This is a genomic window from Actinomadura hibisca NBRC 15177, from assembly GCF_001552635.1.
GTDB classification, from domain to species: domain Bacteria; phylum Actinomycetota; class Actinomycetes; order Streptosporangiales; family Streptosporangiaceae; genus Spirillospora; species Spirillospora hibisca.
Window position 1 is genome coordinate 1 of sequence record NZ_BCRO01000019.1, and the last position, 228,411, is coordinate 228,411.

General features: G+C 72.3%; 198 protein-coding genes, 1 tRNA gene, 1 rRNA gene and 1 riboswitch (1 of these 201 only partly in view). Of the genes, 99 read left to right on the forward strand and 101 right to left on the reverse strand.

The annotated features are described in order from the left end of the window. Nucleotides 1-138: 138 nt before the first annotated feature. Nucleotides 139-255: ribosomal RNA gene (gene rrf, locus AH6_RS08975) — 5S ribosomal RNA — on the forward strand. A 48-nt stretch (nt 256-303) separates the two neighbouring features. Here rrf and AH6_RS08980 read toward each other — a convergent pair. Together AH6_RS08980 and AH6_RS08985 are read right to left on the reverse strand one after the other, a co-directional pair. Beyond that, nucleotides 304-795 carry a nucleoside 2-deoxyribosyltransferase domain-containing protein gene (locus tag AH6_RS08980; RefSeq protein ID WP_169807820.1) on the reverse strand — a complete coding sequence of 164 codons (492 nt, stop codon included), beginning with the start codon at nt 793-795 and terminating at the stop codon, nt 304-306. Nucleotides 796-874: 79 nt separating this feature from the next. Further along, the gene (locus tag AH6_RS08985) at nt 875-1,720 is read right to left on the reverse strand and encodes an NAD(P)H-binding protein (protein WP_067476673.1); all 846 of its coding nucleotides are present in this window, start codon (nt 1,718-1,720) and stop codon (nt 875-877) included. Between the two features lie 81 nt (nt 1,721-1,801). Between AH6_RS08985 and AH6_RS08990 the strand changes: the two genes are divergently transcribed. After that, complete coding sequence (locus AH6_RS08990; protein WP_067476676.1) at nt 1,802-2,392, forward strand: TetR/AcrR family transcriptional regulator; 591 nt, start codon at nt 1,802-1,804, stop codon at nt 2,390-2,392. Between the two features lie 7 nt (nt 2,393-2,399). On the opposite strand, the gene AH6_RS08995 is transcribed toward AH6_RS08990, so the two are convergent. Continuing rightward, complete coding sequence (locus AH6_RS08995) at nt 2,400-3,218, reverse strand: YybH family protein (RefSeq protein ID WP_067476679.1); 819 nt, start codon at nt 3,216-3,218, stop codon at nt 2,400-2,402. Nucleotides 3,219-3,290: 72 nt separating this feature from the next. Next, a complete protein-coding gene (locus AH6_RS09000) occupies nt 3,291-3,506 on the reverse strand; it encodes a hypothetical protein (protein WP_067476683.1) in 216 nt (71 codons plus the stop codon). Between the two features lie 193 nt (nt 3,507-3,699). Here AH6_RS09000 and AH6_RS09005 point away from each other — a divergent pair, with 193 nt between their 5' ends. After that, nucleotides 3,700-5,973, forward strand: coding sequence for a LuxR C-terminal-related transcriptional regulator (locus AH6_RS09005; protein WP_067477227.1), 2,274 nt, complete (start codon nt 3,700-3,702; stop codon nt 5,971-5,973). A gap of 70 nt (nt 5,974-6,043) precedes the next feature. Here AH6_RS09005 and AH6_RS09010 read toward each other — a convergent pair whose 3' ends face one another. The 3 genes from AH6_RS09010 to AH6_RS09020 are packed head-to-tail and all read right to left on the reverse strand — an operon-like array spanning nt 6,044 to nt 8,776. Further along, nucleotides 6,044-6,934, reverse strand: a complete 891-nt coding sequence (locus AH6_RS09010) for an ABC transporter permease (protein WP_067476686.1) — start codon at nt 6,932-6,934, stop codon at nt 6,044-6,046. Further along, a complete protein-coding gene (locus tag AH6_RS09015) occupies nt 6,924-7,727 on the reverse strand; it encodes an ABC transporter ATP-binding protein (RefSeq protein ID WP_067476689.1) in 804 nt (267 codons plus the stop codon). Before AH6_RS09015 ends, AH6_RS09010 begins: the two co-directional genes overlap by 11 nt. After that, nucleotides 7,727-8,776, reverse strand: coding sequence for an ABC transporter substrate-binding protein (locus tag AH6_RS09020; protein ID WP_067476692.1), 1,050 nt, complete (start codon nt 8,774-8,776; stop codon nt 7,727-7,729). The genes AH6_RS09015 and AH6_RS09020 overlap by 1 nt, the downstream gene beginning before the upstream one ends. A gap of 198 nt (nt 8,777-8,974) precedes the next feature. Here AH6_RS09020 and eno point away from each other — a divergent pair, with 198 nt between their 5' ends. The 4 genes from eno to AH6_RS09040 all read left to right on the forward strand — a co-directional run bounded on the left by eno (nt 8,975) and on the right by AH6_RS09040 (nt 12,378). Continuing rightward, nucleotides 8,975-10,258, forward strand: a complete 1,284-nt coding sequence (gene eno, locus AH6_RS09025) for a phosphopyruvate hydratase (RefSeq protein ID WP_067477230.1) — start codon at nt 8,975-8,977, stop codon at nt 10,256-10,258. Between the two features lie 92 nt (nt 10,259-10,350). Next, nucleotides 10,351-10,794: an FtsB family cell division protein gene (locus AH6_RS09030; RefSeq protein WP_083982480.1), complete on the forward strand. Its 444-nt coding sequence runs from the start codon at nt 10,351-10,353 to the stop codon at nt 10,792-10,794. Nucleotides 10,795-10,900: 106 nt separating this feature from the next. After that, the gene (locus AH6_RS09035; RefSeq protein WP_067476695.1) at nt 10,901-11,449 is read left to right on the forward strand and encodes a DUF501 domain-containing protein; all 549 of its coding nucleotides are present in this window, start codon (nt 10,901-10,903) and stop codon (nt 11,447-11,449) included. Continuing rightward, nucleotides 11,446-12,378: a Ppx/GppA phosphatase family protein gene (locus tag AH6_RS09040; protein WP_067476698.1), complete on the forward strand. Its 933-nt coding sequence runs from the start codon at nt 11,446-11,448 to the stop codon at nt 12,376-12,378. Before AH6_RS09035 ends, AH6_RS09040 begins: the two co-directional genes overlap by 4 nt. A gap of 164 nt (nt 12,379-12,542) precedes the next feature. Here the strand turns inward: AH6_RS09040 and AH6_RS09045 are convergent, their stop codons facing one another. Then, on the reverse strand, nt 12,543-13,364 hold the full coding sequence (locus AH6_RS09045) for a DUF2510 domain-containing protein (RefSeq protein WP_218005760.1): 822 nt from the start codon (nt 13,362-13,364) through the stop codon (nt 12,543-12,545). 162 nt (nt 13,365-13,526) lie between these two features. On the opposite strand from AH6_RS09045, the gene AH6_RS09050 reads away from it, so the two are divergent. The 5 genes from AH6_RS09050 (at nt 13,527) to AH6_RS09070 (ending at nt 18,371) form a co-directional block, all read left to right on the forward strand. After that, entirely contained in the window at nt 13,527-14,345 is an 819-nt protein-coding gene (locus AH6_RS09050) for a uracil-DNA glycosylase (RefSeq protein ID WP_067476704.1), read from the forward strand. A 275-nt stretch (nt 14,346-14,620) separates the two neighbouring features. Then, nucleotides 14,621-15,970, forward strand: a complete 1,350-nt coding sequence (locus AH6_RS09055; protein WP_067476707.1) for an NAD(P)/FAD-dependent oxidoreductase — start codon at nt 14,621-14,623, stop codon at nt 15,968-15,970. Nucleotides 15,971-16,000: 30 nt separating this feature from the next. Further along, the gene (locus tag AH6_RS09060) at nt 16,001-17,266 is read left to right on the forward strand and encodes a class I SAM-dependent methyltransferase (protein ID WP_067476710.1); all 1,266 of its coding nucleotides are present in this window, start codon (nt 16,001-16,003) and stop codon (nt 17,264-17,266) included. A 107-nt stretch (nt 17,267-17,373) separates the two neighbouring features. Further along, a tRNA-Leu gene (locus tag AH6_RS09065) sits at nt 17,374-17,447 on the forward strand. A gap of 123 nt (nt 17,448-17,570) precedes the next feature. Next, the gene (locus tag AH6_RS09070; protein ID WP_067476713.1) at nt 17,571-18,371 is read left to right on the forward strand and encodes a Bax inhibitor-1/YccA family protein; all 801 of its coding nucleotides are present in this window, start codon (nt 17,571-17,573) and stop codon (nt 18,369-18,371) included. 188 nt (nt 18,372-18,559) lie between these two features. On the opposite strand, the gene AH6_RS09075 is transcribed toward AH6_RS09070, so the two are convergent. The 4 genes from AH6_RS09075 to AH6_RS09090 all read right to left on the reverse strand — a co-directional run bounded on the left by AH6_RS09075 (nt 18,560) and on the right by AH6_RS09090 (nt 23,070). Further along, nucleotides 18,560-18,787, reverse strand: coding sequence for a DUF4287 domain-containing protein (locus tag AH6_RS09075; RefSeq protein ID WP_067476716.1), 228 nt, complete (start codon nt 18,785-18,787; stop codon nt 18,560-18,562). Between the two features lie 221 nt (nt 18,788-19,008). Further along, nucleotides 19,009-20,229, reverse strand: coding sequence for an acetyl-CoA C-acetyltransferase (locus tag AH6_RS09080; protein ID WP_067476718.1), 1,221 nt, complete (start codon nt 20,227-20,229; stop codon nt 19,009-19,011). 162 nt (nt 20,230-20,391) lie between these two features. Next, a complete protein-coding gene (locus AH6_RS09085) occupies nt 20,392-21,780 on the reverse strand; it encodes an outer membrane protein assembly factor BamB family protein (protein ID WP_157431359.1) in 1,389 nt (462 codons plus the stop codon). 270 nt (nt 21,781-22,050) lie between these two features. Next, nucleotides 22,051-23,070, reverse strand: coding sequence for an SGNH/GDSL hydrolase family protein (locus AH6_RS09090; RefSeq protein WP_067476721.1), 1,020 nt, complete (start codon nt 23,068-23,070; stop codon nt 22,051-22,053). Between the two features lie 193 nt (nt 23,071-23,263). Here AH6_RS09090 and AH6_RS09095 point away from each other — a divergent pair, with 193 nt between their 5' ends. Continuing rightward, complete coding sequence (locus AH6_RS09095; RefSeq protein WP_067476724.1) at nt 23,264-24,643, forward strand: cystathionine beta-synthase; 1,380 nt, start codon at nt 23,264-23,266, stop codon at nt 24,641-24,643. 153 nt (nt 24,644-24,796) lie between these two features. On the opposite strand, the gene AH6_RS09100 is transcribed toward AH6_RS09095, so the two are convergent. Then, nucleotides 24,797-26,968 (reverse strand): MMPL family transporter, encoded by a 2,172-nt coding sequence (locus AH6_RS09100; protein ID WP_067476727.1) that lies wholly within the window; start codon nt 26,966-26,968, stop codon nt 24,797-24,799. Nucleotides 26,969-27,126: 158 nt separating this feature from the next. On the opposite strand from AH6_RS09100, the gene AH6_RS09105 reads away from it, so the two are divergent. Next, nucleotides 27,127-28,275, forward strand: coding sequence for a cystathionine gamma-synthase (locus AH6_RS09105; protein ID WP_067476730.1), 1,149 nt, complete (start codon nt 27,127-27,129; stop codon nt 28,273-28,275). Between the two features lie 128 nt (nt 28,276-28,403). Further along, the gene (locus AH6_RS09110) at nt 28,404-29,714 is read left to right on the forward strand and encodes an alpha/beta hydrolase (RefSeq protein WP_245679241.1); all 1,311 of its coding nucleotides are present in this window, start codon (nt 28,404-28,406) and stop codon (nt 29,712-29,714) included. Between the two features lie 66 nt (nt 29,715-29,780). Here the strand turns inward: AH6_RS09110 and AH6_RS09115 are convergent, their stop codons facing one another. From AH6_RS09115 to AH6_RS09125, 3 genes are all read right to left on the reverse strand, one after another. Beyond that, nucleotides 29,781-30,335, reverse strand: coding sequence for a hypothetical protein (locus tag AH6_RS09115; protein WP_067476740.1), 555 nt, complete (start codon nt 30,333-30,335; stop codon nt 29,781-29,783). A gap of 70 nt (nt 30,336-30,405) precedes the next feature. Then, nucleotides 30,406-32,373 carry a vWA domain-containing protein gene (locus AH6_RS09120; protein WP_067476743.1) on the reverse strand — a complete coding sequence of 656 codons (1,968 nt, stop codon included), beginning with the start codon at nt 32,371-32,373 and terminating at the stop codon, nt 30,406-30,408. Nucleotides 32,374-32,439: 66 nt separating this feature from the next. Further along, nucleotides 32,440-33,861, reverse strand: a complete 1,422-nt coding sequence (locus tag AH6_RS09125; protein ID WP_157431360.1) for a sigma 54-interacting transcriptional regulator — start codon at nt 33,859-33,861, stop codon at nt 32,440-32,442. Between the two features lie 143 nt (nt 33,862-34,004). Here AH6_RS09125 and AH6_RS09130 point away from each other — a divergent pair, with 143 nt between their 5' ends. The 3 genes from AH6_RS09130 (at nt 34,005) to ilvA (ending at nt 37,379) form a co-directional block, all read left to right on the forward strand. Beyond that, the gene (locus AH6_RS09130; protein WP_067476748.1) at nt 34,005-35,168 is read left to right on the forward strand and encodes an FIST signal transduction protein; all 1,164 of its coding nucleotides are present in this window, start codon (nt 34,005-34,007) and stop codon (nt 35,166-35,168) included. After that, nucleotides 35,165-36,097 (forward strand): ROK family protein, encoded by a 933-nt coding sequence (locus tag AH6_RS09135; protein ID WP_067476751.1) that lies wholly within the window; start codon nt 35,165-35,167, stop codon nt 36,095-36,097. The genes AH6_RS09130 and AH6_RS09135 overlap by 4 nt, the downstream gene beginning before the upstream one ends. A gap of 61 nt (nt 36,098-36,158) precedes the next feature. Then, nucleotides 36,159-37,379: a threonine ammonia-lyase gene (ilvA, locus tag AH6_RS09140; protein ID WP_067476754.1), complete on the forward strand. Its 1,221-nt coding sequence runs from the start codon at nt 36,159-36,161 to the stop codon at nt 37,377-37,379. On the opposite strand, the gene AH6_RS09145 is transcribed toward ilvA, so the two are convergent. The 9 genes from AH6_RS09145 to hppD form a co-directional block, all read right to left on the reverse strand. Then, on the reverse strand, nt 37,376-38,113 hold the full coding sequence (locus tag AH6_RS09145) for an ABC transporter permease (protein ID WP_218005761.1): 738 nt from the start codon (nt 38,111-38,113) through the stop codon (nt 37,376-37,378). The genes ilvA and AH6_RS09145 overlap by 4 nt on opposite strands. Before the next feature lie 168 nt (nt 38,114-38,281). Next, a complete protein-coding gene (locus AH6_RS09150) occupies nt 38,282-39,247 on the reverse strand; it encodes an ATP-binding cassette domain-containing protein (RefSeq protein ID WP_067476760.1) in 966 nt (321 codons plus the stop codon). 114 nt (nt 39,248-39,361) lie between these two features. Further along, a complete protein-coding gene (locus tag AH6_RS09155) occupies nt 39,362-40,783 on the reverse strand; it encodes a M1 family metallopeptidase (protein ID WP_067476763.1) in 1,422 nt (473 codons plus the stop codon). Nucleotides 40,784-40,873: 90 nt separating this feature from the next. After that, nucleotides 40,874-42,316 carry a M1 family metallopeptidase gene (locus tag AH6_RS09160; protein ID WP_067477243.1) on the reverse strand — a complete coding sequence of 481 codons (1,443 nt, stop codon included), beginning with the start codon at nt 42,314-42,316 and terminating at the stop codon, nt 40,874-40,876. Then, nucleotides 42,313-44,007 carry a M1 family metallopeptidase gene (locus AH6_RS09165; RefSeq protein ID WP_245679242.1) on the reverse strand — a complete coding sequence of 565 codons (1,695 nt, stop codon included), beginning with the start codon at nt 44,005-44,007 and terminating at the stop codon, nt 42,313-42,315. The genes AH6_RS09160 and AH6_RS09165 overlap by 4 nt, the downstream gene beginning before the upstream one ends. Nucleotides 44,008-44,120: 113 nt before the next feature. Then, on the reverse strand, nt 44,121-45,719 hold the full coding sequence (locus tag AH6_RS09170) for a M1 family metallopeptidase (RefSeq protein ID WP_067476766.1): 1,599 nt from the start codon (nt 45,717-45,719) through the stop codon (nt 44,121-44,123). Between the two features lie 64 nt (nt 45,720-45,783). Further along, a complete protein-coding gene (locus AH6_RS09175; RefSeq protein ID WP_067476769.1) occupies nt 45,784-46,467 on the reverse strand; it encodes an RDD family protein in 684 nt (227 codons plus the stop codon). 85 nt (nt 46,468-46,552) lie between these two features. Continuing rightward, nucleotides 46,553-47,230, reverse strand: coding sequence for a DUF4190 domain-containing protein (locus AH6_RS09180; protein WP_067476772.1), 678 nt, complete (start codon nt 47,228-47,230; stop codon nt 46,553-46,555). A gap of 155 nt (nt 47,231-47,385) precedes the next feature. Then, nucleotides 47,386-48,480: a 4-hydroxyphenylpyruvate dioxygenase gene (hppD, locus tag AH6_RS09185; protein ID WP_067476775.1), complete on the reverse strand. Its 1,095-nt coding sequence runs from the start codon at nt 48,478-48,480 to the stop codon at nt 47,386-47,388. Nucleotides 48,481-48,606: 126 nt separating this feature from the next. Between hppD and AH6_RS09190 the strand changes: the two genes are divergently transcribed. Then, a complete protein-coding gene (locus tag AH6_RS09190; RefSeq protein WP_067476778.1) occupies nt 48,607-49,080 on the forward strand; it encodes an Lrp/AsnC family transcriptional regulator in 474 nt (157 codons plus the stop codon). A gap of 89 nt (nt 49,081-49,169) precedes the next feature. On the opposite strand, the gene greA is transcribed toward AH6_RS09190, so the two are convergent. Both greA and AH6_RS09200 read right to left on the reverse strand, forming a co-directional pair. Further along, nucleotides 49,170-49,676 carry a transcription elongation factor GreA gene (gene greA / locus AH6_RS09195; protein ID WP_067476782.1) on the reverse strand — a complete coding sequence of 169 codons (507 nt, stop codon included), beginning with the start codon at nt 49,674-49,676 and terminating at the stop codon, nt 49,170-49,172. 208 nt (nt 49,677-49,884) lie between these two features. Then, nucleotides 49,885-50,280 carry a DUF4307 domain-containing protein gene (locus AH6_RS09200; RefSeq protein ID WP_067476785.1) on the reverse strand — a complete coding sequence of 132 codons (396 nt, stop codon included), beginning with the start codon at nt 50,278-50,280 and terminating at the stop codon, nt 49,885-49,887. Nucleotides 50,281-50,491: 211 nt separating this feature from the next. Between AH6_RS09200 and mca the strand changes: the two genes are divergently transcribed. The 3 genes from mca to AH6_RS09215 are packed head-to-tail and all read left to right on the forward strand — an operon-like array spanning nt 50,492 to nt 52,874. After that, nucleotides 50,492-51,349, forward strand: coding sequence for a mycothiol conjugate amidase Mca (mca, locus tag AH6_RS09205; protein ID WP_067477248.1), 858 nt, complete (start codon nt 50,492-50,494; stop codon nt 51,347-51,349). A gap of 26 nt (nt 51,350-51,375) precedes the next feature. Then, a complete protein-coding gene (locus AH6_RS09210) occupies nt 51,376-51,609 on the forward strand; it encodes a hypothetical protein (RefSeq protein WP_245679243.1) in 234 nt (77 codons plus the stop codon). A 14-nt stretch (nt 51,610-51,623) separates the two neighbouring features. Further along, nucleotides 51,624-52,874, forward strand: coding sequence for a low temperature requirement protein A (locus AH6_RS09215; RefSeq protein WP_067476791.1), 1,251 nt, complete (start codon nt 51,624-51,626; stop codon nt 52,872-52,874). 10 nt (nt 52,875-52,884) lie between these two features. Here AH6_RS09215 and AH6_RS09220 read toward each other — a convergent pair whose 3' ends face one another. After that, complete coding sequence (locus tag AH6_RS09220) at nt 52,885-53,361, reverse strand: pyridoxamine 5'-phosphate oxidase family protein (RefSeq protein WP_157431361.1); 477 nt, start codon at nt 53,359-53,361, stop codon at nt 52,885-52,887. A gap of 83 nt (nt 53,362-53,444) precedes the next feature. Between AH6_RS09220 and AH6_RS09225 the strand changes: the two genes are divergently transcribed. Continuing rightward, a complete protein-coding gene (locus AH6_RS09225; RefSeq protein ID WP_067476794.1) occupies nt 53,445-54,380 on the forward strand; it encodes a ribonuclease Z in 936 nt (311 codons plus the stop codon). A gap of 48 nt (nt 54,381-54,428) precedes the next feature. Next, nucleotides 54,429-55,799: a dihydrolipoyl dehydrogenase family protein gene (locus tag AH6_RS09230; RefSeq protein ID WP_067476797.1), complete on the forward strand. Its 1,371-nt coding sequence runs from the start codon at nt 54,429-54,431 to the stop codon at nt 55,797-55,799. A 34-nt stretch (nt 55,800-55,833) separates the two neighbouring features. Here AH6_RS09230 and AH6_RS09235 read toward each other — a convergent pair whose 3' ends face one another. The 7 genes from AH6_RS09235 to AH6_RS09260 all read right to left on the reverse strand — a co-directional run bounded on the left by AH6_RS09235 (nt 55,834) and on the right by AH6_RS09260 (nt 61,783). Further along, nucleotides 55,834-56,547, reverse strand: coding sequence for a type I-E CRISPR-associated protein Cas6/Cse3/CasE (locus AH6_RS09235; protein WP_245679244.1), 714 nt, complete (start codon nt 56,545-56,547; stop codon nt 55,834-55,836). Further along, nucleotides 56,544-57,446 (reverse strand): type I-E CRISPR-associated protein Cas5/CasD, encoded by a 903-nt coding sequence (locus tag AH6_RS09240; RefSeq protein WP_281180208.1) that lies wholly within the window; start codon nt 57,444-57,446, stop codon nt 56,544-56,546. The genes AH6_RS09235 and AH6_RS09240 overlap by 4 nt, the downstream gene beginning before the upstream one ends. After that, nucleotides 57,443-58,780: a type I-E CRISPR-associated protein Cas7/Cse4/CasC gene (locus AH6_RS09245; protein WP_067476803.1), complete on the reverse strand. Its 1,338-nt coding sequence runs from the start codon at nt 58,778-58,780 to the stop codon at nt 57,443-57,445. Before AH6_RS09245 ends, AH6_RS09240 begins: the two co-directional genes overlap by 4 nt. Continuing rightward, nucleotides 58,777-59,331, reverse strand: coding sequence for a type I-E CRISPR-associated protein Cse2/CasB (gene casB / locus AH6_RS09250; RefSeq protein ID WP_067476806.1), 555 nt, complete (start codon nt 59,329-59,331; stop codon nt 58,777-58,779). Before casB ends, AH6_RS09245 begins: the two co-directional genes overlap by 4 nt. Next, a complete protein-coding gene (locus AH6_RS09255) occupies nt 59,328-60,962 on the reverse strand; it encodes a type I-E CRISPR-associated protein Cse1/CasA (protein ID WP_083982486.1) in 1,635 nt (544 codons plus the stop codon). Before AH6_RS09255 ends, casB begins: the two co-directional genes overlap by 4 nt. 292 nt (nt 60,963-61,254) lie before the next feature. Beyond that, on the reverse strand, nt 61,255-61,398 hold the full coding sequence (locus AH6_RS43580; RefSeq protein ID WP_157431362.1) for a hypothetical protein: 144 nt from the start codon (nt 61,396-61,398) through the stop codon (nt 61,255-61,257). A 205-nt stretch (nt 61,399-61,603) separates the two neighbouring features. Further along, nucleotides 61,604-61,783, reverse strand: a complete 180-nt coding sequence (locus tag AH6_RS09260) for a hypothetical protein (protein ID WP_067476809.1) — start codon at nt 61,781-61,783, stop codon at nt 61,604-61,606. Nucleotides 61,784-61,947: 164 nt separating this feature from the next. Between AH6_RS09260 and AH6_RS09265 the strand changes: the two genes are divergently transcribed. The 3 genes from AH6_RS09265 to AH6_RS09275 all read left to right on the forward strand — a co-directional run bounded on the left by AH6_RS09265 (nt 61,948) and on the right by AH6_RS09275 (nt 68,902). Next, nucleotides 61,948-65,472, forward strand: a complete 3,525-nt coding sequence (locus tag AH6_RS09265) for a hypothetical protein (RefSeq protein ID WP_067476812.1) — start codon at nt 61,948-61,950, stop codon at nt 65,470-65,472. 30 nt (nt 65,473-65,502) lie between these two features. Further along, a complete protein-coding gene (locus AH6_RS09270) occupies nt 65,503-67,479 on the forward strand; it encodes a thioredoxin domain-containing protein (RefSeq protein ID WP_067476815.1) in 1,977 nt (658 codons plus the stop codon). Nucleotides 67,480-67,723: 244 nt separating this feature from the next. Next, a complete protein-coding gene (locus AH6_RS09275; RefSeq protein ID WP_067476818.1) occupies nt 67,724-68,902 on the forward strand; it encodes a C40 family peptidase in 1,179 nt (392 codons plus the stop codon). A gap of 3 nt (nt 68,903-68,905) precedes the next feature. Here AH6_RS09275 and AH6_RS09280 read toward each other — a convergent pair whose 3' ends face one another. Together AH6_RS09280 and AH6_RS09285 are read right to left on the reverse strand one after the other, a co-directional pair. After that, the gene (locus AH6_RS09280) at nt 68,906-69,547 is read right to left on the reverse strand and encodes an acyl-CoA-like ligand-binding transcription factor (protein WP_083982488.1); all 642 of its coding nucleotides are present in this window, start codon (nt 69,545-69,547) and stop codon (nt 68,906-68,908) included. Next, entirely contained in the window at nt 69,528-71,066 is a 1,539-nt protein-coding gene (locus AH6_RS09285) for a DHA2 family efflux MFS transporter permease subunit (RefSeq protein ID WP_067476821.1), read from the reverse strand. Before AH6_RS09285 ends, AH6_RS09280 begins: the two co-directional genes overlap by 20 nt. A gap of 115 nt (nt 71,067-71,181) precedes the next feature. Here AH6_RS09285 and abmR point away from each other — a divergent pair, with 115 nt between their 5' ends. From abmR to AH6_RS44995, 7 genes are all read left to right on the forward strand, one after another. Beyond that, on the forward strand, nt 71,182-71,715 hold the full coding sequence (gene abmR / locus AH6_RS09290; protein ID WP_067476824.1) for an ATP-binding transcription factor AbmR: 534 nt from the start codon (nt 71,182-71,184) through the stop codon (nt 71,713-71,715). Nucleotides 71,716-71,873: 158 nt separating this feature from the next. Continuing rightward, nucleotides 71,874-72,437, forward strand: a complete 564-nt coding sequence (locus tag AH6_RS09295; protein ID WP_157431363.1) for a hypothetical protein — start codon at nt 71,874-71,876, stop codon at nt 72,435-72,437. Nucleotides 72,438-72,552: 115 nt separating this feature from the next. Beyond that, nucleotides 72,553-73,398 carry an isoprenyl transferase gene (locus tag AH6_RS09300; RefSeq protein ID WP_281180209.1) on the forward strand — a complete coding sequence of 282 codons (846 nt, stop codon included), beginning with the start codon at nt 72,553-72,555 and terminating at the stop codon, nt 73,396-73,398. A 105-nt stretch (nt 73,399-73,503) separates the two neighbouring features. Beyond that, nucleotides 73,504-74,856, forward strand: a complete 1,353-nt coding sequence (phoH2, locus tag AH6_RS09305; RefSeq protein WP_067476827.1) for an RNA 5'-3' helicase PhoH2 — start codon at nt 73,504-73,506, stop codon at nt 74,854-74,856. A gap of 539 nt (nt 74,857-75,395) precedes the next feature. After that, the gene (locus AH6_RS09310; RefSeq protein ID WP_245679245.1) at nt 75,396-76,259 is read left to right on the forward strand and encodes an aggregation-promoting factor C-terminal-like domain-containing protein; all 864 of its coding nucleotides are present in this window, start codon (nt 75,396-75,398) and stop codon (nt 76,257-76,259) included. A gap of 433 nt (nt 76,260-76,692) precedes the next feature. After that, complete coding sequence (locus AH6_RS46945) at nt 76,693-77,163, forward strand: aggregation-promoting factor C-terminal-like domain-containing protein (protein ID WP_307190383.1); 471 nt, start codon at nt 76,693-76,695, stop codon at nt 77,161-77,163. A 222-nt stretch (nt 77,164-77,385) separates the two neighbouring features. Continuing rightward, on the forward strand, nt 77,386-77,892 hold the full coding sequence (locus AH6_RS44995) for an aggregation-promoting factor C-terminal-like domain-containing protein (RefSeq protein ID WP_174555084.1): 507 nt from the start codon (nt 77,386-77,388) through the stop codon (nt 77,890-77,892). Nucleotides 77,893-77,928: 36 nt separating this feature from the next. Here AH6_RS44995 and AH6_RS09325 read toward each other — a convergent pair whose 3' ends face one another. Both AH6_RS09325 and AH6_RS09330 read right to left on the reverse strand, forming a co-directional pair. After that, nucleotides 77,929-79,344, reverse strand: coding sequence for a class II fumarate hydratase (locus AH6_RS09325; protein WP_067476830.1), 1,416 nt, complete (start codon nt 79,342-79,344; stop codon nt 77,929-77,931). A gap of 100 nt (nt 79,345-79,444) precedes the next feature. Next, nucleotides 79,445-80,722, reverse strand: coding sequence for a serine/threonine-protein kinase (locus AH6_RS09330; protein ID WP_083982494.1), 1,278 nt, complete (start codon nt 80,720-80,722; stop codon nt 79,445-79,447). 228 nt (nt 80,723-80,950) lie between these two features. Here AH6_RS09330 and AH6_RS09335 point away from each other — a divergent pair, with 228 nt between their 5' ends. Next, nucleotides 80,951-82,327 carry a serine/threonine-protein kinase gene (locus AH6_RS09335; protein WP_157431364.1) on the forward strand — a complete coding sequence of 459 codons (1,377 nt, stop codon included), beginning with the start codon at nt 80,951-80,953 and terminating at the stop codon, nt 82,325-82,327. A gap of 11 nt (nt 82,328-82,338) precedes the next feature. On the opposite strand, the gene AH6_RS09340 is transcribed toward AH6_RS09335, so the two are convergent. Further along, complete coding sequence (locus AH6_RS09340; protein WP_067476839.1) at nt 82,339-83,979, reverse strand: fumarate hydratase; 1,641 nt, start codon at nt 83,977-83,979, stop codon at nt 82,339-82,341. 65 nt (nt 83,980-84,044) lie between these two features. Continuing rightward, nucleotides 84,045-84,980, reverse strand: a complete 936-nt coding sequence (locus tag AH6_RS09345) for a DMT family transporter (protein WP_067476843.1) — start codon at nt 84,978-84,980, stop codon at nt 84,045-84,047. Between the two features lie 112 nt (nt 84,981-85,092). Here AH6_RS09345 and pdxR point away from each other — a divergent pair, with 112 nt between their 5' ends. Further along, nucleotides 85,093-86,505 (forward strand): MocR-like pyridoxine biosynthesis transcription factor PdxR, encoded by a 1,413-nt coding sequence (gene pdxR, locus AH6_RS09350; protein ID WP_067476846.1) that lies wholly within the window; start codon nt 85,093-85,095, stop codon nt 86,503-86,505. Between the two features lie 29 nt (nt 86,506-86,534). Beyond that, complete coding sequence (locus AH6_RS09355; protein WP_067476849.1) at nt 86,535-86,798, forward strand: hypothetical protein; 264 nt, start codon at nt 86,535-86,537, stop codon at nt 86,796-86,798. A 58-nt stretch (nt 86,799-86,856) separates the two neighbouring features. Here the strand turns inward: AH6_RS09355 and AH6_RS09360 are convergent, their stop codons facing one another. Continuing rightward, nucleotides 86,857-88,089: an MFS transporter gene (locus tag AH6_RS09360; protein WP_245679246.1), complete on the reverse strand. Its 1,233-nt coding sequence runs from the start codon at nt 88,087-88,089 to the stop codon at nt 86,857-86,859. Nucleotides 88,090-88,334: 245 nt separating this feature from the next. Here AH6_RS09360 and AH6_RS09365 point away from each other — a divergent pair, with 245 nt between their 5' ends. Continuing rightward, nucleotides 88,335-88,946 carry a DUF1707 SHOCT-like domain-containing protein gene (locus AH6_RS09365; RefSeq protein ID WP_083982496.1) on the forward strand — a complete coding sequence of 204 codons (612 nt, stop codon included), beginning with the start codon at nt 88,335-88,337 and terminating at the stop codon, nt 88,944-88,946. Nucleotides 88,947-88,990: 44 nt separating this feature from the next. Here the strand turns inward: AH6_RS09365 and glpX are convergent, their stop codons facing one another. Beyond that, nucleotides 88,991-90,025 (reverse strand): class II fructose-bisphosphatase, encoded by a 1,035-nt coding sequence (gene glpX, locus AH6_RS09370; RefSeq protein ID WP_067476852.1) that lies wholly within the window; start codon nt 90,023-90,025, stop codon nt 88,991-88,993. Between the two features lie 181 nt (nt 90,026-90,206). On the opposite strand from glpX, the gene AH6_RS09375 reads away from it, so the two are divergent. Next, nucleotides 90,207-90,860: a TetR/AcrR family transcriptional regulator gene (locus AH6_RS09375; RefSeq protein WP_067476856.1), complete on the forward strand. Its 654-nt coding sequence runs from the start codon at nt 90,207-90,209 to the stop codon at nt 90,858-90,860. Between the two features lie 14 nt (nt 90,861-90,874). Further along, the gene (locus AH6_RS09380) at nt 90,875-91,588 is read left to right on the forward strand and encodes a DUF4245 domain-containing protein (protein WP_083982498.1); all 714 of its coding nucleotides are present in this window, start codon (nt 90,875-90,877) and stop codon (nt 91,586-91,588) included. Here AH6_RS09380 and AH6_RS09385 read toward each other — a convergent pair. Together AH6_RS09385 and xseA are read right to left on the reverse strand one after the other, a co-directional pair. Then, nucleotides 91,585-91,815, reverse strand: a complete 231-nt coding sequence (locus tag AH6_RS09385) for an exodeoxyribonuclease VII small subunit (RefSeq protein ID WP_373861763.1) — start codon at nt 91,813-91,815, stop codon at nt 91,585-91,587. The two genes, AH6_RS09380 and AH6_RS09385, sit on opposite strands and share 4 nt — an antisense overlap. A 9-nt stretch (nt 91,816-91,824) precedes the next feature. After that, nucleotides 91,825-93,039, reverse strand: coding sequence for an exodeoxyribonuclease VII large subunit (gene xseA / locus AH6_RS09390; RefSeq protein WP_067477284.1), 1,215 nt, complete (start codon nt 93,037-93,039; stop codon nt 91,825-91,827). 137 nt (nt 93,040-93,176) lie between these two features. On the opposite strand from xseA, the gene AH6_RS09395 reads away from it, so the two are divergent. The 8 genes from AH6_RS09395 to AH6_RS09430 all read left to right on the forward strand — a co-directional run bounded on the left by AH6_RS09395 (nt 93,177) and on the right by AH6_RS09430 (nt 100,342). Continuing rightward, complete coding sequence (locus tag AH6_RS09395) at nt 93,177-94,328, forward strand: branched-chain amino acid ABC transporter substrate-binding protein (RefSeq protein ID WP_245679247.1); 1,152 nt, start codon at nt 93,177-93,179, stop codon at nt 94,326-94,328. 25 nt (nt 94,329-94,353) lie between these two features. Beyond that, nucleotides 94,354-95,247 (forward strand): branched-chain amino acid ABC transporter permease, encoded by an 894-nt coding sequence (locus AH6_RS09400; RefSeq protein ID WP_067476864.1) that lies wholly within the window; start codon nt 94,354-94,356, stop codon nt 95,245-95,247. Next, nucleotides 95,244-96,272: a branched-chain amino acid ABC transporter permease gene (locus AH6_RS09405; RefSeq protein WP_067476868.1), complete on the forward strand. Its 1,029-nt coding sequence runs from the start codon at nt 95,244-95,246 to the stop codon at nt 96,270-96,272. The genes AH6_RS09400 and AH6_RS09405 overlap by 4 nt, the downstream gene beginning before the upstream one ends. Further along, nucleotides 96,269-97,081, forward strand: coding sequence for an ABC transporter ATP-binding protein (locus tag AH6_RS09410; RefSeq protein WP_067476871.1), 813 nt, complete (start codon nt 96,269-96,271; stop codon nt 97,079-97,081). Before AH6_RS09405 ends, AH6_RS09410 begins: the two co-directional genes overlap by 4 nt. Beyond that, nucleotides 97,068-97,826 carry an ABC transporter ATP-binding protein gene (locus AH6_RS09415; RefSeq protein WP_245679248.1) on the forward strand — a complete coding sequence of 253 codons (759 nt, stop codon included), beginning with the start codon at nt 97,068-97,070 and terminating at the stop codon, nt 97,824-97,826. The genes AH6_RS09410 and AH6_RS09415 overlap by 14 nt, the downstream gene beginning before the upstream one ends. 34 nt (nt 97,827-97,860) lie before the next feature. Further along, a complete protein-coding gene (locus AH6_RS09420; RefSeq protein ID WP_067476873.1) occupies nt 97,861-98,544 on the forward strand; it encodes a GntR family transcriptional regulator in 684 nt (227 codons plus the stop codon). Nucleotides 98,545-98,630: 86 nt separating this feature from the next. Then, the gene (locus AH6_RS09425) at nt 98,631-99,056 is read left to right on the forward strand and encodes a MarR family winged helix-turn-helix transcriptional regulator (RefSeq protein WP_218005762.1); all 426 of its coding nucleotides are present in this window, start codon (nt 98,631-98,633) and stop codon (nt 99,054-99,056) included. Between the two features lie 56 nt (nt 99,057-99,112). After that, nucleotides 99,113-100,342 carry an MFS transporter gene (locus tag AH6_RS09430; RefSeq protein ID WP_157431365.1) on the forward strand — a complete coding sequence of 410 codons (1,230 nt, stop codon included), beginning with the start codon at nt 99,113-99,115 and terminating at the stop codon, nt 100,340-100,342. Between the two features lie 81 nt (nt 100,343-100,423). Here the strand turns inward: AH6_RS09430 and AH6_RS43585 are convergent, their stop codons facing one another. After that, complete coding sequence (locus AH6_RS43585) at nt 100,424-101,218, reverse strand: DUF8129 domain-containing protein (protein WP_067476876.1); 795 nt, start codon at nt 101,216-101,218, stop codon at nt 100,424-100,426. A gap of 252 nt (nt 101,219-101,470) precedes the next feature. Here AH6_RS43585 and AH6_RS09440 point away from each other — a divergent pair, with 252 nt between their 5' ends. Then, on the forward strand, nt 101,471-102,460 hold the full coding sequence (locus AH6_RS09440) for a 4-hydroxy-3-methylbut-2-enyl diphosphate reductase (protein WP_067476879.1): 990 nt from the start codon (nt 101,471-101,473) through the stop codon (nt 102,458-102,460). A 126-nt stretch (nt 102,461-102,586) separates the two neighbouring features. Here AH6_RS09440 and AH6_RS09445 read toward each other — a convergent pair whose 3' ends face one another. Next, entirely contained in the window at nt 102,587-103,216 is a 630-nt protein-coding gene (locus AH6_RS09445; RefSeq protein WP_067476881.1) for a DUF6542 domain-containing protein, read from the reverse strand. Further along, complete coding sequence (locus AH6_RS09450) at nt 103,213-104,544, reverse strand: DNA recombination protein RmuC (protein WP_067476883.1); 1,332 nt, start codon at nt 104,542-104,544, stop codon at nt 103,213-103,215. Before AH6_RS09450 ends, AH6_RS09445 begins: the two co-directional genes overlap by 4 nt. Nucleotides 104,545-104,638: 94 nt before the next feature. On the opposite strand from AH6_RS09450, the gene AH6_RS09455 reads away from it, so the two are divergent. The 11 genes from AH6_RS09455 to AH6_RS09505 all read left to right on the forward strand — a co-directional run bounded on the left by AH6_RS09455 (nt 104,639) and on the right by AH6_RS09505 (nt 120,843). Further along, nucleotides 104,639-105,706 carry an alpha/beta hydrolase gene (locus tag AH6_RS09455; RefSeq protein ID WP_245679249.1) on the forward strand — a complete coding sequence of 356 codons (1,068 nt, stop codon included), beginning with the start codon at nt 104,639-104,641 and terminating at the stop codon, nt 105,704-105,706. 95 nt (nt 105,707-105,801) lie between these two features. Continuing rightward, nucleotides 105,802-106,893 carry a redox-regulated ATPase YchF gene (gene ychF / locus AH6_RS09460; RefSeq protein ID WP_067476889.1) on the forward strand — a complete coding sequence of 364 codons (1,092 nt, stop codon included), beginning with the start codon at nt 105,802-105,804 and terminating at the stop codon, nt 106,891-106,893. Nucleotides 106,894-107,374: 481 nt separating this feature from the next. Continuing rightward, a complete protein-coding gene (locus AH6_RS09465) occupies nt 107,375-108,382 on the forward strand; it encodes a conjugal transfer protein (protein WP_083982500.1) in 1,008 nt (335 codons plus the stop codon). A 72-nt stretch (nt 108,383-108,454) separates the two neighbouring features. Next, entirely contained in the window at nt 108,455-108,742 is a 288-nt protein-coding gene (locus tag AH6_RS09470) for a hypothetical protein (protein ID WP_067476895.1), read from the forward strand. Nucleotides 108,743-108,826: 84 nt separating this feature from the next. Beyond that, a complete protein-coding gene (locus tag AH6_RS09475) occupies nt 108,827-112,732 on the forward strand; it encodes a TcpE family conjugal transfer membrane protein (protein WP_067476898.1) in 3,906 nt (1,301 codons plus the stop codon). A gap of 141 nt (nt 112,733-112,873) precedes the next feature. Then, nucleotides 112,874-115,375: an ATP-binding protein gene (locus tag AH6_RS09480; protein WP_067477295.1), complete on the forward strand. Its 2,502-nt coding sequence runs from the start codon at nt 112,874-112,876 to the stop codon at nt 115,373-115,375. Continuing rightward, the gene (locus AH6_RS46550; protein WP_067476901.1) at nt 115,372-117,828 is read left to right on the forward strand and encodes a type IV secretion system protein; all 2,457 of its coding nucleotides are present in this window, start codon (nt 115,372-115,374) and stop codon (nt 117,826-117,828) included. Before AH6_RS09480 ends, AH6_RS46550 begins: the two co-directional genes overlap by 4 nt. Further along, a complete protein-coding gene (locus tag AH6_RS09490) occupies nt 117,825-118,463 on the forward strand; it encodes a hypothetical protein (protein WP_067476904.1) in 639 nt (212 codons plus the stop codon). Before AH6_RS46550 ends, AH6_RS09490 begins: the two co-directional genes overlap by 4 nt. Continuing rightward, nucleotides 118,460-119,524, forward strand: coding sequence for a C40 family peptidase (locus tag AH6_RS09495; protein WP_067476907.1), 1,065 nt, complete (start codon nt 118,460-118,462; stop codon nt 119,522-119,524). Before AH6_RS09490 ends, AH6_RS09495 begins: the two co-directional genes overlap by 4 nt. Nucleotides 119,525-119,577: 53 nt before the next feature. Next, complete coding sequence (locus AH6_RS09500; RefSeq protein WP_157431366.1) at nt 119,578-120,390, forward strand: Mut7-C RNAse domain-containing protein; 813 nt, start codon at nt 119,578-119,580, stop codon at nt 120,388-120,390. 69 nt (nt 120,391-120,459) lie between these two features. Next, a complete protein-coding gene (locus AH6_RS09505; protein WP_373861767.1) occupies nt 120,460-120,843 on the forward strand; it encodes a (deoxy)nucleoside triphosphate pyrophosphohydrolase in 384 nt (127 codons plus the stop codon). 81 nt (nt 120,844-120,924) lie between these two features. Here the strand turns inward: AH6_RS09505 and AH6_RS09510 are convergent, their stop codons facing one another. Continuing rightward, a complete protein-coding gene (locus AH6_RS09510) occupies nt 120,925-121,332 on the reverse strand; it encodes a hypothetical protein (protein WP_067476914.1) in 408 nt (135 codons plus the stop codon). A gap of 175 nt (nt 121,333-121,507) precedes the next feature. Further along, complete coding sequence (locus AH6_RS09515; RefSeq protein WP_067476917.1) at nt 121,508-122,539, reverse strand: C40 family peptidase; 1,032 nt, start codon at nt 122,537-122,539, stop codon at nt 121,508-121,510. A gap of 9 nt (nt 122,540-122,548) precedes the next feature. Then, nucleotides 122,549-122,694, reverse strand: a riboswitch (cyclic di-AMP (ydaO/yuaA leader). Nucleotides 122,695-122,882: 188 nt separating this feature from the next. On the opposite strand from AH6_RS09515, the gene typA reads away from it, so the two are divergent. Next, complete coding sequence (gene typA, locus AH6_RS09520) at nt 122,883-124,739, forward strand: translational GTPase TypA (RefSeq protein WP_067476920.1); 1,857 nt, start codon at nt 122,883-122,885, stop codon at nt 124,737-124,739. A 73-nt stretch (nt 124,740-124,812) separates the two neighbouring features. Here the strand turns inward: typA and AH6_RS09525 are convergent, their stop codons facing one another. Both AH6_RS09525 and AH6_RS09530 read right to left on the reverse strand, forming a co-directional pair. Next, nucleotides 124,813-125,547 carry a hypothetical protein gene (locus tag AH6_RS09525; RefSeq protein ID WP_067476923.1) on the reverse strand — a complete coding sequence of 245 codons (735 nt, stop codon included), beginning with the start codon at nt 125,545-125,547 and terminating at the stop codon, nt 124,813-124,815. 200 nt (nt 125,548-125,747) lie between these two features. After that, nucleotides 125,748-126,218 carry an FHA domain-containing protein gene (locus AH6_RS09530; RefSeq protein WP_067476926.1) on the reverse strand — a complete coding sequence of 157 codons (471 nt, stop codon included), beginning with the start codon at nt 126,216-126,218 and terminating at the stop codon, nt 125,748-125,750. A 66-nt stretch (nt 126,219-126,284) separates the two neighbouring features. Here AH6_RS09530 and AH6_RS09535 point away from each other — a divergent pair, with 66 nt between their 5' ends. After that, nucleotides 126,285-127,058: a hypothetical protein gene (locus tag AH6_RS09535; RefSeq protein ID WP_157431367.1), complete on the forward strand. Its 774-nt coding sequence runs from the start codon at nt 126,285-126,287 to the stop codon at nt 127,056-127,058. Here the strand turns inward: AH6_RS09535 and AH6_RS42220 are convergent. The 8 genes from AH6_RS42220 to AH6_RS09570 all read right to left on the reverse strand — a co-directional run bounded on the left by AH6_RS42220 (nt 126,962) and on the right by AH6_RS09570 (nt 136,283). Then, the gene (locus AH6_RS42220) at nt 126,962-127,672 is read right to left on the reverse strand and encodes a 4Fe-4S single cluster domain-containing protein (protein ID WP_083982502.1); all 711 of its coding nucleotides are present in this window, start codon (nt 127,670-127,672) and stop codon (nt 126,962-126,964) included. The genes AH6_RS09535 and AH6_RS42220 overlap by 97 nt on opposite strands. After that, a complete protein-coding gene (locus AH6_RS09540; protein ID WP_067476932.1) occupies nt 127,669-129,579 on the reverse strand; it encodes an AAA family ATPase in 1,911 nt (636 codons plus the stop codon). The genes AH6_RS42220 and AH6_RS09540 overlap by 4 nt, the downstream gene beginning before the upstream one ends. A gap of 105 nt (nt 129,580-129,684) precedes the next feature. Then, complete coding sequence (locus AH6_RS09545) at nt 129,685-130,815, reverse strand: response regulator receiver protein (protein WP_067476935.1); 1,131 nt, start codon at nt 130,813-130,815, stop codon at nt 129,685-129,687. A gap of 16 nt (nt 130,816-130,831) precedes the next feature. After that, nucleotides 130,832-133,243 (reverse strand): protein kinase domain-containing protein, encoded by a 2,412-nt coding sequence (locus tag AH6_RS09550; RefSeq protein WP_067476938.1) that lies wholly within the window; start codon nt 133,241-133,243, stop codon nt 130,832-130,834. 51 nt (nt 133,244-133,294) lie between these two features. Next, nucleotides 133,295-133,789 carry a DUF4282 domain-containing protein gene (locus tag AH6_RS09555; RefSeq protein WP_067476941.1) on the reverse strand — a complete coding sequence of 165 codons (495 nt, stop codon included), beginning with the start codon at nt 133,787-133,789 and terminating at the stop codon, nt 133,295-133,297. Nucleotides 133,790-133,901: 112 nt separating this feature from the next. Next, nucleotides 133,902-134,315, reverse strand: a complete 414-nt coding sequence (locus AH6_RS09560; protein WP_067476944.1) for a hypothetical protein — start codon at nt 134,313-134,315, stop codon at nt 133,902-133,904. Next, the gene (locus AH6_RS09565; RefSeq protein ID WP_157431368.1) at nt 134,315-134,839 is read right to left on the reverse strand and encodes a hypothetical protein; all 525 of its coding nucleotides are present in this window, start codon (nt 134,837-134,839) and stop codon (nt 134,315-134,317) included. Before AH6_RS09565 ends, AH6_RS09560 begins: the two co-directional genes overlap by 1 nt. Nucleotides 134,840-134,855: 16 nt before the next feature. Beyond that, the gene (locus tag AH6_RS09570; RefSeq protein WP_157431369.1) at nt 134,856-136,283 is read right to left on the reverse strand and encodes a hypothetical protein; all 1,428 of its coding nucleotides are present in this window, start codon (nt 136,281-136,283) and stop codon (nt 134,856-134,858) included. Between the two features lie 742 nt (nt 136,284-137,025). Between AH6_RS09570 and AH6_RS46555 the strand changes: the two genes are divergently transcribed. From AH6_RS46555 to AH6_RS09625, 11 genes are all read left to right on the forward strand, one after another. Further along, nucleotides 137,026-138,840 (forward strand): hypothetical protein, encoded by a 1,815-nt coding sequence (locus tag AH6_RS46555; protein ID WP_067476953.1) that lies wholly within the window; start codon nt 137,026-137,028, stop codon nt 138,838-138,840. 45 nt (nt 138,841-138,885) lie between these two features. Next, nucleotides 138,886-139,593 carry a Flp pilus assembly protein CpaB gene (gene cpaB, locus AH6_RS09580; protein WP_067476956.1) on the forward strand — a complete coding sequence of 236 codons (708 nt, stop codon included), beginning with the start codon at nt 138,886-138,888 and terminating at the stop codon, nt 139,591-139,593. 3 nt (nt 139,594-139,596) lie between these two features. Next, nucleotides 139,597-141,174, forward strand: a complete 1,578-nt coding sequence (locus AH6_RS09585) for a CpaE/TadZ family protein (RefSeq protein ID WP_067476959.1) — start codon at nt 139,597-139,599, stop codon at nt 141,172-141,174. Nucleotides 141,175-141,188: 14 nt separating this feature from the next. After that, nucleotides 141,189-141,569 (forward strand): TadE/TadG family type IV pilus assembly protein, encoded by a 381-nt coding sequence (locus AH6_RS09590; protein WP_067476962.1) that lies wholly within the window; start codon nt 141,189-141,191, stop codon nt 141,567-141,569. A gap of 4 nt (nt 141,570-141,573) precedes the next feature. Further along, the gene (locus AH6_RS09595) at nt 141,574-142,908 is read left to right on the forward strand and encodes a TadA family conjugal transfer-associated ATPase (protein WP_067476965.1); all 1,335 of its coding nucleotides are present in this window, start codon (nt 141,574-141,576) and stop codon (nt 142,906-142,908) included. Between the two features lie 34 nt (nt 142,909-142,942). Next, nucleotides 142,943-143,872, forward strand: a complete 930-nt coding sequence (locus AH6_RS09600) for a type II secretion system F family protein (protein ID WP_067476968.1) — start codon at nt 142,943-142,945, stop codon at nt 143,870-143,872. A gap of 7 nt (nt 143,873-143,879) precedes the next feature. Then, nucleotides 143,880-144,770: a type II secretion system F family protein gene (locus AH6_RS09605; protein WP_067476971.1), complete on the forward strand. Its 891-nt coding sequence runs from the start codon at nt 143,880-143,882 to the stop codon at nt 144,768-144,770. Continuing rightward, the gene (locus tag AH6_RS09610; RefSeq protein ID WP_157431370.1) at nt 144,751-145,983 is read left to right on the forward strand and encodes a sensor histidine kinase; all 1,233 of its coding nucleotides are present in this window, start codon (nt 144,751-144,753) and stop codon (nt 145,981-145,983) included. The genes AH6_RS09605 and AH6_RS09610 overlap by 20 nt, the downstream gene beginning before the upstream one ends. After that, a complete protein-coding gene (locus tag AH6_RS09615) occupies nt 145,984-146,673 on the forward strand; it encodes a response regulator (protein WP_067476976.1) in 690 nt (229 codons plus the stop codon). Between the two features lie 165 nt (nt 146,674-146,838). Further along, nucleotides 146,839-147,057, forward strand: a complete 219-nt coding sequence (locus tag AH6_RS09620) for a Flp family type IVb pilin (protein WP_067476979.1) — start codon at nt 146,839-146,841, stop codon at nt 147,055-147,057. A 115-nt stretch (nt 147,058-147,172) separates the two neighbouring features. After that, nucleotides 147,173-148,696 carry an OmpA family protein gene (locus AH6_RS09625; RefSeq protein WP_083982506.1) on the forward strand — a complete coding sequence of 508 codons (1,524 nt, stop codon included), beginning with the start codon at nt 147,173-147,175 and terminating at the stop codon, nt 148,694-148,696. Between the two features lie 93 nt (nt 148,697-148,789). On the opposite strand, the gene AH6_RS09630 is transcribed toward AH6_RS09625, so the two are convergent. Together AH6_RS09630 and AH6_RS09635 are read right to left on the reverse strand one after the other, a co-directional pair. After that, entirely contained in the window at nt 148,790-149,284 is a 495-nt protein-coding gene (locus tag AH6_RS09630) for a hypothetical protein (RefSeq protein WP_157431371.1), read from the reverse strand. A 25-nt stretch (nt 149,285-149,309) separates the two neighbouring features. Continuing rightward, nucleotides 149,310-151,202, reverse strand: coding sequence for a Flp family type IVb pilin (locus AH6_RS09635; protein ID WP_157431372.1), 1,893 nt, complete (start codon nt 151,200-151,202; stop codon nt 149,310-149,312). Nucleotides 151,203-151,400: 198 nt separating this feature from the next. Between AH6_RS09635 and AH6_RS09640 the strand changes: the two genes are divergently transcribed. Then, nucleotides 151,401-151,778, forward strand: coding sequence for a hypothetical protein (locus AH6_RS09640; protein WP_067476991.1), 378 nt, complete (start codon nt 151,401-151,403; stop codon nt 151,776-151,778). Here the strand turns inward: AH6_RS09640 and AH6_RS09645 are convergent. From AH6_RS09645 to AH6_RS09665, 5 genes are all read right to left on the reverse strand, one after another. After that, complete coding sequence (locus tag AH6_RS09645) at nt 151,769-152,758, reverse strand: BMP family lipoprotein (protein ID WP_169807821.1); 990 nt, start codon at nt 152,756-152,758, stop codon at nt 151,769-151,771. The genes AH6_RS09640 and AH6_RS09645 overlap by 10 nt on opposite strands. 25 nt (nt 152,759-152,783) lie before the next feature. After that, nucleotides 152,784-154,514 carry a hypothetical protein gene (locus tag AH6_RS09650; RefSeq protein WP_157431373.1) on the reverse strand — a complete coding sequence of 577 codons (1,731 nt, stop codon included), beginning with the start codon at nt 154,512-154,514 and terminating at the stop codon, nt 152,784-152,786. After that, the gene (locus AH6_RS09655) at nt 154,511-156,283 is read right to left on the reverse strand and encodes a hypothetical protein (protein ID WP_067476999.1); all 1,773 of its coding nucleotides are present in this window, start codon (nt 156,281-156,283) and stop codon (nt 154,511-154,513) included. The genes AH6_RS09650 and AH6_RS09655 overlap by 4 nt, the downstream gene beginning before the upstream one ends. Then, nucleotides 156,280-158,319, reverse strand: coding sequence for an arabinofuranosyltransferase (locus tag AH6_RS09660; RefSeq protein ID WP_067477002.1), 2,040 nt, complete (start codon nt 158,317-158,319; stop codon nt 156,280-156,282). Before AH6_RS09660 ends, AH6_RS09655 begins: the two co-directional genes overlap by 4 nt. Nucleotides 158,320-158,395: 76 nt before the next feature. Continuing rightward, on the reverse strand, nt 158,396-160,048 hold the full coding sequence (locus AH6_RS09665) for a serine/threonine-protein kinase (protein WP_067477005.1): 1,653 nt from the start codon (nt 160,046-160,048) through the stop codon (nt 158,396-158,398). A gap of 218 nt (nt 160,049-160,266) precedes the next feature. On the opposite strand from AH6_RS09665, the gene AH6_RS09670 reads away from it, so the two are divergent. After that, entirely contained in the window at nt 160,267-161,622 is a 1,356-nt protein-coding gene (locus tag AH6_RS09670; protein WP_157431374.1) for a hypothetical protein, read from the forward strand. A gap of 67 nt (nt 161,623-161,689) precedes the next feature. Here the strand turns inward: AH6_RS09670 and AH6_RS09675 are convergent, their stop codons facing one another. The 4 genes from AH6_RS09675 to AH6_RS09690 all read right to left on the reverse strand — a co-directional run bounded on the left by AH6_RS09675 (nt 161,690) and on the right by AH6_RS09690 (nt 166,924). Then, nucleotides 161,690-162,859 (reverse strand): C40 family peptidase, encoded by a 1,170-nt coding sequence (locus AH6_RS09675; RefSeq protein WP_218005763.1) that lies wholly within the window; start codon nt 162,857-162,859, stop codon nt 161,690-161,692. 170 nt (nt 162,860-163,029) lie between these two features. After that, a complete protein-coding gene (locus AH6_RS09680; protein WP_067477014.1) occupies nt 163,030-163,524 on the reverse strand; it encodes a hypothetical protein in 495 nt (164 codons plus the stop codon). 81 nt (nt 163,525-163,605) lie between these two features. Continuing rightward, nucleotides 163,606-164,757: a hypothetical protein gene (locus AH6_RS09685; RefSeq protein WP_157431375.1), complete on the reverse strand. Its 1,152-nt coding sequence runs from the start codon at nt 164,755-164,757 to the stop codon at nt 163,606-163,608. A 13-nt stretch (nt 164,758-164,770) separates the two neighbouring features. Further along, complete coding sequence (locus AH6_RS09690) at nt 164,771-166,924, reverse strand: hypothetical protein (RefSeq protein WP_157431376.1); 2,154 nt, start codon at nt 166,922-166,924, stop codon at nt 164,771-164,773. A 293-nt stretch (nt 166,925-167,217) separates the two neighbouring features. On the opposite strand from AH6_RS09690, the gene AH6_RS09695 reads away from it, so the two are divergent. Both AH6_RS09695 and AH6_RS09700 read left to right on the forward strand, forming a co-directional pair. Then, a complete protein-coding gene (locus AH6_RS09695) occupies nt 167,218-167,847 on the forward strand; it encodes a prepilin peptidase (protein ID WP_067477023.1) in 630 nt (209 codons plus the stop codon). Nucleotides 167,848-167,876: 29 nt separating this feature from the next. Then, nucleotides 167,877-170,237: a fused MFS/spermidine synthase gene (locus AH6_RS09700; protein WP_067477026.1), complete on the forward strand. Its 2,361-nt coding sequence runs from the start codon at nt 167,877-167,879 to the stop codon at nt 170,235-170,237. A 21-nt stretch (nt 170,238-170,258) separates the two neighbouring features. Here the strand turns inward: AH6_RS09700 and AH6_RS09705 are convergent, their stop codons facing one another. Together AH6_RS09705 and AH6_RS09710 are read right to left on the reverse strand one after the other, a co-directional pair. Then, nucleotides 170,259-171,872, reverse strand: a complete 1,614-nt coding sequence (locus tag AH6_RS09705; protein ID WP_067477029.1) for an LCP family protein — start codon at nt 171,870-171,872, stop codon at nt 170,259-170,261. A 157-nt stretch (nt 171,873-172,029) separates the two neighbouring features. Continuing rightward, entirely contained in the window at nt 172,030-173,928 is a 1,899-nt protein-coding gene (locus tag AH6_RS09710; protein ID WP_083982510.1) for a vWA domain-containing protein, read from the reverse strand. 66 nt (nt 173,929-173,994) lie between these two features. Between AH6_RS09710 and AH6_RS09715 the strand changes: the two genes are divergently transcribed. Then, nucleotides 173,995-174,849, forward strand: coding sequence for a serine/threonine-protein kinase (locus AH6_RS09715; RefSeq protein WP_067477031.1), 855 nt, complete (start codon nt 173,995-173,997; stop codon nt 174,847-174,849). Between the two features lie 167 nt (nt 174,850-175,016). Here AH6_RS09715 and AH6_RS09720 read toward each other — a convergent pair whose 3' ends face one another. The 4 genes from AH6_RS09720 to AH6_RS09735 all read right to left on the reverse strand — a co-directional run bounded on the left by AH6_RS09720 (nt 175,017) and on the right by AH6_RS09735 (nt 179,203). After that, nucleotides 175,017-176,585, reverse strand: a complete 1,569-nt coding sequence (locus AH6_RS09720) for an OmpA family protein (RefSeq protein WP_067477035.1) — start codon at nt 176,583-176,585, stop codon at nt 175,017-175,019. Between the two features lie 236 nt (nt 176,586-176,821). Then, the gene (locus AH6_RS09725) at nt 176,822-178,006 is read right to left on the reverse strand and encodes an OmpA family protein (RefSeq protein WP_083982514.1); all 1,185 of its coding nucleotides are present in this window, start codon (nt 178,004-178,006) and stop codon (nt 176,822-176,824) included. A gap of 34 nt (nt 178,007-178,040) precedes the next feature. Further along, nucleotides 178,041-178,622: an OmpA family protein gene (locus AH6_RS09730; protein ID WP_067477307.1), complete on the reverse strand. Its 582-nt coding sequence runs from the start codon at nt 178,620-178,622 to the stop codon at nt 178,041-178,043. Nucleotides 178,623-178,627: 5 nt separating this feature from the next. Further along, nucleotides 178,628-179,203: a hypothetical protein gene (locus tag AH6_RS09735; protein WP_067477038.1), complete on the reverse strand. Its 576-nt coding sequence runs from the start codon at nt 179,201-179,203 to the stop codon at nt 178,628-178,630. 156 nt (nt 179,204-179,359) lie between these two features. Between AH6_RS09735 and AH6_RS09740 the strand changes: the two genes are divergently transcribed. The 5 genes from AH6_RS09740 (at nt 179,360) to AH6_RS09760 (ending at nt 184,887) form a co-directional block, all read left to right on the forward strand. Beyond that, entirely contained in the window at nt 179,360-179,944 is a 585-nt protein-coding gene (locus AH6_RS09740) for a helix-turn-helix domain-containing protein (RefSeq protein ID WP_218005764.1), read from the forward strand. 415 nt (nt 179,945-180,359) lie between these two features. Then, nucleotides 180,360-181,190 (forward strand): succinate dehydrogenase subunit SdhC, encoded by an 831-nt coding sequence (gene sdhC / locus AH6_RS09745; RefSeq protein ID WP_067477043.1) that lies wholly within the window; start codon nt 180,360-180,362, stop codon nt 181,188-181,190. Nucleotides 181,191-181,204: 14 nt separating this feature from the next. Next, nucleotides 181,205-183,169, forward strand: a complete 1,965-nt coding sequence (locus AH6_RS09750; RefSeq protein ID WP_067477046.1) for a fumarate reductase/succinate dehydrogenase flavoprotein subunit — start codon at nt 181,205-181,207, stop codon at nt 183,167-183,169. After that, nucleotides 183,166-183,936 (forward strand): succinate dehydrogenase/fumarate reductase iron-sulfur subunit, encoded by a 771-nt coding sequence (locus AH6_RS09755; protein WP_067477049.1) that lies wholly within the window; start codon nt 183,166-183,168, stop codon nt 183,934-183,936. Before AH6_RS09750 ends, AH6_RS09755 begins: the two co-directional genes overlap by 4 nt. Before the next feature lie 231 nt (nt 183,937-184,167). Further along, complete coding sequence (locus AH6_RS09760) at nt 184,168-184,887, forward strand: Crp/Fnr family transcriptional regulator (protein WP_067477052.1); 720 nt, start codon at nt 184,168-184,170, stop codon at nt 184,885-184,887. Between the two features lie 87 nt (nt 184,888-184,974). Here AH6_RS09760 and AH6_RS09765 read toward each other — a convergent pair whose 3' ends face one another. Next, nucleotides 184,975-185,748, reverse strand: a complete 774-nt coding sequence (locus tag AH6_RS09765) for a hypothetical protein (protein WP_067477055.1) — start codon at nt 185,746-185,748, stop codon at nt 184,975-184,977. A gap of 235 nt (nt 185,749-185,983) precedes the next feature. Here AH6_RS09765 and AH6_RS09770 point away from each other — a divergent pair, with 235 nt between their 5' ends. After that, nucleotides 185,984-187,006, forward strand: coding sequence for a LysR family transcriptional regulator (locus tag AH6_RS09770; protein ID WP_067477310.1), 1,023 nt, complete (start codon nt 185,984-185,986; stop codon nt 187,004-187,006). 61 nt (nt 187,007-187,067) lie between these two features. On the opposite strand, the gene AH6_RS09775 is transcribed toward AH6_RS09770, so the two are convergent. From AH6_RS09775 to AH6_RS09790, 4 genes are all read right to left on the reverse strand, one after another. Then, complete coding sequence (locus tag AH6_RS09775; RefSeq protein ID WP_067477058.1) at nt 187,068-187,823, reverse strand: succinate dehydrogenase/fumarate reductase iron-sulfur subunit; 756 nt, start codon at nt 187,821-187,823, stop codon at nt 187,068-187,070. Further along, complete coding sequence (locus AH6_RS09780; RefSeq protein ID WP_174555085.1) at nt 187,823-189,760, reverse strand: fumarate reductase/succinate dehydrogenase flavoprotein subunit; 1,938 nt, start codon at nt 189,758-189,760, stop codon at nt 187,823-187,825. The genes AH6_RS09775 and AH6_RS09780 overlap by 1 nt, the downstream gene beginning before the upstream one ends. Nucleotides 189,761-189,762: 2 nt before the next feature. Beyond that, a complete protein-coding gene (locus tag AH6_RS09785) occupies nt 189,763-190,452 on the reverse strand; it encodes a succinate dehydrogenase cytochrome b subunit (protein ID WP_083982518.1) in 690 nt (229 codons plus the stop codon). Between the two features lie 217 nt (nt 190,453-190,669). Beyond that, nucleotides 190,670-191,893 (reverse strand): PP2C family protein-serine/threonine phosphatase, encoded by a 1,224-nt coding sequence (locus AH6_RS09790; protein WP_307190384.1) that lies wholly within the window; start codon nt 191,891-191,893, stop codon nt 190,670-190,672. Nucleotides 191,894-192,219: 326 nt separating this feature from the next. Between AH6_RS09790 and AH6_RS09795 the strand changes: the two genes are divergently transcribed. From AH6_RS09795 to AH6_RS09805, 3 genes are all read left to right on the forward strand, one after another. Further along, nucleotides 192,220-193,890: an ABC transporter transmembrane domain-containing protein gene (locus AH6_RS09795; RefSeq protein WP_245679251.1), complete on the forward strand. Its 1,671-nt coding sequence runs from the start codon at nt 192,220-192,222 to the stop codon at nt 193,888-193,890. Next, the gene (locus AH6_RS09800; RefSeq protein WP_067477069.1) at nt 193,891-195,648 is read left to right on the forward strand and encodes an ABC transporter ATP-binding protein; all 1,758 of its coding nucleotides are present in this window, start codon (nt 193,891-193,893) and stop codon (nt 195,646-195,648) included. Between the two features lie 197 nt (nt 195,649-195,845). Continuing rightward, complete coding sequence (locus AH6_RS09805) at nt 195,846-196,706, forward strand: lamin tail domain-containing protein (RefSeq protein ID WP_067477072.1); 861 nt, start codon at nt 195,846-195,848, stop codon at nt 196,704-196,706. Nucleotides 196,707-196,761: 55 nt separating this feature from the next. Here AH6_RS09805 and AH6_RS09810 read toward each other — a convergent pair whose 3' ends face one another. Then, entirely contained in the window at nt 196,762-198,840 is a 2,079-nt protein-coding gene (locus tag AH6_RS09810; protein WP_067477075.1) for a S9 family peptidase, read from the reverse strand. A gap of 232 nt (nt 198,841-199,072) precedes the next feature. Between AH6_RS09810 and AH6_RS46560 the strand changes: the two genes are divergently transcribed. The 4 genes from AH6_RS46560 to AH6_RS09830 are packed head-to-tail and all read left to right on the forward strand — an operon-like array spanning nt 199,073 to nt 202,545. Beyond that, nucleotides 199,073-200,584 (forward strand): serine/threonine protein kinase, encoded by a 1,512-nt coding sequence (locus AH6_RS46560; RefSeq protein WP_067477078.1) that lies wholly within the window; start codon nt 199,073-199,075, stop codon nt 200,582-200,584. 37 nt (nt 200,585-200,621) lie between these two features. Continuing rightward, on the forward strand, nt 200,622-201,512 hold the full coding sequence (gene mshB, locus AH6_RS09820; RefSeq protein WP_067477081.1) for an N-acetyl-1-D-myo-inositol-2-amino-2-deoxy-alpha-D-glucopyranoside deacetylase: 891 nt from the start codon (nt 200,622-200,624) through the stop codon (nt 201,510-201,512). Between the two features lie 22 nt (nt 201,513-201,534). Continuing rightward, on the forward strand, nt 201,535-202,020 hold the full coding sequence (locus AH6_RS09825; protein WP_067477084.1) for a DUF6113 family protein: 486 nt from the start codon (nt 201,535-201,537) through the stop codon (nt 202,018-202,020). A gap of 9 nt (nt 202,021-202,029) precedes the next feature. Next, nucleotides 202,030-202,545, forward strand: coding sequence for a flavin reductase family protein (locus AH6_RS09830; RefSeq protein WP_067477087.1), 516 nt, complete (start codon nt 202,030-202,032; stop codon nt 202,543-202,545). Here the strand turns inward: AH6_RS09830 and AH6_RS09835 are convergent. Next, complete coding sequence (locus AH6_RS09835) at nt 202,527-204,137, reverse strand: MFS transporter (protein ID WP_067477091.1); 1,611 nt, start codon at nt 204,135-204,137, stop codon at nt 202,527-202,529. The two genes, AH6_RS09830 and AH6_RS09835, sit on opposite strands and share 19 nt — an antisense overlap. Further along, a complete protein-coding gene (locus AH6_RS09840) occupies nt 204,134-204,742 on the reverse strand; it encodes a PadR family transcriptional regulator (RefSeq protein ID WP_169807822.1) in 609 nt (202 codons plus the stop codon). Before AH6_RS09840 ends, AH6_RS09835 begins: the two co-directional genes overlap by 4 nt. Before the next feature lie 203 nt (nt 204,743-204,945). Between AH6_RS09840 and AH6_RS09845 the strand changes: the two genes are divergently transcribed. Then, nucleotides 204,946-205,977 carry a glycosyltransferase family 4 protein gene (locus AH6_RS09845; RefSeq protein ID WP_067477097.1) on the forward strand — a complete coding sequence of 344 codons (1,032 nt, stop codon included), beginning with the start codon at nt 204,946-204,948 and terminating at the stop codon, nt 205,975-205,977. Between the two features lie 33 nt (nt 205,978-206,010). On the opposite strand, the gene AH6_RS09850 is transcribed toward AH6_RS09845, so the two are convergent. Together AH6_RS09850 and rocD are read right to left on the reverse strand one after the other, a co-directional pair. Further along, nucleotides 206,011-207,075: a glycosyltransferase family 2 protein gene (locus AH6_RS09850; RefSeq protein ID WP_067477100.1), complete on the reverse strand. Its 1,065-nt coding sequence runs from the start codon at nt 207,073-207,075 to the stop codon at nt 206,011-206,013. A 130-nt stretch (nt 207,076-207,205) separates the two neighbouring features. Beyond that, on the reverse strand, nt 207,206-208,399 hold the full coding sequence (gene rocD, locus AH6_RS09855; protein ID WP_067477103.1) for an ornithine--oxo-acid transaminase: 1,194 nt from the start codon (nt 208,397-208,399) through the stop codon (nt 207,206-207,208). Nucleotides 208,400-208,581: 182 nt separating this feature from the next. Here rocD and AH6_RS09860 point away from each other — a divergent pair, with 182 nt between their 5' ends. Then, complete coding sequence (locus AH6_RS09860; RefSeq protein ID WP_067477106.1) at nt 208,582-209,055, forward strand: Lrp/AsnC family transcriptional regulator; 474 nt, start codon at nt 208,582-208,584, stop codon at nt 209,053-209,055. A gap of 43 nt (nt 209,056-209,098) precedes the next feature. On the opposite strand, the gene AH6_RS09865 is transcribed toward AH6_RS09860, so the two are convergent. The 3 genes from AH6_RS09865 to AH6_RS09875 form a co-directional block, all read right to left on the reverse strand. Next, complete coding sequence (locus AH6_RS09865) at nt 209,099-210,241, reverse strand: Swt1 family HEPN domain-containing protein (protein ID WP_157431378.1); 1,143 nt, start codon at nt 210,239-210,241, stop codon at nt 209,099-209,101. Between the two features lie 65 nt (nt 210,242-210,306). Next, nucleotides 210,307-211,491 carry a protein kinase domain-containing protein gene (locus AH6_RS46565; protein WP_067477112.1) on the reverse strand — a complete coding sequence of 395 codons (1,185 nt, stop codon included), beginning with the start codon at nt 211,489-211,491 and terminating at the stop codon, nt 210,307-210,309. Nucleotides 211,492-211,541: 50 nt separating this feature from the next. Then, nucleotides 211,542-213,203 (reverse strand): serine/threonine-protein kinase, encoded by a 1,662-nt coding sequence (locus tag AH6_RS09875; protein ID WP_245679252.1) that lies wholly within the window; start codon nt 213,201-213,203, stop codon nt 211,542-211,544. A 168-nt stretch (nt 213,204-213,371) separates the two neighbouring features. Between AH6_RS09875 and rraA the strand changes: the two genes are divergently transcribed. Together rraA and AH6_RS09885 are read left to right on the forward strand one after the other, a co-directional pair. After that, nucleotides 213,372-213,851 (forward strand): ribonuclease E activity regulator RraA, encoded by a 480-nt coding sequence (gene rraA / locus AH6_RS09880; RefSeq protein ID WP_067477118.1) that lies wholly within the window; start codon nt 213,372-213,374, stop codon nt 213,849-213,851. Nucleotides 213,852-214,040: 189 nt separating this feature from the next. Continuing rightward, on the forward strand, nt 214,041-216,119 hold the full coding sequence (locus AH6_RS09885) for a M6 family metalloprotease domain-containing protein (RefSeq protein ID WP_067477121.1): 2,079 nt from the start codon (nt 214,041-214,043) through the stop codon (nt 216,117-216,119). A gap of 56 nt (nt 216,120-216,175) precedes the next feature. Here the strand turns inward: AH6_RS09885 and AH6_RS09890 are convergent, their stop codons facing one another. The 9 genes from AH6_RS09890 to AH6_RS09930 all read right to left on the reverse strand — a co-directional run bounded on the left by AH6_RS09890 (nt 216,176) and on the right by AH6_RS09930 (nt 225,173). Beyond that, nucleotides 216,176-217,345, reverse strand: a complete 1,170-nt coding sequence (locus AH6_RS09890; protein WP_067477123.1) for a Cmx/CmrA family chloramphenicol efflux MFS transporter — start codon at nt 217,343-217,345, stop codon at nt 216,176-216,178. A 79-nt stretch (nt 217,346-217,424) separates the two neighbouring features. After that, complete coding sequence (locus AH6_RS09895) at nt 217,425-217,994, reverse strand: TetR/AcrR family transcriptional regulator (RefSeq protein WP_067477126.1); 570 nt, start codon at nt 217,992-217,994, stop codon at nt 217,425-217,427. 70 nt (nt 217,995-218,064) lie between these two features. Next, on the reverse strand, nt 218,065-219,342 hold the full coding sequence (locus AH6_RS09900) for an MFS transporter (protein ID WP_218005765.1): 1,278 nt from the start codon (nt 219,340-219,342) through the stop codon (nt 218,065-218,067). 136 nt (nt 219,343-219,478) lie between these two features. Further along, nucleotides 219,479-220,435 (reverse strand): glycosyltransferase, encoded by a 957-nt coding sequence (locus AH6_RS09905; protein WP_067477132.1) that lies wholly within the window; start codon nt 220,433-220,435, stop codon nt 219,479-219,481. Between the two features lie 93 nt (nt 220,436-220,528). Then, a complete protein-coding gene (gene rnhA / locus AH6_RS09910) occupies nt 220,529-221,029 on the reverse strand; it encodes a ribonuclease HI (RefSeq protein WP_067477135.1) in 501 nt (166 codons plus the stop codon). Nucleotides 221,030-221,048: 19 nt separating this feature from the next. Beyond that, nucleotides 221,049-222,527, reverse strand: coding sequence for a flavin-containing monooxygenase (locus AH6_RS09915; protein WP_067477138.1), 1,479 nt, complete (start codon nt 222,525-222,527; stop codon nt 221,049-221,051). Next, nucleotides 222,524-223,459 (reverse strand): reductase, encoded by a 936-nt coding sequence (locus AH6_RS09920; protein WP_067477141.1) that lies wholly within the window; start codon nt 223,457-223,459, stop codon nt 222,524-222,526. Before AH6_RS09920 ends, AH6_RS09915 begins: the two co-directional genes overlap by 4 nt. Before the next feature lie 2 nt (nt 223,460-223,461). Beyond that, nucleotides 223,462-224,265: an SDR family NAD(P)-dependent oxidoreductase gene (locus AH6_RS09925; protein ID WP_067477143.1), complete on the reverse strand. Its 804-nt coding sequence runs from the start codon at nt 224,263-224,265 to the stop codon at nt 223,462-223,464. Continuing rightward, a complete protein-coding gene (locus AH6_RS09930; RefSeq protein WP_245679253.1) occupies nt 224,262-225,173 on the reverse strand; it encodes an alpha/beta hydrolase in 912 nt (303 codons plus the stop codon). The genes AH6_RS09925 and AH6_RS09930 overlap by 4 nt, the downstream gene beginning before the upstream one ends. 67 nt (nt 225,174-225,240) lie before the next feature. On the opposite strand from AH6_RS09930, the gene AH6_RS09935 reads away from it, so the two are divergent. Continuing rightward, the gene (locus tag AH6_RS09935; protein WP_067477146.1) at nt 225,241-225,867 is read left to right on the forward strand and encodes a TetR/AcrR family transcriptional regulator; all 627 of its coding nucleotides are present in this window, start codon (nt 225,241-225,243) and stop codon (nt 225,865-225,867) included. A gap of 74 nt (nt 225,868-225,941) precedes the next feature. Then, the gene (locus AH6_RS09940; protein WP_067477148.1) at nt 225,942-226,475 is read left to right on the forward strand and encodes a hypothetical protein; all 534 of its coding nucleotides are present in this window, start codon (nt 225,942-225,944) and stop codon (nt 226,473-226,475) included. Here AH6_RS09940 and AH6_RS09945 read toward each other — a convergent pair. Next, on the reverse strand, nt 226,472-226,918 hold the full coding sequence (locus AH6_RS09945; protein ID WP_083982526.1) for an ATP-binding protein: 447 nt from the start codon (nt 226,916-226,918) through the stop codon (nt 226,472-226,474). The two genes, AH6_RS09940 and AH6_RS09945, sit on opposite strands and share 4 nt — an antisense overlap. A 110-nt stretch (nt 226,919-227,028) precedes the next feature. Continuing rightward, on the reverse strand, nt 227,029-227,319 hold the full coding sequence (locus AH6_RS09950; RefSeq protein WP_067477152.1) for a hypothetical protein: 291 nt from the start codon (nt 227,317-227,319) through the stop codon (nt 227,029-227,031). A gap of 151 nt (nt 227,320-227,470) precedes the next feature. On the opposite strand from AH6_RS09950, the gene AH6_RS09955 reads away from it, so the two are divergent. Together AH6_RS09955 and AH6_RS42225 are read left to right on the forward strand one after the other, a co-directional pair. Continuing rightward, nucleotides 227,471-228,331, forward strand: a complete 861-nt coding sequence (locus AH6_RS09955; protein WP_067477155.1) for a helix-turn-helix domain-containing protein — start codon at nt 227,471-227,473, stop codon at nt 228,329-228,331. Between the two features lie 24 nt (nt 228,332-228,355). After that, nucleotides 228,356-228,411, forward strand: the 5' portion of a protein-coding gene (locus tag AH6_RS42225; RefSeq protein WP_083982528.1) for a DUF397 domain-containing protein. Its footprint extends 154 nt past the window's final position; the window shows 56 of its 210 coding nt (coding positions 1-56); the start codon lies at nt 228,356-228,358; its stop codon lies beyond the right edge, outside the window.

Here is a 228,411-nt window from a genome sequence, read left to right on the forward strand (position 1 = left end):
CCAATCGCTGCACGAGAAACTCGCGTCCCTGTGTGGTTCCCGGAAAACAAACGGGAACCGCTACAATTGAAGAACCGAGCCTTGAGTCGCTCGGACGATGATCTTCCCGCACCCGCAAGGGTGGTCGGGGGTTGGTCGTTCGGTGGTTATGGCGAAGGGGAAACACCCGGTCCCATCCCGAACCCGGAAGTTAAGCCCTTCAGCGCCGATGGTACTGCACGGGAGACTGTGTGGGAGAGTAGGACACCGCCGGACTCTTTTTGCAGGAAGGCCCCGCCAGCAATGGCGGGGCCTTTCTCATTTCTACGTCCCGAACATCGCCCGTCTCGCCGCGCCCACCGTCTCCTCCAGCGTCGAATGAACCCTCAGATCCGGTCGCGACAACGCCAACTGCTTCACCACGTCCCGGCGCCGCACATATCCCGGAGAAGCCCCCACCTCCACCGGCGTCCCTCGCTCGACCAGCCGGCCCAGCTCGTACATCGAGATCGGCTGCTGCACTTCCGGGCTCGGGCTCGGTGGGAACCAGAACAGCACGAACCGCGCCCGATGCGGCTCCTCGTGCAGGTAGCGGTGCTCCCATTCGATCTGTGAGGCGAACGCCGTGTCGTCCTGAAGGTCGAAGGCGGCCCGCCTCGGGTTCAGCACGGTGACGGCCAGGTCGGCGAGCATCTCGAACGCGGCCCCCTGCCAATCCTCTGTGCCGGTGATTCCGCCGGCCAGGAAGACGGAGAACCCCTCTCCTGAAGGGGCGGCGTCCGGTGCCTCCACGTACTGCGCTCGTCTGGCTTCCATCCACGCACCGTACTTCCGCCTCACCACAGCCCAAAGGGCGAGGGACAAGCCCCCGCCCTTTGGTCCGCCTCTATTCGAATTACCGGAATGCAGCGGCATTCCGCTCGGCCCACTCCCCGAACGGGCGCGGAGCACGGCCCAGCACCTTTTCCACGTCCGGGCTGATGCGCTGCTCCTCAGGCTTGGGCTCTCCGAGCACCGCCAGGGTGGTGTCGACCACGGGTTCCGGGATGAACTGCAACAGCTTCGCCCGTGCCTCCTCCCGCGTCAGTTCGACGAACCGGATCGGCTCCCCGAGTGCCGCGCCGAGCGCCTCGGCCTGGGCTCGCGGCGTGTTCAGCTCCGGGCCCGTCAGCACGTAGGACTGTCCGGCGTGGCCCTTCTCGCGCAGCGCCGTCGCGGCCACCTCCGCGATGTCGTCCGGGTCCACCGTCGGCAGGCCCACGTCCCCGAACGGCGCGAAGACGGTCCGCTGGGTCCGGATCGGCTCCGCCCACGCGAAGGCGTTGGAGTTGAAGCCGCCCGGTCGCAGGATCGTCCACTCCACGCCCGACTCCCGCACGGCGTCCTCGATGGCCCGCATCCGGCCCCCGTGCGACTCCGATTCCGGCCTGGTCTCGACGCCCTGCGAGGACAGCAGCACGACCCGTCCGACGCCCGCGCTCTTCGCGACGTCGAGGATGTCGCGCGGGTTCAGCTGGTACGCGTTGGGCCCGGTGTCGTGCAGGAACAGCGCGTCGGCGCCGTCGAGGACGGGGCGGAGGCTCTCGGGGTCGGCCAGGTCCGCCTGGTGGGGGCGCACGCCCTCCGGCACGGCCGTGGCCGAGACGTTGCGCGACACCGCCGTCACCTGCTCGCCCGCCGCCGCCAGGGCCTGCACGAGCGGTCGTCCCACGTTGCCGGTGGCTCCGGTCACCACGATCATGGTCGTCTCCTACTTGTTAGTTAGCTGGCTGACTTAGGAGGACGGTACGCGGTTCCTAGTCCGTTGTCTATAGTCAGTTGGGTGACTGACTCACCTCGGGCGCGCGGCACCGACAAGCGCCGTCGCCTCATGCGCGCCGCCGCCCGCGTCCTGCACGAGCAGGGCGTCGAGCGCACCACCATCGCCGACATCGCCCACGCCGCCGACGTCCCGGTGGGCAACGTCTACTACTACTTCAAGACCAAGGACGAGCTGGTCCAGGCCGCCCTCGCCGAGCACGCGGGCGGCCTGGCCGAGTTCACCGCCGAGCTGGAGAAGCTGCCCGAGCCCCTCGACCGGCTCAAGGCCCTGGTCGCCTCCTGGATCGAGCAGCGTGACGTCGCGGCGCGCCACGGCTGTCCCACCGGCACACTGGCCGTCGAGCTCGACAAGCGGGCCGAGGGCGGGCTCGATGCGGAGGCGGGCCGGGTCATCCGGCTGCTGCTGGATTGGGTGGAGGCGCAGTTCCGCCTGTTGGGCCGTCCCGACGCCGCCGACCTCGCCCTCACCCTCGTCGGCGCCTACCAGGGCATGTCCCTGCTGGCCAACGCCCTGCGCGAGCCCGGCATCGTGAGCCGGGAGGGCGCCCGCCTGACCAGGTGGCTGGACGCCCTGCCCGAGCCGGCCGCCTGATCGACGGTCAGGGGCGCAGGTCGGTCTTCGCCTCGCCGGTCTCCGGGTCGTAGGGGTAGGAGACGTGCTGGTGGATCATCTTCCAGCCGTCGTCGCCCCGCTGGAAGACGCGGGTGCCCCGGGACCAGCTCTCGTCCGCCTGGCCCGCCTGCATCCGGTTCAGGCCCCATGCGACGGCCAGGTCCCCGCGCACCAGGACCTTCAGGTCGGGCACGTCCCACGTGACGGTTTCGGGGGACGTGTTCATGCCCTGCTCGCAGATGTCGCGCATCTGGGCCGCGCCCGCGTACTGGAGGGGCTCCTCGTGCTCGTAGGAGACCACGTCGTCGGCGATCGGGGCCATGATGCCGTCCAGGTCCTTGGCCTCGGTGTCGGCGAACCACCGCTCGTGCAGGGCCCGGACCTCGTGCTCGCCGGTCGCGGTGTCCGGGGCGGCGTCGGGGAACGAGTGGTGCTCGTGTGCGACCGTCCAGCGGCCGTCCTGCTTGCGCAGGCCGAGGGTGAGGCGCAGGCGGTTCGGTGGGTTCTCGGCGAACTCCCGCTCGGTGCCGCAGCGCAGGAGGGCGTGCGCGAACGCCACGTCCTCGCCCGCGGTGACCTCCAGCGACTCGATCTCGAACACCGCGCCCTGGGCCTGCCACTGGAAGAACGGCGACCAGACCTCGCGGTAGGCGTCGATGCCGCGCACGCCCTCGTAGGGCGGCGGCACGTCGAACATGACGATGTCGTCGGCGTGGTCGGCCGTGACGGCGGCCAGGTCGCCGGTGTGCACCGCCGCCGCCCAGCGTTCGATCAGGTCCCGGATCTGCTCGTGGTCGTCGGCCATGGGTCCGCCCCTTCGGTTCGGTCGATCAGGTCCGCTGGTACGGACCCGCGCGCCGGGCGGAAGTCATCGCCGTCAGTCCTCGCCGAGTTCGAGCAGGGAGAAGCCGCTGCCCCCGCAGTCGGCGCAGCTCGCCCCCGCCCGCCGCCCGTCGCCGTGGCAGGCGCGGCACAGGCCGTCGTGCCAGGTCGTGCCGTCCAGCGAGTAGTGCGGGTTCGGGTAGTGCGCGTCCGGCAGGACGCACTCCTCCTGCGTGCGGGCATGGCGGCGACCGCACAGGTCCTTGCCCACGCCCCGGCCCTGGCGCTCCTGAATGACCGACCTCCCCTCGCGGTGAACCCCTGGTGGGCCAAGCTACGGCACGCCTCTGACAGTCCGGCCGCGTGTCGTCGGGGTGGTGGTCCTTCCCATGCGGGGCCCTGGCAAAGAGTGGTCGAGCCGTTACGATGCGAGTGTCCCCCCGGACTCAGAACGCGAGGTGCCGGTGACCGGTGGTGCGTTGCGGACGGCCGGGCGGCTGCCCGCCGAGGTGACCAGTTTCGTCGGGCGGCGGCACGAGCTGGCCCGGCTGCGGCGGTTGCTGGAGACCGCGCGGCTGGTGACGCTGCTGGGCCCCGGCGGCGTCGGCAAGACGCGGCTCGCGCTGCGCGCCGCGCGGGAGGCGGCCCGGTCCTTCCCCGACGGCGTGTACTTCGTGGACCTGGCGGCGGTGGGGGAGCCGGGCCTGCTCGCCCAGACCGTCGCCGACGCCCTGGACCTGCCCGACCAGTCGGTACGGCCGCCGCTGGACGTGCTGGCCGCCGAGGTCGCCGACCGGCGCGTGTTGCTGGTGCTGGACACCTGCGAGCACCTGGTGGACGCCTGCGCGATGCTGGTGGAGGTGCTGCTGCGCGCCGGACCCGGCGTGCGGGTGCTGGCCACCAGCAGGCAGCCGCTGGACGCGGCGGGCGAGCACATCCTGCCGGTCGCGCCGCTGGCGGTCACCGGCGACGAGGGCGACGAGGCGGTGGCGCTGTTCGCCGAGCGCGCCGCCGCCGTCCTGCCCGGCTTCGCGCCGACCGGCGCCGAGCGCGAGCAGGTCGCGCGGTTGTGCCGCCGGCTGGAGGGCATCCCGCTGGCGATCGAGCTGGCGGCGGTGCGGATGCGCGCCCTGTCGATCGACCAGATCGTCGCGCGGCTGGCCGACCGGGAGTTCCTCACCGGCGAGCGGCGCACCCGGCACATCCGCCACCAGACGCTGCGCGGCGCCATCCGCTGGAGCCACGACCTGTGCACCCCGGCCGAGCAGGCGTTGTGGGCGCGGTTGTCGGTGTTCGCCGACGGGATCGACCTGGCGGCGGCCGAGCGTGTCTGCGCCGACCGGGAGCTGGCCGCCGACCGGGTGCTGGAGGTCGTCGCCGGGCTGGTCGACAAGTCCGTGCTGACCCGCGACGCCGACGGCCGCTACCGGATGCTGGACACCCTGCGCGAGTACGGGGCGGCCCGGCTGGAGGAGCGCGGCGAGACCGAGGCCGTGCGGGCGCGGCAGCTCGCCTACTACCGCGCGACGACGGAGCGGCTGGGGCGGGAGCTGACCACGCCCCGGCAGCAGCGCTGGTTCGAGTGGGAGCGGCGCGAGCACGGGAACCTGCGCGACGTCCTGGAGCACGCGATCGCCCGCGCCGACGCGGGCGGCGCGCTGAGCCTGGTGGCGGGACTCGTCTGCGTGTGGTTCGCGCGCGGTTGCCTGCGCGAGGCCCGGTTGTGGACGGGCCGGGCGCTCGCCCTGCCCGGCGGCGATCCCGACGACCGGTTCCGGGCGCTGCTGGGCGCGGCGTTCGTCGCGCTGTTCCAGGGGGACCGGACGGGGGCCGCCGAGCTGCTGGAGGACGCCGGACGGACGGCCGCGCAGCCTGATCAGCAGGCGTACCTGACCGAGATGACCGGCATCCTGAAGTTCTTCCAGGGCGACCCCGACACGGCCGCCGACCTGTTGCAGAAGGCGGTCCGGCGGCACGCCGAGGAAGGGCACACCGACGTCATCGCCCTGGTGAGCGGCATGTTCGCCGCGTGCGCGCTGTACTTCCGGGGCGAGCCGCCCGAGGCCGAGCAGGCCGCCGAGGACGCGGTGCGGACCTGCCGCGACCTGGGCGAGGAATGGTGCCTGGCGCTGGCGTTGTGGGCGCGCTGCGCGGTGCGGCTCATGCGCGGGCGGGTGGCCAGGGCCGAGACCGACGCGCTGGAGTGCCTGCGGATCTCCGCCCGGCTGGAGGCGTGGGTCTCGTTCACCGGCGCTCTGGAGCTGATGAGCGCCTGCGCGATGGAGCGCGGCGAGCCGGACCGCGCGAGCCTGCTGTACGGGGCCGCCGAGCGGCGGCGGGAGGCGCGGGGCCAGTCCTACATGGGCGACGCCTTCGCCGACATCTGGCGACTGGCGGGCGACCGCCTGAGCGCCGAGCTGGGAGCGGAGACGTTCCGGGCCCGTTACGCCGAGGGCGCGGCGCTGCCGGACGCGGAGGTGCTGGCGCTGGCCTCGCGCGAGGCCCGGGCCGTCCCGCCGCCGGTCCCGCCCGATCCGGAGCCGGGGCTCCGGGAGCGGCTGACGCGCCGCGAGCAGGAGATCGCGGGGCTGGTCGCCGAGGGGTTGTCGAACCGGCAGATCGCCGAACGCCTGGTCATCTCCAAGCGCACCGTCGACTCCCACGTCGAGCACATCCTGGCCAAGCTCGGCTTCGCCTCGCGCGCCCAGGTGGCCGGATGGGTCGGGCGCGGCGGCTGACGCGCGCCCGCGCGTACGGCGGCCGTGGGGCGGGCCGTCCGGAACGCCGGGCGGCCCGCCCCAGAGCGGGTCAGGAGCCGTCCAGGCCCCAGCGGCGGCGCAACGAGCGGTCGGCCGCGCCGAACGCCACGTCCACCAGGATGCCGATCACCAGGATGACGATCATCGTGGCGATCAGCCCGGCGGCGTCGTTGACGTCGCGGTCGGTGCCCAGCTGCGCGCCCAGCGACTTGCGGCCGAAGTTCACGATCAGCTCGCCCGCCATCAGGCTGCGCCAGGCGAACGCCCAGCCCTGCTTCAGCCCGCTGACGAACGCGGGCAGCGTGGCGGGCAGGATCAGGTGCCGGTACATGTTCAGCCCGCGCAGGCCCATGACGCGGCCCGCGCGCTGGAGGATCGGCGGGATGTAGTCGACGCCGGAGATCAGGCCGTTGGCGATCGAGGGCGCGGCGCCCAGCACCACCACGAACAGGATCGCGCTCTCGCTGATGTTGAACAGCAGCACCGCGAACGGCAGCCACACGATCGACGGCAACGTCTGCAGGCCGGTGATCAGCGAGCCGAACGCGGCGCGCAGCACCCGCACCCGGGCGACCGCCGCGCCGATCAGCGTGCCGATCGCCACCGACACCGCGAAGCCGACCACCGCCCGCTGCATGGTGGTGGCGGTGCTCTCGGCCAGGGACCCGTCCTCGATGCGCTTCCACAGCTCGGGGAAGACGTCGGCGGGCCCGGGCAGCACCCAGGGTTCCTTCCAGCCCGACCAGACGACGGCCTGCCAGACCAGCAGGCCCAGCACGATCGCGCCGAGCTTGGGCCAGGCCGACGACCAGATCCGCAACGCCCGGCCGCGGGTGGTGGCGCCCGCCAGCTCCAACGCGTCCAGCCCGGCGATCTGCCGCTGGAGGGCACTGTCGGGCGGGGTGTCGGCCGGGGGCGTCTTGTGGGTGTCAACGGCCATGACGGCCCACCTCCTCGCGGAGCCGGTCGGTGATGGTGCCCGCGAGCGTGGCGACCTCGGTCGAGTCGATGCGGCGCGGCCGCTCCATCGGCACGGGGAACTCCTCCACGACGCGGCCGGGACGGCTGCTGAGCAGCACCACGCGGTCGCCCAGGCGCACGGCCTCGCGGACGTTGTGGGTGACGAACAGCACGGTCAGGCCGCGCTCGCGCCAGATCCGCTCGATCTCGTCGTGCAGCAGGTCGCGCGTCATGGCGTCGAGCGCGCCGAACGGCTCGTCCATCAGCAGGACCGTTCCGGTGTCGGGGTCCTTCTCGTCCACGGTGAGCGCCAGCGCGCGGGCGAGCGCGACGCGCTGCCGCATGCCGCCCGACAGCTGGTGCGGGCGCTTCTTGGCGAAGCCGTCCAGGTGCACCGACGTCAGCAGGTCGGCGGCGCGCCCGCGCCGCTCGGACCGGGGGACGCCGCGCATCTTCAGCGCCAGTTCGAGGTTGCCGGTGACGGTCAGCCACGGGAACAGCGCGGGCTCCTGGAACATCAGCGCCACCCGGGCGCCGCCGGTGTCGATCGTCCCGGCGCTCGGCCGGTCCAGGTCGGCGACCAGGTTCAGCAGGGTGCTCTTGCCGCAGCCGGAGGCGCCCAGCAGGCACACGAACTCGCCGGGGCGCACGTCGAGGGACACGTTGTCCAGCGCGAGCAGCGCGCCCGCGCCGGAACCGAAAGCTTTGGAGACGCCGTCGAGCCGGACCGCGGCTGCGGTCCGGCCCGGGGCGGCCTGGAGGGCCTGGGACATCAGACGTTGACCTCTGCCTTTCCGCCTGCCTTGAGGATGGAGTTGAGAACGGTCAGGTCGTAGATGCCCTTGAGGTCGACCGGCTCCAGCAGGCCGACGTCCTGGGCGTTCTTGGCGCCGGTCTCCAGCGAGGAGGCGATCGGGTCGTTGGTGAACTCGACGTTCTTGAAGGTCGAGTCCAGCACCTCGGGCTTGAGCGGCTTGCCGGTCAGCACGTTGAGCTGGTCGTTGGCGACCTTGGCGGCGGCGGCCTTGTCGTCGTTGATGAACTGGTTGGCCTCGACGTGCGCCTCCAGGAGCTTCTTGACCAGGTCCGGGTGCTCCTTCTGGAAGTCGGTGCGCACCAGCAGGTGGGTGATGACGAACTTGCCGCCGGGCCACAACGTCTTCTCGTCCACCAGGACCTTGCCCTTGCTCTCCAGCTGGAGGCGGCTGGCGAACGGCTCGGGCACCCACGCGCCGTCGATCTTGCCCTCGGCGAACGCCTGGAGGGTCAGCGAGTTCTCCTGCGGCACGACCTTGACGTCGCCGCCGCCCGCGAGGTCGGTCTTGAGGCCCTGCTGCTTCAGCCAGTGCCGCAGCGCCACGTCCTGGGTGTTGCCCTTCTGCGGCGTGGCGATCTTCTTGCCCTTGAGGTCGGCCGCCGTCTTGATCTCCGGCTTGACGACCAGCGCCACGCCGCCCGAGGCCGCCCCGGCGATGATCTTCACGGCCTTGCCCTTGGACTTGGCCCAGGCGTTGATGGCCGGGTTCGGGCCGACGTAGGTGGCGTCGATGCCCTTGGCGAACAGCGCCTCGACGGCGGCGGGCCCGGCGTTGAAGGACTGGGTGCGCAGCTTGACGCCGCTGCCCAGGTGCTTCTCGTAGATCTTGTTCTTGATGCCGACCAGCGCGGTGGCGTGCGTGATGTTCGGGAAGAAGCCCAGGCGGACCTCGCCGGAACCCGCCTTCCCGCCGCCCGAGTCGTCACCACAGGCGCTGAGCGTTCCCGCACCGGCCAGGACGATCAGGGCTGTGGCGGCGATCCGGCCGCGGAACCTACGAACCATTGTCGGCATTCCCTACTAATCAAGTCGGATTGACGTGCACAGTAGACAATGTAGGTAATGGAAGCGTCAAGTCGCTTGCGCGGCACGATTGCGTAACATCCGCCGCATACGGGACCGGCGTGCCAGTTGGGCGCGGCCGGGAGGGGCTCGGTAGGCTCGGGGACCGACCGTCCGCACGTACCAACAGGGGAGATGCCCGTGTCGTCGATCGAGGCCGTACTCGCCCGGGAGATCCTGGACTCCCGCGGCAACCCGACCGTCGAGGTCGAGGTGCTGCTCTCCGACGGGACCGAGGCGCGCGCCGCCGTTCCCAGCGGCGCCTCCACCGGCCAGTTCGAGGCCGTCGAGCTGCGCGACGGCGGCGAGCGCTACAACGGCAAGGGCGTGCGCAAGGCCGTCAAGGCCGTCAACGACACCGTCGACGAGAAGCTCGTCGGCTACCCCGCCGCCGAGCAGCGGCTGATCGACCAGCTCCTGATCGACCTGGACGGCACCCCCGACAAGTCCAAGCTCGGCGCCAACGCGATCCTCGGCGTCAGCCTCGCGGTCGCCAAGGCCGCCGCGATCTCGGCCGACCTGCCGCTGTTCCGCTACGTGGGCGGCCCCAACGCGCACCTGCTGCCGGTGCCGATGATGAACATCCTGAACGGCGGCGCGCACGCCGACACCAACGTGGACGTCCAGGAGTTCATGGTCGCCCCGATCGGCGCGGCGACCTTCGCCGAGGGCCTGCGCTGGGGCACCGAGGTCTACCACGCGCTCAAGTCGGTGCTGAAGGCCAAGGGCCTGGCCACCGGCCTCGGCGACGAGGGCGGCTTCGCCCCCGAGCTGCCCAGCAACCGCGAGGCCCTGGACCTCATCCTGGAGGCGGTCCGCAAGGCGGGCTTCACCCCCGGCCGCGACGTCGCGCTCGCCCTGGACGTGGCCGCCAGCGAGTTCCACGCCGACGGCTCCTACACCTTCGAGGGCGCCAAGCGCTCGGCCGAGGACATGGCCGCCTACTACGGCGAGCTGCTGCGCGACTACCCGCTGGTCTCCATCGAGGACCCCCTTGACGAGGAGGACTGGGCGGGCTGGAAGAACCTCACCGACGCCGTCGGCGGCAAGGTGCAGCTGGTCGGCGACGACCTGTTCGTCACCAACCCCGAGCGCCTGGCCCGCGGCATCGAGACCGGCACCGCCAACGCGCTGCTGGTCAAGGTCAACCAGATCGGCACCCTCACCGAGACCCTGGACGCGGTCACCCTCGCCCAGACCAGCGGCTACCGCTGCATGATGAGCCACCGCTCCGGCGAGACCGAGGACACCACGATCGCCGACCTCGCCGTGGCCACCAACTGCGGCCAGATCAAGACCGGCGCCCCGGCGCGCAGCGACCGGGTCGCCAAGTACAACCAGCTCCTGCGCATCGAGGACCTGCTCGGCGACGCCGCGCGCTACGCCGGCGCGTCCGCGTTCCCGCGCTTCGACTGGGACGGCTGACCCGCGCCGGGCCGGGGCCGCGACGGCCCCGGCCCGCGCAGGGCGCCGTACGGCGCGCCGGCCCGACCCGACCCGCGAACTGGGGGCACCCCTTGGCGAAGGGCGACGACCGCACCGTCTCCCGGGAGGACGACGACTCCCCGGCAGGCGGCGCGCGCCGCAACAATCCCGCCCTGACCAGCCGCGCCGCGATCCTGGCGGTGGTGGTCTGCGCGATCGCGCTGAGCCTGGCCTATCCCGTCCGGGAGTACATCGCCCAGCGGCAGGAGATCGCCGACCTCCAGCACAAGGAGCACCAGGCGCGCAGGCAGGTCGAGGAACTCGCCCAACGCAAGCAGCGGCTGGGCGACAGGTCGTACATTGAGCGGGAGGCCAAGCAGCGGCTGCACTACTGCATGCCGGGGGAGAAGTGCTACATCGTCCTGGACGGCGGCGGCGGCAACGGGCGGCAGGCCGAGCGGGGCGGTCCGGCGAGCAGGCCGCCGTGGTACGAGACACTGTGGCGGTCGGTGGAGACCGCCGACCGGACGCGCTGACCGCGTGCCGCGCCCGCCGGGACGACCGGCGGCACCGGCGGGGGGCCGGGGCGGCGCGGGCACGCACACGACTGGAACCCGCGACCCGCGGGTGGGGACCCAACACATGATCGACGAACGTGACAGGGCCGCGGTGGCGGCCCAGCTCGGCCGCGAACCGCGCGGCATCCGGCGGGTGGCCTACCGCTGCCCGTGCGGCCTGCCCGCGGTGATCGAGACCGCGCCGCGGCTGCCCGACGGGACGCCGTTCCCGACGCTGTTCTACCTGACCTGCCCCAAGGCGGCCTCGGCGATCGGGACGCTGGAGGGCAGCGGCGTCATGCGGGGCATGCAGGAGCGGCTGGCCACCGATCCGGGGCTGCGGGCCGAGTACGAGGCCGCGCACCGCGACTACCTGGAGCGCCGCGACCGGGCCACCGTCGAGGACGGGATCGAGCCGCTGCCCGAGGGGATGCAGAGCGCGGGCGGGATGCCCGAGCGGGTCAAGTGCCTGCACGCCCTGATCGGGCACGAGCTGGCCGTGCCGGGGGCCAACCCGTTCGGCCGCGAGGGGCTGGAGGCGCTGCCGGAGTGGTGGCGCTCGGGCCCGTGCGTGTGCGTGCCCGGCCCCGACGACGACCCGACCCCCGCCCCCGCCCCCGAGGAGACCCCGTGACACGCGTCGCCGCCATCGACTGCGGGACCAACTCGGTCCGCCTGCTGATCGCCGATATCGCGGGCGGCCGGGACGGCGGGACGCTCACCGACGTCGAGCGCCGCATGGAGATCGTCCGCCTCGGCCAGGGCGTGGACCGCACCGGCCGCCTGGCCCCCGAGGCCCTGGAACGCACGTTCGCCGCGATGCGCGGCTACGCCGCCCTGATCGCCGAGCACCGGGCCGAGAAAGTGCGGGTGGTGGCGACCAGCGCGACGCGCGACGCCGAGAACCGCGCCGAGTTCGTCAGCGGCGTGGTGGAGATCTTCGGGGTGGTGCCCGAGGTGATCACCGGCGACGAGGAGGCGCGGCTGTCGTTCATCGGCGCGACCCGCGAGCTGGCCGAGCTGCGCCCGGCCCGCCCCTACCTGGTGGTGGACATCGGCGGCGGCTCCACCGAGTTCGTGCTGGGCTCGGCCGACGTCGAGGCGGCCCGCTCGGTGAACATCGGCTGCGTCCGCATGACCGAGCGGCACCTGAGGGACGGCGACCCGCCCACCCCCGACCAGATCTCCGGCGCGGCCGCCGACATCGACGCCGCGCTGGCCGAGGTGCGCGAGAGCGTCCCGGTGGACGAGGCCCGCACGCTGGTGGGCCTCGCCGGATCGGTCACCACCGTCGCCGGGATCGCGCTGGGGCTGGAGGAGTACGACCCGGCGCGCATCCACCAGACGCGCATCACCGCGACCCAGGTCCACGAGGTCACCCGCAACCTGCTGCACGCCACCCGGGCCGAGCGCGCCGAGATCGGCGTGATGCACCCGGGCCGCGTGGACGTGATCGGCGCGGGGGCCCTCATCCTGGACCGGATCATGCGCGAGTACGGGTTCGGCGCGGTGGTCGTCAGCGAGCACGACATCCTGGACGGGATCGCCTGGTCCTTGGCGTGATTTTGGAAGCCCCGGCCCAGGGCGCTCGCCTGGCGGCTCGCACCCTGACCGTGTCTTGGCGAGTGCCAATCGCTTCGCGATCTGGCCGGGTGCGGCTCGCCTCCGGCTTTGCTGCACCCGGCCAGGTCGGGCACTCGCGTGGGGGCTGAGGTCTTGGGCCGGACCTAGCGCTTGACGGCCGCCAGCAGCGCCGGGATCAGGACGGCGTTGGGGTTCTGCTGCGGGACGTACAGCACCGACGCCGAGCCGCTGGACTGCTGGATCCAGACCCGGCCGTTCTCCAGCACCGCACCGGAGATCGCCGACCAGCTCAGCGACACGCGGTTGCCGCGCACCCCGCCCGGGTGCACGGTCAGGCCCTGCGCGACGTCGATCGACTCGCCCGCCCGCACGCTGCCCGCCAGCTCGGCGACCAGGCGCTGCTCGACGTTGCGGTGGCACAGCTCCACCAGGCGCTGCCAGAGCCGTTCGGGGTCGGAGGACCCGCCCGCCCCGCCGCCGGTGGCCGTGCCGGAGTCGATGACGACCTCGACGCGGGGACCGCCGTGGAAGGGGTTGCGGCCCACCTGGAAGATCCACTGCGTGCCCGGTCGCTGGCCGTGGCCGCCGGGGACGCTGGCGGCCCAGTAGGCGATCCACTCCACGTGCGTCCAGGCCAGCGAGGTGTTGCCGTAGGAGATGACCAGCTCGTCGGCGTGCAGGTGGAGGCCGCGCACGGTCGCGTCCACGGGCGGGGTGGACGGCTGGGGCTGCTGCGTCCAGCCGTGCCCGTAGGGCTGCTGGTACTGCTGCGGTTGCTGGTGCGCGGGTTGTTGCGGTGCCGGCTGGACGGGTTGTTGCTGCACCGCCGGTTGTTGCTGCGCCGGTTGTTGTTGCGGCTGCGGGATGGGCGGCTGCGGGTTCATGTGCTGGGTCCAGCTCTGGCCGTCCCACCAGCGCAGGCTGCCGCTGCCGTAGGGGTCGGGATACCAGCCCGCTTGTGACAAGGCACGCCTCCGCATCGCACGGTGCGCCGGAACTCCCCCCGACCCGGCGGAACCTGATCGTATCGACCCCGGCCCTCCGGCACACGGCCTTGTCCGGCCGCCCGCCCCGGCCCCGCCGGGCCCCGGGCGGGACGGCTCCGACCTGCGTGGCAGCATGGACGGATGACGAGCAACGAGCCCTTCGTGCCGCCCGGTACGGGGTGGCCGGAGGATCCGGCCCGCCCGGACACGCCCGTCGCGCACGGGCCGCTGGAGGTCGCCGAGCTGGCCGTGGACGCCCCCGGCCTGCACGAGCTGTGCGCGCGGCAGTCGGTGTGCCGGGCCTGCGACCGGCTGGTGGCCTGGCGGGAGAAGATCGCGGTCGAGCGGCGGCGGGCGTTCATCGACGAGCGGTACTGGGGCCGTCCCATCGCCGGATGGGGCGAGGACGAGCCGCGCATCCTGATCGTGGGCCTCGCCCCGGCCGCGCACGGCGGCAACCGCACCGGCCGCATCTTCACCGGCGACCGCTCGGGCGACTGGTTGTTCGCCTCGCTGCACCGCGTGGGCCTGGCGGCGCTGCCCACCAGCGTGCGGGCCGGGGACGGCCAGCGGCTCATCGGCGCGCGGATGGTCGCCTCGGTGCGGTGCGCGCCGCCCGACAACAAGCCGACCCCCGCCGAGCGCCTGACGTGCCAGCCCTGGCTGGCCCGCGAGATCGAGGACGTCGCGCCGAGCGTGCGGTGCATGGTGATGCTGGGCGGATTCGCCTGGCAGGGGGTGTGGCCCGCGCTCAAGCAGGCCGGGTACGAGGTGCCGCGCCCGCGCCCCAAGTTCGGGCACGGCGTGGAGACCGAGATCACATCGACGGTCGAGGGCGCCGCTCCGGTGACGCTGGTGGGCTGCTACCACCCGAGCCAGCAGAACACCTTCACCGGCCGCGTCACCGAGGAGATGCTCGACGCCGTCTTCACCCGGGCGCGGACGCTGGCCGGCCTCTGAACGGACCGGCCCGCGCGCAGGAACGGCGGGCCAGGGCCAGGCCAAGCGACCCGGACGGCTGATCGGCCCCCCGCGAGCCGATCAGCCGTCCGGCCGCTGGGCGCCCCCGTCGGGCCCTGTCCCGCCGCCGTTCTGTACTGCACTGGGTGAGATGCTCTGAAGGACGGAGTTGTTCGCCGGGAACCGGGTTTCTTTGGTGATGGTCCGTCCGGCCGGGCGAGCATCCATCGCCGGATGGGGGGAATATCGCCCTACCCGTGGGTACGAGTCCTGCCATGCCTCCTGAACGAACCCCCGAGAAGGCCCGGCACATCCTGATCATCGGCGGCGGTTACGTCGGCATGTACACCGCTCTGCGGCTGCAGAAGAAGTTGCGCGCCGAGCTCAGGCGCGGCGATGTCGAGATCACCGTCATCGACCCGCAGTCCTACATGACCTACCAGCCGTTCCTGCCCGAGGCGGCGGCGGGCAACCTGGAGCCCCGGCACGTGGTGGCCCCGCTGCGCCGCGTGCTCAGGCGCTGCCGGGTCCGCAACGGCTACGTGACCCGCATCGACCACGCGCGCAAGAGCGTCACCTACTGCCCGGCGGGCACCGACTCGGCCGGAGCCGACGGCAGGGAGATCCGCTACGACTTCCTGGTGGTGGCCGCCGGGTCGATCTCGCGGTTGTTGCCGATCCCCGGCCTCGGCGACTGCGGTATCGGCTTCAAGACCGTCGAAGAGGCCATCTACCTGCGCAACCACGTGCTGCACCAGCTCGACATCGCCGCCTCCAACGAAGGCGACGAGCGGGTGCGGCGGCGCGCGCTGACGTTCGTGTTCGTCGGCGCCGGGTTCGCCGGGATCGAGGCGCTGGCCGAGCTGGAGGACATGGCCCGCGACGCGCTGAAGTGGTATCCCGGGATCAAGGCCGAGGAGATGCGCTGGATGATGGTCGAGGCCACCGACCGCATCCTGCCCGAGGTCGGCCCGGAGATGGGCCGCTGGACGGCCGAGGCGCTGCGCAAGCGCGGCATCGAGATCAAGACCGAGACGTTGCTGAAGTCGGCGGAGAACCGGCGGATCGTGCTGAGCGACGGCGAGGAGTTCGAGGCCGGGACGCTGGTGTGGACGGCGGGCGTCAAGGCCCACCCGGTGGTGCGCGAGAGCGACCTGCCCATCGACGACAAGGGCCGCGTCATCGCCACCGCCGAGCTGACCGTCGAGGGCCTGGAGCGCGTCTACGCGGCGGGCGACAACGCGCGCGTGCCCGACCTCACCGACACCGGCGACTACTGCGCCCCCAACGCCCAGCACGCCGTCCGGCAGGCCAAGCGGCTGGCCGACAACATCGTGGCCGACTACCGCGGCAAGCCCCGCAAGCAGTACGTGCACGCCTACGTGGGCTCGGTGGCCGGACTCGGCCTGCACAAGGGTGTGGCGAACGTCTACGGCATCAAGCTGCGCGGACTGCTCGCCTGGTTCATGCACCGCACTTACCATTTGTCACGGATGCCGACCACCAACCGGAAGATGCGCGTCACCGCCGACTGGACGCTGGCGTTCTTCTTCCGGCGGGAGATCGTCTCCCTCGGGGAACTGGAACGCCCCCGCGAGGAGTTCGAACTGGCGAGCAAGGGATAACCACCGCACCGACGAGGAGGCGCACACTCCATGCACGACGGCGTCGCCTCCCGCCTCGCGCCGCTGGTCAACCGCATCCTGCTCGGCGAGCAGGACGGCGGCGAACCGCCGGTGCGCATCCGCGCCTGGGACGGCAGCGAGCTCGGCCCCGCCGGGGCGCCCACCTTCGTGGTGCGGCACCGTCGCGCGCTGCGCCGGTTGTTGTGGAAGCCGGGCGAGATCGGGCTGGTGCGCGCCTACGTGGCGGGCGAGCTGGACATCGAGGGCGACGTGTTCGCCGCGCTCGGGGCCGTCCAGCGGGTGATGCGCAGCGGCGACGAGCCGATCCGGCTGAGCAGCGACGACAAGCGGGAGATCGTGCGGACGGCGGTGATGCTCGGCGCCGTCGGCCCCGAGCCCAAGCCGCCCGCCGAGGAGTTCGCCCCCGGTGACCGCGCCTCTGGCGACCATGCCCGGGGCGGCCCGCTGGGGGAGTCGGCGGCGTTCTTCGCCCGGATGCTGGGGCCGTCGCTGGCGCACGGCAGCGGGCAGTGGGAGCAGGCCGTCGACCTGGACGACGCGCAGCGCGCCGCCCTGGACGGGGCCGCCGAGCGCCTGGGCCTGTACCCGGGCGCGCGGATGCTGGACCTGAACCCGGGCTGGGGCACGTTCGCGCTGCACGCCGCGCGCCACCACCAGGTGCGCGTGGTGGCGCTGTGCCGCACCATCGAGCAGGCCGACCACCTGCGCGACCGCGCCGCCGCCGAGGGCGTGGCCGAGCGTGTCGAGACGCGCGGCCACGACCTGGCCGAGGCGGGGGACGGCCCCTACGACGCCATCGCCGGGCTCGCCGGGGTCGAGCCCGCCGACCACGACGCCGCCCGCCTGCACGCCCTGCTGGCGCCTACCGGGCGGCTGCTGCTCCAGCAGCAGGTGCGCCGACCCGGCCCGCACCAGGTCCGCCGGACCTTCACCACCAGCTACATGTTCCCCGAGGACGCCGAGCTGCGGCCGCTGGCCGAGATCGTCGCGGGCCTGGAGGACGCCGGTCTGGAGGTGCGCGGCGTCGGCGCGCTGCGCGAGCACCACGCCCGCACGCTGCGCGCCTGGGCCGCCAACCTGGAGCGGCACTGGGCCGAGTGCGCCGAGCTGGCCGGTCCCGGCCGCGCCCGGGTGTGGTTGTTGTACCTGGCCGCCTCGGCGCTGGCGTGCGAGAGCGGGCGCGTCGGCGTTCACGAGATCTGCGCGATCCGCCGCGACCACGACGGCCGCGCGGGCGTCACGCTGGTGGAGGGACGCGCGGTGATGAGCCGCTGACCGGTCCCTTGCTCCGGCCGCGCCGGGAAGGGAAATCAACGGGTCCAACGGGGCTCGGCGGAATATCGGTTGCCCGAGAAGTTAATGGGCACCAGTATGATTGCCAGGCCCCTGTGGCCCAATGGCAGAGGCGGGCTCTTTAAAAGAGCTTATTGTGTCGGTTCGAATCCGACCAGGGGCACCGACCGGCCGGCGTCTCGCCCGAGACGCCGGCCGTCGCCGTCAAGGGGCGCGCCTCTCGGGAACGATTCCAAGACCTGCGACGTCTAGACTGACGCGGACGCCCTGGCCCTATGGAGGACCGATGGAGAGCAGGAACCCCGCCTTCCGGGGTGACAGATTCGAGCGGCAGGCGCACGCCTACGGCGCGCCCGCCCCCCAGCCGCTGAACGAGATGTACGGCGCGCCCTCCGCGCCCTCCTACGCGCCGCCGGCCGGCCGCGCGATGACCTACGACGACGTCGTGGTCAAGGGCTTCATGAGCCTGGCCACCCTGGTGCTCACCGCGACGCTGACCTGGGTGCTGCTGCCGATCCCGACCGCCCTCGCGGTCGGCGTGGTGGCGTTCCTGCTCCAGTTCGGCATCGGGCTGTACATCGCCTTCGCCAACAAGGCCAACGCGCCGCTGGTGCTCATCTTCTCGGCCGTCTACGGCGTGGGCGTCGGCGCGATCAGCCACTACTTCAACACCCTCTACAACGGGGTGGTCTTCCAGGCGGTGGTCGGCACCGCGCTCGCCTTCGCGGCGATGCTGGCGGTCTACTCGCTGCGCATCATCCGGGTGACCCCCAAGCTCACCCGCTTCGTGGTCGCCGCGGGCCTCGCGCTGGTCGCGCTGATGCTGGTCAACCTGGTGGTCGGGCTGTTCAACGACACCGGCATCGGCATCCGGGAGAACGGCCCGCTGGGCATCGCCTTCAGCGTGATCGCGATCCTGGTCGGCTGCTTCTTCCTGCTGCTGGACTTCGACAACGTCGAGCGCGGGGTGAACGCCGGGGCGCCGGAGAAGTTCGCCTGGTACTGCGCCTTCGGCCTGGTCACCAGCCTGGTGTGGATCTACCTGGAGCTGCTGCGCTTCCTGTCCTACTTCGCCGGGCGCGACTAGCGCCCCACCCGCAGCCGCAGAAGCAGATCAGCCCCCGCCGGTGCACCGGCGGGGGCTGATCTGTTGCGGGGTCTCGGGCCAGGGGTCGCGCCGCACAGCGGGGCGACAGCGGGGTTCATCCTTTGGCCGGACCTCGCGAAGTCTGTGGGGTGAGGCCCATGGGGTGGGGCCTGTGGGGCGGGCCGGCCTCAGTAGTGCCGGGCCCGGCGGGCACGCTCGTGCTCGCGCACCAGCGCGGCGGCGTAGCCGTGGGAGAGGCCGTGCTCGTCGGCCAGCCAGTTGCAGCGCTCCTCGCACCGGACGAACGACGGTCCGTTCTCGATGGCGTTGAACCACTCGGGGATGTCACGACCTGTGACTTGCGGAATGCGGGCGATCAGCTTGTTGTGCGTCTCCGGCGAGTGGCTCAGTGACAAGGTGCACCTCCAGGTCGGCGGGGCTCTTCCTGCCGACTCTGCAACACCGCCCCGGATGTGACAAGACCCCAACGGGCACCTATCTCTTACGTTACGTAGATCATCCATAAAGGATCGATCGTTCCGAACACGCAGGTGACCCGGGTGCGGGCGGTTCGGGACCGCCTGCGCCCGGGTCACCTGGTGACGCTGGGTGACGGCCTGCGCGGCCGTCGCCCGGACTAGCTCAGACGCTCTAGGACCATCGCCATGCCCTGGCCGCCGCCCACGCACATGGTCTCCAGACCGAACTGCTTGTCGTGGAACTTCAGGCTGTTGATCAGGGTGGAGGTGATGCGGGCGCCGGTCATGCCGAACGGGTGGCCGATCGCGATCGCGCCGCCGTTGACGTTCAGCTTGTCGATGTCCACGCCCAGCTCGTCGGCCGAGGGCAGCACCTGCGCGGCGAACGCCTCGTTGATCTCGACCAGGTCGATGTCGGCGATGGTCATCCCGGCCCGTGCCAGGGCCTGCTTGGACGCCTCCACCGGGCCCAGGCCCATGATCTCGGGGGACAGGCCGGTGACGCCGGTGGACACGATCCGCGCCAGCGGCGTGACGCCCAGCTCGGCGGCCTTGGTGTCGCTCATGATCACGACGGCGGCGGCGCCGTCGTTCAGCGGGCAGCAGTTGCCCGCGGTGACGGTGCCGTCGGGGCGGAACACCGGCTGGAGCTGGGACACCTTCTCGTAGGAGGTGCCGGCGCGCGGGCCGTCGTCCTTGGCGACCACGGTGCCGTCGGGCAGCGTGACCGGGGTGATGTCGCCGGCCCAGAAGCCGTTGGCGATGGCCTTCTCGGCGAGGTTCTGCGAGCGCACGCCGAACTCGTCCTGCGCCTGCCGGGACACGCCGCGGATCTGCGCGACGTTCTCGGCCGTCTGGCCCATGGCGATGTAGACGTCGGGCAGGCCGCCGCTCTCGCGCGGGTCGCGCCAGGTCGGCGCGCCGCCCTCGGCGGTCTTGGCGGTGCGCGCCGCGGCGTCGGCGAACAGCGGGTTCTGGGTGTCGGGCAGGCCGTCGCTGCTGCCCTTGGCGAAGCGGCTGACCATCTCGACGCCGGCGGACACGATGACGTCGGCCTCGCCGGCCTTGATCGCGTGCAGCGCCATGCGGGTGGTCTGGAGCGAGGAGGAACAGTAGCGGGTGATGGTAGCGCCGGGCACGGTGTCCCAGCCGAGCAGCACCGACACCACGCGGCCCATGTTGTAGCCCTGCTCGCCGCCGGGCAGGCCGCAGCCGAGCAGCAGATCGTCGATCTGGCTCGGGTCCAGCTGCGGCACCTTGGCCATGGCGGCCTCGACCATCTTCGCGGTGAGGTCGTCGGGCCGCAGGTCCTTCAGCGACCCCTTGAAGGCGCGGCCGATCGGCGAGCGCGCGGTGGCGACAATGACTGCCTCGGGCATGTGCGGGTCTCCCTGTCGTGCGACCTGTCTGCGCGACCCGCGGGTTACCCGCCGGTCACCTGCAACATAGCCGCTCCCGCCCGGGGTGGTACACGGCGGCCCCCGCACTTTGTTGACGCATCGTCCAATAAGTGCGGGTTTACCCTGCTGCCGGGCCCGGCGTCACTGCCCGTACATGCCCGGGGAGTCGCCCTGGGCGTCCCGGCGGGCGTGCAGCGTGCCGCCCTCGTCGCGCCAGACGCGCCAGCCGTCCACCGCGCCGGTGTACCAGCCGGGCGGCGCGTCCGGCGACTCGATCTTGCGGCCGGTGGCCAGGTCGTAGGCGCACAGCGGGGCGACCGGGAAGAAGCCGCGCTGGCCGGTGATCTTCAGCGCGGCCGGGGTGACCGTGCAGAACGACCAGGCGCGCAACCCCTGCGGGCCGACCGGGGAGCCGTCCTGCAACCGGTAGGCGACGCCCCGCTGGCCCTGCGTCAGGAAGCCCAGCGTGGACAGGTCGGCGGGGAACGACAGCCACCACGCGCTCTTGGGCGTCCGGTCGGCCGGGATCGTGGCGGTGGTGCGGCCGGTGCGCGGGTCGAGCTGCTCGAAGCCGCCGTAGGCGCCCTTGCCCGTCACCTGCCGGGTGATCAGCGCGACCGCCGGGTTGGCGCTGGGGTACACCCGCAGCAGCCGCTTGCGCGTCCACACCGGCTTGCCGTCGGCGAGGCGCAGCCCGAAGAACCCGAACGCCGACAGCGCCTTGGTCCTGCGCAGCTGGTAGGGCGCCACGTAGCCGACCAGCGTGTCGGCGGCGGAGGGGGACGAGCCGGTGAGCGCGCCGAACGCCCAGCCGCCCGACAGGTTCACCCCGTCGCCGACGGCCTTCTCCACCGGGAAGGTCCACAACGTCTTGCCGGTCTTGAGGTCGCGGGCCTCCAGCGACGGATGCTTGGCCATCCGGAACGCCACCACGCGGCTGGGGTCGGCCCACTGGACCTCGGCGATCCCCGGCATCTTCCACAGCTGGCGGCCGGTGGCGGCGTCCAGCGCGACGAAGCGGGCGCTCTTGCGGGCGGTGAACTCCGACAGGCACACCTGGTCGCCGCAGCGCACCGGGCCGAACGTGGTGTCGACGGGGCGGGTCCACTTCTGTGCGCCGGTGCGGGCGTCCCGCGTGACCAGCGTGGCCTTCCACTTGCCGGTCTTCTGCGGCTCCACGCTCGCCACCACCGCCGAGCCGGGCGCGCCCGCGACCGCCGGGGGCTGCACGCCCATGCCCGACAGGCGGCCGACCATGGTGGCCGGGCGCGTCCACAACCGCTTGCCCTTGGCCAGGTCGAACACCGCCGTCTCCAGCACGCCGTCGGCCCGCAGGCCGGTCACGGCGGCGACGCCGGACCCGGCGATGGGGCGGCTCACGGCGTTCACGCCCGTCCCGGCCCAGCCCTGGGCGGCCTGCGCGTTCGGTTGGCCGGCGGGACCGGAGCAGCCCGCCGCGGCCAGGGCGGCGAGCACCAAGGGTGCCGAGAAGATGACCATCCGTGGTCGGGCCAGGGTGTGCGAGGGCATGGCGGAACTCCAGGGAGTCAGGTGGGAGGCGCGCGGGCAGGAAGGCCCCTCAGGTCGCCGGTAGCGACAGAACGTAACAGAGGAATCACGCAAACGGCTGGCGATTGCCGATATCGCGCGCCCGGCGGGCGCGCCGGACGCGCCGCCGTCCCGGTCGGGGGCGTGACGGCCTGCGGGCCAGGCCTCGCTCAGCGGCCTCGCTCGGGCCGCGTTGCTCAGACCGTGCTGACCAGGCCGCGCTGACCAGGCCGTACGGCCAGGCCGTGCTGCTCAGGCCGCGTCGGGTGTTGCCGGGCGGTGTTCCAGGACCTGCGGCCTGTTGCGGCGTAGCAGCGTCGCCCAGCGGCCGCGCGGGCCCCGGTCGCGTCCGGCGACCCGGGCCCCGGCGACCTCGGTGCCCGGCTCCTCGGCGGCCTCGGCCGCCGCCAGGTACACCGGCAGCACGCCCGCGCGCAGCCGCGCCTCGGCCAGCGGGCCGGGGACCTCGTCCAGGTCGGGGTCCAGGCCCAGGGCCGCCGCCATCGACGGCAGCACCGCGGCCGCCGCGGCGGCGTACCCGCGCGCCGACGGGTGGTAGCGGTCGGCGCTGAACATCTCGCGCGGGTCGGCCGCGAACTCCCGGCCCAGCAGGTCGCCCAGCGACACCGACCGGCCGCCGCGCTCGACCACCGCGATGGTCTGCGCCGCGGCGAGCTGGCGGCTGGCCCGCCGCGCGATCCAGCGCAGCGGCTGCATCACCGGCTTGACCGAGCCGAGGTCGGGGCAGGTGCCCACCACCACCTCGCAGCCCGCCGCGCGCAGCCGCTCCACGGCCGACGCCAGGTGCCGCACCGACTCGGCGGCCGGGACGCGGTTGGTCACGTCGTTGGCGCCGATCATGATGACGGCGATCTCGGGGCGCACCGCCAGCGCCCGGTCCACCTGGCCCTCCAGCGCCGCCGAGCGCGACCCCGAGCGGGCCACGTTGCTCAGCCGCACCGGGCGGCCCGCGATCGAGGCGAGCCCGGCCGCCAGCAGCGCGCCCGGCGTCTCGTCCGGCTCGCGCACGCCCAGCCCGGCGGCGGTGGAGTCGCCCAGCACCGCGAACGACAGCGGCTCGCCGGGCAGGGACAGGTCGAACACGCCGTCGGCGACCGGCGGGTCGCCGTAGGGCGTGGCGAGGATGATCCGGCGTGCGAGCTTGGCCTCCACGACCACCAGGCCGAAGGTGAGTCCCCCCAGCGCGGTGATCCCGCCGCCCCCGTACGCCGCCGCGGCGGCGATGCGCCGCGCCGTGAAAGCTCTCAGCATCGTCCGTTGACCCTCCGTCACTGGCGGGCGTGCGCCCCGTACACAGGGTTCATGCCCGCCGCCGCCGATCTGGGCTACCGTCGGAGACAAGAATCTATCCGAAACCGCATCCTGTACCCGCCCGGTGCACACGGGCTGAACAGGGATGTAACACGCTGGAACTCGCAGCGCTGATCTCGACAAGGACGTCGCGGTGCACGTACATGACTCGTTGGTCGAACTGATGGGCAACACCCCGCTGGTTCGGTTGCGGAAGGTGACCGCCGGCCTGGCGCCCCAGGTGCTCGCCAAGGTGGAGTACTTCAACCCCGGCGGCTCGGTCAAGGACCGCATCGCGGTCCGCATGATCGAGGCCGCCGAGGAGTCGGGGCAGCTGAAGCCGGGCGGCACCATCGTCGAGCCCACCTCCGGCAACACCGGGGTGGGCCTGGCCATCGTGGCGCAGGAGCGCGGCTACCGCTGCGTCTTCGTGTGCCCGGACAAGGTCGCCAAGGACAAGATCGACGTGCTGCGCGCCTACGGCGCCGAGGTGGTGGTCTGCCCGACCGCCGTCTCGCCCGAGCACCCCGACTCCTACTACTCGGTGTCGGACCGGCTGGCGGCGGAGATCCCCAACGCCTGGAAGCCCGACCAGTACGCCAACGCCAGCAACCCGCGCTCGCACTATGAGACGACCGGTCCCGAGATCTGGGAGCAGACCGAGGGAAAGGTCACACACTTCGTGGCCGGCATCGGCACCGGCGGCACCATCAGCGGCACCGGCCGCTACCTCAAGGAGGTCTCCGGCGGGAAGGTGCGGATCATCGGCGCCGACCCGGAGGGCTCGGTCTACTCCGGCGGCAGCGGCCGGCCGTACCTGACCGAGGGCGTGGGCGAGGACATCTGGCCCGACACCTACGACCGCGGCATCTGCGACGAGATCATCGCGGTGTCGGACAAGGACTCGTTCACCATGACCCGGCGGCTGGCGCGCGAGGACGCGCTGCTGGTCGGCGGCTCGTGCGGGATGGCCGTGGTGGCGGCGCTGCGGGTGGCCGCGCAGGCCCCCGACGACGCGGTGATCGTGGTGCTGCTGCCCGACGGCGGCCGCGGCTACCTCAGCAAGATCTTCAACGACGAGTGGATGGCCGACTACGGCTTCCTGCCCGCCGCGCACGAGGAGGCCAGCGTCGGCGAGGTGCTGACCCGCAAGGGCGGCACGCTGCCGGAGTTCGTGCACGCGCACCCGCACGAGAGCGTGGAGACCGCGATCGCGATCATGCGCGAGTACGAGGTGTCGCAGCTGCCGGTGATGAAGGAGGAGCCGCCGGTCATGGCGGCCGAGGTCGTCGGCTCGGTGGCCGAGCGCGACCTGCTGGAGGTGCTGGTCAAGGACCGCGACCGGCTGGCCGAGCCGCTGGAGGCGCTGATGGCCCCGCCGCTGCCGACCATCGGCTCGGGCGAGCCGGTCAGCAAGGCCGTGCAGGTGCTGGAGAAGTCCGGCGCGGCGGTCGTGCTGGTGGACGGCAAGCCCAAGGGCCTGATCACCCGGCAGGACCTGCTGGCCTTCCTCGCGGGCGGCACGGGCGTCTGACGCCCGGCCGGGCCCCCGCCGTCCCGGAAAACGCCGAGGCGCCGGAGACCCATGGTCTCCGGCGCCTCGCGCCCCCGTCACGGGGGTGCCGGACCGCGGCGTCCCGCCGAGTGGGCGGCGGTTACCGGTCGGGACGCCGCGGTCCGGCGTCCATCAGGAGCCGATCCCCGTCTTGGCGAACCGGTCCTCCAGCGGGTCGCCCGGGTCCTGCAGCGGCGCCCGCGGGGCGTCGCTGTGGCCCGGCCACCAGGCCTTGTGCCCCAGCAGCGCGGTGATCGCCGGGACGAAGAAGGCGGCCATCACGAACGCCGACAGCAGGATGCCGATCGCGACGCCGAACCCGATCTGGGCCGTCATCGACTGCGGCGACACCACCAGCATCGCGAAGGTGCCGGCCAGGATCACGCCCGCCGCGGCCACCGTCGGACCGGCGTGCTGGATGCCCAGCGCCGCGCCGCGCCGCGGGTCGTGGCCCTCCCGGGCCTCCTCCCGCAACCGGGCGATCATCAGGATGTTGTAGTCGGTGCCGATCGCCAGCACGAACAGGTACAGGATGATCGGCAGCTGGAACATCAGGCCCGGCTTGCCCTCGATGAACTGGAACAGCACCACCGTGGCGCCCAGCGTCGCGGCGAAGCCGAGCAGCACCGCCCCCACCAGGTAGATCGGCGCGACCAGCGCCCGCAGCTGGAGGGCCAGGATCAGCCCGATCAGCACCACCGCCACCGGCAGGATCACCGACAGGTCGCGGTTGTTGATGGTGTTGATGTCGGCGAAGACCGCGGTCTGCCCGCCGACCAGGACCTTGGCCCCGGCGGGCGCGCCCTCGTGCACGTAGTCGCGGAACGGGCCCTTGACCAGCTGGATCGACTTGCTGGAGTTGGGGTTGTCCTTCAGCGACACCGCGAACTTGGCGACGGTCTTGTCCTGGCTGAACACCGGCTTCTGCACGCCGCCCTGCCCGACGCCCGGCGCGCCGTTCAGCCGCTGGGAGTAGGACGCGAGGTCGGCCTCGGTGAGCGGCTTGTCGGCCTTGACGTACACCTCGGTCGGAGTGAGCAGGCCGGCCGGCAGGCTGTTGCGCAGGTCCTTCATGGCCTTGGCCGACTCGGTGTTCTGCGGCGCGCTGGCGCTGAAGTCGTAGTCGGCCTTGAACCCGAACGCGGCGGCCGCGAGCGCGACCAGCACCAGGCCCGACGCCGCGGCGGCGACCACCGGGCGGCGGCCGACGCCGTTGCCCAGCTTGACCCACAGGCCCGGCTTGGGCTCCTTCTTCCAGGACTTCGACGGCCAGAACACCGCCGGGCCGATCAGCGAGATGATCGCCGGGACCAGCGTCAGCGAGGTGACGAACATGACCGCGACCGCGATGGCCAGCTGCGGGCCGAGGCCGCCGAACGCCTTGAAGGAGGCCAGCAGCAGCACCAGGAAGGCCACGATCACCGCGCCGGCGGCCGAGGCGATGGCCTCGCCCACCCGCTCCACGCTGGTGATCATCGCGGTCTTCTTGTCCTCGCCGGCGCGCAGCCGCTCGCGGTAGCGGAACAGCAGGAACAGGATGTAGTCGGTGCCGATGCCGTAGAGCACCACCACCACGATCATGTCGAAGCCCTTGTCGAAGTTCAGGTCGAAGGCGTTGCCGATCATGGCGGTGAGCGCCCCCGACACCATCGACACCACGCTGATCACCACGATCGGCAGCAGCGCGGCGATCGGGGCGCGGAAGATGATGCCCAGCAGCACGATGATGATCACGATGGTGCCGATGCCGATCAGCGCCATCGTCTGCTTGTCGGACTCCTCGTTGTCCACGGTGGAGGCCTGGTCACCGGTGATGCCGTAGCTCAGCGGGCCGCCCCGCAGCTGCGCGGTGGTCTCGGTGCGCAGCTTCTTGATCGCGTCCTTGCCCTTGGTCATCGCGTCCTGGTCCTGCCAGTCGTTCGGCAGGGGCACCGCGATGAGCTGGATGGAGCGGTCCGGGGCCGGCGGGGTCGCCGTCACCTTGGTGACGCCCGGGATGTTCTTGCCCTGGAGCGCCTGCGCGACCTGGCCGATGCGCTGGGTGTCGGCCTCGGTCAGCTTGCCGCCGTCGCTCCGCTTGACGACGATCATGGCCGGGCTGGTCTTCTGGTCGGCGCCCGGGAACGCCTCCCCGGCCAGCTTGGCCGCCTGGATCGACTCGTACTTGGTCGGAAGGAAGTCTTCCTGATCGGTCTTGGTCTTGAGTTCCGGGGCGAGGGCCACCAGGCCCACGGCCACGACGACCCAGGCCAGGATCGTCCACCACGGATGTCTCACGACGCCGCGCCCAAGGCGTGCGAACATGCGTTTTCCTTCAGTTAAGGGGGAATCTAGGGATACGCATAGAAGACTAGGGATCGAACGCCCCCGTGTAGTCAGCCCGCGAGCCGAAATGAGCCCTGATACCTGCGGGGGACCCTCTCCTCCGCAAGGAGGGTCGCGGGGTGGATAGCCTCGTTCCCATGGACAACGAGGTTCACCAGGGGTTCGAGACCCTGGCCATCCACGCGGGGCAGGAACCCGACCCGACCACGGGCGCGGTCGTCCCGCCGATCTACCAGGTCTCGACGTACAAGCAGGACGGCATCGGGGGGCTGCGCGGGGGCTACGAGTACTCGCGCTCGGCCAACCCCACCCGTACCGCGTTGGAGGTATGCCTCGCCGAGGTCGAGGGCGGCTCGCGCGGGCTGGCGTTCGCCTCCGGGCTCGCCGCCGAGGACACGCTGCTGCGCACGGTCTGCCGGCCGGGCGACCACGTCATCATCCCCAACGACGCCTACGGCGGCACCTACCGGCTGTTCGCCAAGGTCGCCGAGCCGTGGGGGGTGACGTTCGACCCGGTGCCGCTGGGGGACGCGGCGGCGGTGCGGGCGGCGATGCGGCCCGAGACGAAGATGATCTGGGTGGAGACGCCCACCAACCCGCTGCTGGGCGTGGCCGACATCGCCGGGCTGGCCGGGATCGCGCACGCGGGGGGCGCGCTGCTGGCGGTGGACAACACCTTCGCCTCGCCCTACCTGCAGCGGCCGCTGGCGCTCGGCGCCGACGTGGTCGTGCACTCCACCACCAAGTACATCGGCGGCCACTCCGACGTGGTCGGCGGCGCGCTGGTGGTCGCCGACGCCGACCTGGGCGAGCGGCTGACCTTCCACCAGAACGCCATGGGCGCGGTCGCCGGGCCGTTCGACGCCTGGCTGACGCTGCGCGGCATCAAGACCCTCGGCGTGCGGATGGACCGGCACTGCGCCAACGCCGAGAAGATCGTGGACATGCTGACCCGGCACAAGGCCGTCCGGCAGGTGCTCTACCCGGGCCTGCCCGACCACCCCGGGCACGAGGTCGCCGCCAAGCAGATGAAGGCGTTCGGCGGGATGGTGTCGTTCCGGATGGAGTCGGCCGAGGCCGCCGTCGCGGTCTGCGAGCGCACCAAGCTGTTCACGCTGGGCGAGTCGCTGGGCGGCGTCGAGTCGCTGATCGAGCACCCGGGGCGGATGACGCACGCCTCGGCGGCCGGGTCGCCGCTGGAGGTGCCCGACGACCTGGTGCGGCTGTCGGTCGGGATCGAGGACGTGGCGGACCTGCTCGCCGACCTGGAGCGGGCCCTCGCCTGACGTGCGGTTATTCGCGGTGGTTTGCCCGGCGAGTCCTTCTTGCCGGGTAAACCGCGCGCCGTTCCCACCACCATGTTGATCAAACATCTATGATGTGCGCGCCGGGTTTCATCAAGAAAGGGCCGCGAGTGCGCAAAGTACTGGTGTGCGGGGCGGCGTTCGCCGCGACGTGTATCTCCGCCGTCGCCGTCCCGACGGGTGCCGGGGCGGCCACGCCCGAGCCGGTCCCGACGCCGAGCGATTCGGTGACCGCGACGCCGACGCCGACGCTCCCCGAGCTTCCCGACCTCCCCGTCGAGCCCGGCGAGCCGGGCGAGCCCGAGGTCCCGGGCACCCCGACGCCGACCCCCTCGGACTCGATGTCCCCGGCCGAGGGCTCCGCCACGCCCTCGCCGCAGCAGCCCACCGCCCCCGCGCCCGGCGCGACCGGCGGCACCGGGGCCACCACCGGCTCCGGCTCGGTGGTGTCGGCCCAGGGCCTCATGGTGACCCCCAAGCCGCCGCGCACCGCCCACTACGCCTACGGGCCGAACGCGCGGCAGCGCATCGACGCCTACTGGCGTCCCGCGCCCGCCGCCAAGGCCGCCAAGAAGCCGGTCAAGCCTGCGAAGCCCACCAAGCCTGCCAAGCCCGAGGAGCGGCGGACGGCTGCGACGCCCAAGCCGGGCACCTCCGCCGCCCCCGGCACGCAGGACGCCCGGGGAGCGCAGGGAGCGCCCGCCGCGCCGCAGGCCAAGCCGCGCCCGGCGATCCTGATGCTGCACGGCGGCTACTGGCTGGAGGGCGACAAGGGCGGCTGGAAGTACTTCGCGCGCCGCCTCACCAACCAGGGCTTCGCCGTCTTCGCCGCCAACTACCGGCTCACGCAGTCGGCCCAGTGGCCCGCGCAGCGCAACGACACCATGGCGGCCCTGGACTTCATCAAGAAGCACGCCAAGAAGTGGAACGTCGACCCGAACCGGATCGTCATCATCGGCTCCTCGGCGGGCGGCATGCTGGCGACCCAGGCCGGGACCGTCGGCGAGGGCGCGCAGCGTGTCCGCGGCGTGGTCGCGCTGTCGCCGGTCAACACCCCGTACCTGGCCTACCAGGACGGCGTGAAGCCCACCGCGCGCCCCGGCCAGCGCAAGCTCAAGAAGGCGGTCGTGGACCTGGTCCACTGCGTCCCGCAGCCGGCCGCGGCCGCGTGCTGGAAGCGCGTGGAGGACGCCAACTCCGCCGCGCACGCCTCGGCGGGCGACGCCCCGATGTTGCTGATGCACAGCGCGGGCGACTTCGTCCCGGTCACCCACAGCACCGGCCTGGCCAGCGCGCTGCGCGGGGTGGGCGTCCCGGTGACCGTCCGCACGGTGCCCGGCGCGATGCACGGGTCCCAGCTGCTGAACGACGAGAACGTGTACCCGGAGATCCTGAGCTGGGTCAAGGCCCGCACCCGCTGATCCCGGGAACGTGAACGGCGGCCTCGCGCGTGCGCGCGGGGCCGCCGTTCTCATGTCTGCGCGAGGTCAGCCGTTCCAGACCATCAGGACCAGGATGACCAGCCAGATGAGCGCGATGACGCCGGAGATGGCGGCGATCCGGCCGCGCTCGACCTGGGCGATGTCGGTACGGGGAGCGGCGGCACGGCTCGCCGGGGCCTCGGCCGCGGCCGGGTCGGCGGCGGTCTTCCCGGTGGCCTTCTCAGCCGTCTCCTCGGCGGGCGCGGCGGGGACGACCTCGGCCGACGTCTCCTCGGCGGCGGCGACCTCCAGGGCGTGCGCGGCCTTGCGCTGGTCGCGGTCGACCAGGAACAGCAGCACCAGCGCCACCACCATCAGCGTCATCGACACCGACAACCACACCTCGCCGAGCCGCCCCTTGCCCAGGAACATCCCGAACAGGAAGATCCCCAGCGTGCCCAGGCCGTAGATCTGCGTGGTGCGGTTGAGGTAGCGCACCACCGCCACGTTCCGCCGGCGGATGTAGCGCGGGGTGGCCATGGTCGCGGCGGTCAGCGGTCCCAGCGTGAAGATCGCGAATCCGATGTGCAGGATCAGCAGGAGGCGATCAGAACTCGACATACCGCGACCCTAGCCCCCGCCGCACGCCGTACCTAGACGAACCCGCGAAGGGGTCCTCGGGGCGGGGTCCTCAGCGCCTGCCGCGCCGCACGCGCAGGTAGTCCGACACCACGTACTCGCCGAGCCGCTCGGCGTCGGGGGCGAAGACCCGGCCGCCGTTGCGGCGGGCGACCTCCTCCACGAACGACACCAGCCGCCGGTCGTCGGCCAGCATGAAGAAGTTCATGCCCGCGCCGCGCCGGGTCATCTTGTCGACCTCGGCCAGGGTGAGCACCAGCGTGTCGGCCGAGGGCGGGTAGTCGAACAGGGAGCGGCCGTCCGGGCGCAGGTGGGCGGTGGGCTCGCCGTCGGTGACCACCAGGACGATCGGCTCGAAGTCGGGGTGCCGGTCCAGGTGCCGCCCGGCGATCATCAGGGCGTGGTGCAGGTTGGTGCCCTGCACCATGTCCCAGTCCAGCCCGGCCATCTCGGCCGGGTGCAGCTCGCGGGCGTAGTTGGAGAAGCCGATGATCTTGATGGCGTCCTGCGGGAACTTGCTGGTGACCAGGGTGTGCAGGGCGAGGGTCGTCTGCTTGGCCGCCGCCCAGGTGCCGCGCAGCACCATCGAGTAGGACAGGTCGACCAGCAGGCAGACGGCGGCGGCCGAGCGGCGCTCGGTCTCCTGCACCTCGAAGTCGTCCACCGCCAGGCGCACGCCGCCGCCCTTGGCCGGGGCCTCCATCGCGTTGCGCGTGATGGCGTTGCTGACGGTGCGGACGACGTCGAGCGGCTGCTCGTCGCCGAACCGCCACGGGCGGCTGGTGCCGGTCAGCTCGCCCGCCTGGCCCGCGTCGCGCTGGTCGTGGTCGCCCTGGCGGCCCTCGGCGAGCTGGGAGAAGACGCGCCGCAGCGCGGTCTCGCCCAGGCGGCGCACCGCCTTGGGGGTGAGTTCGAGCTTGCCGCGCTTGCGCTGGAGGTAGCCCTGGCGTTCCAGCTCGGCCTCGATGCGGCGCAGCTCGGCCAGGTCGTCGACGGCGCGGCGGCCGAGGGCGCGGCGGACCGCCTCCTCGTCGACGTCGTCGAGCCGCGCGCCCGGGTAGTCCTGGGCGAGCGCCTCCTCCAGGCCGGCGAGGTCGGCCAGCTCGGCGAGGGCGGAGGTGGCGTCGGACATGCCCAGGGGGTCGTCGCCGGTCATGTTCTCGGGCGTGCCCCAGCCGAGGTCGGGGCGGCGCACGCGCAGCGCGTCGTTCAGCCGCGTCATCTCCATGGCGAGGCCCGCGTCCTGCATGGCCTGGTCCATCAGGTCGGCCAGCTCGGCGCGCTGCTCGGGCGACAGGGAGGCCAGCAGCCGGTCCATGGCGGCGGCGCGGCGGGCCAGGGAGTCGACCAGCTCTTCCAGGTCGCGCGGGTTGTCGGGGAAGAACTCCCCGTGCTCGCGCATGAAGTCGTCGAAGTCCTGCTGGGTGTGCTCGCCGCGGGCGTCCTTCTCCAGCATCTGGTTGAGCGCGGCCATCATGTCCTTGACGCGTTCCATGGCCTGCGGGTCCTGGCTCTGCAGGGCCTGCTTCATGCCTTGGAACTGCGCGTCCAGGACGTCGTTGCGGAGCAGGTCCTTGAGCTGCTCGAAGGTCTGGCGCGCGGCGTCCGAGCGCCACTCGTAGTTCGACAGGCGGCGGATCGCCTGCGCGGTGTCGGGCGGCAACGTGTCCAGCTCGGCTTCGCGCAGGCGCGCGTCGTCACTCGGGTCAGGGAACAGCTCGGCGCGTTCCTGGCCGATCGCGGTGTCCAGCAGCGCGCGCGCCTGCTCCAGCGTGCCGTCCAGACGGCCCCGCTCGCGCAGCTCCTGGCGGCGCTCGCGGACCTGGCGCAGCAGGTCGTCCAGGCCCTTGCGGTCACGCGCGCCGGGCAGGCCCCGGCGCAGCAGGTCGCGCAGCGCCTCGTCGGGCCGGGTGCCGTCCAGCACCGAGTCGCCGAGCGCGTCGAGCGCGTCGCGGACGTCGTACGGCGGAGCCAGCGGATCGGGCCCGTCCTGGTACGCCCCGTAGCGGTAACGGCTCACGGGCGCCCCCTCTCGGGTCGGGTGCGGCGTCAGGTTCGGAGTTCAGGTGCGGCGTCAGGTTCGGAGTCAGGTGCGATAGGTGGCGGTTCCGTCGGCGCGGCCTTCCGAGACGTCCTTGGACAGGCGGCGGGACAGGAACAGCCCCTCCAGGGCGAACTCCAGCGCGGCGGCGGCCTGGCCGGGGGAGTCCCCGGTCATCTCCAGCCGTTCCATGATCTTGGCGAGGCCGCGGACCTGCCCGATGCGGCGCAGCAGCTCGGCCGCGCCCACCAGCTCGCCGGACTCGACCAGCTCGCCGGAGTCGAACTTGTCGAGCAGGCCCGACAGGTCGGCGGTGCCCAGGGTGCGGCGGTAGGTCTCGGCGGTGGCGCGGCGCAGCAGGTGCTCCAGCACCTCCTGCTCGCGGCCCTCCTCGCTGACCTCGAACTCGACCTTGCCCATCAGCGTCGGGACGACCGCGGGCAGGTCGCACACGCGGGCGACCGCGTGGTCCTCCCCGGCGAGCGCGGCCCGCCGCACCGCCCCGGCCGCGACGGTCTCGGCCGCCGCCAGCGCGAACCGCGCCGACACCCCGGACCGGGCGTCCACGGCGTTGGACTCGCGGACCAGCCGGGTGAAGCGCGCGATCACCTCGACCAGGTGCTCGGGCACCTCGGCGGGCACGCCGCCGAGGTCGGCGAAGTCGGCCTCCTGGCGGATCAGGGCCAGCTCGGTGTCCAGCGCCAGCGGGTAGTGGGTGCGGATCTCGGCGCCGAAGCGGTCCTTCAGCGGGGTGATGATCCGGCCGCGGTTGGTGTAGTCCTCGGGGTTGGCGCTGGCGACCAGCAGGACGTCCAGCGGCAGCCGCAGCGCGTAGCCGCGGATCTGGACGTCGCGCTCCTCCAGGACGTTCAGCAGCGACACCTGGATGCGCTCGGCGAGGTCGGGCAGCTCGTTGATGGAGAAGATCCCGCGGTTGGTGCGCGGCACCAGCCCGTAGTGCACGGTCTCGGGGTCGCCCAGCGTGCGGCCCTCGGCGACCTTGATGGGGTCGACGTCGCCGATGAGGTCGCCGACGCTGGTGTCGGGGGTGGCGAGCTTCTCGCCGTAGCGCTCGTCGCGGTGCTTCCACGACACCGGCAGCTCGTCGCCGGTGTCGGCGGCGAGGCGGCGGCAGCGCACGCACACGGGGGCGTAGGGATGGTCGTTGATCTCGCAGCCGGTGACGACCGGCGTCCACTCGTCCAGCAGGCCGCCCAGCGTGCGGATCAGCCGCGTCTTGCCCTGGCCGCGCTCGCCCAGCAGCACCAGGTCGTGCCCGGCCAGCAGGGCCCGTTCCAGGTGCGGCAGCACGGTGTCGTCGAACCCGACGATCCCGGGGAAGCGCGGCTCGCCCGATCTCAGCCGGGTGAGCAGGTTGTGACGGATCTCGGCCTTCACCGAGCGCTGCACGTGGCCGCTGGTGCGCAGCCCGCCCAGAGTGGTCTCGCGAGGTGTGGATGGACGCACGCGATCGACATTACGTCGCCGATTCCGCAAATCGCACCCCCGCGCGGGATTCGGCCCCGTCCGGAGTTTGGGACAGGGGGGAGCAGCGGGGAGACTAGGGAGGGTGAACAGACCCGGTGACCCGTTCGAGGGAGGCGGCCCCGATGGCACGATTCGGTGACGGCCTGGCCGTCGGCCCCGACCTGACCAGCGCCGCCGCGGCGGCGGTCGAGCAGGCGCGCGCGTCGCTGGACGCGCCGCCCGACCTGGTGTGCGTGTTCGTCTCCGGCGGCGACCCCGAGGAGGTGGAGCGCGCGGTGCTGCGCGCCACCGAGGTCGCGCGGGCGCGGGTGGTGCTGGGCTGCACCGCCGCCGGGGTGATCGGCGGCGGCCGGGGCGTGGAGGAGACCAGCGCGGTCAGCGCGTGGGCGGCGGTGCTGCCGGGCGCGCGGCTGGAGCCGTTCCGGCTGGAGACGCTGAAGGCCGAGGACCGGCTGATCGTCGTCGGGATGCCCGAGGGGCAGGACGACGACGTGGTCGGCGTGCTGCTGGCCGACCCCTACAGCTTCCCGGTGGACGCGTTCGTGGAGCGGTCCGGCGAGGCGATGCCGGGCCTGCCGCTGGTCGGCGGCATGGCCGACGGCCGCGAGCGCGGCGACGTGCGGCTGTTCCTGAACGGCGACGTGCACGCCGAGGGCGCGGTCGGCGTCGTGCTGGGCGGCGCGGTCACCGCGACCACCGTCGTCAGCCAGGGCGCGCGGCCGATCGGCCCCGACATGGTGGTGACCCGCGCCGACGAGAACGTGCTCTACGAGCTGGCCGGAACCCCGGCGCTGGAGAAGCTGGAGCAGGTCGTGCTGGACCTGCCCGAAGAGGAGCAGGAGCTGGCCGGGCGCGGCCTGCTGATCGGCGTGGCGATGGACGAGTACGCCGACGTGCACGAGCGCGGCGACTTCCTGGTGCGCGGCGTGGTCGGCGCCGACACCGACACCGGCGCGATCGCGATCGGCGACGTGGTGGACGTCGGCCGCACGGTGCGCTTCCAGGTCCGCGACGCGGGCGCGGCCGAGCACGACCTGTCGGCCCTGCTGGAGCGCTTCGACCTGCGGCCGGTGGAGGGCGCGCTGCTGTTCTCCTGCAACGGGCGGGGCCGGGCGATGTTCCCCGACTCCGACCACGACGCCAAGGTGCTGGGCCGCGCGTTCGGTCCGGCGGGCATCGGCGGGTTCTTCGGGGCGGGCGAGATCGGCCCGGTCGCCGGGCGCAACCACGTGCACGGCTTCACCGCCTCGATCCTGGCCTTCGGTCCGGCGGGGGACGCTCCTTGAGCGCACCGGTGCTGGCCGTCGACGTCGGCGGCACCAAGCTGGCCGCCGGGGTCGTCGATCCGGACGGCCGCGTGGTCTCCTACGACCGGGTCGCGACCCCGGCGGACGTGGACGCCGAGGGCCTGTGGCGCACGCTGGAGGCGCTGCTGGGCAAGCTGACGGCCGGTGTCGGCGCGCTCGCGGGCGTCGGCGTCGGCTGCGGCGGGCCGATGACCTGGCCCGCCGCCGAGGTGTCGCCGATCAACATCCCGGCCTGGCGCGGCTTCCCGCTGCGCGAGCGGCTGCGCGCGGCCTACCCGGGGCTGCCCGTGCGCGTGCACAACGACGCCGTCTGCGTGGCGGTCGGCGAGCACTGGCGCGGCGCGGGCCGGGGCCGCGCCGACGTGCTGGGCATGGTGGTGTCCACCGGCGTGGGCGGCGGCCTGATCTCCGGCGGGCGGCTGGTCGACGGGGCCAGCGGCAACGCCGGGCACATCGGCCACGTCGTCGTCGACCCGGACGGGCCGCCGTGCGGCTGCGGCGGGTACGGCTGCCTGGAGGCCGTCGCGCGCGGCCCCGGCCTGGCCGCCTGGGCGCAGGAGCAGGGCTGGCGGACCGGTCTGCCCGCCACCGGCGTCGAGCTGGCCGACGACGCGCGGCGCGGCCACCCCGTCGCGGTCGCCGCGATGCGCCGCGCGGGCCGGGCGCTGGGCGTCGCGATCGCGTCGGCCACCCACCTGTGCGACCTGGAGGTCGTCGCGATCGGCGGCGGGCTGTCGCAGGCGGGCGCGCTGCTGTTCGACCCGCTGGAGGAGGCGCTGCGCCGCCATGCCCGCATGGAGTTCGCGCGCCGGGTCTCGGTGGTGCCCGCCGCGCTCGGCCAGACCGCCGGGCTCGTCGGCGCGGCGGCGCTGGTCTACGAGGGCGGGCGCTACTGGAGCGCCGGCTAGCGCGGGGCGCTCCCGGCCGCGTCCCGGCCGGAACGGTCGGGGCGCATGGCAGGATTTCGGCATGGCCCTGAACCTCGATGACATCCGCGCGGCCCGGGAACTGCTGCGCGAGGTGATCGTGCCGACCCCGCTGATCCACTCGCGGGTGTTGTCGGAGGCGATCGGCGGCCCGGTCTACCTCAAGTGCGAGAACCTCCAGCGCACCGGCTCGTTCAAGATCCGCGGCGCGTACGTGCGGATCGCCCGGCTGAGCGAGGCCGAGCGCGCCGGGGGCGTGGTCGCCGCGAGCGCGGGCAACCACGCGCAGGGCGTCGCGCTGGCGGCGTCGATGCTGGGCTGCAAGGCCACGGTGTTCATGCCCGCGGGCGCGCCGCTGCCCAAGGTCGCCGCGACCAAGGGCTACGGGGCCGAGGTCGTGTTCCCCGGCCCGACCGTGGACGACTGCCTGGAGGCGGCGCAGGAGTACGCCGCCGAGCGCGGCGCGGTGTTCATCCACCCCTTCGACCACGCCGACGTGGTCGCCGGGCAGGGCACCATCGGGCTGGAGATCCTGGAGCAGCTGCCCGACGTGCGCACGGTCGTCGGCGCGGTCGGCGGCGGCGGGCTGATGTCGGGCGTGGCGACGGCGCTGAAGGCGGCGGCCAAGGAGACCGGCGCGCAGGAGGTCAAGATCGTCGGGGCGCAGGCCAAGCGGGCGGCGGCGTTCCCGCCGTCGCTGGCGGCCGGGCGGCCGGTGCGGGTGGAGGTGCAGCCCACCATGGCCGACGGCATCTCGGTCGGGCGGCCCGGCGACCTCACCTACGACCTGGTCACCGACCTGGTGGACGCGGTCGTCACCGTCACCGAGGAGTCGATCTCCCAGGCGCTGCTGATGTGCCTCGAACGTGCCAAGCAGGTGGTGGAGCCGGCCGGGGCGGCGGGCGTCGCGGCGTTGCTGGAGCACTCCTACGCGGTGCGCACCCCGGTGGTGGCGCTGCTGTCGGGCGGCAACATCGACCCGGTGCTGCTGGCGAAGGTGCTGCGGCACGGCCTGGCGGGCGCGGGCCGCTACCTGGTGGTGCGCTGCCGCCTGAAGGACCGGCCCGGCGCGCTGGTCACGCTGCTGAGCGAGCTGGCCGAACTCGGCGTGAACGTGCTGGACGTGATGCACGAGCGGATCACCGCGCGCCTCCACGTCGAGGAGGCCGAGGTGCTGATGCACCTGGAGACGCGCGGCTCCGAGCACAGTGAGGACGTGCTCGGGCGGCTGAGAGCGAAGGGCTACACGCTCACGCTCAGCTAGACCCGCTTGTACTGGCGGACCGCCAGGAAGCCGAACACCGCGATCAGCCCGACGCACCAGGCGAGGGCCTGCCAGACGGCCGGGAACACCGCGAACTGCGGCGGCCCGATGAACAGGCCCCGGCACGCGTCCACGATGATCGACACCGGGTTGACCTTGGCCCACGCCTGGAGCCAGCCCGGCATGGTCTGCACCGGCACGAACGCGTTGCTGGTGAAGGTGAGCGGGAACAACCACACCATCCCGGCGATGTTGGCGGTCTCGGCGTTGCGCACCGACAGCCCGATCCACGCGCCGATCGACCCGAACGCCAGCACCGTCAGGCCCAGCATGGCGATGCCGAACAGGCCGCCCCAGAAGCCGTTGGTGAAGCGGAAGCCCACCAGCAGCCCGACGCCGATCATCACGATCGCCACGAACAGGTTGCGCACCAGGTCCGAGCCCATGCGCCCGATCAGCACCGCCGAGCGCGCCATGGGCAACGAGCGGAACCGGTCGATCAGGCCCTTCTGGAGGTCGTCGGCGAGGCCGGTGGAGATGCCCGCGGTCGCGAACGTCATCGACTGCGCGAAGATCCCGACCATCATGTACTGCACGTAGTCGATGCCCGGCGGGGTGCGGACCGCGCCGCCGAACACGTAGCGGAACAGCAGCACGAACATGATCGGCTGGATCAGCGAGAAGAAGAACAGCTCGGGGATGCGCGGGATCTGCCGCAGATGCCGCTTGGTCATCTCCCAGCTGTCGGACAAGACATATTGGGCAGTGCTCATGGCCTCGCCTCCGCTCGGCGGCTCGCGGCCGCCAGATGCGCCCTCTTCCCTCGTCGCAGGCTCCTCGGTCCAGAGGGCGCACGTCCGCTCGCGCTCATGGCCTCGCCTCCGCTCGGCGGCTCGCGCTCATCAGTCCCGTTCCTCCTGCTCGTCCTCGGTGCGGCGGCCGGTGAGGGACAGGAACACCTCGTCCAGGGTCGGGCGGCGCAGGCCCAGGTCGTGGGCCTCGATCCCGGCGGCGTCCAGCGCGTTCACCACCGCGACCAGGCTGCGGGTGCCGCCCGCCACCGGCGCGGAGACCGTCAGCGTCTCCTGGTCGATCTCGGGGGTGGCGTCGGTGACCGCCAGCACCGCCGACGACGCCTTGGGGATCATCGCGGCCGAGCCCACCGTGAAGCTGATGCGCTCCCCGCCGACCTGCGCCTTGAGCCGGTCGGAGGTGCCCTGCGCGATCACCTCGCCGTGGTCGATGATGACGATCTCGTCGGCCAGCTCGTCGGCCTCCTCCAGGTACTGGGTGGTGAGCAGCAGCGTGGTGCCCTCGTGCACCAGCTCGCGGATCACCTCCCACATGCCGAGGCGGCTGCGCGGGTCCAGGCCGGTGGTGGGCTCGTCCAGGAACAGGATGCGGGGCCGGATCACCAGCGCGGCGGCGAGGTCGAGGCGGCGGCGCATGCCGCCGGAGTAGGTCTTGGCGGGCCGGTCGGCGGCCTCGGTCAGCCGGAACCGGGCCAGCAGCTCGGCGGCGCGCTCGCGGGCCGCGCGGGCGGGCAGGTGGTACAGGCGGCCGAACATGTCGAGGTTCTCGCGGCCGGTGAGGTACTCGTCCACCGCCGCGTACTGGCCGGACAGGCCGATGATCTTCCGGACGGCGTCCGGCTCGCGCGCCACGTCGTGCCCGCCCACCACGGCGCGGCCGCCGTCGGGTCTGAGCAGGGTGGTGAGCATCCGGACGGTGGTGGTCTTGCCCGCGCCGTTCGGGCCGAGCACGCTCAGCACGGTGCCGGCCGGGACGGCGAGGTCCACCCCGTTGACGGCCTGGACCTTGCCGAACCGTTTCACCAGGCCCTCGGCGATGATCACATTGTCGGTCACGCTGCGCCCCCTTGTCAGGCGACATCATAGAGTGACCGATCAACTCCGGAGCGGGTTCCCCCGGGAACGGGAAGACCGCGGGGCGCGCGGCCCCGCGGTCTCCGTCGATGTCCCCTACAGGCTGGGCTTGCCCGAGGTGTAGACCCACTTGGCGAACAGGGCGTCGAGCTGCTTGCCCGAACGCCGCTCGCAGAACTTGATGAAGTCGGCGGTGGAGGCGTTGCCGTACTTGTTGGCCTCCGGCCACGTCTTCACGATCTTGAAGAACGCCTTGTCGCCGACCGCCTTGCGCAGCGCGTGCAGGGTCATCGCGCCCCGCTCGTACACGGTCGGGTGGAAGATGTTGTCGCGGCCCGGGTCGGCGGTCTTGGGCTGCCACAGGTCGTCGTCGGCCGGGGTGGCGTAGGTCTCGTCGAAGCTCTGCTGGACCGGCTTGCCGGTGTACTTCTCGAAGTACAACCACTCGGCGTAGGTGGCGAAGCCCTCGTTCAGCCAGATGTCGGCCCACTTCTCCGGCGTGACGCTGTCGCCGAACCACTGGTGGCCCAGCTCGTGCGCCAGCAGGTCGCCCCGCGGGATGGTGCCGGGGCGGCGGGTCAGGTCGTAGACCGGGCGGCCCTGGGTCTCCAGCGCGTAGCCCAGGCTCGCCTTCACCGTGATGCCGCCGGTGGAGGAGAACGGGTAGCGGCCGAAGTAGCCCGCCAGGAAGTCCTGCACGTCGCCGGTCTGGGTGTTGAAGTCCTTGGCCAGCGCGGGCGGGGTCTTGAGCTGCTGGTCGGTGGCGGTGATGTTGGGGACGCCGCTCTTGGTCTTCCCGAAGATCACGTCGTACTTGCCGATCGCGATCATCGCCAGCTCGCTGGCCATCGGCTGGCGCATCTTCCAGCGCGAGGTCTCCAGCCCGCCCCTGGTCCACTTGCCCGCGAAGTCGCCGTTGGCCAGCGACGTGGTGCCCTTGGGCGTGGTCAGCGTGAAGCTGTAGGTCGCCTTGTCCTGCGGGGTGTCGTTGACCGGGTAGAGCGTGGCCGCGCCGATCGGCTGGTTGACGAAGATCGCCCCGTCCGGGGTCGCGACCCAGCCGGACACGCCGAGCGCCGGGTCGTCCACCTTCTGCGGCACGCCCGAGTAGGCGACCTCGACGGTGAACGAGCGGTGCTTGGTCAGCCCGCGCGACGGGGTGATCTCCAGCTCCTGCGCGCCGGTGCGCTTGAAGGCGGCCTTCCGCCCGTCCACCTTCAGCGAGGAGATGGTCAGCGGGCCCAGGAAGTCGAGGTTGAAGCGCGACAGGTTCTGGGTGGCGCGGGCCTTGATGCCGGTGACGGCCCGCACGGCCTTGGTGGCCGGGTCGTACTTCAGGCCGATGTCGTAGTGCGCGACGTCGTAGCCGCCGTTGCCCATGTCGGGGAAGTAGGGGTCTCCCGCGCCGGGGGCGCCGGGGGTGTACCGGGCGGCGGCGCCCGCGGGCGCCGCCGTCACCAGGAGACCGGCCGTGACGCCGAGCGCCACGGCTGCCAGTGCTTTGGGGGTTCTGCTCATCGGCCCCGTCCTCGGAGTGGGTCTGTCTGCCCCCAGACTCGCGAGTGATCAACGGCGGTGCAAGCGCGATTCGGTATCGAAACGGCCGATTCAGGACGGCTTCGGCGGCCAGACCGGCTTTCCGGGCGTGAAAAGCCACGTCTGGAAGAGGCCGTCCAGCCGCTTTCCGGAGACCTTCTCGGCGTGCGCGACGAAGTCGGCGGTGGTGGCGTTGCGGTGCCGGTGCGCCGCCGCCCACGTCTTGAGGATCTTGAAGAAGGCCGGGTCGCCGACGGTGGTGCGCAGCGCGTGCAGCGTCATCGCGCCGCGCGTGTAGATCGCGAACGAGTCGAACAGCCCCTTGCGGCCCGGCGCGCCGGTGGGCCGCTGCCAGCCCTTGTTGTCGGCGGCCCGCTGGTAGGCGGCGGCGAAGCGCTGCGCGGTGCTGCTGCCGCCGGTGCGCTCGGCCCAGAGCCACTCGGCGTAGGTGGCGAAGCCCTCGTTCAGCCAGATGTCCTGCCAGCGCCGCAGGCTCACGCTGTCGCCGAACCACTGGTGCGCCAGTTCGTGCACCACCAGCGAGGTGTCGGCGCCGCTGGGGTAGGTCGGCCGGTTCTGGGTCTCCAGCGCGTACCCGACGGCCACGTCGTCGATCACGCCGCCGGTGGAGGCGAACGGGAACGGCCCGAACATCCGCGCCAGCCCGTCGGTGACCTCGCCGGTGGTGCGCGGCAACCAGGCGGGGTCCTGCGGCGAGGTCGGGTCGACCGCGGTGATCATCCGGGTGCCGTGCGGGGTGCGGGTGTCGCGGACGGTGAACTTCCCGATCGCGAGCAGCGCGAGGTAGCTGGCCATCGGCTCGCCGGACTTCCAGCGGAAGACGGTGCCGTCGGCGGTGCTCGTGGTGCGGCCCGGCTCGCCGTTGGCGATCGCGTGCAGGCCCTTCGGCACCTCGATGGTGAAGGAGTGCGCGGCCTTGTCGGACGGGTGGTCGTTCAGCGGGTACCAGGTCGCCGAGCCCAGCGGTTGCGACAGGGTGTCCGCGCCGTCGGAGGTGTTGATCCAGCCGGTGCGGCCGAGGCCGGGGTCGTCGAGGGTGCCCGGGGTGCCCGAGTAGCGCACGGTCACGGTGAACGTGGCGCCCTTGGCGATGCCGTTGGCCGGGGTGACGATCAGTTCCTGGCCGTCGCGGCGGAACGCGGCGGCCTTGCCGTCCACGGTGACCGACTCGACGTTCAGGCCGACGAGGTCCAGGTTGAAGCGGGACAGGTTCTGCGTCGCGGCGGCGGTGATGGCGGCGCGGCTCTCGATGTGCGGCCCGCCGGGGAGGTAGCGCAGCGAGATGTCGTACTTGCGGGCGTCGTAGCCGCCGTTGCCCGCCTTGGGGAAGTACGGGTCGCCCGCGCCGTCGGCGCCCGGCGTGAACGCCGGGGCGGTGTTCGCCGGGCCGGTGGGAAGGGGACGCTCGGCGGCGGTCGCGGCGACCCCGGAGGCCCCGGCCAGCGCCGGGAGCAGGAGCGCCGCGGCCGTCCGCCGCGCGCGGAGTGTGATCACCACTTCTTGGGCTTGCCCTTCTTGTACAGCCACGCGTCGAACAGCCGGTCGAGCTGCTTGCCGGAGGTCTTCTCGGCGTGCGCGACGAAGTCGGCGGTGGTCGCGTTGCGGCCCTTGCGGCCGCTCGCCCACGTCTTGAGGATGGTGAAGAACTTCTTGTCGCCGACGCGCTGGCGCAGCGCCTGGAGCGTCATCGCCCCCCGGATGTAGACCGAGAAGCCGAACAGCTCCTTGGCCCCCGGGCGGCCCGGCGGCGGGGTGAAGATCGGGGAGTCGGCGGGCTGCTTGTAGTAGCGGTTGAAGATCTTCTTGGCGGTGTCCTTCTTGCCGCGCTCGGCCCAGAGCCACTCGGCGTAGGTGGCGAAGCCCTCGTTCAGCCAGATGTCCGGCCAGGTGCGCACGCTGACGCTGTTGCCGAACCACTGGTGCGCCAGCTCGTGCACCACGAAGTCGTCGTCGGGGGCGAACCCGGCGTAGACGGGGCGCTCCTGCGTCTCCAGCGCGTAGTCGAGCCGGGGGTCGTCCACGATGCCGCCCGCGGTCGCGAACGGGTACGCGCCGAAGGTCTTGGCCTCCCATTTCAGCGCCGTGATCGTGGTGGAGTGCAGGCGTTTGGCCGCGCTCTTGAACTGCGGGTCCACCGCCGTGATCACCGGGATGCTCCCGGCCTTGCCGCGCTTCACCTGGAACTTGCCGATGGCCACCATCGCCAGGTAGCTGGCCATCGGGGACTTCTCGGCCCAGTGGTAGGTGGTCGTGGCGCCCTTGGCCTCGGTGCGGCCGGGCGTGCCGTTGGCCAGGACCTGGAGGTTCTTGGGGACGGTGACACGGTAGGCGTAGGTGGCCTTGTCGCTGGGGTGGTCGTTGACCGGCAGCCAGGTGGGCGCGCCGTCGGGCTCGGCGACGACGAGCGCGCCGTCCTTGGAAGGCACCCAGCCGTAGGTGCCGAGGCCGCCGCTGCGGATGGGGCCGGGGCGGCCCGCGTAGCGGACCAGGACGGTGAAGGGCGCGCCGGAGGCCATCACCGGGACGGCGGGGGTGACGGTCAGCTCCTGGCCCTTGCGGACGTGGGTGGCGGGCGCGCCGTTCACCGTCACCTGGGTGATCTTGGGGCCGCGGAAGTCGAGGTTGAAGCGCGACAGGTCCTGCTTGGCCCTGGCGGTGATCCGCACGCTGGCGGTGACGTCGCCGTTGGCGCTGTAGGTGAGGTCGACGTCGTAGTGCTGCGCGTCGTAGCCGCCGTTGCCCGCCGACTTGAAGTAGGGGTCGCCGAGGCCGGGCGCGCCGGGCGTGGCGGCGGCGACGTTCGGGGCCGCTTGCAGGGCGAGTGCGGTGGAGGGGCTGGGCGAGGGGGCGGGGGAGGCGCAGCCGTCCAGGGCGGTCGAGGCGCCGGGGGGAGTGTCGGCGGTGGTCTGCCGGTTCGGGGCCGGAGCGGGCAGGTCGGGCGGCGGGACGGCCAGGCGGCGGTAGGCGTGCCGTTCGGCGGGGGTGCTGGCTGGCGGGGCGGCTGCCTCGGACGCGGGGGCCGGAGCGGCTGCTTCGGACTCGGGGGTCGGGACGGGCGACGGTTCCGGGCAGGCGTCGGACGCGCCCGTACGCGCCTTCGGGGCGACCGCCCCGTCCGGCGGACCGGCGGCCGCCGCGCCGTGCACCGACACCAGCAGGGCCGCGGCGGTCGCCACGGCGGTCACGCGTCCATGAGGCCCGTTCATCCGCCCCACCATGGACGGCGGGCGGGGCGGCGGCGCGCCGACTTGCCGGGTCTTTTCCGAACCCTTGCCGAGCCTTCGCCGCCGCCGGAACGTCAGAGGCGCGGGCGGCCCTTCTCGAACAGCCACGCCTGGAACAGGTCGCCGAGCTTCTCGCCCGACACGCGCTCGGCCACCGCGATGAACTGCGGCGTCGTGCCGGTGCCGTGGCGGCGCTCCTTGGCCCACGTCTTCAGGATCGCGAAGAAGTCGGCGTCGCCTACCTTCTTGCGCAGCGCGTGCAGGGTCATGCCGCCGCGCTCGTACACCGAGCGGCCGAACATCTCCGCCTGGCCGGGCGCGCCGGTCGGCACGTCCCACAACTCGCGGTTGCCGGAGTTCATGTACAACGAGTCGAACTGCTGCTGCACCGACTGGCCGCCTGTGCGCTCGGCCCACATCCACTCGGCGTAGGTGGCGAAGCCCTCGTTCAGCCAGATGTCCTGCCAGCGGCTCACGCTGACGCTGTCGCCGAACCACTGGTGGGCCAGCTCGTGCGCGACGATCGTCTCGTCGGCGCCGAAGGCCCCGTAGACCGGGCGGTTCTGGGTCTCCAGTGCGAAGTTCACCGCGGCGTTGTCCACGATGCCGCCGGTGGAGGAGAACGGGAACGGGCCGAACCACTTGGCGAGCTGGTCGGTGACCTCGGCGTTCTTGGCCTGGAAGGCGTCGGCCCGCGTGCCGGGGACCGACGGGTCGACCGCCGAGATGTTCAGCACGCCGCCGGGGGTGCGGCCCGAGCGCACGTCGAAGCGGCCGACGGTGACGGTGGCGAGGTAGGTGGCCATCGGCTCCTTCACCCGCCAGGTGGTCGGGGCCGCGCGGTGCTGGGCGGCATGCTGGTGGGCGGCTGGGACGATGTCGGGTTCACCCGGTTCGTTGGGTTCGCCGCCGGGTGCCTCGCCGCCGGGCGCGCCGGGCGTCTCGGTCCCGCCGCCGCCCGGGGGCCGCGCCGGGGCCACGTTCCCGATCGGCTGCGTGGGCTCGCCGTTGGCGATGGCGGTCAGGCCGTCGGGCACGGTGATCTCGAAGTCGAAGGTGGCCTTGTCGCTGGGGTGGTCGTTGCTCGGGAACCAGGTGTGCGCGCCGCTGGGCTGGCAGGCCACGAACACGCCGTCGGCGGTGCGGATCCACCCGTACTTGCCGAGGGTGCCCTGGTCGAGGGGGCGGGGCGTGCCCGAGTAGCGCACGGTGGTGGTGAAGGTCGCGCCCTGCTCCAGCGGCTTGGCCGGGACGACGGTCAGCTCGGCGTCGCGGTGCTCGTTGCGGGCGGCGGCGCCGTCGACCTTCACCTCCGCGACCTTGAGGCCGGTCAGGTCGAGGTTGAAGCGCTCCAGCCGCCCGGTGGCCTTGGCGGTGATCTCGGCGGTGCCGTCCAGCTCGACGTCGCGGCCGGGGTTGATCGCCAGCTTCAGCTTGTAGTGCTGGACGTCGTAGCCGCCGTTGCCGTCGCCGGGCACGTAGGGGTCACCGGCGCTGGCGGGCCCGGCCGAGCCGGACGGCGCGGGCGGCTCGGACCCGGCGGGCGCGGTGGCCTGGCCGCCGCTGCTCCGCGAGACGTCGCAGGCGGTCAGCGAACCGGCGAGGGCGAGCGCGGCGAGCCCCGCGGCGCCCCGGCGGAGACGGCGGGCGGGACGGGGGGACACTCCGGCCATATGCACGTTGCCCAGCCTGCCTGCGAAAGGGCGGGCTGGGCAACTCGCGGCGCCCGGAATGTGGTCAGCGCTGAGCGTAGGGATCGGGCACGCCCTGTCCCGCCCTGACGACCAGGGTGCGGGCCACCTTGTCGTGCAGGGCCTGCTTGCGCGGGTCCCACAGGATCCAGGCGACGTCCAGGAGCCCGCCGAGACCGCAGGTGAACACGGCGACCAGGTAGGAGAAGCCGGTGCGCCAGGCGGACTGGCCGAACGACAGCGCGCCGCCGTCCACCTCGCGCACCACGCGGATGCCCAGGACCTTCTTGCCGAGGGTCTGGCCCCACTTGTAGTGCATGACGACGTAGTAGAAGAAGGCCGCGACGCTCAGCAGGAAGCTGACCCCCGCGCCCGTGCCGCTGTAGATGTAGACCGGATTGTCGGCGCGGCCCTCGACCCGGACGAGGTCCGGGAACGGCCAGGACAGCAGCGTCGTCACGACCGACACCAGGAGCCAGTCGAGGACGGCCGCGCCCAGGCGGGCCCAGCGGCTGGCCAGCCCGTCGCCCGGCGGGACGTGTTCGGCGGCGCCGCCGTATCCGGGCAGGCCGCCGTAGGGGCCTTGCCCGTACGGCGGCGGCTGCTGTTGCCCGTAGGCGCCCTGGTAGGGCGGCGGCTGCTCGCCGTAGGGCGGCTGCTGTCCGTGAGGCTGCTGTCCGTAGGGCGGTCGCTCGCCAGGGTCGTTGGGGTCGTGCGGCGGTTGCGTCATGCCGCCCAACGTGCGACCTCGGCCCACGGCTCCGCCACCGCCGCGCCCTGACCAGGCCAAATATTTGCCCGGCCGGCCGGGACGGTCAGTAGGTCCCGTTCCCCGACCCCGCGAACGCCCCCGCCATGATCGCGATCACCAGGACCACCCACACCAGCACGGCGATGTAGCCGAGGACCAGGCCGCCGATGGCCAGGCCCCGGCCGCCCTCGCCGCTGCGCTTGATCCGGCCGAGCGACATGTGGCCGAGCACGATCGCCGCGATCGAGACGGGCCCGCACAACACCAGGCCGACGATGCCGCAGATCAGGCTGGCGATGGCCAGGGTGTTGGTGCCCCCCGACGTGGGCTGCGCGCCGTAGGCGTAGGGCGCGCCGCCGTACGGAGGTTGCTCCCCGTAGGGAGAGCCGCTGTAGCCGCTCCCGTAGGGCGACGTCGACGGAGGAGGCTGCGACCCGTACGGCTGCTGGCCGTAAGGCGACTGCGACTCGCCGTACGACGACTGCTGGCCGTAGGGCGACTGGGACTCGCCATAGGGAGACTGCGACTCGCCGTAAGACGACTGGGACTCGTGGCCCGGCTGCTGCTCCCGGTAAGGGGAGTACGGCTGCTGCTGCTCGGACCGCGCCGAATCCGTGTCCTTGCTGAGCGAGGGCGGAGAATCGGACGGGGAGGACCCGGAATCGCCGGGCGACCGCCACGGCTGGTTCTCGGGGTGCTCGCCCGGCTCATCGGGCGTGGGGCCGTGCGGAGGTTGACTCATGCCGACAGGATCGGCCGCAGGCCGCCCCCGCAAACCTGCCGGGCCCCGGAAATGACCAGGTTTTTTCCAGTGCGGAGGACGACCGGCGGCACTGGCGTCCCACCGGTCGTCTCCCGTCACACCGCGCGGCCCTCAGGGCGTCGCGGGCCGCCGCGTCACAGGTTGCCGCGGGCCTCCTGCTCGCGCTCGATAGCCTCGAACAGCGCCTTGAAGTTGCCCTTGCCGAAGCCCAGCGACCCGTGCCGCTCGATCAGCTCGAAGAACACCGTGGGCCGGTCCTGGACGGGCTTGGTGAAGATCTGGAGCAGGTAGCCGTCCTCGTCGCGGTCGACCAGGATCTTCCGCTTCTGGAGCTCCTCCACCGGCACCCGGACCTCGCCGATGCGCTCGCGCAGCTCGGGGTCCTCGTAGTAGGAGTCCGGCGTGCTGAGGAACTCCACCCCGGCCGCGCGCATCTGGTCGACCGACGCCAGGATGTCGTTGGTGGCCAGCGCGATGTGCTGCACGCCGGGCCCGCCGTAGAACTCCAGGTACTCGTCGATCTGCGACTTCTTCTTGCCCTCGGCGGGCTCGTTCAGCGGGAACTTCACCTTGCGGGTGCCGTCGGCCACCACCTTCGACATCAGCGCCGAGTACTCGGTGGCGATGTCCTCGCCGACGAACTCGGCCATGTCGGTGAAGCCCATGACCCGGTGGTAGAAGTCGGCCCACTCGTCCATGCGCTCGACGTTGCCCACGCAGTGGTCGATCGCCTGGAAGTAGCGCTTGGTCCGCGGCGGCTCGACGATCGGGTCGGCCTCCGCGAAGCCCGGCAGGTAGGGGCCGGAGTAGTTGGAGCGGTCGACCAGCGAGTGGCGGGTCTCGCCGTAGGTGGCGATCGCGGCGATGACGACCTTGCCGTGCTCGTCCTCCAGGACGTGCGGCTCCTCGATGCCGGTCGCGCCCTTGGCGAGGGCGTGCTTGTAGGCGGCCTCGACGTCGGGGACCTCGATGGCCAGGTCCACCACGCCGTCGCCGTGCTCGGCGATGTGCCGGCCGATCTCGGTGCCGGACTTCACCGGCCCGCGGAACACGAACCGGGCGCCGCCCGATTCCAGGACGTGCACCGCCTCGTCGGGGCTGCCGTTCTCCGGGCCGCGGTAGGCCACCCGGCGCATGCCGAAGGCGGTCGAGTAGTAGTGCGCTGCCTGCTTGGCGTTGCCGACGGCGAAGACGACGGCGTCCATGCCCTTGACCGGGAACTCATCCATACCCACATCACGACATGCCGCTGCATTCTGCGCAAGAGTGGATCAGATCGCTGGACACCTTGTACAGTCAGACCCCGGTCCGACCGGGCGCTCTGTACAGGATGACCACGGTGAGAGGCGGGTCACATGATCGACGGGCTGGACGGCCGGGTGATCGAGCTGTTCACCGCCGAGCCGCGCATCGGCGTGCTGGAGGCGTCCCGGCGGCTCGGGGTGGCGCGCGGCACCGTGCAGGCGCGGCTGGACCGGCTGGCGCGGCAGGGCGTGATCCGGGGGTACGGGCCGGAGATCGACCCGGCGGCGCTCGGCTACGGGGTGACGGCGTTCGTGACGCTGCAGATCCGGCAAGCGGGCGGGCACGACCCGGTGGTGGCGCGGCTGGCGCGGGTGCCGGAGGTGATCGAACTGCACACCATCACCGGCGGCGGCGACATGTTGTGCCGGATCGTGGCCCGCAACAACCAGGACCTGCAGCGGGTCATCGACGTGATCGTGGACGTGCAGGGCGTCGAGCGGGCCTCCTCGGTGATCTCCCTGGCCACCCAGATCCCGCACCGCACGCTGCCGCTGGTGCGGGCGGCGGCGGGCGACGGCGACTGAGCGGAGAAAAGGCCGGGCACAAACGACGGCGCCGCCGGGTCCGTGGAGGACCCGGCGGCGCCGGTGCAGCTCAGCCCGCCCGCGAGGGACTACCCGCCGACGCCGACATACGGCGTGGCGTCCAGGATCTCGACGGTCATGCTGCGGCCGTTCGGCAGGGAGTAGGTGGCGCTCTCGCCCACCTTCTTGCCGTTGATGGCCGCGCCGAGCGGGGACTTGGGGGAGTAGACGTCTATGGGGGCGCCGCTCTCCTCGCGGGAGGCCAGCAGGAAGGTGACCTCCTCGTCGTCGCCCTGGAAGGCGACGGTGACGGTCATGCCGGGGCCGACCACGCCCTCGGTGCGGGGGGCCTCGCCGACGCGGGCGTTCTCCAGGATGCTCTGCAGCTGGATGATGCGGCCCTCGATCTTGCCCTGCTCCTCCTTGGCCGCGTGGTAGCCGCCGTTCTCGCGCAGGTCCCCCTCCTCCCGGGCCGCCTCGATCTTCTTCGCGATCTCGGTGCGGCCCGAGCCCGACAGGTAGTCCAGCTCGTTCTTGAGCCGGTCATACGCCTCCTGGGTCAGCCAGGTGACGTTGTCAGCGCGGGTCTCGGTCACGGGTACTCCTCATCCACATGGTGCGATCATCGTCCGGCCCGGACGGTCGGACTACACATCGACATGAAGTGCGGCCGGGTGAAACCTCTAGCCTATCCGGTGTGTGCGGGTAAAGGTTCCCTGAACGACCGGCCCGCAATCCGGCAAACGTGTTTCGGCTTCACCAGGGCTTTCGCGGGGCGGACCGCCGCTCTCGCGGCCCCCGGCGTCACACCGAGCGGCAGTCCTTGACCCGCGCCCCGGTGGCCCGCTTGGCGGTCCGCAACGTCTCGGTCTTGGTGATCCTGGAGGTGCCGGGCGGCACGGTGATCTCGTGCGAGGCGAGCACGGCGAAGTCGGTGTCGTAGGCGTCCACCGTGCAGCGCACCGTGTCGCCCTTGGCCTTGGCGACCGAATAGGTGATCTGCACCGAGTCGTCCCGTACGTCCCACGCCACGGTCTGCGACTGGATGCCCGGCGTCTGGCCGACGTTCGCCATAATGATCGCCCAGCCACCGGCCAGCACGACGGCGAGACCGCCGATCACGACCCAGCCCAGCACCCCCAGACCGCCGCCGCGGGAGGGGCGGGAGGGGGCCGGTGCTTCTGGGGCGCTCGTGTCCATGGCGGGGAATCTCCGTGCGGGGTGCGGACGTTGTCAGGAACAATTCTCTTCTGTCGCGGCCGATGCTCGGAACCGGGGTGCCCCGTCGGGGTGCCCGCGCCCGCGCGTCGCCGAGCACGGCAGGTCCTGCTTGCTTGAGAGGGAGAGTCCCACGGTGCCTGAGTCCATCATCCCGGCCGACCTCGACCCGGCCGCGCCCCGGCTGCGGCTGATGGCGGTGCACGCCCACCCCGACGACGAGTCGAGCAAGGGCGCGGCGACCATGGCCCGCTACGTCGCCGAAGGCGTGGAGGTGCTGGTGGTCACCTGCACCGGCGGGGAGCGCGGCGACATCCTCAACCCGGCCATGGACCGGCCCGAGATCAAGGCCGACATCGGCAAGGTCCGCGAGCAGGAGATGGCGCGCGCCCGCGAGATCCTGGGCGTCGAGCAGAGCTGGCTCGGCTTCGTGGACTCCGGCTTCCCCGAGGGCGACCCGCTGCCGCCGCTGCCGGAGGGCTGCTTCGCGCTGGAGCCGCTGGACGTGGCGTCCGAGCCGCTGGTGCGGGCCGTGCGCGAGTTCCGGCCGCACGTGATGCTCACCTACGACGAGAAGGGCGGCTACCCCCACCCCGACCACGTCAAGTGCCACGAGGTGTCGGTGGAGGCGTTCGAGGCGGCCGGCGACCCCGAGCGCTACCCGGGCACGGGCGACCCCTGGCAGCCCCTCAAGCTCTACTACCACATGACCTTCTCCAAGGAGCGGATGACCGCCCTGCACGAGGCCATGGAGCGGGCGTCCCTGGAGTCGCCCTACACCGAGTGGCTCCAGCGCTTGGAGGACGCCCCGGCCCCCAAGTGGGAGGTCACGACCCGCGTTCCCTGCGGCGACCACTTCGAGACCCGCGACAAGGCGCTGCTCGCCCACGCCACCCAGATCGACCCCGAGGGCTTCTGGTTCCAGTGCCCGCTGGACGTCCAGCGCGAGGCTTGGCCGACGGAGGACTACCATTTGGCCAGGTCCCTGGTCGACACCGAGCTGCCGGAGGACGATCTGTTCGCCGGTATCCGGGAGAAGGTGTCTCTGTAGTGCTGCCCCTCGCTCTACCGCTCGATATGCCCCTGAACGACGACACGGTCACGCCGGGCTTCCTCGGCTTCGGCGTGTTCCTCGCCCTGCTGGTCGCGCTGGTCTTCCTCATCCGCTCCATGAACAAGCAGATGCGGAAGATCCAGGCGCCCCGCGAGGCCGACCTGAAGCAGCAGGAATGGGAACGCGCCCAGGCCGCCAAGGCGGAGAAGAAGGCCGACACCGCCGCCTCCGGCGGTGACGACCCGGCCGCCGGCTGACCCGCGCTCCTGCGATGAACCCCCCGTCACCGCAGGTCACCGGCCCCGCCCTGCTGCGCACGCGCGGCGGCGGGGCCCGTGTCACCTTCTTCGAGCTGTTCTTCGACCTGGTCTTCGTCTTCGCGATCACCCAGCTGTCGCACCGGCTGCTGGAGCACCTCACCGCGCGCGGCGCGGCCGAGACGCTGCTGCTCCTGCTGGCGGTGTGGTGGGCGTGGATGTACACCTGCTGGACCACCAACTGGTTCGACCCCGACCATCCGGCGGTGCGGACCATGCTGGCCGCGGTGATGCTGGCCGGGGTGTTCATGGCGGCGATGGTGCCCGACGCGTTCGGCCCGCGCGGCCTGTGGTTCGCGCTCGCCTACGTGGCGGTGCAGGTGGGCCGCACCGCGTTCATGGTCGTCGTGACGCGGCGGCACGCGCTCGGCCGCAACTTCCAGCGCATCCTGTTCTGGCTCGCGGTGGCGGGGGTGTTGTGGATCACCGGCGGGCTGGTCGACGACGCGGCGCTGCGCGCGGGCGTCTGGCTGCTGGCGGTCGCGGTCGAGTACCTGGCGCCCTGGCACGGCTACGCGACGCCGCTGCTGGGCCGCTCGGGCACCGCCGACTGGAGCATCGACGGCGCGCACATGGCCGAGCGCTGCCAGCTGTTCGTGATCATCGCGTTCGGCGAGTCGATCCTGGTGACCGGCGCGACGCTGGGCGACCTGGACCTGTCGCCGCAGACGGCGGCGGGCCTGGTGTCGGCGCTGGCGGGCACGGTCGCGCTGTGGTGGATCTACTTCGACCGCACCGCCGAGGCCGCCGCCGAGCAGATCGCGGCCTCCCCGGACCCGGGCAGGCTGGGCCGGTCGGCCTACACCTTCGTCCACATCGTGATGGTCGCGGGCATCATCGTGCTGGCGGTGGCCGACGAGCTGGTGCTCGCCCACCCCGGCGGGCACGTCTCGTGGAGCTTCGCGGCGGTGGCGGCGGGCGGGCCCGCGCTGTTCGTGGCGGGGCACGCCCTGTTCAAGCGGGTGGTGTTCGGCCACTTCACCGTGGGCCGGGTGAGCGCGCTGGTGCTGCTGGCGGGCCTGGCGGCCCTCGCGCCGGTGCTGACGCCGCTGCTGCTGCACGCCGGGGTGACCGTCGTGCTGGTCGCGCTGGCGATCTGGGACGTGCGCTCCTACCGGCTGGCCGTGGCGGCGGGACGTGTCCCCGCCCCGCGCGCCGAGGCCGCGCCGGAAACGGCCGAGAACCCCCAGACGCCCGCCGTCTAGGGGCCGCCGCTCACGCCTTGCCGTGGTCCCAGCTGACGACCCGGTCGGGCTCCATGACGATCAGGACGCGCTTGGCCATCGCGAGCTTGACGCCCTCGGCGAACTCCGGGTCGATGGGATCGCCGATCTCCGGCACGGGCAGCCCCGCCATCCGGGAGCCGACCACCGCGCCGACCTTCAGCAGCTCGTCCTGGTCCTCGATCACCAGGCCGCGGCCGTAGAGGGCGACGCCGCGCAGCTCGTTGTACTGCACGCCGTCCTCCACCAGGCAGGTCATCACCGGGTCGCGGCGCAGGTTCAGCACCTTCTGCGAGCTCTTGTAGGTGGTGAAGGCGATCTTGCCGTCCAGCAGCGCGTAGAACATCGTGACCAGGTGCGGCTCGCCCTCCTTGCCCACCGTCGCGACCTGCACCTTGTAGTTGGCGGCGAGGAAGGCGGCGGTCTCCTCAGGGGTCATTTTGATCTTCTCGCGCTTGCTGGCGGCCACGGGGGCTCCTCGGAGGTCGGAGGCGACGACGCGGCCAGGATAAACAAGCGCTTATTCCGGCCGCGCACCGGCACCATGGACCCATGTCCGCACGCGATCTGCTGATCCTCGGCTCCGCCAGCGCGGTGCCCACCAAGAACCGCAACCACAACGGCTACCTGCTGCGCTTCGACGGCCGCGGCCTGCTGTTCGACCCGGGCGAGGGCACCCAGCGCCAGCTCATCCGGGCCGGGGCCGCCGCCAACGACGTGCACTGGATCTGCGTGACGCACTTCCACGGCGACCACTGCCTGGGCGTGCCGGGCATGGTCCAGCGCATCGCCCGCGACGGCGTCGCGCACCGGGTGGACGCGGCCTTCCCCGCCAGCGGCGCGGTCTACTGGGAGCGGTTGCGGCACGCCACGGCCTTCCACGACACCGACGTGATCCACGAGCAGCCGCTGTCGGGGGAGGTGACGGCGCTCGACACCGGCGACGCGCCGTTCTCGCTGGTCGCGCGCCGCCTGTCGCACCCGGTCGAGGCGTACGGCTACCGGCTGGCCGAGCCGGACGGGGTGACGATGTTGCCCGCCGAGCTGACCCGGCGCGGGGTGCGCGGACCGCTGGTCCGGCGGCTCCAGGACGAGGGACAGGTGATCGCGCCGGACGGCACGACCGTCACCCTCGCCGAGTGCAGCGTGCCCCGGCCCGGCCAGAAGGTCGCCTTCGTCATGGACACCCGGCTCTGCGACGCGGTGCTGGAGCTGGCCGACGGCGTGGACATGCTGGTCATCGAGTCCACCTTCCTGGACGAGGAGACCGACCTCGCCACCGCCCACGGGCACCTGACGGCCGGGCAGGCGGGCAAGGTCGCGGCCGAGGCCGGGGTCCGGCTGCTGGTGCTGACGCACTTCTCCGAGCGCTACCGGCAGGAGGACGAGCCGCGCTTCCTGGAGCAGGCCGCCGCCGCGTTCGGGGGCGAGATCGTGCTCGTGCACGACCTCGACCGCGTCCCGCTGCCGCCCCGCCGCCGGAGCTGAGGGAAAATGGACCGGGTACGTCTCCAACACCCGACCGGGGGAGCCTTCATGACCGTGCAGGACGTGGACGTCGTCGTCATCGGCCTGGGCCCCGGCGGGGAGAACGCCGCCGGGCTGCTGGCCGACGCCGGGCTCGCGGTGGTCGGCGTCGAAGCGCGGCTGGTGGGCGGCGAGTGCCCCTACTACGCGTGCGTGCCCACCAAGATCATGGTGCGGGCCGCCGACCTGCTGGCGGACGGGCGGCGCATCCCCGGCATGGCGGGCGACGCGACGGTGCGGGCCGACTGGGGCCCGGTCGCCGCCCGCATCCGTGACGAGGCCACCACCAACTGGGACGACAAGGCCGCCGTGGACCGCCTCACCGGACGCGGCGCGACCGTCGTGCGCGGCAGGGGCCGCATCACGGCGCCGGGCGAGGTCACCGTCGGCGACCAGGTGTTCCGGGCCCGGCGCGGCATCCTGGTCAACACGGGCACCGAGCCGGTCGTGCCGCCCATCGACGGCCTGAAGGACCTGCCCTACTGGACCAACCGCGAGGCCGTGCGCGCCGAGGAGGCCCCCGAGTCGCTGGTGGTGCTGGGCGGCGGCGTGGTCGGCGTCGAGCTGGCGCAGGTGTTCGCCCGGTTCGGCAGCCGCGTGACGATCGTGCAGGGCGGCGAGAGGCTGATCGAGCGCGAGGAGCCCGAGGCGAGCGCGCTGCTGCGGAAGGTGTTCGAGCGCGAGGGCATGACGGTCCGCACCGGCGTGAAGGCCGTCGGGGCGTCCTACGCGGACAACACGTTCACCCTGGACCTCGGCGGCGAGAAGCTCACAGCCGAGAAACTGCTGGTCGCCACCGGCCGCCGCAACAACCTCAAGGGCCTGGGCCTGGACGTGCTCGGCCTGGACGACGGCGCCCGCACCCTGGAGGTGGACGACCGGCTGCGCGCCGCCGAGGGCGTGTGGGCGGTCGGCGACATCACGGGCAAGGGCGCGTTCACGCACGTGTCGATGTACCAGTCGGCGATCGCGGTCCGCGACATCCTCGGCGAGGACGGCCCACCCGCCTCCTACCACGCGGTGCCCCGCGTGACCTTCACCGATCCGGAGATCGGCGTGGTCGGCCTGATCGAGTCCGAGGCCCGCGACAAGGGTCTGACCGTCCGCACCGGCACCGCGCAGATCCCGGACTCCACGCGCGGCTTCATCCACAAGGTGGACAACGACGGCTTCATCAAACTGGTCGAAGACGCCGACCGAGGCGTGCTGGTGGGCGCAACGGTGATGGGCCCGGCGGGCGGCGAGATCCTGGGCGCCCTGTCAGTAGCGGTACACGCCGAAGTCCCGGTGGAGTCACTACGCCAACTGATCACCGCCTACCCGACCTTCCACCGCGCGATAGAAACGGCCCTGTCCGACCTGAACTCGCCCAAGGGGTGAGTCCGCGCCTGCATCGGGAACGCTTTGATGCCGGTCAGCGGGTCAGAACGAGACCGCAACTGTAGGCACGAGCACGGCCCACGCCGTCGGAGAGAGCAGTGACGAACACCGTGGGATCGGTGACGGTCAAAGAGCCGCGCAGTTCGGCACGAGCGATCTTCAACCCTTTGTGGGAGACGGAGCTGGACACCGTGGGCAACATACGCACCGAGATCGTCTCCGGGTCGGCGGCACCACCGATGTCGCCGCCGGTTCCGTTTCCATCTCCGAAGCGGCGCGCACACCATTTCCTGACACCGTCGGGATTGGTGTGCGCTACCCGCCGGCCGCGGAGCAGATTTCCGTCCGAAGCGGTTCGTGGCTTGCTGTAAGTGGGGTTGACGACCGAGCGAAAACCGACGGTATCGCCGACGTGGAAGGTGTGGTCGACCGTGATGAGATGCGGTGTTTCTCGCAGGACGCCTTTGGGCAGGTGCCCCCAGTCCGCCGCCACCTTGGACTGAACCACGAGGACCAGGGCGGCCTCTTTGAGATTCACGGTCCAGGTAGACAGGACGCCCATCTGGGCGCGGGCATCAGGGCTGCCGTCGTCAACCCAGCCTCGGAAGCCGCTCATCACGGTGCGGTGCATCTCCTGGGCGTCGACCAGGGATTTCGCCACGTAGGGATGGCGCGCGTCCAGCGTCAGCACCGAGTGGGACGTGACGAAGCGGGCCGCCGCCGTACGGGACCGTGTCGGATCGCTCACGGGATGAGGTCCTTCCATTCGGCCGCGTCCGGGGAGATCGTGATCCTGTGACGGGCCTCCCAACGGGTGGTGTGTTCGGGCCCCATGGCGGCGAAGCTCACCGGCTGGTCGTGGACGGGTACGGGAGCGGGGCCCTGCTTGTCGGAGGGCCGCTTCTGGATCCAGGCCCAGACCCGTCCTCCCGAGGGCATGGTGCCGTCGGGACCGGGGAGCAGACGACGCTGGCGGAAAACCGGTTCCAGCTCACCGGGGAAGGTGCCCAGGCTGAGGGTTCCGGACGGGGGACAGGACTTGCGGCCCAGCCACAGCAGGTGCCGTGGATGCTCCAGTGCCTGGCCGACCGACGTGAGGAAGCCCTCGTCCTCATGCTGGAGGCCGACCAGGAAGGAGGCGTCGGCGAGGTACCAGCGTTCGGTGATGAGGGCCGAGCGCATCAGTTCGCCGGACACCGGGACACCGGAGACGGGCTCAGCGGCGATCTTCTTCGGTGAGCCGTACCACCCCGGGAGCGTGTGGTGGCCGAACAGGCCGTCGGGGGTCGCGTCGAGGCCGGCCGAGACGGCGGCGGCCCGCCGGTGGTCCAGGATCAGATCGCGGGGGCGAAGGGGATAGGAACCGGCTCCCACGGTGTGATAATCCCGGACCGGAACACCGGGATGGTCGGCTCGTACGCCGAACATGGTGCTCGCCAGTTTTCCCAGATCTGTCAGCTTCCCGTCCGGCTCCTCCAACCCCATGGAACGCGGCAGTCCCAGAGCCGCCGCGCACATGCCGATCACCGCGGACTTGGTAGGGCGGCTGTGCGAATCCCGGCGGGCGGCGAAGCGGCTGGCCATGCCCCACGACTGGAGGGGCCCCGCCAGCCGGATGAGCAGGACGTACTCCGCGGCGTCGGTCACGACGTCAGTCCCTCGATGGTGTCCACCCGCGTCGCTTCCAGGGAGGGCAGACCGTCGAGGAGCGCGTCCACCTGCGGGTCGTAGGTGAGCAGCCGGGCGGTGACGATGTCGGGGCGCCGCTTCCCGACGAACGTGTGGTGGTCGAGCAGGCGCTTCACCCCGGCCGGGCCCGCCGGTCCTTCACCGCCCCTGTCCTCGGGGTCCTCGTTGATGGGCTTCTGGAAGGCGGCCGCGTAGTTGTACGGGCGTCCGCCCTCGAAGGCCAGCACGAGCGAGGGCAGCGAGCCCGTGGAGGCCGTGGAGTTCTTCTTGGCCTCGGGGAAGGCCTCGACGAACGCGGTGACGAACTCCTGCTCGGCGGCGACGGCGACCTCTTCCGCCTCCGCCGCCGTCATGCCCGCGGCCTGGAGGTTGGTCCGCAACTGGCGGCGGTCGAGGACGGCGTGCCGGTAGAAGGTGCCCGAGATCAGGGACTGGTATCCGGTCATGCCCGCACCCGCGTCGTCGGCGGCGTCCAGGAAGTCCAGCGCGTTCTTCTTGCGTTCGAGCTTGGCGTCGTCCGCCGCGGCGTAGAAGTCGTCCACCGTCTCGGCCTCCTGGATCGTGAAGGCGTGGGCGCTCTGGACCGCGCCGTCCACGTTCGGGGAGTCGGCGACCTCCGCGAGGAACCGGCCGTAGAGCGCGATGTCGATGGCGTCGCGCGGGGCCAGCGCGGTGAGGACCGCGGCGCGCGACTCCTTCGGCAGCGGCGGCAGGTCCTTGCTCTGCGCCCCCTCGCCCTCGTCACCTCCGGACTCCTCGGATGCCTTGCGCGCGCCCCGTTTCGGCTTCGCGGCGGTGGCCTGGGCGGCGAGGTAGTCGTCCCGCCACCGGCGTAGCTCCTCGGCGTGCTCCGCGATGTGCGCCGCGATCCGGTCACCGGTGTCGGCCGGGGCGAACACCAGCACCTTGGTGAGGTTCGCGACGGTCTTCTTGGAGGGGTCGCCGAACTTCAGCCCCACCGCCTCCAGGACCGCCCGCGCCGTAAGCACGGCCTCGTCCTTCTCCCAGCCGTGCGCGGTCTCCAACGCTCGGGCCGAGAGCAGCGCCCACTCCCGGGTGCGCCGGCCCGTGGTGCGGCCCGCGAGTGGGCCGATCCCGGCGTTGGCCCGGTCGCGGGCGTGCATCCGCTCGGCGCGCCGCCTGGCCTGGCTGGTGATCATATGGCGCTCGAAGCCGCCGAAGACGATGGTCTTCGGAGCGTTGTTCTCGTCGCGCACCGGGAGGACCGCCGCCAGCGTCTCCAGCAGGTGGAGCGAGAGGAACGGCGCACGGGTAACGGGGGTCTCGGTCATGCGTTGCTGCTGCCCTTCTGGCGATGGGGCCGACTGAGGCTCTGCGGCTCGTGGAAGTCGACCGCCCAGTTGTAGGCGACGCGGGCCTTGCGGTCGTTCCAGTGATCGAGATCGACGACGAGTTCGGCCCACGACGGGGGATGCCGTTCGCAGGTGCGCAGCCGCGTGATGCCGTGCTGGAGGTGCCGCCAGGGGATGCGCCGGCTGGACACGATCCGGTCGATCAGCCGCGTCGCGCCGGGGTCCTCGGGACCTCGGGAGTTGGGATGGCCGATCCGGCGGGCTGCGGCGCCGAAGCTGCCGTGACCCTGCACGGGCTGGCCCATGCCCCGGTGGTACACGGCGAACAGGAAGGCCACCTGCTCGTATGTCTCCCGCTTGTCGCGCTCGGGGGCGAACCATCCGGCCTGGTACCTGGGCGCGCTGGCGGCGGTGACGCGGCGGAGCTGGGCGAGGTCGCCGTACTGCCGGTTGTGCACCAGGCCCGTCAGCCAGGCCGTCAGCCGGGCGGCGCTCGCCTCCACGGACTCCTGCTCACCTGCGCTGTTCATGCTTCTCCGTTCATGAAGCCGGTCAGGTCGTCCGGTGCCTGGAAGTTGGTGAGGAAGTCCTTGAACCCGCGGCGGGCCGCCGCCCGCGCGCGAAGGCCCTGACCGTTCGACGGCAGCGGATCCAGGCGCTTGTCCAGGAACTCGCAGGCCATCTCCACGAGCCACTTCGTGTACTCGGGCATACATTCGTCGACGATCGCGCCTTCGGCGACGTCGGCGAGCAGGGTGTGGAAGGGCTCCTCGGTGGCTTTCCACTGCTCACCTCGCGCGTCGAAGCGGGCGATCTGCGACTTCTTGTCGGACGGCTTGGGATTCGGGAACATGACCTCCCAGGCCCGGTATGCAGCTCGGTCCAGGGCACGGGCGATGTGTTCCGCCACTTGAGAACCCCGCAGCGAAGCTTGGTACAGCGCTGGGGCTTGCCCTGGGGCGAAGGGAAAGTCGCTGATGACCCAGCCGATGGGAGTGGATTTGTTGGTCAGGAGACCGACCGCCAACAGGTCGTAGCGTTGGTGTCCGTTCCCCCCTTCCTTAGGCAGTTGGGCCAGACGGGCGTAGAGGTTGTCTGGTACTTCCTCGGCCGCCGCGCGGAGGTTGCTTGCCCTCTTCGCGACCGCCGCGTAAAGGGCATGCGCTTCGCGCCACAGATCACGCGTTGGCGATGGCCACAGAGGCTTCCGCTCTCCCGTGCGGGTGACCGACATGACGGCGTCCTGGAGATGTGCGTCGGTATCGAGGTCGAGCAACTCACCCGCACCGATCAGAACGCGCTCGACGACGGCCTGCTCACCATGGAGGCCGGGCTTGGGCTTGAGGAGCACTGACCGGCCCAGGTAGCTGTGCAGGTCGGCGTAGCCCCTGACGGGGCGGGGCGGGGGCTTGCTGGTGAATCCGCGCCGCTCGATCCCTTCCTGGTCCCACGTCAGGTTGAGCATCCGGGGATCGTCGGTGGTCGGAGTCAGGTTCAGGCGCAGCATGTCGCCCAGGGTCCGTCCCCGGGCGAGGACCCGGACGCGGCCCGCCAGCCGCCCGGTGGCGAGGTTGGTGATGGTCGGCCCCAGGGTGGCCTTCCCCGAGATCCGCGCGCGGCCGGAGGGGCCGAAGACGTGCTGCGTGAGCATGGCCCGGAAGGCCCTGGCGGCGGGCAGCGGGTCGGGGTGGTCGAGATGATGGTGGTCGGCGAATTGGTTGTAGTCCCCGGCGCGCTCGAGCACCAGCTGGGCGGGGCCCGTCCCGTGCTCCTCCAAGAACTCTCTGAGCAGGCTGTTCTGACCAAGTGGGCGGTCGGGATGGAACAAATTCCAGTCCTCGTCACGCTGCCCTTCCAGCCAGTCAGCGACCCCGTCGAGCGGACGTTCCGACTGCACCCAACGCTGCCACTCCTCAGGGGAGGTGGGATAGATGCCCGAGGCGTAGCAGAGGGCGAGCAGGAACTCGACGACGGCGACCTTCTCGCCTGGAGTGTCACCGTCCACGTCCGTCAGTTCGTCGGCCCACATGAACAACTCCGTGAGACGCCGTCCGACCACGGCACCATCCAGCGTAAAGGCGCGAACACACTCATGCTTGCGGGGATCCCAGCAGGGCCGCCCATTGGCCTCGCCGGACGACGGAGGATCAACCAGTTGCATGTCGTATGGCCCTCGAAGATCATAGGTCGTCCCGGACGGAACTCACGGAACCCCCTCCCCGCCGACGCGGGGACAACGCTGCGGTGTTACCGCCAAGGACCCTTAATGCTGGAACATCCCTGCTGAGGCAGGAACTGGGAGCCGGAGTGTAGTAAGAGCTTCCACTATTGTTTGCGGCAGCACCCACAAGCAGCCATGACGGGGTTCTGGCTCATGCCAGGCATAACCGATCATGGCCGCGAGCGGCCTCTCCCGGCTCTTCGGCTGCCGGGAGAGGCCCTCTCGTTCTCGTTCAAACCAGTGTCATGAGATACGAGACCACTGCCGAAATGACGGTTTGCGCCGTCAGCCAGGCCAGATCGTCTCGCTGTCTCTGCCACCACCTCCTCGTTTCGATCAGACGGTTCCCCAGCCAGCGCCTCATGCGCTCGCTCATGGTGATCCGCTCCTCCCAAACCCGGCTCCTGGCCTTGCGTCAGGGACCGGGAAAGTGGAGGTGCAGTGGGGGCCCTCAGAGGCAGCTAATCACAGGAGATCCGGGTCTGTCTGGCTATTGGCGGGACTCGGCCAAGGACCCAGCATGCGTTCCGTTATTAGCGTAGGCGAGATAGATTTCTCCTTTTTGGACAGCGGAAATGTGATCACGGTCGAGAACCTCGGCGCATCAGAATCGCCAGGGTCGCCCGGGCGTCGCGGCGACGGGCCGGCGTGCGCGAGGCGACCGAGACGAAGGCGACGCCGAGCAGGGCCAACGTGTAGATGAGCCCGGTGGCGGCGGTGAGGACGGCGGCGTTGGTCAGCAGAACAGGCAGTGTGGGCATGAAGGTTCCCTCTCGGACAGGCCGGTCGGAGCGGACCGGGTGGTTGGTGCGACGGTTGTCTCCTGTCCGGTGACTGTCCGGCGAGGTTGGATGCCCTGAAGTGAGGACGTTGGCGCAGGTCAGGCGCGAAAAGAAAAATCCGGGGAGCGGTGGGAGGAGACGAGGTGAACGCCGGGAAGGGACCGGACCCGCGGGAGCATCGGGATCGCTTCGCGTCGGCCCTGAGTGCCTTGCGTGACGAAGCCACGAGCATCAGAGGCGATCACCTCACGAGCGCGAAGATCTGTGCGGAGGTGGGCGCGGACCGCAAGAGGTTCAGCGCATGGGTCAAGGGGGACGAGACGCCGTCGTCCGAACTGGATGACCTGGTCCACGAGCTGATCGTCTATATGGAGAGGCACATTGAGGAGCGCACCGGTGGCAGGCCGGTGCGTACGCGCCAGCAGTGGGATGCTCTTCTCCGGCTCGCCCAGAAGGAGGGCCGACGCAACCAGGGCAGGCGGAAGCCCAATGCCGGCCGCCCTACCGGACCGGCCCCCTTCCGTTTTGTCCACGCCGCCAAAGGAAAAGACCGGCCGCCGGAGCTGGCGGGGCGGCAGGATGATCTTGATCGGTTGTGCGAGCTGGTGAGCGCCAAGTCGAGGTATCTGTCGCTCGTAGCGCCGCCCTGGGCGGGCAAGACGGCCTTTCTCGCCAGCTTTGCCGCCTCGCACGTGCCGGAGAACATCGACCTTGTCGCCTACTTCGTCCAATGGAGAAGTGGCGGTGACACGGCGCAACGCTTCCTCGACACCATGGTGATAGCCCTTAGTAGACATATAGGCAGGAAGCCGCCTTCCCTCAGGGACACCGCCACACTGCTGGACCTGTACGAGGCGGCGGCCAAGAAGAGCGTGAAGAACGACCGGCGGCTCCTGTTGCTGGTCGACGGGCTCGACCTGGATTCCGTGTCGTATCTCGATGGCGAGAGCATCGCCTCGCTGCTGCCACCGGAGCTGCATCCCGGTCTGGTCGTCCTGGTCAGCCGCCGGTGGCATCCGCCCATTCCGGGTGACGTCCCGTCACACCATCCTCTGCGCCACGCTGAGCGGATAACAAACTTTCGGCCCTCGCCTGAGGCGGCCGTCCGGCGTGAGGAGGTGTTGCGCAACCTGGTCGAGTTGCTCAAAGACAAGGACGGGTGGGGACGGGAGGTCGTCGGGTTCCTGGCGGTAGCCCATGGAGGGCTCACCGAGAACGCCCTGACGGAACTGATCGGCCGCGGGCTGATCCCTTTCGATCTGACCGAGCGCCTGTACAGCGTGGCAGGCCGAGGCCTCTGCCTCGGAGAGTTGGAGCCGGACGCGTTCGTTCTGGCTCACCGGGACCTGTACGAAGTCGCATTGGCCCAGTTGAGTGACCAGATGTGCTCCGACCTCCGCCAGCGGCTCCATACCTGGGCCGACGGCTACCGAGAGTACGGTTGGCCCGGCTCCACCCCCGGATATCTCCTCCACGACTACCTGAGTCTCCTGCGGCATGACGATGCCTCTGAGCGCCGTTTCGCCTTCACACTCGACCATCGCCGACTGCTGCGGCTCGCCTCCAAAGGCCGCGTCGATCTCGCGCTCTCCTCGCTCGACCACGTCGCATGCGGGAAGACACCCGCCATCCTGGCGTCGGCAGCGGCGTCGCGGTCACTCCTGGAGACCATGCGCAGGCACGTCCCGCGTGAGGTACTGCGCGCGCTGTGCCTGGTCGGCGATGTGGAGCGGGCACGTGCGTTGGCACTGGCACCCGGCGATCCCGTCTCGAAGGCGGTGCGGCTGCTGGAGATGGCCCAGGCGCTCTCGGGCACGGCGACAGGGGAGGCGGAGGAGCAGGTGACGTTGCTTGCCCGGGAGGCGGCGGCGTGGGCCGAACAAGCGGAGCAACATCCCTTCCTCACGTTCCCCATGGCCGAGTGGGACACCGTGGCGATCGTTGCGCGGACCGCCGCCGTCCTGGCCGAGCTGGGGATGTCCGATGAGGCGGGCAGGCTACTGGGAACGGTTGACGTCTGTAGGCCGGAGAACGTCGAGCCGTCGGCCAGGACGGCGGAGCGGCTTCGCAAGACTGACCGGGTCCTCGCGGAGCGAGTGCTGGACGAGCTGTTGCTCGAAGCGGAGAGCCAGGCGGAACCGGAGGAGGGTGATCCGGTGTTCGCGGTCGGGATCTGGGCCTCCGTCGCTGCACACGATCATGAACGCGCCGATCGGATCCTTCCGAGGATGCGGGAGTTCTCCAAGGCATTCGTCGAGGCTTCCCCGGGGCTGGCCGCCGCCGACTGCTGTGCCCTCACAGCCTCCGCGCTCGCGCAGGCGAATCCGGGGGTGGTGCGCGCAGAATCCTGGGATCAGGCCCGTGAGCTGGCGGAGATCGCGCGGAAGAAGATTCAGGCGGCACTGGTCTCCTTGCCTGCGGACGAGACCAGTGAGTCGCTGGCTCTGGTGGTGCAGGCCTATCTCGACCTTGAAGAGCCACACGATGACATCCGGAGGATGCTCGCTGAGTTCCCTCCGGATGTTGCCGTCCGAGCCACGTCTTTGCTCGATGACTTCATGGGCGAGCCTGTTGACGTCGCCGTTGCGGACGAGCCGGACCTGCTCGAACAGGCGAAGCGCTTGTCGGACCTCGGTGACGGCCCGCAGCTGAAAAACCGTCTCGATCAGTTCACAAGGGCCGTTGCCGAGTTGGAGACCTATGTCCCCTGGCTGCCCTTCCTCGCCGAAGCTCTCCCAAGTACCGGCGGCGACGTCGATACAACCCTCGCGTCCCTGACGGGTGAACGGCCTGACTCGGTGCAGCGCATACGTGTCCTCGCCTCGGCCGCGAAGGCATTCGCCCAAGCCCGGCGCCATGGCGAAGCGGTGTGGTGCGCCACGGAGGCGGCGGCCTCCGCTGAGCGCCTCGATTCGCACAGGCCGGAGGTGAGAGCCCTGGTCGCCCAGGCGTTCGCGCACGTCGGCGATGCCGAGAACGCCACCAGTTGGGCCCGGCCCGCCGACGGGAAGCGGCCGACTGGGAAGCCCGGCATTCCCTACCGTCGGGCGGCCCTGGCTGTTCAGGCGGGTCTCGACCCCGCGTCCTTCGTCGACAGAATCGTCTCCGACGGCTTGCCGGGCAGCGGTGGCCCCTCCTCTGCCGGGACCGAACTGCTCGCCGCCTTCAGCAGCGTCGCTTCCGGGGCGAGAGCGGAGGCGCACCTCGCGTCCCTGCGGACATCGGCACGCGCCCGCCTCTCGACCGGACCGCTGACCGCAACCGGTCTCGCCCTGCTGCAAGCCGTCCTAGGCAACAGCGAGGAAGCACGCCGCACGATCGACGAAATCCCGGATGCCGCCGCCCGAGGCGTCGCACAGGCGACGGTCGCCGGCTTGCTTTCAAGCACCCCCGTATACCTCGATATGGCAGGAGGCGAGGACTGCTGGACGCTCTCCGCTCTCCGCGTCATTGCTCATCGCCTGTATCCAGCAGGGACGGGAGAAGCAGCCCTCACCAACGAGCTCGTCGTTCAGGCTCTCGGCACCACTAGCTGGTACTGGACCCTGCCGCTGCTCGGCCGAATGGACCCGGAGGCGGTGCACAAGGTCATCGAGGTGCTCGACCATCACTGGCAGGTGGGCGTTGATATGAACCCTCTGGCCGACCTGGACTCGTCCGAGGGGTGAGTCCTGGCCCGCATCGGGCAGGATCGGGGCATGAACCGTCTCAAGGACGCCACCAGCCCGTATCTCCTCCAGCACGCCGACAACCCGGTGGACTGGTGGGAGTGGAGTCCGGAGGCGTTCGCCGAGGCGCGTCGTCGGGATGTGCCCGTTCTGCTGTCTGTTGGGTACGCGGCCTGCCACTGGTGTCATGTCATGGCGCACCAGTCGTTCGAGGACGAGCAGACCGCGGCGCTCATGAACCGGCTGTTCGTCAATATCAAGGTGGATCGCGAGGAGCGGCCCGATATCGACGCCGTCTACATGGAGGCCACCCAGGCCATGACCGGGCAGGGTGGCTGGCCCATGACGGTCTTCATGACGCCGGACGGCCATCCCTTCTACTGCGGCACCTACTTCCCCCGGCCCCAGTTCCAGGCGCTTCTTCAGGCCGTTGACAAGGCTTGGCGTGAGCAGCGTGATGAGGTCACTGGGCAGGGGCAGCAGGTTGTGGAGGCGCTTTCCTCGCGCGCGCCCGCGATGGGCGGTACCCAGCCTCCTGGGAGTGAGCAGTTGGGGCAGGCCGTGCAGGCGCTTGCGCGTAGTTATGACGTGGCGCGGGGTGGGTTCGGGGGTGCGCCCAAGTTTCCGCCGTCCATGGCCTTGGAGTTCCTGCTCCGCCATCATGCGCGCACCCAGGACGCTGAGGCGCTCGCCATGGCAGGCCATACGTTGGAGGCGATGGCGCGCGGCGGTATGTACGACCAGCTCGGTGGCGGCTTCGCGCGCTACTCGGTGGACGACGCCTGGATCGTGCCGCACTTCGAGAAGATGCTCTACGACAACGCCCTGCTCGCCCGCGTCTACGCGCACTGGTGGCGGCTCACCGGCACGCCGCTCGCGCGCCGCGTCGCCCTGGAGACCTGCGACTGGATGTTGCGCGACCTCCGTACGCCGCAGGATGGACTCGCCTCGGCGTTGGACGCTGATAGCGAGGGTGTCGAGGGCAAGTATTACGTGTGGACGCCTGAGCAGCTTCGTGAAGTGCTGGGCGACGAGGATGGTGGGTACGCGGCCGGGTTGTTCGAGGTCACCGGCACCTTCGAGCACGGCACCTCTGTTCTGCAGTTGTTGCGCGACCCTGATGACGTCGAGCGGTACGAGCGGGTGCGGCACGCGTTGCTGGCCGCCCGTGAGGAGCGTGTTCCGCCTGCTCGTGACGACAAGGTCGTCGCCGCTTGGAACGGCCTGGCGATTGCTGCGCTCGCTGAGTGCGGCGCGCTTCTCGATCGGCCGGACCTGGTCACCGCCGCCCGCGAGGTCGCCCGCCTCGTCATCGATCTGCACGTGCGCGACGGGCGACTGGTGCGTACTTCCCGTGACGGCACGGCCGGAAGCAACGCGGGTGTGCTGGAGGACTACGCCGACGTCGCTGAGGGGCTGATCGCTCTGCACGGGGTCACGGGTGAGGCTGAGTACGTTCGGGTGGCCGGGACGTTGCTGGACACCGTGCTGGACCGATTCGGCGACGAGCAGGGCGGTTTCTACGACACCGCCGACGACGCCGAGCGCCTGTTCCGCCGTCCCCAGGACCCCACCGACAACGCCACCCCGTCCGGCCAGTTCGCCGCCGCCGGGGCCCTGCTGTCCTATGCCGCCCTCACCGGCTCGCAGCGGCACCGCGACGCCGCCACCGCCGCGCTGTCCCCGGCGAGCCTGCTGGCCGAGCAGCACGCCCGGTTCGCCGGATGGGGGCTCGCCGTCGCCGAGGCGCACCTGACCGGGCCGCTGGAGATCGCCGTCGTGGGGGAGCCCGGCGACGAGCGCACCCGCGCCCTGCACCAGACGGCGCTGATGTCGGTGTCGCCCGGCGCGGTGGTCAGCGTCGGCGCGCCCGGCTCGACCGCCAGCCCGCTGCTGGAGGGGCGCGGCCTGGTGGGCGGGGAACCCGCCGCCTACGTGTGCCGGAACTTCGCCTGCCGCCTGCCGGTCACGACCCCCGCCGCCCTCGGCGCCGAGGTGCGCGGCTGACCGGACCAGACCAATTGGACCGCCGGTCCACTTTGTGGCAACGTGACCTTGATCTCGTCAGCGCCAGGTGTTACCACTTGGTAGCGAAGACGGGGCTGACGGAACGCGGCCGCCGGGGCCGGGGTGGCGGCGCGCGCCCGGGGTATCTGGACGGTGGTCGTGTCCGCGGGTCATAGTCGTGGGGCCGGTTCGCCGCCGATGGCCGGCGGGCCGGACACGGGCCGAGGGACAGGGGAGTGTTGCCGTGCGTAAGCCGAACCGCCGGGTTCTGCCAACGATCATCGGCGTTTCGGCGGTGACCACGCTCGCCGCCAACATCGCGGTGGTGGTCGCCTTCGACCACGGCGACGCGCCCGCGCCCGCCCCGCAGTCGCAGGGCCGCCGCTTCGTGGCCGCCTCGGGCAGCTCGGCGCTGTCGCCCGCGGCGGTCGCCCCGCTCGGCAGGCGCCTCGCCCCGCACGTGCTGATCGCCGCGCCCGGCACGCTGCCCGCCGCCGCCGTCGAGAAGGTGCGCAAGCTGAAGGGCGTGCAGGGCGTCGAGGTCGTGGACGCCGCGCAGGCCATGGTCGCGGGCAAGCGCGTCGGCCTGCTGGGCGTCGACCCCTCCACCTTCCGCAACTACACCCCCAAGCCCACCGCGCAGGCCGACGACCTGTGGCGCAACATCGCCGGCGGCGACGTCGCGGTCTCGTTCATGATGGGCAGCGACGGCGGCGTGCAGCTCGGCAGCCAGGTCCCGGTCGGCGGCAAGGGCGGCCGCCAGACGCAGCTGCGCGTCGGCGCGTACGCGACGATGGGCATCAGCGACGTCGACGCCGTCGTCTCGCGCGGCAACGCCCAGGCGCTCGGCATGCCGACCGGCAACGCGCTGCTGGTCAGCGTGCCCAAGACCAAGCCCGCCGCGTTCATCAAGGGCCTGCGCAAGGTGCTGCCCAAGCAGGCGCGGGCCGTCGAGGTGAACCCGCAGATCGACGTGCCGTCGGTCGGCAAGCTGCCGCAGGCCAACGGCCGGGTGATGACCGCCCCGCAGGTCCAGACGGTGATCAAGGCGGCCTACACCCGGCTCGGCTGGCCGTACGTGTGGGGCGGCGAGTCGGAGGCCGAGGGCGGCTACGACTGCTCGGGCCTGATGCAGTACGCGTTCGCGCGCGCCGGGATCAAGCTGCCCCGGGTCGCCGCCGACCAGGCCCGCACCGGCTGGGTGATCCCCTACGCCAAGGCGCAGCCGGGCGACATGCTGATCTGGGCCAACGACCCGACCGCGCCCGGCTACATCTCGCACATCGCCCTGTACCTGGGCGGCGGCAAGATGATCGCCGCGCCGCGCCGGGGCACGGTGGTGCAGGTCCAGAACGTCTACACGCGCAACATGAAGGGCGCGGTCCGGGTCAACCCGGGCCAGGCCGCCCGCACCCCGGGCTGACGGTCACAGCGGCATCCCCGCCCCGAGGAACTCCAGGTTGCGGTCCAGCAGGCCGGGCAGGTCCGCCGCGCCGTCGCCGTCCAGCCAGGTGTACATCGCCGCCTGGAGCACCCCCATGACCGCCCAGGCGAACGCCTGGACCCGCGGATCGTCCGGCTCGCGGCCGGTGCGCTCGGCGGTCACCCCGGCCAGCACCGCCAGCGTGCCGCCGCGCATCAGCTCGTGCACCCGCGCCTGCACCGACGGCACCTCGGCGATGAGCCGCACCCGCGTCCTGATCGTCTCCATGTCGGTCTGGAAGACGTAGGGGAACACCTCGCGGAAGCTGGCCCGCAGCGCCTCCAGCGGGGCCAGCTCCGGCGGCTGGGCGCGCAGCAGCCGTTCCAGCACCGGGTCGTACTCGTCGGTGACGACCAGGTCCTCCTTGGTGGGGAAGTAGCGGAAGAACGTGCTGGGCGACACCTCGGCCGCCGCCGCGATCTGCTCCACGGTCGTGGCGTCGTAGCCCCGGGCCGTGAAGAGCCGCAGGGCGTGCTCCTGGATCGCCCTGCGGGTCTTCAGCTTCTTGCGCTCGCGCAGCGGCAGGTGGTCGAGGGGGTCGTCCAGCCGTCCGGCCGCGGTCTGCTCAGGAAGCGACGTGCTCATGGTCCGATTCTGCGGCATCACCGGCGTCCGGCGCGCGCTCCGGGGGCACGGCGGGCAGGAAGACCCACAGCAGCAGGCCGGTGACGAACGTGGCCAGCGCGCACACCGCCAGCGCCGCGTCCATGCCGGACACGTAGGCGTCGCGCGCCGACGCCAGCAGCGCGGGATCGCCCAGCCGGGCCGCCGCCGACGCCGCGCCGCCGATCGAGTCGCGCGCCAGGACGGCCGCCTCCTCCGGCAGGCCGCCGGTGGACACCTCGCCCCGGTAGACCGACGACACCAGGCTGCCGAGCCCCGCCACGCCCAGCGCGGCGGCGGTCTGCCGCAGGGTCTGCACCAGGCCCGAACCGCGCCCGGCCTGGCCGTCGGGCAGCCGCGCCAGCACCGCGTCCATGGCGGGCACCAGCGTCATGCCGATGCCGAGCCCCATCACGCCCAGCCAGGCGCCGGTGAAGGTGTAGGCGTCGTCCGCGCCGGTGAACGCGCCCGCGCCGAGCCCGGCGGTCAGCGTCAGCAGCCCCGCCGTCATCACCGGCTTGGCGCCGGTGCGCGGCACGAGCCGGTCGGTCAGCAGCCCGCCCGCCATCAGGCCCGCGAGCATCGGGATCAGCCGCAGCCCGGTGCCGAACGCGTCGTGCCCCCGCACGACCTGGAGGTACTGCGGCAGCACGAACAGCGCCCCGGACATCACCAGCGTTCCGATCACCGCCGCCGACACCGACCCCACGAACACCCGGTCGCGGAAGAGCGCCACGTCCACCAGCGGCTCGGCGGCCCGCGACTCCCACCGCACGAAGGCCGCCAGCAGCGCCAGGCCGCCCAGCACCGCGCCCAGCGTCAGCGGGTCGGCCCAGCCGCGCACCGGCCCCTCGATCACCCCGTAGACCAATGCGACCAGCCCCGCCATCGACAACGCCGCGCCCGGCACGTCGACGCGCGGCGCGGCCGGGTCGCGCGACTCCGGCAGCAGGAACGCGACCGCGAGCCCGCCCAGCACCACCACCGGCACGTTGACCAGGAAGATCGAGCCCCACCAGTAGTGCTCCAGCAGCCAGCCGCCCAGCAGCGGCCCGAGCGGCAGGCCGAGCGCCATCGACGCCGACCAGACCGCGACGGCGCGGGTGCGCTCGTGCGGCGGGAAGATCGCCGGGAGCATCGACATCGACAGCGGCAACACCACCGCCGCGCCGAGCCCCATGCAGGTGCGGGCGACGATCACGCCGGTGGTGCCGTCGGCCAGCGCGCCGCCCAGCGACGCCGCCCCGAACAGCGCGAGGCCCGCCAGCAGCAGCCGCTTGCGGCCGAACCGGTCGCCCAGCAGCCCGGCGGGCAGCAGCAGCGCCGCGAACACCAGGACGTAGGAGTCGACGATCCACTGGAGCGCGCTGGTGCCCGCGTGCAGCTCGGCCGAGAGCGTGGGCAGCGCCACGTTCAGGATCGTCAGGTCGAAGCCCAGCGCCAGCAGGGCGAGCGCCAGCGCGCCCAGGCCCCACCACCGCCGCGGGTCCGGTGCCGTCATGGAACACCCTCCGAAAGGTAGTCACTATTAAATGAAAGTAACTCTCAAAAGATGGTGACTGTCAACTACGGGCGTGCGCTCGACCCCGGCGGAACGGCGTTGTAATTTTGATTACATGACTACGAGCGAAGCGGTGGAGGAGCTGCGCGGCTGGTTCTCCGGCCGCCTCCCGGACGGCTGGTTCACCGGCGCGCCCGAGATCGTGCTCGACCGCGAGGAGGTCACCGTGCTCGGCGAGCTGCCCGAGCCGGCCGCCGCAGAGGACCGTCCGGAGGAGCGCTCGGAGGCCGAGCGCGCCGCCCAGCTGGCCGGGCACATCGACCGGTTCCGCGAGGGCACCCGCGACCAGCGCATCGCGATCGCGCGGGAGGCCGAGCACCGCTTCGGCCACAAGGTGTCGTGGGGCGTCACCTGCGGGGGCCGCCAGGAGATGTTCACCACGCTGTCGGTGCCGGTGATGACCCGGCTGCGCCAGCCCGAGCGCCGGGTGCTGGACACCCTGGTCGAGGCCGGGGTGGCGCGCAGCCGCAGCGACGCGCTGGCCTGGTGCGTGCGGCTGGTCGGCAAGAACACCGACGAGTGGCTCGGCGAGCTGCGCACCGCCCTGGAGCACGTCGAGCGCGCCCGCGCCGCCGGCCCCACCGCCTGACCGCCCCCGCGGCCGACGTCCCTCGCCTGCCCGGCCCCGAGGTCGTGTGATTCCTTACCCGATTCCGAGGTCCGCGAGGTGTGATCATGGGGACGGCCTGCCCTAATGTGCCTCCTGAGGTGGCATCGGCGCGCGGGCCGGAAGGGGCGGGGAACGGCGTGGGAAGGCTTCGCTGTCTGGACGGGACGTCGCTGGCGGTCGTCCCGGTGCCGTCGCGCGACCGTGGCGGCACCCCGTTCGAGGTGACGCTGGAGCTGCGCCGCGACGGCGACTCGTTCGGCGCCGTCGGGCAGCGCTGCGGCTACTTCCTGGCCGGGCTCGCCGAGCGCGTCGCGGCCGCCCGCGCCGAGGACTCCCCGCAGGCCGCCCGCTGGCCCGATCCCGACGACCGGTTCCCCGACCCCAGCCCCGACCCGGCCCCCGAACCCGAGCTGTTCGCCTTCCGCTACCGCGACCGCGGCGACCTCGCCAGCACCGGCGAGCTGCGCTGCACGCTGCGCACCTCCTCGACCTGGATCGGCCCGCAGGAGCCCGACCGCGCCGCCGACGGCCGCTGGCGGGTCGCGCGCCGCGCCGTCATCGACGCCTGGGGCGCGGGCGGCCGGGGCGTGCGCGCGGTGCTGACCTCCGCCGAACTCGCCCGCTTCCTGGGCGACCTGCTCGCCGAGGCCGAGCGCGCCGGGGCCAGCTACCGGGACCTGCTGAGCCGCCCGCCGCGCTGAGGGACGGCCCCATCCGGACGGCCGGGCGCGGCCGTCCCGGTGGGACGACTCCCCGGGGCGGGCCATAATTGAGCCTCGTTCCCCTCAGGAACGGACGCTCGAAGGGATGCCCACTATGCCCAAGATGGGGGACCGGGCTCGCCGGGACCCGTCCGGCGACGGCAAGCTCACCTCGGCGATCCGGCGCAGCAAGCCGTACGGGATCGTCCGCGACGCCGCCTACCGGATGTACGAGCGGCGGGTCGAGGGCTCGCTGCCCACCGACATCATCCCCCGGCACGTCGGGGTGATCCTGGACGGCAACCGGCGCTGGGCCCGCTCGATGGGCATCAGCGACGTCAACACCGGCCACCGGCGCGGCGCCGACAAGATCTCCGAACTGCTCCAGTGGAGCGCCGAGGCGGGCGTGGAGGTGGTCACGTTGTGGCTGCTGTCCACCGACAACCTCACCCGGCCCGCCAAGGAGCTGGACCCGCTGCTGGAGATCATCGAGAACACCGTGGCGGGCCTGGCGGCCGACGGCTACCACGTCAAGCCGGTCGGGGCGCTCGATCTGCTGCCGGACAAAACCGCTCGTGTCCTTAAAGATGCGGGCGAAGCCACATCTGGCGTTCCCGGCCTGATTGTGAACGTCGCCGTTGGGTATGGAGGTAGGCGTGAGATCGCTGATGCGGTGCGCTCTCTGCTCATCGAGCAGGCGGGCAGAGGCACCAGCATCGAGGAACTCGCCGAGATCCTCGAAGTGGAGCACATCGCCGAGCATCTCTACACGCGCGGCCAACCGGACCCCGACCTGGTCATCCGGACCTCCGGGGAGCAACGTCTGTCCGGCTTCATGCTCTGGCAGAGCGTGCACACGGAGTTCTACTTCTGCGAGGTCCACTGGCCGGACTTCCGCAAGGTGGACTTCCTGCGGGCACTGCGTTCCTACGCCGCGCGCCATCGGCGCTTCGGTTCCTGAGGGCCCACGCCCCGACACCGCCTCCGGCCGTCCCCGCCTCCGGGGCCGCGGCCGCGCGGAGGCGGACCGCCGCGCCACCAGTTCCCCCATCATCAGGGAGATCGAGTGGCCACAACCTCTCCGCGCCGTCCGCAGCCGGGGCCCGTCACCGGGTCCGCCGACGAAGGCCGGCGCACCTACGTCCTCGACACCAGCGTCCTGCTCGCCGACCCGGGGGCGATGACCCGGTTCGCCGAGCACGAGGTCGTACTCCCCATCGTCGTCATCTCCGAGCTGGAGGCCAAGCGCCACCACCCGGAGCTCGGCTACTTCGCCCGCCAGGCGCTGCGCCTGCTGGACGACCTCCGCGTGGAGCACGGGAGGCTGGACGAGGCGCTGCCGCTGGGCGAGCTGGGCGGCACCCTGCGCGTCGAGCTCAACCACTCCGACCCCAGCGTGCTGCCCGACGGCTTCCGGCTGGGCGACAACGACACCCGCATCCTGTCGGTGGCCAGCTGGCTCGCCCAGGAGGGGCGGGACGTGGTGCTGGTGTCCAAGGACCTGCCGATGCGCGTCAAGGCGTCGGCGGTGGGGCTGGCGGCCGAGGAGTACCGGGCCGAGCTCGCGGTCGTGGAGTCCGGCTGGACGGGGATGCGCGAGCTGGAGCTGGGCGGCGGCCAGGTCGAGGAGCTGTACGAGTCGGGCGTCGCCGACCTGGAGGAGGCCCGCGAGCTGCCCTGCCACACCGGGCTGCGGTTGTTGTCGGAGCGCGGCTCGGCGCTCGGGCGCGTGCAGCCCGACAAGTCGGTGCGGCTGGTGCGCGGCGACCGCGAGGTGTTCGGGCTGCGCGGCCGGTCGGCCGAGCAGCGCGTCGCGCTCGACATCCTCATGGACGACGACATCGGCATCGTCTCGCTCGGCGGGCGCGCGGGCACCGGCAAGTCGGCGCTGGCGCTGTGCGCGGGCCTGGAGGCCGTCCTGGAGCGCCGCCGGCACCGCAAGGTGGTGGTGTTCCGGCCGCTGTACGCGGTCGGCGGCCAGGAGCTCGGCTACCTGCCCGGCTCGGAGAACGAGAAGATGTCGCCGTGGGCGCAGGCGGTCTACGACACGCTGTCGGCGGTCACCACCCCGGAGGTCATCGACGAGGTCCTGGACCGCGGGATGCTGGAGGTGCTGCCGCTCACCCACATCCGCGGCCGCTCGCTGCACGACGCGTTCGTGATCGTGGACGAGGCGCAGTCGCTGGAGCGCGGGGTGCTGCTGACGGTGTTGTCGCGGATCGGCGCGGGCTCGCGGGTGGTGCTCACCCACGACGTGGCGCAGCGCGACAACCTGCGCGTGGGCCGGCACGACGGCGTCGCCGCCGTGGTGGAACGGTTGAAAGGCCACCCGCTGTTCGCGCACGTGACGCTGACCCGCTCCGAGCGGTCGCCGATCGCGGCGCTGGTGACCGACATGCTCGGCGACGTGACCGGGTGACCGGACCGCCCTGATCGGGCGGGGAAGGCGTAACGGGACGCCCCGGACGGTTCCGACCGTCCGGGGCGTCGTGCCGTCCGGGGCGTTTCCGGAACGGAGAGTGATCATCAAACATCACTCCGTGCATCTGTGATGAAGGTCACACAACCTAACGCCAAGGTAAGGATTCCCAGCTCCCATCGCCGTTTTGGCAATGTTCAGGGCAAGTTGACAACGGCGCCACCACGAGCATTCGTCTCGATTTGGTTGCGGACCATCCCGGCGCGTCGGGCATTGTGTCTCCCCGTAAGCACCCCCGAGTGGGGCAAATCCGGATGGGCCGCCCTGATCGGTCCGCCGGTGCCGCACCGCTCCGGGGCCGGGGAACCGCCCTCAGCCGGGCGGCGGCCCGGCCGGGGGTGAAGGCACCTCGTGCGCGTGCCCATGCGCGTGCGACCGTCGGAAGGACCGCCTTGGTCGGAGACTCGCAGGGGTCCCGTGGGCGAGACGAACGACAGAGCTTCGACTCCCCGGAGCCCGGCCGGGCTCCGTTCGGCCCCGTGACCGAGGCGGACGTCAAGGTCGCGGGCGCCTCGTTCGCCGCGCGTCCCGGCGACGCCGCGGCCCGCTCCGGCGACACCGCCGGGATGGAGCCGATCGGCACCGGGCCCGCGCCGCTGCTGGTCGCCGACCCGCTCGGGCCGCGCGAGGAGCTGACCGGCGCCCCGGCCCGCCCCGCCCGCTCCGGCGGGCGCACCGGCCTGAAGATCGCGGCGGTCGCCGCGGGCGCGGCCGTGGTGGTCGGCGGCGGGGCCGTCGCCGCCCTGGCGTTCGCGGGCGACTCCGCGCCCGCCGCGGCCGACGGCAAGAAGGACGCGGCCGTCTCGCAGCCGCTGGCCGACGCCGCGGTCGTGGCCCCCGACCCCAAGGTCGTGCAGGCCGAGCGGCACAAGCTGGCCGTGGAGCGCGCCTCGCGCGCCGCCCGCGGCAAGGCGAAGGCCCCGTCCCTGCTTCCCAAGGGGGAGCCGATCCCCACCAAGAAGCCCGAGGACGCCAAGGACAAGAAGGACGGCGGCACCGGCGGCACCGGTGGCGGTGCGGGCGCCGACCCGATCCCGGCGGGCGAGGCCCAGCAGATCGCCAAGTCGATGTTGCCGGGCTACGGCTTCGGCGGCAGCGGCCAGTTCGCCTGCCTGGTGAAGCTCTGGAACAAGGAGAGCGGCTGGCGCGTCAACGCCGCCAACCCCTCCTCCGGCGCCTACGGCATCCCGCAGGCCCTGCCCGGTTCCAAGATGGCCAGCGCCGGATCCGACTGGCGCACCAACGCCCGCACCCAGATCAAGTGGGGGCTCGGCTACATCAAGGGACGCTACGGCACCCCGTGCGGCGCGTGGTCGCACTCGCAGTCGGTCGGCTGGTACTGAGGCCCGGCCGTCGCGAAACCGCCGGGCGGAAGTTCTCAGGAACGTCCCGCCCCGACCCGATCTGAGTTTCCGAGCGGCCGGTGACACACCGCGTCCGCCCGGGTGAGGACGGTACGTCCTTGCCGCGCACGGCCCCCGGCCGTGCGCGGCGAACGAAGCCGCGACGAAGCGGCCCGGCCCCACCAAGGCCCACAACGGTCTGGCGCATCCAGTCGCCTGGCCCGTATCCCCGGCGGGGGCGCACCCCTAGGCGCCCGCCGCCTCCCACCTCGCTGTTCGCGCAACGCCTCACCCCGGTGAGCGTCCCTGCGCGCGCGTCCTCCGCGGACGCGTCAGGTGCCCGGTCGTCCCGCAGTCCCATCGCGGGGCCGCGCCGTGCGAGGTCTCCCATCCGCTGGGCCGACCGGCCGTCCGGCACGTTGAAAGGTTCGTTTTGATCCGCAAGCCCCTTCGGCGTTCCGCCACCCTCGCCCTCGCCGCCACGCTCTCCCTGGGCGTCGTCGCCGAGACCGTTCCGGCCCAGGCCACCACCACGGCGTCCCACGCCGCCGCGCCCACCCAGGTGGTGACCGCGGCCAAGGCCAAGAAGAAGCCGACCCGCGCGCAGCGCAACAAGGCGCTGGCCAAGCCGCTGGTCGCCAAGCGCGGCTGGTCCAACCGCCAGTACAAGTGCCTGGTGAAGCTCTGGAACCGCGAGAGCCACTGGAACCACAAGGCGCACAACCGGTCGTCGGGCGCCTACGGCATCCCGCAGGCGCTGCCGGGCCGCAAGATGCGGTCGGCCGGCAAGGACTGGCGCACCAACCCCCGCACGCAGATCAAGTGGGGACTGAAGTACATCAAGGGCCGGTACAAGACGCCGTGCCGCGCGCTCGGCCACTCCAACAGCCGGGGTTGGTACTAAACACCGCGCAACGGGTCGTACGCACGGGGTGCTCCGCGCACCAGGCCCGGTAATCGGGTGAGTCGCGGCAGATGACCGTTGTCGCCGACGAGGGGGCGGGCTCCGGCCCGCCCCTTTTGTCACCCCGCCGGGGCATCGCCTGCCAATAGGTCGGCAAAGGCCCGCCCCAGGAGCGCGGAATCAGCGGCCCGGCGGGTCCCGGTCGGGTGAACGCTACTGCGCGTGTCGACTTTCATCCGTACCGGTCTCCGCGCCGCCGCCCTGGGCGCCGCCACCACGCTGGTGGTCGCGCCCATGACGACGGCGCCCGTGGAGGCGACCCCGGACGGGACCGCGCGGTCCGCCGCGACGGCCCGTCTGGGGAACGGCCTCGAACGCCGGGAACCGAAGCTGACCGAGATCCGTGACCGCGAGCTGAAACGCGTGGCGCGCAACAAGCGCATCGCCCGCGCGATGATGGCCAAACTCCAGTGGGGTTCGGCGCAGCAGTTCCGCTGCCTGGAGCGCCTCTGGGCGCACGAGAGCGGGTGGGACGAGGGCGCGCACAACGGCGCCACCGGAGCCCACGGCATCCCGCAGGCGATGCCGGGGCCCAAGATGAGCAGCGCCGGTCCCAACTGGCGCTCCGACCCCAGGACGCAGATCCGCTGGGGCCTGCGCTACATCAAGTACCGCCACGGCACGCCCTGCGGCGCCTGGGGCCACTTCCGGGCCGCGGGCTGGTACTAAACACCCGGGACCTGTCCCGGGCGGCGAGCGCCCGGGTCAGCGGTCGTGGTTGGTCATCGACAACACGTCCAGCGCGGCGTCGAGCTGCTCCTCGGTGAGCTTGCCGTCGGCGACGTAGCCGCGCTCCAGGACGACCTGCCGGATGGTCTTGCGCTCGGCCAGGGCCTGCTTGGCCACCTTGGCGGCCTCCTCGTAGCCGATGTAGCGGTTGAGGGGCGTCACGATGGAGGGGGAGGACTCGGCGTACTCGCGGGCCCGCTCCACGTCGGCCTCGACGCCGTCGATGACGCGGTCGGCCAGCAGCCGCGACGCGTTGGCCAGCAACGTGATCGACTCCAGCACGTTGCGCGCCAGCATCGGCAACATCACGTTCAGCTCGAAGTTGCCCGCCGCGCCGCCGAACGCGACGGCCGCGTCGTTGCCGATCACCTGCGCGGCCACCTGCGCGACCGCCTCGGGGATCACCGGGTTGACCTTGCCCGGCATGATCGACGAGCCGGGCTGCAGGTCGGGCAGCCGCAGCTCGGCGAGCCCGGCCCGGGGGCCCGAGCCCATCCAGCGCAGGTCGTTGGCGATCTTGGTGAGGCTGACCGCGATCGTGCGGAGCGCGCCGGACGCCTCCACCAGGCCGTCGCGCGCGCCCTGGGCCTCGAAGTGGTCGCGGGCCTCGGTGAGCGGCAGCCCGGTGCGGCCCGCGATCTCCTCGATGACGCGGGCGGCGAAGCCCGGCGGGGTGTTGATGCCGGTGCCGACGGCGGTGCCGCCGAGCGGAAGTTCGGCGAGGCGGGGCAGCGCCGCCTCCAGCCGCTCCACGCCGTAGCGGACCTGGGCGGCGTAACCGCCGAACTCCTGGCCGAGGGTGACGGGGGTGGCGTCCATCAGATGGGTGCGGCCCGACTTCACCACGGTCGCGAACTCGGCCGCCTTGCGCTCCAGCGCGGCCTCCAGGTGCCGCAGGGCCGGGATCAGGTCGTTGACGACCGAGCCGGTGGCCGCGATGTGGATGGAGGAGGGGAACACGTCGTTGGACGACTGCGAGGCGTTGACGTGGTCGTTGGGGTGCACCGGGCGGCCGAGCCGCTCCTCCGCCAGCGTCGCGACCACCTCGTTGGCGTTCATGTTGGACGAGGTGCCCGAGCCGGTCTGGAACACGTCGATGGGGAACTGGTCGTTCCAGCGGCCGACCGCGACCTCCAAGGCCGCCTCGTGGATCGCGGCGGCGACGTCCTTGTCCAGGACGTCCAGCTCGGCGTTCACGGTCGCGGCGGCGGCCTTGATCTGGCCGAGCGCGGCGATGTGCGCCGCCTCCAGGCCGCGCCCGGAGATGGGGAAGTTCTCCACCGCGCGCTGCGTCTGCGCCCGCCACTTGGCCGCCGCCGGGACCCGCACCTCCCCCATGGAGTCGTGCTCGATCCGGTACCGCTGCTCGGACTGCGCTGTCCGCTCGGCCATGGGAAGGACACCTCCGCCTACGACTCGCCGGTGTGGCACGTGCACCGACCGGCTCTTGTGATCAGTGCAGCCATCCAGGGCCTTCCCACATTCCCGCGATCTAGTTGCCGCCCGGCGTCCGGCTGATGGTGTAGGAGCGGCGCTCGCCCAGCTTGCCGGACTCCTTGCGCTTGCCGTTGACCCAGACCTCGCAGGCGGCCGAGTTGTAGATCACCGCGTTCAGCCGCTGCTGCTCGTACTGGCGGGTGGCGCCGGGCAACAACGTCTCGTTGGCCAGCACCGACGTGCTCGCGCCCGGCACCATCACGAAGATCTTGCAGCCGTCGGCGACGGCCCGCACCACCAGCGTGCTGGAGGCCGCCGACGGCGGCGCGTCGGTGCCCGGGTCGGTCGGGCGCAGCGGCGTCGTGGCCCGGGGGGAGGGGCCGGGGCTCTCCTTCATCATGCCGACCACCAGCGCGGTCCCCCCGATGCCGCAGGAGGCCACGGTCGCGCCGATCAGCGCGATGATCGCGATCATCCGGTAGCGGGGGGTGGGCTGCGCCCGGCGGCCCGACCGGGGGCCGGCCATCGCGCGCTCCAGCCGGTCCACGGCGCGGGCGTGGCTGAGGCGGCGGGTCGGGTTCTTCTCCAGCAGGCCGGTGACCACCGAGGCGAGCGGGCCCGCGTTGTGCATGGGCGGGGCGGACTCGTTGGCGAGCGCGCTGAGCGTCGCCATGACGTTGTCGCGCTCGAACGGCGGGCGACCCTCCAGCGCGGCGTACAGGGTCGCGCCGAGCGACCACAGGTCAGAGCGCGGGGTGGCCTTCTCGCCGGAGGCGACCTCGGGTGCGACGTAGGCGGGCGAGCCCATGAAGTGCCCGGTCTTGGTCAGGCTGGCCGAGCCGGAGGAGAACGCCAGACCGAAGTCGGTCAGCACGACGCGGTCGCCGTCCAGCATGACGTTGCTGGGCTTGAGGTCGCGGTGCACGATCCCGGCCTTGTGCGCGATGGCCAGGGCGTCCAGCAGGCGGCGGCCGATGTGCGCCACGCGCTCGGGCGGCAGCGGGCCCGAACGTTCGATGAGCTGCTCCAGGCTCGGCGCCTCGATCAGCTCCATCACGATCCACGGGCGGCCGTTCTCGATGACGACGTCGTAGACCTCGACGATGGAGTGCGTGCGGAGCTGCGCGGGCGCGCGGGCCTCCCGCAGCGTGCGGCGGTAGAAGGTGACCCGGTCGTCCTCGGACAGGTCCTCGGGAAGGCGCAGCTCCTTGACCGCCACCGCGCGGTCGAGGAGGTCGTCATGGGCCCGCCACACGGTGCCGTTGGCACCGTGACCGAGTTCCGAGACCAGCCGGTAGCGCGTCGCGAGCACGAGGCGCTCTGACTGAGACATGGCGGAAAAGATACCGGAGTGTCCGCCTGGTCATTGGGGAGACCTCGGGACCAACAGGTATCAGTTTCCCATACTGTGACCTACCGCACGGTACCGGTACGCATCACAGGGTCTGCCGGGGCCGAAGGGGCCGACCGGAACGGTCATTTGCCGGGTTCTGCCCACATCCTCCGCTCCCATCGGCGATGGTCGGTGGGAAGGTGAGCCGCCCCGACCCAGGAGGCTTGCGTGGGGACACGACGACGGTGCGCGCCGGGCCCGATCCCCGGCGGGGTGCCGCCGCTGCTGCCGGGCGATCCGCCGCTGGTCGGCCGGTACCTGCTGCTCGGCCGGCTCGGCACCGGCGGCATGGGAACGGTCTATCTCGGGCGCGACCCGGACGGGACCCCGGTCGCGGTGAAGACGCTGCCGCCCGCGCGGGCGCGCGACCGCGAGGCGCGCGGCCGGTTCCGCGCCGAGGCCGCCTACGCGCAGCGGGTCGCCTCGTTCTGCACGGCCCGGGTGCTGGCCGACGGCAGCGACCGTGACCGCCCCTACATCGTCACCGAGTACATCGACGGGCCGCCGCTGTCGCAGGTGGTGGAGCGGCGCGGCGCGCTGCCGCCCGACGGCGCGGCGGCGGTCGGCATCGGCGTGGCGGTCGCGCTCGCGGCCATCCACGGCGCGGGGCTGGTGCACCGCGACCTCAAGCCCGCCAACGTGCTGCTGGCCCGCTCCGGCCCGCGCGTGATCGACTTCGGCATCGCCGTCGAGCCCGACCTCGCCGCCGGGCCCACCCAGGCGGGCGTGGTGATGGGCAGCCCCGGCTGGATCGCGCCCGAACGGCTGCTGGGCGGCCCGGCGACGGCCGCCGCCGACGTGTTCGGCTGGGGTTGCCTGGTCGCCTACGCCGCGACGGGGCGGCACCCGTTCGACACCGGGCCGCCCGAGCAGGTCGGCGACCGCGTCGTCAGCGAGCGGCCCGAGCTGGCGGGCCTGGCCGACCCGCTGCGCACCGCCGTGCTGACCGCGCTGCGCAAGGACCCCGCCCGGCGGCCGAGCGCCCTGGAACTGCTGAACGCGCTGCTGCCGCTGCGCGCGGAGGGCGACCCGGCGCGGGCCATCGCCGACCTGTGGGAGCCCGCCGACTACGGCGGGACGCCCGCGCGGGCGCGGCGGGGGCTGCTGGTGAAGGCCGGGTTCGCGGCGGCCTGGGCGACGGCGGGCGGCGCGGCCGCGATCTGGGCGCTGGCCGGGGCGGACCCGTCCGCGCGGGCCGAGCCCGAGCCGGGCGGCACCAAGGTGATCACGGTGGGGCCGGGCCGGGACGGCGGCGCGGACGGCGGGGCCGCCGTCGTCCACGGCGGCGGGCGCGGTCCGGGGGCCACCGGGCCCGCGTCCACCGCGCCGACCGCGCCGGTGACCACGACGGTGCGTGTCACACCACCTGGCGCCCGGCAGGGCACCGCGCCGCCCGCGGCGACGCCCCCGGCGGGCACGCCGACCGCCACGCCGCAGGTCACACCGACCCCTGCGAACCGCTGGCCGCACAAGAAACCCAAGCGCAAGGACCGGCCCCCGCACCTGTTCGAGTGGTGGACCGGTCCCGGAACGCACGCCCCCTAGCGGGGAGCGGGTCAGCGGCGGCCGATGCCCAGCACCGGGCCGGTGGTGTCGGCGAAGAAATCTTCCCCCTTGTCGTCCACCACGATGAACGCCGGGAAGTCCTCGACCTCGATCTTCCAGACCGCCTCCATGCCCAGCTCGGGGTACTCCAGCACCTCGACCTTCTTGATGCAGTCCTGCGCCAGGCGCGCGGCCGGGCCGCCGATGGAGCCGAGGTAGAAGCCGCCGTGCGCGCGGCAGGCGTCGGTGACCTGCTGGGAGCGGTTGCCCTTGGCCAGCATGACCAGCGAGCCCCCGGCCGCCTGGAACTGCTCGACGTAGGAGTCCATGCGCCCGGCGGTGGTGGGGCCGAACGAGCCGGAGGCGTAGCCCTCGGGCGTCTTGGCCGGGCCCGCGTAGTAGACGGCGTGGTCGCGCAGGTACTGCGGCATGGGCTCGCCCGCGTCCAGCCGCTCCTTGATCTTGGCGTGCGCGATGTCGCGCGCCACCACCAGCGGGCCGGTCAGCGACAGCCGGGTCTTGACCGGGTAGCGGCTCAGCTCGGCGCGGATCTCGGGCATCGGCCGGTTGAGGTCGACGCGCACCACGTCGCCGGACAGGTCCTCGCCCGTCGTCTCGGGCAGGTAGCGGGCCGGGTCGGTCTCCAGCTTCTCCAGGAACACGCCCTCGGCGGTGATCTTGCCGAGGGCCTGCCGGTCGGCGCTGCACGACACCGCGATCGCCACCGGGCAGGACGCGCCGTGCCGGGGCAGCCGGACCACGCGCACGTCGTGGCAGAAGTACTTGCCGCCGAACTGGGCGCCGATGCCGAGCTTCTGGGTCAGCTCGAACACCTGCTGCTCCAGTTCCAGGTCCCGGAAGCCGTGGCCGAGCGGCGAGCCCTCGGTGGGGATCGTGTCCAGGTAGTGCGCCGAGGCGTACTTGGCGGTCTTGAGCGCGTACTCGGCGGAGGTGCCGCCCACGACGATCGCCAGGTGGTAGGGCGGGCAGGCGGCGGTGCCCAGCGAGCGGATCTTCTCCTCCAGGAAGGCCAGCATGCGCTTGGGGTTCAGGACGGCCTTGGTCTCCTGGTAGAGGAACGACTTGTTGGCGCTGCCGCCGCCCTTGGCCATGAACAGGAACTTGTAGGCGTCGCCCGGGGCGGCGTACAGCTCGATCTGGGCGGGCAGGTTGTTGCCGGTGTTCTTCTCGTCCCACATGGTGACCGGCGCCATCTGCGAGTAGCGCAGGTTCAGCTTGGTGTAGGCGTCGTAGACCCCGCGCGAGACGGCCTCCTCGTCGCGGCCGTCGGTCAGCACGTGCTGGCCGCGCTTGCCCATGACGATCGCGGTGCCGGTGTCCTGGCACATCGGCAGGACGCCGCCGGAGGCGATGCCCGCGTTCTTCAGCAGGTCCAGCGCCACGAAGCGGTCGTTGGGGCTGGCCTCCGGGTCGTCCAGGATCCTGCGGAGCTGGGCCAGGTGCGCCGGGCGCAGCAGGTGCGAGATGTCGCGCATGGCGGTCTCGGTGAGCAGCCGCAGCGCCTCCGGCTCGACCTGGAGGAAGGTGCGCCCCCCGGCGTCGAAGGTGGACACGCCCTCGGTGGTGAGCAGCCGGTACTCGGTGTCGTCGGCGCCGAGCGGCAGCAGGTCGGTGTAGGAGAACTCAGGCATCCTCAAGATCCTTGCGCGTCATCCGGGTGGGGGCCGCCCAACAGGTTACGGCCCCCGCCCGCCTTTCACGCAGCGGCACCGGCCTTGACCTCGGCGACCGTCACGACCGGGAGCGCCTCCGGCCGCCGGGACCGGCTCGCGCGCAGCCCGATCACGACCCCGACCGCGACCAGTGCCGCGCCGCCGAGGTCGGCGGGGGTGGGCGCGGCGAGGCCGAGCAGGACGGTGGTCACCACGGCGCTGATCGGGATCATGCCGGCGAACAGGCCCGCGCGGTCGGCGCCCAGGCGGCCGATCGCGTCGTACCAGAGCAGGAACGCGATGGTCGTCACGATCACCGTCAGGTAGGCGAACGCGGCCAGCTCGCCGCCGGTCGGCACGCGCAGCACGTGCGTCCCGTCCGCGACCAGGCCGATGGCCAGCAACATCGGGGCGGCCAGCGCCGCCGAGTAGGCCGACACGCGCAGCGGGCCGAGGCGGGGGAGCAGCGGCACGGCCAGCAGCGAGAAGCACACCTCGCCGCCCAGCGCGCCCAGCGCCAGCAGCAGCCCGCGCAGCGAGCCGCTGCCCAGGCCGTTGGCCAGCGCCGCGCCCGCGGCCACCACGCACGCGGCGGCCACCAGGGCGGGCGCGGGCCGCCGCCGTTCCAGCAGCGGACCGGCCAGCGCCAGGACGACCGGGACCGTCGCGATCACCGTGCCGATGGTGGCGGGGCTGGTGTCGGCGGTGGCGGCCACGATGAACACGTTGAACGCGGCCAGCCCGGTCGCGGCCAGCGCCGCCAGCAGCCCCCACTCGCGCAGGGTGAGCCTGATCCGGCGGTGGCGGTCGGTGAAGCGCACCACCGCGAGGAGGATGGCGGCGGCGACGGTGTAGCGGACGGCCTGGCCGCCGAAGACGGGGTAGTCGGCGATGGTGGCCGACACGGCGGTGAGCGAGCCGACGAACGTCATCGCCACGCCCGCGCCGAGCAGGCCATGAGGGCTGGTGGAAGCGGTCATGACAGGAACGTTAGGAGCGCTTTGGCCCCAGGGGCAGGGCCAATCGCGGCGCGCGGGAGTGGTCCATAACGTTCGCCGTGACACCCGGGGCCGTCGAGGCGCTGAAGCAAACGTGAGCGATCTCCATCTTCCCCTCGACCGGGCCGCCGGCCGGCTCGCCGCCCAGATCGCCGCCGGGTTCCGCGGCGCGGTCCGCTCCGGGCGGCTGGCGGCCGGGACCCGGCTGCCCTCCAGCCGCGACCTCGCCCGTGACCTGGAGGTCTCCCGCGGCGTCGTGGTCACCGCCTACGAGCAGCTCATCGCCGAGGGCTTCCTGACCGCGCGGCGCGGCGACGGCACCCGGGTCGCCGAGCTGGCCCGGCCCGAGCGCCCCGAGCCGCCCGCCGCGCCCGAGCCCGCGCCCGCCGCCTCCGTCGCGAAGCCCGCCTACGACCTGCGGCCGGGGCACCCGGACGTCGCGTCGTTCCCGCGCGAGCGCTGGGCGGCGGCGCTGCGCGCGGTGCTGCGCACGGTCCCGCACGAGGACCTGCTCGACTACCCCGACCCGGCCGGGGCCCCCACCCTGCGCGCCGAGCTGGCCGGGTACCTGGGCCGGGTGCGCGCCGCCGCCGTCACCCCCGGCCAGATCACGATCATGAACGGGGTCGCGCACGGCCTGTCGGCGCTGGCGCGGCTGCTGCCCGCCGAGGGGCACACCGCGCTGGCGCTGGAGGACCCCACCAGCGACCGGCAGCTGCCCATGCTGGAGGCCACCGGCATCCGGCTGGAGCGCGTCCGGGTGGACGCCGAGGGCCTGGACGTGGCGGCGCTGCGCCGCACCGGCGCCCGTGCCGTCCTGGTCACCCCCGCGCACCAGTACCCGACCGGGGTGGTGTTGTCGCCGGGCCGCCGCGCCGAGCTGATCGCCTGGGCCCGCGAAGTGGACGGGCTGGTCATCGAGGACGACTACGACGCCGAGTTCCGCTACGACCGCGACCCCGTCGGCTGCCTGCAGGGCGTCGATCCCGAGCGGGTGGTGCTGGTCGGCTCGGTCAGCAAGGCGCTGGCCCCGGCGCTGCGGCTGGGCTGGGCCGCCGCGCCGCCCCGGCTGGCCGCGCGGCTGCGCGAGCACCGCCTGAACACCGATCTGGGCGCTCCCTCCCTGGAACAGCACGCCCTGGCGCATTACCTGTCCGGCGGCGGGTACGACCGCCACCTGCGGACGATGCGACGGCGCTACCGGGCCCGCCGCGACGCGCTGGTGGAGGCGTTGCGCGAGCACGTGCCGGAGGCCACCGTGCACGGTGTGTCGGCCGGCATCCACCTGTACGTGGAACTGCCGCGCGGCACCGACGAGGCCGCCGTGGTGGCGGCCGCCGCCGAGGCGGGGGTCGCCGTCACCGGCGCCACGGCGACGTGGTCGACGGGCCGGGCCGCCGCCGCGCCGCCCGCGCTGGTCCTCGGGTACGCGGGCCTGAACGAGGCGCGCCTCGCGAGGGCGGCCGCGCTTCTGGGAGCTGCGGTTACCCTCGGTGCTCGCGGGTAGGAACGGCAACCACGGCGAAGGAGAGACGGATGAGTCTGGATGAGGCGGCGCGGCAGCTCAAGATGGCGGTGCACGACGCCCAGGTGTCTTTTGACTGCGTCGGGCTCGGCGATTTGGACCGTGCCCAGGAGCACGCGGTCACCGCGCGCACCGCGGCGGACGCGGCGTTGCTGGCACTGACCCAGGCGCTGCAGGACATGTCCCCCGAGGAGGCGCAGGCCGCCGGGGAACGGGCCGTGGCGGCGCTGGAGGAGAGCGAGCCCCCGCCGGCGGGGGTGCAGGAAAGGGTCTGAAACAACGCCGAACGGCCGTCCGAGGGGTGCTCGGGCGGCCGTTCCGCGTTTTCGACGGTCAGACGGTCGGGCGCTCGGCGACCGGCGCGTCGGTGCGCGACCCGGGCACCGGCCGCGGCGCGAACCCCCTGGCCGCCGCGAAGATCACCCCGATCAGCACCAGCGGCACGATGAAGGCCAGCCGCAACCCGTGCTCGGGGTCGGCCGGCGCGATCGCGCCGACCACCGCCGCGCCCAGCACGAAGCCGACGTAGTTGAAGATGTTGACGCGGGCGACCGCGACGCCGAGGCCGGTCGGGTCCACCTTGGCGGCGGCGGTGTAGGAGACCGGCGCGATCACGCTGAGCCCCAGGCCCACGACCGCGAAGCCCGCGATGGCCACCGCGGCGTTGGGCGCGGCCACCACCGCGACCATGCCGAGCAGCCCGACCAGCGCGCCGATCCGCACCACCTGCGGCGCGCCCCGGCGGCGCACCGCGAGGTCGGCGACGCCCCGGCTGATCACCATGGCGACCTGGTAGGCGACGTAGCCGAGCGGCGCGACCCAGTCGCTGCTGCCCAGCTCGTCGTCCAGGTACTTGGCGCCGTAGCTCGACAGCGCCGAGTCGGTCAGGTAGAACGCCGCCATCGCCGCGCCGACCACCAGGATCGGCCGCCACGGCACCCGGCTGCCGGCCGCCTTCAGCTCGGCGGCGCTGGGCTGCCCGGCGGCCTCCTCGTCCTTGGTCATCAACCGGTGCGCGGTGGCCAGCGAGACCACGATGCCGAGCACCGAGGCGATCGCGAACCCGACCGGCAGCGCCAGGTCCAGCTTGTTGGACAGCGCCGCCCACAGGCCGCCGAGGATGCCGGCCATGCTCCACACCGCGTAGAAGCCGGTGATCAGGCTCATGCCGTGGCGGCGCTCGACCGCGACGGCCTGCGCGTTCATCGACGCGTCCACGCCGCCGACGCACAGCCCGAACAGCGCCACGGTCGCGAACAGCGCCACGTCGTTGTCGCCGGTCAGGCCGACCAGGATGATGGTGACGCACTCGGCGGGCTGCACGACGCGCAGCACCAGGCCGCTGCCGAACCGCTTGAACAGGAACTCCGACAGCACGCTGCCGAGCCCGGCGATCAGCGGGACCATCAGCAGCACCAGCGAGAGGACGCCGTCGCTCAGGTGGTGGGTCTTCTGGATCTGCGGGACCTGGGTGACCAGGGTGGCGAAGCACAGGCCCTGGACGCCGAAGGCGGCGTAGGCCGCCAGGCGCGCCTGCCGGTCCCGGACGGTGATGCCCTGACTCACGCGGCATCCCCTCTCTGGCGGTGATGAGCGACGCTCAATATGAAGAAGATTCACGTCAGCGTAGAGGTCGCACGGTAAGCGGTCAATGACGGAAATGCCTGGTCAGTCGATCATGTCGCCGCGCCGGGCGCGCCCCGCCGCCGCCCGCCCGGACGTGCGGCGAACCGGGAAACCCGGCAACCCTAGGGCGAGATGGGGCGTTCCCGCACGGATTTTCCGGCCTTCCGCCCGTTAACCTTGGTCCCGTGGACACACCCGACCGCCGCCGGGACCCGGACAAGGCCACGAGCGTGCGCGACCTGCGCGCCTCCGACGCCGACCGCGAACGTGTGGCCGACGCGCTCGGCGAGGCCCTCGCCGACGGCCGCCTCACCATGGAGGAGCACTCCGAGCGCGCCTCCCGCGCCTACGAAGCCCGCACCCTGGGCGAGCTGACCGGCCTGACCGGCGACCTCAGCCCGGAGGAGGCCCAGCCGATCCTGGTGGACGACCGCCCGGTGTCGGTGCTGTTCGGCCGCGCCCGCCGCGACGGCCGCTGGGTCGTGCCGGTCAAGCTGCCGCTGCTGGCCCTGTTCGGCACGGTCGAGCTGGACCTGCGCGAGGCCGTCCTGCAACGCCGCCACATCGTGCTGGACTCGATGGTGCTGGGCGGCCGCATCCGGCTGCTGGTCCCCGAAGGCGTCCAGGTGAACGTGACGGGCCGCTCCATCATGTGCACCCGCGAGGTCCGCACCCGCCCGGCGCCCGAGGGCCCGACCATCGAGATCGGCGGCACCATGATCTTCGGCTCGGTCAGCGCCCGCTCCCCCAAACGCACCCTGCGCCAGCGCGTCCGGGGCCGCCTCGGGCGTAGTTGAGGAAGCGCCCCGGCCGTCTGGCCAGGGCGCTTTCCTTTGTTGTGTCAGACCGCTTGATCGAAGTTGATCGCGCTGTACGCGCGGAGCTTGTCGAGCTGGTGCTCGCTGGACACCGTGCGGATGGTGCCGCTGCGCGACCGCATGACCAGCGAGTGCGTGTACGCGGTGCCCTTGCGGTAGCGCACGCCGTCCACCAGCTCGCCGTCGGTGATGCCGGTCGCGGCGAAGAACACGTCGTCGGACTTGATCAGGTCGTCGGTGGTCAGCACCCGGCCCAGGTCGTGCCCGGCGTCGATCGCCTTGCGCCGCTCGGCGTCGTCCTGCGGCCACAACCGGCCCTGGATGACGCCGCCCAGCGCCTTGATCGCGCACGCCGCGATGATGCCCTCGGGGGTGCCGCCGATGCCCAGCAGCAGGTCCACGCCGGTGCCCTCGCGGGCCGCCATGATCGCGCCGGCGACGTCGCCGTCCAGGATGAACTTGATGCGCGCCCCGGTCTCGCGCACCTCCTTGACGATGCCCTCGTGCCGCGGCCGGTCCAGGATGACCACCGTCACGTCCTGCGGCGAGGAGCCCTTGGCCCGCGCGATCGCGCGGATGTTGTCGGCGATGGGCCGCTCGATGCTCACCACGTCGGCCGCCTCGGGCCCGGTGACCAGCTTCTCCATGTAGAACACCGCCGACGGGTCGTACATCGACCCGCGCGGCGCGACCGCCAGCACCGCGATGGCGTTGTTCATGCCGAGGGCGGTCAGCCGCGTGCCGTCCACCGGGTCCACGGCCACGTCGCACTCGGCGCCGCTGCCGTCCCCGATCTCCTCCCCGTTGTAGAGCATCGGGGCGTTGTCCTTCTCGCCCTCGCCGATCACCACCACGCCCTTCATGGACACGGTGTTGATCAGCTGGCGCATCGCGTTCACGGCGGCGCCGTCGGCGCCGTTCTTGTCGCCGCGGCCGACCCAGCGCGCCGCGGCCAGGGCGGCGGCCTCGGTCACCCGGACCAGTTCCATCGCCAGGTTGCGGTCCGGCGCCGCCGGCTCGGTGGTGAGCGGGGAGGAAACGGAGGTGTCGTCGGACATGACCAGGCAGCCCTTTCGGTCGGTGACTACACGGATTCTCTGCGGACTGGGCGCCGGGCTACAAATTGGACCAGACCAGAGGTCCGCAGCAGAGCCGTGACACCCGCGGGGGGACAGGTTTTGGCGACCACACGGGTCAGGGATCGTTTCCCCCAGGGCGGAGGGCGTAATCTCAGCATCCATGAGCAGCGACATCGACGTCTCGTCCGGCGGGGCCGCCGGCGGCGCGGCCCCCTCCCGCACCTCCGACCGCGGGGCGGCCACGCGCGGCGCCCTGCTGGCCGCGGCGCGGGACGTGTTCTGCGAGGCGGGCTTCGCGCAGGCGGCGGTGACCGACATCGTCGCCAAGGCCGGGGCCAGCGTCGGCAGCCTCTACCACCACTTCAACGGCAAGGCCGACCTGTACCTCACGCTGTTCGAGGAGTTCCAGGTCCGGCAGCAGGAGCGCACCCGCGAGGCGATCAGCGCGGTGCGCGAGGCCGGGGAGGGCGACCCGATGCGGCAGTTCGTCGCCGGCGCGGGCGCCTACCTCAACGGGTGCCTGGAGGAGCGCGACGTCGCGCGGCTGTTCATCTCCGGCGACGGCCCGCCCGGGTTCGACCGGGTGATGCGCCAGCGGCTCAACAAGTGGGCCCGCCGCAACGCCGCGCTGTTCCACACCGCCGACGGCGGCGAGGACGAGGCCCTGGTCGTGGTGCTCACCGGCGCGATGGCGGGCGCGGTGTCGGAGGTGTCGCTGATGGAGGACCAGAGCGCGGCGCGGCGGCTGGCCGACGAGGTCATGGTGATCGTCGGCACGATCAGCGACCCCCGTACCGAGCAGGCCGGACGGTAGGGAATCCTGGAAGCGTGAGCGACAAGACCTCCGACCCGACCGCCCAGCCCGCCGCAGGGCCCGCCGAGCCCGTCTCCGAGGCCACCGCCGTGCGGGCCGAGGCCCCGGCGGAGCAGGCCGCGCCCGCCGACCCGCGCGGGACGGTGCAGGTGACCCCCGGCGTGTACAAGCGGCTGACCACCGGGCTCGGCGGCTTCACGCTCGCGATGGGGGCGTGCCTGCTGCTGGTGGCGGTGATCTACGCGGTCACGCCGCGCAGCACCGAGGAGGTCCTGCCCACCGTCGACTACCAGTCCCAGCTGTGGGCGATGCGCAACGACGCGCCCTACACCGTGCACGCGCCCGAGGGCCTGCCCGCCGGATGGCGGCCCACCAGCTCCCGGCTGACCGGGCTCGGCAAGCCCGGCGAGCCGGTCGCCTGGCACCTGGGCTTCGTCACCCCCACCGACCAGTACGCGGCGCTGGAGCAGAGCAACGAGAAGGCGTCCGAGTACGTCAAGCGGATGACCAACAACAAGAACTCCAGCGGCACCCAGCAGGTCGCCGGGCAGACCTGGACCCGGTACTTCCGCAAGGACAAGAAGCAGAACTCCCTGGCCCGCACGCTGCCCGACGGCGTCAGCCTCGTGGTGGCGGGCACCGCCTCCTACGAGGAGCTGGCGGTGCTGGCCGCGTCGCTGAAGCCGCAGGCCAAGGGCGGTGCGCCGGTGCCGACCCCCGGCTCCTAGAACGGGGTCGCGGGGTCCGCCTCGCCGCCGCCGTCCGGCTGGGCCATCGCGGCGGCCAGCCGGGCGCGGGCGCCCTCCAGCCACTCCTCGCAGATCGCGGCGAGCTTCTCGCCGCGCTCCCACAACGCGAGCGACTCCTCAAGGGTCAGCCCGCCGGACTCCAGCCGCTTGACGACCTCGGTCAGCTCGTCGCGCGCCTGCTCGTAGGACATTCTCTGGTCGGCCACCCGACAACCTTAGGGCTCCAGGTGCTCGGCCACGGTCACCGCGAGGCGCCCGTCGGCGAGCCGCACCAGCAGCCGGTCGCCGTCGCCGACGTCCCCGGCGGCGCGGACGACGGCCTCGTCCTCGCGCTGGACGATCGCGTACCCGCGCTGCAACGTCGCGGCCGGTGACAGCGCCAGCAGCCGCGCGCGGGTGTGGGAGAGCTGGTCACCGGCCCGGTCGAGCGCACCGGACAGGCAGCGCCGGGTCCGGTCGCGCAGCGCGCCGATCCGCTCGTCCTGGCGCTCGATCTCCCGGACGGGATCGGCCAGCGCGGGCCGGGACCGCGTCGCCGTCAGCCACGCCAGCTCCCGCTCGACGCCCCCGGCCAGCACCCGGCGGCCCCGGTCGCGGAGCTGCCGGACGAGCTGGAGCTGCTCGCGCACGTCCGGCACCGTCTTCTTGGCCGCGTCGGTCGGCGTGGAGGCGCGCAGGTCGGCGACCAGGTCGAGGATGGGGGAGTCCTGCTCGTGCCCGATCGCGCTGACGACCGGGGTGCGCGCGGCCGCGACCGCCCGCACCAGCGCCTCGTCGGAGAACGGCAGCAGGTCCTCCATCGAGCCGCCGCCGCGCGCGATGATGATGACGTCGATCGTGGGGTCGGCGTCCAGCTTGCGCAGCGCCTCCATGACCTCGCCGACGGCGTGGTTGCCCTGCACGGCGGTGTTCTCGACCTGGAACTCCACGGCGGGCCAGCGGCGGCGCGCGTTCTGCAGCACGTCGTGCTCGGCGTCGGACTGGCGGCCGGTGATCAGCCCGATCCGGCCGGGCAGGAACGGCAGCGGCCGCTTGCGCTCGGCCCGGAACAACCCCTCGGCCGTCAGCACCTGCCTGAGGCGTTCGAGCCGGGCCAGCAGCTCGCCGACGCCGACCGGCCGCACCTCCAGCGCGGCCAGCGAGAAGGTGCCCCGGTTAACCCAGAAGTCGGGCTTGGCGTGCACCACGACCCGCGCCCCGTCGGTGACCGCCGGGCCCGCCGCCTCGAACACCCCGCGCGGCCCGACCACCCGCACCGACATGTTGGCGGTGGGGTCGCGAAGCGTGAGGTAGACCGTGCCGCCGCGCGCCTTCAGCTCGGTGATCTGCCCCTCGACCCAGATCCGGCCGAGCCGGCCGATCCAGCCGCCGACCGCCTGGAGCACGGTCCGGACCGGGACGGGGGACTCGGCACTGGTGTCCATCGCCATGACCAGCAGCCTAGAGGCGTGGGCGGGCACCAGGACCCGCATAACGGTCGAGTCACGGGATTGATGTGATCTTGCCCACCCGGGGCGCCGCCTGTGCAATGTCACACAGCACAGGGAGGCGAACCCCAATGAAACCCATGAGAACCGTCCTCGGCGCCGTGCTGGCGCTGTCGGCCGTCACGGTCTCCGCCGGCTGCGGCCAGGGCCTGCTCGGCGGCGACTCCGACAAGGACAAGGGCCCGATCCTGCTCGGCATGGACATCCCGCTGTCGGGCGGCAGCGCCGAGATCGGCCCCTACATGAAGAACGGCGCGCAGCTGGCGATCGACGAGGTCAACGGCAAGGGCGGCGTGCTCGGCGGCCGCAAGCTGGAGCTGCGCGCCGAGGACGACGCCTGCGACCCCAAGACCGCGACGGCGGCCGCGACCAAGCTGGTGTCGGCCGGGGTGAAGGTCTCGGTGGGCGGCTACTGCTCGGGCGCCACCCTGCCGACGCTGGCCATCTTCGACCGCGCCAAGATCCCGATGATCATTCCGGTGGCCAACTCCACCGAACTGTACGCCCAGCGGCTCAAGCACGTCTTCATGATCAACGGCACCGGCGACCAACAGGCGGCGGCGGCCGCCAAGTGGCTGGCCAAGGACGGCGGCACCAAGGTCGCGGTCATGCACGACAACACCTCCTACTCCAAGGACATCGCGGTGCGCACCGCCGCCGAGCTGGACAAGCCGGGCGCGCCCGACAAGACCGCCGTCGAGGCCGTCAACCCCGGCGAGAGCGACTACTCGGCCGCCGTCACCACCGTGCTGAAGGGCCGTCCCGACTACATCTACTGGACCGGCTACTACGCCGAGGGCGGCCTGCTGGTCCGCCAGTTCCGGCAGGCGGGCTACAAGGGCAAGTTCCTGGTGGGCGACGGCTCGGTGGACGCCAAGCTCGCCAAGATCGCGGGCGGGCAGAACGGCGAGGGCGTCTACGCGACCATGACCCCGACGCCGCAGACCCTCCAGGGCGCCGAGAGCTGGATCGCCTCCTACAAGCAGAAGTTCGGCGCCGACCCCGGCCCCTACTCCACCCAGTCCTACGACGCGGTGCGGCTGGCGGCCGAGGCCATCAAGAAGGCCGACAGCACCGACGGCGGCAAGATCGCCGACGCGCTGCGCGGGCTGGACGGCTTCCAGCTTTTCAGCGGCCCGCTCAAGTTCACCCAGCAGCAGACCATCACCGGCGGCTTCGAGATCCAGGTCGTCAAGAACGGCTCGTTCGTGTTGCAGGAGAAGGTGCAGTGAACCCGCGGAACACCGGAGCCACGGCGTGAGCCAGCTCATCTGGAACGGCCTGTTCGTCGGTTCCTTCTACGCCCTGGTCGCGCTCGGCTACAGCATGGTCTACGGCGTGATCAAGCTGCTCAACTTCGCCCACGGCGACCTGTACATGCTCGGCGCGTTCTCGGGGTTCGCGATGCTGGGCGTGCTCGGCGGGCTCGTGCAGTCGCAGTCGTTGCTGGCGCTGCTGCTGGTCCTGGTGGCGACGATGGCGGTGACCGGCCTCGCCGGGGTCGCGCTGGAGCGGGTGGCCTACCGGCCGCTGCGCGGCGCGCCCCGGCTGTCGCTGCTGATCACGGCGGTGGGCGCGTCGTTCGCGCTGGAGTACGGCACCCGCATCGTCGCCGGGCCGAACCCGAAGGTCTACCAGGTGCGGCTCGGCGGCACGTCGATGGAGGTGTTCGGTGCGCGCGTCACCGTCCAGCAACTCGTGCTGGTGGCCATCGCGATCGTGCTGATGGCGGCGCTCAACTGGCTGGTGATGCGCAGCCGCCAGGGCCGCGCCATGCGGGCGATCGCGCTGGACCCCAAGGCCGCGCGGCTGATGGGCGTGGACGTGGACGCGGTGATCGCGCGGACCTTCTTCATCGGCTCGGCGCTGGCGGGCGCGGCCGGGGTGATGGCCGGCGGCTACTACGGGAAGATCGACTTCCTGATGGGCTTCATCATCGGGCTCAAGGCGTTCACCGCCGCGGTGATCGGCGGCATCGGCAACATGCAGGGCACCATGCTCGGCGGCCTGCTGCTGGGCCTGCTGGAGTCGTTCGGCACCGACTGGCTGGGCGGCCAGTGGCGCGACGTGTTCGCGTTCGGCTGCCTGATCCTCTTCCTGACCGTGCGGCCCACCGGCCTGCTCGGCGAACGCGTGACGGAGCGCGTATGAGCGCGGTCGAGAACCGGCCCGTCGACGGCGGGCCGCCGGTCAAGCCGGTGCGGGGGCGCGGGCCCTCGCTGGTGACGCGGCTGCTGGAGAGCCGGCGGCTCGGCTGGGGCGGGCTCGCCCTCGCGCTGGCCGCGCCGCTGGTGATCGCGACGCCGTACGCGCTGAACGTGATGACCAGCGCGGCGATCTTCGTGATGCTGGCGGTCGGGCTGAACATCGTGGTCGGCTACTGCGGCCTGCTCGACCTCGGCTACGCGGCGTTCTTCGCCGTCGGCGCCTACACCAGCGGTGTGCTGGCCACCGAGCTGGGCCTGCCGCTGCTGGCCACCGTCCCGATCGTGGTGGTGGTGACGGTGCTGGCCGGGATCGTGATCGGCGCGCCGACGTTGCGGCTGCGCAGCGACTACCTCGCGATCGTCACGCTGGGCTTCGGCGAGATCATCCGCATCTGCGCCAACAACCTGGAGATCACCGGCGGCCCCTCGGGGATCTACGGCATCCCGGGGTTGTGGGGCGACGCCCTCGGCCCGGCCGGGTTCTACTACGCGACCGTGCTGATCGTCGCGCTGGCGGTGCTGCTGGCCGCGCGGCTCGGCCGCTCCCGGCTCGGCCGGGCCTGGCGGTTCGTGCGCGAGGACGAGGACGCCGCCGAGGCGATGGGCGTGCACACCTACAAGGTGAAGCTCGCCGCCTACATCGGCGGCGCGATCTGGGGCGGCCTCGCCGGGGTGCTGTTCGCCGCGCAGCTGTCGGCGATCTCCCCGGCCAGCTTCACCTTCCTGTGGTCGGCGCTGGTGCTGATGGCGGTGGTGCTCGGCGGCATGGGCTCCACGCCCGGCGTGGTGATCGGCGCGATCGTGATCAGCCTGGCGCCGGAGTTGTTGCGCGGGCTGGCCGACTACCGGTTCTTCGTGTTCGGGGTGCTGCTCATCATGGTGATGATCGTGCGTCCGCAGGGGTTGTGGCCGCACCGATCGCGGGAGACGCCGCACACTGCGGCCCGGTCGGGGGAGGCGGCGGAATGACGTTGCTCCAGGTACGGGACCTGCGGCTGGCGTTCGGCGGCGTGCAGGCCATCGACGGGCTGTCGTTCACGGTGGACGCGGGCGAGATCGTGTCGGTGATCGGGCCGAACGGCGCGGGCAAGACCTCGGCGTTCAACTGCGTCACCGGCTTCTACAAGCCGACCGGCGGCAGCGTCACGCTGGACGGCGCGCCGGTCACCGGCCGCCGCCCCGCGAAGATCGCCGGGCTGGGGGTGTCGCGCACCTTCCAGAACCCGCGCCTGTTCGGCGAGCTGTCGGTGCTGGACAACGTGCGGGCGGGCACGCACCTGTGGCTCAAGCAGAACGTGTTCGACGCGCTGGTGCACACGCCCCGCTACCGGCGCAGCGAGCAGGAGGCCACCGACGAGGCGCACAGGTGGCTCGACTTCGTCGGCCTGCGCGGCGACCGCGCCGGGCTGGTGCGGCACCTGCCCTACGGCGAGCAACGGCGGGTGGAGATCGCGCGGGCGCTGGCCCGGCGGCCCCGCCTGCTGCTGCTGGACGAGCCCGCCGCCGGGCTGAACCACGGCGAGAAGGGCGAACTGCTCGATCTGATCCGGCGCATCCGCGAGCTGGGCACCGCGATCGCGCTGATCGAGCACGACATGGGCCTGGTCATGGAGGTCTCGCAGCGCGTGGTGGTGCTCAACTTCGGCAAGGAGATCGCCGACGGGCCGCCGGAGCAGGTGCGGCAGGATCCGGCCGTCATCGAGGCGTACCTCGGGCGCGACGCCGACGACGCCGAGCTGGCCGCGGCGCGTGAGGAGGTGCGCGGTGTCGAAGGGTGAGTCATCGGCGGCGGCCGGATCGCAGGCCGCGCCGCTGCTGGAGATCAGCGGCCTGGAGGTGCGCTACGGCGGCGTCCAGGCGCTGCGCGGGCTGGACCTGACCGTGCGCGAGGGCGAGATCGTCGCGCTGCTCGGCAACAACGGCGCGGGCAAGACCACCACGCTGTCGGCGATCTCGGGGCTGGTGCGCCCGTCGGCCGGGAGCATCACGCTGGCGGGGCGGGACATCAGCCGCGCCAAGGCCACCAAGATCGTGGACGCGGGCGTGGTGCACGTGCCCGAGGGCCGCCGGATCTTCAGCACGCTGACCGTGCAGGAGAACCTCCAGATCGGCGGCTACCTGGTGCGCGACTCCGGCGAGCTGCGCCGCCGCATCGACGAGGTCTACCAGCTGCTGCCGCGCCTCGCCGAGCGGCGCGGCCAGCAGGGCGGCACGTTGTCGGGCGGCGAGCAGCAGATGCTGGCGATCGGCCGGGCACTGGTGGCCCGGCCCCGGCTGCTGATGCTGGACGAGCCGTCGATGGGGCTGGCCCCGCTGATCGTCGCGGCCGTGATGGACGTGATCGGCGACATCAACGCCGCCGGGTCCACGGTGCTGCTGGTCGAGCAGAACGCCAAGGCCGCGCTGCGGATCGCGCACCGCGGGCTGGTGATCGAGAACGGCGCGGCGGTGCTGCACGGCCCGGCCGCCGAGCTGGCCGCCGACGCCCGCGTCGTCGAGGCGTACCTGGGCGGCGCCCGCTAGCCGGTCCCGAGCCCGTCCGAGCAAGGAGCGGCCCATGTCCGAGCCCCCGCCGCCCGACCTGCCGCCGCTGGGCGAGCGGCGCAACGCCCGCGAGCGCGTCGCCGACGCGCTGCGCGCCGCGCTGGTGGCGGGGGACCTGCGGCCCGGCTCGGTCTACTCCGCGCCCGCGCTGGCCGAGCGGTTCGGGGTGTCGGCGACCCCGGTCCGCGAGGCCATGCTCGACCTGGCCAAGGAGGGCCTGGTCACCGCGGTCCGCAACAAGGGCTTCCGCGTCACCGCGCTGTCGGACCGCGACCTGGACGAGATCACGCAGGTGCGGGCGCTGATCGAGGTGCCGACGGTGGGCCGGGTCGCCGCCGCCGTGCCCGGCGTGCTGCCCGCCGCCGAGGTCACCGCGCTGCGCCCGCTCGCCGAGGCGATCGTCGACGCCGCCGGACGCCGCGACGTGCTGGCCTACATCGCCGCCGACCACGACTTCCACCTGGCGCTGCTCGGCCTGGCCGGGAACGCGCACCTGGTGGGGGTGGTGCGCGACCTGCGGCACCGGTCGCGGCTGTACGGGGTGCCGAGCCTCGCCGAGCGCGGCGAGCTGCTGCCCTCGGCCGCCGAGCACCTGGAACTGCTCGACACGGTCGCGGCGGGGGACGTCACGGGAGCCGAGGCGCTGATGCGCCACCATCTGAGGCATGTGCGCGGCATCTGGGCCGCGCGCCGCTGAACGAGCCGCCCGTACCGGGACGAACGCCCCGGGTTGAATAGTTAGCCAAACTAACTTAGACTGGCTAAGTAATTCGAGGAGACGACGTGACCGATCCGAACCGCGAGCTGGCCGAGCACTTCAACCGGCGCCTGCGCGACGTGGTCCTGCTGCTGCGCCGGGTCAGCGCCGACCAGCCGGTCACCAGCCAGCAGGCGTCGGTGCTCGGCTCGCTGGAGGGCGGCCCCCGCCGGATGACCGAGCTGGCCGACGAGCAGGGGGTCCGGCTGCCCACCATGACCGCCCTGGTCAACCGCCTGGAGCGGGACGGCCTGGCGGCGCGCGGCCGGGACGCCTCCGACGCCCGCGTGGTCACCGTCGAGATCACCCCGGCCGGGGCCGCGCAGCTGCACGCCACCCGCGAGCGCCGCACCGAGGCGCTCGCCGAGCGCATCGCCGCCCTGGACGAGGAGCAGCGCGCCGCGATCGCCGCGGCCCTGCCGGCGCTCGACCGTCTCTTCGACCCGTCCTGAGCCCCCGATCCGCGCGACCGAGGACCCAGCCGCACCCTCCTGAGAGGAAGGTCTTCATGCACTCGCAGCCACCGGACACGGCCGCCAAGGGCGGCATCCTGCGCCAGCCGATGTCGGTCTGGGCGACGGCGTTCGCGGCGGTGGTCGCGTTCATGGGCATCGGCCTGGTGGACCCGATCCTGCCCGCCATCGCCGAGAACCTGCAGGCCACGCCGTCCCAGGTGTCGCTGCTGTTCACCAGCTACTTCCTGATCACCGCGGTGGCGATGCTGATCACCGGCTGGGTGTCCAGCCGGATCGGCGGCAAGCGGACGCTGATGATCGGCCTCACGCTGGTGGTGGTCTTCGCGGCGCTCGCCGGGACCTCCGACAGCGTCGGCCAGCTCATCGGCTTCCGCGCGGGCTGGGGCCTCGGCAACGCGCTGTTCGTCGCGACCGCGCTGGCGGTCATCGTCGGCGCGGCCAGCGGCGGCGCCGAGTCCGCCATCATCCTCTACGAGGCCGCGCTCGGCCTCGGCATCTCGATGGGCCCGCTGGTCGGCGCGCTGCTGGGCGACATGAACTGGCGCTACCCGTTCTTCGGCACCGCCGTGCTGATGGCCGTCGGATTCCTGCTGATCGCCACGCTGCTCAAGCCCACGCCGAAGCCCGCGACGCCGACGAGGCTGTCGGCCCCGATCCGCGCGCTCGGCCACGGGGGCCTGTCCACGACCGCCTTCACCGCGCTGTTCTACAACTACGCGTTCTTCACGATCCTCGCCTTCACCCCGTTCATCCTGCACATGGACGCGCACGGCATCGGCCTGGTGTTCTTCGGGTGGGGCGTGCTGGTGGCGCTGGCGTCGGTGTTCGCCGCGCCCTTCCTCCAGCGCCGCATCGGGACGGTCCGGGTCATGCACCTGGCGCTGGCGCTGCTGGTCGTCTTCCAGCTCGGCCTGGCGGTGTCCGGGCACACCGGGATCATCATCTGCACGATCCTGTCCGGCATCCCGATCGGCATGAACAACACCGCCTTCACCGAGGCCGCCATGGAGGTCTCCGACAACCCCCGGCCGGTCGCCTCGGCGGGCTACAACTTCGTCCGCTGGATGGGCGGCGCGCTGGCCCCCTTCTTCGCCAGCAAGCTGGCCGAGAAGACCGACGCCTCGGTGCCCTACTACGTCGGCGCGGCGTGCTGCCTGGTCGCCATCGCGATCCTGGTGGTGCGACGCCGGCACCTGGCGGCGCTGGAGCGGGTGGACATCGACCACACCTTCCAGGAAGCGCCGCTTCCCGCGCAGGCGTGACCCCCGCTGACAGAAAGAACGACCCCCGGGACATTCCCGGGGGCCGTTCTTCGTGCCGTGATCAAATGGCCGGGCACGGCCTCAGCCGCGGCCGTTGAGCTTGGTGATGCGGTTCTCGTACATCTTGAGGACCTCGGCGCGGGCGGCGTGCTTGGCCTCGTACTCGCGCAGCAGCTTCACCTGGTCGGCCGACAGGCCGCGGAGCCGGGCGCGGAGCTGGGGCAGCGTGGCCGCGTCGTAGTCGGGCACGGGCAGCTCGGCGGCGACGGCTTCGGCCTCGGCCTGGGCGGCGGGCCTGAGCTCGGGCTTGGGCTCGAACTCGGGCTTGGCGGCGGGCTTGGCCTTGGCCTCGGTCTTCGGCTCAGCCTTGGCCTCGGGCTTCGGCTCCGGCTTGGCGGCGGGCCTGGGCTTCGGCTCGGCCTTCGGGGCGGGCGCGGCGGCCTTCGGCTCAGCCGGGGCAGCGGGCTTGACCTCGGGCTTCGCGGCCGGCTTGGGCGCGGCCGCGGGCTTGCCGATCGAGATCTCCTTGTCGGCGTCGGCCGCGGGCTTCGGCGCGGGCTTCGCCTCCACCTTCGGCCGGGGCTTGGCCGCCACGGGCGCGGGCTCGGCCTCCTCGCCGCCGCGCACCTTCTCCACCACCGCGCCGACGACCTTGAACGTCGTGACCTGGACGTCCCCGGCCAGCCGCCCGATGACCGGCTTCACGCCGCCGCCCTCGGTGATCTCCTTGTAGTCCTTGGTCACCCGGTCGCTCAGCAGCAGGGCCCGGCCCACGCCGAACATGGCCAGGCGCACCGCGTGCAGGGGGAGGTCGCGGACCTGCTCGCCCACCGTCTCCTGCACCTGTCGCTTGATGCGGCGCGGCGATCTCGTCATCGTCTTCCATCTCCCTGCTGTCCCGGTCACGGGACTGGGTCGATACGGAACCGGCTGTCCATCTCACTTTGCCCCATGGGTGCGAGAGTGGTCACCCCGGGTTAATGGATTTCTGTCCAAAAAGCGCGTGGAGTGGGTCACATTGCGGGCTTCACCAGAGCTTTGTCCGCGCCGTTCGGAGCGGTTCGGGGCGGTTCACGGCCTTCGCGGCGAACGGTGCGGGACGTGTGGGACGGCTCGTACGATAGGGGCATGACCTCCAACAGCCAGCGCCGTGTCCTGCTCGCCAAACCGCGTGGTTACTGCGCCGGCGTGGACCGCGCCGTCGAGACGGTCGAGATCGCCCTGGAGAAGTACGGGGCCCCGGTCTACGTGCGCAAGCAGATCGTCCACAACGTGCACGTGGTCCGCACCCTGGAGGAGCGCGGCGCGATCTTCGTGGACGAGACCGAGGAGGTGCCCGAGGGCTCCATCGTGGTCTTCTCCGCGCACGGCGTCGCCCCGGTCGTGCACCAGGAGGCGCGCGGCCGCAACCTCGCCACCATCGACGCGACCTGCCCCCTGGTGACCAAGGTCCACAAGGAGGCCGTGCGGTTCGCCAAGGACGACTACGACATCCTGCTGATCGGGCACGAGGGCCACGAGGAGGTCATCGGCACCAGCGGCGAGGCCCCCGACCACATCCACCTGGTCGACGGCCCCGGCGACGTCGCCAACGTGCAGGTCCGCGACCCCGACAAGGTGGCGTGGTTGTCGCAGACGACCCTGTCGGTGGACGAGACCCTCGCCACCGTCCGCGCGCTGCGCGAGCGCTTCCCCAACCTGATGGACCCGCCCTCCGACGACATCTGCTACGCCACCCAGAACCGGCAGGTCGCCGTCAAGCAGATGGCCGCGGGCGCCGAGCTGGTCATCGTGGTCGGCTCCACCAACTCCTCCAACTCGGTCCGCCTGGTCGAGGTCGCCAAGGAGCACGGCGCCGACAACGCCTACCTGGTCGACTACGCCGCCGAGATCGACGAGGCGTGGCTGGCGGGCGTCACCACCGTCGGCGTCACCAGCGGCGCGTCGGTGCCCGACGAGCTGGTGCAGGGCGTGCTGGCGTGGCTGGCCGAGCGCGGCTACGGCGACGTCGAGGAGATCGAGTCGGTCAAGGAGAGCATGCGCTTCGCCCTCCCGCACGAGCTGCGCAGTGTTCAACGGCCTTCCGGCCCAGGCCCTCGCCTGGAGGCTCGGACCTGACCGGAAAGCTGGCGAGCGCTGCATCGCTTCGCGATCTGTCGCGCGGGGACTCGCCTTCGGCTTCGGCCCCGCGCGACAGACCTTCGGTCGCGCTCGCGGTGCGGGCTGAGGCAGCCGATCAGGCTGTCAGTCCACGTCGGCGTGCGGCGGGCCGTCGTCCTGGGCGGAGGCGGAGCGGCGGTAGCGGGGCGACCGGCGCTGCTGCGCGGTCTCGTCCCAGCGCACCGGGTCCTCGTTCTCCTCCTCCATGAACAGGCGCATCCCGGCCAGCCGGCCGCGCAGGTCCCTGACCTGGGCGAGCAGCCCGCGCGGCGTGGTGATCACCAGCAGCAGCAGCGTGCCGCCGAACAACCACGGCGCGGTGGCCGCCAGCGCCAGCAGCACCCCGCCGCCCACGCCGGTCAGCAGCGAGCCGTCGCCGAGCGCGGTGACCAGCACCGCCAGGAAGGTCGCGGCCAGGAAGACCAGCGGCGGGCTCACTGCCAGCGTCAGCAGGTCGGCCGGGCGGGTCAGCAGCGCGGCGGCCGCGCAGCCCAGCACGAAACCGGCCCCGGCCAGCAGCTCCAGCTCCAGCCAGCGCGCCAGCAGGCCGCCCAGCAGGGCGGTGGCGAACATGACGACGATGCCGCCGCGTCCGGTGAGGGTGACCGCGCCGCCCGCGGCCCGCGCGGACGCGGCGCCGCGCTGCCGCCGCGCCGGCCCCCCGCCGGACGACGCGCCGCCGCCGGGCGCTTCGCGTATCGTCGATGCACTCATTGCCACCCTTTCTCCCGATCAATTTGATCAGGGACGGCCCGTCCGCGGAAACCTATCGGTTCCGTGGCGGAGACCGATTGTGGACGCCCGCCGTTCTCGCGGGCGGTCCCGTCGGCCGCCGTCAGCTCGGCGGCCGACAACGCGCGCGGGCTCTCCTCCACCGGCGCGGGCCCGGCCAGCGGCGTCTCGACGACGCCCAGCTCGTTCAGCCGCCGCGCGCTGACCAGCACGCGCGTCTCCAGCGAACCCACGGTCCGGTTGTAGGACTTGATCGCGTTGGTGAGGGAGCGGCCCAGCTCGTCCACGTGCCCGCCCATCGTGCCGAGCCGCTCGTACAGCTCCTTGCCCAGCTCGAACACCGCGCGGGCGTTGCGCGACAGGGCCGCCTGCTGCCAGGCGTAGGACGCGGTCCGCAACATCGTGATCAGCGTGGTGGGGGTGGCGATGTGCACGCGGCGGCGCATCGCGTACTCCAGCAGGCCGGGGTCGCGGTCCAGCGCGGGGGCCAGGAACGCCTCGCCGGGGATGAACAGCACCACGAACTCGGGGGTGGGGTTGAACGCCTGCCAGTAGGACTTGGCGGCGAGCTGGTCCACGTGGTTGCGCAGGTGGCGGGCGTGCGCGTCCAGCCGGTTGCGCTCGGCGGCCGGGTCGTCGCTCCCGGCGGCCTCCAGGTAGGCGGCCAGCGACACCTTGGAGTCGACCACGATGTTCTTGCCGCCCGCCAGGCGTACCACCATGTCGGGGCGGACGGTGCCGTCCTCGGTGGCGGCGCTGGCCTGCTCGTCGAAGTCGCAGTGGTGGGTCATCCCGGCCAGCTCCACGACGCGTCGCAACTGGAGCTCGCCCCAGCGGCCGCGCGCCTCGGGCCGTTGCAGGGCGCGCACCAGGGTGCGGGTCTCGCCGCGCAGCTGCTCGGAGCTCTGGCGGACGAACTCCACCTGCTTGGCCAGCATCGCGTGCGACTCGCGGCGGCCGGTCTCGACCTCGCGGAGCTGCTCCTCGACCTTGGCCAGCGTCTCGCGCAGCGGCGCGACCAGGTGCTCGACGGCCTGCTGGCGGCGCTCCAGCTCCCCGGCCGCCTCGATCCCGGCGGCCTTCAGGCGGGTGTCGGCCAGCTCCAGGAAGCGCTGGTTGCTGGCGTCCAGGGCCTTGGCCGACAGGTTCTCGAAGTGCTCGGCCATGCGCTCCTCGGCGTAGGCGAGCTTCTCCTCGGCGGCCTTGGCCCGCGCGATCAGCGCGCCCTGGCGGCCGGTGGCCAGCGCGTACCCGACCACGACGCCGAAGGCGGCCCCGACGAACAGGCCGGCGAACAGCGCGAGATCCATCCGTTCATCGTGACAGCGCGACCCGGGCGCGCCGGTGCGACGCGCCGGTACGGCCGCCGAGCCCGACAATTAGCCTCATCGTTCACTAAGCATCGTGAACCCGGACGGACGGCGCGAACGTCCGTCCGGCCCGGCCCCCGCCGAGGAGCAGCGCATGACCATCGACACCCCGCCGCACGCCCTGCGTCCCGTGGCCACCACCCCGGCCGAGCGCCGCGTCGCCCGCGCGCTGGCCCTGGAGCCGGGCGGGCCGCCGACCCTCCAGGCGCGCATCGCCAACAAGGTGATCCGCGTGCTGATGCGCACCGCCTGGGAGCACGGACCCGACAGCGACGCCGGGCTGGTCCGCATCCAGCGCGCCACCGACCTGCTCGGCCGCCTCCAGGCCGTGCCGCGCGGCGTCGCCATCACCCCGCAGGAGCTGGACGGGTGCGGCGCCGAGTGGGTGCGCGCGGGAGCGCCGGACGAGGACAAGGTCTTCCTCTACCTGCACGGCGGCGGCTACTTCTTCGGCAGCCCGCGCCTGTACCGGCCGTTCAACTGGCGGCTGTCGGCGTCCACCGCGCGCCCGGTGCTGGCGCTGGACTACCGGCTGGTGCCCGAGCACACCCCGGCCGACGCGCTCGCCGACGCGCTGACCGCCTACGACTTCCTGCTGGCGCGCGGGCACGAGCCGGCGCAGATCGTCGTCGGCGGCGACTCGGCCGGCGGCCACCTCACCCTGGCCCTGCTGCTGGCGCTGAAGGAGCGCGGCACGCCGCTGCCCGCCGCCGCGGTCTGCCTGTCGCCGTGGGTGGACCTGCTGTGCGCCGCCGACTCCCACACCGCCAACGCCCGCACCGACCACCTGATCCCGGCCCGGAAGCTGGCCGAGTTGGGGAAGCAGTACTGCGCGGGCAAGGAGGAGAACGACCCGCTGTTCGCCCCGGCGCGCGCCGACCTGGGCGGGCTGCCGCCGACGATGTTCGTGGCGAGCGGCACCGAGATCCTGCGCGACGAGACCCGCGACGTGGCCGAGCGCGCCCGGCGGGCCGGGGTCGAGGCGGTCTACCAGGAGTGGGACGGCCTGGTGCACGTCTTCCCGGTGTTCTCCGACTACATGCCCGAGGGCAAGGCCGCCTTCCGGCACATCGCCGAGTTCCTGCGCCGCCACGGCGTCTGATCCGGATCTGCGGCGCGGCGCCGGGGAGATCATCCACAGGTGTTCACCCCGGCGCCGTCCGCCGCTGGTCCGGCGGGCCCATAAACTTGTCCGCCGTGAGCCTCTCCATCGGAATCGTCGGGCTGCCCAACGTCGGCAAGTCCACGCTGTTCAACGCGCTGACCAAGAACGACGCGCTGGCCGCGAACTACCCGTTCGCGACCATCGAGCCCAACGTCGGCGTGGTCGGGGTGCCCGACCCGCGGCTGGAGGGCCTGGCGAAGATCTTCGGCTCGGCCAAGATCCTCCCGGCCACGATGGAGTTCGTGGACATCGCCGGCATCGTCAAGGGCGCCTCCGAGGGGCAGGGCCTGGGCAACAAGTTCCTGGCCAACATCCGCGAGACCAGCGCGATCTGCCAGGTCATCCGCGCCTTCGAGGACCCCGACGTCACCCACGTGGACGGCGATGTCGCGCCCTCGCGCGACATCGAGACCATCAACACCGAGCTGATCCTCGCCGACCTCCAGACGATCGAGAAGGCCCTGCCGCGCCTGGAGAAGGAGACGCGCACCAAGAAAGACAAGGACCAGCTCGCCGTCCTGGACGCGGTGCAGAGCGCGCAGAAGCTGCTGGACGAGGGCGTCACGCTGTTCGCCGGGGCCGCCAAGGCCGGCATCGACCTCGCGCTGCTGCGCGAGCTGCACCTGCTCACCGCCAAGCCGTTCCTCTACGTGTTCAACCTCGACGAGGACGAGCTGTCGGACGAGGCGCTGAAGGGTCGGCTGCGCGAGCTGGTCGCCCCCGCCGAGGCCATCTTCCTGGACGCCAAGATCGAGGCCGAGCTCATCGAGCTGCCCGACGAGGAGGCCCTGGAGCTGCTGCAGGGCATGGGCCAGGAGGAGTCGGGCCTGTCGCAGCTGGTGCGCATCGGCTTCGACACCCTGGGTCTGCAGACCTACCTGACCGCCGGGCCCAAGGAGTCGCGCGCCTGGACGATCCGCAAGGGCGCCACCGCGCCGGAGGCGGCCGGGGTCATCCACACCGACTTCCAGCGCGGCTTCATCAAGGCCGAGATCGTGTCCTACGACGACCTGGTCGCCGAGGGCTCGATGGCCGCCGCCCGCACCGCCGGCAAGGTCCGGATGGAGGGCAAGGAGTACGTGATGCAGGACGGCGACGTGGTGGAGTTCCGTTTCAACGTCTGAACCGCGCCCGTTCCCGCGACGGCCCGGCCCACCCTCGGGGGTGCGCCGGGCCGTCGCGCGTGCGCAAGTTTCGGTGTCCGGTACGGGGAGATATTCCCGCGCATGCAGCGTGCTACGTGCAGTTATGTCGCGAAGTCGACACGATGTCGGATTCGATGGAAAGAGATTGCGGGCCGGACGGACACCCGGTCGGTAATCGCCGCCGCACTCCGGCCCGCTTGTCCGTGACCGGGACCTGCGCACCCTTCGGAGGCATGGGTAGAGGATCGTCACCGTTTGGCAATCTTCCCTGTTCCGGACGAGGTGGATTGCATTATCCACAACCGCGCGGCGGGGCTGTGCTTGACCGCGATGCGCTGGAAGAATTGGCGCTCGTGGTTACGCTGGGCCCGAGGTGGGTTGGCAAGGCCACCGTTCGACACGTACGAGACCAGGCGAACATGACCGCGCCGACCGGGGGCGAGGCGCGAGCGGAGGCAGGATGGCTCGCAGGTCGGCCGTGGAACACGGCCGTGAGACCGCCGTGGTCGAGGAGGCGGCGACCGGCCGCGCCCTCGACCCGTGGGACGTGCCCGACCGGGGCCGCCGCCGCGGCGGGTCCGGCGGCGACCGCCCGCGCGGCGGGCGCTGGGGCGGGTCCGGCGGCCGCTGGTGGGTGTGGATCGGCCGCGCGGTGTTGTGGGCGGTCCTGCTCGTCATCCTCGTCAACGGCATCCGCGCCCCCTTCGAGCGCTTCACCGCCGACGACGGCGCCGGCACCGGCGCGAGCCCGGCCGTCCGCGAGGGGCAGTTCCCCAGCAGCTCGGCCGGGGCCTACGCGCTCCAGTTCGCCAACGTCTACCTGAACTACGACCAGAAGAACGCGCCCGCCCGCGACGAGCAGCTGCGCGCGTTCCTGCCCGAGGGCGCCGACCCCAAGTTCGGCTGGAACGGCGTCGGCCAGCTGTCGGTCCAGTCCGTCCAGGTCGCCGGCGTCGAGGTGCACGACGCCAACAACGCGTCGGTGACCATCCTGGCCCGCAGCCAGGACAAGTGGCTCCGCCTCAACGTCCCCGTCTTCGCCAAGGACGGCGCGCTGGTCATCTCCGGCCGGCCCGCGCTGCTCCCGCCGCCCACCAAGGCCACGCTTCCCCAGCAGGGCGTCCGCGACCGCGACACCGCCCTGGAGAGCGTGCTCCAGCCCATGCTCGGTACCTTCTTCCAGGCGTACGCCCGCAGCGACCAGGCGACGCTGTCGCGCTACGCGGCCGGCCCCGCCCTGCCGGGCCTCGCCGAGTCGGTGAACTACGTGGCGGTCCGCGGCGTCGTCGCGCCCAAGGGCGCGGCCGACGAGCGCACCGTCACCGTCACCGTGGCGTGGCAGCTGCCCGGCAGCGCCGCCGGCGGCGCGGGCGAACTGGAACAGGCCTACTGGATGGCCATGGTGAAGAAGGGCGACAACTGGTACGTGAAGGACATTCGCGGAACCACCGAGCCGAACGCGTCATGAGAGGTCGCGAAGTGAGAGCACACCGGGGCCCCTGCCCCGTGACACCCGGCGACCCAGGAAGGTAACCCGTCGATGCTGCACCACATCATGGCGTCGATTCCGCACGAGATCCTGGCGGCGCCCAACAACGACGAACTGAAGACCGACCAGCTGGCGGACTGGCTGCGCCAGATCTTCGGCCCGCTGTTCCTGGTGATCGTCTCCATTGTGGCGATCTTCTTCCTGTTCACCCGGGAGATCACCAGGTTCGTGCAATTCATCGTCCTCGCGATCGGCATTGGAGTGGTCTTCTACGTTCCCAACATCATCGAGACGACGGCCAGGGCGATAGCCAAGGCCCTCGGCGTGGACATCAGCTGAGGACGGCCGACACCGAGGCCGGGACAGGCCCCCCGGCGGGCCCGGCAGGCGACACTGTGCGCGCACAGGTAGGGGAGTAGGGGCGTGGATCTACCCACGTACACGAACATCTGGCGCATCGAGAAGCGGCTGTACAAGTTGTACGACCTGCGGCTTCCGATGCCTCTGCCGCTCGTCCAGATCGGCGTGTTCGCCGGCGTGTTCGTGCCGTGGATCGTGCTGCTGCGCTTTGTCGGCATCCCCTTCGAGTCGCCGTGGCACGTGTTGTACGTCGTCCCGCCGGGCGTGCTGACCTGGCTGGCCACCCGCCCGGTCATCGAGGGCAAGCGGCTGACCGAGCTGCTGCTGTCGCACAGCCGCTACCTGTCGGAGCCGCGCACCTGGTGCCGGCTGACCCCGATCCGCGAGCCGCGCGAGGTCGTGGTCGTCGCCCGCGTCTGGCGCCGCCCCCAGGCCCCGGCCCCGGTGGCGGCGGCCGAGCGCGCCGCGGTGAAGTCCCGCCGCAAGGCGCGCAAGTCCCGCAAGGCGCGCCCGCTGGTGGAAGAAGCCCCCCTCCCGCAGGAGATCGCCGCGCCGCAGCCGACCCCGGCGATGGCGTCCGCGCCGCAACCGCTGGCGGAGTACGAGGCCCAGCGCGACGCGGCCCAGGTGGCGGCTCCCGCCGAGGAACGCCCGGCCAAGCGCTCCCGCAAGCGGAGGTTCGCCAAGGCACGGGTGGAGGAGACGCCGGCCGAGCAGACGCCGGTCGCGGAGATCCCCGCCGCCCGTCCTGCCGCCGAGCCGGACGACGCGATGGCGACGGCCCAGGCGGTCCCGCCCGCCCGCGCCGCCGAACCGGCCCCGCCCGCAGAACCCCAGCGACTCCGGGCCACCGAGCCTGCACCCGCCCAGCCCCCCGCCCTGCGGGCCCAGGCGACTCCCGCCCCGGCCGAGGAGGAACCGGCGGCCGAAGAGACACCGGCCGCGCAGGCACCGTCCGAAGCGGCGGCCAATCCACGCCGTGCGGCACGGCCGTGGCGGCGTTCCAGCCGCGACATCGCGCACGAGGACGACGCGCCCGTCCCGCCGGGCCTCCCGGCCGAGACGCCCGCCGCCGACCTCGCGCACCCGCCCGCCACGCCGCGGCTCGAAGTGCCGCCGCCGCAGCAGCCCGCCGAGAAGCCGGCCGCCCCGACCGTCGGCTCGGGCAAGCGCGCGTTCGCGTCGGGCGTGCGCCGTCCCGGCGGCGCGGTGGACTTCTGGCAGGCCATCGCCCCGCCCGCGCCCACCGACCCCGCTCCGGAGGCCACCGCGTCCACACCACCCCCGGCCACCCGCCCGGACATCCCCCAGCAGAAGCCCGCCGCCGAAGCTCCGGAGCCGGAGTTCAACGGCGAGCCGGGCGACGTGCGCGTGGCGGGCAAGCGCAAGCCCAAGGCCGCGATGCCGCCGGTGCCCTTCCCCCCACCGGCCCCTCCGCCGCGCCCGGAGCGAACCGCGAGGGCACCCCAGCCCTCCAGCGGACCGGAAGAGCCACAAACTCCCGCCGCCCACTCCGAGCAGCCCACCCCGGCGCAACCACCACAGCGCCCCGACCAACCTGCACCGCAGGTCCCGGCTGCCCAGGCTGAGCAGCCCACCGCGGCGCAGCCGCCGCAGCGCCCGGACCAGTCTGCACCGGCGCAGCAGGCCCCGGCCGCTCGTGCCGAGCGGCCTGCGCCGCAGGTCCCGGCTGCGCAGGCCGAGCAGCCCACGCCGGCGCAGCCACCGCGGCACACTGAGCCGTCTGCACCGGCGGCGCGGTCTCAGCCTGCTGAGCAGCCTGCGCCGCAGGCTCCGGCCGCTCCAGCCGAGCGGCCCGTACCAGCACGGCCGCCACAGTTCGGGGAGCCGTCCGCACCGGCGCAGCGGCCCCAGCCTGCCGAATCCGAGGTCGCGCCGCAGGCTCCCGCCCAGCCGGAAGCCGAGAAGCCGGACGCCGCGCCGCAGGTTCCCGCTGCGCAGGCCGAGCGTGCCGATGCCGCCGCTACCCGGCACGACATCCCACAGGTTCCGGCCGCCACGGACCAGCAGCAGGACCGGCAGCGGTCCGGCGAGCAGACCAGGCAGGACCTGTCGCAGCGGCATGACACCACGCGTCGCGACATCCCGCAGGTGCCCGCCGCGCAGGCGGGGGAAGGCGTCCGCGGGCAGGAGGGCGCGCCCGCCGGGCCGTCCTCGCCTGTCCGGCCGCCCGCGCCCACGCGGCCCGACATCCCCACGGTGCCGGGCGCCTTCGGCGGTGCCGCAGGCAAGCGGGAGCGGCAGGAGACCGAGTGGCGTCCTGCCAAGGACCCCACGCGCAAGCCCACCGCGCCGGAGCCGGAGAAGCCCGCCGCCCAGGGACCGCAGCAACCGCAGCCGGACACGCCCGCCGCCCGGGGGCCACAGCCGCCGCGGGACAAGACCGTTGCGTTCAAGCCACAGAAGCCTGGCGCACCCGAGCCGCAGAAGCCCGCCGCCCCGAGCCCGCAGTCGCAGCCGGAGCGGCCCGCCGCCCAGGAACCGCAGCAGCCGCAACGGGAGAAGCCCGCTGCCCAAGGCCCATCGCAGCAGCCGCAGCAGCCAGCCACCCAAAGTCCGCAGCAGCCGCAACGGGACATGCCCGCTGCTCAGGGACCGCAGCCGCAGGGAGAGAAGCCCGCCGCCCAAGGTCCGCAGCAGCAGCCGGAGAAGCCCGCCGCGCCAGGGCAGCCGCAGCAGTCCCAGCAGCCGCCTCGGCCGCAGCAGCCGCCCAAGCCGTGGTCCAAGGGGTTGTCCAAGCCCGTGCAGCCCGCCGGTACCGACGCCATGGTCTGGCCGCCGGTCCCGCCGCCCCGGCACGACGCCGGCAAGCCCGGCCGGCAGCAGCGGCCCGCCGGGCCGCAGCCGGGCCGGTTCCCCACGCAGGGGCCGCCGCCCCGGCCGCCGCAGGGCACGCCCGTCAAGCCCGAGCCGCCCCGCATGGAGCCGCCGCTGCCCGTCCCGGACGAGGAGCCGCCGCCGCGCGAGGTGCGGTCCGGGCCCGCCTCCCCGGTGCGGCCGCGGCCCCTGCCGCCGCCCCCGGCCGCCCCGCCGTCCGAGCCCGCCATCACCCCGCCCGACCCCGAGCACGAGGTCACCGCGGGCGGCCTGCGCCGCCTCATCCACGCGGTCGGCGGCGGGCACGGCGAGGCCGACGCCGAGTACCAGCTCCGCCTCCAGCAGCCCTTCCAGGGCACCCGGCACATCGTCGTGCTGGGCTGCACCGGCGGCGCGGGCCAGACCGTCACGGCGCTGATGCTCGGCCACACCTTCGCCCAGCACAACGGCGAGCCGGTCGTGGCGATCGACGTCAACCCCGGGCCGGGCGCGCTGGCGCGCCGCACCCGCAGCGAGACCAACGAGACGCTGACCGGCCTGATCACCCGCGCCGACCAGGTCAACAGCCTGACCGCGATGCGCCGCTACACCTCGCAGGCCAAGTCCGGCCTGGACGTGATCGCGGCCGGGAAGAACCCGCTCCAGGCGCTGGACGACCGCGACTACGCGCTGGCGATCCGCACCATCGACCGGTTCTACTCGGTGACGCTGCTGGACGCCGCCGCCGCCGTGGTCGCGCGCGTGCTGCCCTACGCCGACCAGATCGTCCTGGTCGCGCCCGCCAGCGCGGACGCCCCCCGCGCCGTCTCGATGACGTTCGAGTGGCTGGACGGGCACGGCTACCACGAGCTGCGCTCGCGCGCGGTGACCGTCATCAACGGCGTCAGCCGCCGCAGCATGGATGATGTTGAACAAGCCGAGGCGGTGGCGCGGGGCCGTTGCCGGGCGCTGGTGCGCATCCCGTGGGACGATCACCTCAGCATGGACCGCGCGCCCCGCAACGAGCTGAAATCGTTGCGGGCGCCGACGCGGCGTGCCTATCTTGCCCTCGCCGGCGTCGTCGCCGGCGGGTTCACCGTCGTGCCCGAGCGTTACCAGGAGCTTCAGCAGGAGCAGGAGGCCACCCGATGAGCGCCCCTACCCGCCCGCCACGTGCCGGACGGAGCGCAGCCGAATGAGCGCGAGCGGACGCGCGCCGTCCGGACCGAGGACCCCCCGGCGCGGGAAGGCGGCGCGCGGCACGGCCGTGGCCGGGCGAGCGGAGGCGAGGCGATGAGCAGGGCGTCCAAGGCCCGGTCCAGCCGACTAGCCGTGCGGTACTTCGACGACCGGGTACTGCTCACCGACAACGCCGCCTGGGCGTACTTCCGGCTGCCCACGGTGTCCTACGAGTTCACCACCGGCGAGGAGCGCGAGGCGCTCGCCACCAACATCACCATCGCGCTGGCCGGCATCCGGATGACCGACGCCGAGGTGCACCTGCGCATCGCGCACCGCACCTACCCGGCCGCCGAGTGGGCGCTGGCGCTGGACCGCACCTCCGACGGCGGTCCGGGCTGGCGCGAGTACCTGGAGGAGACCTACGCCCACGTGTGGTCCAAGGACTTCTGGACCAAGGAGGTCTACCTCGGGGTGCGGCTCGGGCCGCGCGGCATGGGCGCGCAGCTGTCGGGCGGCGCGATCGCGCAGCTGCTCGGCTTCTACAAGCGCAGCGAGCAGACGCTCGGCATCGAGGACGACGCGATCGACAAGAAGGAGATCGCGCGCTGGACCGAGCAGGCCGAGCGCATCGGCCGGGCGCTGGGCGGATCGGCGCTGTACGCGCGGCACGCCACCTCCACCGAGGTCGCGTGGTTGTTCCAGCACGCGGTGACCGCGTCGCTGGCCGACCCCCCGCCGTCGGCGGTGCAGCGCCGCACCTGGGGCAAGGGCGAGATCGAGGCGCTGGTCGAGGGCGCGATCCACAACGGCCGCTCCTACCTGCGGGTCGAGCAGGCCAACTTCACCGGCGCGGGCGGCGGCGCGACCGCGCAGTCGTATGTGGCCTACCTGTCGTTCGCGCGGTTCCCGGACATGATGCCGTTCCCCGACGGCGAGCCGTGGTTCCACTACGCCGACGCGCTGCCGTTCCCGGTGGAGATCAGCTCGCGGATGAAGCTGATCCCGCCCGCCAAGGCGTCCAAGGACGTCTCGCGCAAGCTCGCGCACGCCCGCGACATGGACCAGCACATCCGTGAGGCGGGCGCGGAGGCCCCGATCGCTCTGGCCGAGCAGATCGACGCGGCGCGGATGCTGGAGCACGGCATCACCAAGGAGCGCCTGCCGTTCGTGTACGGCTGGCACCGGCTGATCGTGTCCGCGCCGACCGCCGACCTGCTGGCGCAGCGGGTGGACGCGGTCGTCGAGCACTACCGCGACATCGGCATCGACGTGGTCAACTCCACCGGCGACCAGTTCTCGCTGTTCAGCGAGTCGCTGCCCGGCGACCGCATCCGGCTGAACGCCTACGCGCAGCGGCAGCCGCTGCGCACCATCGCGGGCGGCATGCCGGTGGCGACGGTCGACCTCGGCGACCGGCCCGACGAGAACGACGAGGGCTGGATCGGCCCCTACATCGGCGAGACGCTGGGCCGGGCGCGCTCCATCGTGCACTTCGACCCGCTGGTCGCCGCCGCCCGCAACCGCCCGACCGCCGTCGCCATCACCGGCGAGCCCGGCGGCGGCAAGACCACGCTGGCGCTGCTGCTGATCTACCAGATGGCGCTGCGCGGGGTGACGATCGCGGCGATCGACCCCAAGGGCGACGCCGAGTCGCTGGTGGAGCTGCTGAAGGCGCGCGGCCGCAAGGCCCGCATCCTGCCGCTGGGCTCGGCCGCGCCGGGCCTGCTCGACCCGTTCTCCTTCGGCGACGACCTGGCCGCCAAGAAGACGATGGCCACCGAGACGTTGCGGCTGCTGCTGCCGCGCATGTCGGAGGAGCGCGAGTCGGCGATGGTCCAGGCGGTCGGCGCGGTCGCCAACGCCGAGCGCCCCTCGCTCGGCAAGGTCGTGGACTACCTGGAGGCCGCCGAGGACCCCGCGTCCAAGAACCTGGGCGCGGTGTTGCGGTCGATGTCGGAGATGCGGCTGGCCCGGCTCTGCTTCGACCCCTCCGGCGGCGAGCGCATCGACTCGGCGGGCTGGACCACGGTGTTCACCCTCGGCGGCCTGACGCTGCCGGACGTGGCGATCGGCCGCGAGGACTACTCCTACGAGCAGCGCCTGTCGGTCGCGCTGATGTACCTGGTGTCGCAGTTCGCGCGGCGCCTGATGCACGGCCTGGACCGGCGCATGCCCAAGGCGATCTTCCTGGACGAGGCGTGGGCCATCACCTCGACGCCCGAGGGCGCCAAGCTGGTGCCGGAGGTGTCGCGGATGGGGCGCTCGCGCAACACCGCGCTGATCCTGGTGTCGCAGAACGCGGGCGACCTGCTGAACGAGCAGGTGACCAACTGCCTGTCGTCGGTGTTCTCCTTCCGCTCCTCCGAGCGGGTCGAGGTCGGCAACGTGATGTCCCTGCTGGGGGTGGAGACGTCCGACGAGCACAAGGCCGTGCTGCGCAACCTGGGCAACGGCGAGTGCGTGTTCCGCGACCTGGACGGCCGGGCCGGCCGGATCGGCGTGGACCTGATCTCCGAGGAGCTCCGGCGCTGGCTGGACACCAACCCGACGCGGTCCCGTCCCGGGACCGAGCAAGTGCCGGCGGGGGTCGACGTCAAGGAGGTTCGGTCATGAGGGGTCCCCGCCACCGAGCACCGCGTGTCCAACGTTCTCCGGGCGAAGGTCTGGACCCGGCGCGGCTGCGCCGGGACGCCCGCCGGGCGCGCCGGACCGCCAGGCCACGCCGCCGCCGTTCGGCGGTGCTGCTGATCCTGATATCGCTGTTCCTGCTCAGTCCGGTGTCGCCCGCGGTCGCCTCGATCCCGCTGCCGAGCCCCGGCGACGCCTGCCGCCCCGCCGACAGCCCCGCACCTGAGCAGTACGGCTCGGGCACCGACGGCCTCATCAAGCCGCCCGACTACCCCAGCGAGAAGCTGCGCACCACCCCGGTCGAGAAGCTCACCTACTACGACCGCTACGGCACCGCCGGCCAGAACTGGTACGCGGTCGACATGGGCTGCGCCGACGCGATGGCCATGATGGGCAACGCCCTGGCCAACACGACCTTCACCCTGGTCCGCACCATCGACCGCACCACCATCAGCGTCTACCAGGCCGCCGCCTCCGAGTCGCTGCTCGGCTGGTTGAAGAGCACCGTGGACGGTGTCATCAGCGGCATCGGCAAGACCTTCAACGCCCGCTACTGGTCGTGGGTGGTCATCCTCGGCGCGATGTGGCTGGCCTGGTGGGGTCTGGTGCGCAAGCGGGCCAGCAAGGTCACCGAGGGCGTGATCTGGATGGTCGCGGCGATGGTGGCGCTGATCTGGCTGATCGCGCGGCCCGCCGACTTCACCACGCTGGGCACCAAGGTGTCGGAGGCGACCAGCGCCGCGTTCAACGCCGCGCTGCCGCAGAGCGACACCAAGGGCAGCACCTGCGTCCCGGCCCCCGAGGGCAGGCCGAACCCCGCCGCCGCCACCGACGTGGACGCCACCACCCGCAACGCCAACGGCCTGTGGGTGGCGCTGGTGTGCAAGCCGTGGCTGATGGGCGAGTTCGGCACCACCGACCCCAACGCCAAGGTCGTCAAGGACAACGCCGACAAGCTGCTGTGGTCGCAGGCGGTCGACCTGCCCGAGACGCACGGCGGCGCGAAGGTCGACCTCGCCAAGAAGGCCGACGCCTACAAGGACGTCACCAAGAACATCAAGGAGGAGCATCCCGGCGTCTACGCCACCTTCCAGGGCAAGAACTGGACCAACCGCCTGGCGGTGGCCTTCGGCGGGCTGTTCGCGGCGCTGGTCGCCGGCCTGCTGATCATGGTGATCGCGATCGCGCTGATCGTGGTGAAGATCGCGTTCCTGCTGCTGCTGGTGGCCGGACCGATCTTCCTGGGCATCGGCATCCATCCGGGCATCGGCCGGGTGATCGCGGTGCGCTGGCTGGAGTTGCTGTTGTCGATGTTGCTCAAGCAGGCCGCGCTGATCGGGGTGTTGTCCCTGCTGTTGTGGGCCTACGGGCTCATCCTCGGCGAGGCGCTGCCCTGGGCGCTGCAGATCCTGCTGATCGCGCTGGTGACGTTCGCGGCGTTCATCTACCGCAAGCCGTTCCAGCACCTGTTCTCAGCGGTCGGCTACTCGGCGGTCGGCGCGCGCGAGAAGGGCGAGCGCCAACTCGACAAGTCGGTGATGGAGGCGCGCAAGAGCACCACGGCGGTCGGCGCGGCGGTCGTGCCGGGCGCGGCGGGCTACCGGCTCGGCATGCGCGGCAAGGGCGACCCGAACGCCGACCAGAACGCGGCGGCGCTGACCGACGCGTCGGTCGGTGCGGGCGCGGACCGGCGGGGCGGTGGGGCCGCCGGAGCGGGCGAGTCGCCGTCGCCGGACGCGGCGCCGGTGCTGGCGGCCAAGCCGCGCAACGCGGGCGCCGCGGCGGCGCAGGGCCGTTCGCGGCGCGGCGCTCCTCCGCTGAACCTGCCCTCGCGCGCCGGTGCGGTCAGCGACGGCAACGGCGCCGCGCCCGCCCGCCCAAGCGGTGGCAGTGGCGGTGGCCTGGCGGGCGCCGCTGCGGCCGGAACGGGCGGCGGCGGACGTGACGGCGGCGGATCGAGCGGCGGCGCGACGTCCGGCGGCGGGACCTCGCGTCCCACGTCCTGGACCGGCCGCGGCGTCACCGGCGGCGGTGGAGCCTCCGGCGGTGCATCCGGTGGCGCGTCCGGAGGCGGCGCGTCCGGTGGTGCGTCGGGCGGTGCCGCCGGTGGCGGCGGCTGGTTGTCCGGCAGCCGTGGACGCAGCCGCGCAGGCGGCGGCTCCAGCGGTGGCTCGGCCCCCGCGCGCGGCAAGAACGGCGGAGCCGCGCCCAAGAGCAAGCCCGCCGACCCCGCCTCCAACGTTCCCAAGCCCCGCACCGGCGGTGGCGGCGCGTCCGGTGGCAACGGCGGGGCGTCCGCCGCCCCCGCGCCAGGCGGTGGGCAGGCCCCGCCGCCCCTGTGGGGCAAGCGCGGCTCCGAAGAGGCCGCCCCGCCCATCCCGTTCTGGTTGCGGCCGGTGGACCGGCCCTCGGGTGAGCAGGGGCGCGACGAGCAATGAACCCGACCGACCGCCAGCGCAAGCTCCTGTTCGGCGGGTTGGTGGTGGCGCTGACCGCCGTCGGGGTCTACCTGACGGCGGCGGCGCCCGGCGACGAGCCGGCGCGCTCCACCACCCGGGGGCCGTCGGCGGCGCCGATCCCGAGCAGCGGCCCCGCCTCCCCGCCGCCGGGCATCGCCACCGCCGTCGACCCCAAGGCCTTCGACATCTACCGGTTGTTGCCGTTCAGCAACCAGGAGTTCGCCACGGCCGCCGACATCGCGCAGCGCTTCACCGCCGCCTACGGCACCTTCCGCTTCGACGAGCCTCCCCAGACCTACATGGCCCGGCTGAACGGCCTGGTCACCGACGAGCTGCGCACCGAGCTCGAACGCGGCGCGTCCGCCCCCGGCATGCTGGAGGAGCGCCGCCAGCAGCAGGCTGCCGCGACCGGCTCGGCCACCCTCGACCGGGTCCGCACCATCGAGGACAACTCGATCATCTTCCTGGTCACCGGCAAGCAGCAGCTCACCAAGGGCGGCAAGCAGAGCGACGCCAGCGAGAAGTACGCGGTCACGGTCGCGCGCAACGGCGGCTCGCTGCGCGTGTACGCCTTCGAGCCCGCCGACGCCGGGCAGGCCGGTGACGTCGAATGACCCGCCGCAGGCTGCTGGCCGCCGTCGCGCTCGGCGCGGCCGCGGTTCTGTTCGGCGCCCTGCTGATCGTCCCGGTGCTGTTCGGCGCGAGCCAGTTCATGTGGGGCGGCGGCGCCAACGGCGACAACTGCGTCGACACCTCCAAGGCGGGCAGCCAGCCCGGCGAGGCCGCCGACGCCCGCGCCATCCCCGCCAACTACCTGGAGCTGTACAAGAAGGCGGGCAAGGACTACGGCGTCCCGTGGAACGTGCTGGCGGGCATCGGCAAGGTCGAGACCGGCCACGGCACCTCCAAGCTGCCCGGCGTCGCCAACGGCGAGAACTACGCCGGAGCGGGCGGCCCCATGCAGTTCCTGGAGGCCACGTTCAAGGCGTTCGCCGTGGACGGCAACAACGACAAGAAGAAGGACCGCTACGACCCCGCCGACGCCATCCCCTCCGCCGCCCGCTACATCAAGCACAACGGCGCCCCGGAGCGGATGCGCACCGCGCTGTTCATGTACAACCACTCCTGGGACTACGTGAACCTCGTCCTGGAGTGGGCGGGCAAGTACAGCGGCGGTGACTTCAAGGTCGTGCAGTCCAACGGCGTCAAGTGCGAGGACAACGACCTGCCCGCCAACGCCGGGGGCGCGGTGCAGCGCATCATCGCGTTCGCGATGGCGCAGCGCGGCAAGCCCTACGTGTTCGGCGCCAACGGCCCCGACGCCTGGGACTGCTCCAGCCTCCTCCAGGCCGCCTACCGGTCGGTCGGGCTCGGCATCCCGCGCACCACCTTCGAGCAGTGGCCGTTCGGCATCAAGATCAAGAAGGGCGAGGAGCGCCCCGGCGACCTGGTGTTCTTCAACTCCGGCCCCGGAACCGCTTCCAACAACCCCGGCCATGTCGGCATGGTGATCGCCGACAACAAGATGATCGTGGCGCGGTGCACCGCCTGCCGCCCGGCGATCACCGTGACCCCCTACAAGCGCGGCGACTGGATCGGCGCGACCCGCCCGCTCGCCCACCCCTCCCTGAAGAAGAAGTTGTCGGAGCTGGCCCTGGACCAGCCGGGCGGCTGACGCCCCGGGAAAACCAGCGGTGATCGCCTGGCGGCGCGTGGCATGCTGGCGGCGTGGACGATCCCGACATACACCTTGACGTCGCCGCCGACCTGCTGCTGTTCCTGCCCGCCTCCCGGCGGCGCGCCGAGCAGCGGGTGGCCACCGACGGGACCTCGACGCTGGGGCACCTGATCGAGTCGCTGGGCGTCCCGCTGCCCGAGGTCGGCCCGCTGACGGTGGACGGCGCGCCCGCCGACCCGTCGCACCAGCCCGTCCCGGGCCAGCGGGTCACGGTGGCGGCGGTGCCGCGCCCGCAGCCGGTGCCGCTGGAGCCCGGCCAGCGCGCGCCGCGCTTCCTGCTGGACGTGCACCTGGGCACGCTGGCGCGGCGGATGCGGCTGCTGGGCCTGGACACCGCCTACCACAACGACATGGACGACCCCGCGCTGGTCGTGCAGGCCAACGCCGAGCGCCGGGTGCTGCTCACCCAGGACCGCGGCCTGCTGCGCCGCCGCGCGTTGTGGCTGGGCGCGCACGTGCGCAGCTCCCGGCCCGACGACCAGCTGCGCGACCTGCTGGAGCGGTTCGCGCCCGAGCTGAGCCCCTGGACGCGCTGCACCGCCTGCAACGGCGAGCTGGTCGCCGCCGCCAAGGACGAGGTCGAGGACGCCCTGGCCGACGGCACCCGCCGCAGCTACGACGTGTACGGCAAGTGCTCCGACTGCGGCCAGGTCTACTGGCGCGGCGCGCACGGCGACCACCTTGCGGAGATCGTCGACGCGGCCGTCCGGACCGTCGCCGAGGCCCGCGCCGCCGCTCCGAACGGAACCGCGGGCCCCTCCGAAGGCGTCTCATCCGGAACCGGGGCGTCCGGAACGGGGTGAGAACGGCCCGACGGCCACCCTCCGCACGGTCGCCCGGCATCATGGACGGGGAGAGAGGGGCTGGTTGTCATCACCGTAGTGGTAGGAGCGGCGATCATCTCGGACGGGCGGCTGCTGGCCGCGCAGCGGGCCGAGCCGCCGGAGCTGGCCGGCGGCTGGGAGTTCCCCGGCGGCAAGGTCGATCCGGGCGAGGACGACGAGGACGCGCTGGTCCGCGAGTGCCACGAGGAGCTGGGCGTCAAGATCGCGCTCGGCGAGCGCGTCGGCGGCGACTGGCCGCTGGTGCTGGGCGGCAGCGTGCTGCGCGTGTGGACGGCCGAGCTGGTCGACGGGCGCCCGCAGGCGCTGGAACATCTGGAGCTGCGCTGGTTGTCGGCGGAGGAGCTCTACGACGTCGACTGGCTGCCCGGTGACCTGCCGATCGTCGAGGCGATCATCCCGTACCTGCGCTGACCCGCCGGCCCCGCGGGGGAGCGGCGCGCACCGGGCCCGGTCGCGAGCGGACCGGCCCGGTGGACGCCCGTACGCGTGCGGTCAGCGGCGCGCCAGCAGGACGGTGAACGCCTCCTGCTTGGTGAGCCCCTTCTTGAGCTGGGTCTTCAGCGCCTGCTGCTGCGGGATCGGCAGCTGGCCGAGGATCGCCTGCAGCTTGGTGGCGATCTCCTGGAGCTGGGCGGGCGTCAGCTTCATGACGTCGTTGGCCAGCAGCGTCAGGCCGCCGATGTAGTCGCCGCCCAGGATCTGCTGGACGTCGGCCTGGATGTTGGCCGGGAAGCAGCTCAGCACCAGCTGGATGAGCTGCTCCTGGCCCGGCACCTCGGCGGCGGCCTTGACGCGGGGCTTGGGCGCGGTGGCGGCCTGCGCGGGGGCGACCAGGCCGGCGACCGGCAGCAGGGCGACGGCGGCGGTGGCCGTGAGCAGGGCGGGCTTGCGGATCTTCACCGGGACTCCTTGGGACGGGGGAGGGAAGTGAACGCCGGGGAAGCCGTGGCGACGTTCGAGACCTGCGCCGGGAGAGTACTGATCTCCCGGCCGCGCGGTCCGCGAACTGTCCATGACCGGCCACGACCACCACGGATCGTAGGGTTTCCGGACGAACCCCCGCTAGAGGTGAAGATCAGGAGATGCGGTTGGCCCCCGCGTAGTCGGAGCGGTCCGCCAGCTTGGAGATCTTCACCACATCGCCGGTCTGCGGCGCGTGCAGGTACTTGCCGTCGCTCAGGTAGATGCCCATGTGGTGCAGGTTGCCGCCGAAGTACACGAGGTCGCCCGAGCGCAGGTCGCCCTTGTCGACCTTGCTGCCCAGCTCGTACAGGTCGCCGGTGTAGTGCGGCAGGCCCTTCTTGCCCAGCTCGCCGTAGGCCCACACGACCAGGCCCGAGCAGTCGAAGGTGGTCGGGCCCGCGGCCGCCCACACGTACGGGCTGCCGATCTTGGTCAGCGCCTTGCGCGCCATCTTGGCGGGCAGGTCCGAGCCCTTCACCGTCGCCTTGAGGCCGGTCTTGGGGTCCTTGACGTTGGTGGTGGTCAGCTTGTCGAGCTGCTTCATCACCTCGCCGACCTTGGCCTTGGCCGCCGCGCGCGCCTTCAGTGCCTGGTCGGTGGCCTGCTGGACCTGCGCGGCCCGCCGCCTCGCCTCCTGGGAGGCCTTGTTCGCCTGGTCGATCTGCCCCTGGAGGCGGTTCACGACCGCGGACTGGTTCTGCGCCAGGTAGGCCGAGTCCGACAGCCCGTCGGCCGAGCCGTTGGCGAGGAACAACGAGTCGGGCCCGCCGTTCATGTAGTTGGCCGCGGCCAGCCGGCCGATCTGCTCGCGCGCCGGGCCTGCCTGCTGCTCCAGGTCGGCGGCGGCCTTGGCGGCCTGCTTCTCGGCGGCGCGGGCCTTGCCGAGCTCCACCCGCGTCTTGTTGTACGCCTCGGTGAGCTTCTCCGCCTCGGTGTTGAGGGCGTCCAGCTGCTTGCGCAGCTCGCTCTCGCTGGGCTTGGGCGTCGCGGCCATGACCGGTCGCGCGGCCGGGCGGCCGGGCTGGGCGGCGGCGTGCGCGACGGCGGGGACGGCGAGGCCGGTCCCCAGCAGCAGGACGGCGGTCACCCGGACGGGGACGCGGGCGGGCAGGGGGGATCGACGTCGTCGGGGTTCCGGGACCAAGCCGGGGCTCTCCTCTTCCTTCGCCGCCTACCGGGTTAGCTGACGGGTTCGGGCCAGGAGACGCCCTACGGCTCACGATGTGAGCCGATTCACCCCAGGGGGTCACGGATGCGGGTCCCCGGCTCCCCGCGCGGGGGATTAGGCGGTCCGGGCGCAGCCCCGGGGGCGGGGCTCGGCACGACCGGACGTTCAGGAGAGTACAAAGGAAGTTCAAAGATGGCCAAATGCTGATATTTGGGGCAGTTGGCGCGGCAGAGGCGGCGGGGCCGGGCGGCGGGCCAAGTAGAATGGTGTATGCCGCACGTCTGCGACACACCCAAACTCTCACGCAAGGCGAACCCGTATGCCCTTCTCCACGCGCGATGACCTCCGCAACGTCGCCATCGTCGCCCATGTCGACCACGGCAAGACCACGCTGGTCGACGCCATGCTCTGGCAGTCCGGTGCCTTCCGTGAGAACCAGGACGTCAACGACCGCGTCATGGACTCCAACGACCTGGAGCGCGAGAAGGGCATCACGATCCTCGCGAAGAACACCGCGGTCCTGCACAACGGGATGACGATCAACATCATCGACACCCCCGGCCACGCCGACTTCGGCGGCGAGGTCGAGCGCGGGCTGTCGATGGTGGACGGCGTCGTGCTGCTGGTGGACGCCTCCGAGGGCCCGCTGCCGCAGACCCGCTTCGTGCTGCGCAAGGCCCTGGAGGCCAAGCTCCCGGTGATCCTGGTCGTCAACAAGACCGACCGGCCCGACGCGCGCATCGACGAGGTCGTCGACGAGACCTACGAGCTGTTCATGGACCTCGACGCCGCCGAGGACCAGATCGAGTTCCCGATCGTCTACGCCTCCGGCCGCGCCGGCCGCGCCTCGCTCACCAAGCCCGGCGACGGCGAGCTGCCGGACTCCGAGGACCTGGAGCCGCTGTTCCAGGTGATCACCGACACGATCCCGGCGCCGTCCTACGACCCGAGCGCGCCGCTCCAGGCGCACGTCACCAACCTGGACGCCTCCAACTTCCTCGGCCGCATCGCGCTGTGCCGGGTGCACGCGGGCGTCATCAAGAAGGGCCAGCAGGTCGCCTGGATCCAGGGCGACGGCACGGTCAGCCGGGTCAAGATCACCGAGCTGCTGATGACCGAGGCGCTGGAGCGCAAGCCCGCCGAGCAGGCCGGCCCCGGCGACATCATCGCGATCGCCGGCATCCCCGACATCATGATCGGCGACACCATCGCCGACCCCGAGGACGCCCGCGCGCTGCCCGTCATCACCGTGGACGAGCCCGCCATCTCGATGACCGTCGGCACCAACACCAGCCCGATGGCCGGCCGCGAGAAGGGCACCAAGGTCACCGCCCGCATGGTCAAGGACCGCCTGGACCGCGAGCTGGTCGGCAACGTGTCCATCCGCGTGCTGCCCACCGAGCGCCCCGACGCCTGGGAGGTGCAGGGCCGCGGCGAGCTGGCGCTCGCCATCCTGGTGGAGAACATGCGCCGCGAGGGCTACGAGCTCACCGTCGGCAAGCCGCAGGTGGTCGCCCGCGAGATCGACGGCAAGAAGCACGAGCCGGTCGAGCGCCTGACCGTCGACATCCCCGAGGAGCACCTCGGCGCGGTCACCCAGCTCATGGCGGTCCGCAAGGGTCGCATGGAGCAGATGACCAACCACGGCACCGGCTGGATCCGGATGGAGTTCCTGGTCCCGGCGCGCGGCCTGATCGGCTTCCGCACCGAGTTCATGACCGAGACCCGCGGCACCGGCATGGCCCACCACGTGTTCGAGTCCTACGAGCCGTGGTTCGGCGACCTGCGCACCCGCCCGTCCGGCTCGCTGGTCTCCGACCGCTCCGGCGCGGCCACCGCCTACGCCATCACCAACCTGCAGGAGCGCGGCACCTTCTTCGTGGGGCCGACCACCGAGGTGTACGAGGGCATGATCGTCGGCGAGAACTCGCGCGCCGACGACATGGACGTCAACATCACCAAGGAGAAGCAGAAGACCAACATGCGCGCCTCCACGTCGGAGACGACCGAGACGCTCACCCCGCCGCGGATCCTCACGCTGGAGGAGAGCCTGGAGTTCATCCGCGACGACGAGTGCGTCGAGGTGACCCCGGCCTCGGTCCGCATCCGCAAGATCGTGCTGGACGCCAAGGAGCGCGAGCGCACCCGCGCCCGCGCCAAGCGCGCGGCCAGCTAGCCGGACGCGCGAAAGGGGCGGCCCCGGGGTTCAGCACGAACCCCGGGGCCGCCCCCTTTTCACGCGGAGACGGTCAGCGCACGTCCACCAGCGTCGTCTTCACGGGGTAGTCCACCAGGTGCTTCTTGTCGCCGTAGTAGGCGTAGATGAAGTAGGTGTCCTTGTAGACCCGGAAGCGCACCTTGAAGTTGCCCTTGGCGTCGGTCTTGGGCCGCTTGTACCAGTACCAGGTCTTCGCGCCCTTGACGATGCCCTCGATGGAGACGACCTGGCCCTTGAACGGCCGGTAGGTCGCGCCGGGCTTCTCCTTCAGCGTGCCGCTGAAGGTCACGTAGGAGCCCTTGCGGATCTTGGTCGGGGTGACCTTCCAGCCGAACACGCGCGCGTTGACGCGGTGGTCGCGCACGGTCGCGCTGACCGAGGCGGCGTACTTGGGACCGCCGAGGAAGCGGAACCGGTAGTACCCGTGCGGGTAGTAGATCGACTTGAACGTCGCGCCGAACGAGCCGTCGGCCTTGGTCACCGGCCACTTCTCCCCCTTGAACAGGTGGAGGCGGCGCCAGTTCTTGCCCTGGTCGTCGGCGGTCTCGACGATGATCTGACGACCCTCGCCGACCGTGCGGCCGGACGAGGTGAGCTTGCCCGCGACCGTCAGCCGACCGTCGGTGGCGGAGGCCACCGAGACGCCGGTGACGGCGGTGGGCGCCGGCGCGGCGGCGCGGACGGCCGGAGCGGCGTGGGCGGCCGTCGCGGGGGCGACGGAGAGGAGCGCGGCCGTGGCGACGGACGCACTGAGGAATCTGCGCATCAAAGCTTCTTTCGAGGGAGGGCCACGTGATCCGTGGTGATCAGAAGACGTGCGTCATGACCTGCGCGTTGACCCGAAGTTGATCACAGATGCGCAACGGCTGGAGCGGTCCATCGCGGGCCGGGGCCGCCCATGCGACGGCGGCCCGGAGAACGTGTCTCCGGGCCGCCGGTCGGACGTGCGGCGCTAGTTGAGCTGCACTAGTTGAGCTGCACCGTGCCGGTCACGTCGGCGGCCAGCCGGAGCTGGTCGCCGTCGCGCAGCGGGGCCTCCACACCGCGCGGCAGGCGCTCGCCGTTGACGAACGTGCCGTTGGTGGAGCCCTCGTCGCGCACCCACGCGGTTCCCGACGGGTCGAGCCAGACCGTCGAGTGCCGCCGGGACACGTTGTCGTACTGGGTGAACGTCGCCGCCACGGGGGACTGGCCCGCGTCGCGGCCCAGCACCAGGTGCTGGCCGACCGACACCTTCAGCTCGCCGGTCGGGAAGTGCATCCGCAGGACGGGCGTGCCCTTCTGCGGCAGCGGCCGCAGGCACGACTCGCACTGCGCAGCGCTCGGGTTGCTCAGCACCGCCTCGCAGTAGGGGCACATGAACGCGGTCTCGCCGCCCCGCTGCTGGCCGTGCTCGGGCGGCAGCAGCGTGGCCTCGCGACCGTGCTGCGGGGGCATCGGCGGGCCGGACTGGTGGGGGGCCTGCGGGTGCCCGTGCTGCGGCGGGGGAGCGCCCCACGGGTCGTGCTGGGGTTGGCCGTGCTGCGGTTGGCCGTGTTGGGGTTGGCCGTGCTGCGGCTGCCCGTGTTGGGGCTGCCCGTGTTGGGGCTGGCCGTGCTGCGGCGGCGGTGCGCCCCAGGGGTCCTGAGGGGGTTGCTGCGGCTGGCCCCAGGGGTCACCGGGCGGCGGCTGGTGCTGCGGACCCGGCTGCCCGTGCTGCGGCTGCCCGTGCTGCGGCTGGCCGTGCTGAGGCTGGCCATGTTGGGGTTGCCCGTGTTGCTGCGGCGGTTGGCCGTGCTGCGGCGGCGGTGCGCCCCAGGGGTCCTGGGGCGGCTGCTGCGGTGCACCCCACGGGTCCTGCTGGGGCTGCCCGTGCTGGGGTTGCCCGTGCTGCTGCTGCGGCGGCTGGCCGTGTTGGGGCTGGCCGTGCTGCTGCGGTGGTGCGCCCCAAGGGTCCTGAGGGGGTTGCTGCGGCTGCTGCGGTGCGCCCCAGGGGTCGCCGGGCGGCGGCTGGTGCTGCGGTCCGGGCTGCCCGTGTTGCGGCTGGCCCGGCGCAGGCGGCGGTGGAATCCGTGGCGGCTGCTGGTCCTCGTAACCACCCGGACGGCGCGCTCCGCCGCCGCCCGCGCGCGCCAGGTTGGCGCCGCAGCTCAGGCAGAGCAGATCGCCCGGCTGGAACGGTTCGTCACAGACAGGACAGTTCAAGGTCGCCATGACACATCCCCCGCGCGCACCCCGGCGCGTTCGAGCGTCGTCGTGAGGTGCTCCATGTCACCCCTCCGCGGGATTCCGATGTAGTACACCCGCCTTCCCTCCGGCCCCTCGTCCACGGACACCTGCATGCGGGGCCCTGCTGCTTGCTCGGTCTTCCCGGCCGGTGTCGCGTACCGGTCCCGTCCCAGCGGGGACAGGGGCACGACGCGCTGGTTGGCCGACCCTTTCCAGAGTAGAGAGCCACTCCGGGCGTGTCGCCCTTCCGGGTTGAGCCGTTCGACGTACGGCCCCGCGATCACGGCGTCGCACATGTCCAGGATCTCGCGTGCCTCGGTCGAACGCGAGAGCCGAGAGTAGACATATCCGCTGTAGACGAGAATGTCCAACGGTACGGCATCGTCCGGTCTGCTCTCCCGCCACGCGCGGATCCCGCGTACGAGGGCGTGCAGCGCCTCCGGCTGCTGGAACGGCTCGCCGCCGGAGATCGTGACGCCGTCCACCGGCCCCGGCAGCGACTCCAGCCACCCCAGCACCGCCTCCACCGGCACGGCCTTGCCGGGATCGGCCGCCCAGGTGTCGCGTGACAGGCAGCCGTTGCAGTGCAGCGTGCAGCCCTGCGTCCAGATTCCGGCGCGGACGCCGGGGCCGAGGGCGGTCACCGGGTAGTGCGCCTTGGCCAGCAGCAGTTCGGCGGTCACTGGAGGTCCACGTGCACGATGGAGCCCTCGCGGCGGATGCCGGTGACTGTCAGGCGCTCGTCGGGCGCCAGTTCGCGGTCGAACAGCGCGCGCGCCAGCGGGTTGACGAACGCCGCCTCCAGCGCCATGCCGATGCCGCGCCCGCCCTTGTCGAGCTCGCCGGTGCACCACTCGCGCAACGTCTGGAGCGCCTCGCCCTTGACGGTCAGGAGCAGCCGGTGCTCCTCGGCGACCCGGCGGCAGATGTTGGCGAACTGGAGGTCGAAGATCTTGTCGGCGGCCGCGGGGCCGATGAAGTCGAACACCACGACGTTGTCGCCGAACCGGTTGAGCAGCTCGGGCCGGTTCAGCACCTGGGTGAAGTGCTCGGCGACCGCGCTCTTGATGCGGTGCTCGACCTCGTCGTAGTCCATGCCGGGGTGGATGTTCTGGACGCGCACGCCGTGCGCCGCGCCCTCGCCGCGCACCGTGATGTCGGGCAGCGCGCCGAACATGCCCAGGTTGGAGGTGAAGATCAGGATGGCCTCGGAGAAGTGCACGGTGTTGCCGCGCCCGTCGGTGAGCCGCCCGTCCTCCAGGATCTGCAGGAACTTGTCCAGGATGCGCGGGTGCGCCTTCTCGATCTCGTCGAACAGGATCACCCGGAACGGGTCCTCGCGCACCGCGTTGGTCAGCTCGCCGCCCGCCTCGTGCCCCACGTACCCCGGCGGCGACCCGATCAGCCGGTCGCCCGAGCCCTCGCCGGAGAACTCGCTCATGTCGAAGCGCAGGTAGGCCGACTCGTCGCCGAACACCAGCTCGGTGATCGACTTGGCCAGCTCGGTCTTGCCGGTGCCGGTGGGCCCGGCGAAGAACAACACCCCGCGCGGCCGGCTGCCCGACCGGGTCGCCTGCGCGCCCGACAGGCCGAGCACCGCGCGCTTGAGGATGTCCAGGGTCTTGGTGACCGCCTGCGGCTGCCCGATGACGCGCTCGGGCACCCGCTTCTCGCCCTCCAGCACGCGCCGCCGCAGGTGGCCGCGGCTCCACGGATTGTCCAGCACGCCGAGCTTGTAGGTGCGCACCGCGTCGGGCAGGTCGGCCAGCGAGACGTTGCGCTCCTTGGCCAGCCGGGTCACCTCGATCATCGACTGGAGGGTGAGGCCGTCGGCCTGCTCGGCGAACGCGTCACAGGCCGCCGCGGCGACCTGGTCGGCGTCCACGTCCGAGACCCCGAACGCGCGCGCCAGCAGCCGCGCGGTCTCCTGCCGGTCGCCCAGGTGCGGGCGCGGGATGGTGATCTCGCGCACGTTCTCGTTGTCGGCGGTCAACCACGGCGGCAGGTCGCCGGGGCGCTCCACCATCCACAGGATCGGGTTGTACAGCGGCTTGGGCCGCGCGCCGACCACCCGCACCGGCCGCGCGGTGCGCGACAGCTTGGCGCAGAACCGGAAGAAGTCGCGCTCGCCGGGCTCCATCTCGGTGGGGGTGCGGGCGATCCGCGACGCCGACTCGATGACGACCGCGGCGCGCAGGTCCTCGCCCGGCCGCGCCACCGCCGCCAGGTGCTTGGTGACGCCCTCCAGCGACGGCTTGTCGCCCTTGAGCTTGCCCAGCAGCCGCTCGGCCGCCTCGGCGGCCTGGTCGCCGATCTCGTCCCCAGCCTCGGGATGCACCTGGAGGCCGTCCACCGGGTCGTACACCAGCATGAACGAGAAGCCGCTGGAGCGCAGCGACTCCCACAGCAGGTCGCGCAGCGGCAGCAGCCGCGCCGGGCCCGCGCCCTCCAGCGGCGGCGCGAGGAAACTGTCGTACAGGTTCCCCGACAGCACGTACTGGGAGTGCACCGACAACGTCGCGTCCAGCTCCCGCATGAACGGAGGCCAGCCCTGCAACCGCCCCCCCAACGTCGGCGACTCAGTACTCATGGCCTCGCCTCCGCTCGGCGGCTCCGGCCGCTCTGCGCACCGTCTTCCCTCGTCGCAGGCTCCTCGGTCCAGACGATGCACGGCCTGTCGCGCTCATTGCCTCTCTCACTGTCCTCGCTCGCGGTGGCGTTCGCGCCGCCCGGTCCGCGCTCCAGTCTGCCGTGCCTCGGCGGAAACCGGCAGTTCGTGCACTCCGGGCTCCAGCCGCCAGGTGACCTCGGAGCGGACACCGGCCCGCGCGAGCCGGTCGCGGGCGGCGTCGAACGCATCGCACCACTCCCGCTCGCGCTCGACGTCCACGCGCCGGTCGTCCTCGCTGGTCGCCTCGGTGGTGCGGACCACGGCCGCGCGGACCTGGCGGGCGTCGTCCACCCGCATCCGGACGCTGTGGTCGGGCCAGTTCCCCTTGCTGAGCAGCAGCGTGCCGTCGTCGGCGGTCACCGTCTCGAAACCGGCCGACACCTCGTAGCCGAGGTCCTCGAACGCGGTGGTGATGGAGTCGAGCACGTAGCGGCGCTCGGCTTCGGCCTGCTCGGCGGCCTCCTGCGCGGCGGCGCGGCGGCGCGCGGCCTCGCGGAGCTGCTCGGTGCGGCGGTTGGCGTCCTGGATGCGCAGCCGGACCTCGGTGAGCGCGCTCTCGGCGTCGTCGGCGGTGGCGGCGTCGGCCAGCAGCCGGGCGGCGTCGGCGACGGCGCGGCGCTCGGCCTCGGGGGTGTCGGGCAGCAGTCGCGCCAGGACGCGTTCCAGGGCCGCGGTGTGCTCGGCGGTGCCGCGGTCGGCGTCCTGCGGCGACGGTGCGAGGTCGGCGCTCAACCCCTCGGCGGGCACGGCGAAGATCTGCGCGGTGACCTCGGCGGCCAGGTGCGCCGACAGTTCGCGCTCGGCCTCGTCCAGTTGCTTGTCCACGGCCGCGCACCAGGCGGTCAGCTCCGCGACAGGTTGCTCGGCCGGGACGAACGGCGCGGGCAGCTCCACTCGCGCGCCGATCTTGGCGCGGGTGTCGGCGAGCGCGGCGATGCGGGCGTTGCGGTCCAGCACCTCGCGCAGCGCCCGGTCATAGGTCTCGGCCTCGGCCAGCGCCGCCGCCCGCGCCTCGGCACGTCCGGCCGCCAGCGCCGCCAGGGCCTCGGCGCCGTGCCCGGCCAGTCCGGCGGTGCGGCCCAGCACCCGGTTCATGCCCAGGCTGAGCACCACCGCCGCGTCCAGGGCGATGTCGGCCTCGACTCCGCTGCTCATTCGGTCCCTTCCCTCGTCACGCCAGCGCCTTCCGTTCGGCCTCGCGGTGGGCCTGCCGCCAATGGTGCAGCCGCACGCCCGCCCCGGCCGCGTGCGCGACCGGCACGGCGACCAGCACCAGCAGCCACAACAGGCTGGCCACGGCCGTCACCGCCGACAGCAGGAGCAGGATCAGCAGCAGCGGCACGATGCCCAGAATCAGGAACATGCCGCAGCCGCGCCGCCCGTTCTGCCGGGCCGCGCCCGACACCGTCCGCGACGCCTTCGACAGACCCTTGCCGCTCACGCCGAGCAGCCGCGACATCCACGACCACGGCCCGTAGGGGAGGTAGTCGCCGCCTTGCGCGCGCGCGACCGTCACCTCCGCGCCGCACTGGACCAGCCAGGCCAGCACCGAGAACGCCGCCAGCGCGCCGAACGAGAACCCCGAGGAGCGCTGCATCCCGCCGACCGAGCTGGTGCCGGAGTCACCGCCGCCGAACAGCCCGCCCACCATCCAGCTGCCGAACAGCCAGAACACCAGGATCGGCACCGACCATGCCACGGCCCGCACGATCGCGGCGTTGCGGCCGTCCAGCCGCTTCCGCTCCTTGCCAGCCCAGTGCTCGCGCAGGGATTCGGCGCGCTGCGCGGTGGCGTGCCGGTCGCGCTTGCGGGCCTCGATCTCCAGGACGGCTTCGGGGGCGGCCCGCGTCACCGCCAGCTGCCGGAGCGGATCGTCGCCCGCACCGTCGGCCAGCCACGCGAACCAGGGGACCGGCTCCTGGACGGCCGCGCGCGCCCGCCCGGCCGCCGCCGCGATCTGCTGCCGCGCCTGCGCGGGCTCGGCCGCCAGCGCCAGCAGGGTCAGCAGGAGCACCGGCGGATCGTCGGCCGGGCCCGCCACGCGCGTGCCCTCGGCGGTTCCGGCGTTCGGGAACCGTGTCTGCAGGCTCTCGGGTCCGGTCTCCTGCCCGCGCAGCCAGCGCGCCAGGTCGTTCCAGGCCGCGACGTGGGCGCGCCACTGGTCGTCGATGCGCGCCAGCTCGTGCCCGCCCTCGGACGCGGCCAGCACGTGCAGCAACCGCTCGTCCCATAGTGCGCGGCCGAGCAGGCAGGCGGTGCGGTGGTCGGGGTGCTTGGGGTCGCCCGCGAGCGCGGCCAGTCCGGGCAGATCGGCCGGGGCGACGCGGCGGCCCAGGTAGTGGGGCGGCAGCGAGGGATCGAGCCAGCGCACCAGGTGCAGGAGCTTGACGTCGGGCTTGAGCTGCGCCGTCAGGTAGCGGTCGATGAGCTCGATGCGGCCGTCGTCGGGGACCTCGGCGAGCCAGTCGCGCAGGCTGCGCCACGCTTCCCCGGACTCGCCGCGTCCGAAGAAGTAGAGGGCGGCGTGGTCCCAGTCCGCGACCAGGGCACGGGCCAGCTCGGCGCGGTCGTCGTAGCGTGTGCCCTTGAACGGCAACCCGCTGCCCGGCGGAGCGGCCTGCGCGGCGGGCTCCTTCACCACGGCGGGGGAACCACCGGCCGACCACTCGCTGACCTGCTCGTACGTCCAACGGCGGCGCGGATCGCGGGTGAGGAGCCCGCGCACCAGCAGCCGCAACCGGGGGTCGGCGACCTCGTCGGCCGACACCTGCCGGGTCGCCAGGTGATCGACCACGGCCGTCTCGCTGAGCCCGAGGAACGGGGGCCGCCCGGTCGCCAGCTCCCGCACGATCATGCCGAGCGACCACCAGTCGCGGGCCGGGGAGACCTGCCCGGACAGGGACTCGGGCGCGGCGTAGGCGAGCGTGCGCGAGGACGAGGCGAACACGACGCTCTGCTCCAGGACCTTGCTGAGCCCGAAGTCGGCGATCGCGAGCCGGAGCGGGCCGGTGTCCAGGACCAGGACGTTCTCGGGCTTGAGGTCGCGGTGCACGATCCCGGCGCGGTGCAGCGCGTCGAGGCCGTCGGCGAGCTGCCCGGCGATGGCGGAGACCGTCTCGGCGGGCAGCGCGCCGGTCATGATCGACCGCAGGTTGCCGCCGGGGGCGTACTCGGTGACCTCGTAGTCGCGCCCGTCGGCGTGCCCGGTCTCCCGGACGCGCAGCACGTGCGGGGAGCCGAGCTCGGGCAGCTTGGCCCAGACGTCGGGGTCGGCGCTGTAGCCGCGGCGGAAGAGCTTGACGACGAACTCGGCGCCCGCGGTGTCCCGGACGAGCAGCAGGTCGGACTCGGCGCCCTGCACGGGCAGCTCGGAGACCAGCTCGAACCGGCCGGCGAGCACGTCGGGGAGCCGCAGCAGCGCGCCACCGCCGGACATCCCGCCGTCCCGCCGCGTGGCGGTGGCATCGCCCGCCGCGCGCGGCGCGGGCACGGCCGGGTCGTCGCGCCGGGTGACGCCCGGATCCCGGCGCGTCGAACGCGGGGGAGTGTCGTCGCCGGTCCCCGGCTCCTGGAAGTCGGCCACTTGCACTGCCCCGTCTGTGTCGCGTGCTCCCGGCGAGCCTAACGCCCGCCTCTAGATCTTGTCCTTGATGACCCGCAGGTGCTCGACCCCCTTGAACCGCACCACGACGGCCTCCATGAAGATCCGGGCCAGGATCGCCTCGAAGAACCACAACACCGGGGCGGAGCACATCACCAGCAGGCCGAGCAGCCAGCCGTTGCGCAGCTGCGCGATCCAGATGCCCACGGCCACCACGATGAGCGCGGACAGGCTGATCAGCAGCAGCGACAGCAGGTAGCACACCTTGATCAGCTTGGGGGTGACCAGGTGGTCGAAGTTGGCGTCGAACAGTGCCCCCACCACCCCCTTGTCGGTGCGCGCCGGAGGCACCCACTCCTCGGGCGGCTGCTGCTGCGGGCCGGGCCCGGATGAGCGGGGACCGGGAATGTGGCCGGGGTGCTGCTGAGGATGCGGTTGTTGCGGCGGCTGCTGCCGGGGCGGAGGCGGGCCGTAGGGGCCGGACCCGGGGGGCTGGGCGGGCCGTCCGGGCTCCGCTGGGTTCGTCATCGCCGTAACTCCTGAGGCTCATCTCACGGTGTAAGGCGACTCTAGAACGGCGCCCCGCCCCCGCGCGCCCTCTGCGTGTCGAGCATCGCCAGGAGCCCCACCGCCCGAACGGTCAGTGCGCGGGGAAGTAGCCGTCTCCCGCGCCGGACGAGGCCGACAGCCGCCGCATGATGAACCAGCCCGCGAACGCGCCCACCAGCGCCTCGACGGCGCTCACCACGCCCAGGAGCGCGGACCCCGTCGCCGAGCCGACCAGCGCGCTGCCCACCGCGAACAGCACGGGGACCGTGAAGACGGCGAGGAGCTGGCGGACCTCGACGCCGCGCGCCGGGCCGTACAGCCGCGCGCTCAGCAACGCGGCCACCAGCAGGGTGAGCGTCCAGGGCACGTGGACCAGCAGCACGGTGGACGCCGAATCCGGCCACGAGGTGACGTGCCGGCCAAGCACCAGCACCGCCAGGACGTCGATGACCAGGCCCGCGACGACCACGCCGAACGCGGCCAGCCACGCCCGCAGCAGCCGCATCAGCCCTCCTTCAGCTCGATGGAGGACACGATCGCGTCGACGTCCGACTGCGCCAGCTGCCCCTGCAACCCGGTGATCCGCACGACGTAGGCGTCCCGGTCCAGCAGCGCCACCACGTCGGTGCCGGTGGCCGGCTGCTGGGCCGAGCCCTCCGTCGAGGTGTAGCTGTAGGTGAGCCGGCGGGCCTCCTTCGTGCCCTTCACCTTGATCGTTTCGAGCTTGCCGCGCTGGAAGTTCGGCTGGACGGCCCGCCCGGCCTGCATCGCGTCCACCGCCAGGTCGGCCGTGCTGGCCTTGACGGCCCGTTCGAGCACGACGACCTGGGCGACGGTCTTCCCGCCGGCGGACTTGCGGGCCGCGAAGTGTCCCTTCTCGTCCTGGCGCTGCCAGTCCTTGGGGAACCCGAGCCGGACATGGGCGGTCTCGGCCCTGGTCAGGTTCGCGTCGTCCTGGCCACCGCCGCCACAGGCGGTGGCCAGTCCGGCCGCGCTGAGCAGGAGAACGCCGTACCGTGCGAGTCGCACCGACATCGACCTCAATTCACGAATTCACGCACTCGGGGTAGGGGATGTAGTCGCGCCTACCGTTCCGCGGCGCTCCAAGGTACTCGGCCTTGGTCGTGGAGTTCTTGGAGCTCTCGGACCGGATCTCGGCGCCCAGGATGAGGCCGAGCTTGGCCTCCGCGCCGACCTCCCAGCCGTCGGTGCTGTTCTCGTACTCCTGCTTGAGCACCGTGCCCTCGTCGAACATGAGCCGGTCCATGACGCTGGCGTTCGGTCCCGGGTCGGTCCGGATCACGTTGTCGTCACCGCCCATGTACCTCAGCAGGTTCAGCGGCATCTGGAACGGGTTGTTCTTCAGGTAGTTCGTGACGGCGCCGCGGTTGGCGTCGTTGACCGGGACCACCGTGGTCACCGTCTCGACGGTCCGGTCGCCGCCCGAGCCTCCGCCCCCGCCGATCCTGTCGTCGTAGTTGCCGCCGAGCCTGGCGCTGGCCTTGGTGCCCTTCTCGAAGGTGGTCTGGTAGACGACGGCGGTCAGCTTGCCGTTCTCGTCGTAGACGAGCCGCTGCCCGCCGGTCCACTTCAGGTCGCCCTCCCCGCCGGCGCCCAGGACCTGGCCCCCGCCGCCGATGGTGCCCGACAGGCCCATGAAGTAGGAGGTCGTCGGGTGCGCGGGGTCGGAGCGGTTGTGGGTGACGGCGATCTCCGCGGCGCGCTCGCCGTTGATCTTCACGCCGGTGTTGAGGTCGAAGTTCCAGTCGTCGGAGCCGTCGCCCTTGGGGCCGATCTGCGGCAGGTGCAGCCCGAGCATGCCCTCGACCGCGACCGCGTGGGAGATCGTGGTGTTGGTGATCTCGGGGTCCTTCAGGTCCGGCCGGCCGGTCCAGTCGTCGACCTTGTCGGCGGCCCAGCGGGAGAGCGGGTTGCCGCCGGCGATGATGGTCTTGGCCGAGTCCCGGTAGGAGATCTCCTTGACGTCGTCCTCGAACTTCTTGGCCTCGTCGGCGTCCTTGAAGATGTAGGTGTCGCCGGCGCCGACCTTGATGTTCGCGCCCACGGTGATGTCGGCGCCGAGTTTGAGGTTCTTGCCGAGGCTGACCTTGCCGCCGGCGCCGGTCTCCAGGCCGAGTTCGGTGCCGTTGGGGACGACGGTGAGGCGGACCGAGCCGTCGGCCATTTCCTGGCGCAGGAACGAGTACTCTTCACCGATCTTCACGATCGCGACCTTGATGGTCGCGCCGTAGGTCTGTTCCGCCGAGGCCCGTTGGCAGACCTTTGGTTTATAGGATTCGTGCGGTCTGGCCTCGGGATTGGAACCACAGTTCGTCCCGCCGAACAGTTTGCACAGCTCGTACTTCACGTGGTCGCCGAACGGCGTCAGCGCCGCCAGGAGCGTTCCGACGACTGCTGCGACCACCACGAGGAGGGCCGCATAACTGATGGCGCTCGCTCCGCGATCGGCCATGGGATGCCGGTCCCGCACTGTTCCGCCCTCCCACTCCGCCCAAGAAACGGACTCGACCATAAGGCGGCGGGTCGACGCGGGCTAAGGGCCCGGAGACCTAGTTCGGGGCCCTAGTGATCCGGACGTGCTCTGGGACCTCGGCCGGGTGGGGCCCGGAACATGTGGTGATCACCAGGGGACTTGTGGAGTGGGTCCCGGTCACGGGCTCGGGCCCAGTCGAGGCATGTCCGAGGGGTCGGCGCGGTCCGGGACGCGCCGAGCCGCCGTGAGGCTGTCGTCTCCTCGCAGGAGCGCCGTCTCGTCTCCGCCATGCCGGGCCGGCCCTCGGCCGTGCCCGCCGCCGGCCGTGGTCCGCGCGGGGCGGACAGTCCGAGAGGCGCAGGGGACAGGTCCGTAACCTGTTTTTAACCCTTACGCATCGCACTGGCGGCGTTACGCGAAGTGATCATGATTTTGGCCACAACTGGTCTCGGGCTTGCGCTGGCGGGATACTTCCGCAGGTCAATCCACTGTTCGGCGGGCGGGTGCGCGGGACGGCCTTTTTCCCGTCGCTCTCCATTCGAACAGTTGACGTTTAAATCACACTTCGCCCGGAAGAACATCCTGCTTGAGCGGGGACACGTGGGACGGCTATTGTCAATCCGCTCGGATCGAGGTTACTGACAACAAAGCACGCCTCTGGTCAAGAAGAAGGAGCGGTGGGGGTAATCTCGTTGATGGTCACGAGGGACGCGGGGACCGGGTGAGCGCGGTCATCCTGCTGGGCGACTTCCCGGCCACGGGCGTGATGAAGCAGATCGTGGCGCGGCGCGTCGATCCGCCGGCCGACGCGCAGGCCGCCCCGATGTTCATCGACGCCGTGGCCGCCGCACTGCGCGAGCGCGGCGCGGTCCTCGTGCTCTACCCGTCCTGGCGCGCCAAGCAGGCGGAACGCCTGGTCACGCTCGCCCGCGGGGCGCTGCTGAGCGACCGCATCGCGGGGGTGCCGCTCCGCCTCCCGCCGATGGCGCTGAGCCTGGTGGCCGACCAGCTGGCCTTCGTCGCGATGTACGTCAGGCCCGGCATGCTGGCGAGCCTGCCGCAACGCCTGGCCGAGAACACGGTGGCGGGCGCCTGGGTGCGCAGCGTCGCCCACTTCGAGCACGTGCACATCAAGCTCGGCCAGCACGTCTCCTCCTACCTGCCGGGCGGCGGGTTCTCGGTGGTCATGTCGCCCGACACCGACGTCCGGCGGATCACCTCGTCCGATCCGGTGCAGGCCTTCCCCCAGCTCCCGCCGGGCCCGATGATGGTGCTGACCGCCCAGCAGGACGGCGACGTCGACTGGTTCCACCGCAGCCTCAGCCCGGCGCTGAACGCGTCGTCGATGCTCGCGGTCGAGGCGCAGCCGCTCAGCGCGGGCTACTGGGGCTCCAAGAAGTACCTGGAGTTCGTGGCCTTCAGCGCCCATCCGCAGGCGTTGCAGGGCGTGCTGCGGAGCGTGGCCTACCAGCCGTGCCGGTGGTGCGGCGAGGCGATCGCCGCACCGCGCTGCCCGCTCTGCCTCATGGTGCAGCCGACCTCGCCCGCCGAGGCGGGCCCGCCGCCGCCAGCGCAGACCGGAGTGCAGCCCGGCATGCCGACGGGCGCACAGCCGGTCCTGAAGACCGGCGCGCAGCCGCAGGTCGCGCTGTCCGTTCCGCACCCTGCTCCGGTGCCCGACAACACACGGCCTGCGGCGGCGCCTTCCGGGCCGCAGCCCCAGGTGACGCAGGCGGGGCCGGCGAACACGCAGCCCGGGGCGGCCCAGCCCGTTCCCCAGCCGTACGCGGCGCCCACGGGCCCCGGACCTACCGGCGCGCAGCCCGTGGTGCCTCCCTCCGGGCCGCAGCCCCAGCAGGTCGTGCGGCCTGCCCCGCAGACAGGCGCCCAACCGACGGTGGTGCAGCCAGTTCCGCACCGGACAGGCGCGCAGCCGCAGGTAGTGCAGCCAGGTCCGAACCAGACCGGCGCACAACCGCAGGTGGCACAGCCAGGCCCGAACCAGACGGGTGCGCAACCGCCAGTAGCGCAGCCCGGCCCGAGCCAGACCGAGGCCCAGCCGACGGTCGCGCAGCCCTTCCCGCAGCCAGGTCCGGGCCAGACGGGCGCGCAGCCCATGGCGGCTTCCTCCGGACCGCACCCGCAGGTCGTACAGCCCGCTCGGCCGACAACTCCCGTGCACACCGGCGCGCAGCCGACGGTTCCCCAGGCGAACGGCCGTCCCGGCGCTCCCGGCAACCGCCCGCCCCAGCCTCCCGCTCCGCTCCCTCCGCAAGGACCTGTCGCCGGACCGATGCCTCCCCCGGCGGCGCCCCGGCAGCGGGCGTCGCGATCGGACGCCGACGCCGAGACCCCCGCCCACACCGGCGGGGAGCCGCACGGCGGCGACTCGACGCCGTCCGACGCCGGCCTCGAACGCACCAGGGTGGACGCGCCCGCCGGACAGCCCCCCTCCCGGCCGCCCTCCGCCGACGAGGACGACGACTCCGACGACTTCCGCCACCAGACCGTCATCTTCGGCTCGCCCGGCGAGTGACGACGCCCCGCCTCCCCCCGCCCCCCTGCTGAGAAACGGAGTCCCATGAACCCACGTCAACGACGCGGCGTCCTGCTGATGATCCTGGCTGCGCTTGGTGCCGTGGTGGTGTTCTCCAGCGTCCTCGGCTACGTCGGTTCGGTGCGCGCCGAGGTGGGGGTGAAGACCGAGGTGTTGCGGCTGAAGCAGTCGGTCCCGGCGTTCACCAGGGTCACCGAGGACAACCTGGAGCGGATCTGGGTGCCCAAGAAGTGGTCGCCCACCACGATGATCGTCGATGTGAACCAGCTGGAGGGCAAGGTCGCCGCCTCCGACCTGCCGGGCGGCGCCTACCTCCAGGTCGGGATGCTGGCCCCGGGGCCGAGCCTCCAGCCGGGCCAGCGCGAGATCGCCATCCTGATCGACGCCGAGACCGGCGTCGCGGGCCGGGTGCGCAAGGGGATGAGCGTCGACATCTACGCGACCTACCAGAAGCAGCAGGGGCAGGCCCAGCAGTCCTGCGCGGCCCGGATCGTCAAGTCCGCGCTGGTCACGCAGATCGGCCAGGTCACCAACATCCGCGAGGAGAAGAACAGCACGGTCACCAGCGAGGCCCTGCCGATCACCTTCGCGCTGAGCGCGGTCGACAGCCTCCGGCTCACCCGCGAGGAGAGCTTCGCCAACAAGATCCGGCTGGCCCTGATCGGCGGGTCGGGCCAGACCCCCGACGGCGTCAAGCTGCCGCCGTTCTGCGACACCCAGCCGGCGAGGTGACGTATGGCCCTCCAGGTACTGCTCGGGACCGACGACCGGCAGGTGGCGTCCGCGCTCACCGGCCAGTTCCGCGAGCTGACCGACTTCGAGGTCCTGGCGGTCGAGACGACCTCCAACCATCTGGCCGGGACCGTGCAGACCGTGCCGTCGCTCGACGTGGTGATGGTGCACGAGAGCCTGGGCCCGCTGCCCGCGCTGGACCTGGTCCGCGACCTGGTCACCCGGCACCCGCAGCTCGCGGTCGTCCTGATCGTCGACGAGGCCAGCACCGAGACCTTCTCCCAGGCGATGGCGGCCGGGGCCCGCGGCGTGATCTCCAGCAACCCGACCCTGTCGGAGCTGCAGAACCGCGTGACGCAGGCGGGCGAGTGGTCCCGGACCATGCGCCAGCACTTCAGCACGGCCGAGCCCGCGGCCGCGCTGGGCAAGCAGGGCACGCTGGTGACCCTGTGCGGGGCCAAGGGCGGCGTCGGCACCACCACGCTGGCGATCCACCTGGCGATCGCGGTCGCCAGCGCGGGCCGGTCGGTGTGCCTGGTCGACATGGACCTCCAGAACGGCGACATCCCCGGCTACCTGGACATCCAGCACCGGCACAGCATCGCCGACCTGGCCGCCGCGGGCGACCTGGACCCCAGCGTCGTCGCCGAGGCGCTGTTCGTGCACGCCTCCGGGCCGCACCTGCTGCTGGCCCCGGGGCAGGGCGAGGACGCCGAGGAGATCTCCGCGCGGGCGGTCCGGCAGATCCTCACCGTGGTGCGCTCCCGGTACGACGTGGTGATCGTGGACGGCGGCACCTACGTCGCCGACGCCAACGCGATGGCGGTGGAGCTGGCCGACCACGTCGTGCTGGTCGCCACGCCCGACGTGCCCGCCCTGCGCTCGTCGCGGCGGCTGGCGCTGATGTTCGCCCGGCTGACGATCCGCAAGGAGGAGGACACCTCCGTCCTGCTCACCAAGGCCGACCGCAAGAACGAGATCCAGCCCGAGCTGGCCAAGAAGATGATCGGCGCCTCGAAGCTGCACGAGGCCGCCATCCCGGCGGTGTTCCGGGCACTGGAGGAGGCCGCCAACACCGGCGCTCCGGCGACGGTCCGCAACGGCGACTTCCGCAAGGCGGTCGGCAGGTTCGCCGCCGAGCTCGGCCTGGTCGGGGAGGAGGGCGCGGCGGCCAAGGGGCGCGGCGCCCGGGGCCGCAAGGACAAGGGCGGGGTCGCGCTCGACTTCGGCGGCGTGTTCCCGCTCATCGCGCTGGTCGCGATGCTCTGCATCCAGGTGATCCTGGTCGGCCTGACCTCCATGTACTCCTCCCACGCCGCCAACGAGGCCGCCCGCGCGGTGGCGGTGCTCGGCTACGACAAGGGCGACACCGAGGACGCGCGGGCCAACCGGGAGGAGGTGCGGCGGCGCGCCGTCCGGCGGATCGCCGGCGACTGGAAGGACAAGGACCACCTCCGCATCGACGTGACGCCCGAGGGTTACGCCGTGGTCACCATCGACACCCCGATCCTGCTCCCGGGGCTGCACAGCACCTGGGGCATCACGACCAAGGCGAAGGTCGTCCGCGAGGGCGGTCACTGATGAGGAGCCGGGTCATGGACGAACTGGCGGCGCGGTTGCGCGACGACCGCGGAGCCCCCTCCCTGGAGTTCGGCGGGATCCTCCCCATCGCGCTGTTCTGCATCTTCCTCGTCTACCAGGCCTACATCTCCTCGACCACGGTCGAGCGGGTGGAGAACATCGCCCGCACCGGGGCGCGGGAGGCCAGCAAGCTGTACAGCCCCGGCCAGTGCCGCGAGTACGCCCTCGGGGCCAAGCCCTACTGGATCAACGACTACCAGGTCGAGGGCGGGCACACCCGGCTGGCCGACGGCGACGCGGTCTACTGCGAGGTCGACGCCAAGCTGCCGATCATCTGGAAGGGCATCCCCCTCGACTACACGGTGACCCGCAAGGTCACCCTGCCGCTGGGGTGAGGGCATGGCACTGAAGGACCGTCTCGAAGAGGACCGGTCGGCCAACGACCGCGTCAGCAACAACAGCATCGCCCACTGGCGGCAGCGGCTGCTGGAGGAGGTGAACCTCGACGAGCTGGCCCGGCTGGACATGACCCAGCGGCGGGCCCGGCTGGAGAAGGTCACCGGCCTGCTGGTGACGCGGGAGGGGCCGGTGCTGGCCCCGGCCGAGCGCACCAACCTCATCCGCCGCGTGGTGGACGAGGCGCTGGGCCTCGGCGTGCTGGAGCCGCTGCTGGCCGACCCCAACGTCACCGAGATCATGGTGAACGGGCCGGACACGGTGTTCGTGGAGCGCGCCGGCCGGGTGTTCCGGCTGGACGGCGGCTTCGCCAGCGAGGACCAGCTCTACCAGACCATCGACCGCATCGTCGCGCAGGTCAACCGGCGCGTGGACGAGTCGAGCCCGATGGTGGACGCCCGCCTGCCCACCGGCGAGCGCGTGAACGTCATCGTGCCGCCGCTGTCGCTGGTCGGCCCGATCCTCACCATCCGGCGCTTCCCCCGCGCCTACACCATCGAGGAGCTGGTGGGGATGGGCGCGATGGACCCGGCCAGCGGCATGTTGCTGGCCTCGTTCGTCCGGGCCCGGCTCAACATGGTGATCGCCGGCGGCACCGGCACCGGCAAGACGACGATGCTGAACGCGCTGTCGGCGTTCGTGCCCGAGTCCGAGCGCATCATCACCATCGAGGACTCCGCCGAGCTGCGGCTCAAGCAGGAGCACGTGATCCCGCTGGAGTCCCGCCCGCCCAACATCGAGGGCAAGGGCGCGATCACGATCCGCGACCTGGTGCGCAACGCGCTGCGCATGCGCCCCGACCGCATCATCGTCGGCGAGGTCCGCGGCGGCGAGACCCTGGACATGCTCCAGGCGATGAACACCGGCCACGACGGCTCGCTGGTGACCGTGCACGCCAACACCACCGAGGACACCATCAACCGGTTGCAGACGCTGGCCAGCATGAGCGACGTCAAGCTGCCGTTCGAGGCGATCCGCAACCAGATCAGCAGCGCGGTCGACGCGGTCGTGCAGCTCAGCCGCGGGCCGGACGGATCGCGCCGGATCACCGAGGTGGCCGTGGTCGACCGCGACCGCCGGGACGAGTTCGTGCTGCGCCCGGTGATGCGGTTCGACGCCGACCCGGTCGGCCCGGACCGGGTGGTGCAGGGCCGGTTCCGGCCGCTGCCGCTGCCGCGGGCCCTGGTGACCCGGCTGTTCCACGCGGGCGAGCACATCCCGCCGTCCTTCGTCGGGACCGACCAGGGCGGCCCGCCGCCGGGATGGGGAGCGCGATGACCAGCAACGCCCACAGGAGTGGAGGCCGCACCCGATGAACCTGCCGTTGCCGGTGACCCTGCTGATCCTGGCCGCGACGCTCGCCCTCGCGACCTGGGGGATCGGCGACCTGGTGGCCGGATGGGGGCAGCGGCGCCGCCTGGTCGCCCGGTCCGCCCTGGGGTCCGACGCCCGGATGAACAGCCTGCTGGGCCGGCTGGACACCGTGCTGCGCCGCACCGCGCTGGGCAAGGCCCTGGCCCGGCGGCTGGCCGCGTCCGGGGTGCGGATGCGGGTGTCGACGCTGGTGGTGCTGATGGCGGCCGGCGCCGGGGCCGCGATCTTCCTGATCGGCAAGTGGATCGCCCCGCTGTTCGGGATCGTGGCGGCGGCCGGCGTGGTCACGCTGTTCCTCACCTTCCTGCGCCGGCGGGAGGAGCGGCGCCGCGACGACTTCATCGCCCAGCTGCCCGAGCTGGCCCGGGTGTTGTCCAACGCCACCAGCGCGGGGCTGGCCATGCGGACCGCCATCGAGATCGCCGCCGACGAGCTGGCCGACCCGGCGGGCGAGGAGCTCAAGCGCACCGCCGACGCCCTGCGGCTGGGCCAGCCGCTGGACGACGCGCTGCGCGACCTCAGCGAGCGGCTGCCCTCCCGGGAGCTCGGCGTCCTGGTCAGCACGCTGGTGGTGTCGGCCCGCGCCGGCGGGTCGCTGGTCACCGCGCTGCGCACCATCGCCGCCACGCTGGAGGAGCGCAAGGAGATCCGCCGCGAGGTCAAGACGATCATGGGCGAGTCGGTCGTCACCAACTACGGCGTCATCGTGCTGAGCCTGGCCGGCGTGGCGCTGGTCAACGTGATCCAGCCGGGCGCGCTGCGCACCATGAGCGAGCGGCTGCCCGGTCAGATCGTGCTGGGCGTCGCCCTGACCCTGTTCGTCGGCAGCATGCTCATCGTGCGCCGGATCACCAAGATCGACGTGTGAGGCAGCGGTGACGACGGTCTTCCTCCTCGCCGCCGCGGCGGCGCTGTGCGTGCTCCTGGCCTGCTGGGGCGCGGCCCTGCTGGCCTCCGGCGAGCGGGTCAGCGCCTCGGCGGTCCCCGAGCAGGTCAAGAGCAACGACGACCTGTTCATCCTGGACGCCATCGCCGAGCGGCTGGGCGCCCCGTTCGCCCGGCCGATGATGGACCTGCTGGGCCCCTGGCGCGTGAAGATCCGCAAGCGGATCGACGCGGCGGGCCGGCCCAACGGGATGACGGTGGAGTCCTACTCGCGCCGGCTGGCGGGCTACGTCGTGCTGTTCGGCGGCCTGTCGCTGCTGCTCATCCTGAGCGGGCGGCTGCTGTACGGGCTGGTGGTCCTGGTCGGCTGCTTCCAGAGCGAGTTCGTGCTCTACGGCAAGCGGCAGGCCCGCCAGGACGACATCCAGCGCTCGATGCCCGACTTCATGGACGTGCTCGCCGTGACGGTCAGCGCGGGCCTCAGCTTCCGGCTGGCGCTCGCGCGCGTCTGCGAGACCATCCCCGGCGCGCTGTCGGAGGAGTTCACCGTGGCGCTGCGCCAGATGGAGCTGGGCACCCCGCGCCGGGAGGCGTTCCAGGACCTGCGCGAGCGCAACAACTCCGAGGCGGTCAACCAGTTCGTCACCGCGCTGCTGCAGGCCGAGGAGCTGGGCGCGCCGCTGGGCCAGGCACTGATCGACATCAGCAACGACATGCGACGGGAGTCGGCCCAGTGGGCCAGGCGCAAGGCGCAGAAGGCCAACCCGAAGATCACTGGGGTGACCATGGCGATGGCCATGCCGGGTCTGATCCTGGTGATCATGGCGGCCCTCGTCTACGGCTCCGGAGTAGGTGCTGCGGGTGGTCTCATCGGTAACTGACCTGGCGCCCAGCAGGATCCGGCCCGTCCCGGAGCGGGTGGGCGCGGCGTTCCGCATGCTGATGCAGATCCGCATGCTGATCGCCGCGCTCACCCTGCTCCTGCTGCCCCGCGAGCAGCTGACGGTGGCCTCGTTCCTGATCGTGTTGTCCATCGTGGTGATGTCGTGGCTGGCGGGCCGCGCCTGGCAGCTGATCGCGCCGCGGATGGCCGAGCACCCGATGTTGTTCGGCCTGGACATGTGGATCTCGTGCGCGGCGTTCATCGTCAGCGGGAGCACCTCGGGGCCGTTCTTCCTGTGCACGGTGCTCACGCCCTGCGTGGCGGGCCTGCTCTACCGCTGGCAGGGCATGCTCACGGTGGTCGGCCTCCAGATGGTGTGCTACTACACCGCCTACCTGCTGACCCTGCCGGACGAGGCGCCGGTCGCCTTCCAGGCGGTCTTCAGCCAGCCGCTGGCCTACCCGCTGGCGGGCTTCGCCGGGGTGGCGCTGCGGCGGCTGCTGGACGACTACGGCGCGCAGGAGGCCGCGCGCTGGCACGCCGAGGCGAACGCGGCGGCGGCCGAGGAGCGCGCGCGGCTCGCCCGGGAGATGCACGATTCCCTGGTCAAGACGCTGCGCGGCATCGCGCTGTCGGCGGGGACGTTGCCGATCTGGCTGGCCAAGGACCAGGACCGGGCGGCCGACGAGGCCAAGAAGATCGCCGAGGCCGCCGAGATCGCCTCCCGCGAGGCGCGGGTCCTGCTCACCGAACTGCGCGACGACGGGCTCACGCTCCCGTTCGGCGAGGTCGTCGGCGCGCAGGTGGAGCGCTGGGCGGGGGAGGTCGCGCTGCCGGTCGAGCGGCGGATCGACGCGCGCATCGACCTGCCCCAGCGCGCCCGGCACGAGGCGCTGGCGATCCTGGGGGAGGCGCTGGCCAACGTGCAGCGGCACTCCGGGGCCGAGCACGTCCAGGTCGGGCTGTACCGGGACGGGCCGGACGTCGTGCTCACCGTGCACGACGACGGCCGGGGGTTCGACCTGCCGTCGCCGGTCGAGCTGGCGCGGGGCGGGCACTACGGGCTGATCGGCCTGGCAGAGCGCGCCGCCCGCGCCGGAGGCGCCGTCACGGTGACCTCCGCGCCGGGCGCCGGCACCACGGCGACCCTGCGCATCCATGTTGGCAACTTCGTCGGGGAATCCGCCGAACGAGTGGTCGAGGTGAGCTGAATGAAGACCCCCCGCGTGCTGGTCGTCGACGACAACGTGGTCGTGCGCTCCGGCCTGATCTCGCTGCTGGAGGTGTCGGGGATCGAGGTCGTCGGCGAGGCGGGGGACGGCCTGACCGCGCTGGAGGAGACCGAGCGGCTCCGGCCCGACCTGGTCTTCCTGGACGTGCAGATGCCGCTGATGGGCGGGGTGGCGGCCGTGGAGTCGCTCAGCCGCATCACCCAGGTGATCATGCTGACGTACACCGACGACCCGGCGACCGTGCGGGCCGCCATCGGCAACGGGGCGGTGGGCTACCTGGTGCACGGCACCTTCAGCGCCGAGGAGTTGACCAACGCCGTGCACAGCGCCGTCCGGGGCAGCAACCCGCTGTCCTCGGTGGCGGTGTCGGCCCTGGTGGGCGCGTTCCGGCAGGACTCGCGGGCGGTGGACCCGGCACCGGACCCGGTGGAGCCGCGCCAGGCCGCCGCCCCGTCGGTGGGCGAGCGCTTCGGCCTGTCGGCCCGCGAGACCGAGGTGATGAGCCTGATCGTGCAGGGCCGGTCCAACGGCGAGATCGCCGAGCGGCTGTTCCTGGCGGAGAAGACGGTCAAGAACCACGTGAACCGCATCTACGCCAAGCTGGGCGTGACCTCGCGGGCCGCCGCGATCGCGTTGTGGCTCGGGACGGCGGACGGGGCGGGCCATTGACCTCCCGCCGTTCGGGGGCCCGGGGCTCCTTGGGCCCGCAGGCCCTATTCGGGCGGGGAACGGGACGGGGCTGGAATTGGGCCGCTGGACCCTGGGAGAGGCAGCCGGTGAACCGTAGTTTTCTCCTCAAGAAAGCGCCACCGGCAAGCGGTCAGGAGACAGCGAATGAACCCGATCATCCCCCTCTACGTCACGCTTCAGACCTTCGTCCAGGGCCGGGTGGACCAGCTCAAGGAGCGGACCGACGACCGCGGCGCCAGCGCGATCGAGTACGGCGCCCTGCTGGTCGTGTCCGCAGTGGTCATCGGTGTTCTCGTCGGCATCGCGAACTCGGAGTTCAAGACCGCGGTCACCGGCAAGATCCAGGAAATCTTCAGCAACTGATCTCCGCGGCATTCCGCGCCCCGGAGGGGAATACCGCTGAAACACCGTGCAGGAAGAGCGAGCAAAAGCCGCTCTTCCTGCACGGTGTTTTTGTGCGTCCGGAAGAGAGGAATGCATGAACAAGTTCGCAGGGGCGGGGCTGCGCGGAGCCGCAGTGGCGGTCGCCGGTCTCCTCGTGCTGTCGGCCTGTGGTGACGACGAGCCCAAGAAGGCGCCCGCCTCGCGGCCGCCGGGCGGAGCCCAGCCGTCGGGGCCGGCCGCCCCGCCGGTGCAGCGCTCGTCCCCCCTGCCGCTCAAGGAGGGCACGGGGCGCCTGGAGTTGACCGCGCTGAGCCGCACCTCGGCGACCACGGTGACCGGGCAGTTCAGGGTGGTCAACGACGGCCAGACCGCGATCAAGCTCGGCTACTCCCTCGCCGACCCGGCCAACGACAAGGACCGCGGCGGGTCCTTCTACGTGTCGGGCTTCGGGCTGCTGGACGCCAGGAACAACAAGTTCTACCGGCCGCTGAAGGGCACCGACGCCTCGTGCCTGTGCTCCAAGCCGCCCGAGACGCTGGCCCCCGGGGCCTCCGCCGATCTGTACGCGGTCTTCCCGGCACCGCCGGCCGACGTCACCACGATCACGGTGGCGACGCCCGTCGCCCTGCCGTTCCAGGAGGTGCCGCTCGGGCAGGGCCAGGTCAAGCCGCTGCCCGACCAGACGGTCGACCCCGCCGGCGCGCAGCTCGCCCCGCCGAGCATCCTGCAGGTGAACAGCGTCGCCGAGGGCATCGAGCAGAGCGTCGACGAGGACGCCGACAACCGCAACGTGCGGCTGTCGTCCGACGTGCTGTTCGCCCTCAACAAGGCCGACCTGACGCCGCGCGCCGACGCCCTGCTGAAGGAGGTGGCCCAGCAGATCGACGCGTCCAAGGGCCCCACGGTGAAGGTGGACGGGCACGCCGACAACAGCGGCAACGACGCGATCAACCAGCCGCTGTCGCAGCGCCGGGCCCAGAACGTGGCCGACCGGCTGAAGGGGCTGGTGACCCGCCAGGGCATCACCTTCCAGACCGCGGGCCACGGCTCCTCCCAGCCGATCGCCGACAACGGCTCCGAGGAGGGCCGCCGCAAGAACCGCCGCGTGGCGGTCTCCTTCCCCAAGCCGCCCCCGCCCCCGGCCGCCCCCACCTCCGGCCAGCCCTACAAGACCGGTGACAAGCAGGTCCTGGCCAGCGGCAAGATCGAGCCGTCCAACGGCCTCGCGTACGAGATCAACAACCTGCACCGCGACGCGACGGGCCTGACCACCCTGGTGTGGACGCTCAAGAACACCGGCTCGGCCGAGGTGGACCTGAACAACTTCGAGCGCAACGTGCTGCTGCACGGCAGCTACCCGACCAAGCGCGGCGCCTCCACCGGCGGCGTCATGCTCGTGGACCCGGCCGCCAAGATGCGCTACTGGCCGCTGGAGACCTCCGCCGGCCCCTGCCTGTGCTCCGGCTTCACCAACGACGCCAAGGAGAAGCTGGGCCCCGGCGACAGCGTCGTGTTGTGGAACACCTACAAGCCCCCGGCGCAACTGAAGTCGGTCGAGGTGGCCATCCCCTGGAACATCAAGCCCGGCGCGAACGCGACCGGCCTGACCATCAACTGATCCCGCTTCGCACAGGGGCTCCGGGCCATCGGCCCGGAGCCCCTGCGCCGTCTAGACGCCGCGCCCGTCAGCCGCCGGTCCTCGTCCTGACGATCAGTCCTCGTCGATCGCCACCAGGGTGACGGTGGTGTCGCCCCCGGAGCCGATGATCACCCGGTCGAAGGTGTAGACGGTCACCGAATCCCAGCTTCCCGGCCGCTCGCCGCTCACGTGGTAGTTGCTCCACCACCGGCCGGTGGGACCGATCGCCTGGATCAACCGCTCAGTGAGGGCGGCGGCGTTCTCGCGGCTCATCGGCCCGCCCAGCGCGTCGTAGACCAGGTTCTCGGCCAGCACGCTCATCAGCGTCGGCCCGACGTCGTCGCGGGACACCTCGTGCAGACGCGACCGAAAGTCCTCGACGGTGACGGGAGCCTCCCACGGTGTGCCCTGTCCCGACGGAATGATCAGTCCCTTGTCATCGAGCAGGGCGTGCAACTGCTCGGCCGCCGACGTGGTTCCGTGGTCCACGCGGGCGAGGAACTCCGGGCCGTCCACGTCGGCCGCCAGTTCCAGCACTTCCGCAAAGGGGTCCTTCTGATCCGTCATGCTTCGGGAATCCAGCCTGGCCTGGTCAGGGGTTCACTCCCGGCTTGGGGTTCGGGTACATCGTGTAAAGATACAGCTTTCCGGTGTTGGGATCCCTGCGGTAGATGGCCTTGATGGTGCCGCCGGTGAAGTCGATCGGTTTGTAGGCGATGGAATTCGGCGTCGTCTTCGCCGGGTCGGGATCGATGTAGTAACCGCGCAGGCGCGACTGGATTCCCGCGGGGAACGGGATGTCGCTGATGGGGAGTTCGGCCACTCCGTCGGCGTTGATGTGCTGGCGCAGCTTGTTCTCCGCGACGGCCATGTCGAGCGCGTCGGAGAAGGCCGTCGAGAACGAGCCGACCTGGTGCGGGGCCGTGTGCGTAGGAGTGGACTTGACCATGTCCCTGTTGTCGATCGTGTTCGGCGGATGGAGCGCCGGGTCGACGGAGTTCGGGTTCATGGGGTCCTGCTTGGTGTTGTTGTGCACCTTGACCGTGCCGTCGGGCTTCAGGCTGGGGATGGACTTGCTGGGGTCGTTGGGGTCGGGCACGAACTTGGGCTTGCCGAGCCGCCACTTGAGCTTGTCGTCGTCGGGGTCGAGATGGCGCTGCACCCCGTGCGCGCCCGGACCCGCGTTGCGCAGTTTCTCCACGAGCCGCCTGCCCGCGTCGCGCAGCGACTGCTCGACCTTCTGCTGGAGGCCTTGACCCGTTTCGCAGGTCGGCGCGGTGGCGCCGAGAGCCCGTCCTGCCCGCAGCGTGAGCGATGTGGTGAGCGCGACGGCGGCCATGGGCGTCCGTGCTGATGCACGTCTGCGGGGCGGCCCGAGGGAGCCGACCTTGCAGCCCGCCCGTTTCGCCTCGTCCTTGGCCTCCTGAGTTTTGGTACGGGCTTCCTCGGTGGCTTTACGCACGCCATCGACGTCTCCCGCGTCGGCGGCCTTGCGCGCGCGGGCCGCCGCGTCCTCGGCCTCCTTGGCGAGTCTGCCGAACTTGCCGAGCTTCCCGACGGCTTCGGCCGCCTTGGCGACCTTGGCGAGCTTGTTGAACTTGCCGATCTTGCTGACGATCTTGCCGACGTTGTAGTAGGGAATGAACCAGGAGCCGACGTTCCAGCCGGCCCGGGTGATGGCGCGGACCTTGTGGCCGGAGTCCCAGTCCTTCTTGGAATCGTCGTCCCAGACCAGGGATATGGCGGCTTGCTTGGGATGCTGGACGGCCCACCACAGGCCCTTGACGGTTTCGATCGGGTGGATGAACGGTTCGACAACGCCTTTGACGTCGCTCCAGATTCCGCCGAGAAGTCCTTGGACCCCTTCTTTGACGCCGCGGGCCAGACCGTCGAAGAAGCCGTTGACGGCGTTGTTGATGGGAGCCATGAACCGGTCCCAGGGAGTGGTGAAGCCCGCGTAGTTCTGCTGCCAGTTCGGTCCCCACTTGTTGGGATCGGCGGTGACGGGCTGCCCGCTGGTGGAGACCGGCTGTCCATTGGCGTCGACGGGGCGGCCGTCCGGACCCAAGGGACGGCCGTCAGGGCCGAGGGGGCGGCCGTTGGCGTCCACGGGGTGGCCGCTGGAATCGACGGGACGGCCGTTGGAGTCGATCCCGAGGGGCTTGCCGTCGGGGCCCAGCGGCCGTCCGGCGGCGTCGACGGGGAAGGGCTGGCCGTTGGCGTCCACCGGCCGACCGCTGGCATCGACGCGGCGGCCGTTGGCGTCGGTGTGCTGGCCCGGCTTGGCGGCCGTGCCGCCCGGCGCCTGGATGGTGGTCTTGCACGCGCCGCCCTGGAAGACCTGGCAGATCTTCGTTTTCGTCTCGGTGGAGAAGACCGGCAGCATCGAGCTGAGAAGTACAGCGACAAGCGCAGTGACAAGAGCCAGAAGCGCACCGTATTCAATGGCGCTCGCCCCGGAGTCCGGTTCCCGTCCGTAGCGCATCGACCGCACCGCACACATCCCCGTGCCCTGATTTACAGAGTCAGTCAAAGCTAGGGAGTAGAAGCTTCCGGGGCATGGGTCCCAGGGCCCAATTTCGGGGCGGTGGTCCGCACATGAATTCTTTGGATCGTTCCCATAATGGAGTGAGCCGTTCTGGCCCGTTATGCCTTACGGTGTTCAGGCACTGGAGGTGGGATCATGCCGAAGACCGTCAAAGCCGTCCGGATCCTCATGTTCGTGGTGGCCGGGATCACGTTCGTCACCACGCTGGCGTTCATGATCACGGTGGGTGTCTCCGCGGCCTCGTTCGGCGCCGCCGTCTGGGCCGTCTTCCCCGGCGTGCTCAGCCTGGTCCTGGCGCTGCGCATCCCCCAGGGGAGCAAGGGCCTGCGGCGCGGCATCATCGCGCTGGAGATCTTCTACATCCTGCTGTCGTTCTCGCGCCTGGGGCAGGGTGATCCGCGCGGCCTGACCAACATGGTCCTGCCCATCGCGATCCTGATCCTGGTGTTCCGCTCCGAGGTCAAGGAGTACTTCGCGGGCCGGACCGCCGCCTCGTCGAACTCCTACTTCTGAGGTGTCGCCGGGGCCTTCACCTTACGGTCGAGCAGCGCCAGCCGCAGGGCGTCCAGCCGGGGCGCGACGTCGTCCAGGCGGCCGCCGGCGGTCGCGTAGCCGACGCCGTCGAGCTTCAGGTCGTAGTTCTCGGTACCGGTCTTGAAACCGTCGGCGGACAGCACGAAGAACAGGAACACCGCCAGGTCGACGCGCTTGAGCGCCGAGGTCAGGATGTGCTCGCGCGAGGAGGCCAGGGCGGGCAGGTGGTACTGGTCGGCGCCGCTGCCGATGACCTGGCGGCCCGCTCCCGCGACCGCCGCGATGACGGCCGCCCCAGGGCGGCCCGCCGCCTGGAAGACGATGTCGGCGCCCCCGTCGAGCTGCTGCTTGGCGGCCTCGCGCGCTTCCTTCTCCGTGGTGACGTACCGCGCGGGGAGGATGCGGATGTCCGGCCGGGTCGCCTTGGCGCCTGCTTCGTAGCCGGCCTGGAACCTGGCGGCGTCCGGATAGCCGGTGCCGCCGATGAAGCCGATGACGTTCGACTTCGTCTTGAGGGCGGCAGCCGCTCCGGCCAGGTACGCGCCCTGCTCGGTCCGGAAGCACGCCCCGGCCACGTTCGCGCCGCTCACCTTGCAACGTTCGGGATCGACGACCAGGAACTTCACCTTCGGGAACGCCTTGGCGGTGCGTTCGACGGCGCGGGTGTAGGCGGGTCCCAGCGCGATGACCATGCGGTTGCCCTGGGCCAGCGTCCGCAGCCGGGTCTCGCGGTCGCCCTCGGGCTCGTTCGGGCGGGCCGTCGCCTGGGAGAGGCGCACCTCGGCGGTGGTGCGGATGCGGTCGATCCCGGACACGGCCACGTCGTTGTACGACAGGTCGCCCGGTCCGCCCGCCTCCAGGGCCAACCCGATCGTGAAGGTGCCCTTGGGCGTGGTCGCGGACGCTCCGCAGGCGGTCGCCGTGACCGCGAGCGCGACGGCGGCGGCCGTGCCTCTCACGCAACGCACTGTTCGTTCTCCTGTTTCACTGGGCGGCTCCGGACGGGCAGGCGGGGTCGTACCAGACGACCCACCACAGCGCGCCCAGCGCGCCGGAACGTTGGTAACGCCACCCTGGCGGACGCTGCGGCCAGGTCTCGGCGGCCTGGACTCCTGCGGGCCAAGAGACGATCACTGTGCAGACGCCGGGGGGCGGACCCTGGGCGGGGTCGAACTGCTGGAGCCCGGTCCACCACACCGCGTTGGCGAGCCTTGAGTAGACGAGCTGCGGTTCGGGCTCGACCAGGTCGAGTTCGGCGGCGTGCCGCTCGATGGCGACACCGCCCGTGGTGCGGGGCAGGGCGGAGGGCGGCATCGTCTCCTCGACGAACCGCCACACCGAGCTGGGCACCAGGGTCAGCGAGACGTTGAGCACGAGCAGGGCGGCCGCGAGCTTGGGCGTGCCCCATCGCAGGAGCCCGTACAGGACGAGCAGCAGGGCACCGGCCGACGCCGAGATGACCAGGGGCCGCAGTTCCAGGTAGCTGCCGCCGAGCGGGCCGATCTCCGGGAAGTCGTAGAAGCTCACCGCGTAGGTGTCGATCCGTTCGCCCAGGTAGAGCAGCAGCCAGCCGCCGAGAGCGAACATCAGGCCGATAGCCCCGGCGACCAGCCGTGCCGACGCCGCCCGGCGCAGCAGCGCGGCGAGCCCGACCAACGCGTAAACCAGCGACAGGCAGGCGATGTAGCGGCCGTAGGCGAAGTTGCCGACCCGGTGCTCGTCGGGGAGCGCCGCCGTCGAGGCGAGGGTGATCCCGGCGGTGGTGGCCAGCAGGAGGGCGGCCGCGATCCGGTCCGGCTGCGGGGAGGAGCGGCGGAACAGGACGGCGACCGCCACGATCAGGCCCACCGCGCCCAGCCCCCACGTGCCGGTGGACATGGCCCAGAGCTGGCCGCTGGCGGCGGTAACCGTACGCAGCAGGCCCGACGGGCTGGTGAGGCGGTCCTGCATCGTCGATCCCAGGTCGAACGATCCACCCGGGTAGAGGGCGCCGGAGACCCACGCGTTGAAGGCCAGGGCGGCACCGCAGGCCGCGCCGGTCGCCGCGCCCGCGATCAGGGCGACGCGCCGGGCCGGTCCGCGCGCCGCCATGGCCGCGAGGAGCACCGCGTGCACCAGCAGGACGATCGTGCCGCGCGCGTGGACGGTGACCGAGTAGGCGGCCGGCGCGCTCGCCAGCAGCGCCGGACCGAGCGTGCCGCACCGGACGAACCGGTCGGCGGCCAGCAACCAGCCCAGCACGATCACCGGCAGGACGGCGTCGGACATCGCGAGCCCGCCGTACAGGGTGGTGGCGGGGAGCAGCGCCGCCACCCACGAGATCACCGAAGCGGGGCCGGGACGCACGCCGCAGCGCAGCAGCACCGCCCGCGCGAGCGGGAACAGCAGCGCGCCGACCAGGGCGTTGACGACGAGGACGATCGAGTAGACCCGGCCGGGATCGTCGGTCACCCAGTACGCGGGTGCCAGCAGCAGCGGATATCCGCCCTGGTAGAAGGGCATGCCGGTGAAGTCGGTGCCCGGTCCGCCCGCGAGCCAGCGGGCGGCGAGCAGGTAGCCGGGCTCGTCCGGGTGGATCAGCGGGAAGTCGCGGCCCCAGGACGGCAGCAGCCGCACGGCCACCTGGAGGGCGCACGCCGCGACGAGCGGCCAGGGTCCCGCCGCCCACGCGCGGCGGGCGCCCGTGCCCGTGTCCGGCTCCGCAGTGATCGTCATCGGCGTCCGCCCGTCGCGCAGGCCGGGTCCCACCAGTACACCCACCAGATGCCGTTCAGCCCCTCCCGCCGGTACTGCCAGCCCGGCGGGTGTCGCGGCCAGCTGTCGGCGGCGAGGATGCCCACCGGCCACGACACGATGGCGGTGCACACGCCGGCGCGCGGCGCGCCCCGGCGCGGATCGAACCGTTCGAGCCCGGTCCAGTCGACCGCCACGGCCAGCCGCGCGGTCAGCAGGGGCGGGTCGGGGCGGTAGTCGACGGGGTGGCGCTCGTCGACGGCGACGCCGCCCGCTCGCACGGGCGGGGACGCGAACGGGTACGCCGCGTACCGCACCAGCGTGAGGTTGATGAAGAGCGCGGCGATGAGGTTGATCTGGAACAGCCCCACGGCCAGTTTCGCCACGCCCCAGCGGCCCAGCCCCCACAGCGCCACCATCAGCGCGCCCGCCACCAGCGTCGAGGTCGGCAGCTCCAGCTCCTGGTAGTTCAGCGCCAGCAGCCCCACCTCGGGGAAGTCCCAGCCCATGAACGTGTAGGTCTCCAGGCGGCTGCCCCCGTAGAGCCGGACGCACGCCGCCGTCCCGACCAGCAGCGCCAGCGCGCCCGCCACCGCATTCCGTGCGCGCGGGAGGCGCGCCAGGGCCGCCAGTCCGACCAGCGTGTAGACGAGGGCGACGCAGGCGATGTAGCGGCCGTAGGCGAAGTTGCCGACCCGGTGCTCGTTGGGAAGCGCCGCCACCGACCCGTAGGAGACGCCCGCGGTGACCGCCAGCAGGACTCCCGCCATGATCCGGTCGGGGGCGGGCGAACGCCGCCGCAGCAGCACGCCGAGCACGGCGACCAGGCCTAGCCCGCCCAGCCCCCAGGTGCCGCAGATCATGGCCCAGAGCTGGCCCGCCGAGCCCGACAGCGCCCACACCTGCCCGCCGAACGAGGTCAGGTGGTCGATCAGGATCCCGGTGTGGTCCTTCGGCCCGCCGGGATAGAGGGCGTCCCGCACGTGTCCGTTGAGCAGGGCGGCGGCCACGCCCCCCACCACGACGACCGCGAGCGCCGACGCCGCCGCGCGCCGTGGCCGCCGCGCGACCAGGCACCCGGCCAGCACCAGGACGTGCACGCCGAGCACCACGGTGCCCCGCATGTGCGTGGCGTAGGCGTAGACCGCGACCAGCCCGGATACGATCCCGGCCGCGGCACCGCCTCCGCGCACGAACCGGTCCAGGGCCAGCAGCCAGCCCAGCACGATCACCGGAAGCACCGCGTCGACCAGCGCGCCCGACCCGAACAACGTCGTGGCGGGCAGCAGCGCGGCGGCCCATGCCAGCGCGAACGCGTCGGTCCGGGCGAACCCCAGTCGCCGCAGCGCCAGGTGACCGAGCGGGAAGGCCAGCGCGCCGATCAGCGCGTTGGTCACCAGGACCGTCCGGAAGACCGACGAGGGGTCGTCGCCCATCAGGTAGGCGGGAACGAGCAGCAGCGCGTAGCCGGGCTGGTAGAAGGTGGAGCCGGAGAAGTCCCCGCCGACGCCGCCGGTCAGCCAGCGCGCGGCGACGAGGTAGCCGGCCTCGTCCGGGTAGACGAGCGGTGCCTCCGCCCGCGCCGTGAGGACCAGCCGGACGGCCACCTGAGCGGCCCAGCCCGCCAGCAGCAACCACGGCACGGACCGGACGGTGGCGCGGCGCGGCCGGTCGGCGTCGCCGGGGAGCGTCCGCCGGCGGAGTCCGGCCGGCGTCATGCGCGCCCGGCCGGACTCCGCCGCCGTGCTCACGAGGGCCGCCTGACCGCGATGACGGTGCCGTACCCCAGGTCCTTCACGACGAACTGGGGATCGCTGAACTGGGCGCGGGTGAAGTGCAGGTCCCGCTGGGGCGGAGGCACCTGGATGCCGCGCCAGACCAGGTCGTCGCCCCGGGCCTGGAGGACGAACACGTCGATGGGACCGAACCCGGTACGGGCCGTGGCCTGCGCGAACGCGGCCGGATCGGTGATCCTGCTCAGCTCGACGAGCCGCTGGAAGCGGTCGGGCCAGCGGACCGCGGCGTAGGAGGCCACCCGGTCCACGCCGAGGTGGCCGTTCCAGGGGAGGAAGGCGAACAGCTGCTCGTCGTAGGACAGCACGTGCGGCCTCACGTCGTGGGGCCGTACCTCGTGCACGGTGCGCTGGATGGCGTCGATCGGAAGGTAGCGCCACTGCCCGTCGCCCTTGAGCCGGGGCAGCAGCGAGGAGACCTGGGCGGCGTGCCTGGGCTGGCTGCCGTCGGGGAAGTACATGTAGTGGGCGCGGGACGCCATGTGGTTGGAGTGCTCGGTGGACTTCCACGAGACGGCCGCGCCGTGGCTGAGCCGCGGCTTCCAGTGGTTGACCGGCATCCAGCCGTACCAGAAGCCGTAGCCGGTGAAGGCCATGGTGACCGCGACGACCACGGTCACGCTGCCGGTGGCGACCAGGTGGCGTGCCCGCTGGGCCAGGGCCGGGACCGCTTCCCGGGCGCTGAGCACCGCGCCCGCGACCAGGCAGGCCCCGACCAGGTAGCGCGAGTAGTAGAGCAGTCCGTTGTGCGCCGTCAGCACCCAGCGGAGGTAACTGATCGCCTGGTAGGCGTAGACCCCGCCGACCATCGACAGCAGGGGCGGCGCCCACCAGCGGGAGCGGCTGTACCAGAGCAGTCCGAGCAGTCCGATCAGTTGCAGCAGCCCGAACAGGCTCATCGACAGGAACGGGAACGGATTGATCGACAGCCGCCCGTCGGAGTACTGGTCGCCGATCTGCTGGCCGCCGCCCAGCATCGACCAGAGGTACGGGATGGTGTACCAGGCCGTGAGCACCGCCACCAGCGCGAGGATGCGGCCGAGGTAGCGCAGGTAGGCGCGCCGGTCGTCCTCGTGCCGCCACGTCCACCAGGCGAACGCGAGCACGCCGATCGCGCCGAAGAGCAGGTAGGCGTAGTAGGTCAGCAGGAGCGTCGAGTACAGCAGGCCGGCCGGCAGCCAGTGGAGCCGTCCCCGTCCGGGGCGCGCGACCGTCTGCAGGACCAGGGGGACCGTCACCGCCAGCGCCAGCATCTCGTACGCCTTGGACGGCTCCAGGAACAGCAGCAGGTTGAGCGGCGTGATCACCAGGGCCGCCGCCGGCGGCACGACGCGCGCCCACAACACGAACCCGGCCAGCAGTGCCAGGGACATCGTGACCGTCTGGGCGGGCTTGATCAGCATCCAGGCGGGTTCGTCCAGCAGCAGCGCGCTCTTGCCGATCAGGTACGGGTACAGCGGCGGGTACTCGGAGGCGACGGTCCCCACGATGCCGTCGGCGGTGCCCCAGCTCACCGTGTACCGCACGGCCATCGCCGCCATCCGCCCCGAGTCGCCCATGGCCGAGATCCGTTCCCCCGCCCCGGCGAAGTCCGAGTAGCCGAACGGCGTGCCCGACAGCGCGCTGCGCATCACCAGCGCGGCGTAGGCGGCGAAGGCGCCCGCGCTCACCCCGATCAGCCAGGGGCCGCGCCAGCGCAGCGAGATCGCGCCCAGCACGACGGTCGTCGCCAGCAGCACGGCCAGCGGAAGGTTGGCGGAGCGCTGCACGAAGGGATCGAGTTGCAGGCGGTCCGGCAGCCAGAACGCGAGCGGCAGGGCGACGATCCAGGTGAGAAAGGCGATGATCGACGCGCTGCGCGCCGCCCGCCGCACGAGGGAACCGGGGGACCGGCGCTCGGAAGCGGTGGCCGGGCTCGGAACGGACTCGGCGGCGCCATCCGGACCGGTGGTCGTGGAGTCGGTCTCGGCGGCCGCGAGCTTTTCGGGGGACACGGCACGCGACTCTAACCAGGTCCTTTACCGGTAAGAAAGGGCCTTGAGTCCCAAGTGCGGGCGGAACCCGTAGAGGTCACTTGCCATAGGCGGCGAAGTCGTCGAACTCCGCCCAGGTGTCGGGATCGCCGACCCGGCGGTTCTCGCGTCCCTGGACGAGGCCCGCCGTCCACCCGCCGGCCGGGCGCGACGCGTCGGTCGCCTCTGCCACCAGCTTGTCCTTCGCCCACGCCTGGATGCGCACCCCGTCCCCGGTGACGTCGCAGACGGCCTGCAACTCGACGGCCGCGCCCGGCGCCGCCACCGGAGCCTTGGACTTGGCCTTCTCGGTGGAGGCGGTCGCGGTGCCCTTGCGGATCCGCACCGAGCCCGTGCGGGACAGCAGCACCTCGTACTGCGCCTGGTCGCCGTCCTTGCAGTACAGCCCGGCCTCGTCCGCCGGGTCGCCGGTGGTCACGCGCGCCTTGACGCTGAGGACGAGGGCGCGCTGCGGGCCCGACAGCGGTGCCGGGGTGGAGTTCAAGGCCTGCGGATAGAACGTCCTGAGCCGGTAGACGCCGTCGGCTTGGACGCGCTCGAACCCGACGCCGAGCCCGGAGGGCCATCCGCCGCCCGGTGCGGCGTAGTCCTGGCTCAGCAGGAGGGGACCCTTCGTCAGGGTGGCGGCGGAGGTGGAGGACGAGGGCCACAGCGCCACCGTCGCGGCGGCCGCCACCGCCAGGAGCGCCGCACCCGCTCCACTCCACAGCCAGACGCGGCGTCGGCGTCCGGGAAGCTTGCGCGCGAGCCGGGTGCGTCCGTCCCGAGGCGGGCCGTGCGGTCCGGGAGCCGGGGTGGTGGGACGTGCCGGGGCGGGCACGGGCGCGGGGGCGGGAGGTTCGTGCTGGAGCCGCTGGGCGACCTGGCCGGGGTCGCGCAGGCCGGTGAGTTCGGTCAGCAGCTCGACGGCGCTGGGGCGGTCGGCCGGTTCCTTGGACAGCGCCCGCGTCACCAGCTCCGACAGGGCCGGGTCCAGGCCGTCGAGCTGGGGCTCGCCGTGCACCGTGTTGTAGAGGATCTCCCGGTTGTTCTTCCCGCCGAAGGGCAGCCGTCCCGTCCCGGCGTAGGCGACCACGCACCCCCAGGCGAACACGTCCGCCGCCACGGTGATCGGTTCGCCGACCAGCCCCTCGGGCGCCATGAACGACGGGGTGCCCATGGTCAGGTTGTCCCTGGTCAGCGGGGAGTCGACGCCCAGCGTGCGGGCGATGCCGAAGTCGATGACCCGGGGCCCGAACGCCGACAGCAGGATGTTGGCGGGCTTCAGGTCGCGGTGGACCACGCCCGCGCTGTGGATGGCGGTCAGCGCGGTCGCCACCCCCGCCGCCAGCCCCTGGAGGTCGCCCCCGCGCAGCGGCCCGCGCGCCATGATGACGTCCTCCAGCGTCGGGCCGGGGACGTACTCGGTGACCACGTACGGGGGATCGGCGTCCAGGTCGGCGTCCAGCACCGGCGCGGTGCAGAACGGCCGGACCTGCCGGGCGGCGGCCACCTCGCGCCGGAACCGCTCGCGGGACTCGGCGCTGCCCGTCACCTCCGGGCGCAGCACCTTGACGGCCACCCGCCCGCCGCCGGGCGCTTCCGCGAGATGGACGGTGCCCATCCCGCCCACGCCGAGGACGCGGACCAGCCGGTAGGGGCCGACGTGCTCCCCGGACCGGCCGGCGGGTCCAGCGTTGACCGAAGTCATGACCGAGAACCTAGCGATCGTGTCCCGGCCGCAGCAAGGCGGGCCGGGACCGGCACCGGCATCAGCACCGGCAATGAGGACCTCGGGCCCTGGTCAGCGGGGGAGCGCGCTCGCTAGCTTCGCCCCTTGTGCCTGGTCTCACCGTTTCCCGCCCGGATCGGTCGCGTGACCGGACGGCCGCCCCCGACGTCCTGCGGCTGTTCGCGATCACCTGGGCGATGACGACCCTGTTCCACGTCTGGAGCAACCCGCGCTCGGCCGCGCTGCTGCACGACCCTTCCTGGGCGGGCGCGGTGCACGCCGCGCTCGCCCTGGGAGCGCTGGCGGTCCTGGTCCGTCCCGGCTCGGTGCGGGCCCTGCTCGTCCTCGCCGGTCTCCAGGTGGTCTCGCTCCTGGTCGAGCTGCCCTTCCTCGGCAACCACTGGCTGCTGGTGGCGCTCGTCGCGGCGGGACTGCTGCTCAGCGCGGTCGCCGCGCGCGTCGCGACCGGAGGAGTGGATCCGGACGAGCTGACCCGCCGGTTCCTGCCGGTGGCCAAGAGCGTGCTGCTGGTGGCCTACGGATTCGCCGCGTTCAGCAAGCTCAACCAGGGCTTCCTGGAGCCGGGCCGGAGCTGCGCGACGTTCTTCGGCGACGAACTGTTCACCGGCTGGGGGCTGCCGGGGCCGCCCGGAACGGGACCGGTCGCGTGGACGATGGTGGTGGGCACGGTCGCCGTCGAGTGCACGATCCCGCTCCTGCTGGCGTTCCGCCGCACCCGGCACGCCGGAGTGCTGCTCGCGCTGCTGTTCCACACGCTGGTCGCGCTGGACGTCAAGCACTTCTTCTTCGACTTCTCCTCGGCGCTGCTCGCCCTGTTCCTGCTGTTCCTGCCCACCTCGTACGCCACATGGCTGCGCGGCCATGCGCAGCGGCTGAGCTACTCCCCGCGGCTCCCGCTGCTCGGCTCGGCCGCGTTGAGCGTCGGCATGTGGGTCCTGCCCCACGCCAAGCACCTGGGGTTGGCGGTCCTCGGCCTGTTCGCCCTGGCGGTCTGGGTGATGTACGCGGCGGTGCTGCTGTTCGCGGTGATCGCCTACCTGCGGGGAAGGCCGGAGCCGCGGCGCTTCGGGGCGGTGGGCGCGTCCCGCTGGCTGCTCGTCGTGCCGCTCGTCGCCGCGCTGAACGGCCTCACGCCCTACCTGGAGCTGAAGACCGGCTTCGGCTGGAACATGTACAGCAATCTCGTCACCGTCGGCGGGCGCAGCAACCACTGGCTGATCGGCCGGACCCTGCCGCTGTCGGACGAGCAGCGGCGTCTGGTGACCGTCCTCGACTCCAGCGATCCCGAACTGCGCGAGTACGCCACCGACCGTTACCGCCTCACCGTGCTGTCGCTTCGTGCGTACGCGGAGCGGCATCCCGACGTCCGGCTGCGCTACGAGCGGGACGGGGCCGTGCACGACACGAGGATCGGCGACGACCCGCTGCTGTCCCGCCCGGTGCCGTGGTGGCAGGCCAAGTTCCAGCTCTACCGCGCCGTCGACGCCGACCCGCAGCCCCGGTGCCTGGACCGGTGGGGCGCGGCGCGCTGACTCCGGTCGGGCGGAACGCCGACGGCTCGGCCGCGCGTGGCGACCGGGCCGTCAGGGGATGTTCGGATCAGCCGAAGCGGCGGGCGTAGCTGACGTTCCGCAGCGGTGAGATCTTGACGACGTCGCCGGTCTGTGGTGCTTCGACCATCTTCCCGTCGCCGTAGTAGATGGCGACGTGATGTGTTGGCATGGATCCGAAGAAGATGATGTCGCCGGCTTGCAGCTGGTTGACGGGCACAGGGCGGCCTCTGGGGTCGTTGACCTGGTTCCCGGTGTAGTGGCCGAGCGCGATACGGCCGCGTGAGGCCTGGAAGACGGCGTACAGGGTCAGGCCGCTGCAGTCGAAGCCGAGAGTTCCACGGGCGTCGTGACCGCCGGGAGAGCAGCAGATGCCGAGCGTCGGGCCGCTGTAGTTGCCGCCGCCCCACGAGTACGGCGTGCCGCGCCAGCACAGCGCCCAGGCGACCACGGCGGCGCCGAAGGAGAGGTCCTCCGGCGGCTTGGAGCCGTCCTTGGCGCAGTGGTCGACCACGACACCGCCGCCGCCCGCGATGCCGTTGGCGGGCTCGCCGGTGTAGTCGATCGGGCTTTCCTTGTCCACCAGTCGGATCTTGAACTGCGCCTGGAGTTTCCGGAAGTTGCCCGGCACCTTGGGGTACGCCTGCACGCCGCCGCAGGTCACCGACTCCAGTTGGCCGCCGGGGTCTCCGGGCAGGGGCGGGGAGCCGCCACCCGGTACCGGTGCAGGGATGTACGGGCGGTACTTGAATACGCAGTCCGGGACGGTCATCCGCGCGATGGCGGTGGCGGTGCCGTAGCGGCCGATGCCCTCCTTGCCCTGGTTGTCCGTGCACAGGTTCTTGCGCTTGCGCAGGTCGTCCCGGTCCTGGGCGGTCAGCTCCTCGTCCCGCTTGAGCTGGCACTCCTTGGTCCGGACGGTGACCTTGGCGGTCTCCCCCATGGCGCCGCTGAGATGCACCTTGCCGACCAGCTCGGTGGTGTTCTCCTTGGCGAACTTGGCGGCGGAGACCTCGGGGTCGCCGACGAGCCAGTACCCGGTGCCCTTGGGGTCCTTCGGGTAGACGGGGTCCAGGAGCAGTTCGAGGGCCTTGTCGCGCAGCGGGGACAACGTGCCGAGCGCGGCGGCGTCGGCGCCGGTCTGCGCCCGGGTGAACATGTCGCTGGCCTGCGCGATCCTCCCCACGAGCAGGAAGCTCAACGCCAGGAGCAGCGCCATGGCCATCACCAGCGTGGAGGTCGCGATTCCCGCGTCGCCTCCGTGTTTGCCACTAAACCTGATCCGACGCAGCACCGCGCACCCCATGAATGATCAAGACAGGTCCGGGAGAACCGTAGAGGAACCGCGCCGTGTCCGACAGGGCCCGTGGACCCAAATCGGGTCACTTGTCAGGAACGCGGCGGGTAGGCGCCCTGGTGCGGGGGCGGCGTCTCCAGGACGCCGTGCGGGTCCGACAGGCCGCCGCTGTCCCGCCACAGCTGGCCGGACGGGAGCGGTTGCCGCGCCTTGGTCACGTTGCCGAGCACGTTGGCCACGACGAGGCCGACGGCCGTTCCCAGCAGCCCCTCGATGAACTGGAGCACCAGCGTCAGGTCGGTGAGCGGCGCGGCGACGTTCAGCGCCATCCCCGCCACCGCGGCCGCCGCCGGTACCAGCAGCGCCGCCAGGAACTGGGCCGGGACTCCCCAGCGCTCGCGCATCGACGAGGCCACGGTGAAGCCCATGACGACGCTGAACATCAGCCAGGGGAAGTGCACGGGGAGCACGCGGGCGTACTCGTCGACCGGACCGGACTGGTGGTCGGGGGCCAGGGCCGCACGGGCGAGGAGGGCGAGGGCCGCGACCAGGCCGGCCGCGAACCAACCGCTCAGTACTGCGCGCATGGGCAGAAACGATAAGAGACGGGATCGAAGCGCCCAAGGGCCCGCAGGCCCAGAATTCCGACCAGCTCAGACCCGGTCTGCTCACCGGCTCCACCGGTACAGCGCCTGCTGGTCGGCGGTGAACCAGGTCCCGTCGCCGGGCAGGCGGGCGCTGCCCGGATGCGAGGCGGAGTGCGGCGCCGGGTAGACGATGCGTCCCCGGCTCTGGCCGCCGGTCACCAGCCAGTGGCTGTAGGGGAGCGCGTCGGGCGCGGCCCAGTCGTCCTCGTCGCCGTCCTCCACCACGACGACGAGCGAGTCGTCGTCCAACCGGCCGCCGGTGGACCAGGAGATGTAGGGGGCCAGGTGGAGGCCGTCGGTGTCGGGCTCGGAGTCCAGGAGGTCGGCCAGGGTCACGACGGTCTCGGCGGCGCCCGTCGTCGCGTCGTGCACGCGCAGGTCGAAGTCGGCGGAGCCGTCGTCCTTGCCTACGGTGACGAACCGCGAGCGCACCGGCTTGTGCTCGGGGCTCCGGTGGTGTCCGGGGAGCGGGGTGAGCCGGTGCTCGTCGGCGGCCAGGTAGGTGACCGGCTGGAGGGAGCCCAGGGCCGAGACCGCCACGAGGCGTCCGTCGTCGCCGATGATCGGGGCGACGCCGGGGTTGCCGTCCCCCAGCGGCACGGCGAACCGGTCGAGCGGGCGGCCCTGCGCGTCGAGGCGGAGCAGGCAGACGCCCTGGTCGGGGGAGACCGTGCGGTCGAGCGAAGGGTCGAGCGGGACGGCGAGCCACACCTGCGGTTCACCCCGCGCGGACCGGCTCCACACCGCCGAGGTCACCGGCGTGCCGCCGTGCTCGGCCATCGGCAGCTCCCGGACGAGGGCCCCCGACCGGTCGACGATCCGGTAGGCGCCGGTCCCGTACAGGACGGCGTGCGACAGGTCGTGGGCCACCGGACTCGCGAACGGCATGGTCCCGGCCCCGGCGAAGACCGCCACCGGAGGCGGGACCGGACCGCCCTCGGCGGGCAGGTCGTGGACGCGCAGCTCCTCGTCGGCCCGCACCAGGAGCCGGGGCACGGACGCCGAGAAGTCGAGCGCGGCGCGGCCGCGGCTCAGCAGGGCGGCATCGCCGGTGCGGTGCTCGGACAACAACCGCGGGGTGATCACTGAGGGGGTCTCCTTGCCGGGAACGTCGGGGCCGGGAACATCATGGACCGGGGACGCGGCGCGCCGCCGCGCCGCGTCCCCGGTCACCCTCCGGAGCCTGTCACGGCGGGTTCTTGCTCTTGTCCGGCTCGGGGTACATGGTCGCCATGTACGGCTTGCCGCTGGCGTCGACGCTGTACCGGCAGACGATCTCGGCATTGTCGAAGTTGATCGCCTTGGGGTTGTTCGGGTCGTTGACCTGCCGGTAGTAGCCCCGCATGCGCTTGGCGGCGTCCGGCGGCAGATCGTTGATGGAGATCTTGATCTCGGGGTACTGGCCGTTGCTGCCCGGCGTCATCGTCTTCAGCCGGGTGCGGGCGAGCTCGTCCGCGATGGCCATGTCCACCGGGTCGCCGAACGCCGTGGAGAACGGCCCTGCCTGGTGCGGGGACGGGTTCCCCTGGCTGTCGGTGTTGTAGGCGTCGCTGGTGTTCTTGCTGCCGTCGGGGTTGTAGGGGTTCGAGCGCGCCGGGTCGACCTTGGTGCCCGGCTGGTTCTTGACGTACCCGGAGTTGGGGCCGCCCTGGAGGGGCTTGCCCCGCGTGTTGTTCGGCGGGTCGTCGTAGATCGGGTCGCCCAGCCGCATCTTCAGCCGGTCGTCGGTCGGGTCGAGGTGCCGCTCGACGCCGTGCGCGCGCGGCCGGTCGGTGCCGTCGTGCCGGAGCCCGTCGATCTTCGTCTTGGCGGCGTCGCGCAGCGCCTTGTCGGCCTCGTCCCTGGCCTGCTTGGCCCGCTTGACCTCGGGGTTGTTGTCGGGGTCCTTGTCGCCGGCCTTGCGGGCGGCGTCCAGCGCGTCCTGGTACGCCTTGTCCGCCTCGCGGAACGCCTTCTCGGCTTCGGTGATGTTGCCCCGGCCCGCGGCGTCCTTGGCGCGCTTGGACGCGTCGTCGGCCTTGTCGGCGTTGTCCTTGATGGGACAGGGGGCCGCCAGCAACCGGCCGATCGGCACCTGGGCGCCCATCCGGCCGAACGCGACCGTCCCGCCGCCGGGCATGCCGCCGGGCGGGCCGAGGGCCGTGAGGACGCAGTCGGGCTTGCCGTCGTTGTCCTTGTCGTTGCGCGGGTCGGGTCTGCCGCCGGCGTCGTGGTCGCCGCCCTTGTCGTTCTTGCCGCCGGGGTGCTTGGTGCCGGGCAGCTTGACGCCCGGCGGGAGCTTCTTGGCGACGATGACGCCCGCGACGTCCACCAGGCAGCGGCCGAACGCCTCGCCGCCGCCCTCGCCCGTCACCGCGTTCTTGCAGTTGGCGATCGCCGCCTCGGCGATCTCCTTGGTGTACTCGAACGGGTTGTCCTTGAAGGCGTTCCACTGGTCGACCAGGCCGTCGATCATCTTCTGGCGCTCCTCCTCGGAGCACCCGACGCCGGTCGCCATGCAGGTGGCCCCGGTGATGCTGTCCCAGGTGCCGACGACGAGGTCCTTGCCGCCCTCGTAGACGCCGACGGCGGTGTCCTTGACGAAGTTGCCCGCCGACGACAGCCCGCCCTTGAGCTTGCACCTCCAGTCGCAGTCCTTCTTCTCCTCCTTGGGCTTGGGCGGAGGCTGCTGCTGGGGCGGCTGGTTCCCGTTGGTACCGGTGGTGCCGTTGGGCCCGCCGGTGCCGGGCGTGGCGTTCGGGGCGGGGCCCTTCGGCTCGCTCGCCGTGGGGGTGCCGCACTTGTCGCGGTCGAAGACCTGACAGAGGACGTTCTTGAGGGAGGGCGTGAACTCGTTCGGCACCACCACGAGCAGGGCGCCGATGGTCACCGCGACGACGGTGAGCAGCGCCCCGTACTGGAGGGCGCTGACGCCCCGGTCGCCGCGCGCCGGTTCCGGCGGCGGCTCCTCGCCGGGCTCGCGCTGGAAGAACGCGCGGGTGGCGGGATGCACGAGCCCCACCAGCGCCACGACGGTGACCGGCAGACCGATCAGGCCGAAGAAGTTGCCGTCCAGGATGCGGCTGACCTGCCACAACACGTACAGGGCGGCCAGGACCGTCAGCGCGATCCAGGTGCGGCGGCGGCCCGTCCGGTAGCGGCGCAGCAGGACGACCGCCGCCACGCCGGGAGCCGCGACCGCCAGGGCCGCGCCGAACGCCCTGGCGTCGGTCCCGTCGAGGAACCACGACAGGGACCCCACCAGCGTCGAGCCGCCGATGAACCACAGCAGCACCCGGGCGATGACCGCCGGTTGCGGGGGTTCGTTCGACTCCGTGGGGAAATAAGACAGTCCGGCCAAGCGTGACTCCCGATGACGCTCTGCTCCGCGCGCACGAGACCGCGACGGGATGGAGGCATCGCCCACGGGGCATGTGTGGGCGACCCTGACATCCCACCGAAAGAGTCGATTTTTGGGATGGGCCTCGGGGCCCGAATCCGGGGCCCAAACTTGTTCCGGCGGCCCGTGCGGGGCGCGCGGCGGCGGTGTTGGGCCCTGAGGCTCATGCGCGGGAGCCGTCCAGACGATTGGATATCCGCTGGCACCGGCGTCGCCGAGTGCCCGGACAGGGTGAGGACGGGGCGGCCTGAGCGATGATCACACTGCTGGCGGTCCTGCTGGGTGCGGTCGCCGGGTTGCTGCTCGCGCCGCTGGCCCGGCCCTACGTCGAGGACGTGCCGCGGTCGCACCGGATCGTGGTGGCGGCGCTGACGGCCGGCGGGTTCGGCCTGTTCGGCTGGCGGGCCGGCTGGCAGCCGGTCACGGTCGCGCTGCTCTACCTGGTCGCCGTCGGCGTGCTGCTCTGCTACATCGACGTCCGGGTCAAGCGGCTGCCCGACCGGTTCACCCTGACGTCCTACGGGATCGGGCTGGTGCTGCTGGGGGCGGCGGCGCCGTTCACCGAGAACGGCCTCACCCGCTTCGGGCACGCGCTGGTCGGCATGGTCGCGCTGTTCCTGCTGTACGTCGTCCAGGTGTTCCTGGTGCCGAGCGGGCTCGGCCTCGGCGACGTCAAGCTGTCGGGGGCGCTCGGGTTGTACCTCGGCTGGTTCGGGACCGAGACCTGGGTCATGGGACTGCTGCTGAGCTACTTCGCCGGCGGGTTCGCGGCCATCGGCATCATGATCGTCCGCCGGACCCGCAAGGGCGACTTCCCGTTCGGCCCCTACATGATCGTTGGGACGCTGGCCGCGGTGCTGCTGGCGCCCGGCATCGCCGGATGACCACTCCCGTCCCCCCGCCCTGAGGAGTGATGACGTTGGACCTCGCCGCCGAGGCGGTCGCGCCGCCGGTGACCGGACCCGGCGGGCGGCGCCGGCCGCCGGCGGCGGTCGTCGGGCTCTTCGTGCTGACGAGCCTGGTCGGCGCGAGCCTGATCTTCGCGGTCGAGCCGATGGTGGCCAAGCTGCTGCTGCCCGCCTATGGCGGCTCCCCGATGGTGTGGAACACCTCGGTGCTGTTCTTCCAGCTCATGATGCTGATCGGTTACGCCTACGCGCACTGGTCCCAGCGTTTCGGGCGCCGCCGCCAGCCCGCCGTCCACGTCGTGCTGATCGTGCTGCCGCTGTTCCTGCTGCCGGTCGCGCTGCCCGCCTGGGCCAAGGCCCCGGACTCCTGGTGGGTCGCGCCGTGGTTGCTGCTGGTGCTCACCGTCATGGTGGGCGCGCCGTTCGCGGCGCTGTCGGCGACCGGGCCGCTGGTCCAGCGCTGGTACTCGTGGTCGGGCCTGCCGCGCGCGGAGGACCCCTACTTCCTGTACGCGGCGGGGAACGTGGGGAGCCTGCTCGCGCTGCTGTCCTACCCGTTCGTGATCGAACCGCTCGTCGGGCTGGCCGCGCAGAGGCGGGGGTGGGCCGTGGGTTACGCGGTCTTCGTCGTCCTGATGGCGGTGTGCGCGCTCGTGGTCGTGCGGAGCCGGGGTGGTTCTCCGGGGCCTCGGGCACCGGAAGCCGAGGGCGGGGCCGAGACGAGGGCCGAGACCGGGACGGTGGCCGAGACGAGGACCGAGACCGGGACGGCGGGCGAGGCGGTGGCCGGGACGGAGGCCGGAGCCGAGGCCGAGGAGGAGAGCGCCGAGCCGATCGGGTGGCGGCGGCGCGTCAAGTGGGTCCTGCTGGCCGCGCTGCCGTCGTCGCTGATGCTGGGCGCGACCACGCACATCTCCACCGACATCGCGCCGGTGCCGCTGATGTGGGTGGTCCCGCTGGCGTTGTACCTGGTGACGTTCATCGTCGCGTTCGGCGTGCGGCGGCGTCCGTGGCTGGGAACCACCGCCTGGGCGCTTGCGGCCTCCTCTGCGGTCCTGTCCTGGACCCTGCTGCTGTTCTCGTCCTATCTGGGCGTCCTCATGCTGCCCGTGGACCTGCTGTGGGTGGTGCTGGCGGGGCTGGCCTGCCACGGGCTGCTGGCGGAAGACCGTCCCGGCTCGCGGCACCTCACCGAGTTCTTCCTGTACGTGTCGCTCGGCGGCGCGCTCGGCGGGTCGTTCAACGGGCTGCTCGCGCCCCTGCTCTTCAACTGGGGCGCGGAGTTCCCCCTGGCCATCGCGGGCCTGGCGGGACTCGCCCTGGTGATCGCCCGCTCCGGGGACGCGGACGGTGCGCGGGAGGGGGAGCCTCCGGTCTGGCGGCGGGTGGTCCGGCTCCTGCCCTTCCTGGTGCCGCCCCTGGCGGTCCTGGGCGGCTCGCGGCTGCACAGCGACTGGTTGTTGCTGCTCGGCCTGTTCGCGCTGGTGGCCTGCGCCGTCCGCGTGTTGTGGCGGCAGCCGCGCTTCACCGTCGTCTCGGCCGTGCTGGGCGTGGTGGCGATGTTCTTCCTCCAGACGGGGTCCTCCCTCGTCCAGGAGCGGACGTTCTTCGGCAGCTACCGGGTCGAGCAGCAGGACGACCAGCGCCGCTTCCTGCACGGGACCACGCTGCACGGCTGGCAGCTGACCAGGCCCGACGAGCGCGGGCTTCCGACGTCCTACTACGCCAGGACCGGGCCGCTGGGGGACGTCTTCACCGCCTACGGCCCGACTCCGGCGGCGGGCCGGACGGCGGTCGTCGGGCTGGGGACCGGCACGGTCGCCGCCTACGGCCGTCCGGGACAGCGGATGGACTTCTACGAGATCGACCCCGAGGTCGTGCGCATCGCCCGCTCCCACTTCACCTACCTGCGCGACTGCGCCTGCGAGGTGCGGACCCGCACCGGGGACGGGCGGCTCCGGCTGGCCGAGGTCCCGGACGGGAGCTACGGGATCATCGTGCTGGACGCGTTCAGCTCCGACGCGATCCCGACGCACCTGCTCACCCGCGAGGCGTTGACGTTGTACGCGAGCAAGCTGGCGCCCGGCGGTGTCCTCGTCTTCAACATCAGCAACCGGAACCTGGACCTGCGCCCGGTCCTGGCCTCGACCGCCCGCGCCGCCGGGCTGGTCGCGGCGATGGGGCGGGACGGGACCCCGCCCGGCCGGGTGTCGGCGCCCTCGGCCTGGAGCGTGGTGGCCCGCTCGGAGGCGGACCTGCGGCCGCTGACCTCGGCGGGGCGGCGCTGGGAGACGCAGAGCGCGCGCGGTCCCGTCTGGACGGACTCCTACTCCTCGGTCGTCGGCGCGTTGCGGCGGGTCTTCTGAGCGGGGACGGCCGGGGCCGCGCTACCTGCAGAGGTTCTGGCCGGGCTTGACGCCGCCCTTGATCTTGAGGGGCGGCGGGGCCAGCCGCACGCCCTTGGTGCCGATGACCAGCTTGACGCGGTCGCCGGGCGCGGCGGTGTCGGGGGTGAGCAGCGCGTTCGGCACGGTCTGCGCGAGCACGGCCGCCTTCGCCTCGGCGGACGGGGCGTGGACGATGCGGCTGTCGGCGCCGTCGGCGGCCTTCTCGCGCGTGACGTCGAAACCGCGCTGCCGGAGCTGGTGGGCGATCCGCTCGACCAGCTCGTCCTTGCCGCCGGCGTCCACCACGGTGACCTTGATGTCCTTGGGGGCGGGCGGCCTGGGGCCCGCCTTGGCCGGTTGCGGGGCGGGCAGGTCGTTGTCGTGCTTGACGGCCTCGAACAGCGGTCTGGCCAGCTCGTCGTTCCACTGGACGCGGTTGTGGTCGGGCGCGTACTCCTCGACCGGGACGGTCACGAAGCGGACCTGCCCGGCGCTCATGTCCTTGACGCCCTCGGCCAGCTTCCGCATGGCCGCGAGGTCGAGCTCGTCGTCGGTGGTCACCGACTTGGTGGCGGCCTTGAGGAACTTGTAGGTCTTGGCCGGGTCGCTGAGGACCTCGCCGCTGGTGGCCTTGGCGACGACCGAGGCCATGAACTTCTGCTGCCGCTCGATGCGGCCGAGGTCGCCGCCGTCGCCGAGCGAGTAGCGGGCGCGCACGTAGCCGAGGGCCTGCTCGCCCTTCACCGTCTGCTTGCCCGCTTTGAGGAACAGCTCGGCGCGCGGGTCGCTGACGGGCTTGTCGACGCAGATCTCCACGCCGTCCAGGGCGTCCACCATGCGCTTGAAGCCGGTGAAGTCGATCTGCACGAAGTGGTCGATGTGGATGCCGGTCAGGGTCTCCAGCGTCTTCCAGGTGCAGGTGGGCCCGGCGAAGGCGAACGCGGCGTTGAGCATGCCGAACTGGCCGGGGACGGTGCCGCCCTTCTCCTTCTTGCAGTCGGGGATCCGCACCATCGAGTCGCGCGGGAAGCTGATCCCGACGGCCTGGTCCCGGTTGGGCGACAGGTGGAGCAGGATGGCGGTGTCCGAGCGCGCGCCGGTCATGCCCGCGGCCGCGCCGTAGCGGGCGTTGTCGCCGTCGCGGGTGTCGGAGCCGAGCAGCAGGATGTTGAGCGACTTGTTGAGCTTCTTGGGCCGGTCGGTTCCGAGGGCGGAGGCGACGCTCTTCTGCTCGATGCCGCTGCGCAGGTCGTAGTAGAGCCACCCGGCGCCGCCACCGGCGGCCAGTAGGAGCAGAGCCGTTCCCAGCGCCGTGCGCCGCAGGATCTTCCGCCGCCGCGAACGCTTGCGTCCGGGCGGGACGCTCTCGCCCTCGCCCGTTCCCGGCGTTCCGACACCGTCTGTCCCCGACGCCTCGCCTTCGCCCGTTCCCGGTGTTGCGGTTTCCGCGTCCTGGGAGGGGGCGTCGGCCTGGTTCGCTTTCTCGTCGGCCGAGGGACGTCCGTTCCCGGCGTCGCTCTTGGTGGGAGCGGCCGGGTCGGGGACGCCGGGGGCGTTCGTGGCGGCGTTGTCGTCCCCCGCGAGGTCCTCGCGGCGGGGGTCGTTGTCGCTCATCCGGTCCTGTCTCGGGCAAGGCCCTGCGCGGGCAGGCGGTTTGTCGGCTTAGGAAGGTTAAGGGGTTGTCGGGACGCGCGAGACGTCCGGGAGGCGCACTCGGCTCCTCCCTTGGACGCGCGTCAGGGACCCTATGTTCCCAAAAGCCTCAAACGGGTCAGAAGTGGTTATAGGGACCTTCCTGGGGCGGGCGGCGCGTGGACGGGCGACGGCGCCGGAGGAGGAACAGGACCACGGCCACCACGCCCAGCAGCGCGGCACCGGCGGCGCCCAGCAACCACAGCGGGACGGCGTCGCCGCCGGAGTCCTTGTCGCCGGCGTCCTTCCTGGCGGCCGGCGCGGACGTCGCCGGCGTGGCCGCGCCGAAGAGGTCCTGACCAGCGGCGGCGTTGGCGTACTGGGGGCCCTTCTCGGGCGTGCCGGTCACCGTCAGGTCGAGCGTCACCAGGAGCGGGGTGGTGAGGTCGTCGCTCTGCCGGAGGGAGGAGGCCACGCCGAGCTTGACGGAGATGTAGTACCAGCCCGCCGTGCTCTGCGCGTTCTGCTCCTTGGTGGCGGCCTCGCGGTTGCGGTAGCGGACCGGCAGCGTGGCGAAGGACCTGCCGTCGCCGGGCAGGGAGGTGGCGGTGCCGCTGTAGGCGTTGGTGGACCAGCCCGCCCGCTGCCGTGCGGGAGAGAAGAGGGTGGAGGTGATGTTGGCCGCGCCGAACAGGTCGCGCGCCGGGTAGTTGACGCGGTAGGCCAGCCCCTGCCCCCAGCCGAGACGGACCCGGTAGTGGACGATCTCGCCGAAGCGGAGCTGCTCCGCGTAGCGGCCGCTGCCCGGCAGGGTGGCGGCGTTGCCGAACGAGCCGCCGCCGCTGACGGGGACGCCCGAGCCGGACTGCGTGGTGAGGGACACGGGAGCGGACGCGGGCGCTGGCCCCTTGTCCCCGGTGACCGGGGGTTCGAGGCCGATCTGGAGCTCCAGCGGGACACGGTCGGGGGAGTCGGGGCCGGTGTCCTGGGCGCTGGTGAAGTAGACCGCGAAGGTGTAGCGGCCGGGTGCCTTGCAGGCGTCCGGAGCGGAGGGCTTGGTGGTGTCCCAGGCCAGGACGGCGCTGACGGACTCCCCTTCCCTGCCCCCGGAGGTGACCTGGTTCTCGAAGTAGTGGCAGTCCACGTTGCCAGGCCCGTAGACGGCGACGTTGAGACCCGCGATCTGGCGTTCGCCGCCGCGCGGGAAAGCGGCGGTGGCGGCCACATAGACGGTGTTGCCCTGCGGGACCTCGGCCGAGTAGTGGCGCTTGCGGTTGAAGCCGAGGGTGTCCAGGTAGCCGCCGGTGGCGAGCACCGGGGCGCCCTGCGGAGTGGATGTGCCGGTCACCGGCTTGCCCGCGGGTTGGTAGTTGCGCAGGGCCGAGGCGGTCACGCGGTGGAGCGCGTTGCCGAGCCCGGAGGCGTCCGGGACGTCGGTGTAGGTGCCGCCCGTCGCCTGGGCGACGCAGGTGAGCTGCTCCTTGGCCTTGCCGGTGACCTGGTAGCCGATGGTGTGGACGCGCAGATCGACGCCCTGCCCTGCCAGTTCCCTGGCGACCTGGCAGGGTTCGGGCGGGGCGCAGGTGTCCTCGCCGTCGGAGACCAGGACGATCGAGCGCGGCCCCTGTCCGGGCAGCGCGGCGGCGGCCGTGCGCAGGGACTGCCCGATGGGCGTGTAACCGCGGGGCGCGGCCTTCTCGGCGGCCTGGACGAGCGCGTTCCTGTCCAGCGGGCCGACCGGCTGCACGACCTTGATGTCCTTGCACCCGGCGGCCTTCTCGGCGCCGGACGAACCGGTGCCGGTGCCGTAGACGGTCAGCCCCATCCGCGCGTCCGGCGGCACGCTCTCCACCAGCGACCGCACCGCGCGGCGCGCGGCGTCCATGCGGGTGCCGCCGGGGACCTTGGCCTGCATGGAGCCGGACGCGTCCAGCACCAGCATCACCGGGGCGAGCTGGTCGGCGGCGGCCGCGCGCGGGACGAGGACGAGGGACAGCGCCATGAGCAGGGCGCCGGCGAGCGACAGTGCCTTGCGCATCTCTCTCCTTCGGGGAAGCGGTGCGATGAATCGTCCCGCACCGGGGGATTCCGTACGATCTGATTCGTGTACGCGGGGTGGGAGATCGGCGGGCGGTTCACCATGCTCGACCGGATCGGTGCGGGCGGGACCAGCCGGGTGTGGCGCGCCCACGACCGGCTGGCGGGCCGGTACTGCGCGGCCAAGCTCGTCCGGCAGCGCGACACGACCGCCGTCCTGCGGGTGGTCCGGGAACGCGCGATCCGGCTGGCGCACCCGCACGTGCTGACCCCCTACGCCTGGTATCCCGCGGACGACGACGTGCTGCTGGCCATGGACCTGATGCGCGGCGGCTCACTGGAGACCCTCCTCGGCGACTACGGCAGGCTGCCGCCCGAGTACGCGGCCGAGGTCCTGGACCAGATGTTGACGGCGCTGAGCCACATCCACGCCGCGGGCGTGGTGCACCGGGACGTGAAACCGGCCAACGTCCTGCTGGAACCGAGCCCGGTGGGCGCCCCGCACACCCGCCTCGGCGACTTCGGCATCGCCCTCGGCGCGGACGGCATGCGGCTGACCACGACGGGCTTCGTGGTCGGCACCCCGGGCTACATGGCCCCCGAGGTCCTGGACTGGGCCCGGCCCAGCCCGGCGCAGGACCTGTACGCGGCGGGCATGGTGACCTGGCGGATGCTGACCGGTGCGGACCTGCCCGAGCCCCGCCAGCGGCTCGGCCCCCGGCCCCCGTGGGTGCCCCCGCTCCTGTGGGAGGTGGTCGAGCACCTGTGCGCGCCCGCCCCCGAGGACCGCCCGGCGACGGCGGAAGCGGCCCGCCACGCGCTGACCGCCTGCCGGGCCCCGCTGACCTTCCCCGCCCGGACCCTGGACGGCGAACCCCTGCAGATCTTCGACCACCTGGGCCCGCCCCCCGCCGTGCGCTGACCCCGAAACCCCAACGCTGGAGGGTGCGGCGCTGGGCGGCGCGGCGCGGGAGGGCGCAGGGCCGACGAGGGGGATGGCGGAGAGTGCGGTGTTGAAGGGCGGGTGCTGCGGGGGCGGCGGAAACAGCGCCGGGGGAGACGGCCGCTTCTCTGGGCCGGTGAGGACGCTCATGGGATCGGGAGGTCGGGGATCTGGCCGAAGGCGCCGGCGTTGAGGGTCACGCCCCTGACCCCGGCGGGTGGGGCCGCGACGTAGATGTAGCTGCGGAAAGGAGTGTTCGGCGTGGGCGGGCCGGCGCTGCCCTCCAGGTAGGAGAAGCTGCCCTCGCCGCCGACGCGCACGGACTGGTAGGTGGTCTTGGAGTTGGGGTCGAGCACGCTGAAGCTGCCGAAGTCGCCTCTCGGGGGCTGGCTCTCGAAGGGGCTGCCGAGCATCTTCCTGCGTTCGGCGTTGCCGAGCAGGGTCAGCTCGAACGGGACCGCGAGGTAGGCGCCGTCGCGGTAGAGGGGCAACACCCGGAGGCGGTGCCGCTGGCCGTCGATCTGGCCGGTGCGCTCGGCCACGGGCGCGCCGTCGCGCCGGAAGCCGGCGGGCGGGGCGGTGGAGCCGCCCGGCGATGTGGTCGCCGTCGCCGTGCCACCGGTCGTGACCTGCTGCTTGATCTGGTACGAGATCTCCACCCGGCGGTTCTTGCGGCGGGCCTGCTCGTCGTCGGGTCCGCCCTCCTTGGCGATCGGCTCGGTGGCGCCCTTGGCCTCGGCCCGGTAGCGGTAGGCCGAGCCCAGCCGGGTCTGGAGTTCCTTGAGCACGACGTCGGCCCGCTGCCGGGAGAGCCGCCGGTTGTAGTCGGCGGTGCCCCTGCCGTCGGTGTGGCCCTCGACGGTGATCGGCGGTTTGGCCGGGTCGGCCTTGGCCTTCGTCTCGGCGGCGACCTGGTCGAGAACCTGCTTGGCCTGGGCGGTCAGCGTGGCCTTGTCGAAGTCGAACAGCACGTCCGCCCGCAGCCCGATCTTCTCCTCGGTGCTGCTGGAGGTCGAGGAGCGCACCTCGCTCTCGACGCCGTCGTACAGGTCGTTGATCCAGGTCTCGACCTTGCCGGTGGGCGCGTTGGCGCCGAACGTCGCGGTGGGACCGGCGTTCTCGGGCGGCTGCGGCAGCGTCGCGGGCGGTGGGGTGGCTCCCTGGACGACGGGCACCCCGGTGAAGACGCCGGGATGGCCCGGCGCGCGCACGGTCATCTTCTGGACGCCGGCGGGGACGGCGGGGAAGTAGACGTGCCCCTCGTACCGGGTCTGCGGGTGGTAGTAGAAGATCGGGTTGGTCTGGCTGCCGAAGCCGTCGTGGGCGCCCGGCTTGCGCAGGGAGGAGTACTGCTTGCGGCCCACCGTGTCGACCAGGCTGATCGCGCCGAAGGAGTGATCGAGGACCCAGGTGGCGAACGGGTTGGTGAAGACCTTCTCGGTGTCGGGGTAGGTGACGGCGAACCGCAGAACCGACCATTCCCGGAAGCGCTCGACCCGGATCATCTCGACCCGCAGCCGGAAGGGCTCGGAGAAGGCGTTGAAGTAGTAGACACCGTCGCGTGCCATGCCCTGGCCTGGGGGCGCGCTCTCGGCCGCGCCGCTCACCGCCGGTCTGCTCGGGGTCTTTCCCTGCTTGCCCGACGTGTTCCCGCCGCCGCCTCCGCAACCTGCGAGCACCAGCAGCGACAGGACGACCAGCGCTGCCAGTCCCACTTTCTCGGAGCGTTGTGGCCTTCCGCTTCTGCTGCGGCCGCCGTCTGCTGACTTGGGGAGCGGAACGGAAGGCAGGCGAAGTGTGAAGAGTGGGCGCAGGACGCGGGCGAAACGAGAAGCGGTGTCTGGGGGCGGCGGGAGGAGGGGAGGTGTGATGGGCTTTCGCATCGGTGGCCTCGTGCGCTGGTCGGGGGTGTGGGAGGTGCGCGGGGTGGAAGCATCGGGCGGGGTCGGTCCTACTTCTGTCGGGCGGAGATGACCACGCGGCGGTTCTTGGCGCGGCCTTCCGGGTCGTCGGAGCCGTCGGGCCTGGTGTTGGCGGCGGTGGGCTTGCTCTCGCCGTAGCCGGTGGCCTTCAGCCGGGAACGGTCGATGCCGCCCTTGGTGGCGAGCCAGTCGACGATGGCCTGGGCGCGCTGCTCGGAGAGCGTCTGGTTGGCGGCCGGTTCGCCCTTGGCGTCGGTGTGGCCGTCCACCTGGAGGGGCGCGGTGGCGGGGATCTCCTTGCGCACGGAGGCCGCGATCTTGGCGAGTTCGGTCGCGGCGGCGGGCTTGATGTCGGCCCTGCCGAAGTCGAACAGCACGTCGGCCTCGATGTTGTAGGCGATCTGGTCGTCGCCCTTGATGATGTTGCTCCGGCCTGCGGTGTACTGCTGCAGAGACGCCTGGCGGACGCTGACCTGGGGAATGCTCACCTGGGGAACGCTGACTTGGGGAACGCTCACCTGGCGGATGCATTCGTTTTTGGAATTGCAGGCCGAGGGCCGGTACACCGACGGCCGGTACACCGAAGCGCGATACGCCGAGGGCCGGTACACCGACGGCCGGTACACCGAGGCGACGTATTCGCCCTCCTGCGTGGGCTTGGCCTGGCAGACCTCCGGAGTCTGCGTTGCGGCGACCGTCACCGGCGAGGCCGATTCGGCGTTGGCGCGCTCGGGAGCGAGCTTGATGCCGCCCGCGTCGACGCCGGGGATCTCCACCTCCGGAATCCGCACCCCGGGGATGGTGACGCCGGGGATGCTCACCGCGCTCAGGCAGCCGCCGGGGGCGGGCCTGACGTCCACGCACTGGGCCGGGACCCGCTGGGCGGGGATGTCCACGCCGGGGATCGTGACGGCCGCGATCTTCTGGCCGCCGACGGTCGCCTCGGGGATGTGCACCGGGTCGGCGTGCACGGCCGGGATCTCGACGGCCTTGATGAGCTGCCCGCCGTTGGGGCAGGAGGCCGGCTCCGGGCCGGTGGAGGTGGGGGACGGCGAGGCGGTGCCGGCCGCGCCGGTGGGGCGCGCCTCGCCGGAGGCGGAGCCGCCCGGCTTCGGGTCGCCGCCGCCGCAGGAGGCGGCGAACAGCATGAGGGCGACGAGCGGGGCGACGACTCCGGTGATGCGCCGCGTCGTGCCCGCTGCGGGTCCGTGCACTGGTGACCTCCTGGGGGGAGAGGTGGTGGGGCGGTCAGAAGGTGATGTCCACGCGGCGGTTCTTCGCCCGGCCCTCGGGGTTGTCCTTGCCGTTGACCTCGTTGGGGGCGACGGGCTCGTCCTCCCCGTGGCCGACCGCCGTGATCTTGACGGGGGTGCCGCGCAGCAGGCGTTCCAGCTCGGCCCTGACCGCCTCGGCCCGCTGCTTGGACAGGCGCAGGTTGTAGCCGGGGTCGCCCTGGGCGTCGGAGTGGCCCGCCACCTGCACGGGACGGCCGGCCTCGCGCAGGCGGGGGGCCAGCCGGGAGACGCGACGGCGGGCCGCGTCGGTGAGCGTCGCCTTGTCGAAGTCGAACAGCACGTCCGAGGAGATGCGCACCGTCACCTTCGCGCCCTCCTTCTGCTCCTCCTCCAGCGGCAGGACGGCCTTGGACAGGTCGAGGTCGAGGGTGGCCTTGGCCGGATCGATGTCCCGGGTCGCGCCCGCGGTGTCCAAGGTCAGGACCGACCTGGCGAGGTTGGGGTCGGGCACCCGGGGATCGGGCGACGCGCCGGCCAGGGACGGGGAGCCGAGGACGGTCGCCAGCACGAGGACCGCGACGGCGGGTCGTCTCATCGGGATCACCGCTCGATCGGGACGTTGCGGAAGATGGGGAAGTAGCCGAACTGCACGTCCACCGCCTGCACGTTCTCCGGCGGGGCGGCGAAGGTGTAGCTCAGGGTGGACGGCTGGTTCGGCGTGAACGTGGGGTTGCCCGAGCCCACCTCCCGGTCGGCCGAGTCCTTCACCACCACGTAGCGCTTGAGGTTGACCGCGTCGAGCAGCGAGACGGCGGGGAAGTTGCCGCCGTTGACGCCGTAGAGGTTCTCGCTGCCCCCGTTGATGCCCTCGGTGCTGCCCCGCAGGGTGAGCGACAGGGTCAGGTGGGCCAGCCGGCCGCGGGCGGACAGGCTGACGACCGCCAGCTCGACCGGGCCCTTGGCCGAGCCGGTGGTGATCTTCACCAGCGGCTTGGCGGGATCGGCGACCTTGGGCTCGCCCTTGCCCACGGCGTTGGCGGCCTTGCCCGGACCGGCCCCGCCGCCGCCCCCGCCGTCGCCGGAGGAGGAGTCGCCGCCGAGCACCGAGCAGCCGGTCAGGGCGGCGGTGAGCAGGAGGGCCGTCGCGAGCGTCGCCGCGCGGTGCCGGATGTGCATCGTTCACCTTCTTCGTCGGGGGGAGGCGCCCGGCCGCACGTCGCATCGCATGTGCAAACAGGGAGCGGCATGGCACCATGGAAGAGCGGCTGTCGTTGCCTCTTGCAGATGGGAATATACTGTTTGCAGTTGCGAACAGTCAAGGGGGAGTTGGATGTGAGTTCCGCAGAGGACACCGTGGTGCGCAACCGCGCCCTGCAGACCGAGTGGTACGGCGAGCCGCTGGGCGACCGGGTCCGCCGCCTGCTGGGCGTGCTCGGCCTGTCCCAGTCGGCGCTGGCCGGGGTGCTGGGATTGTCGCCGCCCATGCTCTCCCAGCTCATGTCCGGCCAGCGCGCGAAGATCAGCAATCCGGCGGTGCTCAACCGGCTGCTGGCGGTGGAGGAGCTGGCCGCCGACCCCGGCTTCGAGACGCTCTCGGAGGCCGAGGTGCGCGGCAGGCTGACCGACATCCGCGCCGAGCTGGCCGCCACCACCTCCGGCGCCCGGCTGGCCGCCTCCAGCCACTCGCCGGTGGAGCGGGTGCTGGCCGAGCGGCTCGCCGCCGGCCAGGACCCGGCGGGCTCGCCCGCCCGCATCCTGCAGTCGTTGCTGCGCGAGGTCGCCTCCGCCGCCGAGATCGAGGCCGCCGCCTCGATGATCGACATCAGCTTCCCGGAGCTGGCTGAGGTCCTGCGGGTCTACGGCACCGGCCGCGCCAGCGACGCCGAGGCCCACTTCGCCCGCATGTTCGGGGGATGAGGGCCGACCGCCCGCCGGACGCCGACCGCCGGGGCGGTTCACGCTGTCACCGAGCGTGACGACATTGGTTCCGGACGGGCTTATCGGGCGGTAGCGCACCGTCCGGGATGCCTCGGTCATGCCTCGTCGCACTGGTCTCGATGCCCATCGGCCATAACCCCTGATTATGGGATCGCGCCGGGTGGAAAGGGGTTGTGTCGCGGCATACTCTGTGGTCAGGGTCACACGCGGTCCGCCCTGTTATGTATGTCACAGTGCCGGGCCGGTGGCGTAGGGTCGCTTCGCTGGTAGCGCACACGAGGCGTCACCGTAGGTCCGCGGTGCCGTTCCAGGCCGGCCGGGGCGCGACGGCCGGGCGCGTGCGCTCGCCCGCGGTACGGGGACCCCTGACGACCCGAGCTCAGGAGAGCGATCGATGAGCACTGTGGAGGCGCCGGACAAGACGCGCGCCCGCATCAAGGAACGCACGCTCCGCAAGGACAACTGGCGCGTCTATCCGATCACCACGCTGGTGATCTTCACGGCGTGGGTGGTGTACGCGACGGTGCGCGCCTTCTGGGGCGCGGCCTTCTACGTCCCGGAGTTCCACTACCTGACGCCGTTCTACTCGCCCTGCCTCAACGAGATCTGCAACAACGTCACCGTCAACGGGCACACCGGCGACGCCGCCGAGTTCGGCGCGTTCCTGCCGGCCGCCACGCGCGGCTGGATCCCGTTCGCGGCGCTGTCGCTGCCGTTCCTGCTGCTGTTCCGGCTGACCTGCTACTACTACCGCAAGGCCTACTACCGCTCGTACTGGGCCTCGCCGCCCGCGTGCGCGGTCGCCGAGCCGCACAAGAAGTACTCCGGCGAGCGCCGCTTCCCGCTGATCGGGCAGAACCTGCACCGGTACTTCTGGATGGCGGCGTTCCTCATCTCGCTCGTCAACACCTACGACGCCATCCGCGCCTTCCACGGCAAGGACGGCGGCTTCGGCGTCGGGCTCGGCACCCTGATCCTGCTCGCCAACGTGATCCTGCTGTGGGGCTACACCCTGTCGTGCCACTCCTGCCGGCACATCGTCGGCGGGCGGTTGAAGAACTTCTCCAAGCACCCGGTCCGGTACCGGATGTGGGGCTGGGTCTCCAAGCTGAACGAGCGGCACGGGCAGTACGCGCTCATCACGCTCGGCTCGCTGGTGGTCGCCGACCTGTACGTGGCGCTGGTGGCCAGCGAGACCATCTCCGACCTGCGATTCTTCAACTGAGGGACCCCCGGATCATGACTGAGATCGAAAGGCACTCCTACGACGTCGTCGTGATCGGTGCGGGCGGCGCGGGCCTGCGCGCCGCGATCGAGGCGCGGCTGCAGGGCAAGAAGACGGCGATCATCTCCAAGTCGCTGTTCGGCAAGGCGCACACCGTGATGGCCGAGGGCGGCGCCGCCGCCGCGATGGGCAACGTCAACCCCAACGACAACTGGCAGGTCCACTTCCGCGACACCATGCGCGGCGGCAAGTTCCTCAACAACTGGCGGATGGCCGAGCTGCACGCCAAGGAGGCGCCCGACCGCGTCTGGGAGCTGGAGCACTGGGGCGCGCTGTTCGACCGCACCAAGGACGGCAAGATCTCCCAGCGCAACTTCGGCGGCCACGAGTACCCGCGCCTCGCGCACGTCGGCGACCGCACCGGGCTGGAGCTGATCCGCACCGCGCAGCAGAAGATCGTGGCGCTCCAGCAGGAGGACCACCGCGACTTCGGCGACTACGAGGCGCGGCTGAAGGTCTGGGCCGAGACGACCGTCACCCGGCTGCTGCTGGACGGCGACCGCATCGCGGGCGTGTTCGCCTACGTCCGCGAAACCGGCAAGTTCGTGGTGTTCGAGGCCCCGGCGGTCGTGCTGGCCACCGGCGGCATCGGCAAGGCGTTCAAGGTCACCTCCAACTCCTGGGAGTACACCGGCGACGGCCACTCGCTGGCCCTGCTGGCGGGCGCGACCCTGCTCAACATGGAGTTCGTGCAGTTCCACCCGACCGGCATGGTCTGGCCGCCCTCGGTCAAGGGCATCCTGGTCACCGAGTCGGTGCGCGGCGACCGCGGCGTCCTGAAGAACTCCGACGGCAAGCGCTTCATGTTCGAGTACATCCCCGAGGTGTTCAAGGACAAGTACGCGACCTCCGAGGAGGAGGCCGACCGCTGGTACGACGACCCCGACAACAACCGGCGGCCGCCCGAGCTGCTGCCGCGCGACGAGGTCGCCCGCGCCATCAACTCCGAGGTCAAGGCGGGCCGCAACTCCCCGCACGGCGGCGTGTTCCTCACCGTCGTCGGCCGCATGCCCGGCGGCGCCGAGGAGATCAAGCGGCGGCTGCCGGCGATGCACCACCAGTTCAAGGAGCTGGCCGACGTCGACATCACCAAGGAGCCGATGGAGGTCGGCCCGACCTGCCACTACGTGATGGGCGGCGTCGAGGTCGACCCCGACACCGGCGCCGCGCTGGTGCCGGGCCTGTTCGCGGCCGGCGAGTGCTCGGGCGGCATGCACGGCTCCAACCGGCTGGGCGGCAACTCGCTGACCGACCTGCTGGTGTTCGGCCGCCGCGCCGGGGCGGGCGCGGCCGAGTACGTCGACGGCCTGGGCGGCGCGCGGCCCGGCGTGCCCGAGGACGAGGTCGCCAAGGCCACCGCCGAGGCGCTGGCGCCGCTGGAGCGCACCGGCGGCGAGAGCCCCTACGCCGTGCACGCCGAGCTCCAGCAGACCATGAACGAGCTGGTCGGCATCATCCGCAAGGAGGGGGAGCTGGAGCGGGCCATCGAGGCGCTGGACGGGCTGCGCGAGCGCGTCGCCAAGGTCAGCGTCGCGCCCGTCGCCGTCGACGACGGCCGCGGCTACCACCCCGGCTGGCACCTGGCGCTCGACCTGCGCAACATGTTGCTGGTGTCGGAGGCCATCGCGAGGTCGGCGCTGGAGCGCACCGAGAGCCGCGGCGGCCACACCCGCGACGACCACCCGCAGATGTCGGCCGACTGGCGCAAGGTCAACCTGGTGTGCCGGCTGGCCGGCGATCCCGACGACCCGCGCGTCGAGCTGCGGCACCAGCCCATGGAGCCGATGCGCGCCGACCTGATCGGGCTGTTCGAGACCGACGAGCTGAAGAAGTACCTCACCGCCGAGGAGCTGCCCGCCCAGGTCCAGGACGCGCAGCCGCAGGACGCCCCCGCCGACAGCGAGGAGACCGACCGATGAGCTACGAGGCGAAGTTCCGGGTGTGGCGCGGCGACGCGGGCGACGGCGAGCTGCGCGACTACCGCGTCGAGGTGAACGAGGGCGAGGTCGTCCTCGACATCATCCATCGGCTCCAGGCCACCCAGGCCCCCGACCTCGCGGTCCGCTGGAACTGCAAGGCCGGCAAGTGCGGCTCGTGTTCGGCCGAGATCAACGGCATGCCGCGGCTGCTGTGCATGACCCGGATGTCGACCTTCACGCCGGAGGAGACGATCACCGTCACGCCGGTGCGCACCTTCCCGGTGATCCGCGACCTGGTCACCGACGTGTCGTTCAACTACGAGAAGGCGCGGCAGATCCCGTCGTTCGACCCGGGCGACACCAAGCCGGGCGAGTTCCGGATGCAGCAGGTCGACGTGGAGCGCTCGCAGGAGTTCCGCAAGTGCATCGAGTGCTTCCTGTGCAACAACGTCTGCCACGTCATCCGCGACCACGAGGAGAACAAGCCGGGCTTCGCCGGCCCGCGCTTCCTCATGCGCATCGCCGAGCTGGAGATGCACCCGGCCGACGAGTCCGACCGGCGCAACATCGCCCAGGAGGACCACGGGCTCGGCTTCTGCAACATCACCAAGTGCTGCACCGAGGTCTGCCCGGAGCACATCAAGATCACTGACAACGCGCTGATCCCGATGAAGGAGCGGGTGGTCGGCCGCCGCTACGACCCGGTGGTCTGGCTCGGCAGCAAGCTCGGCATCGTGAAGAAGGGGCAGGACACGCCCTCGGCGTGAGCCGCGGGGAACGTGCAGAGGCCGGCGGGCGGCGTGCCCCCGTCACCGCCGCCCGCCCGCCGCCGTTCCCCATGAACGTCCGCTGCCGCGCGCGTCCCTCCGGACGCGCCCGCCGCGCTTCACCCTGCTGTGGCCGGGCGCAAATGAACAGGCATAAATACACACAACGCGTGACGCATTCGTGATCGCGCGGCCTGTGACGGCCCGCATCCGGCCCTCTAGCGTGGAATCATGACCGCCCTCGAACCCGGATCGTTCCTCGCCCAGCTGAGCCCGGAGGAGCGCGCCGACCTGGCGGCGCGGGGCCGGGTGCGCGAGTTCGGGCGCGGCGAGACGTTGTTCCGCGAGGGCGAGGAGTCCACGTGGGTAGCGGTGCTGCTGACCGGCCGGGTCAAGGCGTTCTCGCACCGCGAGCAGGGCGGGGAGACGCTGCTGGCGGTGCGCGGGCCGGGCGCGCTGCTGGGCGAGGTCGCCGCGATCGACGAGCTGCCGCGCTCGGCCAGCGTCGCCACGCTGGAGGCCGCGAGCGCGCTGGCGGTGACCGCCGAGGAGTTCATGGGCTTCCTGCACCGGCACGGCCGCGTCTCGATCCTGATCATGCGGATGCTCTGCCAGCGCTGGCGGGACGCCGACCGCAAGCGCGTCGAGTTCGGCGCCTTCGACGCGACCGGCCGGGTCGCGCAGCGGCTGGTGGAGCTGGCCGAGCGGTTCGGCGTGCCCTACGAGCCGGGCGGCGGCGAGGACCCGCGCGCCGGCGGATCGGAGGGCGGGGAGCCCAGCGTGCTGATCAACCTGAACCTGTCGCAGGAGGAGCTGGCGGGCTGGGTGGGCGCGTCCCGGGAGGCGGTCAGCAAGGCGCTGCGCACGCTGCGGCGGCACGGGTGGATCGAGACGGGGCGGCGCAGCGTGATCGTCCACGACCTCCGGGCGCTGCGCAGGCACGCCCGCTAGCGGGGCCCGCTGGGCGGGCGCGGGTCCGGGAAGGCGCGAGCGCCGCGCCCCAGGCCCTGGACGCGGCGCTCGCCGGACGGCCGCGGTCTAGCGGATGCCGCGCTCGCCCGCGTAGGACTTGGTGCTGTCGCCGAACGCGTAGTTCTTGATCCGCACCACGGCGTCCAGCGCGGCGGCGTTGGAGCCGGCGGCGCTGGGCAGCTTGACCATCGCGTTGAGCGCGCCGTTCAGCAGGCCGCAGCCGGCCGCGGCGGGCACCGCGAAGGTGTTGTCGCTGATCTTGGTCTTGATGACGTAGGCGTCGCCGATCTTGCCCAGGCCCAGGTTCGACAGGCCCGGCTTGAGGTTGATCGGGCTCGCCTGGCTCCCGATGAAGCACTTGTCGCCGAAGACGAAGTGGTTGACCTTGATCTTCATGGGCAGCACGTCCGGCACCAGCAGCTTGCCCGGCTTGACCTCACCGGCCTGGCTGACCTGCACGCTCACGCCCGAGATGGGCAGCGGCAGGTTCTCCTTCGGCACCTCGATCGGCTCGCCCTGGAAGCCGCCCGCCGGGGTCAGCATCTGCATCTTCCACTCGTGCAGGCCCACCGCGACCGGGATCGTGATGGGCTTGGTGACCTTCTGGGTGAGGCCGCCCAGCTTCATCTCGCCGCCGGTGATGACGATCGACAGGCAGTTCCACAACCACGCCTGCGCGCCCGCGGGCGGCGCGGGGCAGTCCTTGAAGTCGGCCGGACTCGGCGTGTAGCCGGTCTCGGCGTGGGCGGCGGTGGCGGGACCGGTCGCCAGCAGTCCTGCGGCGAGGGCCGTGGCACCGAGCCCGGCGGTGATCCGGACCCGGTTGACCAGGTGCTTCATAGGGCGTGTCTCCAAGTGCGGGGTGGGGTGGAGCACACCGTAGTGAGCGCCCGACCTGGTGATCTAGCGCACTTTGTGAACAAAATTCATGAGGGGTGCGGGGGAATTCATCCGCCCGTGACAACTGCGGCGACAGTGGTCGCGCTGCCCTTTTGGAACGTGACAGACCGTGTTCGGTCAGGTGGAGACGGTGCCGCCCGCCGACACGGCCGGGCCGGGGCCTACCCTGGGCAGGATGCAGTTGCAGCAGCTCGCGTACTTCGTCGCCGTCGCCGAGGTGCGGCACTTCACCCAGGCGGCGGAGATCCTGCGCGTGGCCCAGCCGTCGCTGTCCAAGCAGATCCGCGCGCTGGAGACCGAGCTCGGCGCGTCGTTGTTCAGCCGGGCGCGCGGCAACATCACGCTGACCCCGGCGGGGGAGACGCTGCTGCCGCTGGCCAAGCGCATCCTGGCCGACGTCGACACCGCCCGCCTGGAGGTGCAGGAGCTGGCCGGGCTGCGGCGCGGCCGCGTCCGGCTCGGCGCGACGCCGTCGTTGTGCGCCGGGCTGCTCGGCGACGTGCTGCGCCGCTTCCACGACGCCTACCCGGGCGTGCAGTTGATCGTGGAGGAGGGCGGCTCGCGGGACCTGGTGCGCGACCTGACGCGCGGCCTGCTGGACCTGGCGCTGGTGATCCTGCCGCTGCACGGCGACCCGCCGCTGGAGACCACCCCGATCCTGCGCGAGCACCTGGTGGTGGCGTCCCCGGCCGGGAACGCGGGCGGCGAGGGCGCGCGGGCGTCGGGTCGCGACGGGGCGCAGGTGCCGCGCCGCTCCCACCTGCGGATCGAGGATCTGCGCAACCGGCCGCTGGTGATGTTCCGCTCCGGCTACGACCTGCGCGAGGCGACGATCGGCGCCTGCCGCGCGGCGGGGTTCGAGCCGCGCTTCGCCGTGGAGGGCGGCGAGATGGACGCGGTGTTGCGGTTCGTGGAGGCCGGGCTCGGCGTCGCGGTGGTGCCGAGCATGGTGCTGGCCGGGCGCCCGCTGCTGCGCGGCACGCCGCTGGTGGTGTCGGAGCAGGCGGCCGACCGGGAGCCGCCGCGCCGGGGCCAGCACGGGCCGGGCCTGCTGCGGACGATCGCGCTGGCGCGCCGCAAGGACGTGGACCGCACGCACGCCGCCCGCGCCTTCGAGGACACCCTGGCGACGTTCCTGGTGGAGGCGGCGCTGGCGGGCAGCCTGCCGGCGGGCGTGGAGTCGCTGGTCAGCGCGTGAGCGGACAGGGCGAAGGCCCCGCCCGGAGCGATCCAGGCGGGGCCTTCGGCCTTATGACTGACTACCGCTTCTTCTTGCCGCCGACCGACGCCTTCAGCATGTCGCCGTTCAGGCGGCTGATGACGTCCATCGAGATGCCCTTGGGGCAGGCCACGCTGCACTCGCCGGTGTTGGTGCAGCCGCCGAAGCCCGCGTCGTCGTGGGTCTCCAGCATGTTGACCACGCGGTCCCAGCGCTCGGGCTGGCCCTGCGGCATGAGGCCGAGGTGGGTGACCTTGGCGCCCAGGAACAGCGCCGCCGAGCCGTTGGGGCAGGCCGCCACGCAGGCGCCGCAGCCGATGCACTCGGCCGCCTCGAAGGCGCGGTCGGCGTCGGCCTTGGGCACCGGCACCGAGTGGGCCTCCGGCGCGGTGCCGGTGGGGGCGGAGATGTAGCCGCCGGACTGGATGATCCGGTCCAGCGGGCTGCGGTCCACCACCAGGTCCTTGACGACCGGGAACGCCTTGGCGCGCCACGGCTCGACGTCGATGACCTCGCCGTCCTCGAACTTGCGCATGTGCAGCTGGCAGGTGGTGGTGTTGCGCTCGGGCCCGTGCGGGGTGCCGTTGATCACCAGCGAGCACATGCCGCAGATGCCCTCGCGGCAGTCGTGGTCGAAGGCCACCGGCTCCTCGCCGTCGGCGATGAGCTTCTCGTTGAGGACGTCGAGCATCTCCAGGAACGAGGCGTCCGGCGAGATGTCCTCGACGGGGTACTCGACCATCCGGCCCTTCTCGGCCGGGCTGGACTGGCGCCAGATGCGCAGGGTCAGCTTCATTACTTGTACGACCTCTGGGTGGGCTTGACGTATTCGAATTCGAGGGCTTCCTTGTGCAGGACGGGCTGCCGGTCCTGCCCGGCCCACTCCCAGGCGGCGACGTAGCCGAAGTTGTCGTCGTCGCGCTTGGCCTCGCCGTCCTCGTCCTGGCTCTCGGCGCGGAAGTGGCCGCCGCAGGACTCGGCGCGGTGCAGGGCGTCGACGACCATCAGCTCGCCCAGCTCCAGGAAGTCGGCCACCCGGCCGGCCTTCTCCAGCTGCTGGTTGAGCTCGTCGCCCTTGCCGGTGACCTTGAGGCGGGTCCAGAACTCCGCGCGCAGCGCCGGGATCAGCTCCAGCGCCTTGCGCAGGCCCTCCTCGGTGCGCTCCATGCCGCAGTACTCCCACATGATGTGGCCGAGCTCGCGGTGGAAGGAGTCGACGGTGCGGTCGCCGTCGATCGCCAGGAACTTCTCGATCTGGGCGGAGACGCGCTCCTGCGCCTCGGCGACGGCGGCCTCGGAGACCGGACCCAGCTCGTTGCGGGCGATGTAGTCGCCGAGCCCGGTCGGGAGCACGAAGTAGCCGTCGGCCAGGCCCTGCATGAGCGCGGACGCGCCCAGGCGGTTGGCGCCGTGGTCGGAGAAGTTGGCCTCGCCGATCACGAACAGGCCCGGGATGTTGGACTGGAGGTCGTAGTCCACCCACAGGCCGCCCATGGTGTAGTGCACGGCGGGGTAGATGCGCATCGGCGTGTCGTAGGGGTTCTCGCCGGTGATCCGCTCGTACATCTCGAACAGGTTGCCGTACTTGGCCTCGACGGTCTTGCGGCCCAGCCGCTCGATCGCGTCGGCGAAGTCCAGGTAGACGCCCAGCCCGCCGGGGCCGACGCCGCGGCCCTCGTCGCACACGTTCTTGGCGGCGCGCGAGGCGATGTCGCGCGGCACCAGGTTGCCGAAGGACGGGTAGATGCGCTCCAGGTAGTAGTCGCGCTCGTCCTCGGGGATGGCGGACGGCTTGCGGTCGTCGCCGGCCTTCTTGGGCACCCACACCCGGCCGTCGTTGCGCAGCGACTCCGACATCAGGGTCAGCTTGGACTGGTGGTCGCCACTGACCGGGATGCAGGTCGGGTGGATCTGGGTGTAGCACGGGTTGGCGAAGTACGCGCCGTGCTTGTGGGCCCGCCAGGAGGCGGTCACGTTGGAGCCCATGGCGTTGGTGGACAGGAAGTAGACGTTCCCGTAGCCGCCGGAGGCCAGCACCACCGCGTCGGCGGTGTGGTTCTTGATCTCGCCGGTGAGCAGGTCGCGGACCACGACGCCGCGGGCCCGGCCGTCCTCCATGATCAGGTCGAGCATCTCGTGCCGCGCGTGCAGCTCGACGTTGCCGGCCTCCACCTGCCGCATCAGCGCCTGGTAGGCGCCGAGCAGCAGCTGCTGGCCCGTCTGGCCGCGGGCGTAGAAGGTGCGCGAGACCTGGGTGCCGCCGAAGGAGCGGTTGTCCAGCAGGCCGCCGTACTCGCGGGCGAACGGCACGCCCTGCGCGACGCACTGGTCGATGATCTGCGTGGAGATCTCGGCGAGGCGGTGCACGTTGGACTCGCGGGCGCGGAAGTCGCCGCCCTTGACGGTGTCGTAGAACAGCCGGTGCACGCTGTCGCCGTCGTTGCGGTAGTTCTTGGCGGCGTTGATGCCGCCCTGCGCGGCGATGGAGTGGGCGCGGCGCGGGCTGTCCTGGAAGCAGAACTGGACGACCTGGTAGCCGGCCTCGCCGAGGGTGGCGCCGGCCGAGCCGCCCGCCAGCCCGGTGCCGATGATGATGATCTTCTTCTTGCGCTTGTTGGCCGGGTTGACCAGCTTGGCCTCGAACTTGCGCGTGGTCCAGCGGTTCTCGACCGGGCCGTGCGGGGCGCGCTCGTCGGCGATCGGCTCGCCGGACTCGTAGAAGGTGTCGGTCATGTTCAGCTCACCCATCCGAAGGTGACGGCAAGGGGAACGGCCAGGAAGCCGAGGGTCAGCACGACGGAGACGGTGAGGGCCAGCACCCGGAGCGTGTGCTCGTTGCGGAGGCTGCGCAGGCCGAGGCTCTGGAAGGCGCTCCAGATCCCGTGCCACAGGTGCAGGCCGACCAGCAGGACCGCCACGACGTAGAACAGCGTGATGTACCAGCGCTCGGGCGCGAAGTCGGCGACCACGCGCTCGTAGGGGGAGGCGTCGCCGCCCTTGGGGTTCACCACGAAGAAGGTGAGGTCCAGCAGGTGCCAGATGATGAACAGCAGGATGATGACGCCGCCGTACCGCATGGTGTGGGTGGCGTAACCGTGCGCGTGCGACTTCTTCTTGGCCTCGTACTTGACGGGCCGGGCCGCGCGGGCGCGGCGCGCCAGCGACACCGCCGACCACATGTGCAGCACGACCGCCACGACCAGCCCGACCTCCAGCACGGTCAGCAGCGTGCGGTAGGGGACCGCGGGCTCGCCCATCGTGCGCAGCCAGTGCGCGTAGTGGTTGAAGTCCTCGGCGCCCATGAAGATCTTCAGGTTGCCGACCATGTGGGCGACCAGGAACAGCACGAGAACGCCGCCGGTCACCGCCATGACGGCCTTCTTGCCGACGGTCGATTTGTAGATCGCAGGTATCGCTATAGCCACGGGCGAACCGTATGTCTACCAGGTTCGAGAGAGCCAAGTCATCACGGCACTCGTTTCGATAGCCACAGGCTATGAACGGTGCCGGTCCGGGCTTTGCCGACGCCGCGTCGGCCGGTGGGGGTGAGCGAGTTCACAGCGTGTTCGGGAACTACAGGCTGTAGTACTCGTACTGTACTACAGCTTGTAGTACATCGTGCCGGGGACGCGGCCCGCGCCGTCAGCGCGCCGGGCGGTGCGACAGCAGCAGCACCGCCAGGTCGTCGGTGAGGGCGTCGCCGTTGCGCTCCTCCACCTCGGCCACCACCGCGTCGATCAGGCCCCGGCCGGTCGCGCCCCGGTCGCGCGCCGTGCGGGCCAGCCCGACCAGGCCCTCGGTGCCCAGCCGCTCCGGCGAGCCGTCGCCGACCCGGCCCTCGATCAGGCCGTCGGTGTAGAGCATCAGGCTCCACGCCCCGCCCAGCTCGATCTCGGTGGTCGGCCACTCCGCGCCCGGCAGCAGGCCGAGCGCCGGGCCGTGCGCGTACTCCGGCAGCGCCGCCACCGCGCCGTCGGAGCCGTCGGCGGCCGTGCGGAACAGCAGCGGCGCGGGGTGCCCGGCCAGGTACATGCGCGCGGTGCGCCGCGACGGCGCGACCGTCACCATGCACAGCGTCGTGAAGATCTCCTCGCTGCGCCGCTCGTGGCCCAGCACGGTGTCCAGGATGCCGAGCAGCTGCTCGCCGGTGTGCCCGGCCAGCACCAGCGTGCGCCAGGCCATGCGGAGCTGCACGCCGAGCGCCGCCTCGTCGGGGCCGTGCCCGCACACGTCGCCGATCATCAGGTGCACGGTGCCGTCGGCGGTCTGCACGGTGTCGTAGAAGTCGCCGCCGAGCAGCGCCCGCCGCCGGCCGGGCCGGTAGCGGGTGTGGTGGCGCAGCGCCGGGTCGTCGATCAGCGGCACCGGCAGCAGCCCGCGCTCCAGCCGGGCGTTCTCCCGGCCCACGATGCGGGCCTCCACCAGCCGCCGCTCGGTGCGCTCGGCGCGCTTGCGCTCGATGGCGTAGCGGACCGCGCGGGCCAGCAGCGGCCCGTCGACCTCCTGCTTGACCAGGTAGTCCTCGGCCCCGGCGGCGACGGCGCGGGCGGCGAGGTCGGCGTCGTCCAGCCCGGTCAGCACGACGACGGCGGCGTTGCCCGACAGCTCCAGCACCTGGCGCAGCCCGTCCAGGTGGTCCAGGCCCGGCGCCGACAGGTCCACGATGATGCACTGGGTGCGACGGCCGATCCGGCCGCGGGCGGCCTCCAGGTCGTGGGCGACCGTCATCCGGATGTCCAGGCCGGATTCGGTCAGCATGCGCTCGACCAGGAAGACGTCGGAGGGGTCGTCGTCGATGAGGAGCAGGTCGACCCTGTCCTCCGACCCGGGGGCCATCGGATGTGACTGGTGGCTGATCGTGCTCACAGAGAGGCTTCCGGACTGTAGGCGAGGTGGGGCGCGCTGGCGACGGCCGGGCCGTCCCGAGTGCTCGCGGCGGCGCAGGGCCGGGCCGTCCGGGTCGGACCGCGCCGGGCGGCGGCATTGGCCTAGCCGCCGGAGGTCCCGGCTCAAGGGGCGGAGGAACGTCGCCCCGTCGCCCCCGACTTTAGCGTCTCCGATCGTGGCCACGCATCCCCGCTACGGGTGCGGGACCGTTCCACACCGGCCCTCCGGACGGTCCGCGCCGCGGAAAAATCGCTCGTCCCGGAGCGGGGCGCCTGCATAGCCTGCGCTGTGTGAAGCCTCTGCCGGTGAAAGATCCCGGAACGCCGGATCACCGGTCGCCCGGCCGCTACCTGCGCTGGCTGGTGCGGGTCAACGCCCCGACGGTCGCGGGCGCCGCGGGCCTCGGGGTGGTGTGGATGCTCGCCCAGGCCCTCATGCCCGCCGTGATCGGCCGCGCCATCGACCAGGGCCTGGCCGCCAAGGACGCCGGGGCGCTCGCCCTGTGGTCCGGAGCGCTGCTGGGGCTGGCCGTGGTCCAGGCGACGGCCGGGGTGCTGCGGCACCGGCTGTCGGTGTTCAACTGGCTGGCCAGCGCCTACCGCACCGTCCAGGTGGTCACCCGCCAGGCGACCCGGCTGGGCGCGACGCTGCCCCGGCGGCTCAGCGCGGGCGAGGTGGTCAGCGTCGGGATCTCCGACGTCGTCCACCTCGGCGACGCCGTCGACATCCTGGGCCGGGGCACCGGCGCGGTGGTGGCGATCGTCGCGGTCGCGGCGATCCTGCTGGCCGCCTCCCCGCAGCTCGGCCTGGTCGTGCTGGTCGGCGTCCCGCTGATCCTGCTGCTGGCCGCCCCGCTGCTGCGCCCCTACCGGCGGCGCGAGGACGAGCACCGCGAGCTGGTCGGCCGCCTCAACACCCACGCCACCGACCTGGTGGCGGGCCTGCGGGTGTTGCGGGGCATCGGCGGCGAGGCGCTGTTCGCCGAGCGTTACCGGGCGGAGTCGCAACGGGTGCGGCGCGCGGGCGTCGCGGTGGCGGCGGCCGAGTCGCGGCTGAACGGCGCGGAGGTGCTGCTGCCCGGCCTGCTGATCGCGCTGGTGACGTGGCTGGGCGCGCGCTTCGCCGCCGACGGCGAGATCAGCGTGGGGCAGCTCGTGGCGTTCTACGGGTACGCGGTCTTCCTGATCCAGCCGCTGAAGACGCTGGGCGAGGCCGCCGGGAAGTTCACCAAGGGCCACGTGGCGGCGGGCCGGGTGGTCACGCTGCTGGACATCGAGCCCGAGCTGCCCGCGACCGGCACCGCCCGCCCAGCGGGCCCGGCCGAGCTGGCCGACGCCGCGTCGGGCCTGGTCGTGCGGCCCGGCGTCCTCACCGCCGTCGCCGCCGCCGACCCGCGCGACGCCCAGGCCATCGCCGACCGCCTGGGCCGCTACGCCGACGGCGAGGTCACCTACGGCGGCGTCCCGCTGCACGAGGTGGCCGACCTGCGCGAACGCGTGCTGGTCGCGGTGAACGAGGACCGCCTGTTCTCCGGCCCGCTCGCCGCCTCCCTCCTCCCGCCCTCCGTCCGGCCCGGTCGTGACGTTCTCGCGGACGCCCTGGAGGTCGCCGACGCCCAGGACATCGTCGCCACGGTCGGCGCGGACTCCCACGTCGCCGAGGCGGGGCGCGAGTTCTCCGGCGGCCAGCAGCAGCGCCTCCGGCTGGCCCGCGCGCTGGCCGCCGACCCGGAGGTCCTGGTGCTGGTCGAGCCCACCAGCGCCGTCGACGCCCACACCGAGGCCCGCATCGCCGACCGCCTGCGCACCGCCCGGCCCGGCCGCACCACGCTGGTGTGCACCACCAGCCCGCTGCTGCTGGACCGCGCCGACCGCGTCGCCTACGTCGAGAACGGAGCGGTCGTGGCCGAGGGCACCCACCGGGACCTGCTGGAGACCACGCCCCGCTACGCCGCCGCCGTCACCCGAGGAATCTGAATGAGCACCCAGACCCTGCCGGTGGCGACACCGGCGCAGGTACGGGCCTACGCCCGGCGGCTCACGCTGCGACATCCCCGCGCGCTCGCCGGGGCGCTGGCCCTGCACGCCCTGGCGGCCGTCACCGGGCTGGTCGCGCCGCGCCTGCTCGGCGACCTGGTCGAGAGCGTCTCGCGCGGCCACGCCGCCATCGACCAGGCGGGCCTGGCCATCGCCGCCTTCATGATCGCGCAGGGCGTGCTGACCTGGCTGGCCTACTACGCCTCGGCGCGGCTCGGCGAGCGTGTCCTCGCCGAGCTGCGCGAGGAGTTCGTGGACCGGGTGCTGGCCCTGCCGCTGTCCACCGTGGAGCGCGCGGGGACCGGCGACCTGGTGAGCCGCACCTCGCGGGACGTGGAGGCCCTCGGCACCAGCGTGCGCTACGCCCTGCCCGAGACGCTGATCGCCGTGGTCGTGACGGCGTTCACCGCCGGGGCGCTGGTGCTGACCGGCCCGCTGGTGGCCGTGCCGTGCCTGATCGCGGTGCCGGTCCTGTGGGGCGTCATGCGCTGGTACCTGCCCCGGGCCCGCACCGGCTACCTGCGCGAGAACGCGACGTGGGCGCAGCTCACCGACGGCCTGGCCGAGACCGTGCACGGCGCGCGGACCGTCGAGGCGCTGGGCCTGGCCGACGAGCGGCACCGGCGCGGCGACGCCGACATCGCCCGCACCTGGGCGGCCGAGCGCTACACGCTGCGCCTGCGCATGGTGCTGTACCCGTTCGTTGAGATCGGCTTCGTGCTGCCGGTGGCGGCGACGCTGCTGGTCGGCGGCCTGTTCTACCTGAACGGCATGGCGACGCTCGGCCAGGTGACGGCCGCGACGCTCTACGTGCAGCAGCTCGCCGGGCCGATCGAGATGTTGCTGACCTGGTTGGACGAGCTCCAGGTCGGCGGGGCGTCGCTGGCGCGCATCCTGGGCGTGGGGAACGTCCCGCCGGACCGCGAGCCCGACGAGGCGCGGCCGAAGGGGGAGAAACTGACCGCCTCCGGCGTCCGCTACGCCTACCGCCCCGGCCACGACGTGCTGCACGACGTGAGCCTGGAGCTGGAGCCGGGGGAGCGGCTGGCGATGGTCGGCCCGAGCGGCGCGGGCAAGTCCACGCTGGGCCGCCTGCTGGCGGGGGTGGACGGGCCGCGCGCCGGGACGGTCACCGTGGGCGCGGAGGGCGGCGCCGTCCCGCTGGTGGGCCTGCCGCTGGACGAGCTGCGCGGCCACGTCGCGCTGGTCACCCAGGAGCACCACGTGTTCCAGGGGACGTTGCGCGACAACCTGGTGATGGCGCGTCCCGGCGCGTCCGACGCCGACGTCGCGGCCGCGCTGGAGGCCGTCGACTGGGACGGCCCGCCGCTGGAGACCGACGTCGGCTCGGGCGGGGCGGCCCTGTCCCCGGCGCAGGCGCAGCAGCTCGCCCTGGCCCGCCTGGTGCTGGCCGACCCGCACACGCTGGTGCTGGACGAGGCGACCTCGCTGCTGGACCCGAGGGCGGCGCGCCGCCTGGAACGTTCGCTGGCGGCGGTCCTGGACGGCCGCACGGTGGTCGCGATCGCGCACCGCCTGCACACCGCCCACGACGCCGACCGCGTGGCGGTGGTGGAGGACGGCCGCATCAGCGAGTTGGGCACGCACGAGGAACTGCTGGCCGCGGGCGGTTCCTACGCGGCCCTGTGGTCCTCCTGGCACGGCGACCAGGCCTCCGCGGCCTCCCGGGCAGAGTAGTCCCACTAGTCGTTCGGGGGCCGACGGGCAAGGGGAGATGCCGCTTGCCGAAGGCCAGCCTGTGGTCACCGCACGGCTCTTGGGGGCGGAGTTTTCCCTTGGTTACCGTACGAGTCCGAGAAGTCGCACTGAGTTGACCAAAGTGCACTTCTCGCCGGGTTTGCTCGAACCCGGAGGCCAGCGACGAAGGGACTTCCATGGGCAACGCCACCACCACCGGTGTCTGGCCGTCGATGACCACCACCCCGCCCGGCCAGGCCGGCCTGGGCACCGACCACGTGACCTGGGGGCAGCCCGTCGGCGGCGGCAAGAGCGGCTACGTCTTCCGGGGCGGGGCCGTGCCGGTGCGCACCGACGGGACCGAGTTCACGCTGGGCACCTTCACCCACGAGAACTTCCCGATCGTGGCGATGCCGCAGCCGCAGTTCGACGTGGACCTGAAGGTGCAGGTGACGTTCGAGGACGGCACCGCCGCCGACTTCAGCTTCCGCTTCCACCACAACGAGACCCCCAACAACGGCCCCGCGCCCGACGACATCGTGGACCTGCCCGCCTTCGTCTCGCCCGAGACCGTCACCATCGACGGCGAGGTCTACGGCGTGGTCATCAGCGGCTTCAAGCAGAACGGCCGGGTCGTCCGGCAGTTCATCAGCCCGGAGAACGGCGCCAACAGCGCCGACGTGGTCGCCATCCTCGCCCGCGCCGGCCGCCCGGACGTGCACATCACCACCGTGCGCAACAAGGGCGAGGTCAAGACCACCCAGGCCGACGAGTTCATCGAGATCGTCAACCGGGGGACCGTGGCCGCCAACATCTCCGGCTGGGTCGTCGGCGCCGACGACCGGGGGCAGGACTTCGTCTTCCCGCCCGGCACGGTCCTCCAGCCGGGCCAGAAGATCCGCATCTACACCAACGAGGTCCACCCCGAGTGGGGCGGCTTCTCCTACGGCAGCAAGCGCCCGATCTGGAACGACAAGGGCGACCTGGCCAAGCTCCGCGACACCGGCGGCAACGTGGTCTCGGAGTTCGGCTACGGAGACCGCGCGCCCACCCCGTAAGCCCGGTTGAGAACACGTTCAGGGCGAGGACGGGAGGCGTCCTCGCCCTGAACGGTTAGGCCAGGTTGCTCTTCAGGAAGTCCACCTGGAGGTGCAGCAGGTTCTCGGCGACGATCTCCTGCGGCGTCATGTGCGTCACGCCCGACAGCGGCAGCACGGTGTGCGGGCGGCCCGCCGCCAGCAGCGCCGACGACAGGCGCAGCGTGTGGGCCGCCACCACGTTGTCGTCGGCCAGGCCGTGGATCAGCAGCAGGGGCCGGGTCAGCTTCGGGGCCATGTCGATCAGCGAGTTGGCCGTGTAGGTCTCCGGGTCCTCGTCGGGGTGGCCGAGGTAGCGCTCGGTGTAGTGGGTGTCGTACAGCAGCCAGTCGGTCACCGGGGCGCCCGAGACGGCGGCGTGGAAGACGTCGGGCCGGGCCAGCACCGCCAGGGCCGCCAGCCAGCCGCCGAACGACCAGCCGCGGATGCCGACCCGGTCGAGGTCCAGCGCGGCCGGGTGCCGCCGGGCCGCCTCCTCCAGCGCGGTGATCTGGTCCTCCAGGACCGGGGTGACGAAGTCGCCGTGCACGGCGCGCTCGAAGACCGGACCCCGGCCGGGGGTGCCGCGGCCGTCGGCGATGACCACCGCGAAGCCCTGGTCGGCCAGCCACTGCGCCTCGTTGTAGGCGCGGCGGGCGGCCAGGACGCGCTGGGCGTGCGGCCCGCCGTAGGGGTCCATCAGCACCGGCAGGCGGCCGTGCGACGGCTCCCAGCCGGTGGGCAGGATGACCGCCGTGCGGATCTCGCGCTCCCCGGCCTTCAGCAGTTCGACCTTGGGCGTGATCACCGGCGTCTCGGCGCGGGAGGCGATCGGGTGCACGGCCGATCCGGTGCGGACCTCGGTGACCGGCGCGCCCTCGTCCAGCCGCGAGCCGGTGACCAGGGTGACGCCGCCGGAGCGCTGGCCGCCGAACACGCCCTGCCCCTCGCTGAGCCTGGTCAGCCCCTCCGGCGTGTAGGACCACAGGTGGATCTCGGTGGGCTCCTCGGAGGCGGTGAACAGGATCTCCTCGCCGTCCACGCCCAGCACCGCGCGCACCTGGAGGCCGCCGGGGGTGACCGGCTCGCCCGCCACGGTGATCCGGCGGGTGTCGGTCTCGCGGTCCTCGACGATCCAGACCAGGTCGCCGCGGCCGGTGCGGGCGGGCAGGCCCGGCACGACCTCGGTCCACACCGGGTCGTGCCCGGTGTGCAGCAGGCTGGTCTCGCCGCCGGTCGTGTCGACCTTCAGCACGCGCTGGGTGCGCTGGTCGCGGGACTGCACGACGATCAGCAGGCCGTGCCGGTCCCAGTGGGTGGTGACGACGTAGGGGAACTCGCCGCGGTCCCAGGCGACGCCGACGCGGCCGCCGTCCACCTTGAGCAGCACCAGCGACACGATCGCGTTGGGGGTGCCGGCCGCCGGGTAGGCCATCTCGGTCGCGGGGCGCTCGGGGTTGGCCGGGTCGGCGATGTTCCAGCGCAGCACGGGCGTCTCGTCGACCCGGGCGACCAGCAGCGAGCCGCCGTCGGGCGACCACCAGTAGCCGCGCATCCGGTCCATCTCCTCGGCGGCGATGAACTCGGCGAGGCCGTAGGAGATCTGCTCGGTCTCGGGCTGCACCAGCGCGCGGTCGTCGGAGCCGTCGGTGCCGATCACGCGCAGGGTGCGGCCCGACACGTAGGCGACCGTGCGCCCGGCCGGGTCCAGGCGCGGGTCGAACACCGGGGTCTGGACGGGCAGGCTCCGGACCTGGGCGGTGGCGAGGTCGGCGAGGAAGAGCTGGCCGCCGAGGGTGAACACGGCCTGCCTGGCGTCGCGATCGAGGTGGTAGCCGACGATGCCGCCGGCGGACTCGCGGGCGCGCTCGCGCCGGGCGCGCTCCTCGGCGGGCAGTTCGGCCTCGCCGGGCACGTCCAGCGCCGTGGGGTCGGCGATCAGGCGCTCCTCGCCGGTGGCGTTGTCCAGCGTCCACAGGCAGGTGACGGGGTCGTCGCCGGCCTTGGTGCGGAGGAAGGCCGTGAACGCGCCGTCGGGCGCGATCTGGAAGGCGCGCGGGGCGCCGAGGGTGAACCGGCGCGTACGGGCACTCTGCCGCGGATAGCTGATGCTCATGACACCTGAGTTTGCCAGCAGGGACCCACTGGTCATGGCCCGGGGAATTTTGTCGCTAATGCCCCCTTATGCGGCCCGAAAGGATCTTTCCGGGACCCGCCCGACACGCCGGAGCCCCCGCGACGACGGGGTTGGGCCCCGCCCACGGGGAACGACCCCATGATCGAGCGCGGCCTCGCGTAAGCTCAGGGCTTCCCCCCGAAGCTCGTCGTAGGTGTCGAAGGAGTTGTCCATGCCGGAACTACAGCCGGGTGATCCCCGGCGGCTGGGTTCCTACGAACTGCTCGAACGCCTGGGCGAGGGCGGGCAGGGCGTCGTCTACCTGGGCGTGGACCCCTCGGGTTCCAAGGCGGCGATCAAGCTGCTGCGCGCCGACCTGACCGAGGACGCCTCGGCGCGCAACCGCTTCGTCCGGGAGGCGCAGGCGGCCAAGCAGGTCGCGCGCTTCTGCACCGCCCAGGTGCTGGAGGCCGACGTCGCGGGCGACCAGCCCTACATCGCCAGCGAGTACGTGCCCGGCCCGTCGTTGTACCGGCAGATCACCCAGGAGGGCCCGATCACCGGGGCCGGGCTGGAGCGGCTGGCGATCGGCACCGCGACCGCGCTGGTGGCCATCCACCAGGCCGGGATCGTGCACCGCGACTTCAAGCCGCACAACGTGATCATGGCGCCGGACGGGCCGCGCGTGATCGACTTCGGCATCGCGCGCGCCCTGGACGTCGGCCAGACCGCCGCCACCAAGGCGATCGGCACCCCCTCCTACATGGCCCCCGAGCAGGTGGCCGGGGCGCAGCTCACCGAGGCCGTGGACGTGTGGGCGTGGGCCGCCACCATGGTCTTCGCCGCCACCGGGCGGCCGCCCTTCGGCGACGACACCGTGGTCGCGGTGATCAACCGCGTGATGCACGAGCCGCCGTCGCTGGACGGCGTCCCGGCCGACCTGCACCCGCTGCTGGCGGCGTGCCTGGTCAAGGAGCCCGAGCGGCGGCCCACCGCGCAGCAGATCATGATGACGCTGATCGGCAGCGGCCCCGGCGCGCAGACCCGCGCCGACGACTCCGCGCAGGCCACCGCGATGCTCGGCGAGGGCGCGCACATGGCCGCCGGGGTCGCGCCGCTGCCCTACACGACCCAGCCCGCCCAGCCGGTGGGCGGCACCCAGCGCGTCTCGCCGCAGGACTACACCGGCACGCTGCCCCCGGCCCCCGGCTACGGCCAGCCCGGCGGCGGCGGTGGCGGTGGCGGGCACCGCCGCTACGAGCCCGAGCGCAACTCCTCCAAGTGGCCGATCGTGGCGGCCGTCGCCGCGATCGTGGTGCTGGCGCTGGTGGTGGGCCTGGTGATGGCGACCCGCGGCGACAAGACCCCGGCCGGGGAGGAGTCGCCCGCGCCCACCAACAGCTCCGTCTCCACCGAGGACGAAGAACCCGGGCAGGAGACGTCCGAGGCCCCCGAGACGCCACGCGAGACGACGCCGCGCCGCACGCAGCCCACCCGGCCGCGGACCACGCCGCCGTCCACGCAGCCGGAGACCGAGACGCCGACCCAGCCCGAGCCGTCGACCCCGCCCACGCGTCCCAGCGCGCCTTCCCCCGGCACCGGTGGCGGCGGCGACACCACCCCGCCCGGCGACGGCGGTGACAACGGCGGCAACAACAACGACAACGGCGGCGCGAACGGCGGCGCCAACGGCGGCCAGCGGAACGGCGCGTTCGGCGGCGACCTCTCCGGAGGCGGCCGCTGACCACGGCGGGTCGGCGGGCTGAGTACGCTCGGGGACTATGACCGACCCGCGCATCCTGTTCGTCCACGCCCATCCGGACGACGAATCCATCGGGACGGGGGCGACCATGGCCAGGTACGCGGCCGAGGGCGCCCACGTCTGCCTCGTCACCTGCACGCTGGGTGAGGAGGGCGAGGTCATCCCCGCCGACCTGCGGCACCTGGCCTCCGACAAGGAGGACCGGCTCGGCGAGCACCGGATCGGCGAGCTGGACGCGGCGTGCGCGGCGCTGGGCGTGCGCGACCACCGCTTCCTGGGCGGGGCCGGGCGCTGGCGCGACTCGGGCATGATGGGCGCGCCCACCAACGACGACCCGCGCTGCTTCTGGCGGGCCGGCCTCGACGAGGCCGCCGGGGAGCTGGTGAAGGTCGTCCGCGAGGTCCGGCCGCAGGTGATCGTCACCTACGACGAGCGCGGCAACTACGGCCACCCCGACCACATCCAGGCGCACCGGGTCGCGCGCCGGGCCTACGAGCTGGCCGCCGACCCCGCGCACGAGGACGGCGGCGAGCCCTGGAAGGCCGCCAAGTTCTACGCCTACGCCACCCCGCGCACCGTGCTGGCCCGCGCCATCGCGGTGATGCGCGAGGCCAGGCTGCCGTTCCCGCGCGTGGCGGGGCTGGACGAGCTGGGCTCGGGCGTGCCCGACGGCGAGGTCACCACGGCCGTGGACGCCCGCGCCCACCTGCCCGCCAAGATCGCGGCGCTGCGCGCGCACCGCACGCAGATCACCGTGGCCCCCGACGAGGTCGGGCCCTACTTCGCGCTGTCGAACAACCTGGGCCAGCAGGCGTTCGGCACCGAGTACTTCATCCTGCTGGACGGCGAGCGCGGCGCGGCCGGGCCGGGCGGCCGCGAGACCGACCTGTTCGCCGCGCCCGCCTCGTGATCGGCTGGATACCCTGACGGGCGTGGACGACAGCGACGAACCCCCGGTGATCCTGGACGAGGAGCAGCCCCCGGCGGGCGCGACGGCGGACGGCCCCCGGGCCGAGACGCCCGTGGACGCCTTCGTGTCCGGCGCGGCCTACGCGGCGCTGGCCCTGCTGGCGCTGGTGGTGGCCGTGCTCGGCGCGTTCGCCCAGGACTGGACGCTGGGCTCGGTGCCGGTCGCCGCGATCGGCCTGGTGGCGGCGAACTTCGTCTTCGTGCGGCTGGCGGGCTGGGCGATGGGGGCGCGGCTCGGCGCGGTGATCCCGGCGGTGGTGTGGTCGCTGGTGGTGTTCCTGCTCTCGGTCCAGCGCCCGGAGGGCGACCTGGTGATCCCGGGCACCACGCCCGGCTACGTGTTCATCGTCGGCGGCATGGTCGCGGCCGTGATCGCGGCGGGCACCACGCCCACCCGGCGCCCGGCCGGGGACTGGCTGACCCGGGGCATCGGTCCTACCCGTGGGTAGGGTGAGGGCATGCAGCCCCCCGCCGACCTGGTCCCGCTCCCGGTGGACCCGGTGCTGTTCCGGCAGGTGACCGGCCGGTTCGCCACCGGCGTGGCGATCGTGACGACGGCCGCCGGGGGCGCCGACCACGCGATGACGGTGAACTCCTTCACCTCGGTCTCGCTGGACCCGCCGCTGGTGCTGGTCTGCGTGGACCGCGCCTCCCGCTTCCACGGCGCGGTGCTGGACAGCGGCCTGTGGGCGGTGTCGGTGCTGGGCGCCGGGCAGCGCGCGGCCGCCGAGCGTTTCGCGACCCGGGGCCGCCCGCTGGAGGGCCAGTTCGCCGACTGGCCGCACCACCGCGGGGCGGGCACCGGCGCGGTGCTCCTGTCGGGGTCGCTGGCGACGATCGAGTGCCGCACCCACGCCGTGCACGACGGCGGCGACCACGCCATCGTGGTCGGGCGGGTCCTCGATCTGGACCTGCCCGACCCCGACGGCGCGCCGCTGGTCTTCCACGCGGGGACCTACCGCGCGATCGCTTGATCCTCGCTCTTGGCGTCGGGGGCGGGCGCCTTGTAGGCGCGCACGCCCAGGCACGCGGCCGCGCCGAGCAGCACGGCCGCGACCGGCACCAGCATGGTCGGCTTCATCGCGTCCACGAACCCGTGCGTGAACACCTGCCCGGCCAGCTCCTGGACGCGGTGCGCGACCTCGGCGGGCATCCCGGGCGGCGGTTGCTGGGCCGCGCCGTGCTGGCCCGCCCCGACCTCCAGCCCGCCCTTGGCGGCCTGCGCGAAGCCGTCCACGAACCGCTCGCGGGCGTCGGCGGGCAGCGCCTCGGACCGCTCGACGGCCTGCGTCTTCAGCGACGAGGCGAGCTGGCTCTGCAACACCGCGCCCACGACCGCGCCGCCGAGCACCGACCCGACCTGCCGCATGGTGTTGTTGACGCCCGAGGCGGCCCCGGCCAGCGCGGGCGGGACGTTGCGGGTGGCCTCGGTGGCCATCGGCGCGAACACCCCGCCGATGCCGATCCCGGTCAGGATCAGGGCGGGCAGGAACGCCGCCCAGGGCGTGTCCACCTCGGCGATCGCCAGCGTCCACAGGGTGCCGGCCGCGTACAGGGTGAGCCCGCCCATCAGCAGGAACCGGCCGCCGATCTTGTCGGCGAGCCGCCCGGCCACCGGGGCCAGGAACATCGACACCACCGACGAGGGCGCCATCACCAGCCCGGCCTTCAGCGCGCTGAAGCCCAGCACCGACTGCATGTAGATCGTCATCGGCAGGAACACGCCGATCATGCCGACCGACACCGTCGCGCCGACGAAGTTCAGGATCGCGAAGTTGCGGTCGCGGAACAGCGCGAACGGCACCAGCGGCTCGTTGTCCTGCATCCGGCGCTGCTGGAGCAGGAACACCCCGAGCAGCACGGCGGCGGCGGCGAGCAGCCCCCAGATCCAGCCGGCCCACTCGTACTTCTGGCCCTCGGTGAGCGCGAAGGTGAGGCACAGCAGCGCGGCCGAGGCCAGCAGCACGCCGGTCACGTCGAAGCGGTGCCGGACGGTGCGGGTGTGGCCGGACAGGATCGGCACCGCCATCGCCAGCACCAGCACGCCGATCGGCAGGTTCACGAAGAAGATCCACCGCCAGTCCAGCGAGGTGACCAGCAGGCCGCCGATGGTCGGCCCGGCGATGGTGGACACCCCGGCGATCGCGCCCCAGATCCCGAGCGCCGCGCCGCGCTTGGCGGGCGGGAACGTCGCGATGATGATCGACATGGTCTGCGGCATCAGCATCGCCGCGCCCACGCCCTGCACGGCGCGCGCCGCGATGAGCTGGGCGGGGTCCTGGGCCAGGCCGCAGGCCAGGCTGGCCAGGGTGAACACGATCACCCCGGCGATGAACAGGTTCTTCTTGCCCCACAGGTCGCCGAGCCGGCCGCCGGTGATCACCAGTACGGCCAGCACCAGCGTGTAGACGTTGGTCACCCACAACACCTGGTCCAGCGAGGCGCCGAGCTTCTCGGTGATGCTGGGGATGGCGATGTTGACGATGGTCAGGTCCAGCAGGGTCATGAAGAAACCCAGGGACAGCGTGAGCAGGACGGCCCACGGGTTGCCGCGCCACTTGGTCATGAGTCCTCCCCCGGGGGGACGTCGATACGGGTGGAGACGGCGCCGGGCTCCCAGTCGAGGCGGCCGGCGCCGATGTCGTCGATGAGCGACGACACGTAGTCGAGTTCGGTGCGCAGCTGGGCGATCTTCAGCTCCTGGTCCAGCAGCAGGTGCCGTTCCAGGTGGCGCTTGCGCAGCGCGTCGTTGGCGGCCCGCTCGCCGACCAGCCGGGCCTCCAGCGCCACCGCGCGGGTGCGCAGGCAGGCCAGCGTCTCCTGCGGGGGCAGCAGCGTGACCAGCGCCAGCGCGGCGCCGATCATCGGGTACTCCTCGTCCGGCCGGGTGATCAGGTCGGCGAGCCGGTCCAGCGCGGCGTCGCGCCCCCGCTCGGTCACCGCGTAGACGGTGCGCTCGGGACGGCGGCCCTCCCGGCTGGTCTCCAGCGGCTCGATGAGACCGTTCGCGGCCAGCCGGTCCACGGTGTTGTAGAGCGCGCCGTGGGTGAGCTTGACGGCCTGGTCGTAGGCGCGGGTGCGGATGCGCTGCTGCATCTCGTAGGGATGCAGTGGCTCGTCGCAGAGCATCCGCAGGACGGTCAGCGCGAGCGGGGTCAGGGGACGGGCCACGAAACGTCCTTCCGTCGTCATAGTCGGTTCGGATTGGTCCACTTAGACTAATCCTTATCGACTGATAGCGCATCTTTCATGGTGGGAGCCCTGGCGGGCCGCCAACGGGTCGCCAAATGAGGCCATGGTCGAGCGCGGCGGCGGGTCCCGCGCGGCCGGGCTGGCCTAGCGTCCCCTCCCGTCGGGCGGAGTTGAGGGGGCTCATGCGGGTCGGGGTGTCGGGCAAGGGGCTGGACCACGGTGCCGGGTACGCGCGTGCGCTGTACGAACGGCTGCGGCCGCTCGGCGTGCAGGCCGGGCCGCTGGTGCCGCCGGGCGGGCGCGGGGCGGCGCGGCCGCTGTCGTACGCGCTGGCCGACGGCCTGGTGTGGCCCCGGACGGCGGCGGTGGACCTGCTGCACTATCCGGCCGACACCGGCGCGCTGGTCCCGGCGCGCGTGCCGGTGGCCGCGACGGTGCACGGCCTGCCGCCATGCCCGTCGTCGCGTGGCGCGGGGCTGCGGCGCACGCTGGGCGAGCGCCTGTGGTTGCGGCGGGTCGGCGGCGTCACCCGCGTCGCCGACGCGGTGATCACCGCCTCGGAGTTCTCCGCGCGGGAGATCCACCGGACGTTCGGGGTGCCCGCGCGGCGGCTGCACGTGATCCCGCACGGTGTGGACACCGGCCGCTTCCACCCGGGCGACGAGGGGGACGCGGCGCTGCTGGAGCCGTTGGGGCTGCCGCAGGGGTTCGTGCTGTTCCTGGGCTCGCCCGCGCCGCGCCGGAACGTGCCGCTGCTGATCGAGGCGACCGCCCGCCTGGGCGTCCCTCTGGTGGCGGCGGGGGTAGCGACGACCGGGGACGAGCCGGTCGTGCGCGCGCTGGCCGCCGCTCCGCACGCGCGATGGCTCGGAAAGATCCCTGACGAGCTGGTCGCGCCGCTGCTGCGCGCCGCGGCCGTGCTGGCGCTCCCGTCGTCCCACGAGGGGGCCGGGTGGCCGGTGCTGGAGGCGATGGCGTGCGGCACCCCGGTGGTCGTCTCCGACCGGGGCGTGCTGCCGGAGGTCGCCGGGGGAGCGGCGCGGACCGTGCGGAGCCTGACCGTCGGGGGCCTGGCCGCCGCGCTGGCCGCGGTGCTGGCGGACGAGTCGTACGCGGTCGGGCTGCGCGAGCAGGGATTCGGCCATGTCCGCCGCTTCACCTGGGAAGAGGCCGCGCGGCGGCACCTTGAGGTGTTCCGCGCCCTGGTGGGCTGATTCCTGTCTCGCGCACGCCCGCCTGCGTGGGCGCTACCGGCGCGGGGCGTCCTGCGGCGGTGCGGGCAGCAACATCCCCGTCATGCCCTCCAGCCGCCCGATCGCCTTGTGCAGGTACCAGGCCGACTCCGCCCAGCGGCCGCGCGCCGCCGCCTTCGCCGCGCCGCCCAGCGGGCGGACGAGCACGCGGGCGCATCCGTAACCGTCGTAGTAGCGTCGGTAGACGCGGCCGGTGCCGCGCGCGTCGTGCCGGGCCCTGGCATGGTGGGCGGGGCCGGGGGCGTCCGGGTCGTGGCCGAACGCGCCGACCTCCGGGTCGAACACGATCGTCTTTCCGGCGCGCAGGCCGCGCAGCAGCAGGTCCGTCTCGGCGCCCGACTGCCAGGGCGTGTCGCAACCCGCGCCGAGGCCCTCGTCGAAGCCGCCGACCGCGCGCAGGAACCCGGTCCGGAACAGGCAGGCCCCGATGGCGGCCCGCGTCCAGACGGTGCGGGCGTCGAGCGGGCCGGGGCCGTCCGCGCCGGCGCCGGGCCGGGCGTCGTCGCCCTCGGCGTCCAGCATGCGGCCCGACAGCACGTCCACCGGCGGGGCCAGTACCCGCACGCCCGCCTCGAAGGCGTCCGGCGGGTACCAGGTGTTCTCGTCGGCGAACACCACGATGTCGATCGGGTGGGGCTCGGACTCCGGCTCGGGGGCCTGGCCGCCCGCGCCGACCATGACCGGCAGCGGGACGTCCTCGTACAGCGGGCGGCGCGGTTGCGGCGGGACGGCGGGGACGCCGGCGAGCATGGCGTCCAGCGTGCCGAGCGGGTCGGGGCGGGCGACGGCGGCGGCGTCCAGCACGCCCAGCCTGACCAGCCCGGCGTTGCGCGCGGCGGACGTCCCGTGCGGCGCGGCGGTCCGGCGCACCGGCAGCCGGACGGCGTGCCGCTCGACCACCGCGCGCGTCCTGCCGTCGCCGCCCCCGTCCATCACCAGCACCTGGGCCGGGGGCAGGGTCTGCCCGGTCAGTGACAGCAGCAGCCGGTCCAGGAGCTGGGGGCGGCCGAGGGTGGTGACGATGACCGCGATGTGCGGTGAGCGGGGTGCGGAGGACATGCCGATCATTGTGAAAGCCCAGGTCGCCCCGGGTCCGCTACCCGAAAAAGGCGTGTCGCGGCGAACCGCCGCATTCGCGGGTGGAGCGGGCGACCGCCGGGCTTCCCCGCCCGGCGGCCGTCCGGGTCCGTCAGCCCTTGAGGGCGATCTCCAGCTGGTCCAGCGCCCAGTCCAGGTCCTCGCGGCTGATGGTCAGCGGCGGGGCGAGGCGCAGCGTGGTCTCGTGCGTCTCCTTGGCGAGCACGCCCAGGTCCATGAGCCGCTCGCTGACCGGACGCGCCTTGCCGTGCAGCTCGACGCCCGCCCACAGGCCCCGGCCCCGGATCTCGCGGACCAGGTCGCCGGGCAGCGCGCCCAGCCGCCGGTGCATGTGCGCGCCCAGCTCGCGGGAGCGCTCCTGGAACTCGCCGGTCCTCAGGATGGCGACGACCTCGCGGCCGATCGCGCAGGCCAGCGGGTTGCCGCCGAAGGTGGAGCCGTGCTGGCCGGGCTTGAACACCCCGAGCACGTCGGAGTCGGCGACCACCGCCGACACCGGCATGATGCCGCCGCCCAGCGCCTTGCCGAGGATGTAGACGTCGGGGACGACGTTCTCGTGGTCGCAGGCGAAGGTCTCGCCGGTGCGGCCCAGCCCCGACTGGATCTCGTCGGCGATCATCAGCGAGCCGTTGGCGGTGCACAACTCCCGCACCGCCGACAGGAAGCCGCTCGGCGGCACGTTCACCCCGGCCTCGCCCTGGATCGGCTCGACCAGCACGCCCACGGTGGACCCGTCCATGGCCGCCCGCAGCGCCTCGACGTCGCCGTAGGGCACGGTGCGGAAGCCCGGCGTGTAGGGGCCGTAGGACGCCTTGGCGTCGGCGTCGGTGGAGAAGCTGATGATCGTGGTGGTGCGGCCGTGGAAGTTGCCCTCGAAGGTGATGATGTTGGCCTGGTCGGCGGGCACCCCCTTGACCTCGTAGCCCCACTTGCGCGCGGTCTTCAGCGCGGTCTCGACGGCCTCGGCGCCGCTGTTCATCGGCAGGACCATGTCCTTGCCGCACATGTCGGCCAGCTCGGCGACGAACGGGCCGAACTGGTCGTGGTCGAAGGCCCGGCTGACCAGGGTGACCCGGTCGAGCTGCTGCTTGGCCGCCTCGGTCAGCCGCGGGTTGCGGTGCCCGAAGTTGACCGCCGAGTAGGCGGCCAGCATGTCCAGGTAGCGGCGGCCGTCCACGTCGGTGACCCAGGCCCCGTCGGCCTCGGCGATGACGATCGGCAGCGGGTGGTAGTTGTGCGCGCTGTGCTTCTCGGACAACGCCCGCAGCTCATCGGATCGCGGCAACGTGACTCCTTCGCCCTGATCGGCCCGGCCGGGTGGCCGGGGTCGCTGAAGACACCGGAGGTGGCCGGTGCCGAGGGGGGTGGGCGGGCCGCGCGAACCGGTGGGCGGCGACCCTGCACTCAGCGTATGTTCGGGATCAACCAGCGACCAATGACGAAAGCCGACTTGGGGGGAGATATTTGTTGCGTCTTGACGAGCTCGACCGACGAATCGTTGCGCAGCTCCTGGAGGACGGGCGCGCCTCGTACGCCCAGGTCGGCGACCGGGTCGGCCTGTCGGCCCCGGCGGTCAAGCGCCGGGTGGACCGCTTGCGCGCCGACGGCGTGATCACCGGCTTCGCGGCCGTGGTGGAACCGGCCGCGCTGGGCTGGACCACCGAGGCCTTCATCGAGATCTTCTGCACCGGGGCGACCTCCCCCGACGAGATCTACTCCAGCATCCGGCGGCATCCCGAGGTGGTCGCCGCCTACACCGTCAGCGGCGACGCCAGCGCCCTGGTGCACGTGCGGGTCCGCGACATCCAGCACCTGGAGCAGGCGCTGGAGCGGCTGCGCCGGGAGGACAACATCACCGCCACCAAGACGGCGATCGTGTTGTCGCGGCTGATCGGCCGGCCGATCGACGCGCCCGCGCAGGACACGGCGGCGGCCTCCTGACCAGGCGGTCCGGGGCCGCCACGCCCTAGGCACGGCCCGCCGGTCAGCGGCGGGCCGCGCTCCGCCAGACCGTCAGGTCCAGTTTGACCGCGCTGGTGCTCCGCGCGCTCCTGACGGCGACCAGGGCCACCAGACCGTTCTTGCCGGTGACGCACAGCTTGCCGCGCACCGCCCCGGGCCTGATCCGCTCGACGCGGGCGGTGCTGGCGAGGCAACCCTTGGCGTCGGCGGAGCGGCCGGAGGCCAGGGGGCCCATCTGGTGCAGGTCGGTGTCCAGGTAGCCGTTCCGGAAGAACAGGTCGGCCTGCGCCTTGTTGCGGCGGTTCTGGGCGGCACTGGTGGTGACGAGCCTGCGGGGCCGCTTGGGGCTGTTCAGGAAGGACACGAAGGAGCCGTTGGGCAGGCTGACGGCGCGGTAGGTGCCGACCTTCTCGAACGGTCCGGTCGGGATGGACGAGGGTTTGCGGGACGAGTCGCCCATGTTGCTGATCATCCAGCCCGACACCGACGTGACGAGCAGCGGGAGCGCCACGCTGGCGACGCAGCCGAGGGCGCAGCCGGACTTCCAGCCGAAGCGGGGGCGGTTCGCCGGGCGTCGCGGGGCGGGCCGTTGGGACCGGGGCTCGGGCCGTCGGGGCGAACGCGCGGGCCGTTGGGGCGGCGAGTTCTCGGTCCAGGGGAGGGGGTCGGCCTGGGGGAGGGCGGACGTGCGGGTCTGAGAACGGCGGGAACTGGCGGCGGACTGTTTCTTCTTCCGGGCAGACCCGGCCGGGGTTCCGTTCAGCAGCCCTCGGACGATCCGGGCCTGCGAGCGCGCGCCCGCCAGCTCCAGCAGCCGGGCCATGGTGTCGAGCGCCTGCCGGGCTTCGACGGCGCTGAACGCGTCGGCGTCGAAGTCGTGGGCGTAGGCATTGCCGACGTCGCGGAGCTCGGAGGCCAGCGACAGGCCGGGCCGGGGCAGCGCGGGCTTGAAGATCTCGCGCTCCTCGGTGATCATCCGCAGCAGGAACCGGACGTCGCCCAGGCCGTAACCGCGCTTGCCGCCGCCGAATCTGGCGGTGTCGCGGCGCTGCTTCTCGGCGATCCAGTCGGTTCCCCAAGCGGCGGCCATGGTGCGCTCGACGAAGGGCCGCAGCCCCCGCTGCAACTGCTCCAGCCCCTGGCCCACCAGATCCCGACCGCCCACCGCGCCCGCCTCCCACCGCCGATGACCAGTGGAGAGAGTAGGGCAAACCACCGCGTCCGGGCGGCCTAGAAGACGAAGGTGAGCATGAAGACGAGGGCGAGGAGCACGAACACGCCGCCGCCCGCCGCGAGGGCGGCCCACTGGGCGGGCGGGAGCCCCGCCGGCCGGGCGGGGACGGGCGGGGCCCCGGGGCCTGGCGGCACGGGTCCTGACGGCACGGGCCCCGACCTCGGCCCCGGCCCCGGCGGCAGGGGGACGGGGCCGGTGGGAGGCCCGGAGCGCAGGGGGGCTCCGGCGGGCACGGCGGGTGGATCGGGCGGGAGGATCAGGGGCGGCTCGGGCCGGGTGTCGGGCGGCTGGCTGGCCGGAACCGGCCCCTGCGGCCCTCGGTCGTGTGGCTCCTGATCATGCGCCTCCCGGCCGTCCGGCTCCCCGTCATGTGATCCCCGGCCGTACGACTCCCGGCCGCCCGGCTCCCCGTCGAGCGGCGGCTCGGGGTCGGCGGTGTAGGCCAGCAGCCGGTCGACGATCTCGGGGGTGAGCCAGCCCGGGTCGGCCGCGCCCGGCTCCTGCTCCAGCGCGGTGAGGACCTGCTCGGGGCTGGGCCGGTCGGCGGGCACCTCGGCGAGGCAGCGCTCGATGAGGGGCCGCAGGTCGGGCGGGCACTCCTCCAGGCCCGTCCCCTCGAACTGGCGGCCGGTGGCGGCGTAGAACACCACGCCGCCGAGCGCGAGCACGTCGGCGTCGGGGGACCCGGCGGGCGCGACGCCGTACCCGGTGACGCGCGGCCCCTCCTGGGCCAGCAGCACCGTGGAGGGCACCAGCCGCCCGTGCACGACGTCCACGGCGTGCATGTCGCGCAGCGCCTCGGCGATGCCGCCCATCAGGATGCGCAACGACCGGGGCGGCAGCGGGCCGGACCCCGCCACCACCTGCGCCAGCGACGGCCCGGGGACGTACTCGCTGGCGATCCAGGGCCGGGGCGCGCCGGCGTGGTAGTCCACGACCGCCACCACCCGCGACCCGCCGACCCGCTGGACGGCGGCCATGTCGCGCCGGAACCGGACCTCGAACCCGTGCTCGCGGACGACGTCGGGCCGCACGACCCAGATCGCGAGCCGCCGGCCGCTGTCGGTGACGGCGAGGTAGACCGACCCGCGCCCGCCGTCCTCCAGCCTGGCCAGCACCCGGTACCCGCCGATCAGCAGCGGATCGCCGGGCGCGAGCGGCTGGAACACCGGGTCATGCATGGGCGCCTCCTGGGGGATCGGTCGATTGTCCCACCTGGCGGCGCGTGCGGTCAGTCGCCCGGAGTGGGCGGGACGCCCTGCCACACCGTCAGTTCGATGGTCAGGTAGTCGTCGGGCTCGTCGCCCCGGCCGAGCACCTTGACCAGGCCGATCAGCCCGCTGCTGCTGGTGGCGCAGATGAGCTTGCCCTTGACCAGGTACTCGGACCCCAGGCTCCTGGCGTAGCGGGTGTTGTCGCGGCACGCCTCGTAGGTTCCGGCCTGGCCGGGGTCGAGCACGGAGAACCGGTTCCCCCACAGGATCTCGGTCGAATAGCTGAGGTCGGCTCCGTCACTGGAGGTGAACGACTCTTTGGGGTGCTCGGGATCGTTGCCGAAGGCCAGCCCGTAGCCGTCGGAGATGTTGATGCGCTTGTACTTGGCGATCTGGCCCCCGACGGGGATGGTGCCCCCGGACGGCGGCCCGCTGCTGCCGGCGCTGGTCTCGGGCGCGGAGGGCGTCGGCTCGGGCTGCCGGGCGGCGGGGCTCTGCGCGGTGGGACTCTGCGCCGTGGGGCTCTGCGAGGTCCCGGTCCCGCGCTGGTTGACGGGCTTGCCGTCGTCGGGAAAGGCCGAGACCAGCACCACCACGAGCACCAGCAGGGCGAGCACGCCGCCGCCGATCGCCAGAAGCAACGGGCCCCGGGACGGCGGTGACGGCGGCGCGCCGGGGTGCGACCGGGACGGGACGCCCGGCTGATGCGTCCGGTACGGCATGCCAGGCCCGGTTCCCGGTGGCGTCGCAGGGCCGGGCGCGGGAGCGCCGTCCCCGGTGCGGCCGTCCTGCGGCGGCGGGGGAGCGGCCTTGTAGGCGGGCAGGACGCGGGTGATGTCGTCGGGGAGCCAGGCGGGTTCGGGGAGGTTTCCGGTGCCGGACAGTTCGTCGAGGACCTCGCGCGGGGCGGGCCGGTCGGCGGGGTCCTTGGCCAGGCAGCGGGCGACGAGCGGGCGTAGGCCGTCGGGGCAGCCGTCGAGGTTCGGTTCCTCGTGCGCGATGCGGAACAACACGGCGCTGTCGGGCCCGTCGCCGAACGGCGTGCGGCCGGTGGCGGCGTAGAAGGCGACGCTGCCGAGCGCGAACACGTCGATGGCCGGGGTCGAGGAGTGGCCGAGGGCCTGCTCGGGGGCCATGAACTGCGGCGAGCCGATGCGCATCCCGGTGCGGGTGAGCGGGGTGGAGTCGGCGGCGCGGGAGATGCCGAAGTCGATGACGCGCGGGCCGTCCTCGGCCAGCAGCACGTTGGAGGGTTTGAGGTCGCGGTGGACGACGCCCGCGCCGTGGACGGCCTGCAACGCCTCGGCGATCCCGGCGAACAGGACCCGGACGCTGGCCTCGGGCAGCGGGCCGAGGTCGGCGACGGCCTGGGCCAGCGACGGTCCGGGCACGTGCGCGGTGGCGAGCCAGGGGCGCGGCCCGTCGGGGTCGGCGTCGATCACCGGGGCGGTGTACAGGCTCTGCACCCGCTGCGCGGCGGCGATCTCCTGCCGGAAGCGGCGGCGGAACTCGGGATCGTCGGCGAAGTCGGGCCGCACGACCTTGATCGCGAGTCGCCGTCCGGCCTGGGTGGCGGCGAGGTAGACCCGGCCCATGCCGCCGGCGCCGAGCCGGGCGAGCACCCGGTAGCCGCCGATCTCGGGCGGGTCGCCGACCTGGAGCGGCTCGAAGACGGGCACCGGCCGAGGAGCAGGGGACGACATATGACCTCCAGGGGGAGGGTCCTTGTTCTATCGAAGATCGTCAAGTGTTGTCAGGGGTTCGGTGGTCCGGACCTTCCGGGGCGGGGACCGGTACGGGTCCGGCGGCGGAGGGCACGGCGGTTACCGGTCGGTAGGGTGGCCGTCATGGACTTCGCGACCGCTGATCTGATCGACGACTTCGGGGACGAGCTGCGCAGCTGCGAGACGCAGTTCCGCCAGTACGGCGGGCGCGCCGCGTTCGCCGGGCCCGTCGTCACCGTGCGCTGCCTCCGCGACAACGGGCTGGTGAAGAAGCTGCTCAACAGCCCCGGCGAGGGCCGGGTGCTGGTGGTGGACGGCGCGGGCTCGCTGGCGTCGGCGCTGATGGGCGACATGATCGCGGCGGCGGCGGTGGCCAACGGCTGGGCCGGGGTCGTCATCAACGGCGCGGTGCGCGACGTCGCCGAGCTGCGCAAGCTGGACCTCGGCGCCAAGGCGCTGGGGTCCAACCCGCGCAAGAGCGCCAAGGACGGCGCGGGCGAGGTGGACGTCCCGGTGACGTTCGGCGAGACCGAGTTCCGTCCGGGCGACTGGCTCTACAGCGACGAGGACGGCATCGTCCTCGCCGAACGCGAGCTCGGCTGAGACCGGCCGCGTGGGCGCGGGTGGCCGAGAGGCCCGCGCCCACGCGGACGAACGCCTCCTTGCCCCCGCCGCCCGCCTCCCACGCTGGCGGCTCCTGCCAGCGCGCCCGCCACAAGATCGGCTAACTCGGCCGTTGCTCGCGTTTCGGGACGTCTCTACGGTCGCAGCAACAACGGCGACAGGGGAGACATGCGCCTCAGAAAGACACTGCTGGTCCCGGTGGCGGCCCTGGTGCTGACGGCCGGGCTGGCGTCCGTCCCGGCCACGGCGGCGCCCGCGCCGGCCGTCCCGAAACCCACCCCCAACCCCTGGCAGATGCGGCACTGGCCGCAGACGCAGCCCTGGCAGCAGGGGCAACAAGCCCGCAGCCTCGCCGCGCCGGACGCGCCGAAGCCGGTGGACCCGCAGAACTACGAGCTGCCCGACACCATGACGTGGGACGACTACAAGGGAATCCCCGGCAAGAACTGGGCCGACCCGTCGGTCAAGGGCTCGATCAAGAACTTCAGGGGCGCGGTCGTGCTGGTGGACTACCCCAACCAGCCGTTCGTGGTGACGCAGAAGAAGAACTCGACCGTCTTCGGCAACCCGTCGGTGGTCGGCGAGGTGCCGCAAGAGAAGGTCGCGCAGTTCTACCAGGACTTCCTGAACAAGCCGCAGGACCTGAACCGCGGCCACACCCTCCACGAGTACTGGATGGAGGACTCCGGCGGCCGGTACGGCGTGGACCTGAAGGCGTTCGGCGCGTACCGGATGAAGGCCAAGGACCACGAGTACGGCGTCGGCCAGTTCCAGGATGGCACCGGCTGCCCCGCCGGCGACACCTGCAACCGCGACATCCGCGCCGACGCGCGCGCGGCGTGGATCGCGCAGGTGGGCGAGGAGACCGCCAAGCAGTTCGACTTCGTCTTCATCCTGACGGCCGGTCAGGACGAGAGCTCCACGTGGCAGGAGTTCGGGATGATGAAGTGGAAGAACAAGGAGGACGTCCCGGACGAGTGGGGCCCCGAGGACGACGCCGCCCTGCCCAACTGGATCAAGACCCGCTACGTGGACTGGACGTCCTGGCAGGCGGGCTCCACGCACTGGCCGAACGCCGTCACGGGCAGCTCCACCCAGGCCGAGAGCTCCGGCATGGGCGTGTTCGCGCACGAGTTCAGCCACATCCTCGGCATCGGCGACAACTACAACAACCCCTTCGGAGTCCCGGCGCGGCGCTCCTACTCGGGCCCGTGGGAGATGTTGAGCCGAGGCAGCTTCAACGGCCCCGGCGGCCCGCACAGCCGGTGGATGATCCCGGCGACCGGCGGCGCGTCGATGGGCGCCCAGCACATGCTGCGCAACAAGCTCAAGCTCGGCATCGTGAGCCCCAAGAACGTCCTGCAACTGGACCGCGAGGTGCTGGCGGCGCAGGGCACGGTGGTCGCGAAGGTGACGGCCCGCGCCGCCGACCCGGGCGAGGACGGCCTGACCGGCATCAACCTCAAGCTCGGCGCGGCCGGGGACCAGAGCCCGGCGTGCGACACCACCACCGACCCGCTGTGCGACGGCAACCGGCCGGCCGACAAGTACAACAACTACACGGTCGAGGTCGTGGACCGGATGGGCTTCGACTCGTTCACCCCCGACTCGGGCGTGCTGCTGGCTAAGACCAAGGACCGTGACAGCGCCCCGTTCATCTGGGTGAAGGACGCCAATCCGCAGGACATCGACAAGACCGACTTCGTGCTGCCCGACGGCACGGTCTCGAAGATGACGATCGGCGACTACCGCCAGCTGTCGGACGCGCTGTACCACGCGGGCAACGACTCCGGCAGCCAGTACGAGTACGTGGACCAGGCCAACCGGCTGCACTTCTACGTGCTCGACCTCAAGCGCGACAAGCAGGGCGTGTTGTCCTACACCGTCGCGATCCGTTCGCTGGACGGCGCGGGCCCGCAGAAGCGCGGCGTCAAGGTGGACTCGGGCAACCCGGTCGCGGCCGACAACGGCTGGTCCAAGTGCACGCTGATCCTGCGGAACACCGGCAAGGGCGGCACCGGCCGCCACGACTCCGACGTCTTCCGCCTGAAGGGCGAGATCGCGGGCGCGGGCTGGAAGGTGTGGCTGCCGAACTCGGTCGCGACGGCGAAGGCGGGCGGCACCACCGAGGTGGAGGTCTGGGGCAAGGCGGCCCCGGGCGCGGACCGCTACGGCAAGGTGACGCTGCGCGCCACCTCCGAGAGCGACCCGACCAAGACCGACACCGGCACCTGCCGCATGCGCTGACCAGGCGCTGAACCAACGCGGGCCGGGCGGATCTCCTCCGCCCGGCCCGCCGCTTCTCAGGCCCTTGCCAGAACGGGGACGGGACGCCGCTCCAGCGCCGACCCCAGCGCGACGGTGCCGAGCGCCGCCACCGCCATGGCCGCGCCGACCCACGCGGTCGACCGGTAACCGAAACCCGCGCCGATCGCCAGGCCGCCCAGCCACGGAGCGAGCGTGTTACCGACGTTGAACGCCGAGGTCACCGTGGCCCCGGCCAGGGCGCGGGCCGCGCCGACGTTGGCGTAGACCCGCACGTTCGTCGCCGGGTTGGTGGCCATCCCGAACGCGCCCATCAGGAACACCAGCGGCACCACCGCGTACGGGTTCTCGGCCAGCAGCGCGATCCCGACGGAGGCGACCACCACGCCGGACATGCCGATCGCCAGCGTCCGGCCGGGATGGGCGTCGGCGACCCGGCCGCCGATCGTGATGCCGAGCACCGAGCCCGCGCCGAACAGCGCCAGCACCCCCGGCACCCACCCCTCCGGCAGGCCGGTGGTGTCGGCGAGCAGCGCCCCGAGGTAGCTGAAGGTCGCCATCATCGAGCTGAACGACAGGGCCTGGGTGCCGTAGGCCGCCCACAACGCCGGGCTGGCCATGCTGCGCAGCTCGTCGCGCAGGCGGGGCACGGCCCCGGCGGGACGGCCGCCGGGCAGGCTGAGCGCGACGCCGACGAACGCGACGGCCGTCAGCGCCGCGACCGTCCAGAACGCGGCCCGCCAGCCCAGGGACTGCCCGAGGAAGGTCCCGGCGGGCACGCCCAGCACGGTCGCGACGGTGATGCCGCCGATCACGATCGCCAGCGCCCGGCCCCGGACGCTCGCGGGCACCAGGTCGATCGCCGCGACCGAGGCGACGCCGAAGAACCCGGCGCACGCCGCCGCGCCCACCAGCCGCGTCGCGAACAGCACCGCGTAGCCCGGCGTCAGCGCGCCGATCACGTGTGCGATGACGAACACCGCGAGGAAGGCCAGCAGCGCGGTCCGGCGGGGGAGGCGGAGCGTCGCCAGGGCGAGCACGGGCGCGCCCACGACCATGCCGAACGCGTAGGCGGAGATCAGCAGTCCGGCCGTGGGGACCGAGACGCCGAGATCGCCCGCCATCGCCGGGAGCAGCCCGGCGAGCATGAACTCGGAGGTTCCCTGGGCGAAGATCGCGAAGCCCAGGACGTAGATGGCCAGTGGCATCGGGGGGACCCTTCCTTGTTTTGGATAGATCAGTACAAAATTAGGGCGCGCGAAGGGGCGGTCAGGTTCGGAAAAGGGGTCAGAGGGCGCCCAGGGCCGCTCCGGCGACCTGCCGCAGGGTCGCGCGGTCGGCCCCGGCGCTGGCCGACACCTGCATCCCGCTGATCGTGGTGATGACGAAGTGGGCGAGCTGGCCGGGGTCCTTGTCGGCCGCGATCTCGCCGGTGCGACGGGCGGTGTCGAGGACGGTGCGCAGGGCGGTGAAGCGGACGTCGTAGTCGCGCCTGAGCAGGGCGGCGATCCCGGGATCGCGCGGGGCCAGCTCCACGCTGGTGTTGACGACCAGGCAGCCGACCTCGTCGGCGTCGCCCTGGAGGATCTGCTCGAAGAGGGCGCGGACCTTGTCCCGGACGGGCGCGTCGCCCTCCAGGGCCGCCAGGACCCGCGCCGTCTTCACCGTGGTGTAGTGGCGCAGGGCCCGGTCGAACAGGTCGCGCTTGCTCTTGAAGGTGTTGTAGATGCTGCTGCGGCCGAGGCCGGTGGCCCGGCAGAGGTCCTCGGTGGAGGTGGCCTCGTACCCGGCGGCCCAGAAGGCGTGCATGGCCGCCTCGACCGCGCGCTCCTCGTCGAACTTCCGTGGCCGCGCCATGGAAGGGACCGTAGCACGTTTTGGATTGATTGATCCAATATGACGGGGCCCGGCCCCTGACCGGTGCGGGTCAGGTGGCCGGGACGGGGGCCGGAGCCGGGGCCGGGAGCACGCGGTGCGCCCAGTCCGGGAGCCAGCCGGGACGGCTCGACCGTGTCCGCGCCAGGGCGTAGGTCGCCGCGACCGCCGCCGCCGTGCAGGCCGCGCCCGCCACCAGCAGGGCCATGCGCGGGCCCAGGGTGTCGCACAGCACGCCGAGCGCGGGACCGCCCGCCGCGCCCGCGGCGGCGCCCACCATGCCCTGCGCCGCGATGATGCGGCCGCGCAGGTGGCCGGGGGAGTCGAGCTGCGCGCGGGTGCTGACCGTGGTGTCGATGATCACCGCGCCGGCCGCGACCGGCACCAGCACCGCCGCGAACGCGATCAGGCCGGGGGTCACCCCGCTGATCATCTGGCCGACCGAGCAGAGCAGGCCCACGCCGAGCAGCAGCACCAGCGACAGGTGGGTGCGCGCGGCCGCGTACACCCCGCCGATCACCGTGCCGATCGCGAACGCCACCGACAGGAAGCCGTACCCGGCCGCGCCCGCGTGCAGCGGGCCCTCGCTCATGGCGGCCATCGTCACCTGGTAGTTGCGGCCCAGGCTGCCCAGCACGAACGCCAGCGCGAAGGTGACCAGCAACCACGGGGTGCGCAGCACGTAGCGCAGGCCGTCGGCGACGCCGCGCTCGGCCTCGGCGGCCCGGGGCACCGGGTGCATCTCGCGGCCGCGCATCATCAGCACCGCGCCGATCACGGCGGCGAAGCTGATCGCGTTGCCCGCGAACACCCCGGGCACGCCCACCAGCGGGATCAGCGCGCCCGCCAGGCTCATGCCGAGGATGCGCCCCGCCGAGTTGAACAACGAGCCGAGGGCCAGCGCGTTGGACAGGTCCTCGGGGCCGACGACCTCGGCGCCGAAACGCCCGAGGGCCGGGCCCGTGACCGCCGCCACCAGGCCGGACGCCAGCGAGATCGCGTACAGCGGGGCCGTGCTCTGCGGGTCGCCGAGCGCGATGAAGGTCAGCAGCACGGCCAGTATCGCCTGCAGGACCTGCGCGCCCAGCACCAGCGGACGCACCGGCAGCCGGTCGGCCAGCGTCCCGGCCCACGGGCCGAGCAGGACGGCGGGCAGCGCGTTCAGCACCAGCCCGAACCCGACGCTGGTCGCCGAGTGGGTGATCGACAGGATGAGCCAGTTCAGGCCGAGGACCTGCATCCAGGTCCCCGTGATCGACACGAGGTCCGACAGGGCCCACAGACGGTAGTTGTGGTGGCGCAGCGAGCGCAGCATCACCGGAACAGCCACGGTTGTTTACTCCTCTTTGGGGCTACAAGAGGGTTTTAACGTGGCTCTTTGGGGTGGGGATTCCAGTTGGATGGTTTTATGAAGCGGATCACAATGGATTCGGAAGGTGTTTCCTGGACCAGATCCAGTCGATGATCTAGGGGCGGACGGCGGCCTCGCCCAGCAGGCGGTCCCAGTCGTCCAGGAAGCGCTGGAGCCCGTACCGGCGCAGCGCCGCCTCGCGGGCGGCCAGGCCCGCCTCCCGGGCCCGGCCGGGGTCGGCGATCATGTCGGCCAGGGCCCGCCGGAGCTCCGCCGGGTCGGTGGAGATCACACCGGCCTCGGGCGGCACCACCTCCCGCACTCCGGCCGTGTCGAGCGCGACCACCGGCATGGCCAGGTGCATCGCCTCCAGGAGGGGCAGGCCCGGCGAGGTCCAGCGGGCCGGGTGCAGGTACACACGACGCTTGGCCAGCTCCTCGTGCAGCTGGGCCGGCGGCAGATCAGTGCTGGTCAGCCGGTCACCGGGCACTCCCAGATACTTGGCCAGGCCGTCGGTGCGCAGCCCGAACACGTCCAGCGGAGCGGCCTCGGTAAAACCCGGGAGCAGGTCGGTGCCGGTGGCGCGGCCGCGCTTGATCGGCTCGTCCACGACGGCGGCGGCGTGCGGGATCTCGCCGGTGCAGCGGGCGCCGGGGTCGGCGACGCCGGGCTCGATGATCACGGTGTGGGCCTGGCCGTTGTCCCACATGAGCCGGTTGAAGCGGGTGACGTGGACGATCGTGATGCCCGGCTCGTCGGCCATCGGGTGCCTGGTGTCGGGCACGTCCCCCGTGGGAGCGCCGTGCTCGACGTAGATCATCGGCACGTCGTCCCGGCCGAGCCAGTCGCGCGCCAGGTAGCGCTCGTGGGGGCGCTGGAGGACCACCACGTCCACGTCCTCGTGCCGCAGGTCGGCGGCCGGGACCTGGCGGGCCGTGGCCGACCAGTCGTAGCCGCCGAAGCCCAGGCCGTCGTCGTCGCGCAGCGGGGTGGTCGGCAGCAGGTAGGAGTGCCGGCCCCGCACGAAGGAGGCGGTCCAGGGACCGTGCACGTGCCACAACAGAACGTTCATTCTGATTACGTACCGTCATCATTGCGGGTCAAACGGGTTGACGGCGGATCTCCAGCCGCCGGATGACCGGTGCCTCCATAGCCGAGGCCACCCTCAAGCCAGGGTGACGCGCCCCATCTCCGCGATGCCCATCCCCGCCAGCTCGTCGGCGCGCTCGTTGCCGGGATCGCCCGCGTGCCCCTTCACCCAGAACCACTCGACGCGGTGCCGCCGCGTGGCCTCGTCCAGCCGCCGCCACAGGTCGGCGTTCTTCACCGGCTTCTTGTCGGCGGTCTTCCAGCCGTTGCGCTTCCAGGAGTTCATCCACTGCGTGATGCCCTGCCGCACGTAGGTGCTGTCGGTGTGCACCTGGACGACCGAGGGCCGCGTGAGGTGCTCCAGCGCCCGGATCGCCGCCATCAGCTCCATGCGGTTGTTGGTGGTGCCGGGCTCGCCGCCGTACAACTCCTTGACGTGCTCGCCGTAGCGCAGCACCGCGCCCCAGCCGCCCGCGCCGGGATTGGGGCTGCACCCGCCGTCGGTGTGCACCACGACCGGGGGACCCGACACCGGGACCGGAACGCTCGGCTCATCGACCTCGAACAGCTCTCCCATGCACGCTCCTGACCTCGCCCTACGTTGTGACCTCCTCAGTCTGGCGGGAGATCACCCGGTAGTCGGCCAGATCGAGGCGCGCCAGCTGGCGGGCGTACTGGGTGGCGAACCCCGGGTACATCGTGGCGTTGTGGCCGTCGTCGGTCAGGTACCAGCTCGTGCAGCCGGAGTTCCAGGTGGTGCGGGCGAGCCGCCGCTGGATGCGGCGGTTGAAACGCTCCTGGGCGGCGCGGGTCACCTCCAGGGCCAGCAGGTCGCGGTCCAGGATCAGCCGGATCGCGCGGACGGCATAGTCGATCTGGGACTCCATGTAGACCAGCGCCGAGTTGTGGCCGGGGCCGGAATTGGGGCCGAAGGTGAAGAACAGGTTGGGGTGCCCGGCGACGTTGACGCTCTTGTACGCCTGCGCGCCGCGCGCCCACTGCTCGGCCAGCGGGCGGCCGCCGACGCCGCGGATCGGGAACGGGGTGCCGGTCTTGCCCACGTCGAAGCCGGTGGCGAACACGATGCAGTCCACCTCGTGCTCGATGCCGTCGGCGGTGCGGACGCCGGCGGGGGACAGCGACACGATCGGCCAGGTGATCAGCTTGCAGTCGTCGCGCTGCAGGGCGGGGTAGTAGTCGCTGGTCATGAGCATCCGTTTGCAGCCGGGCCGGAAGTGCGGGGTGAGCTGGCGGCGCAGCCACGGATCCCTGACCTGGCGGCGCAGGTGCAGCCGCGCGGCCTTCGCCACGGCCGTGGTGAACACCGTGTCCCACACCAGCCCGAGCGCCATCGACTCGTGGCCCCAGAACCACGCCTGACGCGCGGCGGTCTGGGCGGCCGGCGAACGGCGGAACAGGGCGCGGCTCCACGCGGGGGTGCGGCGGTCCAGGCGCGGCAGCACCCAGCCCGGGGTGCGCTGGAACACCTTCACGCTCGCGGCCCTGCCCACCAGCTCCGGCACGATCTGGACGGCGCTGGCCCCGGTGCCGATCACCGCGACGCGCTTGCCGGTCAGGTCGTGGCCGTGGTCCCAGCGGGCACTGTGGATCATGTGGCCGGTGTAGGAGTCGCGGCCCCTGATGTCGGGCAGGCTCGCGTTGGCCAGCGGCCCGGCCGCCATGACCGCCGTCCGCGCGGTGAACTCCCCGCCGCCGGCGGTGGTCGCGGTCCAGGTCCCGGCGGCCTCGTCGAAGGCGAGGCCGGTGACCTCCGTGCGGAGGCGGATGCGGTCGCGCAGCCCGAACCGCTCGACCATCGCGCGGATGTAGCCGAGGATCTCGGCGCCGCCGGAGTAGGTGCGCGACCAGTCGGGGTTCTGGGCGAAGGAGAAGGAGTACAACAACGACGGGATGTCGCAGGCCGCGCCCGGGTAGGTGTTGTCGCGCCAGGTCCCGCCGACCTCCCCGGCCCGTTCCAGGATCACGAAGTCCTCGATGCCGGCCTGGCGCAGCCGGATGGCGGTGCCGAGGCCCGCGAAGCCCGCGCCGACGATGAGCGTCGCGTGCGTCGTCATCTGGCCACCGGCTCGTGGGTCAGCTCCCTGGCCCAGGACGGGGTGGGGCGCAGCAGCCGCCGGGGGTAGCGGGCCGACGCCTTCACCATGAAGTCGGCGAAGTGGTGGTAGGGATGGCCGCGGTCGATGACGATCGCGGCGTGCCGCTTGAGGATCTGGTAGGACGGCAGGCGGCGGGTGGCGGGCGAGCGTTCGCCGACCCTGGTGAAGCGGGACATCGCGGTGTACAGGCGCCGCTCGTCCAGGCCCATCGCGACGATGTTGTCGCGCATCCGGTTCAGCAGCGGGACGTACATCAGCGCGCCGAGCAGCACCGTCGGCCTGGCGACCGTCCCGACGGTGCTGATCAGCAGGCGGCGGGCCGGGGCGTGCCCGAGCAGGTCCAGCACCTGGAAGTCCACCGCCAGGTGCCGCGACTCGTCGGCGTTGATCTTGTCGAAGACGCGGTGGCAGACCGGGTCGTGCACCTCGTCCAGCAGGAACTTCAGCAGCGCCCCGTCGAGCGCGACCTCCAGCATCGGGATCACGGTGCCGAGCACCGCCAGCGACATGTCGTCGGACCAGCGGTCCAGCCACTCGATGGCGAGCCGCACGTTGATGTTGGGCTCGGGCACCTCGTCGTCCTCCAGCATCCCCCAGCGCCGCATCAGCGCGAGCTCGGCGTTGGCGTGCCGCTGCTCCTCGGCGTGGAAGTAGGTGTAGATCTCGCGCAGCACCGGCGTCGGGGCCTTCCCGGCGAGCGCCGCGAAGCCGCGCGCGCCGACGTTCTCGATCCAGACGAGGTCGGCCATGAACTCCTTGAGCCGGGGCCGCTGCTCGTCGGTGACGGCGTCGGCGCCGGGGGCGTCCCAGTCGATGTCGGCGAGCGCCCACTGCCGGTCCTTGATCTTGGCGAGCATGGCGTCGTAGTCGAAGTCGTGCGCACGGGGCATGGTCACTCTCCTGCCTTGAGAAGCCGCCCGAGCAGGCCGAACGCCCGGACGTAGGGGACGGGGGCGTGCCGTTTGAGCGCCCAGACGAGGCGGGCGTCGGGCTGCGGCACCACGTACAGGCGGCCCCTGTCGTGGGCGTCGAGGGTCCTGCGCACGACGCGTCCGGGAGACCAGCCGGTCAGCGCCATCGCGCGCGAGGCCAGCCGCGCCGCGCCCGCCTCGATCAGGTCGCCGTCCGCGATGCCGGTCCTGACGAACGTCGGGCACAGGGCGGTGACCGTGACGCCGCTTCCGGCGAGCTCGGCGGCCAGAGTCTCCGACAGCGCCAGGACGGCGGCCTTGCTGACGTTGTAGGGACCCATGAGCGGCGCGGCGGCGAAGCTCGCGGTGGAGGCGGTGTTGATGATCCCGCCGCGGCCCCGCGCGCGGAGGCGGGGCGCGAACACGTGGCAGCCGTGGACGACGCCCCACAGGTTGACGTCGATCGTGCGCCGCCAGTCGGCCAGGGGGATCTCCCCGACGGCGCGGCCGCCCGCGCCGATCCCGGCGTTGTTGACGACCAGGTCGGCGGGCCGGCCGAACCAGTCCTCGGCGGCGTCGGCCAGGTCGCGCACGGCCCGCTCGTCGGCGACGTCGCAGCGCACGGCCAGCCCGCCGACGCGTTCGGCGGTCCGCCCGGCGGTGTCGGGATCGATGTCGGCGCAGACGACGCGCCCGCCGCGCCGGGCCAGCTCCAGCGCGAAGGCGCGGCCGATGCCGCCGCCCGCGCCGGTGACCACGGCGCAGGCGCCGCGGGTGCGGCTCACGCGGCCTCCTGCCGGGCGGTGAGGCGGGCGTCGATGAAGGCGGCGGCGCGGCGCAGCGCGGGATCGGCCTCGGGGATGAGGCGGGGAAGCGCCTGGAAGACGTGCATCTGGTCGGGCCAGATCTCCAGCTCGCAGCCGTCGAAGAGCGCCGCCAGGTGCTCGGCGTCGGCGGCGAGCATCTCCGCGCCGCCCGCCTGGACCAGCGTCGGGGGCAGCGCGTCGCCGTCGCAGAGGCCGAACGCCAGGCGGGGCGAGGCGGGGTCGGCGTCGCGGACGTAGCAGTGGACGAGGCGGCGGGCCTTCCCCGCGGAGATCATCGGGTCGCGCCGCCGGACGTCGCGCCCGGCGGCGGCCTCCAGCGACAGGTCGACGAGCGGCGAGAACAGGACCAGGGCTTCGGGCGCGGGCCGGCCCTCCCGGCACAGTTGCAGGGCGAGGTCCACGGCCAGGTGCCCGCCCGCCGAGTCGCCCGCGACCACGACGCGGCGGCCGTCGGCCGCCAGCCGGTCGTAGGCGGCGCGGACGTCATCGGCGGCGGCCGGAAAGCGGTGCTCGGGGGCCAGCCGGTAGTCGGGCGCGAACACCGGCAGCCCCGTCCAGGCGGCCAGCCGCGAGGTCAGGCCCCGGTGGGTCCGGGCGGAGCACAGCAGGTAGGCGCTGCCGTGCAGGTAGAGGAGCACGGCGTCGTCCCGCGCTCCGGGCCCGCGCACCCACTCGCCGTCGCCGGTCACCTCGACGCGGCAGCCGGGGAGGGCGGGGCCGAACCGCGCCAGCGACGCGGCCACGATCCGGCGCGACAACCAGATGCCGGGACCGTTGAGGGGGAGGGCGGAGGCCAGGGGCCGGACGGTGCGGACGGCCAGCCGCGCGGCCGTCCGGGACCGCCACGACCCAGAATCTGAGGGCACCTGCCCTCTCTGATGGCGCATGCCCTCAATTAGGGGTCTGCGGGCACCTGCCGTCAAGATGGGAGCCGTGAGATCCAGACCACGCACCTACGGGGGGCGCAGCGTCGAGGAGCGGCAGGCCGCCCGCCGCCGCCGCCTGCTCGACGCAGCCCTGGAGATCTGGGGCGACCAGGGCTGGGCCGCGGTGACCATGCGCGGCGTCTGCGCCCGCGCGGGCCTGACCGACCGCTACTTCTACGAGAACTTCGCCGACCGCGACGCGCTGCTGGCCGCCGTCTGGGACCAGATCAAGGACGAGACGGTGCTGCTGCTGTTCGAGGCGATCCGGGCGGCCGCGGACGAGCCGATCGCGCAACTGCGCGAGGCCATCTCGGCTTTCGTGACCCAGGTGGACGCCGACCCGCGCCGCGCCCGCATCGGCTTCGGCGAGCACGCGGGCAGCGAGGTGCTGGAACGGCGCCGCCGCGACACCATCAGCTCGTTCACCGACCTGCTGATCGACGCCGGCCGCCCCTACTTCCGGCCGGACGCCGACGAGACCGAGCTGCGCATGAGCGTGCTGATGGGGATCGGCGGCTTCGTGGAACTGGTCACGGCCTGGCAGACGGGGGCGCTGGAGGTGGCCCCCGAGCAGATCATCGACCACTCGACGGTCGTGGGCGCGGAACTGGCGGCGCGCTACCTGCGCGTCTGAGCGCACGCCTTGTGCGGAAAGGGACCGTTCGCCACGATGGGCGTTGGCCGGATTCCCAACCCTCCGAGGGCGCGATGGCAGAAGTCAGCCCGCGACTGCGCCTGCACCCGGAACGCCGCAGCCTGGCGATCATCGCCCCGACCCTGCTGACCGGCCCCGCCCTGCTGCTGATCGGCTGGACACAACCGTCGGCGACGGCGTGCCTGGTGGGCTGCGGGATGTCGCTCTACACGCTGCGGGGCCTGCTGATACTGCAACGGGCCTATACAGAAGCGTGGCCGGACGGCTTGGTGAACCAGCTGGCGGGCAACCAAGCTGAAGCGGCGTGGGAACACACAACGCGCCTGATCGTCATGCAGACGCTGTTCGGCCGCTACGTGCAACTGGAGAAGCGCAGCGGAGAACGCATCAGCCTGGCCGCACCCCGAACGGGCCTACTCCTCCACACCCCGGACTTCGACGCAACCCTGTTGACGCTGAGCCAGATGCCAGGCGGCAGCCGAACCACGATCCCGATCCAGACCGAGACGGTCCTGCCAGCCGTAGTAGTGCAGAGCGTGCTGGTGGTGGGCTTCCTGAGCGCAGTACTAGTAGCGGTCCTGACCTAAGAGGACTCGTCCAGGGCGAGTTCGATCCAGACCCGATGCCCCGCATGAGGCGTCCCTTCGACGCCGAGCTTGACCGCCACCAGCGACAACGCCCATAGCCCGCGCCCCGACTCGGCCCACTCGTCGAGAGGCTCGGAGACGACAGGAACCCCCGCCCCACCATTGTCGATCACGGCGACGTAGGCGGGATCGTCGTAGACCAGCTCGATGCCGAACCAGCCGCCGTCCAGGCGCGAGCGGGTGTGGCGCAGGGCGTTGGCGGCCAGCTCGCTGACGGCGAGCTCCACCACGTCCAGACACGCCGCGCCTGCGAACAGCGCGCGAGCGAACCCCCGGGCCGCCGCCACCTGGTCGGGACGGCCGGGGAAGGCGCGCCGCCAACGCATCTCGTCCGGCCCCCAGAGAAAATCCGCCGCCCCTGGCGGGCACTCAGCCTGCCCCATCGTCGCGCCTCCGTTCGCATCCACAGCCGCCCAAGATCACGGCCGTTCTCCAACTGCCCGATAAGCGCGCCATGTCACACAAGGACGCGCCTCACCGTTGCGCCGCCCGCTCACGCAAGACACCAAGCCAACCGCCGAGCAGCCTCGTCGGCCTGCCAGGCCTGCCCACCGCCATGCCAGAAGTAGCCCCACACGCGCCCGGCCTGGTTGCTGACCTCGGTGGTCAGCACGACCGTGAAGCGCCCGCTGACGGGATTGGCGACCCGCAGCAGCTCACCGCCACCGATCAGGGAGAAGCTCAGCGGTGGGATCACTTGAGGCAGTCGTTCGGCCAGGTCGGAGTACATCTGCAACCTCCGCTGCCGGAACTGCGCCTCATAACCAGCCGGACATGCCTCCATCGACGCGCACCTCTTCCTCGCCGTTCTCTGGGTGATCTTCCGATCACGCTGTGCATGGACGCTTCCGGCGTTAGCATGTACTCGCTACTCCATGAACACAAGTGCTTACTAACAACCTTGCAAATAAGCTCATGCGTCAAAGGAGAGGTCCATGCCCAAGGGTCGCCATGTCCCCACCGTCGCCAGTGCCCGGTTGACCAGCGAGCTGCGCAACCGGCGCGAACGGGCGGGGATGAGCCAGGAAGCCGTCGCCGAGGAAATGGGCTGGGACGGCAGCAAGCTCTACCGGATCGAGAACGACAAGAGCCGCATCCTGCAACGCGACGTCAACCGCCTGCTCAAGCTGTACGGCGTCGAGGGCGAGGAGGCCGAGGCGATCCTCGAACTCGCTCGGCTCGCCCGCGAACCCGACTGGTGGCACCAGTACTCGGGCGCGATCCCCGAGTGGTTCCAGGTCTACGTCGTGCTGGAAGCGGCGGCCTCACACGTGCTGGGCTACGAGTCCGAACTCGTGCCCGGCATCCTGCAGACCGAAGCGTACGCGCGAGCGATCATGCGCACTGCACCCGCACCGGGCGCCGACGAGGAGATCGAAGACAAGGTCAAGGTCCGCGCCACCCGTCAGACCCGCCTCAGCGAGCCGGGTGCTCCCCAGGTGTGGCTCGTCCTCAACGAGGCGACGATCCGGCGCGTCGTGGGCGGCCGTGCGGTGATGGGCGAACAGCTCGAACACCTCGTCAAACTGGCCCGCCTCCGGAACGTGACCCTGCAGGTCCTTCCTTTCGAGGTCGGCGAGCACAGCGCCATGCACGGCTCGTTCAGCCTGTTGAAGTTCCCCGGCCCCAACAACCCCGACAAGGTGTATTTAGAGCAGCACACCGGCGGTCTCTACATCCAAAAACCCGCCGATGTGGAGTGGTATAGCCTGATATTCGACCACTTGCGTGCCCGAGCGCTTGGCCCCGACCAGACGGTCGAGATGTTCCGCGCGCTGGCGGCCGACTTGAGGTAGCAGGAGACCAGGTAGGAGGGAGACATGCCCAACGTGGACCCAACTGCCGCCAAGTGGCGCAAGAGCACTCACAGTGGCAA

Bases quoted from the DNA above. Each gene is read 5' to 3' on its own strand.
- AH6_RS09805 (WP_067477072.1), top strand. From the start codon at position 195,846: ATGGGCAACGCCACCACCACCGGTGTCTGGCCGTCGATGACCACCACC.
- AH6_RS09835 (WP_067477091.1), bottom strand. From the start codon at position 204,137: ATGACCAAGTGGCGCGGCAACCCGTGGGCCGTCCTGCTCACGCTGTCC.
- AH6_RS09170 (WP_067476766.1), bottom strand. From the start codon at position 45,719: ATGGCCGGAGTGTCCCCCCGTCCCGCCCGCCGTCTCCGCCGGGGCGCC.
- AH6_RS09850 (WP_067477100.1), bottom strand. From the start codon at position 207,075: ATGTCCTCCGCACCCCGCTCACCGCACATCGCGGTCATCGTCACCACC.
- cpaB (WP_067476956.1), top strand. From the start codon at position 138,886: ATGAACCCACGTCAACGACGCGGCGTCCTGCTGATGATCCTGGCTGCG.
- AH6_RS08995 (WP_067476679.1), bottom strand. From the start codon at position 3,218: ATGGCCGACGACCACGAGCAGATCCGGGACCTGATCGAACGCTGGGCG.
- AH6_RS09735 (WP_067477038.1), bottom strand. From the start codon at position 179,203: ATGCACATCCGGCACCGCGCGGCGACGCTCGCGACGGCCCTCCTGCTC.
- AH6_RS09155 (WP_067476763.1), bottom strand. From the start codon at position 40,783: ATGAGCAGAACCCCCAAAGCACTGGCAGCCGTGGCGCTCGGCGTCACG.
- AH6_RS09665 (WP_067477005.1), bottom strand. From the start codon at position 160,048: ATGACTTCGGTCAACGCTGGACCCGCCGGCCGGTCCGGGGAGCACGTC.
- AH6_RS09770 (WP_067477310.1), top strand. From the start codon at position 185,984: ATGCAGTTGCAGCAGCTCGCGTACTTCGTCGCCGTCGCCGAGGTGCGG.
- sdhC (WP_067477043.1), top strand. From the start codon at position 180,360: ATGAGCACTGTGGAGGCGCCGGACAAGACGCGCGCCCGCATCAAGGAA.
- AH6_RS09020 (WP_067476692.1), bottom strand. From the start codon at position 8,776: ATGGTTCGTAGGTTCCGCGGCCGGATCGCCGCCACAGCCCTGATCGTC.
- AH6_RS09585 (WP_067476959.1), top strand. From the start codon at position 139,597: ATGGCCCTCCAGGTACTGCTCGGGACCGACGACCGGCAGGTGGCGTCC.
- AH6_RS09375 (WP_067476856.1), top strand. From the start codon at position 90,207: ATGAGCAGCGACATCGACGTCTCGTCCGGCGGGGCCGCCGGCGGCGCG.
- AH6_RS09105 (WP_067476730.1), top strand. From the start codon at position 27,127: ATGGACAACGAGGTTCACCAGGGGTTCGAGACCCTGGCCATCCACGCG.
- AH6_RS09300 (WP_281180209.1), top strand. From the start codon at position 72,553: ATGCCCAAGATGGGGGACCGGGCTCGCCGGGACCCGTCCGGCGACGGC.
- AH6_RS09100 (WP_067476727.1), bottom strand. From the start codon at position 26,968: ATGTTCGCACGCCTTGGGCGCGGCGTCGTGAGACATCCGTGGTGGACG.
- AH6_RS09615 (WP_067476976.1), top strand. From the start codon at position 145,984: ATGAAGACCCCCCGCGTGCTGGTCGTCGACGACAACGTGGTCGTGCGC.
- AH6_RS09060 (WP_067476710.1), top strand. From the start codon at position 16,001: ATGCACGACGGCGTCGCCTCCCGCCTCGCGCCGCTGGTCAACCGCATC.
- AH6_RS09090 (WP_067476721.1), bottom strand. From the start codon at position 23,070: ATGCTGAGAGCTTTCACGGCGCGGCGCATCGCCGCCGCGGCGGCGTAC.
- AH6_RS09225 (WP_067476794.1), top strand. From the start codon at position 53,445: ATGTCCGCACGCGATCTGCTGATCCTCGGCTCCGCCAGCGCGGTGCCC.
- AH6_RS09280 (WP_083982488.1), bottom strand. From the start codon at position 69,547: ATGAGCACGTCGCTTCCTGAGCAGACCGCGGCCGGACGGCTGGACGAC.
- rnhA (WP_067477135.1), bottom strand. From the start codon at position 221,029: ATGGGAGAGCTGTTCGAGGTCGATGAGCCGAGCGTTCCGGTCCCGGTG.
- AH6_RS09210 (WP_245679243.1), top strand. From the start codon at position 51,376: ATGCCCCTGAACGACGACACGGTCACGCCGGGCTTCCTCGGCTTCGGC.
- AH6_RS08980 (WP_169807820.1), bottom strand. From the start codon at position 795: ATGGAAGCCAGACGAGCGCAGTACGTGGAGGCACCGGACGCCGCCCCT.
- AH6_RS09750 (WP_067477046.1), top strand. From the start codon at position 181,205: ATGACTGAGATCGAAAGGCACTCCTACGACGTCGTCGTGATCGGTGCG.
- AH6_RS46565 (WP_067477112.1), bottom strand. From the start codon at position 211,491: ATGCATGACCCGGTGTTCCAGCCGCTCGCGCCCGGCGATCCGCTGCTG.
- AH6_RS09200 (WP_067476785.1), bottom strand. From the start codon at position 50,280: ATGGACACGAGCGCCCCAGAAGCACCGGCCCCCTCCCGCCCCTCCCGC.
- AH6_RS09330 (WP_083982494.1), bottom strand. From the start codon at position 80,722: ATGTCTCAGTCAGAGCGCCTCGTGCTCGCGACGCGCTACCGGCTGGTC.
- AH6_RS09325 (WP_067476830.1), bottom strand. From the start codon at position 79,344: ATGGCCGAGCGGACAGCGCAGTCCGAGCAGCGGTACCGGATCGAGCAC.
- AH6_RS09530 (WP_067476926.1), bottom strand. From the start codon at position 126,218: ATGCCCCCGCAGCACGGTCGCGAGGCCACGCTGCTGCCGCCCGAGCAC.
- AH6_RS09215 (WP_067476791.1), top strand. From the start codon at position 51,624: ATGAACCCCCCGTCACCGCAGGTCACCGGCCCCGCCCTGCTGCGCACG.
- AH6_RS09710 (WP_083982510.1), bottom strand. From the start codon at position 173,928: ATGCGCAAGGCACTGTCGCTCGCCGGCGCCCTGCTCATGGCGCTGTCC.
- AH6_RS09440 (WP_067476879.1), top strand. From the start codon at position 101,471: ATGACCTCCAACAGCCAGCGCCGTGTCCTGCTCGCCAAACCGCGTGGT.
- AH6_RS09560 (WP_067476944.1), bottom strand. From the start codon at position 134,315: ATGCGGCTGCTGCGGGCGTGGCTGGCCGCGTTCGGCGTGGTCGTCGCG.
- AH6_RS09445 (WP_067476881.1), bottom strand. From the start codon at position 103,216: ATGAGTGCATCGACGATACGCGAAGCGCCCGGCGGCGGCGCGTCGTCC.
- AH6_RS09340 (WP_067476839.1), bottom strand. From the start codon at position 83,979: ATGCCTGAGTTCTCCTACACCGACCTGCTGCCGCTCGGCGCCGACGAC.
- AH6_RS09625 (WP_083982506.1), top strand. From the start codon at position 147,173: ATGAACAAGTTCGCAGGGGCGGGGCTGCGCGGAGCCGCAGTGGCGGTC.
- AH6_RS09055 (WP_067476707.1), top strand. From the start codon at position 14,621: ATGCCTCCTGAACGAACCCCCGAGAAGGCCCGGCACATCCTGATCATC.
- AH6_RS09175 (WP_067476769.1), bottom strand. From the start codon at position 46,467: ATGACGCAACCGCCGCACGACCCCAACGACCCTGGCGAGCGACCGCCC.
- AH6_RS09705 (WP_067477029.1), bottom strand. From the start codon at position 171,872: ATGAGCGACAACGACCCCCGCCGCGAGGACCTCGCGGGGGACGACAAC.
- AH6_RS09525 (WP_067476923.1), bottom strand. From the start codon at position 125,547: ATGCGCAGATTCCTCAGTGCGTCCGTCGCCACGGCCGCGCTCCTCTCC.
- ilvA (WP_067476754.1), top strand. From the start codon at position 36,159: ATGGCCCTGAACCTCGATGACATCCGCGCGGCCCGGGAACTGCTGCGC.
- hppD (WP_067476775.1), bottom strand. From the start codon at position 48,480: ATGGATGAGTTCCCGGTCAAGGGCATGGACGCCGTCGTCTTCGCCGTC.
- AH6_RS09555 (WP_067476941.1), bottom strand. From the start codon at position 133,789: ATGACGAACCCAGCGGAGCCCGGACGGCCCGCCCAGCCCCCCGGGTCC.
- AH6_RS09780 (WP_174555085.1), bottom strand. From the start codon at position 189,760: ATGACCGACACCTTCTACGAGTCCGGCGAGCCGATCGCCGACGAGCGC.
- rraA (WP_067477118.1), top strand. From the start codon at position 213,372: ATGGACTTCGCGACCGCTGATCTGATCGACGACTTCGGGGACGAGCTG.
- AH6_RS09945 (WP_083982526.1), bottom strand. From the start codon at position 226,918: ATGGGGCAGGCTGAGTGCCCGCCAGGGGCGGCGGATTTTCTCTGGGGG.
- AH6_RS09010 (WP_067476686.1), bottom strand. From the start codon at position 6,934: ATGGCCGTTGACACCCACAAGACGCCCCCGGCCGACACCCCGCCCGAC.
- AH6_RS09260 (WP_067476809.1), bottom strand. From the start codon at position 61,783: ATGCCCACACTGCCTGTTCTGCTGACCAACGCCGCCGTCCTCACCGCC.
- AH6_RS09355 (WP_067476849.1), top strand. From the start codon at position 86,535: ATGAGTCTGGATGAGGCGGCGCGGCAGCTCAAGATGGCGGTGCACGAC.
- abmR (WP_067476824.1), top strand. From the start codon at position 71,182: ATGACTACGAGCGAAGCGGTGGAGGAGCTGCGCGGCTGGTTCTCCGGC.
- AH6_RS09420 (WP_067476873.1), top strand. From the start codon at position 97,861: ATGTCCGAGCCCCCGCCGCCCGACCTGCCGCCGCTGGGCGAGCGGCGC.
- AH6_RS09470 (WP_067476895.1), top strand. From the start codon at position 108,455: ATGCTGCACCACATCATGGCGTCGATTCCGCACGAGATCCTGGCGGCG.
- mshB (WP_067477081.1), top strand. From the start codon at position 200,622: ATGACCGACCCGCGCATCCTGTTCGTCCACGCCCATCCGGACGACGAA.
- AH6_RS09755 (WP_067477049.1), top strand. From the start codon at position 183,166: ATGAGCTACGAGGCGAAGTTCCGGGTGTGGCGCGGCGACGCGGGCGAC.
- mca (WP_067477248.1), top strand. From the start codon at position 50,492: ATGGCGGTGCACGCCCACCCCGACGACGAGTCGAGCAAGGGCGCGGCG.
- AH6_RS09190 (WP_067476778.1), top strand. From the start codon at position 48,607: ATGATCGACGGGCTGGACGGCCGGGTGATCGAGCTGTTCACCGCCGAG.
- AH6_RS09890 (WP_067477123.1), bottom strand. From the start codon at position 217,345: ATGCCACTGGCCATCTACGTCCTGGGCTTCGCGATCTTCGCCCAGGGA.
- AH6_RS46550 (WP_067476901.1), top strand. From the start codon at position 115,372: ATGAGGGGTCCCCGCCACCGAGCACCGCGTGTCCAACGTTCTCCGGGC.
- AH6_RS09430 (WP_157431365.1), top strand. From the start codon at position 99,113: ATGCACTCGCAGCCACCGGACACGGCCGCCAAGGGCGGCATCCTGCGC.
- AH6_RS09955 (WP_067477155.1), top strand. From the start codon at position 227,471: ATGCCCAAGGGTCGCCATGTCCCCACCGTCGCCAGTGCCCGGTTGACC.
- AH6_RS09635 (WP_157431372.1), bottom strand. From the start codon at position 151,202: ATGCGCTACGGACGGGAACCGGACTCCGGGGCGAGCGCCATTGAATAC.
- AH6_RS43585 (WP_067476876.1), bottom strand. From the start codon at position 101,218: ATGACGAGATCGCCGCGCCGCATCAAGCGACAGGTGCAGGAGACGGTG.
- AH6_RS09540 (WP_067476932.1), bottom strand. From the start codon at position 129,579: ATGAGTACTGAGTCGCCGACGTTGGGGGGGCGGTTGCAGGGCTGGCCT.
- AH6_RS09495 (WP_067476907.1), top strand. From the start codon at position 118,460: ATGACCCGCCGCAGGCTGCTGGCCGCCGTCGCGCTCGGCGCGGCCGCG.
- glpX (WP_067476852.1), bottom strand. From the start codon at position 90,025: ATGTCCGACGACACCTCCGTTTCCTCCCCGCTCACCACCGAGCCGGCG.
- AH6_RS09650 (WP_157431373.1), bottom strand. From the start codon at position 154,514: ATGACGATCACTGCGGAGCCGGACACGGGCACGGGCGCCCGCCGCGCG.
- AH6_RS09070 (WP_067476713.1), top strand. From the start codon at position 17,571: ATGGAGAGCAGGAACCCCGCCTTCCGGGGTGACAGATTCGAGCGGCAG.
- AH6_RS09490 (WP_067476904.1), top strand. From the start codon at position 117,825: ATGAACCCGACCGACCGCCAGCGCAAGCTCCTGTTCGGCGGGTTGGTG.
- AH6_RS09285 (WP_067476821.1), bottom strand. From the start codon at position 71,066: ATGACGGCACCGGACCCGCGGCGGTGGTGGGGCCTGGGCGCGCTGGCG.
- AH6_RS09810 (WP_067477075.1), bottom strand. From the start codon at position 198,840: ATGAGCATCAGCTATCCGCGGCAGAGTGCCCGTACGCGCCGGTTCACC.
- AH6_RS09465 (WP_083982500.1), top strand. From the start codon at position 107,375: ATGGCTCGCAGGTCGGCCGTGGAACACGGCCGTGAGACCGCCGTGGTC.
- AH6_RS09775 (WP_067477058.1), bottom strand. From the start codon at position 187,823: ATGAAGCTGACCCTGCGCATCTGGCGCCAGTCCAGCCCGGCCGAGAAG.
- AH6_RS09595 (WP_067476965.1), top strand. From the start codon at position 141,574: ATGGCACTGAAGGACCGTCTCGAAGAGGACCGGTCGGCCAACGACCGC.
- AH6_RS09905 (WP_067477132.1), bottom strand. From the start codon at position 220,435: ATGAACGTTCTGTTGTGGCACGTGCACGGTCCCTGGACCGCCTCCTTC.
- AH6_RS09885 (WP_067477121.1), top strand. From the start codon at position 214,041: ATGCGCCTCAGAAAGACACTGCTGGTCCCGGTGGCGGCCCTGGTGCTG.
- AH6_RS09895 (WP_067477126.1), bottom strand. From the start codon at position 217,994: ATGGCGCGGCCACGGAAGTTCGACGAGGAGCGCGCGGTCGAGGCGGCC.
- AH6_RS09545 (WP_067476935.1), bottom strand. From the start codon at position 130,815: ATGAGCAGCGGAGTCGAGGCCGACATCGCCCTGGACGCGGCGGTGGTG.
- AH6_RS09345 (WP_067476843.1), bottom strand. From the start codon at position 84,980: ATGACCGCTTCCACCAGCCCTCATGGCCTGCTCGGCGCGGGCGTGGCG.
- AH6_RS09670 (WP_157431374.1), top strand. From the start codon at position 160,267: ATGACGACCCTGTTCCACGTCTGGAGCAACCCGCGCTCGGCCGCGCTG.
- AH6_RS09450 (WP_067476883.1), bottom strand. From the start codon at position 104,544: ATGGATCTCGCGCTGTTCGCCGGCCTGTTCGTCGGGGCCGCCTTCGGC.
- AH6_RS09940 (WP_067477148.1), top strand. From the start codon at position 225,942: ATGGCAGAAGTCAGCCCGCGACTGCGCCTGCACCCGGAACGCCGCAGC.
- AH6_RS09920 (WP_067477141.1), bottom strand. From the start codon at position 223,459: ATGCCCCGTGCGCACGACTTCGACTACGACGCCATGCTCGCCAAGATC.
- AH6_RS09915 (WP_067477138.1), bottom strand. From the start codon at position 222,527: ATGACGACGCACGCGACGCTCATCGTCGGCGCGGGCTTCGCGGGCCTC.
- AH6_RS09950 (WP_067477152.1), bottom strand. From the start codon at position 227,319: ATGGAGGCATGTCCGGCTGGTTATGAGGCGCAGTTCCGGCAGCGGAGG.
- AH6_RS08985 (WP_067476673.1), bottom strand. From the start codon at position 1,720: ATGATCGTGGTGACCGGAGCCACCGGCAACGTGGGACGACCGCTCGTG.
- AH6_RS09695 (WP_067477023.1), top strand. From the start codon at position 167,218: ATGATCACACTGCTGGCGGTCCTGCTGGGTGCGGTCGCCGGGTTGCTG.
- AH6_RS09760 (WP_067477052.1), top strand. From the start codon at position 184,168: ATGACCGCCCTCGAACCCGGATCGTTCCTCGCCCAGCTGAGCCCGGAG.
- AH6_RS09050 (WP_067476704.1), top strand. From the start codon at position 13,527: ATGACGAGCAACGAGCCCTTCGTGCCGCCCGGTACGGGGTGGCCGGAG.
- xseA (WP_067477284.1), bottom strand. From the start codon at position 93,039: ATGGCGATGGACACCAGTGCCGAGTCCCCCGTCCCGGTCCGGACCGTG.
- AH6_RS09395 (WP_245679247.1), top strand. From the start codon at position 93,177: ATGAGAACCGTCCTCGGCGCCGTGCTGGCGCTGTCGGCCGTCACGGTC.
- AH6_RS09680 (WP_067477014.1), bottom strand. From the start codon at position 163,524: ATGCGCGCAGTACTGAGCGGTTGGTTCGCGGCCGGCCTGGTCGCGGCC.
- AH6_RS09620 (WP_067476979.1), top strand. From the start codon at position 146,839: ATGAACCCGATCATCCCCCTCTACGTCACGCTTCAGACCTTCGTCCAG.
- AH6_RS09730 (WP_067477307.1), bottom strand. From the start codon at position 178,622: ATGAGACGACCCGCCGTCGCGGTCCTCGTGCTGGCGACCGTCCTCGGC.
- AH6_RS09145 (WP_218005761.1), bottom strand. From the start codon at position 38,113: ATGACCAAGCGGCATCTGCGGCAGATCCCGCGCATCCCCGAGCTGTTC.
- AH6_RS43580 (WP_157431362.1), bottom strand. From the start codon at position 61,398: ATGAGCGAGCGCATGAGGCGCTGGCTGGGGAACCGTCTGATCGAAACG.
- AH6_RS09845 (WP_067477097.1), top strand. From the start codon at position 204,946: ATGCGGGTCGGGGTGTCGGGCAAGGGGCTGGACCACGGTGCCGGGTAC.
- AH6_RS09255 (WP_083982486.1), bottom strand. From the start codon at position 60,962: ATGCAACTGGTTGATCCTCCGTCGTCCGGCGAGGCCAATGGGCGGCCC.
- AH6_RS09570 (WP_157431369.1), bottom strand. From the start codon at position 136,283: ATGGCCGATCGCGGAGCGAGCGCCATCAGTTATGCGGCCCTCCTCGTG.
- AH6_RS09410 (WP_067476871.1), top strand. From the start codon at position 96,269: ATGACGTTGCTCCAGGTACGGGACCTGCGGCTGGCGTTCGGCGGCGTG.
- AH6_RS09130 (WP_067476748.1), top strand. From the start codon at position 34,005: ATGGCACGATTCGGTGACGGCCTGGCCGTCGGCCCCGACCTGACCAGC.
- AH6_RS09675 (WP_218005763.1), bottom strand. From the start codon at position 162,859: ATGGCGCTGCTCCTGGCGTTGAGCTTCCTGCTCGTGGGGAGGATCGCG.
- casB (WP_067476806.1), bottom strand. From the start codon at position 59,331: ATGAACAGCGCAGGTGAGCAGGAGTCCGTGGAGGCGAGCGCCGCCCGG.
- AH6_RS46560 (WP_067477078.1), top strand. From the start codon at position 199,073: ATGCCGGAACTACAGCCGGGTGATCCCCGGCGGCTGGGTTCCTACGAA.
- AH6_RS09800 (WP_067477069.1), top strand. From the start codon at position 193,891: ATGAGCACCCAGACCCTGCCGGTGGCGACACCGGCGCAGGTACGGGCC.
- AH6_RS09700 (WP_067477026.1), top strand. From the start codon at position 167,877: ATGACGTTGGACCTCGCCGCCGAGGCGGTCGCGCCGCCGGTGACCGGA.
- AH6_RS09015 (WP_067476689.1), bottom strand. From the start codon at position 7,727: ATGTCCCAGGCCCTCCAGGCCGCCCCGGGCCGGACCGCAGCCGCGGTC.
- AH6_RS09830 (WP_067477087.1), top strand. From the start codon at position 202,030: ATGCAGCCCCCCGCCGACCTGGTCCCGCTCCCGGTGGACCCGGTGCTG.
- AH6_RS09600 (WP_067476968.1), top strand. From the start codon at position 142,943: ATGAACCTGCCGTTGCCGGTGACCCTGCTGATCCTGGCCGCGACGCTC.
- AH6_RS09765 (WP_067477055.1), bottom strand. From the start codon at position 185,748: ATGAAGCACCTGGTCAACCGGGTCCGGATCACCGCCGGGCTCGGTGCC.
- AH6_RS09035 (WP_067476695.1), top strand. From the start codon at position 10,901: ATGATCGACGAACGTGACAGGGCCGCGGTGGCGGCCCAGCTCGGCCGC.
- AH6_RS09115 (WP_067476740.1), bottom strand. From the start codon at position 30,335: ATGTCGAGTTCTGATCGCCTCCTGCTGATCCTGCACATCGGATTCGCG.
- AH6_RS09270 (WP_067476815.1), top strand. From the start codon at position 65,503: ATGAACCGTCTCAAGGACGCCACCAGCCCGTATCTCCTCCAGCACGCC.
- typA (WP_067476920.1), top strand. From the start codon at position 122,883: ATGCCCTTCTCCACGCGCGATGACCTCCGCAACGTCGCCATCGTCGCC.
- AH6_RS09180 (WP_067476772.1), bottom strand. From the start codon at position 47,230: ATGAGTCAACCTCCGCACGGCCCCACGCCCGATGAGCCGGGCGAGCAC.
- AH6_RS09630 (WP_157431371.1), bottom strand. From the start codon at position 149,284: ATGACGGATCAGAAGGACCCCTTTGCGGAAGTGCTGGAACTGGCGGCC.
- AH6_RS09590 (WP_067476962.1), top strand. From the start codon at position 141,189: ATGGACGAACTGGCGGCGCGGTTGCGCGACGACCGCGGAGCCCCCTCC.
- AH6_RS09480 (WP_067477295.1), top strand. From the start codon at position 112,874: ATGAGCAGGGCGTCCAAGGCCCGGTCCAGCCGACTAGCCGTGCGGTAC.
- AH6_RS09640 (WP_067476991.1), top strand. From the start codon at position 151,401: ATGCCGAAGACCGTCAAAGCCGTCCGGATCCTCATGTTCGTGGTGGCC.
- AH6_RS09080 (WP_067476718.1), bottom strand. From the start codon at position 20,229: ATGCCCGAGGCAGTCATTGTCGCCACCGCGCGCTCGCCGATCGGCCGC.
- AH6_RS09405 (WP_067476868.1), top strand. From the start codon at position 95,244: ATGAGCGCGGTCGAGAACCGGCCCGTCGACGGCGGGCCGCCGGTCAAG.
- AH6_RS09085 (WP_157431359.1), bottom strand. From the start codon at position 21,780: ATGCCCTCGCACACCCTGGCCCGACCACGGATGGTCATCTTCTCGGCA.
- AH6_RS09230 (WP_067476797.1), top strand. From the start codon at position 54,429: ATGACCGTGCAGGACGTGGACGTCGTCGTCATCGGCCTGGGCCCCGGC.
- AH6_RS09245 (WP_067476803.1), bottom strand. From the start codon at position 58,780: ATGACCGAGACCCCCGTTACCCGTGCGCCGTTCCTCTCGCTCCACCTG.